Source organism: Candidatus Didemnitutus sp. (assembly GCA_019634575.1).
In the GTDB taxonomy this organism is placed as follows: domain Bacteria; phylum Verrucomicrobiota; class Verrucomicrobiia; order Opitutales; family Opitutaceae; genus Didemnitutus.
In genome coordinates this window covers 1,604,094-1,834,779 of record JAHCAY010000001.1, presented here as the reverse complement: position 1 = coordinate 1,834,779, position 230,686 = coordinate 1,604,094, and the positions used below count along the sequence as shown (strand labels likewise).

Sequence of the window (230,686 nt, the reverse complement as noted above, 5' to 3'; positions counted from 1 at the left end):
GCAGAACGCGCTGGACTTTTCGCCGCGCGGCGCGGAGGTCGTGCTGCGCGCGGTAGGTGCGGGCGGGAAGGCGGTGTTCACGGTCGAGGATCGCGGCCCGGGTGTGCCGGACTACGCGCTGCCGCGGGTGTTTGAGCGGTTTTATTCGCTGCCGCGGCCGGGGACGGAGCGGAAAAGCACGGGGCTGGGCCTCGCGCTCGTGCGCGAGATCGCGCACCTGCACGGCGGCGAAGCGACGCTGGAAAATCGCGCGGACGGCGCGGGTGCGCGGGCGGTGTTGAGTGTGTCGGTGGGATAACGCGGGACCTCTGGGACCGCCGCGCAGTTGGCATCACGTTTTCGGTGCGCCCAGCGGTCGCACCCTGCCTTCGCGCGGCGATTTCACGTCGCCTTCATCAGGTTTTCACGCAGGCCTGCGACGATGAGCGCATGGACACTGCTTTGCCTCCCGTCATCGGCGCGCCGGTCAAGCGGCGCAGTCATGTCAGCCTCAAGCTGCTCTTCATCGCTTTGCTCGTGCTCGTGCTGCACGTGCCGCTGACGCTGATCAACGATCTGCGGCAGGAGCGCGCGCAGAACCGGGCGGCGGGCGAGAAGGCAGCGGTCGAGCGACGCGAGGTCGCGAGTGAAACAGACGAGGCCGCCGCGCGCCGCGCGCCTCAGTCCTCGCTGGTCGCGACTGAGGCCGCGTCAGGGGCGGCGGAAGGATACCGCATGGTGGAGCGGGCGCTGAAGCACAGCGTGCTGGTGCTGACGCTGGTGTTCACGGCGTTTTTCCTCTTCGAGACGCTGACGGGGCTGCGGCTGCACGCGGTGCACTACGGCTTGGTGGGTGCGGCGCTGTGTCTGTTTTATCTCGCGTTGCTGGCGCTCGGCGAGGTGTTGGAGCCGGGCTGGGCATACGTCGGCGCGGCGGTGGCGTCGTCGCTGCTGATCGTGGGCTACAGCGCGTCGATTCTGCGGAGTTACGCACGGGCGGCGTCGATTGCGGCGCTGCTCGCGAGCGAACACAGCGTGCTCTACGTGGTGTTGCGGATGGAAAACTACGCGTTGCTCGCCGGCACGGGCGCTCTGTTCGCGGTGCTCGCCGCGCTGATGTGGTTCACGCGGAACGTGGATTGGTTCGCGCAGGAGGTGGGGAAGGAGGCGCGGGGGTGAAAATGAAACTCCTTGGGCTGATCGCGGCTTTCATGGGTGCATTGTTCGGGTCGTCCTGCCGTGCCGGATACGATCACTGCGCAGAAACAAAAGTTGGTGGGATCACGATCCGCGTCGGCCTTGAGCGCTCGCACCCTTGGTTAGCCGAATACAGAAAGTTTCTCGAAATCGAGCAAGCGGGTGTCCTGCGACGAAAGGAGATTTTTCAGGATAGTGGTGGTTACGCGTGGGTCACGCTTTTCGACGATCACGGTCGATTCGAGGTCCGTGATCTGGACGACGTGCAGTTCACCGCGACCTTGAATCACCATGCGGCGACGCGAAAATATTTGGGCCGCTTCGATTTCGATTTAAGGCGAACGTATCGATTCATTCCGGCGTCCGAGGATGCACGCGAGCCGAAGGTTTCCCCGTGAACCGGACAAAGGCAGGCGGGACGCCTGCGCTACGCTACAGCAGTGCCTGCTGGTCGCTGCTTGCGAGCGGCTTCAGGCCGATGGCGTGGTAACCCTTTGGCGTGAGGATGCGGCCTTGGGCGGTGCGGGCGAGGTAGCCTTCCTGGATCAGGAACGGCTCGTGGACTTCCTCGAGCGTGTCGGCCTCTTCGCCGACGGCGATGGCGATGGTGCCGAGGCCGACAGGGCCGCCTTTGTAGTTTTCGGCCATGAGGCGCAGGACGCGCTTGTCCATCTCGTCGAGGCCGGAGGCGTCGATTTCAAGGAGTTCGAGCGCGGCGGCGGCGACGGGCTGCGTGATTTTGCCTTTCGCTTTTTCCTGTGCGTAGTCGCGGACGAAGTTGACGAGATTGTTGGCGATGCGCGGCGTGCCGCGGGCGCGGGTGGCGATTTCCTGCGCGCCGCCGGCGTCGATCTCGACTTTGAGGAGGCCGCAGCTGCGTTCGACGATGCCGCAGAGCGTGGCGCGGTCGTAGTAGTCGAGGCGCGTGTTGAGCGTGAAGCGCGAGCGCAGCGGCGCGGTGAGCAGGCCAGCGCGCGTGGTGGCGCCGACGAGAGTGAACTTCGGGATCGTGAGCCGGACGCTGCGGGCGTTCGGGCCTTGGTCGATCATGATGTCGAGGCGGAAGTCCTCCATCGCGGAGTAGAGATACTCTTCGACGGTTTTCGAAATGCGGTGGATTTCGTCGATGAAGAGGATGTCGCCTTCCTCGAGATTCGTGAGCATACCGGCGAGGTCGCCGGGTTTTTCGATCACGGGGCCGGAGGTGACGCGGACGTTGCGGCCGAGTTCGTGGCCGAGGATGAAGGCGAGCGTGGTCTTGCCGAGGCCGGGCGGGCCGGAGAGCAGGATGTGGTTCAGCGCTTCGCCGCGGCGCTTCGAGGCGCCGACCATGATCTTGAGGCGATCGACGGTTTTCGGCTGGCCGGCGAAGTCGGCGAAGGAGAGCGGACGCAGCGCGGCCTCGGTCTGCGAAACCGGCGCGCTCAGCGCGTTCGTGATGAAATCGGTGCCTTTGTTGGGTTCCTTGGGCATGAAATTAAACGCGAAGACGCGAAGGCGCGAAGAAGTGGGAGGACAGCTGCGGAGGCGCGCTTTGCGTCTTGGCTTCTTTGCGTTTCAAGAGCGGCTCACTTCCACTCCACCTGCGCGCCGATGCTGCGGAGGTTTTCGACGAAGTTCGGGTGGGCGCGCTTGATGGTGTCGGCGTTCTTCACGACGGATTTTCCCTCGATGCTCGCGGCCACCATGTAGAGCGCGACGGCGGCGCGGATGATGTAGGGCGCCTCGACGACGGTCGGGCGCAGCGGCTTGGCGCCGAAGACGGTGATGCGGTGCGGGTCGCTGACGACGATGTGCGCGCCGAATTTCGAAAGCTCGGCCATCCATGTGAAGCCGCCTTCGTAGACCTTGTTCCAGAACATCACCTCGCCTTTCGCGCGGACGGCGAGCGCGATCATGACCGGCAGCAGGTCGACGGGAAAATACGGCCACGGTGCCGCCTCGATCTTCGGCAGCAGGTTCGTGGTGAACGGTTGCTCGACGACGAGCTTTTGTTTCTTCGCGACGACGGCGGTGTCGCCTTCGTAACCGACCTGCACGCCGAGTTTGGCGAAGGAGCGGTTGATGAGATCGAAGTGGTGCGGGAGCGAGTTCGTCACGCGCACTTCGCCGCCGGTGATGGCGCCGAGCGCGAGGAAGGTGACGACTTCGTGGTGGTCGGTGTTGATCGTGAACGAGCCGCCCTTGAGTTTCTTCACGCCGCGGACGGTGATCATGCTGGTGCCGAGGCCTTCGAGGTCGGCGCCCATGCCGACGAGGGCGGCGCAGAGATCCTGCACGTGCGGCTCGCTGGCGGCGTTGATGATGACGGACTCGCCCTCGGCGAGCGCGGCGGCCATGACGAAGTTTTCCGTCGCGGTGACCGACATGTAATCGGGCCAGTGGCGCGCGCCCTTGAAGCGGTTTTTCAGACGGATGGTGAGCTTCTCACCGCGGCTCATGGTGGCGCCGAGGCGCTCGAGGATTTCGAGGTGCGGATCGAGTTCGCGGATGCCGAGCGAGCAGCCTTTGGCGTTGGTCGGCACGACGAGTTTCTTCATGCGCTGCAGGAGCGGCGCGAAGAGCAGCACGGACGAGCGCATGCCGGACGGCAGCTCGCCATCGAGGCGCGCGGCGTCGAAGGTCGAGTGATCGACGTCCATGCGGCCGGCGCCGCGGTCCCAGTTGATGCGCGAGCCCTGGTCGACGAAGAAGCCGACAAGTTTGTCGACGTCGGTGATGTTCGGGACGTTGAGCAGCGTCACCTTCTCGTCGGTGAGAAGCGTGGCGCAGAGGATCGGGAGGACGGAATTCTTGTTGCCGGACGGCGTGATGGTGCCGCTGAGGGGCTTGCCGCCGTGGACGATGAGGTCAGCCATGTGAGGCGAGAGGGACGCGAAAGTGGGACGGGAAAAGAGTGCGGCGAACTTCCGCCGAAGCGGGGTGCGATGCGACAAAAAAAGGCGCCCCGGAACGGAGCGCCTTGGAAGATTTTTGGGGAGCGAGTGCTCAGGCTTGCGGGGCGTCGCCGCCACCGCCGCCGTTGCCACCGCGATCACCGCGGTAACCGCCGCGATCGCCACCGCGGCCGCGTCCGCCACGACGACGACGGCGGAAGCCGTCACCGCCGCGACCTTCGCCTCGGAAATCACCACCGCCGCCGTGGGAGTGGCCTTCGCCGCCCGGCGCGCCGCCGGCGTTGTCGCCGCTTTGGCCGTAGGGGCGGTCGCCGCCGCGATGGTGGCGATGGCCGCCGCGTCCGCCGCGGTGGTGACGATGACCGCCGCGTTCGCCGCGGTGTTCGCCGCCGCCGTGCGAGTGGGATTGCTCGGGCTGGGCTTCGGGTTGGGCGCTGCCGCCCGTGAAGAAGGCTTTGATCTTGGCGAAGAAGCCGGTGGGCTTCGCGGCGGCGGCGGCCTGCGTGGCCTCCTGCGCGCGTTGCTCGCGATCTTCGCGGCGGAATTCCGGGCGCTGGTGGCGCATCTGTTCGCGCGGAGCCTGCTGACCTTCGGGGCGCGGCTCGCGTTGTTCGCGGGGCGCCTGCTCGCCGCCTTCGCGGCGGTCGCGACGGTCGCCTTCGTAGCGGCCTTCGCGACGCTCACGGCGTTCGCCGCGCGGTTCGCGGGGACCGCGGAAGCTGTCGCTTTCCCAAGTCTGCGGAGCGACCGACTTCGGGCGCTCGGGAGGGAGAATGTTCAGTTCGGCCTTCTCGTCCGGCGTCGCAGCCGCGGCAGGGGAGGCGGGCGTATCGAGCGGGAAGAGCTCGGCGGGCGCCGCGCTGGCGACGGGGGTGGCCGGGGCGGGAGCTTCGGCCACGGGGGCCGCAGCGACGGTTTCGGCGACGGGAGCGGCCTCGGCTTGCGGGGCCGGCTCGGGCGTCGCGGGAGCGAACGGGTTCTGGTATTCGCGCGGGGCGTTGACGATCTCGATCGCGGTGGGCTGGTAGTCGGACTTGGCGGGGGCCGCAGCGGCCGCCGGTGAGGCGGCGCTGGGACGTTTGCCGCGGGCCAGGCCCGAGCCGCGGCTGGTGCCGAACGAGGCGACCGGCGCGCTCGCAGCGTCTGCCGGCGGAGTCGCGGCGGCCTCGGCGGGCGCACCGGACTGGTCATTGGTGGACATGTCTATCTTCTTGTTTGGAAAGCGCCTGCCGGGAACGGCGGCGCTGGTGGGTTGGTGCCGGCCGGAGCCCGCGGGGCGGTCTCGACACCGCGCAGGGCGCGATGAAACGGCGGCAATAGGAGTGGCCAAGGTCGGCAAACCCGCTCTGACGCGCAACAGCTAATTTTTCCGGCCCGGGGCTTGCCACCTGCCGAGGCCGCTCCCACGCTGCCGCGCCATGGACAAACTCGAGGAGATCTTCCGCATGCAAGATGCGCTGAATAAGCGCATTGGGGTGAGTCTGCCGCCGCCGTCCGACGAGGAAAAGGCCAAGTGGATCCTCAACTACACGCGCGCGATGCAGCAGGAAACCGCCGAGCTGATCGACTCCGTCCCGTGGAAGTGGTGGGCGAAATACCAGAAGTTCGACGAGCAGAACGCCAAGGTCGAGGTCGTCGATCTGTTTCACTTTCTCGTGTCGCTCGCGCAAACGCTCGGCATGACCGCGGACGATGTCTACCAGGCCTACCTGAAGAAAAATCAGGTGAACCATGCGCGGCAGGACTCGGGCTACGTCAAGAAGGACGAGGCGGACTCGAAGCACATCTGAGCCGGCGCGCGGGGGCTCAGCGCGTTCGACGGTTGAGAGCGTTGAACGTTTCCACGTCGGCGCGTGCGCCGTCGGAGTCGCCGAGCAGAGATCGGCAGTTGGCGCGCGCGCGGTAGTAGATCGCGCGGTTGGGATTCAGCTCGATCGCCTTGTTGAAGGCTTCGAGTGCAGGCTCCAGATGCACGGTCGCCTTTTGGGCGTAGAGAATGGCGCCCTTGTGGTGGTAGGCCTCGGCTTCTTTGGGTTGGATGGCCAACAACGCGTCCATCACGGCCAGCGCTCCCGTGAAATCTCCCCCGTCCGCCTTCGCGCGGCAAAGACCGTAGTATGCCGGCACGAATGAGGGGTCCGCCTTGAGCGCCCGGGAGAAGAACTCGATCGCCGCTGGATATTCGCGCGCCTCGTATTTCAGCGCTCCCGCCCTGACGAGAGCTTCGGCGGGAGCCGGCGCGAGCTCCGACGCCTTCAGATAGTCGGCCAGCGCCTCATCCGTCCGTCCGTCGGTTCGGAGCGCATCACCGCGAAAGAGGAAGCCGCGCGGGTCCTCCGGCATCAGAGCGATCGCGTCCGCGAAATCGACCATGCCTCCGGCTCGATCTCCGCATTCCCGTCTGGCCGTGGCGCGAAGGAGGTGGGCGAAGTAGCGGACGTTGCGCGGTGCCTCCATCTCCAACGCGCGGGTCAAACCGCGTGCCGCGGTGGCAAAATCGCGTTTCTCTCCTGACGCGATTGCCTGGGAAATCAGGTCTTCGATGCGCGGTTCGGCCCCAATGGAGAGAAGGGCCAGAGTGAGGTAGGCAAAAACAGCGGCCTTCATGACTTCAGATCACACCACCGCCACGAAGCTGCCGTCGAATTCGACCGCGGGCTTGCCGTTGGGGCCTTCGACGATCGCGCGCAGTTCCATGCGCGCCTTCTTGTTGCGGCCCAGATCGGCGAGGAAAGCGCGGACGAGTTCCCGCGACGGCCGCTCGCACGCGGCGCGAATCGGGCCGGTGACGGGAGCGCGGTAGAGGGCGTTGCTGCGTTTCACGACGACATGGCCGTCGAGGCCGGCGTCGCGCAGCACCATCCAGAGCGAGCCGTAGCAGGCGAGCAGCGGCACCGTGTGCAGCGAGCCGCCGAAGGCGGTGCCGAGGTGGTTTTTGTTCGGCTCGAGCGGCGCCTCGAGGACGAGCCGCTGCGCGTTCGCCTCCACCGCGTGCAGACCCATCGCGCGCGTGAGCGGGATTTGCTCGTGGAGGAACGCGGTGAGTCCGTCGGCGGTGACGCTGTCGGGGACGAGGTGGCTCATGCGGCCGCGACGATGGCGGAGCGCGCGACGGACGCGCAAGGTTTGTCTCCACCGCGCAACAGCGAACCGAATTTGTCCTGCGTGCGGCGTGCCGTCCGTTGTAGAGATGAAACCAATCGATCCCATGAAAACCTCCTCCTCCGATCCGCTTTACCTGCTGTTGCTGCACCAGCCTCACGGCGACGGTCCCGGGCCGACTCCAGTGCAGATGCGCGAGATCATGGCGCGTTTCGCCGAGTGGATGGCCGGCATCCAGGCGTCCGGCGCGCTCGTGTCGTCGCACGGGCTGAAGCCGAAGGGCAAAGTGCTGCGCGGGCGCCGCGGTCAAAACATCAGCGACGGCCCCTACGCGGAGGCGAAGGAGATTGTCGGCGGCTACGTGCTGATCCGCGCGCGTAATTTCACGCAGGCGCTGCGCGTCGCCCGCGATTGTCCCGGACTCGACTACCGACTCGCGATTGAAGTGCGGCCGGTGAAACACTGAGATCGCGCCGGTGGTCGGCGCGCGCGTTGCCTTCCATTTCGGAGCAGAGGAGCGGCGGGGAAGCCTGCCTGCTTCCCGCCCGCGTCACTCGCCGATGATCTTGATCAGGACACGCTTTTTCCGACGGCCGTCGAATTCGCCGTAGAAAATCTGTTCCCATGGACCGAAATCGAGTTTGCCGCCCGAGACGGCGACGACGACCTCGCGGCCCATGATCTGCCGCTTGAGGTGCGCGTCGGCGTTGTCCTCGCCGGTGCGGTTGTGGTCGTAGGCGCTGTGCGGTTTTTCCGGCGCGAGCTTCTCGAGCCAGCGTTCGTAGTCGGCGTGCAGACCGCGCTCGTCGTCGTTGATGAAGACGGAGGCGGAGATGTGCATGGCGTTGACGAGGCAAAGGCCCTCGCGCACGCCGCTCGCTGCGAGGGCGGCTTCGACTTGCGGCGTGATGTTGAGAAACGCACGCCGCGTCGGCGTCTCGAACCAGAGTTCCTGCCGGTGGGATTTCACGCTGGCGAGGATGCGCGCGTGGCGCAGGGTGTCAGCATGGAATGCCGTTCCGCCTGCGGTGCGTGCTGCATCGCGCCGAGCATCACGTCGCCGATCCCGGGCATGCCGCACGGGAAGCCGGCGGGGATTCCGTGCGTGCAGCTGTTGCCGGACATGCGTTGCGCGATCTTCGGGCGGCCGGAGCGGCCGGCGTTTTGCGCGAGCTTGCGACCGAGCGAGGAAATGTGCGGCGCGGACCGCGAGAGGGCGTTGGCGTTTCTCTCGCGAATGGAAGAGCAGACAAAATAAAAGCCCCGCGCGCGGCGGGGCTGGACAGGACGAAGGCTTTTGCGGGCGCTCAGTCGTTGCCGTTGACGGTCTTGTAGGCGAGGGCGGCGGCGATGCCGCCGGCGAAATTCGCGGCGAAGTAGATCCAGATGCTGCCCCACGAGATGATGCCCATCGTGCAAACGCCGAGCGCGACGGCCGGGTTGAACACGCCGCCGGAAACGCCGCCGACGGCGTAGGCGCCGCTGAGGACGGTGAAGCCGATCGCGAAACCGTAGAAGGAATTGCCGCTCGTGCCCTTGGCGGTGGCGACATTTAGCACGACCCAGACGAGCGCGAACGTGAACACGAACTCCGCGAGCAGCGCGGGCAGGATTTCCGGCGTCATCGCGCCGGTGAGGGTGGCGGCCTTGGTGACGAGACCGGTCTTGAGCGCCTTGACGGTCATCGCGGCGACGAATGCGCCGGCGGCCTGGCTGCCCATGTAGGGCACTACGTCGGCGGTGTCGCATTTGCCGCGCAGCCAGACGCCGAGCGTGACGGCGGGATTGAAGTGCCCGCCGGAGACGTGACCGCCCGCGAAGATCATCACCGCGAGCACGGAGCCGATCGCGAGCGGGGCCATGTCGCCCGCGCCGGGCGCGAGGACCGTCATGCCGATCGTGAAAACGAGGAAGAACGTGCCGATGAACTCGACGAGATACTTTTTCATATACGTGGGAGTTGGAATGGGTGTGGCCCGCGAACGTGGGCGAAGCGCTGCGGGTAGTCGAGTCGCGAGGCGATGAAAGAGCGCGGGCCGGAAGGTGGCGCACGATGACCCCGATGCGTTTCGCGAACCCTGCGACCGGCCGGGTTTCCGCGCGAATTGGGGTCAATGCGCACCACCTCGACGATCTCGGGGGCAGGACACGGAGCGCGCTTGCAACTTCGGACGGTTAGGCCGACTTCTAGCGCGTGCATCGCCTCGTAAAATTGATCGCCGTCGCGCTCGCCATCGTCGTGGGCGTGGTTGCGGCGTTTTTCGGTGCACTGGTGATCGGCGCGATTCTGGTCGTCGCGGGTTTGTTCGCGCTGTTCGGCCGCGGGCGGTTTGCCGTGAACGTGAACCGCGCGCCGGGGCCGCGGGAGGATGCGTCGCCGCGCAACCCGCCGCCGCCGGGCGGCGACGTGATCGATGTCGAGACGCGCAAGGTCGAGTCGCCGCCGCACGAGCTGACCTGAGTCGGCGCAAACGCGATTTGCCGCGCGCGGCGCCGCGATGACTGCGGCGGGGGCTGATGTCGACTCCGCCGGTGCCCGTGGGACGCGCCTCTTGCTCTGGAACGATGAGCGTCGTCGGACGGGAGCGTGGGATCGCGCCGGGACGGGCTTCAACAGGTAAACTTGGCGCGGTCAGTCGCGCCGCTGCTAGTCCGCGTGGCCGCAGTCTGGCGGCTAGCTATTTCGCGAAAAGGCGAAATGGTGGCGGGCATGAAATCTCGCTCCAGCGCTCGCGCGCTCGCCCGTCGGGCGGAAGTATTCAAGGCGCTCGGCCACCCCGACCGGCTGCGGATCGTGGATGAGCTCGAGGACGGCGAGCGCTGCGTGTGCGACCTGGTGGACACGGTGGGCTCGAGCTGGTCCACGGTGTCGCGGCATCTCTCGGTGTTGAGGGAGGCGGGCGTGGTGGCGGACGAGAAGCGCGGGCTGCAGGTGTTTTACCGGATCGCGCTGCCGTGCGTGGCGAGCCTGCGGCTGTGCCTCGATGCGGCGAACCGCGGCGAGGCGGTGGAAGTGCGGCCGAGTTGCGGTTGCGGCAGCTGAGCGTGCGGCGATGAGCGATCCCGTGACTTCTGCCGCTTCGACTGCGTGCGCCACGCCGAGTGGGCGGGCGAGTCTCGTGGCACGCATCAAGTATCCGCTGGCCGCGCTCGCGCTCGGCGCGGGGTGGTGGTTCGTCTACGGCCGGCTCGCGAGCGGGGCGCATTGGCTGACGTGCGATGTGCTCCGTCTGCCGGAGGGCGCGCCGCTGGCGGGCGCGGTGGAATTTTTCGCGTTCGAGGTGCCGAAGGTGCTGCTGCTGCTCGTGCTGGTGGTCTTCGGCGTCGGCGTGGTGCGGACGTATTTCACGCCGGAGCGGACGCGGGCGATATTGGCGGGCCAGCGTGAGTCGGTGGGAAATCTGCTGGCAGCGCTGCTCGGGGTCGTGACGCCGTTTTGCTCGTGCTCGGCGGTGCCGTTGTTCATCGGGTTCGTGACGGCGGGCGTGCCGCTGGGCGTGACGTTTTCGTTCCTGATCGCGGCGCCGATGGTGAACGAGATCGCGCTGGTGCTGCTCTTCGGGTTGTTCGGCTGGAAGGTCGCCGCGCTCTATCTGGGCACGGGGCTTGCGCTCGCGATGGTCGCCGGCTGGATCATCGGGCGGCTGAAGCTGGAGCGTTGGGTGGAGGACTGGGTGCGGGCGGTGCCGCAGGGTGCGAGCGCGGGTGGCGGTGAAGCGGTTGGATTCGCGGAGCGGGTGGCGGCGGGACGCGAGGCGGTGCGCGACATTGTCGGGCGCGTCTGGGGCTATGTGGTGCTGGGCATCGCGGTCGGTGCGGCGATCCACGGCTATGTGCCGACCAACGCGATGGCGGCGATCATGGGCAAGGGCGCGTGGTGGTCAGTGCCGCTGGCGGTGTTGCTCGGCGTGCCGATGTATGCGAACGCGGCGGGCATCATCCCCGTCGTGCAGGCGCTGCTCGGCAAAGGCGCGGCGCTCGGCACGGTGCTGGCATTCATGATGGCGGTGATCGGGCTGTCGTTCCCCGAGGCCGTCATCCTGCGCAAGGTCCTCAAGCTGCCGTTGCTCGTCGTCTTCTTCGGCGTGGTGGCGGCAGGCATCGTGCTCGTGGGCTTCCTGTTTAACGCCGTGCTGTGAGCCTGATTTTTCCTCTCATGAAAAAACTCCAAGTCCTCGGAACCGGCTGCAAGAAGTGCAACCTCCTCGCCGAAACCACAGTCAACGCTGCGACGGCGCTCGGCCTCGAATACACGTTGGAAAAGGTTACCGATCTGCAACGGATCGCCGCGTTCGGCGTGATGTTCACGCCGGCGCTCGTCGTGGACGGCGTGGTGAAGGTGTCCGGCAAGGTGCCGTCGGTGGACGAAACCAAGAAACTGCTCGGCTGAAATTTCTCCCATGAAAAACACGATCCTTCCCCGCTGGAGTCTCTGGCTGATGCTGGGCCTCGGCCTGCTCGTCGCGTTGGCGCGCGCGGACGCCGCGAAACCGGCGTTGCCGCGCCTCGTCGATCTCGGCGCGGGAAAATGCATCCCGTGCAAACAGATGAAACCGATCCTCGCGGAACTGCAGCGCGACTACGCGGACCAGTTCGAGACGGTGTTCATCGACGTGTGGGAAAACCGCGACGAGGGGAAGCGCTACGGTATCCGCCTCATCCCGACGCAGATTTTCTACGACGCGACGGGCAAGGAGCGCTACCGTCACGAGGGTTTCATCGCGAAGAAGGACATCCTCGCGAAGTGGCGCGAACTCGGTGTCGAGGTGAAGGAGCCGGCGGCCCCGGCGGAGACGCGCTGACGTGGACACGCTATTCGTTTCGCTCACCGATGCGATGAGTGGCGCGCCGGCGGTGGCGCTGGCGGCGGCGTTCGCCTGGGGTGTGCTGAGCATCGTGCTCAGCCCCTGCCACCTCGCGAGCATCCCGCTCATCGTGGGTTTCCTCCAGGGCGGGGGCGCGGTCGCACCGCGCCGCGCGGCGGGGCTTTCGACGCTGTTCGCGCTCGGCATCCTCGGCTCGATCGCACTGATCGGTGGGATCACGGCGGCGGCGGGCCGCATGCTGGGCGACCTCGGACCGTGGGGAAACTACGCGGTGGCGGCGGTGTTTCTCGTGTTCGGCCTGCACTTGTTGGATTGGCTGCCGTTGCCGGAAGGCTGGCTGCCGCAACCCGGCCAGCCGCGACGCGGGCCATGGGGCGCGCTGGCGTTCGGGCTGGTCTTCGGCGTGGCGCTGGGACCGTGCACCTTCGGATTCATGGCGCCGGTGCTGGGCGTGACGTTCTCGATGGCGCCGAGTGCGCCGGCGCTCGCTTACGGCGTGCTCGTGCTCTTCGGGCTCGGGCACTGCGTCGTGATCGGACTGGCCGGCGTGTCGAGTTCGTGGGTGCAGCGCTGGCTCGCGTGGCAGGACGGCACGTCCGGCGCGCGTTGGTTGCGGCGCGCATGCGGCGTAGCCGTGCTCGCGGCGGGCGTCTGGTTCGTCGTCAGCGCGCGCTGAGTTCGCCGCCGCCGGAAGCCGCGCAGCGCGGCGGCTGCGGGGGAGGAGCGTGCGAGTGCGGCGCGCCTTCCTTTCTGATCGCCTTAGCGGATCGCGGCGCCTTCGCGGAGGCCGGCGCCGTAGGCGGTGAAGACCTTCCTGATCTCGTCGCGCACGCGGCGGAATTGCGCGAGCACTTCCTCGTCGGTGCCGGTGGCGTGCGCGGGATCGTCGAAGCGCCAGTGGTGGCGGTTCACCTGGCCGGGGAAAATCGGGCACGCTTGGTCGGCGACGCCGCACACGGTGATGACGGTGGTGATCGGCGTGGTCATGAATTCCTTCATGTGCTTCGAGGTGTGCGCTGAAATATCGATGCCGATCTCGCGGAGCACCTGGATCGCTTTCGGGTGCACGTAGCCGGCGGGTTTCGAGCCGGCGCTGTGGACGGTGACGACATCGCCGGCGACGGCGCGCAGGATGCCTTCGGCCATGTGGCTGCGGCAGGAGTTGCCGGTGCAGAGAATGAGGACGTTCGGTTTGGACATGGGAAGCGGCGGTTGAGAGTGGAGGAAGGTGAATCGGGCGAGGAGAAAGCGGAGCCGCGTTCAAGCGGGTTGGCCGAACCAGCGCCGGCGGAGCCAGAAGGCGACGTGCACGAGGCCGATGAGCGCGGGGACTTCGATCAGCGGGCCGACGACGGCGGCGAACGCGACGCCGGAGTTCAGGCCGAAGACCGCGATGGCCACGGCGATCGCGAGCTCGAAGTTGTTGCCGGCGGACGTGAACGCGAGGGTGGTGGCGCGCGGGTAGTCGGCGCCGAGGCGCTTCGCCATGACGAAGCTGACGAGAAACATGATCGCGAAATAGATCACGAGCGGCAGCGCGATGCGGAGGACGTCGAGCGGGAGTTTCACGATCGCGCCGCCCTTGAAGGTGAACATGACGACGATCGTGAAGAGCAGCGCGCCGAGCGTGAGCGGCGAGATGCGCGGGATGAATTTCCGCTCATACCACTCCTCGCCCTTGAGCGGCACGAGCAGCACGCGGCTGAGCACGCCGGCCGCGAACGGGATGCCGAGGTAGATCATCACGCTCCAGAAAATGTCGATCATGCGCACCGGCACGACCGCGCCCGCGAGGCCGAAATACGGTGGCAGCACGGTGATGAAGACCCACGCGAAAAAGCTGTAGAACACGATTTGCGCGATGCTGTTCAGCGCCACGAGGCCGGCGGCGTATTCCGGGCTGCCTTTGGCGAGATCGTTCCAGACGAGCACCATCGCGATGCAGCGCGCGATGCCCACGAGGATGAGGCCGACCATGTAGTCCGGGTGGTCGCGCAGGAGCGTCACCGCGAGTAGGAACATCAGCACGGGACCGACGAGCCAGTTTTGCACGAGGGAGAGGGAAAGGACGCGGGCGTCGGCGAAGATCTTGGGCAGCTGCGCGTATTTCACCTTCGCGAGCGGCGGATACATCATCACGATGAGGCCGATCGCGATCGGCAGGTTGGTCGTGCCGATCGTCATCGGCGCGAAGAACGCGGCCGGGTCGGAGATCACGAAGTTGCCCAGCAGCACGCCGGCCGCCATGGCGGCGAAGATCCAGACCGTCAGGTAGCGGTCGAGGAAGGACATTTTTTGCGCAACGGAATCGCTCATGGAAAAGGGGCGGAAGGGTCAGCGACGGGTGAGGCGGAGGATGCGGCGGCGCGGCACGTCGGGTGTGGCGCAGCCGCACTCGATCTTGGTGGAGAGATGGGCGAGACGTTCGAGATCCTGGGCAAACTGCGGCTCCGTCGCCCGCGCGTCTTGCAAGCAAGCGAGATTGGCCGCCAGCGCCGCGGGCGGGGGAGTGGCGAGGGCGTAGACGCGCCATGGTCCCTGTTGGGACACGGTAACGAGGCCGTTGCGGCGGAGGTAGGCGAGGTGGCGGGAGATGCGCGCCTGCGGGAGCTTCAGCGCCGCCTCGAGATGGCAGACGCAGAGCGGCTGCTGCGCGAGGAGGTTGAGCAGGCGCAGTCGCGTCGCGTCGCAGAGGCAGTCGTAGATGCGGAGCAGATGCACGGACGCAGCCAACGGCGGAAATTCATATTCGCCAAGGCAAATATGAACCTGCGGGCGGACCTCGACGTTACTTTTGCGTGACGCGCCGATGCGGCCGTCGCTCAGGCGCCCGTGACCCAGCTCTCGAGGAGGGGCTGGCGCTTCACCGGGTTGAACTCCGTGAAGCGATACGTGGCGACGCCGGCTTTGGCATAGGGGTCGTCGCGGAAAAACGTCTCCAGCTCGGCCCGGCCCGGCGCGCGGGCGACGACCATGCCGCCATCGCGCGGATTCTTCGGGCCGGACATGAGCAGCCAGCCGCGGTCGTAGCCGGTTTGGAGAAACGCGCGATGCTCGGGCACGATCGGCTCGATGCGGCTGAGTTCAACGGTGAAGGTGATTTCGACGACGAAGTGGAGCATGGCGCGGAGAAAACCACGAATGGCCACGAATGCACACGAATAGTCCGGTCATAGTTTCCGGACGGCGAACCCGGGCTCGGCAAAATTTGTGTCGATTCGTGTCCATTAGTGGTTCCCCTCTGATCGCTCCGCTTTCCGACATGGCCAAGTCCGACGAATCCGCCCCCAAGATCATCTTCTCGATGCTCGGCGTCTCGAAGAAGATCGAACGCAAGGAAATCCTCCGCGACATCTCGCTGTCGTTCTTCTACGGCGCGAAGATCGGCGTGCTCGGCCTCAACGGCTCCGGCAAGTCCTCGCTCATGCGCATCCTCGCGGGCCTCGACAAGGAGTTCGACGGCCACGTCGCCTTCGAGCCCGGTTACCCGGTCGGCTTCCTGCCGCAGGAGCCGCAGCTCACGCCGGGCGCCACGGTGCGCTCGTGCGTCGAGGAAGGCGTGAAGCACCTCACCGATCTTACCGCCGCCTACGATGCGTCGTGGGACGAGATCGCCGCCGCCGAAGACGATGCGACGCGCGACGCCATCACCGAGAAACAAGCGAAGCTCCAGGAGCAGATCGACGCGCTTGGCGCGTGGGACACGGTGCCGATGGTCGAGCAGGCGATGGACGCGCTGCGTTGCCCGCCGCCGGACGCAGTGGTGGACACGCTCTCGGGTGGCGAACGCCGCCGCGTCGCGCTGGCGCGGCTGTTGTTGCAGAAGCCCTCGATCCTCCTCCTCGACGAGCCGACGAACCATCTCGACGCCGAGAGCGTGGGCTGGCTCGAGCAGCACCTCGCGCGCTACGAGGGCACGGTCATCGCCGTGACGCACGACCGCTATTTCTTGGACAACGTCGCTGGCTGGATCCTCGAGCTCGACCGCGGCCACGGCATTCCGTGGAAGGGCAATTACTCCGGCTGGCTCGAGCAGAAGCAGAAGCGCCTCGCGATCGAACAGCGCACCGAAGACCGCCGCCAGAAGGCGATGGCGCGCGAACTCGAATGGATCCGCTCGGGTGCGAAAGCGCGGCAGGCGAAAGGCCAGGCGCGCATCAACGCCTACGAGGCGATGCTCAAGCAGGACGTCGCGGAGCAGGAGAAGAAATTCGAAATCATCATCCCGCCCGGCCCGCGGCTCGGCACGCTGGTCGTCGAGGCGCAGGGCATCACGAAGGCCTACGGCGACAAGTTGCTCTACGAAAACCTGTCCTTCGCGCTGCCGCCCGGCGGCATCGTTGGCGTGATCGGTCCGAACGGCGTGGGCAAGACGACGCTGTTCAAGATGATGACGGCGCTCGAGAAGCCCGACGCGGGCGCGTTCCGCGTCGGCGAGACGGTGAAGACGGCCTACGTCGAGCAGTCGCGCGACTCGCTCCAGAATGAGAAGACGATTTGGGAGGTCATCAGCGACGGACAGGAAATGATGCCGCTCGGCGCGCGCACGGTGAACAGCCGCGCGTATTGCGCGCAGTTCGGTTTCACCGGCGCGGATCAGCAGAAAAAGGTCGGCGTGCTCTCCGGCGGCGAACGCAACCGCGTGCTGCTCGCGCGCGTGCTCAAGAGCGGCGCGAACCTCATCCTGCTCGACGAGCCGACGAACGACCTCGACGTGAACTCGATCCGCGCGCTCGAGGAAGGCCTCGAAAACTTCGCCGGCTGCGCGGTGATCATCTCGCACGACCGCTGGTTTCTCGACCGCATCGCGACGCACATCATGGCGTTCGAGGGCGACAGCTACGTGCACTGGTTCGCGGGCAATTACTCCAGCTACATGGAGGATTACCATCGCCGGAAGGGCAAGGAGGCCGACCAGCCGCACCGGGTGAAGTATCGCCGACTGACGCGCTGAGTGGTGCGGAGGTGGTCGCCGCCGTCCCGGCGACGACAGGCGTCGTCGAGGACGCCGACGCCCACCACCGAGTCGGGATGCGCGACGTGCCGTCGCTGCTATCGGGCGCAAAAAAACCCGCACCGAGGTGCGGGTTTAGCATGAAAGGTTTTTGCGAAGCTCAGGCGGCCACCGGCGCGAGCGCGAGAGCGCGACGTTGGCGGAGGCGGAGGGCGACGAGGCCGGCGACGAGCACCAGAGCGGCGAGCGAGGCGACCGTGCTGGCCTCCGGGATGGCGGAGGTCGAAACGACCACTTGCGAGAACGTCCAATCGTTGATTCCGAAAGGAGCCGCGGCGCCATAGGCGAATGGATTGGTGTTGATGAAACCAAGGCCGAGGTTGGTGCCACCGGTCTGATCGGTCAGCATTAGCGCGTAGGTGTTGGCCGGGTTAGTGATGTAACCATAGGTTGCGCTCACAAAGGGCGAGACGATCGTCGTGAAGTCGAATGTCGCTGAGTAGCTGGTGTAGCTACCGTTCGTGTTGTTTTGCAGGTTCGACCAACCACCAGCATTGGATGCGGGGATAACAATCGTGCCGAATGATACAGTCGTGCCGCCAACAAAGTTGCTTCCGTTCCATTGTCCGAAAGTAGCGGCGAGGCTCACGGCGCCAGGAGTGCCGCCGCCAGCGAAGAAATTGTATGTCATCGTCTGCACTGAATAGACGCCCGTGAAAGTTTCTCCAAAGGTGCCACCGTTGAAATTAATCACGCTGCCTTGATAGGAGGGACGGGTATCGAAAGTCTGGATTTGAGCCGAAGCAGAGCCAACCAAGCCCAAAAGGCCGGTCGCGAGGAGGAGTAACGAGGTGCGCAGTTTCATGCTGGGGTGATTACCTTATCGCGTTTCGGGAATAGCAACTCAATTTTCCTCACAAACGGGAATATTACCTAGAGGACACCACCATGCTTTGGAGGATGGTGCGCATCTGGGCCCGAGCGTTTCCGTTGGAGTCGAGGGCGACGGAGAATAGCTGCGCCGGCTGGTGCTGACGGCCTTCGCGCACATCGCGCCACCGGTGGTCCCAGGCGGCGCGATTCGATCCGTCCGTGGGCAGCAAGGGCTGCCCGCGCGCAGAATCCCAGATGACGAAAGTCACCAACATGTCCGTGCCGGCGCGCCGAAATCTATAAGTGTTGAATACCAAGCGATTGCCGGACACCTGAAGTTCGATCGGCTCCTCCTCGGCCAGCAGCTCGCAGCCGCTCAAGGGCAGGCAAACCGTCGGATTGTGGAGGAAGGGCACGAAGCGCGCGACTTGCCCTTGCGTCCATTGCACGTAGTAGGCCCAGACCCATTCGCCACTGGGCAAAGCCCATCGTGCCGCGGCGAAACCGTTGGGGCGCAACATGTCGCGCGCGACGTCGCCCAGGCCTTCGGCTTGATAGGTGGGCAAGGCGGTTGGCCAGCGGACGCTCCATTGCGGCACCTCGCTCTGGGCGCGGGCGCCGCGGAAATACCACGCGCGCGCACTTGCCTCGTTGAGCGCCAGTGCGCCGACGATCACGCCGAGCCAGATCCAGCCCGGGTGCAGCGCCGTCAGCGCCGGACGCGCCTCGCGGCGGATCACCGGTTGCGGCAGGCGGTAGCCGGCCCATTTGATCGCGAGCCAGCCGGTGACCGTCACGCTCGCGACCATGGCGGCCCAGCCGGCGACGTCGTGGGCGGCGAGCACGGCGGCCTCGCCCTCGCCGGCGCGCCACGCGAGGAAAAGGATGCGGAAGAAATTCCCCGCGACCGCGAAGCCCACGCTCAACCCGAGCAGCCCGGCGCGGCGAGCCCAGCCGAAGCGATACCATTCGCCGAAAAACAGTCCGATCATCACGCATGCCTGCAACGAGCGGATGCCGCCGCACGCTTCGTCGATGCCGACCCAGCCGGTCGCGAGGCGGATGCTCGTGCCGGTGGCGAGCGCTGGCCGGCCGAACAGGTTGGCGAGTTCAGCCACGATGCTCGCGAACACTTCGCGCATCGGCACGATCAAGCCCGACTCGATCACGCTCGGCGTCGGGAGTGCGCTGACGAGCAGCACCAGCGGTGGGAGTGTCCAGCGCAGGCCTTCGCGGCCGGCGATCAACCATGCGCCCAGCGCTGCGACCGCGGCTGCACCGACGACGGAGCCGGCCAGGAGCGTCGGCAGCAGCGGATAGGGAATCGTCAACAGGCGCACAGGCACCGCGAGCAGCACCACGAGAGCCGCGATCGCCCACAGCCAACGCGGCACGTCGCGCGGTGCGGCCGTGACCGGCCGTTCCGCCCAGCGTTCCCACCACAGGAATGCCATCAATACCGGCACGGCCCACGCGTGGCCGAGGTCGGCCGAGTTGGACCACGCGGCGGCGAGCAGCGAGAGCAGCAGCAAACCCCCTCCCGCCACGATCGCGGTGACCGCGAGCGTTGTGCGTCGTGTCGCGTCCATGGCCCGTCAGTTTTTCTTGGCCGGCGTTTTCGGAGCGGGCTTGCGGGTGAGTTCGGTATTCGCGCGGCTGAACAAGAACGTCTCTTCCGGCAGGAAATCCACGTTGGCACCGCGTTTCTGCGCGGCCTCGACGCCAGCCGCATTCTTGCCGACGCCGTAGACGAAGGCGAGGTAGGGCGCGCGCGGCGGGTAATCGCGGTCGGTGTCCGCGAGCTGGCCGACGAGGGCGACGGCTTCCGGGCCACGCTCCGCCTGCGCGAGTGCGAAGGCGTAGCCGGTGATGTAGGTGGCGTTCTTCGGCTCGGCGTCGTGGAGTTTCTTCATCGTCTCCTTCGCTTGGTTCCAAGTGGAGTTCGGCTCGGTCAACAGGCTGAGCAGCGCCCAGTCGTGCTGATAGCGCGGCACGGACGGGTCGGAGTCGCGCAGCGTCCGTAGCACGTCGCGCATATCGGTGGTGCGTTTCTTTTCGCGGAAGATGTTGAACAGCGCCTGATGCGCCCACGTCTGGTCGGGGTAGCCGCGGGCGATGGCCCACAGCGCGCGCTCGGCTTCGTCGGACCAGCCCCACAGCGAAGCGAGGCGCTGCAAGGTGCGCAGCGCGGAGAGGCTCGTTTGCGCCTTAGTCACGGCGACGTCCCACGCTTCGCGGCGCAGGTTGAGGTGCGACGGCTCGTCGAGTGCCTGCGCGGCGACGACGACCTTCAGCACTTCTTTCGGGAACGGCCCCCAGCCGCCGGCTTCGAGCGCGGGGAAGAGGTGGTCCCAGTCCTTGAGTTGCGCGTAGGCGTCCACGCGGCTGGCTTGCAGCGCGGGCAGGTCGCGCACCTTGGGCGGCAGGGTGTCGATCCAGGCGAGCATTTCCTTGCCGTGGCCCTGCACGAGCAGCCATTGGGCGAAGACCGGGGCGTCGGCCTCGCCGGCCGCTGCGCGGGCGAGCGGCGGCATGATCTGCTCGAGCGGCTTTTTCTGCACGAGCAGTTCCATGTTCGCGAGCTGCAGGCGGTCGTTGAAGACGGATTTCGGGTCGGCGACGATCTTGCGCCAGCGCTGTTCGGCGTCGGAGTAATCCTTGCGGCGGATCGCGTCGCTCGCGAGGCCGCGTGCGATGTCGAGGCTGAGCGCCGGGTTTTCGCGGGCGATCTGGTCGAGTTGTGCGCGCGCTTCTTCGCGGCGTTTCTCGGAGGGGTTTTGCAAGTAGAGGAGGGCTTCGGAGCGCTTCAGCTCCACGCTGTCCGGCGTGCGTTTGCGGAGCTCGTCCAGGAGTGCGGCGACGACGATCGTGTCGCTGGTCGAGGCGGCGTAGGCGAGGGCGGCCTGGAGCATCGGCGTCTGCGCGGAGAGCGCGGGCGAGGTGCCACTGAGGGCGTCCTTCGCGGCGTTGAAGTCGCCGAAACGGATGCAGCAGACGACGAGCTTGGCGGCGTCGTCGGCGGAGTTGGGGAGGACCTCGACGACGGAACGGCGCAGGCGCATGGCTTGGGGGGCGCCGACTTGTTCGAGCATGTCGGCGGCGAGGCGGAGCGCATCGGGGTCGCCCGGCACGGCCTTGAGCGCGACTTCGAGCGCGACCTGCGCGCTGGCGGCGTCGCGTTTGTCCATGAACTCGCGCGCCTGCACGAGCGCGCGTTGCTGTTTCCAACGGGCGTAGCGCGGCCCGGCGTAGTGATACAAGCGCCAGCCGCCGTAAGCGAGGGCGGCAATGCCCGCGAGCACGCCGAGGAAAATGAACCGGCCGCGACTACGCGAGCGGCGTCGAACCTGCATGAGTTGCATGGGGGCCTTCTGGGTTGCGAACGGCGCCGGCGCGCCGGGTGACCGGGGGCAGCGCGTGCGCCAACTGCTAGTGTCCGCCCCCGCTGCGTCGAGGGAGAAATCCGGCGGGTTGCGTCTCCACTGCGCGGGAGCGGACGGTTGCGAGGGCGGCGGACGATCGCCAGCGTGACGCGTTCATCGTCGTCAGGCGGCGGCGGAGTGGCGCAGGGTGTGCGCGGTGTCGAGGGTCTGGCGCGCGAGCTCGAGCTGGGCTTTGTTGAGCGTGATGCGTTGCGCGCTGTGCCAGCCGATGAGCACGAGACCGGTGGTGCGTTGGCCGTCGGTCATGGGAATGAGCACGAAGGACGGCGGTGCGCCGGTCGCGTCGAGCATCCAGGCGGGCAGATAGGGTTTCAGCTTCGGGTCGCTGAGGTCGTGGATGACGACGGCTTCGCGGCGCAGGAAACAGACGCCGAATACCGTGCGCTCGTCCGGGCGGACGGTGGCCACGAGTTGGAAGCGCGACCAGCGCTCGCCGACGCCTTCGTCGAGGGAAAGCACGGGGCTGCCGGGCTGCGTGGAGAAATGCCAGCACTCCTGCGCGCCGAAACTGTCGCGCACGAGACTGAGCGCGGTGCGCCATGGGTCGCCCGCCTCCGGCTCGCGCATGGGCGCCGTCTCGAACGGCGGCTGTGAACTCGGCGGGGAGTCCTCGGGCAAGGCGATGGGCGGCGAGACCTCGTCGGGAATCGGAGCGGCGATGATCTCCGGTGCGGCTTGGTGCGTCGGCGCCAGCGTGTCGTGATTCGGCGACTCGAGGTCGCGCCGCGGCGTGGGCTCGCCGATCGCGGGCGAGGCGAGCGGATCGATCGCGGCTTCGCCGAGCGCTGGCGCGAGCGTCGTGTTGAAGGTCTCGCGCTCCGGCGCGGTGACGAGCACGGCGGGCCGGGCCGTCGGAGCGGGCGGCGTGATGGCGATGGTGTCCGGTGCGACGTGCTGCACGCGCGCGCGGATGCGGTTTAGGCTCGCGGTCGGCAGCGTCACGACTCCGGCGGTGCCGAGGAAGCTCGACAGCCGCGAGTCGGCGTGGGCGAGCGCTTCGGGGATGTAGTCGAGCGCGTCGGGGATGACCCGGCGGAAGCGCTGCGCGAGGCCGCGCGTCTCCTCGCCGAAGGTGTTGGAGCTTTTCGTGCCATCGAGCGCCGCGCGCGCGATGCGCGTGCCGAAATCCGCCATGGCGAGCAGGCGCGTCTCGGGCAGCGTGGCGGTGCCGCCCATCGCCTCGGGCGAGACATCGCGCAACGCCTTCATGAACTCTTCCGGCAGGCGCGCGCCGACGAGCAGCTTGCGGCCCAGATCGAGCGGCGTGATGCCGAACATCCCCCGGAAGGCGATGTCTTCCGGTCGCTCCTTCAGGCGCTGCATGGCTTCCTGGTAGTGTTCGAGCGAGACCGCCGGCAGGATGATGTAGCCGAAATTGCGGAGCGTCGCCGCGGCGAACGCCGCCTCGGGGTCGACGTAGCCGAACTTCTGCGCGCAACCCTGCGCAATGAGTCCGGCGCACAAGGCCTGCGCCGCCGCTTCGCGCTGCTCGGGCGGGTTGCGGCCGCCGGCGTTTTCGACGAGCATGATCGAGAGCGTGAGGCTGCGCACGCGGCTGAAGCCGATCTGGTGGATCGCGTGCGTGAGCGACGAGAGCGGCGTGAAGCTCGGATTGTGCGGAAGCGTGTTCGCGATCTGCACGATGCGCGCGAGCACCGCAGCGTCCTTTTCGATGAGGTCGGCGAGCTCCTGGATCGTGACCTCGGCGAGGTTGGTGGAAATCGTCTCGATGATCGCCAACAGCTCCGGCAACCCGGCGCCTTTGCCATTCTGCAAGGCGGCGCGGGCGCGCTCGAGCGTCGCAGTGGCCGACAATGGGGTGATCACCCTTCGTGCATCGGCGCGGACCGGTGGCGGTTTAGGCACAGCCGTCGTAAAACGTCGGAAATTATCCGGAAAACGCGTGCCACGCATGCTGCCGGTGCCTCCGCCTGGCCCCGGCCGAGGGAGCGCCGCGCCGACAGCACCTCACTCGAAGCCGAAGAGCTGGCCCATGTCGCGTCGCTCTTTCTTCGTCGGCCGACCGCGCCCGCGCTCCCGCGCGAGCAGGTGCTCGAGACTGGCCTGCTTGGCGCGTTCGTATTCGGCGGCGGGCGTGAGATCGACGACGAACTCCGGCAACTGCTTCGCGCCGACGCGCGAACGCGGCACACCGACGACCTTCAGCGTGCGCGTGATCATGCCGACGCGCGCGGTCACGACCTCGCCGACGTGGATGTCGCGGCCGGGCTTCGCGTCGAGGCCGTTGACCTGCACGCGGCCGTTGCGGCACACGGCGGCCGCCTCGGCGCGGGTCTTGAACACGCGCACGCTCCAGAGCCATTTGTCGAGACGGGTATCGTCCATGAGGAAGCGTTGGGCCGCGCACAGCAGAGCGGCGAGAGAACGCAAAAACAAGTTCGAGCTGCAGCAAGAAAGGAAGCGCAGTGACCCGCGACCTCCGAACGCGGGTGCTCGGCGCTCTACTCCTGAAACCCGCGCTCGGAGATCGCGGGCCACCGAGCTACGCGAATTTCTGCCAGCCTACCGCCCGCCGTGGCGGCGCTCCCAGGCGAAGAGGTATTGTTGCGCGAGGCCGGCACGCAGGCCGAAGTGCACGCGGCCGAAGTGCGCGACTTGCGCCGGCTTCCAGCCCTCGAGGCCGTAGCGCCGCGCGAGTGCCTTCAGAATCCATGTGTCGACGGGGAACGCCTCGAGCTGGCCCGTGCCGAAAAGCAGCACGCAATCCGCGACCTTCTCGCCGACGCCCGGCAGCTCCACCAGTCGCGCCTTCGCCTCGGGATACGGCGCCGCCGCGGTGACCGCGAGCCAGTCGGGGCGCGCGGCGAGAAACAGCGCCGTCTCGCGAATGTAGCGGGCGCGGAAGCCGAGCAGGCACGCGCGCAGCTCGGTTTCGGGTATCGCCGCGAGCTCGGGCCAGGTGGGCAGGCGGTGGAAAACGGCGCCGTCATCGCGCGCGAGCTCCACGCCGTGCCGCTCGGCGAGCAGCGCGACCATTTGCTTGATCTGCACGATCTGTTTCGTGGCGCTGCAAAGGAAGCCGAGCAGCGTCTCGCCGAACGGCTGGCGCAACAAACGTAGTCCGCGGAACGCGCTCACGCATTGCGCGAGGTGCGGGTCGCTGCGCCAGGGCAACGCGTCGGTCAGTGCGGTCCAATCGTGTTCGTGGCCGAGGTAGTGCGGGAGTTCGGTGGCGACGCGCGCCTCGATTGCGAACGGTGCGCGCCACTCGAGCGCGCCGTGCGCGAGGCGCAGTTGCGCGACGCAGTCCGACCAGAAGCCGGTCCACGTGCCGTCGGCGTCTGCTCGCCAGCGGAAGGCTTGGCCGCCGTCGAGCGTCTCGGCGAGCACAGCGGCGGTCGGGGTCCAGCCGGCGAAAGGCTGCCAGTTAGACCAGAAGGTTTCGCTTTTAGCCATGCGAGGCGCTCCCGCCCTCACTCCGGCGGGCGGCGCTGCGGACCGTTACTTCGCGGGTTTTTCCCAGAGGTAGCTCTTCTCGGTCGCGAGCGTCTTGCCGTCGGCGTCGACGAGTTCGAGTTTCCACGCCATCGGCGAGATCGTGCTCGCGGCCCAGTCGGCGCCGGTGAGGCCGAGTTGGTAAACCTGGTTGCCAGCGGGGAGCGCGGCGGCGAACTCGAAGTTGCGCGGCTGCGTCGCGCCGGGCGTGACGACTTCGAGGCGGAAGCGGATGTCGCGCGCCGGGCCGTCGTTGTCGGTGCGCACGAGGAAATAGTAGCCGCCGCGCGCGGCGGGTTGCGTGCGCAGGACGACTTCGCCGCCGGTGTTTTCGCGGCCGGTGAAGTATTCCGAGATGCGCTTGAACGACGCGGCTTCGCGCCAGCCGGTGAACACGCGCACGACGCGCACTTCGGCGGCGGATGCGACGGCGGCGAGAGCGAGGAAAAGCGCGAGGAGACGCATGGGCGCAACGTGCCGTCAGGGCGCGGCGAGGTAAACCTTTTTGTATTGGTGGAAACCGAGCAGCGCGGGCTCCCAGCCTTTCACGGTCGGACTGATGAGATACGAGCGGACACCGAAGAACACGGGCGCGATGGGGGCGGCGTCGAGGAGGCGCGCTTCAGCGCGTTGAAACGCCGCGTAGCGCGGCGCCGGCTCGCTCGCGGCGGCGGCGGTCTCGATCGCGGCGTCGTAGTCGCGGTCGGTCCAGCCAGTCCAGTTGTTCGAGCCGCCGCCGACGAACATGTCGAGGAACGTCACCGGATCGACGAAGTCGCCCACCCAGCGTGCGCTCGAAATCGCGTAGTTGAGCGACTGCTGGTTGGAGACCCACGTCTTCTGTTCCATCGGCGAGAGCGTCACGTGCACGCCGAGGTCGCGCGCCCACATCGCCTGGATGGCTTCGAGCGTCTTGGCGTGGAGTTCGTCGTTCTTGATCTGCACGTCGAGCGTGGGGAAATTTTCCCCGTCAGGGAAACCGGCGGCGGCGAGCAGCGCCTTCGCAGCGGCGACGTCGTGCGGCACGCGTGCCTCGGCGGTGTAGCCGGCGCAATCGGGCGGCGTGTAGTGCGGCGCGGGCGCGCGGGTGCCGCGCAGCAGCGTGCGCGCGAGCTGCTCGCGGTCGATGGCGAGCGAGAGCGCGCGGCGGACGCGCGCGTCGTTCAGCGGCGGGCGCGTGGTGTTGAAGCGCAGGAAAAACGTCTCGAGGAACGGGTCGAGGCGCAGCGACTCGGGCGCGGTCTTGCGGTAGGTGTCGACCTTGGCGAGCGGGAGTTCGTTCGTGATGTCGACTTGGCCGGCGCGGAAATTCCGCTCGTCGACGTCCATGTTCTCCGTCGGGAAAAACACGATGCGCTCGAGGCGCACGGTCGCGGCGTCCCAGTAGGCGGCGTTGCGCACGACTTCGACGCGGGCGTTCGGCTCCCAGATTTTCAGGGTGAACGGGCCGTTGCCGACGAGATTGCCGGGGCGCGTCCAGGCCGTGCCGCGCGCGGCGGTGGCGCCGAACTGTTCCAGCACACGCGGCGGCACGGGAAACCAGATCGGGTTGGCCGTGAGCGCGGGCAGATACGGCGTGGGGCGCGCGAGCGTGAGGCGCAGCGTGTGGTCGTCGGTCGCCTCCGCGCCGAGCGTGGCGGGGTCGGCCTTGGCGTTGGCGATCGCCTCGGCGTTTTTGAGCGGGAAGAGCAGGTAGCTGTATTCGGCGGCGAGTTGCGGCGCGAGCGCGCGGCGCCATGACGCGACGAAATCGCCCGCGGTGAGCGGCGAGCCGTCGGACCATTGCAAATTGGCGCGGAGATGAAACGTCCAGACGAGGCCGTCGGCGGAAACTTCCCAGCGTTCGGCGGCGGCGGGGACGGGCGCGGAAGTTTTTTCGTCGAGTGCGCAGAGCCCCTCGAACAGTGCGAGCGCGATGTTCTGGTCGGTGAAGGCGGTCATCACCTGCGGATCGAGATCCTGCGGCTCGGCGCCGTTGCCGATGCGCAGGACGGCGCTGGGCGCGGCGGCGGAGTGCGGCGCGGACTTGGAACAGCCGGCGAGGGCGAGCGCGGCGGTCGTCAAGAGGAGCGTGAGGAGACGCATGGCGGCAACATGCATGCGGCGCGGCTCTGCGCAAGGCGCTGAAATCCCGGCGCGATGTGCCGATAAGAGGTTGGAGACACCCTTTGAGCGCCTCCGCCCGATCTCCTTCGTCCGCCGCGGTCGTCGCCGAGCTGCAAAGCCGGCATGCCACCGAAGTGCGGAGCTATGCGGTCGAGTTGTGGGACGGAGACGAGGGCAAGGCCGGAGCTTCCGTGGCGACCTTCTGGCGCGAGTGGGTGCCGCCGCCGGGCGTGGCGGACGAGATTCCGCGGGAGTTCGTGTTCGCCGCCGCGCGCCGCCAGATCGTGGCCGATCTGCGCCGCGCCGGAGCGAACCAGACGGAAGCGGAACTCGAAACCGACGCCGGCGCGGAAGCCGCGGACGCGAGCGCGCGCATCGCGGGTCGTTTTCGCCGGCTGACTTCCAAGCAGCAGGAAATGGTGCGGCTCCACCTAAAGCATCGCTTCGACCTCGATGAAATTGCGGAGATCGCGGAACTGACGCCGGCCAACGCCGCGCAGGTGTTGCACACGGCGATCGGCCGGCTCAACGGCTCGGCGCACGACGACCCGCGCGCGGTGCGGCTCGCACTCGCGGGGGCGAGCGGCGAAGCGCTGGCCGGCGAGGCGCCGGAGCGGCGCGCGCACGTCGCGGAGTTGCGCGTCACGCTCGAAGTCGCGCGGCAAGTGCTGGCGCGCGGCGCGGAATCCTTCCGACCGCGTCCGCGCGGCAATCGCCGGCGGGCGGTGTGGATTTGGGCGTTCGCACTCGGCGTCGCGGTAACCGCGGCGGCGACGGTCTGGTGGGCGCGGCGCGAGCCGTCGACCGAGGGCGAAGCGCCGGAAGCGCTCGCGGCGGAGGCGGGCGGGCAACAGCGCGTGGCGATCCGGCGCGTGGCGGGCGAGGCGCCGCCGGCCGAACGCCAAGCGAGTGCGGTGGAGGATCCGGCTTTCCCGAGCGCGGCCAGCGGTCGGCCGGCGAACCGTCCGCGAGTGGCATCGGTCGCATCGAAGACGGAGGTCGCTGAAACGGCCGCGAGCGATCGCGTGCGCGCGGCGTCAGGCAAGCAGCTGGCATCGGCCAAGCCGGCGGCGTCGGGTGTCGAGCGGCAGGAACCGCCGGCGCGCGGCGAAGGTGTCGCTGCCGTCGCGAAAAACATCCCGCCGAATACAGCGCAAACCGCCGGCGCCGCGGCGGAGGTTGACCGGCTTATTCAAGCGACTCCTCCGGCTTCGGTGCCGGCGAATGCGCGGGAGGAGCCGCGCGCCGTTGCCGCTGAGCGCGAGCGCGGTGCGGCCGAAACGACGCCCACGCGGGCGGCTCCGCGCGTCGACTCTGTTGCGCCGCCCACGCGTGAACCGGCCGCGGCGACCGAGGAGTTGCGTGCGGTTGAGCAAAAGCCGTTGCGTCCTCTGGCGGACAAATTGGACACGGCGCCGATCGCGGCGCTGCGCAAGGCGCTGACGGCGTCGCGCTGGCCGGCGCGGCGGGAGGTGAATGTCGGTGCGATGCTGGGCGCGTTGCCGCCCTCGCCCGAGGCACCGCGGAGCGACGCGCCGGTGTTTTCGACGCGGGTCGAGTCGAGCGTGTCGCCGTGGAATGCGGCGCGCCGGCTCGTGCGCGTGGCGGTGCGGGCGCGTGAAAACGCCCCGACGACGCGTGCGCCGGCGACGGTGATTTTGTTGCTCGATGTTTCCGGCTCGATGGACGCTCCGAATCGGTTGCCGCTCGTGCAGGCGGCGGTGGCGGGCCTGCTGCGTCGGCTGCGGCCGGAGGATCGGGTCGGCATCGTGACCTATGCGGGCGAGCCGACGATCCTGCTGCCGCCGGCGCGGTTGACGAACGAGCGCGAGGTGCGCGCGGCGATCGACGCGCTCGAAGCGAAGGGACGCACGAACGGCGGTGCGGGCTTGCGCGAGGCGTTCGCGATGGCGGCGGCGGATGCGGCCGCGGGCGGCGAACACGTCGTGATTCTTTGCACCGACGGCGATTTCAACATGGGCGCGACGAGCGAGGCGGAACTCGGGACGTTGATCGACGGGCACCGCGATGCGGGCGTGCGGCTCGCGATCTTCGGATTTGGGCGACCCGACCGGATCGATCCGCGGCTGGAGGCGCTGGCCGCGCGTGCGCGTGGCGGCAGCGGCTACGTGAACACGCGGGCCGAGGCGGAGCAGGCGCTGGTGTCGCAATTGGATCAGTTGTTCGCGCCGGTGGCGGAGCAGGTGAGTGCGACGGTCGAGTTCGACCCGGTGCGCGTGGCGCGGGTGCGGCGCGTCGGTGACGACGAGATGACGCCGGTGGTGCGCGGAGCGGAGATTCCGATCGCGCAACGCGGTCGCGTGTTGCCGGGGGAAACGCTCGCGGCGCTGTTTGAGGTGGAGCTCGCGGCTGGCGCGGCCGTCGGTGTAGCTGCGCCGTCCGAGCCGAATTCCGTAATACGGAGTTCGGCGGATCGCCATGGCGGCACCGCCGTGCGGGAGGTTCGAGGCGATGCCGAGGAGGCTTGGTGCGTGCGGGTCGCGGCGCGGTTGCCCGGCAGCGAGGGGCAAAGTCCGTATTACGGGCTTTCGTCGGGGGCGGTCGGGTCGGAGGAATTCGCGGAGGCGTCGGTGGATTTTCGTTTCGCGGTGGCGGTCGGTTTGTTCGGCGAGGTGTTGCGGGCCGGGCCGGAGCAGGCGGCGCGGTTGGACGACGTGGAGCGCTGGGCGCGCGCGGCGGTGGGCGAGGATGCGGGCGGCTACCGGGCGGAGTTGATCGCGCTCATCGAGCAGGCGCAGCGCGCGGCGCGGCGTTGAGGATGGGCGGCGGGCGGGGCGTCAACGCGCGAATTCACCTGAATTTCGCAGAAGCTCCGGAGCAATTTCGGTTGCCGCTCCGGCGGCGAGCGGGCAATTACACGCGACTATATGGAGTGGTTTTACGCGAATGGCGGGAATCGCATGGGACCGGTGACGGCGTCTGCTTTCGAGGGACTCGTGCGCGACAATATCGTGACGGCCGACACGCTCGTGTGGGCCAAGGGCATGACCGATTGGCAGCGTTGGAGCGAGGTCGAGCCGACGACCGGCGTGTGCGCCGTGTCGGGTGGGCGCTTCTTCTCGCGCGACCTCGTGACGCACGACGGCAAGCTCGTGAGCGCGGAGCAGAAGGACGAGTATTTCCAGCGCGTGCGGGAGGGCGTGCAGCATCCGGGCGAGGTCCACTTCGCGGGCTTCTGGGTGCGGTTCCTGGCGAAGTTCCTCGACGGATTGCTGCTGTGGATTCCGAACACGGCGATCAGTTTCGGGTTGTCGGCGGCGTTTTTCGGCAAGTTTCTGTTTTCGCCGCGGATGGACCAATTCGACATGGGCAAGTGGCTCGCGTATCAGGGCACGGCGATGCTGTGCACGACGTTGCTGAACGTGACCTACCAATGGTTCTTCCTCACGCGCCACGGCGCGACGCCGGGCAAGATGGCGCTCGGCCTCAAGGTGGTGCGCAGCGACGGATCGCCGATCACAGGCGGGCGCGCGGTCGGACGCGCGCTGGCGGAGGTGGTCAGTAGTTTTACGCTGTTGATCGGCTACATCATGGCGGCGTTCGACGACGAGAAGCGTTCGTTGCATGACCGCATGTGCGACACGCGCGTGATCCGCACGAAATGACGCCGCACAAGCTCGCGTGCCCCAAGTGCCGGCGCACCGTGCCGGAGGTTTACTGGCAGGGCGTCGATATCGTGCGCTGCCCGGCGTGCGAGGGCGAGTTCGAGCAGCTGCGTTTTCCGGCGCTCGCGGCGGCGCGACGCGTGGAACGGGCCGGCGCGATCGCGGCGGGCGAGGCGAACTGCTATTTCCACGCCGAGAATCGCGCCGAGGCGGCCTGCGACGGCTGCGGTCGCTACGTGTGCGCGGTGTGCCGTGTGCCGATGAGCGGGAAAAATTATTGCCCGTCCTGCCTCGAGACCCGCGCGGATCGGCGCAACTTGCCCGAAAATCACCGGGTGCTCTACGACCGCATCGCGCTGGTGCTGGCGTTCCTGCCGTTGATCGCGTGGCCGTTCACGCTGATCACCGCGCCGGCTGCGTTGGGCGTCTGCATCTACGCCTGGAAAAAGCCCGGCAGCCTCGTGCCGGGTTGGCGGCGCACCCGCATCGTGATCGCGGGGATCGTCGCGACGATCCAGGTGGGCGTGTGGTTGTTCGTCTTTGGTTCGATGCTGTTCCGCTGACATGGCCGAAAATCACTCAACGCCCACACCCGTCTACCGGAAGCTCACGCCGCTCAAGCGCGGCTTCGGCACACTGTCGCAGCTCTGCCTCGGGCCCGACCACCTGCTGCATCTCACGTCCACGGGCTACAGCGAAACCTACCGGCGCTTCTACCTGCGCGACATCCAGGCGATGCTGATCGTGCACACGGCGCGGCGCGTGATCTACGCGAGCGTGTTCGTGGTGGTGGGTCTGCTGGCGCTCATGATCGTGCACGCCGCGGACGGCGGCGCGGTCGGCATGGGCATCGTCGGAGGCGTGGTGGTGGCTTTGCTGGCCTGGAACCATGTGCGTGGCGCCGGCTGCCGCGTCGTGGTCATCACGGCCGTGCAACAGGAGAACGTGAACGCCCTCTGCCGCCTGCCGCGCACGCGAAAAGTCCTCGCCGAAATCCAGCCGTTGATCGAGGCGGCGCAGGCCGACCTCGCGGAGGCGAATGCCGTGGAAGCCGCCGCGCCGGGGGAAACCGGCGGCGCGAGCGCGGCGTCGCCGTCGTCGTTGCCACCTCCGTTGCCGCCGCCACTGCCGTCATGAGTTCGTTCGCGACGCGAAAATGCGTGCGGCACGTCGAGCGTGAAGCGGTGGCGCGATGTCCGTCGTGCGGCGGCGACTTTTGTCGGGAGTGCATCGTGGAGCACAATGGCCGCGTGTTGTGCGCGACCTGTCTGGCGAAATCGGTCGCCGGCGCCGGTGCGGCGCAAGATGCCACGCCGTGGAGGCGAAAGGGCGGAGATGCGGCGGTGACGGCGGCCTGCGTGCTGTTGCTCTGGATCGCGTTCTACGGTTTCGGGCAGTTTCTGAAGGCGCTGCCGCCGGACCTCCACGAAGGCACGGTGTGGCGCAAAGCAGTCGAGGGTGCCGGCAATGGCGAAGACCGCTGAGCGCAATCGAGCCCCGCGTGCGATCGACCTCATCGAGGAGGCCGTGCATCTGCTGCGCGCGCACCCCGGCGCGCTCGGTCTCTATTATGCGGGCGCGGCGCCGTTCGCGTGCGGAGTGGTGTTTTTCTGGGCGTATGTGAGCTGGTTCGTGCCGGCCGACGGCGCGGTCGCGTTCGGCGCGCTGGGACTGGCACTGGCCTTCGGCGCGATGCGCGTGGCGCAGCACCGCTACGCGCAGCGGTTGCGCGCGCACCTGACCGGCGATGCGCCGCCGCGCTGGCAGGCGCGCGATTGGCGGCGCGAGTGCGCGGTGCAATTCCGGTTGCAGGCGCCGGGCGTGGTGGTCCTGCCGCTCGCGGCGGTGTTCGGCGTGCCGTTCGGGTGGGCCTACGCGTATTTCCAGAACGCCGTCGTGCTGCCGGCGGGCGACGGCGCGAGCGCGGCGGAGCGGCGGCGCGCGGCTTGGGAGCAGGCCCTGCTCTGGCCGGGGCAAAACCACCGGGCGCTGGCGATTCTGTCGGTGCTTTGGGCGATGGTTTTTCTGAATGTGGCGGTTGCCTTCGTGGTCGTGCCGATGCTCGCGACGCGCTGGCTCGGGCTGCACACGGTTTTCGCGCTGTCGGGCTGGTCGTATCTCAACACGACTTTTCTCGCGGTGATCGCCGCGCTGACGCACCTCGCGGTCGGTCCGTTGATCAAGGCGTTCTACGTCGTGCGCGTGTTTCGCGGCGAGGCGCGGCGGAGCGGAGCGGATTTGTTGCTCGTGCTGCGTCGTGAGCAGGCCCGGCGCAGCGCGCTGCGCGCGGGCCTGGCGGCGCTCGTGCTCGCCGGCGCGCTGGGCGGCGGCGTGTCAACGACGCGCGCCGCGGAGGCGACTCCGGGGCCGGCGGTCGCGTTGGAGTCGCGGCAGCTCGATCGCGCGCTCGACGAAGTGCTCGCGCGGCCGGATTTCCGCTGGCGCTTGCGGCAGGCATCGGAGGCCGGTGCGGGGCAGAAAAAGAAAGAGGGCATCATCATGGGTTTCCTGCGCACGACGTTCGAGACCGCGCGGGAGGCGGCCCGGGCGGTCGGGCGCTGGTTCGATTCCGCCAAGCGCTGGCTCGCGGACCTGTTGCCCGGCGGCAAGGACGACAAGACGCCGACTCGCGGTCGGGACGGCACAGCGTCGCTGCGCTGGATGGACGTGCTGCAATTCGGCGCCTACGCGCTCCTCGCGATCGTGGCCGGACTGCTGCTGTGGGTGGTGTGGAAGGTTTTCGAACACAACCGGACCCGGCCGTTCGCGGCCGGCGCAGCGGGCGCGTGGCCGACGGCGACGCCGGATTTGCAGGACGAGAATGTCGAAGCGTCGCGCCTGCCCGCGCACGAGTGGCTCGCGCTCGCGCGCGCCAAGCTCGCCGCCGGCGAGTGGCGGCTGGCGTGGCGCGCGCTCTTCCTCGCGACGATCGCGACGCACGCGCACGACGGCTTGCTCTCGCTCGCGAAGTTCAAGACGAACCTCGACTACGAACGCGAACTGCGGCGGCGGGCGCTCGGCCGCGCGGCGGTGGCGGAGGAATTCCGCGCGCGCCGACAGGCCTTCGAGGCCGTGTGGTATGGCCACGAGCAGGCGAGCGCCGAGGGGGCGCGCGAGTGGCTGCGGGAATTGGAGGCTCCGCGATGAGCCGCCGCATGCTCCGCTGGCTGCTTCCCGTGACGGCGCTGGCGCTGGCCGCGCTCGCGCTCGGCTGGGTGTTCTCGGTCCGGCTCGGCGGCGGCGACGCCTATCCGGCCTATTCGTCGTTCCGTGCGGACGCGCTCGGCACGCGCGCACTTTACGAGGCGCTCGAGACGCTGCCGGATTTTCGCGTTGAGCGTCAGCTGAAGCCGCTCGCGCGGCTCGGCGCGGGGTCGCGGCTCGTCGTGCTGCCGGGATTGCTGTGGCACGACTGGGAGAAGATTCCCGAGGACGAACTCGCGGCGCTGAACGCGGCGGCGAACGCCGGCAGCACGGTGGTGCTCGCCTTCCAGAGCGTGAGCAAGGACGAGGAGGAGGCGTGGGTCGCCGCGGAGAAGGCCCGGGAGAAGCGCGAAGCCGAGGCGAAGAAACACGCCGGCGAAGAGGAGAACGAAAAGGACAAGAAAGCGAAGAAACCGGCGCACGGACCCGGCGCGCGCGCCCGGCGCGAGCCGGAGAAAAAGACGATCGCCGCCGCCTGGCAGGTCGCGCTCGGCGTGCGCACGCTCCTCGCGCCACCCACGGCGCAACGCGCGGCGACCGCGCCGATGGCGCTCACGCCCGAGCTCGGGTGGCACAGCGAACTTTATTTCCAGCCGTCCGACGGTGCGCCGTGGCGGACGCTCTACACGCGCGGGCCCTCGAAGGTGGCGGTGGAGCGGCCGTTCGGCGCGGGTCGGATCGTGTTGCTCGCCGACGCGTTCGCGTTGAGCAACGAGGCGATGCAGAACAAGCGCGCGACCGGGCTGGTGGCGTGGCTCGTCGGTGCGCATCGCCGCGCCGTGTTCGTCGAAAGTGCACTCGGCCTCGGCGAGGAGAACGGAGTGGGATTTCTGGCCCGGCGCTACGGGCTCGGTGGCGCGATGGCGTTGCTGGCGCTGCTCGCGGCGTTGTATCTGTGGCGGCGGGCGGTGGCGTTTTATCCGGTGCGCGATCCGCTGGAGGCGGGCGGCGAGATTGCGCTCGGTTACGAGCCGGCGGCCGGGCTCACGGCGCTGCTGCGGCGCGCGCTCGGTGCGGGCGCGGTGTTGCCGGCGTGTGTCGAGGAATGGCGCGCGGTGCGGCGGGCTGGCGGCAATGCGGCGGCGACCGCGCGTTTCGACGCCGCGTGGGCGGCGCGCGATCCGAAGGCGGCACCGGTTGGGACCTACAACACGCTCGTGCGGGAGCTGAAGCCGCGCTGAATTTATGAACGAGAAACTCGAACCCACTCTCGCCGCGCTCGCGGCGGCCCGACGCGAAGTCGCCAAGGTCATCATCGGCCAGTCGGCGGCGGTGGAGCTGGCGCTCATCACGATCCTCACGCGGCAGCACGCGCTGCTCGAGGGCGTGCCTGGCGTGGCGAAGACGCTGCTCGTGCGCACGCTCGCCCATGTGCTCGGCGCGGAGAGCGGCCGCGTGCAGTTCACGCCCGACCTGATGCCGGCGGACATCACCGGCACGAACATCTTCAACCTGCAGACGAACCAGTTCACGCTCGTGCGCGGGCCGGTGTTCACGACGTTCATGCTGGCCGACGAAATCAACCGCGCGCCGGCGAAGACGCAGGCGGCGCTGCTCCAGGCGATGCAGGAACGCTGCGTGACGATCGACCGCGAGACGCACGCGCTCGATCCGGACTTCACCGTGTTCGCGACGCAGAACCCGGCGGAGTCGGAGGGCACTTATCCGCTGCCCGAGGCGCAGAAGGATCGCTTCATGTTCCGCATCCAGATGGCGTGTCCGGCGCGCGACGACGAAATCTCGCTCGCACGGCGCATGCTCACGGCCGACGCGCCCGAGGCGGCGCTGGCGCGCGGCGACGTGCAGGCGGTGCTCGAGCGCGGTCAGCTCGCGACGCTCCGCGCCAGCCTCGATGCAATCGCGGTGCGGGACGAGCTGATGGCCTACATCGTCGATCTCGTGCGTGCCACGCGCACCGATGAAAGTGTGCTGGTGGGTGCGGGGCCGCGCGCGACGCAGTCGCTGTTGCTCGGCGGCCGGGCGAAGGCGGCGATCGAGGGGCGCGACTACGTGACGCCCGACGACATCCGGCAACTCGCGCCGGCGGTGCTCGCGCATCGCATCGTGCTGCGGCCGGAATTCGAGATCGAAGGGTTGTCGGTCAACGAAGTGCTGAATCGCCTGCTCGAGCAGGTCGCGGTGCCGCGGTGAGGCGCGCATGATCCCGGTTCCGTCCCAACGTCTGTTGTGGTGCGTCGCGGCGCTCGTGCCGGCGGCGGCGCTGGCGGGGCCGTTGCCGGAGCTCTGGCCGTTGTGCGTGATCGCACTGGCGGCGCTGGCGTTGGCGACGGGCGTCGACCTGTTGCTGACGCTGCGGGCGGGACGTTTGCCGGTCGTGACGGGCGAGGCGGTCGGTCGGCTGACGAAGGACCGCGCGGCGAAGCTGCCACTCATGCTCAGCTACGACGTGGACGCGCCGGCCGAGGTGCGGCTGGGACTGGCGTTGCCGGCGGTGTTTGCGAGCAAGGAGCGGGTCCTCCGCGTTGCGCTGCCGGCGGGCGGCAAGCGCGTGCTCGTGTCCTGGGAATGCACAGCGGGGCGGCGCGGACGCTTTGCGCCGGGCCCGGTGTGCCTCGAGGCGGACTCGCGGTTCGGCTTCTGGCAGCTGCGCGCGCAGCAGGCGCTCGCGGGCGAGTTGCGCGTGTATCCGAATTTGTTCTCCGAGCGGAGGCAGCTCGCGGCGCTGTTCCTGAATCGCGGCTTGGCGGGCGTGCAGCTGCGGCGAACGGTGGGACGCGGACGTGAATTCGAGCGGTTGCGCGAGTATCAGCCGGGCGACAGCTTCGACGAGGTGCATTGGAAAGGCACGGCGAAGCGCGGGCGTCCGGTGACGAAGATTTTTCAGGTCGAGCGCACGCAGGAAATCTACGTCGTGATCGATGCGTCGCGGTTGTCGGCGCGGCCGGTGACGATCGACGGGCGCAGCGTGACGACGCTCGAGCGGCAAATCACTGCGACGCTCGTGCTGCTGCTCGCGGCGGGACGGCAGGGCGACCGGTTCGGACTCGTGGCGCACGACGCGCGCGTGCGGACGTTCGTGCGCGCCGGGAGCGGCGCGACGCACTACGGCGCGTGTCGCGAAGCGGTGCACGCGCTGGAATCGAGCGAGACGACGCCGGATTTTGCGGAGCTGTTCGCGCTGCTGCGCACGCGGCTGCAACGGCGCTCGCTGCTGGTTTTTCTGACGGACTTGAGCGATCCGGTGCTGGCGGAGGAATTCGTGAAGCACATCCCGGTGCTCTCGCGGCAGCATCTCGTGCTGGTGAATCAGGTGCGCGCGCCCGGCGCGGAGCCGGTGTTTTCGCGACCGGTGGCGAGCGAGGTGGAGATGGTGGAGCGGCTCGCGGGACACTATCAATGGCGCGAGGCGCACGAGATCGCGCGGTTGCTGCGGCCGCACGGCGTGACCTGCGCGTTGCTCGAGCACGAACGGCTCGCGGCGGAAATGGTCGGGCAATACCTGCGCGTGAAGGGAGGCGGATTGCTGTGATCGTCGACCTCGCGAGATTCGTCGCGGCGGAGGAGCCGCATTGGCAGCGATTGGAGAAGCTGCTCGAACGCCGGCAGGGCGATGCCTGGGCGCCGCTGTCGCTCGCGGAGGCGAAGGAGCTGGATTATCTGTATCGGCGCGCGGGGGCGGACTTGGCGCGGGTGGCGTCGTTTTCGGCGGAGCCGGAGATGCGGCGGCGGCTGGAGTTGCTCGTGGCGCGGGCTTACGCGGAGATCCACGGCACGCGGCGGGCGGGCGCGGCGCGGTTGCGGCCGTGGCAGTGGCTGAGCGCGACGTTTCCGCAGACGCTGCGGCGGCATGCGCGAGCGCTGTTGCTGACGGTGGTGGTGACCTTGGCCGGCGCGATTTTCGGCGGCGTGGCGGTGGCGGTGGACCCGGAGGCGAAGGAAGCGCTGATGCCGTTCTCGCATTTGCAGGGGAGTCCGGCGGACCGCGTCGCCGAAGAAGAGGCGGCGATGAAGGACCGGCTGGCCGGACACAAGGCGACGTTCGCCGGCGAGCTGATGACGCACAACACGCGCGTGTCGCTGTTCGCGCTGGCGCTGGGCTTCGCGTGGGGCGCGGGGACGCTCGTGCTGCTGTTCTACAACGGCGTGATTCTCGGGGCGGTGATCGCGGATTATCTGCTGGCGGGGCAGGGCGTGTTTCTCGCGGGGTGGCTGCTGCCGCACGGGGTGATCGAGATTCCGGCGATTCTCGTCGGAGCGACGGGCGGCTTCGTGCTGGCGCGCGCGGTGATCGGGCGCGACGACGGGCGTCCGCTGGCGGTGCGCTTGCGCGCGGTGGCGGATGACGTCGCGACGCTGGCGGCCGGCACGGCGCTGATGCTGGTGTGGGCGGGCGTGGTGGAGTCGTATTTGTCGCAGTATCACGAGCCGGCGATCCCCTATGCGTTGAAGATCGCGTTCGGCGTGGTGGAATTCGGTTTGTTGGTCGCGTATCTCGGCTGGGTCGGGCGCGGGAAGGCGCAGGAGGCGGCGTCGTGACGGACGAGCGCGTGGATCGCTTGCGGGTGCGCACGCCGGAGGGCGTGAGCTTCACGTTTCATCTGGCGAGTCCGGTGACGCGGCTGGCGGCGTGGTTCGTCGACGCGCTGACGATCATGGCGGCGTGGACGGCGATCTCGACGGCGATTTTGCTGCTGGGGTTGCTGAGCGCGGACATCGCGCGCGGGGCGGTGCGGATCGGGTTCTTCATTTGGGTGACCGGTTACGGCATCGCGCTGGAGTGGCTGTGGAACGGGCAGACGCTCGGGAAACGGATGTTGCGGCTGCGGGTGATGGACGAGCGCGGGCTGCCGCTGCGGTTTTCGCAGGTCGTGATCCGCAACCTGCTGCGCGCGGTGGATGTGCTGCCAGTCGCGTATCTCGTCGGCGGCGTGGCGGCGTTGATGGGGCGGAAGAGCCAGCGGCTCGGCGATTTCGCGGCGGCGACGATCGTCGTGCACGAGGCGCCGCCGGTGCGCGTGGATCTCGGCGGCATCGTGTTGGGAAAATACAATTCGCTGCGCGGCCACCAGCACGTGGCGGCGCGCTTGCGGGCGCAGATCAGCCCGGCGCTGGCGTATGCGGCGTTGCAAGCGTTGTGGCGGCGGGAGGAGTTGGAGGATGCGGCGCGCGTGACGCTGTTCGCGGAACTGGCGCGGCATTTCCGTTCACTGACGACGTTGCCGTCCGAGGTGGACGAAGGCATTTCGGACGAGCAGTTCGTGCGCAACGTGGTCGAGGTCGTGTTCGGTGCGCGGCCGGAGACGGCGGCGGCGGGCGTGCCCGCGGGGCGTTGAGATCCGCGGCGCAATTTTTCTGGTTTCGGGCCTAAGAAGGCGCAGGCTCGCGCGTCGAGCATGGCAGGTGACGTGAACACCCCAGGAACAATCAATGAAAGCCATGCCTTCGTGGAGACGGCGGTCGCCCGCCATCAAGCGCCGTTGCTGCGCTATGCCACCCGACTCTTGCACGGGGACGCCGATCGCGCGCGTGACGTCGTGCAGGATACCTTCGTCAAATTGCTCGCGCAGAAACCGGCCGACGTCGAGGGACACCTCGCGGAGTGGCTGTTCACGGTCTGCCGCCATCGCACGCTCGACGTGCTGCGGAAGGAGGGGCGCATGAAGTTCTTCGAGGAAGGCCAGGCCGAGCGCTTGACGGCCGCCGAGCCGTTGCCCGGCGCGGGCGCGGAGCGGGCCGAGGCGCAAGCTGCGGTGTTGAAGCTCATCGAGAGGCTGCCGCGCAACCAGCAGGAAGTGGTGCGCCTCAAGTTTCAAAACGGTTTCAGCTACAAGGAAATCAGCCGCATCACGTCGCTGTCGGTGACGAATGTCGGCTTCATTCTGCACACCGCCGTGGCGCGGCTGCGAAAGGAGATGGCGGCGCAGGCCGAGTGAGGCGCGCCCCGGAAAAGGAACGACCATGAAAATTTCGGAATTCAACCAAGACGATCCTCGCCTGACGGCTTACGCGCTCGACGAGATGGAGCCGGCGGAACGCGCCGAGTTTGAACGGTGGCTGCAGCAGCACCCGGAGGCGCAGAAAGCGGTGGAGGAAATCCGCGCCGCGGCGGCGATGCTCGGCGAGGCGCTGGCGGAGGAGCCGGCGGGAGCGGACAACTTGATCGATGCGGCTGCAGTCCTCGCGGCGCAGCCGAAGGCTGAGCCGGTCGACGAATATCGTCGGAAGCGCAGCAAGCTGCTGCAGTTCCCCGCGCTCTATTACATGACCGCCAGCCTCGCGGCGGCGTGCTTCGCGGTGATGTTTTTCACCTCCGCCGAATATTCGGCGAAGGAGCAGAAGCGCTACATCGAGATGAACGAGACGATGGCGGATGCGATGCGCGCAAAAGAAAAGGGGAAGCGCATGCTCGAGTCCGAAGAGCGTGCGCTCGCGGCACAGATCCAATCGCAGGAGCAGACGCCGCGTCCGGCCGTGACGTTCGCTTTGCCGTCGACTCCGCCGCCGCCTCCTCCGACCGATGCCGCGCAAGTCGCGCTGGCGGGTGCGAGCTCCAATCAAGTTGCGAGCGGGGATGTGGCCTTCTCGACGCCGCTCGAGTTGCGCGCGAACCAAGGAAACGAGATGGTCAAACTCGAGCAATTCGCCGTGACCAGTGCGGCACAGACCACCGCAGGTGCCGCGCAGGAACCGATGACGTTCGGGTATAGCGGGCCGGTCGGCGCTCGCCCAGCGGCGGCGCGGATGAGTTCGCCTTTGAGCGCCAAGCGCGCGCCAGCGCTCCTCACGGGCGGTTTGGTGCTGCCACAGACCGAACCGTCGAACACCGAAAGCTACGCACACACGGAAGAAAATCCGTTTCTCACGGTCGCGCAGAATCCGCTGTCGACCTTCTCGGTCGATGTCGACACGGCGTCCTACGCGAACGTCCGGCGCTTCCTCCAACAGAAGCACCTGCCGCCGAAGGGCGCGGTGCGCATCGAGGAGCTGGTGAATTATTTCCCATATCGCTACGCGCCGCCGAGCGATCGCGCGCCGTTTGCCGCGCATTTGGAGGTGGCGAGCGCGCCGTGGGCGCCAGAGCACCGGCTCGTGCGCATCGGGTTGAAGGGGCGTGAGGTCAGCGATGCGGCGCGGCCGAAGGCGAACCTCGTGTTCCTGTTGGATGTGTCCGGCTCGATGAATGCGGCGAACAAGCTCCCGCTCGTGAAGCAGTCGCTGCGGATGATGCTCGAAAAGCTCCGGACCGACGATCGCGTGGCGATCGTCGTCTACGCGGGTGCGTCGGGCATGGCGCTGCCGTCGACGCCGGTGCGCGAGAAGGCGAAGATCATTTCCGCGATCGATCAGTTGCAGGCAGAGGGCTCGACCAACGGCGCGGCGGGCATCCAGCTCGCCTACGACATCGCGAAGGCGAACTTCGTCACCGGCGGCGTCAACCGCGTGGTGCTGGCGACGGACGGCGACTTCAACCTCGGCGTGTCGGACGAGAGTCAGTTGACCGACTTGATCCAGGAGAAGGCGAAGAGCGGGGTGTTCCTCAGCGTGCTCGGCTTTGGCATGGGCAACTACAAGGACAGCACGCTCGAGCAGCTGGCCGACAAGGGTAATGGCAACTACGCCTACATCGACTCGCTCGCCGAGGCGAAGAAGACGCTCGTCGAACAGGCCGGCGGCACGCTCGTGACGATCGCGAAGGACGTGAAGCTCCAAGTGGAGTTCAATCCGGCAGTCGCGCAGGCCTATCGGCTCATCGGCTATGAGAACCGCCTGTTGCGGAAGGAAGATTTCAACAACGACAACGTCGACGCCGGTGAAATCGGTGCGGGCCACACCGTGACGGCGCTCTACGAAGTGATCCCGGTCGGCGTGCCGATGCCGGAGGCTGGCTCGGTCGATGCGCTGAAATACCAGAAAGCGGGGAGCGGGGAGCGGGGAGCGGGGAACATGGCAAGGGCGAGTGGCGAGTTGCTCACGCTGAAGGTGCGCTACAAGGAGCCGGCGGGCGACGTGAGCACGAAGCTCGAGTTCCCGTTGCGCGATACCGGCAAGGCTTTCGCGGACGCGAGCGCGGACTTCAAGTTTGCGGCGGCCGTGGCGGCTTTCGGCATGCGCCTGAAGAATTCGCCGCACCACGGCGAAGCCAGTTTCGCGGCGATCTCCGAGTGGGCGCGCGAGGGCACCGGCGACGACACCGGCGGCTACCGCGCCGAGTTCGTCGAGCTTGTGGACGAGGCGTCGTCGCTGGCGGAGAATTGAGCCGCGGAGGTCGCGCGAAGAACGACCGTCTGGTGTCGTTCGTTCGCGCGGGAGAGGGCGCGAACGCTGGGCGCGTCAGGCGTCGGCAGCACATTCGGGGCGGTCACGTCCGACTGGCCAAAACAAAAAGCCCGCTCGGTCGGAGCGGGCTCGGGAAAGGAGCGACGGTGGTCGCGGTGGGTTATTTCTTCTCGGGCGCCTTTTCGTCCTTCTTGCAGGCGCAGGTCTTGCCGTCCTTGGAGCAGTTGCACTCCTTGCAGTCCTTGTCCTTGCAGGTTTCCTTCTTGGCGTCGTCGCCGGCGAAGGCGAGCGAGCCGAGGGTGAGCGCGAAGAGGGTGACGACGAGGCGAGTCAGGTTTTTCATGTAGTCTGGGGAGGGAGGTTGGTTGGGAGAGCCGCCGTTCGGAATGAATCGGCGCTGGAGGTGTAATACGACATATCGGCGCTTTCCCCTCGAACTTTTTTTCGCCGCGGCGGACCGAGCTCGACGGGGTGGGGTGGCGGCGGTGGAACGCTCTTGCCGGACGCGTGGTGCGGGCAAATCCTCGAGGCATGGCAATTTTCGGACCTTTCGCCGTCGTTCGCGCGCAACAATCGGCTCCGCAGTTCGCGGAGGCATTCGCCTACGTGGAAGAGGCGCTGCGACCCGGATCGGCAGTCAATCGTCGCATCCTCGCGACGGCGGTCGGCACCAGCCAGAAATTGGATCTCGGCGGCGGAGCGTTCGTCATCGAGCAGGTTTATCAGGCCAAGCCGCGGCCGGAGGGATTTTTCGAGTCGCACCGGAAATACATCGATGTGCAGGTCATCGTCGCGGGCGAGGAGGCGATGGAAGTCGACGATATCAGCCGGTTGACGACCACTATGGAATTCAATGCCGAGCGCGACCTGATCAAATACGCCGACACGGCGCACGCTTCGCGTCTCGTGATGCGTGCGGATGACGCAGCGCTCTTTTTCCCGGCGGACGGCCACATGCCTTCGCTGCAACTGGCGAGCGGCGTCGCGCAGGTCGTGCACAAGGCGGTGGTGAAGGTGCCGGTGTTCTGAGCCCGTGAATTACCGTCATCATTACCACGCCGGGAACTATGCCGACGTGTTCAAGCATGTGCTGTTGCAGCAGCTCGTGCGCGCGATGCAACGGAAGGAGAAGGGTTTTCTCTACCTCGACACTCACGCCGGGCGCGGCGGCTACGACCTGAGCACGACCAATGTGTTGCCGGACGGGCGCGAGCGCGCGCCGGAATGGCCGGCGGGCATCGGGCGCGTGTGGGGGGCGGCGGGTTTGCCGGAGGAAGTGTCGCGCTACGTGGCGGCGGTGCGGGAATTCCAGGCGCGCGCGAGTGGCGCCGTGGCGGCGGGCGAGCCGCAGCTTTATCCCGGTTCGCCGTGGATCGTGGCGGCGCAGCTGCGCGCGCAGGATCGTGCGGTGCTGTGCGAGTTGCGCGAGGACGATGCGGAGGCGTTGGCGCAGGATTTCCGCGCGCACCGGCGTGTGTCGGTGCAGCGCATGGACGGCTACACGGCGTTGAAGGCGATGCTGCCGCCGCCGGAGAAGCGCGCGCTGGTGCTGATTGATCCGCCGTTCGAGAACGCGAGCGAGTTCGCCGACATCCGGCTGGCGCTGCGCGAGGCGCTGGCGCGTTTTCCGAGCGGGACCTATGCGATCTGGTATCCGATCACGGAGCGGGCGAAGAGCGACCGGTTCCTGCGCGAGGTGGCGGAGTCACCGTTCGCGCCGCCGGCGTTGTGCGCGGAGTTGCAGATCGCGGCGGATTCCGCGCAGGTGCGCATGAAAGGCTGCGGGCTGCTCGTGCTGAATCCGCCGTGGCAGATCGACGACGAGTTTCGGCGCGTGTTGCCGGCGCTGGCGGAACGGTTGCGGCAGGACGCGGGCGGCGAGGCGCGCGTCAGTTGGCCGGTGCCGGAACGTTGATCAGCGAGGCCGCGGAATCGGCGGCGTCAGCGACACGGCGGGTGATGCGATTGGCCGTGAAGGGCAGCGGCTCGAAGGGCACGCGCGGGTTGAGTTGCGGTGCACGGAAAACCGGACGCCCCCACAGCACATCGCGCATCGCGCCCGAGCGAGGGGCGAAACCGGCCGAAGCGGCGCGGCTGAGGCGTTGGGTGAAGTGCGTCATGATGGGAGAGGCTTGCTGCTCTTAGGAAACGCGGGGACGGCATTTTGTTTCTTAGAAAATGCCGGAACGGGAAAAATTTTGCGCAGCGCTGCCTGCGCCGGCCATGCGATGCGGCGTGACGACGCGGCGGCGCGCATGCGGTGTTCGGTGATGCGGCGCGTCGGGCGGGAGAATTTCGCTGCCAGCGTGGAGGGAGCGCGGGTGTTTTGTGAATAACTCGCGATCGGGCGTATCTCGGACCCCTAAATGGGAAGCGGGCCGCCCACCCCTGGGCGGCCCGCCATTGCTGTTATCTACCCCAAACCCCCGCTAGGCGGGGGAAGCTATGCGACAAATCTTATAGCCGGTTTCATGCCACGCGGCGTGCCAAGCTGCGTGTCACAGAAACATTACGTTTCGGCACGACGATCATTAGGACGCCGTCGCGCATCTCGGCACGGAGCGTATCGAAATCGAAACCGAGGCCGAGGCGGAGCTTCAGCTCGTAGTCGCGCTGGGCGGCTTCGAGGTGGAGCGCGGAGAAATTGATCCGCACCGGATGGTTCTTGCGTGCGACGATCACGAGGTCCGGTCCGCGCGTGGTGATGTCCACGTGGCTGGGATCCACGCCGGGGATGAACACGGCGAGTTTCAGCGCCTGCGCGAGGTCCGTGATCTCGTAGCGAGGTTGACGGAACTCCGCGACGGCGACGTTGCTGTCGGTCTCGGAGTGGCTGAGGGCTGGGATGATCGTATGCATTGACTGGAAAAGGTTGGAAAAAGGTAATGAAGAGCGGGGCTCGTCGGTTTTCACCGGCGGGTCTCCTGGGTTGAGGACGATGACCTTGGTCTTGGTCTACGTCAGGCCAGGCAGCCCGCGTCGGTAAGTTTGGACCAAATGGCGACGCATTGGCGCTGCTGCAGCATTTGCTGCATGCCACGGCACGTGACCGTCTGCGAGAGCGCAGCACGGCGGACGTGACGATGGACTGGAGCGGCGTGAGCCATTAGGTAAGTGGTTTGGACGATGCTCAGACGCATCGGATAAACAAGTGGTTTCTTAAGCCGGAACCGTGCCAGCCGCGCCTATGACTCAAAGGCACAGCTCTCTTGCCCTGCCGAAAGGCGCGCGACAGGGTCGCAGGCATGAGCAAACCGATGCGCGACGACCAAACCACGGTGGCGGAGCTGCGGGAGCGCGTGCTGGCGTTCGCGCGCGAGCGGGACTGGGTGCAGTTCCACTCGCCGAAGAACCTGAGCATGGCGCTTGCGGCCGAAGCGGGTGAATTGATGGAGCATTTCCTCTGGGCAGAGTCCGCTGCGTCGCAAGGCGTGGTGCAGGATCCGAAAAAGCGCCAGAAAATCGCCGACGAAGTCGCGGACGTGGTGATCTACGCGCTGGAGTTCGCCAACATCAGCGGGCTCGACGTCGCCGCGGCGATCGAAGCGAAGCTCGCGCAGAATGCGGCGAAGTATCCGGTCGAGAAGGCGCGTGGACGCACGGAGAAATACACTGAGCTGTGACGAGACCGGATCGCGGATAGCGGAGACCGGAAGGGTGGGGTTGCGCGCAAGGGGCGCGCCTTACGGCGTGAGCGATGTGCGGTGCCTGATTGGAGCTGCGATTGACGTGCCTCTCCGCTCTCCGGATTCCCCGATCCGGTATCGCGTCACGGCCGGCCGCCGAACGTCACGAAGTCGTCGAGTTCGAGCCAGTCGAACCACGTGGCGATGTCTTCGCGCTGCGGCGCGTTCTTGCGGTGGATGTCGTTGAAGAATTCACGGCCGTCGGGGCTCGTCGGCGTGAGTTGCTCGAACCAGCGCGACCATTCGGCGACTTCGCTTGGGTGCTTTTTCGCCGTGGCTTGCACGAAGGCGAGCAGTTCGCTGTCGCTCTTGCCGGACTTGATTTCGGCGAACATCGCCTCGGGTGCGAGACCGGTGAAGGCCCAGAAGCGTTTGTCCATCGGGCAATCGAAATGGTAGTCGCCGTTCGTGCCGGCGATCTGCGCGCGGGCCTTGTCGATCAGGCGCGGCAGGTGCACGTAGCCGCCGAGGCGCGTGCGCGGGCTGCGCGGCGGATGCCGCCGGAGATCGGGCGCGGCGAAGGAAATGGCGTTAGCGGCGGCGCCGGCGGGTGCGGTATAGGCGTTTTGGATATTCGACATGATCAGGAAACAGGCGGGATGCGCGGGCCGGCGTGACAGGCGCAGCCGGGCGCGCAGGGCGCGGCGGCGGGAGCGCTGGAAGATTTTTCGCCCACGGCCATGAGGCCGAAGCCGCCGGAGATGACGCGGCGCACGCGCTGGCCGGACGCCGGGTCGCGCGTGAGCGGGGCGTCTTTCATGCTCTGGACGACTTCGAAACGCCGCGCCGTTTCGCCGGGCTGCTCGGGAATCGTTTCGTAGACGTAGGTGGCCATGGGATGCCTTTGGTTGAACTCCGAAACGCCCGCGATGCAAGCGTGCGGCTTCGGTCTCGACGCGGCCGGGTGCGCGGGGCAGTGGTTTTGCCGATGAAGGCCTCCGCTGCCCTCGAAAAATACTACGTGCTGCCGTGCTGTCTGCTGCTGCTGAACCTCGCGAACGAGATCATCGCCTACAAGGCGAAGCTCATCGAGGACGGCCTGCTGCGCACGCTGTTCATCATGGGCCTGGTGCTGTTCGGGGCGTCGGTGGTCGCGTTCGCGGTGGCGCCGGCGGTCGTGTGGTGCGTGCAATCGCTACGGCGCACCAGCCGCTCGGCGGGCGGTGGCGTGGGTGAGCTGGCTTTCCTGGTCGTGTTGGGCGCGGCCATTTTCTGGCTGTATTACCGCAATTACCTGATCGGCACGGAGGCGATCCTGCCGGCGGCGTGGCACAATCACGTGCACGGCCGCTGAACGTGGCGCGCCATTACCAGCTGGCGCGGAGCTCGTCAGGCGTGCGGCCGGCGGAGCGGAGGGCGCGGAGCGAGAGGGCGTCGTGGCGTTTGGCGAGGCGCACGCCGTGGTCGTCGGTGACGAGAGGACAGTGATAAAAGGCCGGTGCCGCGCAGCCGAGCGCGCGGAAGAGCAGGAATTGGCGAAACGTCGATTTGATCAGGTCGGCACCGCGCACGACTTCCGTGATGTCGAGGTCGTCGTCGTCGACCACGCAGGCGAGTTGGTAGCTCGGCGTGTCGTCTTTGCGCCAGACGAGGAAGTCGCCGAAGTCGCGGCCGGCGATCGCTTGCTGCGGACCGGAATGTCCGTCGACGAACGCGATCGTCTCGCCGTCGGGGACGCGGAAGCGCCAGTTCACGTTCACGGGGTCGGTGAGCGGTGGCAACGGGGCGTCGGCGGGCGGGCGGAATTCGGGCGGGTAGAGCGGCTCGTCGGATTCGTCGCCGTCGTGCGGCGCGGTGGCGGCGGCGAGCACGTCCTTGCGCGAGCGGTGACACGGGTAGATGAAGCCGCCGGCATGAAGCCGGGCGAGCGCGGCGCGGTAAAGCGGCAGGCGCGCGCTCTGGGAGACCATCGGTTCGCGCCAAGTGAAGCCGAACCAGGCAAGATCTTCACGCATCGCGGCGACGAATTCCGGGCGGCAGCGCGCGGTGTCGAGGTCGTCGTTGCGCAGGAGCAACTCGCCGCCGCGGGCCTGCGCGCGCTGCTGGGCAATCCAGAAGGTGCGCGCGTGGCCGAGGTGGAGGAAGCCCGTGGGCGAGGGCGCGAGGCGGCCGCGGTAACTGAAGGACGGGTTAACCACGAATGGACACCAATAGACACGAATGCCGGACAAATCACAGCCGCGTTTTGCGGAGGCTTGGATTGAATTCGTGTTCATTCGTGTTCATTCGTGGTTCCTCCCATGAAGTCCCTGTGCGTCTACTGTTCGTCGAGCGATCGACTCGAGGCGAAGTATGCGGCGGCGGCCGAGCAAGTCGGTCGCGAGATCGCGCGGCGCGGCTGGGCGCTCGTCTACGGTGGCGGCAAGACCGGACTGATGGGTGCGGTGGCGCGCGGCACGAAGAGCGCGGGCGGTCGCGTAATCGGTGTGATCCCGGAATTCATGAAGGCGCGGGAGCTCGAGTTTACCGAGGCGGACGAGCTGATTTCCGTGATTACGATGCGCGAGCGAAAGATGCTCATGGAGACGCGCGCCGATGCGTTTCTCGCGCTGCCGGGTGGCTGGGGCACGCTGGAGGAGCTGTTGGAAATCCTGACGCTCGCGCACCTCGAGGTGCTGCAAAAGCCGGTCGTGCTCTTCAACCAGGACGGTTACTACGACGACTTGCTGCGGATGTTCGACCGGATCGTGGGCGAGAATTTCATGCGCGAGACGATTCGCGGGAAATTTTCCGTGGCCACGACGATCGAGGGGATTTTTCCGCTGATCGAGGGTTGGAAACACCAGCCCGGCGACGCGAAGTGGTATCAGACTCGCTGACCCCATGACGCTCGACGACACCGTGGCGCTGTTGCGCCGACATGAGGCGCGCGTCGAGGCCGGACATGAGGCGGCGATGCTGGCGGAGTATTTTCCGTTTATCGCGGCGCATCCGGATTGCTTGCGGCGCTCGTGCCTCGCGGGGCATCTCACGGCGTCGGCGTGGGTCGTGGATGCGGCGCGCTCGCGCGTATTGCTGACACATCACCGGAAACTCAATCTGTGGGTGCAGCTCGGCGGGCACGCGGACGGTGAGGCGGACTTGCTCACGGCGGCGCTCCGCGAAGTGAGCGAGGAGTCGGGTCTCACGCGAGTGCGCGCAGTGTCGGCGGAGATCTTCGACGTGGACCGCCACCGCATCCCGGCGCGCAAGACGGAGCCGGAGCACTGGCACTTTGACGTGCGCTTCCTGATCGAGGCGGATGCGAGTGAGCCGGTGGTGGTCAGCGACGAGTCGCACGACGTCGCCTGGGTATCGTTGGCCGAGGCCGTGCGGCTCAATCCCGAGGAGTCGATCGCGCGAATGGTGCGGAAGACGCGGTAAGCGTGCGGCCCTGAGCCCACGGTGAAGGGCCGTTGAGGGCAGCGACCCCTACCTGTAGAGCGCGACGAGGTCTTCGGTGCGGGCCCAGCCGGTCTGGCCGCCGGCGAAGTTCAGGCGGCTCCAGCCGAGGAAGGTTTTGTCGACGATCGCGATCGAGCCGGCGGAGAGTGCGGTGGTTTTTTGCGTGTCGGCTTCGGTTGGCAGCGAGCGGAGCGTCGATGGACGCCAGACGAGGACGGCATCGCGATGGGCGAGCTGGCCGTAGGTGCGCAAGCTGAACGTGGCAGCGGCGGCTAGCAGGATGGCGAGGAGCACGACGATGAGCGCCGTGGGCCGGGCCCAGTCGCCGACGCGGTGATAACCTTTCAGCAGGAGCAGGCAGAGCGCGGCGGCGATGAGCAGCGCCGCGGTAATGCTGGCGAGCTGCCATGTGCCCGGCGAGGCGGCGCGGGCGAGCGCGTAGCGGCCTTCGCCGCGGGAGAACTCCACGAGTTCGGGTGGTGCCATGCCGGAGCGCTGCAGGCCGAGTGCGAGGTCGGAGCGGGTATTTTCGTCCGAGGGGGCGAGGAGAAACGCGGCGGTCCAGTGCGCAGTCGCTTCGGCCCAGCGGTCTTGTTGCGCGAGGGCGAGGCCGAGGTTGTGGCGGAGAGTCCAGTCGGTCGGTGAAGTGGTGACAGCTTTGCGCCACGTCGATTCGGCGGCGGCGAAGCGACCAGCCTTGTAGTCGGCGGGCGCGTCGGCGCGCGCAACCGCGGGGGCGAACGCGACGGCGAGCGCGAAGAGGAACGGCAGCAGGTGACGCGGCGCGAAGAGCGAGAGCAAGGGCCAGCTGGGGACGCGCACGGCCTGGAGCGCGCCTTCGGCGCGGAGCGGCCAATCCTGCGGCAGCGCGCCGTCGCGGCTGTGTTGCGCGCGGTCGGCTTCGTTCCAGAGCGCGCTCCAAGCGCCGGCGGCGTCTTTGGCGCGGGCGGCGATTGTTTCCTGGATGAGCGGGGCGCCGGGAGCAGCGTGCGGGATTTCCCAGAGCGCGGCGGTGTGGAGTTGCCAGAGGCGGAGCTGGGCGTTGCGCGCGGCGCTGTCGGGGCCGACGGTGCGCATGCGCTCGAGCACGCCGGCGAGGGCGGCGCGGGCGTCGCGGCGGCGACGCTGCGGATCGAGCACGCGGGAACGCTGGGCGGCGAGGGCGAGCCAGAGGAGCAGCGGGCAGATGACGGAGGACAGGAGACCGAGGGCGACGAGGCGGTCGGTGCGCATCGGCGCGAAGCCGTGGCGCGATTCGAGGAGCGGGTCGCGTGGGAGATTTTCGGGCGGGGTCGGCGCGACGGGATCGGGGAGCTTCAGCGTCGGGGCGGTGGTGTTGGCGGGCGCGTTGAGCGAGAATTGCACGGGGCCGTTCGCTGGCGGCGTGACGGGGGAGGCGGCGGCGGGGCCGACGGTGATCGTGACGGGCTCGGTGGTGATCGTCTTGTAGGAACTCGTCGCAGTGTCGAAGTAGGTGAATTTGACGGAGCCGAGTTTGTAGGAGCCGGGTTTGTTGGGGACGAGGACGACGTCTTCGCTGAGTGAGCCTTCGAAGAGCGCGTTGTCCTTCATCGTGCGCTTGGACTTCGGTTGCACGACGGAGAAGTCGCTGGAGACTTCGCGCTGCGGCAGGCCGGGGATGTCGGGCCAGTTGCCGATGCCGGTGAGTTCGAGCGTCCAGGTGACGGGCTCGCCGACGGCGGGCGCGGTGGGCACGACTTTGGAGACGAGGGCGAAGGTGCCGACGGCGCCGGAGAAATCGCCCGGGCCGGCGGGGAGCGGCTTGATCGTCAGCTCGAGCGGGTCGGTGGCGAGGACGCGTTGTTCGACGGATTGCTGGGCGAAGAGGCCGAAGCCGACGGGGCCGACGTTGAGGTTAACGAGCTGTTGGGCGGGCTTGATCGTGAAGGAGCCGGGCTGCTTCGCGTAGGCGCGGGTGGTTTGGGTGACGAGGAAACGGCGTTCGCCGCGGAGCATCGTCTCGCTCGGCTCGGGTTTGGACCAGTCTTCGACGACGAGCGGCGTGGGTTGCCAGTCGATGTTGGAGGCGGGCGAGTGGAAGTAGCGTTTGATGACGCTGAGTTCGTAGGCGATCGGGAAGACCTCGCCGGCCCAGAAGGTGTTTTTCGGGACGTTGAGCTTGGCGGTGGAGATGTCGGCGACGGAAAGGCCGCTGTTGCCGACGGTGGCGTCGCCGACGGAGTAAGTGGCGGTGGCGACGCGCAGTGCGCCCTTGTCCGTCTGGATGGTGAACGCGGGAATCGTGATCGTGGAGCGCTTCGAGGGGCGGACAGGGTAGGTAAGCGTGAAGCGGCGCGAGACCTTGAAGTTGATCATCTGCGTCTCACTGCTCTGGGAGGGGCGGCCGAAGGTCAGGCCGTCGACTTGGGGCACGGGCGGCGCACCGTCGGGTTCGCATTCCTCGAACACGAGCGAGAGTTCGCTGACCTGGTTGTAGCCGAGCTGGCCGGCGCCGGGCTCCCAGCGCACGGTCTGCGCGCGGAGGGTCGTGCCGGCGATGAGGGCGAGGAGGAGCGAGGCGAAGAAGAGCAGAGGCGCAGTCTTGCTGCGCCCGCGGGATGATCCACCGGAGAGGGCGCAGCAAGACTGCGCCCCTACAGCTGCGACGAGAGTGAAATTTCGATTCGAACGCATGGGCATCACCAGTCCTTGCCTTTCTTGGGGGCCTTCTGCGGCTGGCCTTGCATGAGTTGTTGGAGCTTGGCGGGGGAATCCTGATTGCGGACCTGTTCGAGCTTCTGGAGCGGCATGGCGAGGTCGGGGTCGAGCGGGACTTCCATTTTCTTTTCCTTCTGGCCGCCGACTTTCTGGGTTTGCGGCTGCGGGGGCTGTTGCGGTGGTTGTTTCTCGTCGTCGGTCTTCGGCGGTTCTTTCTGGTCCTTCATGTCGCCAAAGGCGTCCTGTTGCTGCTTCTGCTGCTCCTGTTGTTTTTGCTGGTCGGAATTCTGTTGGTCCTGCTGCTGTTGTTGCTGCTGGTCCTGTTTTTGTTGGTCCTCGTTCTGCTGATTTTGCTGCTGGTTTTTCTGATCCTGCTTCTGCTGCTGGTCTTGTTTTTGGTCCTGCTTCTTGTCCTCGGGTGGCTTTTCGAGGAGTTGCTCAAGTTCCTTGCGCAGGCGCGGCCAGTCGGCGGCCTTGGGGTCGGCCTTCTCGCCGAGATCGACGGCGGTGAGCGCGTCCTTGACCACGCCTTCGGGCGGGCGTTGCTGGCCGGACTTCATGCGCTCGCCGTAGGTGAGGGTGGTTTGGGCGAGGTCGGCGCAGTCCTTCGCGGCGAGCGCGCTTTTGTCGACGAGCCGGGCGACGGTGGTGGTGAGAGGCTTCGAGAGAGTGTCCGTCTCGCCGCCTTCGGCGGCGAGGGCTGAGAGTTGAGAGCTGAGAGCTGAGAGCCAGATGATAGCGGCCAAGGTCGCAACGCGGGCAGCGGTGCGTTGGACGTTCCGCGTTCCATGTTCCGTATTCCGCGCTTTGCCACCCAGCGGCAGGGCACGCTCGCGCGGGCGGACGGGGAACTCGGCCCAGAAACTAATGAAGAGCAGCAACAGGCCGGGCGCGAGGAACCATTGGAAGCGCTCGATCTTGCGGGCGGTGTTCTTCTCGGAGAATTCGCCTTTCTTGCCGGCCTCGACGGTCTTCTTGAGCAGCGAGGGCATGTCGATCCATGCACTCGCGTCGGTGTAGGCGCCACCGGTGGTCTGCGCGAGGTCTTGCAAGGTGGAGCTGTTGAGGCGCGAGAGGACGACGGCGCCGCGGTCGTCCTTCACGAAGCCGCCGCTGCCGTCGGGAATGAACGAGCCTTGCGTGGTGCCGACACCGAGGCTGATCACGCGAATGCCCTTCGTCTTGAGTTGCTCGCCGAGTTCCTTCCAGCCGTCCTCGGTGCTCTCGCCGTCGGAGAGGATGATCAGGTAACGGTCCGCCGTGGACGTGCCGAAGGCCTGCATCGAGGTTTCGAGCATGGCTTTGTAGTTCGAGCCGCCTTCGGGGAGGAAGTCGGGTTTCAGCGCCGGCAGGAACTCGCGCAAAATCTCATAGTCCGCGCTGAGCGGGCTTTGGAGAAACGCGGTGCCGGCGAACAGCACGAGGCCGACGCGCTCGCCTTTCAGGCCGTCGAGGAGCGAGGTGATGAGGAGCTTCGAGCGGTCGAGGCGCGAGGGCTTCACGTCCTGCGCGAGCATCGAGCGCGAAAGGTCGACGGCGATGAGCACTTCGCGCGACTGGTCGAAGACCTTCTCCTCGATCACGCCCCATTGCGGGCGGGCGAGCGCGATGATGCAGAGCGCGAGGCCGAACCACAGCCAGAGGCGCGGGCGCGTTTCGGCGGTGGTGTGCCGCGTGCCGAGCGCGACGTCGAACGCGCCGGCCCACGCGCGCGCGACTTTCGGGAGATCGGCGGCGGCGTTGGTGGCGCGGCGGGCGAGCTCCCAGGAGAAGAGCAGCACGAGCGGCACGAGCAGCCAGAGAAGATGAGGCGAGTGGAAGCTCATGCGGCGGCCTCCTTCTTCCGACGTGGCAGCTGCGGCGGGAGCGCGATCAGGGCACCGAGGAAGAGCAGCACGGCACCGGGTCCGGCGACCCACGCGAACAGCTCCGTCGTGATCAGGTAGGATTTGGCCTGAAATTCGATCTTCTGCGCGCGGTCGATGGCGGCGAACGCCTTCTCGATCGTGTCGGAATCGGCGGCGCGGAAGAACTTGCCGCCGGTGGCATCGGCCATGGCGCGGAGTTGGCCTTCGTCGAGGTCGGAGATGGCGCGGCGGTAGCCGATCTTGTTGCCGTTGTCGTCGAAGACGGGCATCGGCACGAGGCCGTCGCGACCGGCGCCGACGGCGTAGATGGGCACGCTGCGGGATTTGGCGATCTCGGTCGCCTGCTCGGGCGTGAGCAGGCCGCGGTTGTTGGCGCCGTCGGTGAGGAGAACGACGAACGCGCCTTTGCGTTTGTTGCCTTCTTCGCGGCCGGCTTGTTCGAGGCGGGTGAGCGCGATGCCGAGACCGTCGCCGATGGCGGTGCCGTCTTCGATCAGGCCGATTTTCAGGCGCTCGATCTGGCGGGCGAGCCAGTCGTGGTCGAAGGTGAGCGGCGCGAGCGTGTAGGCGCGGCCGGAGAAGACGACGAGGCCGATGCGGTCGCTGGTGCGCTGCGTGATGAAGGCTTGGATGACGGGCTTGATCGCCTGGAGGCGGTTGATGCGGTCGCCCGCGCGTTCGTAGTCCTCGGCGAGCATCGAGCCGGAGAGGTCGATCGCGAGCATGAGGTCGTAGCCTTGCTGTTTCACCTCGCGCTTGTCCTCGACGATTTGCGGGCGGGCGAGGGCGACGATGAGTAACACGAGTCCGGTCAGCGCGAAGGCCGCGGGCCAGCGCGAGGTCGGGATGAAGGTCGGACGGTGCCACGCGCCGGCGAAGGGCACGACGAGGACCGGTGCGCCGCGGCGGCCGCGGACCCAGATCAGCAGCGGTAGCACGAGCAGCGCGGCGAGCCACCACGGGTCGGCGAAGGTGTAGTTCGTCAGCGTGGTCATGGGACGAACATCATTGCGGCGAGGCGGCCTGCGACCTCCAGGCGCGGAGAAACCCGTCCTCGGAGAGGCCGGGCTACCGGGCACGCGGAATGGTGCGCTGGGTGGTTCATCGCCGGTTGCCCGCGGCCATGCGGGCGTGGAAGAAGCGGACGAGCGCGTCGAGGCGGTCTTCGGCCGTGCCGACGACGAGGCGACTGAGCGGATTGGGGAAGAGGTCGCGGAAGGCTTGCTCGCGTTGGTCGACCCAGAGCTGATGCGCGGCACGCTGCGCGGAGGAGCCGCCGTTGAGGTTCACCAAGCGGCCGGTCGTCGGGTCGTAGGCGGTGAGCACGCGGCCGTGCGGCAGTTCGCGGTCCCACGGATCGTCGACGCGGAAGCCCATCGTCTGGTAACGGCGCGAGAGCACGCTCCAACCCTCGGGGTGCGCGCGCGGGGCGAAATCGCCGAGCCAGATCAGGATCGAGTGGCGCGGGGCGGCGTGGGCCAGCAGGCGCCAGGGGATGAAGTCGTGCGGATGCGCGGCGGCCGGCGCGGCGTTCTCGAGCGAGGGCGCGTCGCGGCCGAGCAGTTGCGCGGCGAGGTGGAGAATCTGGCCGCGGCCACGGACGGGTTCCTTGAGCGTGTAGCCTTCGGGCGAGGCGTGGAGAAAGCCGACGCGGTCGCGGTTGACGGCGCCGAGCAACATGACGAGGCCGGCGAGTTCGAGCAGGGCCTCGCGCTTGGATTTTTCGCCGGAGCCGAATTGCAGGCTGACGCTGTCCTCGAGGACGAGCAGCAACGTGACTTCGCGTTCCTCGATGAATTTTTTCCGGTAGGGCTCCCCGAGTCGTGCGGTGACGTTCCAGTCGATGTCGCGGATGTCGTCGCCGAAGGTGTATTTGACGACTTGGTCGAACTCCATGCCGCGCCCGCGAAAGGCCGAGCGATATTCGCCGCTGAGCACGTTCTCGACCGCGTGGCGCACCTTCCACTCCAGTTGGCGCAGGAGCGCGAGCTGGGAGGTGACGACGGACGTGTGCGCTGTGATCGGGTTGGGCATTCGGGACGAATCTTTCCTCTTTCTCTTAATCTTTCTCTTTCATCCGAGGCAGTGGCTGCGCGGCGGGAGAAAGATTAAGAGAAAGAGGAAAGAGAAAGATTCTGATCAGACTTTCGCCGGGACGGGAGTGCGCTCGAGGACCTGCGTGAGGATCTTGTCGGAGGACAACTCCTCGGCTTCGGCTTCGTAGGTGAGGCCGACGCGGTGACGCAGGGCGTCGTGGAAGATTTCCTGCACGAGCGCGGGCGACAGGTAATCGGAGCCGCGCAGCCAGGCGAGCGCGCGGCCGGCCTGGAAGAGCGCGAGCGAGGCGCGCGGTGAGGCGCCGAAGTTCAGCAGGCGTTTCGACGCGCCGCCCTCGGAAGCGGCGGCGAGGTCGCGCGTGCCGCGCACGAGCGCGAGGATGTAGGCCTGCACGCCGGGTGAGACGTGGATGGCGTCGACGAAGGTGCGGAGCGCGATCAGTTCCTCGCCGCTGGAGACCGGCTGGAGCGCGGGCGCTTTCGTGACCTGGCCCCACATCTCCATCATGCGGGCTTCCTCGGCGGCGGTGGGATAGTCGACGAGCAGTTTGAAAAGGAAGCGGTCGGTCTGCGCCTCGGGCAAGGGATAGGTGCCCTCCTGCTCGACCGGGTTTTGCGTGGCCATGACGAAAAACGGCTTCGGCAGCTGGTGCGAGTGGCCGCCGATCGTGACCTGGCGCTCTTGCATGGCCTCGAGCAGGGCGGACTGGACCTTGGCGGGGGCGCGGTTGATTTCGTCGGCGAGGACGAGGTTGGCGAAGATGGGGCCCTTGTGCGTGGCGAAGGCGCCGTCTTTCGGCGAGAAGATCATCGTGCCGACGACGTCGGACGGCAGCAGGTCGGGGGTGAATTGGATGCGCTCGAATTGCACGCCGAGGGCGGCGCCGAGCGACTTGATCAGGAGCGTCTTGGCGAGGCCGGGCATGCCCTCGAGGAGCACGTGGCCGTTGGCGAGGAGGGCGACGAGGAGGCGCTCGACTACGGCGTCCTGGCCGATGACGGCTTTGCCGATTTCAGCGCGGAGTTTCTGGGACCAAGCGGGGCCGTTACTCATAAGTGGGCAGTGAAGGGAGGGGGTTGGAGAGTGACAAGCGCCGAACCGCCAGCGGCGCGTGGCGTCGGATGAACGCGCGCGCGGGTGCGACAGACGGTGGGGCGGGCTCCCGATTCCGACTCGCAAAAGCGGGCGCGGTTGCATGTGCGAAAGAGGAAGACGCGGTGGGCCACATCGGTCCGTTTACGCGGCGCCGACGCCCTGATTTGTCTACTAAACGGATGAAAAGTGCCGATGGAGAGGCTTGCGGGCGGGCTTGGGTTCACCCGCAAGTATGGTCACCCGCATCGTTTTGGTTTTCCTCCTGGCCTCGGCGCTGACGTCGAGAGCGCAGGTGCTTTTGAGCGACGATTTCGAATCCGGCGGCACGCTGGACCCGAACCGTTGGGTCGTGGGGGCGTCGGTCGACGGCTCGTCGGTCGGGCAATCGGGCGGGAGCGCGGTGTTTTTCCAGCATGGCGTGCTGCGCTCGGCCCAAGCCATGGCGCAGGACATCGTGGTGACTGGCACCGTGCGCATCGGGACGGCGGGCGACGAGCTGATGGTGGTCGTCCGTGCGGCGGCGGCGGGGAACACGCATTGGGGCGATCATGCCGGCATCGTGTTCGAGCTGTCGCGCTGGGGAGGGGACACGCTCGGGATTTTCTACCTGGACGAGTCGGGCGGATACTACTCGCTCGCGCAGAAAAGCTACGCGCTGACGACGGGCGCATCCTATCAATTCACCGTCACGGTGCAGGGCAGCCAGCTGAGTTTCGCCATCAATGGCACCACGGAGCTCACCGCGACGAGCAGCCTGAGTTACGGCAACTACATGACGATCGCCAACAGCGATGGCGCGGGGGCGACGAGTTATCTGGACGCGATAAGCGTGGCGGCGGTGCCGGAGCCGGCGACTGCGGCGTTCGCCGGCGGACTGTGCGGCCTGGGTGTCGTGGCGATCCGCCGGTGGCGGCGTGGAGGAGATTCTTCGTGCGCTGCCGGGCCATCGGGCCCACGCTGCGGCGATGAGCGAGTGGCCTGATTGCGTAGCGGAAGACTTGGCGGTGCGGCTGGAACGCATCGGTTCGCGCGCGGCCGATTTCGAGGAGCGATTCGTGCGGGGCGCCGGAGCCGGGGGGCAGAAGATCAACAAGACTTCCTCCACGGTTTGCGTGAGTCACCGTCCGAGCGGGACCGAGGTGCGCTGCCAGCGCGAGCGTTCGCAGGCGCAGAATCGGCGTTTCGCTTGGGAGGAAATCACGGCGAAGCTGGAGCAGTTGAGCGTCGCGCCCGCCCGGGCCGCTCAGGCGGCGCGCGAGCTGTCGCGCCGGCAGAAGCGCCAGAAGTCGCGCGGCCAGAAGGCGCGGATGATTGCGGGCAAGAAGCACCGGGCGCGGATTCGCGGCGCGCGGCGGGGCGGCGCGGACGGATGGTGACGTCCGGGCGGCGTGAGCGCGTGCGGTCGCCCGCTAGCCGACTGGCCCGTGGATTCGCGCTTCCCTTCGTTTCGACGCGGGTGTTGGGTTGCGCGACACACCCATGAATCTCCTCGTCACGAACGACGACGGCATCGGCTCGCCCTTTTTCCATGAATTGGTTCACGCGCTCCGCGCTGCCGGCCATCAACTTTACCTCGCGGTGCCCGCCTCCGAGCAGAGCTGGACTGGCGCGTCGAAGACCCGCTCGCGACCGGTGAAATGCGCCCAGGTCGATCGCGGCTTCGGCTGCCCGACGTGGATGCTCGACGGCACGCCGTCCGATTGCGTGAACATCGCGATCGCGCACCTGCTGGGCGACGTGAAGCTCGATGCGGTGGTGAGCGGTATCAACGTCGGCTTCAACTGCTCGCTCGGCTTCATCCTCGCCAGCGGCACGGTGGCCGGCGCGTGGGAGGGCGCGCTGCACGGGTTGCCTGCGTTTTCGTTTTCGCAGGACGTTTCGGAGGAAGTCTACGCGCATCTCAAGGAGCGCGGTGGCGAGCCCGAGGGCGAGTTGCTGACGACGCTGAAAACCTCCGCCACGCACGCCGCGCGCCTCGTCGGCGAAATCGCGCCGGGCGTGCCGCGCAACAGTTTCACGGTGCAGAACATCAATTTCCCGATCCCGTGCCGCGCCGACACGCCGGTGAAGCGCACCGTGCCCGCGCAGGTGCATGTGCCGGGCCTGTTCTCGCCCGCGGCGGACGACGGTTCGCACCGGCTCGTGTGGGGCAACATCGTCGACGTGTCGCCGCCCGAGCCGCTGTCGGATGTGCGCTGCCTCGAGCAGGGCTGCATCAGCCACACCGTTCTCGACTACCGCCGCCTCGGGCATAGTTAAGAGCGGATGCAGTCGAGCCAGCCCGATCCGAAAAAAGGTGAGCGCGAATACTTCGCGCGCATCGGCCCGGAAGGAATCCGCCATTCCATCCGCAAACCGTTCAGCGATGAGCATTGCCCGGACGTGCTCGCGAACCTCGACGCGCTGTTTCACTTTCTGGTGCCGCCGCCGGCGCGGATCATCGAGTTCGGCTGCGGTGTGGGCTGGCTGTCGCTTTGCCTCGCTCAACGCGGCTACGACGTGACTTCGATCGACATTTCGCCCGACGCGATCGCTGTCGCGCGCGAGCAAGCGCAGTCCCGCGGGCTGACGAACGTCGAGTTCCGCGTCGGCGATTACGAGGATCCGGTGCCGGCGAACGACTACGACTACGCGCTGTTCTACGACTCGTTGCACCACGCCGAGGTCGAACAACTCGCCGTGCAACGCGCCTACGAGGCGCTGCGTCCGGGTGGGGCGATGATCGCGTTCGAACCGCACGAGGGACACAGCGAGACCGAGGCCTCGAAGCGCGCGGTGCAGGAATTCGGCGTGCACGAGAAGGACATGACGCCGGACTATATCGCCCAGCTCGGAGCGAAGGCGGGCTTCCGCCGCTGGGTGAAGCTCCCGCGTCCGCACCAGATCGTCCGCAGCCTCTATCGCGCGAGCTACGGCAAAGCCACGAGCAACTTCGACCTGCGCTATCGGGCGTTCATGAGTCGCCTGCGGGTGATCCGCCGGCTGTTCCGCCCGGCGGAGGAGAAGTTCATTATCCTCTGGAAGTAGCCGATTCGCGGCTGGCGCTATTTTAGCAACTCGGCCTTTTCGGCCGGCGTGAGGTAGGCGATCTCGAGGGCGTTGCGGCGGGCTTGGAGAATCTCGTCCGGCGTGAGGCCGGCGGCGGGTGCGGCGACGTCGAGTTCGTGGCGCAGGTCGATGTCGCTCACGCCAGGGTCGTCGGTGTTGATCGTGGCGAGCAGACCGTGGGCGAGGAATTGTTTCAACGGATGCTCGGCAAGGGTGCGCACGGTGTTCGTCTGGATGTTGCTCGTGAGATTCGCCTCGATGCCGATGCGGTGGTCGCGGAGGTAATCCATGAGCGCGGGATCGTCGACGGCTCGGACGCAGTGGCCGATGCGCGTGGCGCCGAGCTCGCGCAACGCGGCCCAGACGCTCGGCGCGCCGCCGGCCTCGCCGGCGTGGACGGTGATGTGCCAGCCGGCGTCGCGACCGCGCTTGAAGTGTTCGCGGAAGAGTTCGGCGGGCCAGTTTTTCTCGTCGCCCGCGAGATCGAGCGCGGTGATCAGTTCGCGGTGTGCGAGAAGCGCCTCGAGTTCGCGCGTGCAGCTCTCCGGGCCGAAGGTGCGGCTGAGAATGCCGATGAGCTTCACTTTCACACCCGTCGCGCGGCTGCCTTCGCGCACGCCTTCCGCGATGGCGGCGATAACGTCGCGCTGGTCAAGGTTGTGGGCCTGCGCCATGAAATACGGGCTGAAGCGCAGCTCGAGATAGGCGATGCCCTCGCGGTGGGCGTCCTCGACGTTTTCCCGCGCCACGCGGCGGCAGGCGTCGGTGTCGCCGAGCACGCCGACCATCCAGTCGAGTCGCTGGAGGAACGCCATGAGGTCCTGCACGGCGCCGTGGATCTGCACGTGCGGGCGCAGCGTTTCGATCGAGTCGCCTGGGAGGCGCACGCCAAATTTCCGACCGAGTTCGAGGATCGTGGCGAGACGGACGCTGCCGTCGAGGTGGCGGTGGAGATCGAGGAGCGGGAGGGGGGCGGACATCCGCGCAGATTGGAGAAACCGTGCGGGCGGCACAACGCTTTGCTCGCTGCCGTTCCGTTGACAGCGGTGCGGTCGGCATCTCACATCGCGGCGGCGCGATCATGTCCTTACTGCCCTCCAACCCCGACCCCAAAGACGGCGAGCGCCGCTACTATGAGCGCATCGGAGCCGAGGGCGTGGCGCACACGTTGGCGAAGCCGTTCGGCGACGAACACAGCGTGCAATACCTCTCGGCGTTGACGGCGATCTTCGGTTTGCTCGAGCCGCCGCCGCGGCGGGTGGTGGAGTTCGGTTGCGGCACGGGTTGGCTGTGCTTCGCGCTCGCGCAACGCGGCTACGAAGTGGTCGGCGTCGACATCGCGGAGGATGCCACGCGCGTCGCCCACGCGGAGGCGGAGCGGCGCGGGCTCACGCGCGCGAGCTTCGTGGCGGCAGACTACGAGGAGTTCCAACCGACGGAAAAGTTCGATTACGTGATCTTCCACGATGCGCTGCATCACGCCGAGTCCGAGCGGCTGGCGTTGAAGTGCGCCTACGACGCGCTCCGACCGGACGGCTGCGTGATCGTGCAGGAGCCCGGCTCGGGACACGAGCAGGCGGAGAGCTCGATCCATGCGGTCGAGCAATTCCAGGTGCACGAGAAGAGCATGCCGCCGGCGCACGTCGTTCGGTTGGCGCGGGCGATCGGCTTTCGCCGGCACCTCGTGCTGCCGATGCCGCATCAGCTCAACCGGCTGGTTTACCGTCGCGGCTATCACCGGGCGGACAGCCGCAGCGGGTTGCTCCAGCTGTGGGCCCTCAGCCTGGGGCGCAGCCTGCGGACGCTGCTGGCTTGGCGGCGCGATCCCGGGCTGGTTTTGCTGTGGAAATGACGGAATGAAACGCGGGAGTGCCGCCACGCTGCGATTGCGTTTGGCGCCAATCCGTTTTCACTGCCCGGCCCGATGATCGAAGTCGAAAATCTCACGCGCGTCTTCCGCACCTACAAGAAAAAGCCCGGGTTCTGGGGCGGCGTGACGGGTTTGTTCAAGCGCGACTTCGAGGAGACGCGTGCGGCGGACAACGTCAGCTTCTCGATCAAGGAGGGCGAGTTCGTCGGCTTCCTCGGGCCGAACGGCGCGGGCAAGACCACGACGCTGAAGATGCTTTCCGGCCTGATCTATCCGACGAACGGGCAGGCGCGCGTGGCGGGCTTCGACCCGTCGAAGCGTGAGAACGCCTACCGCCGGCTCTTCGCGCTCGTGCTGGGGCAGAAGAACCAGCTGTGGTGGGACCTGCCGGCGCTCGAGTCGTTTTTCCTGCTGCGCGCGATCTACGGGCTCGAGCCGAAGGAATACCAGCAGACGCTCGACGAGTTGGTTGAGCTGCTCGGCGTCGGTCACAAGCTGAACGTCCAGGTGCGCGAGCTCTCGCTCGGCGAGCGCATGAAGATGGAGCTGATCGCGGCGCTCCTGCACCGTCCGCGCGTGCTCTTCCTCGACGAGCCGACGATCGGCCTCGACGTCGTCTCGCAGAAAAACGTCCGCGACTTCCTCCGCTCCTACAACCGGAAGAACAAGACGACGATCCTGCTCACGAGCCACTACATGGCCGACATCTCGCAGCTCTGCGAACGCGTGATCGTGATCGACCACGGCAAGAAGATCTACGACGGCGACCTCGATCGCATCGCCGGTGCCGGCGCGCGACAGCGCATCATCAAATTCAAACCGCGCGACGGTGCGTTCCCGACGGATTGGAAACCGAACGCGGGCGTGGCGAAGACGTGCGAAGACGGCGAAATTCTCCTCCACGTGCCGAGCGAGCAGGTGACGGCGGTCTGCCAACAGATTCTCCAGCAGGGCGCGGTGGACGACATCACGATTCAGGACGTGCCGCTCGAGGACATCATCAGCGAGATCTTCTCGCGCGGCGGTGCGGGGCGTTGAGCCGTTTTCCCTGGCGGACAGCAGGCGGGCGGGAGCGTTTTCGGAGCGCGCGCAAGCGCGCTGGCCCACCAAGCTAAGATTGGCGCGCGAGTTTTTCGCGCACGAGTGCGGTGAGTGCGGCGACGTTGAACGGTTTCTCGATGACGGTCGCATCGGTCGTCGCAGGCGGAATGGCGGCTTCGCCGATCGTCGTGAGGAAAGACTGGATGCCGGGTTGCAGGAGGCGGGCTTCGCGGGCGAGCTCGGTGCCGGACGGACCGGCGCGAGGCTCGAGTTCGGCGACGAGGCCTTCGAAGGTCTCATCGACGAGCAGCGCGCGCGTGCGGTCGGCGTTCGGGCTTTTCACGACGTGGAAGTCGCGGCCGAGCACCATGGCGAGTGTGTCGGCCACGGCGGGATTGTCGTCCTGCACGAGCACGGCGGGGCGGAGCAATTCGTCGTAAGAGCCGGAGCGCTGCAGCGCGGAGGCGAGGAGCGCGTCGGGCGTGCGGCCATCGCGCCCGAGTTCGGAGTAGCTCAGGCGCAGGTCCGGCACGCCGGCGAATGCGCCGCGCACCTGCCGGAGGCGGGCGCGGAGCGCGAGGCCGCCGCCGGCGAGCACGAGCCCGATGCGGTGGGCGTCGTAGGGGCCGGCGATCTCGGGGCTTTGCAACGCGGCTCGCACCGCGGGCAGGCGGCGCAGGGCGCCGTTCTGCGGGTCGGCGCTTTCGACGAGGGCGATGCCGCAGCGCTGATGGTTCGCCAGGGCACGGAATACTTCGCGCTGCAAGCCGTCCATGAGCCGGCTTTGGTCCGGCGTGAGGTCCTGCAAAACGATAATCCACACGCCGCCCGCGTCGGGCGCACGGCGGACTTCGCCGTAGACGAGTTTGCCGTCGGCGCGCAGGTGGAAATTCTCCGTGCCGGTCTCGAAATCCGCGAAGGGCAGCGTGGCGGAGCCGAGCCAGCGGGCGGCGGATTCGTTCGCGACGATCGGGCGGCGGTCGAGTCCGTAGGCGGCGATACCGACGGGGGCTTGATTGAGCAGCAGGCGCAACAGCTCGCGGCCGCGCGCGGCGTCCTGTGCGCGCTGCGCCTGCGAGAGCGCGGCACCGAGGAAGTCGGCGAGTCCGGCGAGGAGATGCAGGTCTTCGGCGGCGAACGGCCGGCGCTGGTCCACGCCGACCTGCAATGCGCCGTGGCTGCCGCCATCGCCCATGAGCGGCAGGGAGAGCGTCGAGGGCGGGAAGCGTGAGGCGCCTTCGGCGATGCCGCGGTCGAGGGCGATGAGCGAATGCTCGAAGGTGGGCGAGCGATCGAGCGCGGCCTGAAGACCGGCGACGAAGCGGTCGAAGTTGTCGAATTGCCCGAATGCGCGCGCGAGGGCGCGGAGCGCGGCGGGGCCGTTGACGGGAATAGTGGCGGCGGCGGACATCGGGTTACGCGGGCGGCAGGTAGACGCGGAAAGTAGTGCCCTGACCGGGCGTGCTGGCGACCTGGATCTCGCCGTGATGGTGCTGCACGATGCGTTTCACGATCGCGAGGCCGAGGCCCATGCCGTGTTTGCCGCGGCGTTCGCCGGTGGCCTTCGTGGTCGTGAACGGCTCGAAGATGCGCGGCTGGACCTTCGGGTCGATGCCGGGGCCGTTGTCGGTCACGCTGGCGCAGAGTTGCGGGCTGGGCACGTCGGCGGTGCGAAGCTCGAGCGAGAACTTCAGCTGGCCGCCACCCTTCGGCTCCATGGCTTGGAGCGCGTTTTGCGAGAGGTTGAGAAAAACCTGGAGCAGTTGGCTGTGATTGCCGCGCACCGGCGGCAGTTGCGAGACGGCTTCGAGCGAGAGCACGACGTGCACGCGATCGGCCTCGGGGCGGATGATCTCGGCGACGGTGCGGACGACTTCGGCGAGGCTGACGGCGGTCATCTCGACCTTGTTGCTCTCGGCGAAAGCAGCGACGTTTTCGACGATGCTGGCGATGCGGTTGACGTCGCGTTGCACGACGCCGCTGAATTCATGGAGCGAATCCGGATCGGGCCGGCTCTCCTTCAAGAGTGCGGAAAACGTCTGGATGGAGGTGAGGGGATTGCGCAGCTCGTGGGCGAGGCCGGCGGCGAGCGTGCCGAGGGCGATGAGTTTCTCGGTCTGGCTGGCGCGGCGCTCGAGCTGGCGGGCGCGGAGCGTGACGGCGACCTGGAGGCAGAGCGATTCGAGGAGCGAGATCTCGGCCTCGGTGTAGCGTTCGCCGCGTTCGCGCGGGCCGAGGAGCAGGATGCCGGAGATGAAGTCGTCGCTGGCGATGGGGAAGGCGGCTTCGGCGGGGAGCTTTTCGCGCCACGCGGTCAGGGCCTGCACGACATCGGGGGCGAACTCCACTTCCGAGCCGTCGAAGAAGAGCGGACCGGGGCGCTCTTGGAACACGCGCGTGAGAGCGAAGTCGATGGGAAGAATCTGCGGGGCGCGCGGCCAGCCGTGGACGGCGCGCAGCTGGTAATCGCGGTCGAACTCGGTGCGGGCGTAGGCGACGGCGGCCTCGAGGTTGAAGGCCTTGGCGATCTCGCGCGCGGTGTTCTCGAAAATATCCTGCTCGCTGCCGAGGGAGACGAGGCGGACGCCGAATTCCTTGAGCGCCTGCTGCTGGCCTTGGCGGCGGCGCAGGTAGGTTTGGGCGAGGATGCGGTCGGTGGCGCGCTGCAATCGCGGTGCGGCCCAGAGAAAGAAGAGGCAGATGACGATGCAGACGACGAAGTGCGTGAGCAGTTCGAGGGAGCCAAACTCGTAGCCGAGCGGCGGACCGATGGTCGCGATGAGCAGCAGGTAGAAGACGCCCAACGTGACGGCGATGCCGAGTTGCACGGTGGCGTGGACGAAGTCGTAGGTGACGAGCGGCAGCTGGTAGCGCGACACCGCGTGCGCCATGATCACGAGGTAGAGGAAGATGAGCAGGTTGCCGAAGGGGGCCAGCTTCACGCCATACCAGAGCGGGAAGTTCGTCGCGCCGCCGCTGAAGCCGACAATCGAGGCGAGCAGGATGTTGCGGAGCTGCGTGGCGCGCCCGCCGGTGGCGGCGCGGAGGTGCTTGATCAGGAGGTAGCCGGCTTGCAGCGTGAACGCGCCGAAGAGCGTCAGGTAAACCCAGTAGAGCGAGCCGGCGCGCGGCCAGTAAGGCATCGACATCATCGGGCCGACGCCGGCCACCATGTGCGGGGTGAAATTGACCAGGGCGAGTGCGATGGCCGTCACGTAGCCGCCGCGCACCCACCAGCGGTTGTCTTCGCCGCAGAGCTCCGAGATGAAGTGGAAAAACGCGACGGGGACGAAATAGGCGAACAGCATCAGCAGGCGCGTGAAGAAGAGCGCGCGCGTCGCGTCGTCCGCGACCTGCCAGAGGAAGTAGGCGGCCGACCAGCAGCCGATGAAGAAGCCGAAGACGCCGAACCGGATGTTGATGCTGTCCTGCCGACCGCGCGCGACGACCGCGAACGCGAGAATGCCGGCTCCGAGGAAGTTCAGAAACGACGAGATGGCGAGATAGCCGGTCACTTCTGCGCCTTGATAACGACCGCCTGGTTGCCGAGCGAGTGAAAGCTCTCGCGCACGTGGAAGCCCGTTTCGAGGACCAGACTGGAAAGCTCGGTATCGCTGAAGAACGCGTAGTGGCCGACCTCCTCCTTCAGACGGATCTTGCCGGCGGCGCGGAGGAGGTTGCGGGCGCGTTCCAGTTCCTCGGGCGAGGCCTGCTGGTCCATGAAATCGCGGTAGATCGCCGACATGTCGCAGTGCGGCTTCATGCTCGAGGCCACGAGCACGCCGCCGGGTTTGACGACACGATGCAGCTCGCGGAGGAGCAGTTGCGGGCGCTTGAGGTAGGAGAGCACGAGGCTGCAGCAGACGACGTCGAACGTGCCGTCGGCGAAGGGCAGGCGAGGGGCGCCGCTGGCGTCGCCGAGGTCGTTGAAGTCGAAGCGCAGGTAACCCATGCCTGGCGGGCCGCCGCGCGCGATCTCGGCACGGTCGCGGTCGAGCGTCGTGAGGTGGTTGCCGAGGGCGTCGTTGAGGCCGCGCTCGGTGAGCTCGAGGCCGACGTAGAGGGACGGTGCCTCGGGGGCGGCGGCCTTCACGCGTCGCTGGCGGATCGTCTCATGCAGAACCCAGCGGCCGAACATGCCGTTGCCGCAGCCGGCATCGAGCACGGCGGCACCGGGGCGGAACGCGCAGAGGCGGCCGAGCAGCTCCATGTAGTCGCGGTAGTCCTGCGATTTCTCGAGGACGGAGTATTTCTCGAGGTAGCCGGACCAGAAATTGGTTTCGGTCTCGGCGGGTGCCTCGGAGCGGCGCAGGCGCTCGCGCTCGTCCTTGTTTTGGGCGATGACGAGTTTCTTGTCGGGAATCTGGAGCGTGGCTTGGTCGTCGCCCGGATAATCGCGCTCGCTGAGGCAGGCCCAGACGACGCGGCGGAAAACCTGCTCGGCGGCGCGGGGATTCTCGCGGACCTCGTGCATCGCGCCTTCGACGGCGACGAGTTTGGCGAGCGGCTGGTTTTCGGTGGCGCGGACGACGTCGTCGTGGGCGACCCAGGCGTCGTTCATCGCGAAGAAGTAGATCAGCGGCACCTTGAGCTTCGCGATGTCGGCGACCGTGCCTTCGAGGTCGTGCATGCGGGCGTCGACTGCCGTGCCGAGGAAGATTTCGCCGTTGATGTCGAAGCCGAGGATGTCGGTCAGGCCCCAGTGGCGGCCTTGCAGGAAGGTCCCGAAGATGTCCTCGCGGTAAACCTCGCGCAGCGTGTGCTGCATGTTCACGACGCCGACGACGCTGATCAGGCGCTTGATGCGTGTCTCGGTCACGGCGGCGCGGAACGCGCAGCGGGCGGACAGGCTGTTTGAAACCAGCACGGCGTCGCGCGCGTAGCCTTTCTCCGCCAGGAAGTCGTAGCAGGCGATGATGTCGTCGACCGCTCCGGGCAGGCTGAAGTCCTGCATGCGGCCTTCGCTTTCGCCGACATGGTTAGTCTGGTCGAAACGGAGGACGTTCAGGCCGTTGGCCGCGAGGTAGTAGGCGAGCTGAAGGTTGTTTTTCTTGGTCTCGCCGTATTTCGGGGCGATGACGACCCACGGGCGGCTGGTGAGCTGCCCGGTGTGATCGAGGCACGCCGCGACTTTCAGCCCTGTTCGGCTGGGGAAATAGACGTAGTCCGTCCGAATTTGTCCGGTGTGGACACTCGAAGAATCCGCAATCATCTGAATCGGCCCGCGGCGGAAAATGAGAGAATTTTTCTCCCTGATGCAACGAGCAAGTCGCGCTGCTAGGGAGATTTCCGGGTTTGTTCACAGGAGTTCACGCTTGCTTCGATGGATGAGCATCCGTCTTCTCGGGACACTCATAGGAAGTGACCCGGCTTCTCCTCATTACCGACGATTCCCCCTCGGCGCTGCTCCTCCAAACGGCGCTGGCTTCGTCCGCCGACTTCCAAATTCGCCAGCGATCTTCCGTGGCCGACGCGCGCGGACCGCTCGCGGCGGGCGCCTTTGAAGCGGCCCTCTTCGTGCCACCGCAGGTCGACGCCGAGTTCGCCCAATCGCTCGCCGCCGCCCGCGCGGCGGCTTCCCAGCTGGCGATCGTGGTGGTGGCTCCGGCCGGCACCACGGCCGAGGCGCAGGCGCGATTGCTCGCCGCCGGTGCGGACAGCGTGCTCTTTCAACCCGTCGACGTCGCGGCGTTGGCCGCCAATCTCACGCGCCTGACCGCCCGGGCGGCCGTGGCGTCCGGGGCAGGCTCCGGCGGGGAGACGGCTCCCGCGCTCGTGCCGAACCGGCTCAACGCGAAGGCCGCGGCGCTCTCCTCCGCGCTCGAGGTGCTGCGGGATTTTTCGCAGGTGCTGGGCTACTCGCTCGATTACCGGCAGCTCACGCACCACTTCATCCTGAAGCTCCGCGAAGTCGTCGGCGTCTCGCGCATCGCCATCTTCCTCGAAGCGCCCGCGGCCGACGCCCTGCCGGGCGCCGCGCGCGGCGAAAACTCCGCGCTGCCGTGCGCGGCCGCGATCGGCTTGTCCGCGGACCTCGTCGAGTGTTTCGCGCTGACCCGCCGCAGCGGACTCGGTCGCCAGCTCTCGCAAAACCCGCAAATCCTCCGCTCACCCGCGGGCTCGTCCGCGCCGTTCGTCGACCCGAAGCTCGCGCGCGAGTTCGAGGTGCTCGGCGGCCAGGTCGCCATCCCGGTCAACGACCGCGAGCGCACGCTCGGCGTCGCGGTGCTCGGCGGACGCATCACGGGCGGCGAATTCAGCGACGAGGAACTGCTGCTCGTCTATCACCTGCTCGAGGAGCTCGGCTTGGCAGTGAAGAACAGCTGGCTGCACCACCAGCTCGTCGGCAGCCACCGGCTCTTCGCCAGCGTGCTCAACGGCCTGACCGTCGGCGCGCTCGTGCTCGGGCCGGCCCAGCAGCTCGTCTACGCGAACCGCGCGATCATCACTTTCCTGCGCGGCGACGCCGCCACGCAACTCGACGTCCACGACCTGCCCGCGCCGATCGCCGCGAAACTCCACGAAGCCAGCGAGCGCGGCGTCGAGGTCGAACCGTTCTTCCACGAGCTGGGCGAGGGCGCGGCCGCACGCGTGTTCCGCGCCACCGTCATTCCGCTGCGCTCGAGCGGCAGCAAACTCCCGCAGACCGCGTTGCTGCTCCTCGAGGACTTCACGAAGGTCCGTGCCGCCCAACGCGCCGAGATCGAGTCGTCCAACCTGAAACTGATCTCGCTCATCGCGCGCCGCTTCGCGCACGAGATTCGCAATTCGCTCGTGCCGCTCACGACGCACGCGCAGCTCTTCGACACCGAGATCGAGCAGGCGGATTTCCGCGACTCGCTGAAGACCGCCCTTGCGCGCGAGACGCAGCGCATCCAGCGCTTCACCGACCAGATGCTGCTCCTCGCGCGCTCCGAGCAGGCGCCGGCCGAGCTCGTCCCGCTCGACGACATCCTGCGCGCCAGTTTCGAGAAATCCCGCGCCTACGCCGGCGGCGAAGCGGTGCTCGACATCCAGAGCGACATCCCGCCTGTGATGCTGCGCTGCAACCGCGCCAGCCTCGCGCACGCGTTCCAGGAAATCTTTCTCAACGGCCTGCAATCGAGCGCCGACGGCGCTCGCCGCGTGAGCGTGGCGCTGAACGCCGCGCCCACCGCCGACGGCCGCGCCGAGCTCATCATGCGCTTCCGCGACAGCGGCAACGGCTTCGCCGCCGACGCCGCGCCGCGCGCCACCGAACCGTTTTTCACTACTCGCAACACTGGCGTTGGTCTGGGCCTGACCATCGCCCGCCGGGTGATCGAGGCACATCAGGGCCGCCTCGACATCCAGCCGCGGCTCACGCCGGGTGATGCGGATCTCACGATCCGTTTGCCTCTCCCACGCTAAACATGATTCCGGTCACCTCACCACGCACCGCCCGCGTATTCGTTGCGCCGCTGGTCGGAGCTCTCGCTCTCCTGGCCGCCGCGCCCGCCGCGCTGGCCTCCGGCACGCGCGTCGGCTTCAAGGACGCCTTCGCCACCGCGCGCGGCAACGCCTTCGTCGCCACCGCCGACAACCCGAGCGCGCTCTACTACAATCCCGCCGGCATCGCCCAGCTCGAGGGCACGCAGTTCGCCGGCAACATCTACGAAGTCGCGCTCTCGTCCGACTATTCGGGCGCGGCCGGTTCGGCGTCGATGAACGACGACTACGTCACCGTGCCCGCGGTCTACGTCACGTGGAAGCCCGCCGGCGCGCCGTGGGCCTACGGCATCGGCGTCTACGCGCCCTTCGGCCTCAAGACCGATTGGCCCAACTCGTCTCCGCTGCGCACCTTCGCGCTCAAGAACGAGCAGACGTTCCGCACCTTCAATTTCACCGGCGCGTGGCAAGTCTCGCCCGAAGTCTCGCTCGGTCTGAGTGCGACCTACAACCGCGTGTCGACGAACCTCAATCGCGCGCTCGGCGTCTTCGCCCCGAACGATCTCTTCCGCTTCGAGGGCGACGGCCACGCTTTCGGTTTCAACGCCGGCCTGCTCTGGAAAATCAACGAGCGTCACCAGTTCGGCCTCAGCTACCAGAGCCGCACGCGCGTGAAACTCGACGGCACGTCCTCGACGATCCCGCTCGTCGCCAGCGAGCCCGCGAACGCGACGTTCGATTTTCCGGAAGTCGTCATCGTCGGCTGGTCGTTCCGCCCCACGCCGCAGTGGAACATCGAGGCGAACATCGATTGGACGAACTGGGATCGCTTCAACGTCGTCACCGTCAACAAAGCCTCGGGCAACCAGCCGCTCCCGTTCAACTGGGAGTCCGGCACCTTCTACGAACTCGGCGCGACGCGCTACCTGAGCGGCGGCTGGAACGTCTCCGCCGGCATCTGCTACACCGAGAACAACACACCCGACGCCACCTACACGCCCGCCGTGCCTGACAGCGACAAGACCTTCTACTCGCTCGGCGTCGGCTACCGCGGTCCGGCGTTCTCGGCGGACTTCGCCTGGCAATACGCGACCGGCGACGCGCGCCGCGTCACCGGCAGCCCGGCCAACCTGCTCGGCGGCACGGCGGACGGTTCCTACAAGAACTCGATCAACGCCCTCTCGCTTTCCCTCGGCTACAAGTTCTAATCCGCCCCGCGCCACTCATGCTCGCCGCCCCCGCGCCCGTGTCCACCGCTCCCGCCAACGTTCCCGCGCCCTCCACGCTCCCGACGCTCCTCATCGTCGACGATGAGGAGGGCCCGCGCCACTCGTTGCGGATGGTGTTCCGGCAGGACTTCAATGTCCACGCGGTCGAGAACGGCGACAAGGCGCTCGATTACGCCAAGGCGCACCCGGTCCAGCTCGCCATCCTCGACATCCGCATGGCGGGCAAGTCCGGCATCGACGTCCTCCGCGGCCTCAAAGCCATCGATCCGCACATCGAGGTCATCATGCTCACCGCCTACGAGACGATTGAGACCGCGCGTCAGGCGCTGCGGCTCGGCGCCTGCGATTACCTCAGCAAGCCCTTCGATCTCTCGACGATTCGCGAAGCCGTCACCCGCGCGCTGCACCTGCGCCGCATCTCGGAAACCGTTTCCTCCACCTCCGAGCGCCTCAAGGCCCTCAGCGAGCAACTCAACGACGCCTCCGTGAAGGAAGAAATGGCGCGCACCACGACCGAGATCTACGCCGGCGCGCTGCACGACATCAACAACCCGCTCACCGTCATCACCGGCTACGTCGAACTCCTCCGCCACAAGCTCGACAGCGTCGGCTCGCTCTACGGCGCCGACCTCCAGGCCGTGCGCGAAGACGTCAACCTGCTCGCCAAACAGGTCAACACCTGCGCCGCCATCACGCGCCGCTACCTGCGCTTCGTGAACAAACGCAGCGCGCAGGCCCCCGAGGTGTCCGTCAACCAAGTCATCGACGACGTCCACACGCTGATGCGCGGCCACCCGAGCCTTCGCGGAGGCAAGCTCTCCGCCAAATACCTCGAGCGCGACGCCTCCGCCCAGATCGGCGGCACCGAGCTCATCCAGATTTTGCTCAACCTCACGGTGAACGCCTTCCAAAGCGCCGAGCGCCCGCAGACCGTGTGGATCGCCGCCGAGCGCTACGACGAGCCGCTGAAGATCGAGACCTTCCGCGACACGCCCGAGGAACGCTTCATCAACCTCGAATCGTTCGCCAACCACGCGCCGCTCGTCGCCCTCTCCGTCATCGATCAGGGCCCCGGCATACCGCAAGACGTGCTCTCGCGCATCTTCGAACCGTATTTCACCACGAAAGCCCAGTCCGGCACCGGCCTCGGTCTCGCGATCGTCGTGCGCCTCGTGAAGCACCACTGCGGCCTCATCCAGGTGAAGACCAAGCTCGGCGAAGGCACGCGCTTCACGATCTATCTGCCCGCCAAGGAACCGAATAATTCAGCCAATCCGTTCGGGACCTGATCTGCCCGGCATCGCTTTTCGAGCCGGCTCCCGGCTGAACACTTGCGGGCGCTCGCCGTCATGGCTTCACTCCGCGCGTGATCGAAATCGTCATCGCGCTCCTCTCCGCCGCCCTGGCAGGCGGACTCGGTTGGTTCTACGCGCACTCGCGCTCCGCCGCCGTCGCCGAGCGCGCCCGCCTCGCCGGTGAACAGCTCTCCGCCGCCCAAGCCGAGCTCGCGGCGCTGCGCCAGCAGCTCTCCGCGCTCGAAGCCGACCGCGCCCGCCTCGACACGCTGCTCACCGCCGAACGCGACGCCCTCGCGCGCGCCCAGACGCAGCTCACCGACACCTTCAAGGCCCTCGCGGCCGACGCGCTCAGCCGCAACAACGACGAGTTCCTCAAGCGCGCCGGCGACACGCTCGTGAAGCCGATCCGCGAATCGCTCGACAAGGTCGACACGAAGATCGTCGCCCTCGAGAAGGCGCGCACCGAGGCCTACGGCTCACTTTCCGAGCAGCTCAAGGGCCTCGCCAACACCAGCGCCACGCTGCAATCCGAGACGACCAAGCTCTCGCGCTCACTCCGCTCGACGTCGACCGCGGGCCGCTGGGGCGAGTTGCAGCTCCAGCGCGTCGTCGAACTCGCCGGCATGGTGGAGAACGTCGACTTCATCCAGCAGACCGCCGCCGGCGAATTCCGTCCCGACATGGTCGTGCGCCTGCCCGGCGGCAAATCGATCGCCGTCGACGCCAAGGCGCCGATGCAGGCCTACCTCGAAGCGCTCGAAGCCGCCGACGAGTCGGTCCGCAAGGCGAAGTTCACCGAGCACGCCCGCGCCGTGCGCGGCCACATCGACGCGCTCGGCAACAAAGCTTACTGGAAAAACATCCAGCCCGCGCCGGAGTTCGTCGTGCTCTTCATTCCCGGCGAGGCCTTCTACAGCGCCGCGCTGCGCTACGAGCCGGACCTCTTTGAGCGCGGCACGAGCCAGAACGTCATTCTCGCCTCGCCGGCCACGCTGATCGCGCTGCTCAAAGCCGCGGCCTACGGCTGGAAGCAGGAGGCGATTTCCAAGAACGCCGACGAAATTCGAAAACTTGGCGTCGAACTCCATGAACGCGTCGCGACCGTGGCCGACAATCTCGACACGCTCGGCCAGCGGCTCACGCAGGCCGTCACGAGTTACAACAGCGCCGTCTCATCCGTCGAAGGCCGCGTGCTCGTTACCGGCCGCAAGCTCGAGAAACTTGGCGCCGGCTCGGAGAAGAAGGTCGTCGAACCGCGCTTGATCGACGAGACGCCGAAGGCCCTCACCGCGCCGGAGCTGAAACGATGAGCGCCCCGTCCCTCGAAGGTCGCTGGCAGCCGCTTTACGCCGAACTCGATGGCGAGCAGGCGCCGCAGGAGGTGCTGCAGCAAACCGAGTTCGAGCTCGCCGCCGGCATCTACACCGTGCGCTTCGGCGGAGTCATGTCCGATACCGGTTCGTTCACCGTCGAGACGGAGACCGCGCATCACCTCACGCTGCACGGCGCCATCGGCCCGAACGCCGGTCGCACGATTCCGTGCCTGTTCAAGTTCATCGACGACACGCTGATGATCTGCTTCGGCCTCGGCGGCGCGCGCCCGAGAAATTTCCGCACCGCGCCCGGCGCGCAGCTCTACCTCGTCACCTATCGCCGCCCGTGAGCACTCCGCGCATTTCCGGTCTGTTCATCTACCCGGTCAAATCCTGCCGCGGACTCGCGCTGGCTGCGGCGGAAGTGGACGAGCTCGGCCTCGCCGGCGATCGCCGGTTCCTCGTGGTCGATGAGGCGGGAAAATTCCTGACACAGCGCACGCACCCGCGCATGGCGCAAATCGCGACGGCACTCGATGCGGACCGCCTCACGCTCTCGGCCGAGGGCGCCGGTGCAGTCGCCGTGCCGCGCGCGCCGGACACGCAGGCGCCCTTGCGCCGCGTGACGGTGTGGAAGCACAGCGGACTGCAAGCGGAGGACTGCGGGCCGGAAGTGGCGCAGTGGCTGAGCGATTTTCTTGGATTGCGGCTCGCGCTCGTGCGCATCGGTCCCGCCTTCGAGCGCAACGTGCTCAAAAAGGCAGGCCGCCCCGGCGATCGGTTCAGTTTCGCGGACGGCTCGCCCGTGCTCGTGACCGGGGAGGCCTCGCTCGCTGATCTCAACGATCGCATCGTCGAGAGCGGCGGCGAGCCGGTGCCGATGGAGCGCTTCCGGCCGAACGTCGTCGTGAGCGGCGCGGCACCGTTCGCCGAGGACGACTGGCCGCGGGTGCGCGGCGGCGACGTCGTGCTGCGCGCGGCGGGAAAGAGCGACCGTTGCATCGTCACCACGACCGACCAGCACACCGGCCAGCGCGGCAAAGAGCCGTTGCGCACGCTGGCGACGTTTCGCCGCGATCCGATCGAACCGACCTCGGTCTACTTCGGCGCCAATTTCATCAACGAGTCCAAGCGGGGCACGTTGCGCGTCGGCGACGCCGTGGTGGTCGAGGCCGGAGCATGAGTGCCGACGGCACAACTCCGTCGCTGCGCGAGATATTGCTCGCCGCCGGTTTCACGCTGCTCGTAGCAGGTATTTTCCTGCGGGGGTTTGCGCGTTCGGCCCGTCGTTCGCTCGCGTTGCGCCGGGAGCATGAGTTGCACGTGCGAAAGATCGGGGCGCCAGCGGCGGCCCAGGACAAGGCGATCCGCACCACGCATCTGGAGCGCAACGTGGGGCGCTACGCCGCGGTTTGCGTGATCGCGGGCGCGGTCGTGATCGTCGCTGCGATTTTCCGCCGCTAGACGGTCGTGCGGTCAGGACGGTTGCGATGTGCCGGACGCCTTGGCCTCGGCGCGCGCCAACCGGCGCGACTCGGTGAGGAGCCAGACCATGTAGCCGACAATGAGGAGATTGACGACGAGCGCGGTGACCTTGAACCAGGAAACGCGGTGGAGGATTTCGTAGACCTCCACCGGCACGTAGATCGCGCCGCTGAGCGCGGCGAGCCACTCGGCCCAGCGGCGTTGCATCCACAGACCGTAGGCTTCGGCGAAACGGAGGGCGGAGTAGGCGGCGGCGAGACCGGCGAGGAGCACGAGGTGCGTGTTGTTCACGTTGCTCATCGCCTCGATGAAAATGTGCGGGTAGTGGTGGGCGGGATTCAGGTGCAGGCGCGCGACGAGGTGCTCGGCGAACGCCGCTTGGTCGCGGCCGAGGAGCGAGAGAAGCCCGAAGCCGACGACGAGCACGATCACGCCCTTGAACGCCTCGAAGGAGGCGACGACGCGGAGACCTTTTTTGTGGGAAGGGGCGGACACGCGAAACGTGGAAGTTAATTGGGCCGAGCCATGACGCAAAGGCTTACTCGTGCACGAAGGGCTCCACGGGACGGAATCCCGGCAACCGGCAGGCCGCATCGCGCTCCGTGGGCGAGGCGAAAAGATAGGCCGCGTAGCCGCCGAAGCCCCCTCCGCAGTATTTCCACGCGAGCGGGCGGCAGGCGGCGAGTTCTGGCGCGGGGGCGGCGTTGTCGGCGGGCAAGGCATCCATGCCTTCGGCGCGTTGCGCGGCGTAGGATTGACGCACAGCGTCGGCGAGGAGCGCCAAATCGTTTTTCCAGACCGCGTCGCGCGCAGTCTGGCCGGCGCGCTGGATCGCGTCGTAGTCGCGCGCACTGTCGGCGATCGCGGGTGTGCAATGGCCCTTGCCCGTCCAGTAGAGCGCGAGCTTGCCGGCGAGGAGCGAACCGTCGGTTTTGATTTCGAGGATGGGTTTGGAACCGCTGCGCCAGGCGCAGAGGCCGCCTTCGCGAATGATGGCAGGATCCTGCCAGCCGACACCGAGATCGAGTTCGGCGGAGACGCCGTCCTTGCCGTTGAGCAGAGCCCAGGCACCGCTGCCGCCGAGGCCGGCTTTGTGTTCGTAGGGCCAGTCGCGGAGCGAGACGGTCGGTGAAATGGCGCAGTTGACGATGTAGCCGCCGGCGCGGGCGTGGCGCGGCACATCGAGCCAGCCGCCGGCGAAGTCGATGCGCAGGGGCGCCGCGGTGGGGGCTTTGATCCAGCGCACGATCTCGGAGGTGGAGACGGGTGTGAATTGCGGCGGCGTTTTCGGGAGCACGACGTAGCGCGCGCCGACCTCGGCGCAGAGGGCGCGTTTCAGGTCGGGGTATTTGTCGTCCTCGGTGACCGCGAGGATGTCGGGGCGAAGACGGAGAAAGTCGTCCTTGAAATCGAGGCCGTGCTCGGTGCCGTGGGTGACGATGACTTCGTCGACCATGTCGAGCGCGGCGAGAAGGGCGCGCTTGTGGTCGTCGGGGAGCGAGCCGCGGCGCTGCTTGTGTTGCCAGAGCACGTCCGCGCCGGCGAACGTCACGGTGAGGTGCGTGCCGAGCGCCTTGGCTTCGCGGAAGAATTGGACGTGACCGGCGTGCAGAATGTCGTAGCAGCCGGAGACGAAAACGCGGGTCATCGCAGGGGTTATTAGCGGAGTGGGGCGACGGGTTGCACGCGTGGATTTGCGGATGCGTCGAGAAAAACAAAAGCCGCGACTTGCGTCGCGGCTTCGAGTGAAAGGGGCGCGTGCATGCACGCTGCCTACGATCAGGATTGCGCGGGGGCGTCGGCGGCCGGAGCGGCGGGAGCCTGGGCGGCGTCGGCCGCAGGCTTCTGCTGCTCGAGGTCCTTCATCGCGGCGCGGCGGCTGAGGCGGACCTTGCCGGAACGCTCGTCGATACCGATGCACTTCACGGTGATGGAGTCGCCGACCTTGACGACGTCTTCGGTGCGGCGGACGCGGAAGTCCGCGAGCTCGGAGATGTGCACGAGGCCTTCCTTGCCGGGGAGGCACTCGACGAACGCGCCGAACTCCTTCGTGCCGGTGACGCGGCCGGTGTAGATCTTGTTCATCTCGATCTGGGCACCGCCGCCGCAGAGGGCGTCGATCTCCTGCACGGCGCGGTTCATCGCGTCGGCATTGTTCGAGTAGATGAACACCTTGCCGGAGTCGTCCTCGGCGATGTCGATCTGCGCGCCGGTCGTCTCGGTGATGCGGCGGATGGTCTTGCCGCCGGGTCCGATGAGCAGACCGATCTTTTCCGGATCGATCTGGATCGTCTGGATGCGCGGGGCGTAGGTGCTGAGGTCCTTGCGCGGCGCGGGGAGCGCGGCGAGCATGGTCTTCAGGATTTCGATGCGCGCGTCGCGGGCCTGGAAGATCGCGGTCTTGGCGATCTCGAAGGGCAGGCCGTTGATCTTGAGGTCGAGCTGGAAGCCCGTGATGCCCTTGGTGGTGCCGGCGAGCTTGAAGTCCATGTCGCCGAAGTGGTCTTCCTCACCGAGAATGTCGGTGATCGTGACCCACTTCTCGATGCCGCCTTCGGCGTTGTTCTGGGTCATGAGACCGCAGGAGATGCCGGCGACGGGAGCGATGATCGGCACGCCCGCGTCCATGAGGGAGAGGCAGCCGCCGCAGATCGAAGCCATCGAGGTCGAGCCGTTGGAGGCCATGATCTCGGAGACGACGCGGATGGAGTAGGGGAACACGTCCTCGGGCGGGAGCACCGGGACGAGCGAACGCTCGGCGAGGGCGCCGTGGCCGATTTCGCGGCGGCCCGGGCCGGTGAAGCGGCCGGTTTCGCCGACGGAGAACGGCGGGAAGTTGTAGTGGAGGATGAACGACTTGGAGGTCGCGCCGCCGGTGAGGCCGTCCATTTCCTGGGCTTCCTTGGTGGGCCCAAGGGTGGTGATGGCGATGTTCTGGGTGTCGCCGCGCTGGAAGGTCGCGGAGCCGTGCACGCGCGGGAGGACGCCGACTTCGGCGTGGAGCGGACGGATGTCCTTCTGGCCGCGGCCGTCGGCGCGGACGCCCTTGGTGAGGACGGTCTGGCGGTAGGCCTTGTATTGCAGGTCTTCGAACACGACGTTCAGGTCGACGTCGGTGAACTTGTCGGCACCGAGCTCGGTGGTGAGGGCGGCCTTGGCTTCCTCCTTGAGGAGCTTCACGGCGGCGCCGCGGGCGGCCTTTTCCTTGCCGAAGATCGCGGTGGCGATGCGCTCGGCGGGGACGACGCGCTCGATGATCGCGCGGGCCTCGGGCGTGGCGCCGACGAGGGCGAACTGCGCCTTCGGCTTGCCGCACTTGGCGACGAGTTCCTCGATGGCCGCGATGATCGGCTGGATGGCCTGGTGGCCGAACTCGAGGGCCTTGATGAACTCTTCCTCGGGCAACTGGTCGGCCGAGCCTTCGATCATCAGCATGTCCTTCTTCGTGCCGACGTAGATGAGGTCGAGCGAGGAGGAGAACATCTGCTCGATCGTCGGGTTGGCGACGAACGCGCCGTCGATCAACGCGACGCGGACGCAGCCGATCGGGCCGGCCCACGGAATGTCGGAGATGGCGAGCGCGGCGCTGGCGCCGTTGACCATCGAGATGTCGGAGTCGTTGACCTGGTCGGCCGAGAGGAGCTGGCCGATGATCTGGACTTCATTGAGGAAGCCTTCCGGGAAGAGCGGGCGGCAGGGACGGTCGCAGAGGCGCGAGGTGAGGATTTCCTTTTCGGACGGACGGCCTTCGCGCTTGAAGTAGCCGCCGGGGAAACGGCCGGCTGCGGCGTATTTTTCGCGGTAGTCGACCGTGAGCGGGAAGAAGTCCTGGCCGGGGCGCATGGTTTGCGCGGCGCAGGCGGTGACCATGACGTTGGTCTCACCGACCGTGACGATGACGGCGCCGCCGGCGAGATTGCCGTAGGTGCCAGTGGAGAACTTGATGCCCAAGCCGGGCACTTCGATTACGTGTTTCTGATTCATTTTCTAACTTCGGATGTGAGTGCGCCGCCTCGGCCGCAAAGGGCGGCGGGCGGAGCGGGGTTCGAACGATTGCCGTTTCCGTTCCCCTCTGAATCAGTCGCCGAGATATTTCGGATTGCGGTCCCAGCAGCGGCTGGGGCGGCAAGCGGAAATGTCCCGGTAAACTGGTCGCGAGGTGAACAAAAGGCGGCCCGACGGTGGGCCGCCTTTCGTGAAAGCGGGTTACTTACGCAGGTTGAGCTTCTGGAGAAGCTCGTTGTATTTGGCGAGGTCCTCGCGCTTGAGGTAATCAAGCAGCTTGCGACGACGGCTGGCCATCTGGAGGAGGCCGCGGCGGCTGTGGAAGTCCTTGCGATGCGTGCGGAGGTGCTCGGTCAAGTGATTGATGCGAGCGGTGAGCAGCGCGATCTGGACGTCGGAGGAGCCGGTGTCCTTCTCGTGGGTTTTGAACTGGGCGATAACTTCTGACTTAACGGGTTGTGACATGGTTTATGTTGTTGATGGCGCGGTCATTTTGGAGGCTTTCGCCTCGTGCCGCCCGCTTTTGGAGGGCCGGCGGCACCGTTATCCGTCCGGTTGCCCGGACTGACCGTGGTGGGGGCCTGCGACCAGCAGGCTCTCACTAACGCAAGCCGCCATTAACCAAACCGCCCCGGGCGCGTGCAAGCGCTAATTTTCCGAGCGCAATGCATCAAATCCCAGCGGTGAGCCACTGCGCGAATGCATCCGTCCAAAACGGAGTGCGGGGATTCGTAACCCCAGCTGAGATCTGTGCTTTACCCAATGAGGACATCGCGGCCCAGAAATTCCGACGCGCGACATCGTCGCATTCGACTCCGGCTTCGTCTGCAATCGAGCCAGCTCCGCCCCAAAGTTCGTTTGATCGGAGGAAGTCTCGGACGGTCTCGTCCGATCCTTCAAGTTGCGTGCGTATGTAGCGCGAAAACCGGTCTTTCTCGGCCTTTTCGAGAAGCTCGGCCAAGGCCGTCAGCTTTTCGCGCAGTTCTTTCATCCCGCCCGCAGCGTCAGCCCCTTGATCCCTTCGCAGCCGGGGAGCTTCCGGAGCTTTTCGAGGATTTGGAGGCGGTGGTGGAAGAGTTCGTTGCGGACGACGGCATGTGAGCAGAGCACGAGCAGCTGCGCACGTTCGACGACGACCGGGTGTGAGTAGGTGGCGTTCGCGACGCCGACGAGCTGCGGCCACTTTTCGCGGATCGAGTGTTCGAGCGAGTCGTGGCTGATGCGGTATTTGACCAGCAGCTCGTCGATCAGCTTGCCGACGTCTTGGGTCTTGCGGTTGCGCGACCGGCTTTCGTCCTCCGGCAGGCCGCGGAACGACGCGATGAGGTTCTCGACCTCGTGGCTGAACTCTTTCGGCGCGTCGGGCATCAGCGAAGTTGGACCACGAATGGACACGAATGAACACGAATGGTCCGTGATTCGTGTCTATTGGTGTTCATTCGTGGTTCCTAGGTTTGGGCTGGCGCGGTGTTCGTGCTCGTAGAGCCGGCTGTAGCGCACGAAGGCGCCGAAGGCGGTGGCCCACGCGATGTAGAAACCGGGGAAACCGTCGAGAAAACCCAGCCGCAGCACATACGCGCGGAAGAAACGCCACGCCGGCCGAAACACGGCCGCGCCGAGCGAGAAGCTCCCGCCCTTCGCCATCTGTTGCTGGAGGAACAGGTCGGCGAACGGGTTGATCTTCGCCACGTGGTGGCTGAGCGTTGGGAACGAGTAATGGTGCAAGTCGCCGCGGAGCGTGGCGAGCGGACCGTCGACCTGCATGTGCTCGTGCACGAATTGGTCGCCGCCCCACCGGCAGTGCGTGCGGTTCACGAGACGGGTGTTGTGGTCGGGATACCAGTCGCCGTGCGTGATCCAGCGGTCGATGAACCAGACTTTGCGCGGGAACCGTGCGGCGTGGAACTTCCGGTCGTCGCCACGGGCGAAGAACGCCTCGATTTCCGCGCGCAGCGCGGGCGAAACTTCCTCGTCGGCGTCGAGGCACAGCGCCCACGGTTGCGCGCAGCGGTCGAGGGCGAAGTTCTTCGTGTCGCGATAGCCGCGCCACTCGGTTTCGAACACCAGCGCGCCGTGTCGCAGCGCGACTTCGGCACTGGGGTCGGTGGTGTTGTTGAGCACGACGACGATTTCCGCAACCCAGCCGCGCACGCTCTCGAAGCAGCGCGGCAGCGAGTGCGCCTCGTTGCGGGCGATGATGGAGACGGAGATGGGCAGCGGTTGGGACACGTTCGACGTGAGGAGGACACATCCACCGCGCCAAGGCAACGCGGAGGATATGGGACCGGCTCCCGCGCCCGGAGGTCGCGGGCTACCCGGCTAAGAAAGGGTTTACTTGGCTCGCCCGCTGGCGAAGCTGCGCCGGATGTCTGTCGCGATCGTCATCCCGGTGCTCAACCAGCTCGCTTATACGCAGGGCTGCGTGCGCTGCCTGGAACCGGATATTTCCGCAGGCGTGCGGGTGATCGTCGTCGACAACGGTTCGACCGACGGCACGCGCGACTGGTTGACGACGCAGTCCGCGCTGACCGTGATCCGCAACGAGCAAAACCGCGGCTGCGCGCCGGCTTGGAACCAAGGTGTGCAGGCCGCTGCCGGCGCCGACTGGGTCGTGGTGCTCAATAATGACGTGCTGCTGCCTGCCGGCTGGCTCGCAGCGCTGCTCGACGCGGCGGGGCGGCATGGGCTCGACGTCGTTTGTCCCGCGATGCGCGAGCGCGACCAAAACTACGACTTCGCGGCATACGCGCGCGATTTCACGGCGAAGCTCGACCGCGTCGTCCGCCGCGGCGGGACGCACGGCGTTTGTTTCGCGGTGCGGCGCGCGGTGTTCGAGCGGATCGGCGGGTTCGACGAGGCGTTTCGCATCGGGCAGTTCGAGGACGCGGACTTTTTTCGGCGCGCGCGGCTGGCGGGATTCCGCAGCGGCGTGGTCGGCGCGTGTTTCATCCACCACTTCGGCTCAGTGACGCAGGATGCGCTGAGCGATACGAAAAAGCAGCGACCCTACGAGGCGGAGAATCGCGCGCATTTCCGCAAAAAATGGAAACTCGGCTGGGCGCAGCGTCGCTGGGAAAAGGCGGCGGATGGGTTGCGCGATTGGTGGTGGCGGACGACGGAGCGCGCGCGCTTCGGCCACACGTTGCACGAGAAATGGGATGGCGAGCGGGTGCGGTATTACTGAGTCGGTTCGCTCGGCCGGACGTCCTTGGGCGCTTGAGGGCAAGCGCCCCTACCTTAAGGCTGAGCGCACGGCGGCCAGCACACGATCGACCGTGATGTTGCGCACGCAGTGGTTGTGATAGGAATCGTCCGGCGTGCACTGGCTCGGGGAGACGCAATGCACGCAGGGCAGAGGTGGCTGGAGCGTGACGTGCCCGGTGCCGACGGGCTTCCAGATGTTCATCGGCTGCGAGCCGAAGAGCGCGATCACGCGCGTGCCGGCGGCCGCGGCGACGTGCATCGGACCGCTGTCGTGGCAGAGCAGCGCGGGCGCGGCGGCGAAGAGGCCGGCGAGCTGCGTTACGCCGAGGCGTTGTTCGATGCGAACAGCGGGTGCGCGCAGGTGGCGGAAAATTTCGTCCACCGTGCCCTGTTCGCCCGGGCCGGCGATGATTGCGGTGGTCACGCCGAGTTCGGCATGCAGCGTGTCGATGACCTGCGCGTAGTTTTGCGGTGGCCAGATGCGCCAGGCGCTGCGGGAGCCGGGATGGACGAGCAGGCGCGCGCCGCGGAGGAGTTCGCGCCCGGCGGCGATCTCGGCGGGGCGGGGCACGAGGCGGGTTTCGTGCGTGACGATCGGCACGCCGATCTGCTCGAGCACGTGCAGGTAGAGATCGGTGATGTGCCGCGTGTCGAGGAATTCGCGCGGCACTTGCGCGGCAGACGTGTAGAGTGCGGCGAAGTGCAGGCGCTCGCCATGGCGGACCGTGGCGCGCACGGCGGCGCCGGTGGCGCGGGCGATGACGGCGGTCTTGTCGCGGTTGTCGAGGTCGAGCACGTGCGTGAAGCCCGCGCGGCGCACGCGCCAAAGAAAGCTGGGCCAGTCCGTGGCGGATTGAGGAAACAGCCAGCGCTCGTCGACGTCGGGGTTGAGCTCGAGGATCGGCGCGTAGGCGGGCTCGCAGAGCACGGCGAGGCGTGCGGCGGGCCAGTGGAGCTTCACGTTTCGCAGGAGCGAGCCGAGCAGCACGATGTCGCCGAGATAGCGGCGGCGGATGACGAGGACGTGCGGGGCGGCGGGCACGCCGCGGATGTTGCGGCGCGGGGCGGCGGGGCGGCAATCCAACTTTGCCGGCTCAGAGCATGTAGGCGTTCGCGGCGGCCCATTCGGGGCGGACGGCGATGACGTCGCGGCGCTTGTCGAGCGAGTGGCGCAGGTTCTCCATCGGTCGTTGCACGGCGTGGCGGAGCTGGCAGGCGAGACGCCAGCCGGGGGAAAGTTCGGATGTCTGTTCCGGCGGAGGTGGCGGGCCGCCAAGTCGGCGTTCCGCTTTCTTCAAGTAGTGGGAAGCGCGATAGAGGATCAGCCGGTAGTCGAACTCGGTCAGGCCGGCGGCGGTGCGCTTGGCGGGCTGGTCGAGGAATTGCGCGATGAGGCGCAACGTTTCCTGCTGGGCTACCGCGGCGTGGTGATTCGCGCGGGTCTGTTGCGCGTCGTGGCGTCGGAAGCCGACCAGCGGCTCGGGCGTGTAGGCGAGATCGCCGGATTCGAGCAGGTGCAGCCACAGCTCGAGATCGACCAACTGGCGAAACGCCGGCGAGAAGTCGCGGTCGAGTGCGGAGCGGCGCAGCAGCACGGCGCTGGGTTCGCCGATGAGGTTTTGGTTGGCGAGCAGGCAGCGACCGATCAGGGCGCGGCCCTCGTGCCGGCCTTCGCGCCGGAGCGGATTCCAGAGGTCGAGCGGTCGGGAATATTCGTCCATCACGCGGCGCGCGGAGGTCGCGATGGCGGCCGTCGGCTGGTTTTCCAGCAAACCGACGAGTCGCGAGATGGCGTGGCGCGAGTTGAAGGCGTCGTCGCCGAAGAGGAATTTCACGTAGGCGCCGCGCGCCTCGGTCAGGCACCAATTCCAGTGCGGGACCATGCCGAGGTTGCGTGGCTGGAGCACGACACGCACGCGCGGGTCGGCCTGCGCCAGTTCGTGGACCACGGTTGCGGTGTCGTCGGTCGAACAGTCGTCGCTCACGAGGATTTCCAGGTTGGGATAATCCTGCGCGAGCACGGACTGCAGCGCCTGGGGGAGGAAGCGGGCGTAGTTGTAGGTCGGAACAAGGACGCTGACCAACGGTGCGGTGGAACGATGGTGTCGGCTCACGCCCGACTACGACGCGTAGGCGCGAAAGGTGTTTCCCCGCCTTCGCGCACCGGGAAATTGCCAACCCGGTCAAGACGGGGAACAAGGCGGTTTGCGTTACGACGAAACGCGGGCCGCCGGGGATGAAAAAATCCGAAGATTTTTTTGGGGCGCCGATCAGCCGCCGTTTGTGCCGCCGGCTTGGCGGTCGTAGAGCGATTTGTAGAGGGCGTTGCCGGCGTAGAGCGCCGCGTGGTCGCCTTGTGCGACGACGCGACCGCGATCGAAAACGAGGATCATCGAGGCGTCGCGGATGGTGCTGAAGCGGTGGGCGATGATGAGCACGGTCTTGCCAACGACGAGGTGGCGCAGTGCGTCCTGCACCGCGGCTTCGCTGTCGGAGTCGAGCGCGCTGGTGGCTTCGTCGAGGATGAGGATGGGGGCGTTGCGCAGGAAAGCGCGGGCGATGGCCAGGCGCTGCTTCTGTCCGCCGGAGAGGAGCGTGCCGCGTTCGCCGACGACAGTGTCGTAACCTTGCGGTTGTTTCTCGATGAACTCGTGGGCGTGAGCGGCCTTGGCGGCGGAGATGATTTCGTCGCGCGTGGCTCCTTCACGGCCGAGCGCGAGGTTGTTGAAGATGGTGTCGTTGAAGAGCACCGGTTCCTGCGAGACCAAGGCGATGTTGCGGCGCAGGTCGGCGAGGCGCATGGCGCGGACGTCGGTGCCGTCGATGGCGACGCGGCCGGCGGCGACTTCGTAGAAACGCGGGACGAGGTTGGCGAAGGTGGTCTTGCCGGCGCCGCTCGGGCCCACGAGCGCGCAGACGGTGCCGGCGGGGATGCGCGCGGTGACGTCGGCGAGCGCGGGGCTGTCGCCGTAGGAGAAGGAGACGTCCTCGAATGCGAGGTCGCCCCGCAGGCGCGAGACGGCGACGGGCGCGGCCGGATCGGCGATGGTGACGGGCTCGTGGAGGACGACCTCGAGGCGGTCGAGAGAGGCTTCGCCGCGTTTGATTTCGCTGTTCAGTGAACCGAGTTTCTTGATCGGTTCGTAGGCCATGTAGAGGGCGAGGATGACGGCGACGAAGGTCTCGAGTTTCACGCCGCTGCCGTAGGCGAAGACCATCGTGGCGGCGATGCCGGCGGCGGAGAGCACTTCGATCGCCGGCGTGAGTGCCTGCGCGTATTTGACGATGCGCATCTGCGCCTCGACGAGCGAGTTTGTTGCCTGCGAAAAGCGATCCGCTTCGCGCTGCTCGAGGCTGAAGGCGCGCACCTCGCGGGCCGCGGAGAGGTTTTCCGTGAAATGCGAAGTGACGCCGCCGAGCTGGGCCTGCATTTGCTCCGCGCGCTTCACGACTTTGCGGCCAACATAACGGATCGGGAGCACGACAAGTGGAACCGTGGCGAGCGAGAGGAGCACGAGGCTCACGCCATCGGTGGCGAACGCCTGCCAGGCCAGGAAGCCGATGGCGCCGATGAGCGTCATCGGTTGCTTGAGACCGTCGTTGGCCAATTGGGTGAGCGTGACCTGGAGCTGCGCGGTGTCGGCGAGGCCGCGCGAAATGAGGTCGCCGGTGCGGCGGTTCTGGACGAACGAGAGCGGCAGAAGCTGAAGTTTGCGGAAATAGTCGAGGCGGATGCCTTCGAGGATGCGGGTGCCGGTCAGCGCGATGTAGTAGCTGTTCAGGTAGCCGGCGACGGCGCGGAGCAGGAACAGGAGCGGGATGGCGGCGGCGATTTGCAGCACGGTCACCAGTGGCAGGGGCGGGCCGCTCTGATCAAAAATCTGCGGGAAGACGTATTTGACGAGCGTGGGGACGCCGAGACCGCTGGTGGCGCCGAAGATCAGGCCGTAGAAGACGGCGGCATAGAATATCCGCCGGTTGGCGTGCAGGTAGCGAAAGTAGGGACGGAAACGGCGGAGAGTCATCGGGCGCGGCGTAGCAAAGCACAGATGACAGAGGACGGAGGACTGACGCCAGAGGGAAATTCCTGGCGCTGCCTGCCACGCGGTGCGCGACGGCCGAGGAGCGGCGGCGTTCGGCGCCCCCCGCGCTACACGGGTGCGGACGCTCAGTCCTTCGCGGCGCGCACGTCGAGCGCGTCGCGCAGGCCGTCGCCGAGGAAGTTGAGCGAGAAGAGCGTCAGCGAGAACACGCCGCCGGGGAAGACGAGGAGCCACCAGTATTCCTCCATCTTCTCCGCGCCGTCCTTGATCAGCGTGCCCCACGAACTCATCGGCGGTTGCACACCGAGACCGAGGAAGCTGAGGAACGCCTCGAGCAGCATCACGGCGGGGATCGTCAGCGTCGTGTAGACGATGATCGGACCGAGAATGTTCGGGATGAGGTGGCGGAGGACGATGCGGCGGTTGCTGTAGCCGAGCGAGCGGGCGGCTTCGATGAATTCCATTTTCTTCAACGCCATAACTTGTCCGCGGACGATGCGGGCCATCGTGAGCCACTCGACGGCGCCGATCGCGACGAAGAGCAGGATGATGTTCCGGCCGAAGATCACCATGAGCAGGATGACAAAAACCGTGAACGGCAGCGCGTAGAGGATGTCGACGATGCGCATGAGCACGGCGTCGACCTTGCCGCCGTGGTAGCCCGCCGCCGCGCCGTAGAGCACGCCGATCGTCAGCGCGACGAACGTGGCGCTCAGGCCGACGCCGAGGGAAATGCGGCCACCGTAGAGCATGCGGACGAGCAAGTCGCGGCCGAGCGTGTCGGTGCCGAGCCAGTGCTGCGCGGAGGGCGCGGTGGCGCCGAGGTCGAGGTTCTGGTCCTGGTAGGAGAGGTTGAAGAATAACGGCCCGGCGAGGCAGAGCACGGTGAGCACGAGCAGCGTCACGCCGCCGAAGACCGCGAGCCGGTTCTTCTTCAGGCGGTGCCAAGCGTCCGCGCCGAGCGAGTGGCCGGTGTTGTCGGGTGCGGCGGGATGCGGTGACGCGGCGGCGTCGGACGTCATGTGCGCCTCCGCTGCGGGTTGGAGGGCGCGGCTACCGCCGCGCCGCGGCTCGGCAGTAGCCGAGCCCTCCAGGAAGCGAAATACGGATGCGCGCTCATTCGAATTTCAGCTTCGGGTTGAGCCAGACCTGCGCGATGTCGACGACCAGGTTCATCACGACCAGCAGCGCGCCGTAGAGGATGACGGTGCCGAGCACGAGGGTGTAGTCGCGGTTGAAGGCGCTGTTCACGAATTCGCGACCGAGGCCGGGGATCTGGAAGATCGTCTCAATGACGAAGGAGCCGGTGAGGATGCCGGCAATGGCTGGTCCGAGAAACGAGACGACGGGCAACAGGCCGCCGCGCAGGGCGTGTTTGAAGATGATGCGCGACTCGGTCGCGCCCTTGGCGCGGGCGGTGCGGATGAAGTCCTGATGCAGCACTTCGAGCATGCCGCCACGCGTGAGCCGCATGATGTAGGCGGCGTAGACGAAACCGAGCGTCACGCCCGGCAGGATCCGGTCGGTCGGACCATACCAGCCCGAGACGTTGAACCAGTGAAGGTAGATGCCGAGCGAGAGTGCCAGGATCGGACCCAGCACAAAAGTGGGCACGCAGATCCCAATCATCCCGACGCCGCTGCACAGATAGTCCAAAAACGTGTTGCGCTTCACCGCCGCGACGACCCCGAGCGGCAGACCGAGCGCCAGTGCGATGAGCAGCGCCCAGGCGCCGAGTTCGAGCGAGACGGGGAGTTTGTCGGCGATGATCTCGTTGACCGTGCGGTTGGTGTATTTGAACGACGGGCCGAGGTCGCCGTGCGCGAGCTTGCCGAGGTAGGTGAGGTATTGGCGCCAGAGCGGCTGATCGAGGCCGTAGTGCGCCTCGAGATTTTTCAGAATCTCCGGTGGGATCGCCTTCTCCGCAGTGAACGGCCCGCCGGGCACGAAGCGCACCATGAAGAACGTCGCCGTGATGATGAAGAAGATCACGGGAATCGTCTGCAGCAGGCGGCGGAGGACGAAGCGGAGCATGACGGGGACAGAGGACAGAGGACGGAGGGCGGAGGCCAGACGGAAACGGCGTCGACTGAAACAATGCTCCGCATGGCTGGCCGCCATTCGCGAGAGAAGCCGGAATGGGCGCGCCGGCGATGGGCGGCGATGCGCGGGAAGACGGTTTGCCTTGCCGCCGCGATTTGGAACTTTCCGTTGCGCGGCGGATACTGCTTTCTTTCGGCCGCGAACCGCGCTGATATCGCCGCCCTGATGATGAGCCAATCCTCCACGCCGTGCCATCGCCCGTAGCCAATTTTCTCGGCAAGTTCACCGTGTTGAACGGCGCGTCGCGCGAACTCTGGCTGACGTTCGCCATCAAGCTGCTGAATTTCGCGGCCTACACGGTCACCAACCTGACGCTCAAGCGTTGGCTCTCGACGGAGTTCGGCTACACCGACCAGCAGGCGCTCGGGATCGTGGCGCTGTGGTCGATCTCGATGACCTGCGTCACGCTCCTGGTCGGCGCGCTGACGGATGCGATCGGCCTGCGAAAGACTTTCTTCCTCGGCATCTGGACCTGCGTGATCGCGCGGGCCGTGATGGCGTTTGCGCCGACGCCGTGGTTTGCGATCGGTTTCGGGTTGTTTCCCCTCGCCATCGGCGAGGCGCTGGGCACGCCGGTGCTGGTCGCCGCCACGCGGAAATACTCCACCACGGCGCAGCGTTCGATTTCGTTTTCCGGCGCCTACATGATGCTCAACGTCGGCTCGTTCATCGCGTCGTTCCTATTCGACGCGGTGCGGCAAGGCCTGGGCGAACACGGCCACATGACGCTGCCGGTCCTCGGCACCACGCTGACGACTTATCGCACCTTGTTCCTCGTGAGTCTCGGCCTCGAGGTGCTGATGCTGCCGTTGGTGTGGCTGATGCGGCCGGGTGTCGAAGTCACCGACGACGGAGTGAAAGTCGTCCCCGTGGCGGCACGAAAAACATCGGGCAGCATCCTGAAGGATTTTTTCGCCACCATCGCCGGGAGTGCGCAGGAGACTGTCCGTATTTTCCGCGAACTCTTCCGTCACGCGGGTTTCTACCGGTTGATCGCCTTCCTGCTGCTGATCGCGTTCCTGAAACTGATCTTCATGCAGATGTATTATGTGTTCCCCGAGTTCGGCATCCGCGTGCTCGGGGATGGCGCGCCGGTCGGGCGGCTCTGGGCCATCAATGCCCTGCTCATCGTCTTTCTTTCGCCGATCGTGGGTGCGCTCACGCAGCGGTTTCCCGCCTATGGCATGGTGACGGTCGGCGGGATCATTTCCGCGGCGTCCGTCTTCCTGATGGCGTTGCCGCCGGCGTGGTTTCGGCCGCTGGCTGACGGCCCGTTCGGCCAGTGGCTGGGGCACAGCTACCTCGGGGTGCAGGGCGATATCCACCCGTATTACGTGATGATCGCGATCTACGTCATCGTTCTGTCCGTCGGCGAAGCGTTCTACTCGCCGCGCGTCTATGAATACGCTTCGGCCATCGCGCCCAAGGGGCACGAGGCTTCCTACGCCTCGTTGTCCTACGTCCCGTTCCTGCTCGCGAAGCTCCTGATCGGCACTTTCTCCGGCGTGTTGCTTGCGCGGTATTGTCCGGCGGTCGGCGAGCGCCAACCGGAAACCATGTGGTTGTTCGTGGCGCTCACGGCCTCGATCGCGCCGGTGGGGCTGGTGCTGTTGCGCAGGGTGATCCGAGTGCGCGAGGCCGGGCGGGAAAGCTGAGGGTGGTGCGAACGTTGTCTGTCGCCGCCGGGACGTCGGCGGCCACCGTGAATACAGCTTTCGCTTGCGTCAGGTGGGCGCCGGCGTCCCCGACGGTGCCGCGAGGGAGTTCGCGTCCACGACCCACGGCCAATCTTCCGCGCGTTGGCAAAGGCCTTTCACGATGGGGTTGTGCCGGATGTAAGTGGCTTTCAGTTCGAACTCGGCGTCGTTGCGGATACGGTGATCGAAGTAGTTGTCTTGCCAGGCGATCGCGGTGTGGCGCGCGTGCCAGGATTTCCACGCGCTGATGACCTGACTCATCGGCCGATCGGATGGGAATGCGATGAGCGCATGGGTGTGATCGGGCATCAACAGGAACAAGTGGCAATACCACGAACCCCGGCGGTGATAGTTCGCGACGGAATCGAGCAGGCGCCGGGCGACCTCGCGTGCGACCAGCGACTGATGCCGCGCCCACTCCGAGTCCACGCGGATGCGGATGTGGATAATGGCACCGCCTGCGACCCACGGCGGAATCGCGTGGTGCAGGCGGCGGGTGGAGTCGGTGGCCATGGTGCGGAAACGTCGTGACGTTCGCCGGCAATTGAGGTGTGGCGTGGCCCGCGCCTGTCGCCGCCGGGACGTCGGCGACCACCTCGGTGTGCACTTACTCGTGCTTCTTCGTCTGCATCATCGCGTCGCGCTTGGCCTTGAATTCGTTGCCGGCGCGCCATTGCGGCCAGGTGTCGCCGTTGGCGATGCGCAGGCCGACCTCGACGAGGAAGGCGGTGTCCTGCGCGGCGCCCTCGAAGGTCCAGTCGGGCTGCACCTCGTCCGTGACCTTGTGGTAGCGGTTGGCGATGTAGTCCTTCACCTGCTTCTCGGCGAAGTCGTCGGGTTGGCCGATGTATTTGCGGCCGTTCTTCGGGTAGTAGGAGGGCACGCCGACCTTCGCGAATTCGAAGTGGTCGCTGCGGTAGTAGCCGCCGTTCTCCGGGTGCGCCTCGGGGCCCATTGAGCGGCCCATGTCTTTCGCGACGGCGATGCCGACGTCGTCGATCGTCGACGCGCCGAAGCCGACGGTGGTCATGTCACTGGTCGGGCCGAACTGGTTCGCGCCGTCGATGTTGATGTTCGCGAGCGTCTTGTTCAGCGGGTAAAGCGGGTTGGCCGCGTAGTAATGCGAGCCGAGCAGGCCCTTTTCCTCCGCGGTGACGGAGAGGAAGAGGATGCTGCGCTTCGGGCGCTGGGCGGGCGGGAGCTGCGCCATGATCTCGGCGATCTCGAGCAGGACGGCGCAGCCGGCGGCGTTGTCCGCGGCGCCGTTGAAGATCTGGTCGCCCTTGAGCTTCGGCTCACGGCCGAGGTGGTCCCAGTGCGCGGAGTAGATGACGAACTCGTCCTTCAGCTTCGGGTCGGAGCCGGGGAGCATCGCGACGACGTTGCGCGAGGCGACGTTGCGGAGCTGGTTCTCGATGACGAACGAGGCCTTGGTGCCGAGCTCGATCGGGTGGAAGTCGCGTCCGGCGGCGGCCTTCTTGGCGGCCTCGTAGTCCTTGCCGCAGGAGGCGAAGAGCCGGCGGGCGGCGTCGAGCGTGAGCCAGCCCTCCATCGCGACGTGGCTCATGTTCTTGTCGAGCGCGCTGATCTCGAAGTTCTCGCGCGAGCGGCTGCCGATGATGACGGCGAAGGGATACGCGGCCGGGCCGGTCTCGTGGACGATGAGGCAGGCGGCGGCGCCCTTGGCGGCGGCGATCTCGTATTTGTAGGTCCAGCGGCCGTAGTAGGTCATGGCCTTGCCGCCGAAAATCGTCGGATCGAGCTCGCCCGTCTTCGGGTCGGTGACCGGCGGGTCGTTGACGAGCATGACGACTGTCTTGCCGCGGACGTCGACGCCCTTGTAGTCGTCCCAGCCGTATTCCGGGGCGACGACGCCGTAGCCGACGAAGACCACATCGCTGTCCTTCGTCTCGACGTGCGGCACGAGGCGCGAGGACGGGCCGACGAAGTCGTTGATGTTCTCCATCGGGAGCGTCACGCCGTCGCGTGTGAACGACAGCGTGGGTGCCGAGGTGATGCCGACGAGCGGGGCGTTCTGGAGGAAGCCGCCCTCGGGGTTGCCGGGGGCGAGGCCCATTTTCTGGAATTCGCCGACGAGGTAGGCGACGGTCTTGTCCTCGCCCGGCGTGCCGGGCGAGCGGCCCTCGAATTCGTCGGAGGCGAGGACCTTCGTGCGCTCGAGGATGCGCGCGGCGGAGGCTGGATGGAGCTGCGGCTCGGCGGCGGATGCGCTCGCGCAGGCGAGAAGCAGGCCGAGGCCGAAAGTCACGGGGCGGTGCAGGGACATGGTGGTGTGGTGTGTGGGAAAGGGAGCGCTCAGGGTTGGGCGGCGGCGGCGAGCGAAGCGTCGCGCACGGCCTTGAATTCCGTGCCGGGCTTCCACTCAGGGATGGCATCGGTGTTGGCGACCTTGAGGCCGAGGGCGAGGAGGAACTTGGCGTCGGCCGCGGCGCCGCGGCAGGTCCAGTCGGGGCGGACTTCGTCGCTGACCTTGTGGTAGTCGTTCACGAGGTAGTTCAGGCGCAGCTTCTCGCCGGTGCCGGCGGGGGCGTCGAGGAAGTCGACGCCCGAGCGGACGAAGAACGCGGGCACGCCGACCTTGGCGAACTCGAAGTGGTCGCTGCGGTAATAGTAACCCTTCTCCGGTTCGGAGTCGGGGCGCAGCACGCGGCCCTGCTCGCGGGCGATGGCGGCGGCGTAGTCGTCGAGCGTGGACGGGTTGCGGCCGACCACCTCCATGTCGCGCGTCGGGCCGTAGGCGAGGTTGCCGTCGAGCGGCTCGATGTTGAGGTTGGCGACGGTGCGCGCGAGCGGGTGGAGCGGGTTGCGCGCGTAGAATTGCGAGCCAAGGATGCCCTTTTCCTCGTAGGTCGGGGCGAAGAAGAGCAGGGAGCGGCGCGGACGCTCGGCGGCGGGCAGCGCGGCGGCGACCTGCGCGATCTCGAGCATCATCGCGACGGAGATGGCGTTGTCGGCCGCGCCGTTGAGGATCTGGTCGCCGGTGAGCGCGGGGTTGCGCCCGTAGGCGTCCCAGTGCGCGGAGTAGACGACGAACTGGTCGCGCAGCTGCGGGTCGGAGCCGGGGAGCAGGGCGACGACGTTGCGCGAGCTGACGCTGCGCACGGTGTTGGCGACGGAGATTTGCGCGCGGGCGGCGAGGGGCACGGGGCGGAAATCGCGGTGCGCGGCGGCGGCTTTCAGCGCGGCGTAATCCTGGCCGGCGGCGGCGAAGAGGCGGCGCGCGGTGTCGAGCGTGATCCAGCCTTCGACGGCGACGCGCTGCTCGCTGGCGGCGTCGGAGCCGACGTCGAAGGTTTCGCGGCCGGAGCCGGCGGCGATGACGGCGAACGGATAACCGGCCGGGCCAGTCTCGTGCACGATGAGGACGGCGGCGGCGCCACGGGCGGAGGCGCTCTCGAACTTGTAGGTCCAGCGCCCGTAGTAGGTCATGGCCTTGCCGCCGAAGACCGCGTCGTCGAGCTGGCCGGTCTTCGGGTCGGTGATCGGCGGGTCGTTGATCAGCATGACGACGGTCTTGCCGCGGACGTCGACGCCCTTGAAGTCGTCCCAACCGAATTCCGGCGCGGTGATGCCGTAGCCGACGAAGACGATCTCGCTGTCCTTCAGCTCGACCTGTGCCTGGCGGCGGCGGGAGAGCGCGATGAAGTCGAGGCCGACCTGCGGCGCGAGCGTCTGGCCGCCGGCGGTGAAGGTCAGCGCGGACTTCGAGGTGAGGCCGGTGGTCCGGACCTCCTGCACGTAGGTGCCGTCGGGGTTGCCGGGCGAGAGGCCGAGCTTCTGGAACTCGGTCGTGAGGTAGGCGACGGTCTTGTCCTCGCCCGGCGTGCCGGGGGCGCGGCCCTCGAATTCGTCGGACGCGAGCACCTTGGTGCGCGCGAGGATGCGTTCGGCGGACGGCGCGGGCGTCTCAGCGGCGAGGGCGCTCGTGCAAGCGAGCAGTGCGCTGATCGTCATTGCGAGGTGCGCCAAACGCGCCGTGGCAATCCCGCTGGATGGAGTCGACGCTGCATTCCGCGCAATGACAGGATTAAGCGGTAGGGGCGCAGTCCTGCTGCGCCTGGCGGATGCCGCGTCCGCCGGAAGGGCGCAGCAAGACTGCGCCCCTACATTGCTAGCGTGAGATTTCGGGCGAGACGGTGACGTCTTCATAGAAGCGGTTCCAGAGCGCGTCCTGGCACCAGCCGGAGACGCGAGGGGCTACGAGGTAATCCTGGGAATTGAAATAAAACGGCACGATGGGCAACTGGTCGAGTAAGCGGTGTTCAGCGGCGCGATAAAGCTCAGTGCGATGAGCACGGTCGGTTTCGCGGCGAGCGTTGCGGACGAGTTCGTCGTAGCGTGCGTCGCTCCAGCGCGGGAAGTTGCCCGGCGCGCCGGTGGTGAGTTCGTCGAAGAGTGCGCTAGCGTCGTCGTAGTCGGGAATCGCGGGCATGAGGGCGATGGCGAAGTCACCGGCGATGACGGCAGCCATGTGGACTTTGCCTTCGCGTTGAACGATGGAGGTCTCGATGCCGAGCTCGCGGCGCCACATCTGTTGCGCGGCTTCGAGGATGGCGGGGTTCACATTCCACGCGGCGAGCTCGAGCTTGGGGAAGCCTTTGCCGTCAGGGAAGCCGGCCGCGGCAAGCAGCGCGCGGGCGGCGGCAGGATCGGGGGTGAGTTGCGCGGCACCGGTGTAGCCGCCGAGGTCGGGCGGGATGAAACTCAGGGCGGGACGCTGCGCGCCGCGGAGGACGTTGCGCACGATGGCGTCGCGATCGAGGGCGAGGGCGAGGGCGCGGCGGATGCGGGCGTCGTCGAGCGGCGGGCGCGTGGTGTTGAGCGCGAAATAGCGCGTCTCGTGCAGCGGCTGGCGGCGGAGCACCGGCGACGCGTAGTGCTCGAGCTTCGTGAACGGCACGGCCATCGTGATGTCGACCTGGCCGGCGCGGAAGGCGCGCTCCTCGGTGTCGCCGCTGTCGTAGATCTGGTAGCGCACGGCGGTGAGTTTGATGCGGTCGGCGGCGTGGAAATGCGGATTGCGCGTGACGAGGAGGTGTTGGGCTTTGCGCCATTCGGCGAGGACGAAGGGGCCGTTGCCGACGTAGCGGCCGGGCTCGGTCCATGTGGCGTTGCGCGCGGTGGCGCCGCCGAAGTGCTCGATGCTCGCCGGGTGCACGGGCAGCCACGGGCCGCTGGCGGCGAGGGCGAGGAGGTGCGGCGCGGGTTGCTCGAGCGTGAGGACGAGGGTGCGGGCGTCGGGCGCGGCGAGGCCGAGTTGCGCGGGGTCGGCGAGCTGTCCGCGGTAGAAAGCGGCGGCGTTTTTCAGCACGAAGAAGAGCTGCGCCTTCGGCGCGCCGAGCGCGGGCGTGAGCGCGCGACGGAAGGAGTAAACGAAATCTGCGGCGGTGACGGGATCGCCGTTGGACCAGCGCGCATCGGCGCGAAGGTGGAAAGTCCACGTAAGACCGTCGGCAGAGGTTTCCCAGCGCTCGGCGACGCCGGGGAGCGGCGTGCCGCCGGCGGGGTTGGGCACGACGAGGCCTTCGGTGAGCGCGCGGATGAGGAAGAATTCGTCGGGCAGCGTGGCGAGGTGCGGGTCGAGCGTCGCGGGCTCGTTGCGCTGGGAAATGCGGAGAAGTTGCTCGGTCGGAGCGGGCGCGTCGCGGCGGCATCCGGACCACGTTGCGCAGAGTGCGAGAGCGCAGAGGGCGGAGGACAGGAGACGGAGAACCGAGGACGGACGGCGGAGGGCGGACCGACGCGCCGCGAGGGCATGCGGCGCGGAACGGAATCCGCGCCCTACCGCGGCTTCACGGCGTGAGCGACACATGCCGGTAATCCATGTGATCCATCGGATTTGGCAACCAGTCCTTCACCGACGGCGCGCACAGATAGACGTGCGTGTTGAAATAGACCGGAATGCACGGCGAGCTTTCCAGCATGAGGAGCTCGGCTTGCTGGAGGAGCTTGGCACGGGCGGCGACGTCCTGCTCGGTCATCGCGCGGTTCATGAGGGCGTCGTAGTCGGCGTTGGCCCAGCCGGTGTGGTTGTTGCCGGCGTCGCTGCGCCAGAGGTCGAGGAAGGTGGTGGCGTCGAGGTAGTCGCCGACCCATTCGCTGAGGAGGAGCTGGTAGGTGCCGGCGCGGCGGTTGGCGAAAACGACTTTGTGCTCCTGGTTCAGGAGCTGGACCTCGATGCCGAGGTCGCGGCGCCACATTTCCTGAATGGCTTCGACGACGAGGCGGAGGATTTCGGAATTGTCGTAGATGATCTCGATCGGTGGGAAGCCTTTGCCGCCGGGATAGCCGGCGTCGGCGAGGAGTTTTTGGGCGGTCGCGAGGTCGCGCGGCGGGAGCGCGGGCACGGGGTAGTCGGGCGTCTCGGGCGGCACGAGCGATGGCGCGGGACGCTGGCCGCCACGGAGGACTTTTTCGACGATGAGCGTGCGGTCGATGGCGAGCGAGAGGGCGCGGCGGACGAGCGCGTTATCGAGCGGAGGCTTGCGGGTGTTGGCGCGGAAAAAGAACGTGCTGAGATAAGGATCGATGCGGAGCGCCTCGGGCATCGACTGGCGGTAGCTGGCGAGCTTCGAGAGCGAGAGGTTGTAGGTGAGGTGGAGCTGACCGGCACGAAACATGCGCTCCTCGGCGTCGACGCTGTCGGTGGGGTAGAAAACGATGGCGTTGAGCTTCACGTGCTCGCGGTCCCAGTAGGTCGCGGATTTTTCGACGACGAGGCGCTGGTGCGAAGTCCACTCCTTCAGGTGAAACGGGCCGCTCGTGACGATGTGCTGCGGCGTGGCCCACGCGGTGCCGCGGTGGTAGGCGTCGCCGACGGCGGCGATGGCGCGGACGTTGACCGGGCGCCACGGCGAGTTGAGCAGCACCTGGAGAAAATACGGCGCGGGCGCGGTGAGGTGGACGACGAGCGTGCGCGCGTCGGGTGCGGCGAGACCAACGGCGGAGAAGTTGGCCTTGCCCTTGTTGAACTCCTCGGCGCCGCGGACCATGTAGAGCATGTAGGCGTAATCGGCGGCGAGCGTCGGCGTGAGGATGCGCTTCCACGACTCGACGCAGTCCTGCGCGGTGATGGGCTCGCCGTTGGACCACTTGGCGGCGGCGCGGAGGTGGAAGGTGTAGGTCAGGCCGTCGGCGGAGATTTCCCAGCGCTCGGCGAGCGCGGGGACGGGCTTGAGGGTCTTCGGATCGTAGCTGACGAGCGGCTCGAAGAGCGAGTGGATGACCTTGGCCTCGCCGACGCCGGTGACGACGTGCGGGTCGAGGTCGCTCGGCTCGGCGCCGATGCTCATGTGCAGCGTGCCGGTGCGGTTGCCGATTTGGACGGGCGTCTCGCGTTTCGCGCAGGACACCAGAGAGAGGCCCACGAAACACACGAAAAGACACGAAAGGGCGCGGAGAATTTCTGTAGCGGCGGTTTGTGACCGCCGAAGGGAAGCGAGTCGGCGGTCATCGACCGTCGCTACCGGAAAGTGCTGCGTGGGCATGGAAAATCAGACGCGCTCGATCAGCGCGACGGCGTGCGCGGCGATGGCGAGGCCGCGGCCGATGTCGTCGCTGCCTTCGTTGGTCGTCGCCTTCAGCCCGACGCAATCGACGGGCAGGCCGGCGGAGCGGGCGAGGACGGCTTTCATCTCGGCGAGGCGCGGGGCGATTTTCGGGCGCTCGGCGATGAGTGAGGCGTCGATGTTGGCGGGACGCCAGCCGCGTTCGCGCAAGGCGGCGACGACGTGTTGGAGGAGCAGTTGCGAGTCCACGCCTTTCCAGCGCGGGTCGGTGTTGGGAAAAAAGTGGCCGATGTCGGGCAGCGCGGCGGCGCCGAGGAGCGCGTCGCAGATGGCATGGGTGAGCGCGTCGGCGTCGGAATGGCCGTCGAGGCCGAAGTCGCAGTCGAACTTCACGCCGCCGAGGACGAGCGCGCGGTCCGGCACCGTGCGGTGGATGTCGTAGCCGTGACCGATGCGGAAGGAGGCCATGAGGCGTCAGCGGTCAGCTTTCAGCGCTCAGGTCCGATTGGCTGAACAGGAACTCGGCGTAGGCCAAATCGGCCGGCGTCGTGAGCTTTGGGTTCGGGTGCGGGTTTTCGAGGAGTGCGACGGGGTGTTTGAGAAGTTCGACGGCGGAGGCGTCGTCGGTGAGGCGTTTCTTCTGCGCGGCGGCTTTGGCGTAGGCGCGGCAGATGAGGTCGCGGGAGAAGACTTGCGGCGTCTCCATGGCCCAGAGCTGGTCGCGATTCAGGGTGCGCAGCATGCCTTCGCCGGAGTGTTCCTTGATCGTGTCGGTGACGCGGTGGGCGAGCACGACGGCGTCTTCGCGGCGGACGATCTTGTGGAGCGCGTGGAGTTGTTCCGGGCGGACGAGCGGGCGGGCGCAGTCGTGGATGAAGACGTATTTCACGTCCTCGGGCAGCTCTGCGAGGGCGGCGGCGACGGAGTCCTGACGTTCGGCGCCGCCGGGGACGAAGAGCGTGGGCGTGGGCGCGTAGGCGGAGAGTTCGACCATCTGGCGTTGGTCGCGGTAGGTGACGACGAAGAAGTCGATGACGCCGCTGCGGTAGAACGTGGCGGCCGAGTGCGCGAAGACCGGTTTGCCGGCGAGTGGGGCGAGGATCTTGTCGGCGACGGTGCCGGCCATGCGGCGACTGCTCCCGGCGGCGAGAAGGATGGCGGCGGTGCGGCTCATGAAGAAGTTGAAGGCAAAAGTTTAAGTTGAAGGGACCGGGAGGTGAGACCGGTCAGGCACCGTGGAGTTCGGCGAGGATGCCGCGGGCGGCGGCGGCGGGATCGGCGGCCTTGAGGATCGGGCGGCCGACGACGATGTAGCTCGAGCCGGCGCGCGCGGCGTCGGCGGGTGTCATGACGCGCTTCTGGTCGTCGCTCCCTTGCTCGCTGGCGGGGCGGATGCCGGGCGTGACGAGTTGCATGTGGGCCGGGAGCGAGGAGCGGAGCAAAGAGACTTCGAGCGGCGAGCAGACGAGGCCGCGCATGCCGCTGTCGGCGGCGAGGCGGCCGAGGCGCGCGACTTGTTGCTCGGGGGCGATGGTGACGCCGATCTCGGCGAGGCCGGTGGCGTCCATCGAGGTGAGCACGGTGACGCCGAGAAGGAGGAGGTTGGGATTCGATTTCTGCTGGGCGGCGACGGCGGCGCGCATCATCTCGCTGCCGCCGGCGGTGTGGAGCGTGAGCATCTTGATCGGCAGCGGGCCGAGCGACTCGACGGCTTTGGCGACGGTGTTGGGGATGTCGTGGAGCTTGAGATCGAGAAAGATGTCGAAGCCCATACCGGCGACTTCGCGCACGTAGTTCGGCCCGTAGGCGGTGAACATCTGGAGGCCGATCTTCACCCAGCGGAGCTGGCCGCGCAATTGGCGGAGGATCGGGGCGGCTTCTTCGCGCGTGGGAACGTCTAGGGCAAGGATCAGATCGCAGGGCATCGGGTGCGGAGCGGGGGTCTCACTAATGGACACGAATGCTCACTAATCAAAGAGAGAAATCGCCGGAGTGGGCCGGTTGGCGGAGGCGGGAAAACGGCGTGAGTTTCGACTAGGAGAGCGCGCGGCACTGTGCCTAACTGAAAAGGCGTGCGATGAGCGTGACCGTTTTCAGTCCGGCGAAGATCAATCTGTTCCTGGCCATCACGGGCCGGCGGGCGGATGGCTTTCACGATCTCGTGTCGGTGGCGGCGCCGCTGGAGTTCGGGGATGAGTTGGAAGCGGGGAGCAAGGAGCAGGGCACGGGGAGCGGGGAGCGGGGGGCGGAGGACGGAGGATGGAGTGCGCAGGGCGGGGCGCGGTTCACGCTGGCGTGCGATGCAGGCGACGTGCCGTTGGACGGGACGAATTTGATTTTGAAAGCGGCGGAGCTGTTCGCGGCGACGACGGGCTGGACGGGCGGCGCGCACTTTCGGCTGACGAAGCGCATCCCGATGGGCGCAGGGCTCGGCGGCGGGAGCAGCAACGCCGTGGCGGCGCTCCGGGCGTTGAACCAGCTATCGGGCGGGCGAGCGAGCGACGCGCAGCTCGAGGCGATGGCGGCGCGGCTCGGGTCGGATTGCGCGCTGTTTCTGCGGAACGCACCGGTCGTGATGCGCGGGCGCGGCGAACGGGTGGAGCTGTTGCCGGCGGACGCGGCGGTGAGGTTGCGCGGGCGGCGTGTGCTGGTTTTTAAACCGAGTTTCGGCATCGCGACGCCGTGGGCTTACGGGCGCATGGTGGCGCGCGGCGGCGATTATCTGGACACGGTGTGCGCCGAAGAGAAACTTGCGACGTGGCGCGTCGGCGGTGCGCCGGCCGAGGAACTGCTTTTCAACAATATGGAGCCGGCGGCGTTCGAAAAATTCGTCGCGTTGCCCGTCCTGCTGGCGCAATTGCGGACGGAGTTCGGGCTCGCGCCGCGCATGAGCGGCAGCGGCAGCGCGTGTTTCGCCCTGCTCGGTGACAATCAGGCAACGGCTCCAATCGTGGCGCGGATTCGCGCGGCGTGGGGCGAAGCCGCGACGGTGGTTGAGACGCAAATCGCCTAGTTACGCATTGACCGGATTTCGCGAGGCTTCGTTAATCAACGGCAGCACATGGACGCCCGCGGCAAAACCGAGACAGTGATCCGGGGCATCGCTGCGTCGCGCGGCATCGCCTACGGGCAGGTGTTTCTCTACCTGCAGAGCGAGCTCGAGGTGCCGCGCTACCAAGTCGAGCCCGCCAAACGCGTGCAGGAGATCGCGCGGTTCGAGCAGGCGCTGGTGACGACGCGGCAGCAGATCGCCGCGATCCAGCAGCAGGTGCGAAAGAATCTCAGCGAGGAGGAAGCGCTCATCTTCGATGCGCACCAGATGGTGCTCGAGGACCAGGCGCTCATCGGCGAGACGATCCGGGATTTCGAGACGACGGGCCTGAACATCGAGACGTGTTTCAACGCCGTCGCGCAGCGCTACATCCAGGCGTTCGCCGAGATTGACGACGAATACCTCCGCGAGCGCGCCGCCGACATCAAGGACGTCGCCCGCCGCGTGCTGCACGTGTTGCTCGGCCAGTCGGCGATGAATCTCTCCGAGCTGGTCGAGAAACGCATCATCGTCGCGCACGACATTTCGCCTTCCGAGGCCGCGGGCATCGATCGCAGCGCCGCACTCGGCATCGTGACCGACAGCGGCAGCCGCACCAGCCATGCGGTGATCGTCGCGCGCTCGATGAAAATCCCGGCCGTCGTCGCGGTGCGCGATCTGACCAAGAGTGCGAAGGACGGCGACTGGATCATCATCGATGGCTACGAGGGCGTCGCGATCCTGCACCCGACGCAGGCGACGCTGTTCCGCTACGGCAAGATCCAGAAGGAGCGCAGTTCGTTCGAGTCGCGCCTGCTCGCGGCCAACGAATTGCCCGCCGAGACGCTCGACGGCGTGCGCGTGATCTTGCGCGCGAACATCGAGAAGGCCGACGAGGTCGCGCTCGTGCGCCAATACCGCGGCGAGGGCGTGGGCCTCTACCGCACCGAATATCTTTACCTCAGCTCGCACCATCTGCCGAACGAGGAGCATCAATACGCCAACTACCGCGCCATCGTCGAAGGCCTCGCGCCCGCGCCCGTGACGATCCGCACGCTCGACATCGGCGGCGACAAGCCGTTGCCCGGCAATCCCGAGCTGATCGGCCCGGAGGCGAACCCGTTTCTCGGTTTCCGCGCGATCCGCATGTGCCTGGAGAATCCGGAGCTGTTCAAGGAGCAGCTCCGCGCCGTGCTCCGCGCGAGCGCGCACGGCAAGGTCGAGATCATGTATCCGATGATCGGCTGCGCCGAGGAGCTCGAGAAGGCCAACGCGTTGCTCGCCGAAGCGAAGGCCGAGCTGAAGGAGCGCGGTCAGGCATTCGACGAGAAGGTGCGGGTCGGCACGATGATCGAAATTCCCAGTGCGGCGCTCGCCGCCGACACGCTCGCGCCGCACTGCCAGTTTTTCAGCATCGGCACCAACGACCTGATCCAATACCTGCTCGCGATCGATCGCGGCAACAACCGCATCGCGCACCTCTACGACCCGACACACCCGGCGGTCTTGCGCGTGTTGAAGCAGGTGATCGACGCCGCGCACCAGTTTAAGTTAAAGGTCAGCGTCTGCGGCGAGATGGCGGGCGACCCGATCTATGCGCCGCTGCTGGTCGGGCTGGGCGTGGACGAGTTGAGCATGACGCCCCCGCTGCTGCCGGCGGTGAAGTATCTCGTGCGCGCGATGAAGTTCAGCGAGGCGCAGAAACTCGCGGTCGATTGCCTGGCGCAGACCGACTCGAAGAAAACGGCCGCGATCGTCGACGCGTTCTACGAAAAGCACGTCGGCGCGGAGTGATGCGGATGTCCGCGCGCCGCGGCGGGGACGGAAGGCCGCGCGCGGAGTTGTCACCTATTGGGTGACAAAGTCGGCGGGCCCGATCGGCGGGAGTAGGGCGCGCAGCGCGCGCGTTTAGGCGGGTTCATACCGGTTCGCGCGCATTGCCGAGCGGGCGGCGACATGATAGCCACGTTGGCCGTCAGCGGCGTTATTGCTGTTTTTGGAGAACCCCCACCATGGCGAATATCAAAGCGAAGGGCACGATCGGCATCCTGACGGGTGGCGGCGACGTGCCAGGACTCAACCCCGCGATTCGTGCCGTCACGATTCGCGCCCTGCGCGAAGGCTACAAGGTCATCGGCATCCGCAAAGGCTGGGGCGGCCTGATTTCGATGATCCGCGACAAGGATCACGACAACAGCGAGTATTACGTCCACCTCACCGAGGAGATCGTGAATCGCGCCGGGCGCACCGGCGGCACGTTCCTGCACAGCTCGCGCACGCGCCCGAGCCACGTGCCGAAGAACAGCGTGCCCGAGCACCTGAAATCCAGTTTCAGCGCCGACATCAACGACCTGACGCCCGAGGTGCTAAAGAATCTCGAGTGGCTCGGCATCGACCACATCATCCCGATCGGCGGCGACGACACGCTCAGCTACGGCGTGCACCTTTTCCAGAAGGGCATGAAGGTGATCGCGATTCCGAAGACGATGGACAACGACGTCCCCGGCACGGACTACTGCATCGGTTTCAGCACCTGCGTGTCGCGCACCATCAGCCTCGTGAACACGCTGCGGACGTCGGCCGGTTCGCATGAGCGCTTCCTCGTCGTCGAGGTCTTCGGCCGCTATGCGGGCTTCACCGCGATGCTGCCGACGATGGCCGGCGCGGCGAACCGCTGCGTGATTCCCGAGTGGAAGTTCAACATCGAGCGCCTCACCGAGCTGCTCGTCGCCGACCGCATCAACAATCCGAGCAAATACTCCATCGTGCTCGTTTCCGAGGGCGCATCCTTCGAGGGCGAGGAGATGGTCTACGAGAGCGCGGAGAAGGACATGTTCGGCCACGCCAAGCTCGGCGGTATCGGCGACATGGTGGCGTCGCGCCTGAAGGACCTCTCGCCGAAATTCAACAAGGGCAAAAAAATCGACTGCATCAACCAGCGCCTCGGCTACCTCGTGCGCGGCGGCGATCCCGACGCGGTCGACTCGATCGTGCCGATGGCCTACGGCAATCTCGCGCTCGATCTGATCATGCAGGGCATCCACGGGCGGCTCGTGGTGTTGAAGAACGGCCGCTACGACAATCTTCCGATCGAGGTCATCACCTCGACCAAGAAGCTCGTGAACGTCGACAAGTTCTACAACACCGACCGGCTGCGCCCGCACTACCACAGCTTCGAGATGCGCCCGCAGTTCATCATGACGAGCGAGTGAGGGGAGCGCAGGTTTCCGAGTTGGGCGTCGGCGTCCTCGACGGCGCCACGCTTGCGAGACCGGTTTTGTCGCCGCCGAGGACGGCGGCGACCACCTATGGCGTGATGTTCGTGGGGAGCAGACGCGACGGCTGGGCGCGAGGGGCGGGCCGGACCGCTGAGCCGATCGCGAACGTCTTTCGGTGGGCCCAGCCGCCGAGGCTTTCGCACTCGGCGCGGTCCCGTCCTGCCTTTCAGCGCGCGGCTTTGACGCCGCTCGCGAGCAGCGTTTCGAAACGGGGTTCGCCTTCCTCGCGCGCGACCGTAGTAACCTCGACTTTCTGGAAGCCGGCCTTCTTCAGGAAACCGTGCAGGGCGCTTTCCTTGAAGCCGAGCCAGAGGTCACCGTAGAGCTCGCGCGCTTTTTCAAAGGTGTGCTCCTTCAGGTCGAGCACGAGGAGCTGGCCGCCGGGCTTGAGGATGCGGAACGCCTCGTCCACGGCCGCCTCCGGATGCGCGGCGTGATGCAGCGCCTGCGAGAGGATGGCGAGATCGACGGACTTGTCGGCGAGCGGCACCTGCTCAATGTCGCCGAGCTTGTAGCTGAGGTTGGCGAGGCCGTTCTTCTTCGCGAGCTCCGTGCCGACCTCGACCATTTTCGGCGAACTGTCGATGCACCAGACGCGCTCGGCGCGCTGCGCGAGGAGTTGCGAGACGAGACCTTCGCCCGCGCCGAGATCGGCGACGGTGATGGCGGGCACGAGGCGCAGGGCGAGATGCCCCAGCGCTTCCCACGAGCGACCGGGGCAGTAGCCTTTGCCGAGCCGGCCGGCGATGAGGTTGAAATACTGTTCGGAGACGCGACGGCGGCGCTGGAGCACGCGGTCGAGATTCTCACGATCCTCGGCGGACTCGGACAACTCGGCGACGGAGTCGCAGGCGGCGCGCAGCAGCGCGAGTTGCTTGGGCGGAAGATTGGCGCGGAGCGAGTAGAAGGCTTTTTTGCCCTCACGACGGTCGTTCACGAAACCGGCCTGGCGGAGCAGTGCGAGTTGGGACGAAATGCGCGACTGGCCCATGCCGAGGATGTCCTGCAACTCGGCGACGGATAGCTCTTCCTTGAGCAGCAGCGCGAGCACGCGGAGACGCGTGGAGTCGGAGAGGGTTTTCAGGCTGTCCCAGGAATCGGCCATGGCGCGCAACCCTATGAAGGCAACCGTGCCGCTTTACAAGAGCCGCGGCGCGGGGACCGGCGTGGCGGAGGCGGCCGGACGGCGTGAGCGTAGATTTCTCCCATCGTTGCACGGATAATCCCATCGCTTGCGCTCGCGGCCGGCGGCCGGCGGGAAATTCGATTGGCGTCGCGAGGTAATCCCGCTGCCTATCGCGAGTGTTAGGCGCAGCGAGACGACCCGCGCAACCCCCAACCCCCGCAATCATGATCCTCTCGCTGTCCTCCTGCGAACCGGTCCGGCGCGCGCGCGTTGCCGCCGTCGGCTTCTGCCTCGTCGCTTGCTCGCTGTCGGCTCAGACCGTCGCCGAACCCGAGCAGTCCGTGGCCAAACCGGAAAAAGACCCCGCCGCGAGCGATGCCGTCGTCACCCTCTCGCCCTTCCAGGTCTCCGCGACCGCCGATCGCGGCTACCGCGCCGGCAATTCCGTGTCGGCCACCCGCATCGACGTCGCGATCAAGGATCTGCCGTTTTCCGTCAGCGCGTTCACGCCGCAGTTCATCGGCGACATCGGGGCGCGCGAGCTGTTCGATGTGGCGAAGTTCTCGCCGAGCGTCACGGCGGCGGGCGTGGAGTTCGCCAGCGGCAATTCCGTCTACGCCATCCGCGGCTTCAACCAGAGCCCGCAGCGCAACGGCTTCGCCGGCGAGGCCTACGTCGACTCGACGACGATCGAGCGCGTCGAGGTGGTGAAGGGTCCCGCCTCCGTCCTCTACGGCGAGGTCGCGCCCGGCGGCACGGTGAACTACATCACGAAGCGTCCGTCGAACAAGGCCGCGACGACCGTCGGCGTGAAGGCCGGCAGCTACGGCTACTTCCGCGCGAGCCTCGACCACAACCAGCCGCTGCTGAAAAACCAGCTCCTCTTCCGGGTGAACGCGTCGTGGGAAAACGACATCCAGTATTTCACCCCGGGCCAGGTTCACTCCCAGTCGCTCGCGCCGACGTTCACTTGGAAAATCAACGACCGCGTCTCGCTCAACGTCGAGTATCAGAACTTCCAGCGCGACGAGAACCCGCCCTACGCCACGCGCCTCCCGACCTCGCGCATCGTCGCGCCGCTGCCGGCCTCGGGCATCCTCAGCACGGCGAGCGTGCTCCAAAAGCAGAGCGGCGAGGACCGCGGCTTCGTCGGCTTCTATCCGTTGCCCGACGATTTCACGATCTCGTCGCGCCACGATCGCCGCATCTCCGAGATGGAATCGCTCAGCTCGGAGCTGACGGTGAAGATCGACGACCACTGGACCGCGCGCGCGAACTTCAGCTGGAGCAAATACAAGATCTGGTTCAAGGGCACCGGCCTCGGCCAGGTCAACATCACTGTGCCCGACCGCTACATCCCCTCGGGCACGCCCTATCCCACGACGGCGAACGCCGTCTACCTCGCCGCCGCGCAAGCCTACGCCGACGACCTCCTGAAAAATCCCGCGCTCGCGCTCGATGCGCCCTACGCGCAGCTGCAGCGCCGCCTCAATCTCCAGGAAACGTTCGGCACCGGCCGCGCCGCGCAGGCGGAGGTGACCGGCAAATACAAGTTCGGCCGCACGGAGGTGAAGCCGCTCCTCGGCGCCTCCTACCTCGAATACCAGGACAACACCCGCAACCGTCTCGCGGCCGCATCCCAGTTCCCCGCGCCATGGAACATCAAGGACCCGTCGACCTGGAACCGCGACACCGACTACAGCCCCGAGACGCTTCCGCTCCAGCAATTCGACCGCGGCGTGCGTCGCAGCAAGGCCGTCTACGGCATCCTCAACAGTTCCTTCTTCGACAACCGCGTCTACACCGTCGCGGGCGGACGCTACTCGCGCACGTCAGGCGCCAACGACAACTTCCTCACTCCGTCCGCGAGCATCGGCAAATCCGAGCACAGCAAATTTTCCCCGCAGTTCGGCGGCGGCTGGAAAATCACCCGCGACATCCTCGTCTACGGTTCCTACAGCACGTCGTTCCAGAACTCGATCGCCAACCTCCAGATCGCCAACGTGCCCTCCGGCCCCGCGTCGCCGACGACGTCCGAGGGCTGGGAGTTCGGCGTGAAGACCGACCTGCTCGGCGGACGCGTCTCGTCCACCGTGTCGGTGTTCGGCATCGAGCAGCGCGACCGCGTGATCAACTTCAACACCACCAGCCCGACCGGCGTCGTCCTCGTCAACCGCATGCAGGGCACGCGCGACCGCAGCCGCGGCGTAGAGGTGGAGACGACGCTGTCGCCGATCGAGGGTTTCCAAATCTACCTCAGCGGCTCGCTCAACGACGTGAAGGTCGTGGAGACGCCCGTGGGCACGGAATACCTGCTCGGCTCCCATCCGGAAAACACCGTGCGCGAACTCGCCAACGCGCAGGCTCGCTATTCGTTCAAGCACGGCGCACTCCGCGGCCTTTGGACCTCGCTCGGCGTGAACTACTCGGGCAAGAAGGCGCAGCGCGTGAACAATCCCGCGCTCTTCACCGATCCTTACACGCTCCTCAACGCCGCGGTCGGCTACGGCTGGAAGCTCTCCGGCCGCCCTGCCAGCGTCACGGTGAACTGGGACAACGTCACCGATGAGAAATACGTGCCGGCCGCATTCCTCCGCGGACGCCCGACGGTGGTGACGTGCGAATTCAAACTCACCTACTGATGCGCCACGCCTGCCGTCGTCTTGTGTGTAGGGCCGGTCCTTGTGGCCGGGCCGCGAGCGCAAAACGGCCCGCCGGCAAGCGGCGACCCTACGGGAAATCAAGCGCGCTCGGCTCATTCGCTTAGTTCCCATGTTCCGCCCCGTCCCGCTCCAGCTCCGGCTGTGCATGTTCCTGAACTACTGCGCGTATGCGGTTCAGTTGAACAGCGTGGGCATCGCCGTGCTCCAGGTGCAGCGCAGCTTCGACGTGTCGGTCGTCGCGGCGAGCACCCTCGCGCTCTACAAAGGCGGCGGCATCCTCGCGGGCGCGCTGCTCGCCGGCGCGTTCCTCAAACGCATCGGCTACCGGCGCGCGATGCTCCTGGCGTTGGCGGCGTCGGCGCTCGCGCTCGTGGCCGTGCCGCTGTTCGTGAGCTTCACGGCGGTGAAGCTCGTGTTCCTCGTCACGGGAGTGAGTTACGGTCTCATGAAGGTGGCGCTCTACTCGACCATCGGCTTGCTCGCACCGGACAAGCAGGCACACGCCAGCCTGCTCTCGTTCGTGGAGTCGTTCTACAAGATCGGGAGCCTGCTGACCTTCGTGGTCTTCGCGGCGTTCACGAACAACGCCGACCCGCACTCCACGTCGTGGTCGTATGCCTATTCGCTGCTCGCCCTCGTGATGGCCGTGGCTTTCGCGCTGTTGTGGCGGACGCCGCTGGACGAGTCGGCGGTGCGCGAAGCGCCGGGACGTCCACTGCATCTGCCGCTGTGGGAAATGCTGCAACTGGCCGCGATGCCCGTCGCCGTCACGCTCGGTTTCCTCGTGTTCGCGTGCATCGTGACCGAACACGGCTTCATCAACTGGCTGCCGACCTTCAACGCGAAGGTGATGGGCCTCGTGCCGTCGCTCGGCATCCAACTCGCCGGCCTCTACGCCGTCTGCGCGATCGCGGGACGTGTGAGCGTCGGCTTCGTGTTGCGTCGCGTGGCGTGGTTCCCGGTGCTGATCTGGTGCGTGGTCGGGGCGGTGGCCGTGCTCGCGGTCGGTCTCGCGGCGGCCGGCGGGACCGATGTCGCGAAGGATGTGTCTGATTGGCGCCTCGTGCCGGTCGCCGTGTGGCTGCTGCCGTTGGCCGGACTTTTCGTCGGGCCCGTGTGGCCGTTGATCCATTCGGCGGCGCTGACGTCGCTGCCGGTGGCGCGGCACAACACGCTCGCGAGCCTGAGCGTCGTCTTTTCCTCGACCTCGGGCGCGATCGGCACGCCGCTGCTCGGCGTGGTGTTCGCGCATTTCGGCGGCATCGCCGCGTTGGCGGCGTTGTTCGTGCCGCTGGCGATCATGGTCGTCGGTGGCCTGGCGCTGCGGCGCATCACCCGCATCCCTTCATGAACGTAGGACTCTTCGATTCCTTCATCACCCGGGGCTGGTATAACGCCGAGGCGCGTCGCGTCTGGAGCGACGTGGGCACGCTCGAGGCGTGGTTGCGCGTCGAGGCGACGCTGGCGCTCGCGCAGGCCGAGCTCGGCCTCATCCCGGCGGCGGCGGCGCAGGAAATCGCCCGCCAGACCGACGTGAGTCGCTTCGATCTCGCCCAACTGGCGCGCGACATCGATTTTGCGCAGCACCCCTTCGTGCCGGTGTTGCGGCAATTCGAGAAGCTGTGCGGCGAGCCGGCGGCGGGTTACCTGCACTGGGGCGCCACGACCCAGAACATCTTCGATACGGCCGTGGCGTTGCAGATGGCGCAGACGCACGCGCTGACGCTGCGCTTTCTCGACGCCGCATTCGGTCGACTCGCCGACCTCGCGGCGGAGCACCGCCTGACGCTCCAGGCCGGGCGCACGCACGGGCAGCACGCGCTGCCGATCACCTTCGGCTTCAAGGTCGCGGGCTGGATCGACGAACTTGCGCGCGATCGCGAGCGGCTGGCGCAGCGGTTTCCGAAGTCATTCGTGGTCTCGATGGGCGGCGCCGTCGGCACGTTTTCCGCCATGGGCGGCCGGGGCGGCGAAGTCGAGCGGCGGATCGCGGAAATGCTCGGACTCGAGGCCGCCGGCCTGCCGTCGCGCTCGTCCTACGATCGCGTGTGCGACTACGTGACGGCGCTCGGGTTGCTGGCGGGCACGGCGGAGAAGATCGCGCGCGACGTGGTTTTTCTCCAGCGGACCGAGGTGGGCGAGGTTTCGGAGGCGTTCCATCTGGGCAAGGTCGGCAGCTCGACCATGGCGCAGAAGCGCAACCCGGCGACGGCGCTCATGCTGGTGAGCATGGCGCGGTTGCTGCGCTCGCGCGTGCCCCTGATGCTCGAGAGCATGGTGCGGATGGACGAGGGCGACTCGTCGGCGAGCAACGTGAGCGACGTCACGCTGCCGGAAATCGCGGTGCTCGCGGTCGGCATCGCCGAGACGCTCGGCCGTTTGGCACAGGGGTTGGCCGTGCACCGGGAGGCGATGCGTGCGAACGTCGAGCTTACGCAGGGATTGATCGTGTCCGAGGCGGTGATGATGAAGCTCACGGCGATCATGGGCCGGCACCAGGCGCACGAACTCGTCTACGAGGCGGCGCAGACGGCGATCACCGAGCACGTCCCGTTTCTCGAGGCGGTGCGCGCCCACCACTTGCTCCGCGAGCGGGCGACACCGGACGACTTGGAGCGCGCGTTGAGGGTGGAAAGCTATCTGGGCGAATCGGCGCGGCTGGTCGACGAAGCGGTCGCCCGGGCCCGCGCGCGGGCGTGAAACCCGCCTTGGCAACCATGCGCCGTTCTCCCACCGTCGCCGTGTCACCCCACGCCATGTCTGCGCTCGCGCCCACGCCGGCCCCGCAAACGACGCTCGCCGCGATGGCGGGAGCATTGCGGGAACAGATTCGCCGCCTCGAAAGCGCAGAGAAGTGCTGGCACATCCCGCCGCTGAGCCGGCGCTACCAACCGGCGCCGGGGATGCACTACCATTTCGCGCCGGAGCTGTTCGTGCTGATCGGCGGCGAGTGCGAATTCCGCTGCGCCAGCGGGACCTTCACGGCGCGTGGCGGCGAATTGTGCGTGATGCCGGGCGGCATCGCCCACCGCGAGCGGGTGCGGCGCGCCGATACGGACTACCGTTCGGTGATCGTGAATTTCCACAACAAGACCGTCTACGTGCACGGCGCGCACGACGACGGCCACGGCCTGCCGGCGCCGGACAGCTTTTTCTTTTTCACCACCTCGCTGCACCACGACCTGATCGCGTTCCTCGACCGGGTCGGCGAGCTGGCGAACGACGAGGCCGCCGACAATCGCGTGCCGATCCGTGCGCTGCTGACGGCGACGCTCGCACTGATCGCCCAACTCGTGGAGACGCCGCAGGCGCAACCTTCGCCGGTGCGCGATTTCGTCACGCGCTGCCAGTGGCTGGTGAAGCGCAATGCCAACCACGACGACCTCAGCATCGGCTGGCTGGCGCGGGAACTGGGCCTCTCGCCCAACTATCTCTCGCGGATCTTCAGCGAGAAAACCGGCGAGCGGCTCGGCGAATACATCACGCGCGTGCGCATCCAAAACGCGACGGACGGCCTGCGCACCACGCAGCTCAGCGTGAAGGCGATCGGGGCGGCCTGCGGCTTCGGCGACACGAGCTATTTTTGCCGCGTGTTCCGCCAGATGATCGGGCTGACGCCGCAGGATTACCGGGCGCAATACTACCGCGCCAGCCTCGAGGTCGAGAGCCGGCCGAAGACGGTGCTGGCGGAAGGCGCGCATTTCGTCGGCGGCGGCGTGTATGCGCCGCTGGCGTTGACCGAGCTGAACGTCTTCGACGCGCTGCGCTGCACGCGACTGAGCATCCAATCCATCGCCAGCGGTTGCGGCTTTCCCGACGAGGCGAGCTTCGCGAAATTTTTCCACGCCGCCACCGGCCAGACACCCGATCAGTATCGGGCGGATTCGCAGGTGAAGTGACGGCGCGTCAGCCGAGCCATTTTTGCACGAGCAGGACGCCTTGCCACAGGCCGAGCGCCATAATGCACAGGCCGGAAATCACGTGGAGGTAGTGGAGCGTCTGCGCGTGCAGGCGGTCGCGCAGCGCGCCGGCGCCGAGGCTGAGCAGCAGCCACCAGGCGGCCGAGCCGGTGAAGACGCCCGCGACAAGCTCGAGCGCGTGGAGCGGGCTGGTGGCCGAGACGCCGAGGCCGACGCCGGCGAAGATCGCGACGAACGCGAGCACCGTGGCCGGACTGGTGAGCGTGAGCGCGAGCGTGGAGAGATAGGCGGCTTGCCAGCTGCGCGTGGGTTGAGGCGGCGCTTCGGCGGCGGCCTTCGCGGGCGTCTTGGCCAGGGCGGTTTTAAGGCCGAGCGCGACGAGGAAGAGCCCGCCGAAGAGTTGCAGCCACGACTCGATGCGCAGCAGAAAGGACGAGATCGCCGTGAGTCCGAACGCGGCGATCAGGCCGTAAAACGCGTCGGCGGTGGCCGCACCGAGGCCGGACACAAATCCCGTGACGCGACCGTAGACGAGGGTGCGACGGAGGCAGAGAAAGCCGATCGGGCCGACGGGGACGGCGATGGCGAATCCGATGAGCAGACCTTTGAAAAACATCGGCAGGTCCGACGACGATTCCGGACGGTGTGCGGGTTGACAAATCAAAAGGTCCTCCTGTGGCCCGCAGCGGCGGGTGCGTGCGGTTCGTCGCGAGTCAGCTCGCGCAGGGAAAGAAAAGGCCGCGACTTGCGTCGCGGCCGAAAAGTTCGGCGGTCGCAGACCGCCGTTGCAAGATGGTCGAACTCAGGCGCCGTAGCGGGCGATGCCGGCGACTTGGTATTCGTGGTTCGTGCCGGCGATCTTGAGCTTCACGTGCTCGCCGACCTTGCGACCGAGGAGAGCCTGGCCGAGCGGGGTCTTGTAGGCGATGACGTGGTTGTCCGGATCGGAGTCCCACGCGCCGAGCACGGTGTAGCGGACGGCCTTGCCGTTGGTGACGTCGCGGAGGTCGACGATCGTGCCGACGGAAACCTGGTCGGTGGTGGCGTCGGCGAAGTCGGAGATGCGGGCGCGGGCGAGGTCGCGTTCGAGCTGCGCTTTTTGCGCCATGAGCACGGACTGGTCCTGCTTGGCCATCTTGAATTCGGAGTTCTCGCGGAGGTCGCCGTGTTCGCGGGCGGTGGCGATGGCCTTGGAGTTGTCCGGGATGCGCTTGGAGACGATCTCCTCGTATTCGGTGCGCTTCTTCTCGTAGCTGGAGCGCGAGACGATGAGTTGCTCGTCCTTGGCCTCGGCGTCGCCGGCGACCAGCGATTGGAGCGAGGGGAAGAGTTTGATGAAGCGCGCGAGGAGCGACTTCTTGGTGAGCTCTTCGAAACCTTGGTTGAGGAGAAGGGTGTTCGCGAGGTCGCGGGCTGTCTCGGTGTCGGCGGTGGCGAGGAGATCGGAGATGAGCTCCGGATCGTCGCTCAGCGCTTCGGCGAGCGGGATGCGGCGCGTGCCGGCGGATTGCAGCGCCTCGTAATCGATGGCGAAGAAGATCGCGGAGAGCAGGCGCGGCGTGATGAGGTTGTTGAGCAGCTTCGCGAATTTCTTCGAGTGGCGATTCTTGATCACCCAGAGGAGGACGGGCGCGCGGAGGTTTTGCTCGGTCTTCCAGCGCACGAGCGTCTGGGCGAGTTCATCGGACTGGCCGTGCTCGACGAGGAAGTTGATGCACTCGGTGGTGAACTTGCCCTGCGAGGTCTTGAGGAGGGCGAAGACGATCTCGCGCCACTCGAGCGGGTGCGTCTCCTTCACGAGGTCGAGGAAGCGCGACTGGAAGTGGACCGGGATTTTCTCGGCGATGGCGCTGAGGCCGCGGACTTCCTTGATGAGCTCGGCTTGCGGCGGGTTCAGCTTGGCGGAGTCGTGGCCGAGGATGCGGGCGAGCTCGTCGCGGACGAAGGCGCCGTAGAGGCGCTCGGCGGCGTCGAGCTGGTTGGAGTCGCGGACCGCCTCGGTGAGGCCGGTGAGGACGGATTGGAGGCCGGGTTTGGCCTCTTCCTTGATGGACGCGGCGAGGAGGTCCTCGGCGAGCGTGATGCGGCGGCGGGCGGAGCGGGTGGTGCCGAAGGCCTCGAGGATCTCGTCCTCGGCGGAAACGGGTTCCTCGCGGACGACGTAGACTTCGGTCTTCTTGGCCGGGACGCCGACGCGCGGGTCCTTGATGAGTTGTTTCTTAACGTTGGAGAACCAGCGCTTGAACTTCTCCTCGCCGATGACCTGTGAAAGCGTCGATTCGAGTTCGATGGCGGAGGCGGCCTTGTTCGGGTAAACGGAAAGGGTCTCGATGACGAGCAGGACGGGGTCGTTCTCGATCAGTTCCTCGACCTTGGCGGCTTCGGTTTCCTTGCGGGCGAGGATGTGTTTCGCCGGCAGGACATCCATGGTGTTGATGCAGAAGGCGGGGTCCATCGCGTGGGACTTCTTGCCCTTGAAGTCGATGACCAGCTTGCCGGAGGACTCGTCGAAGCTCTTGATCTGGCCGAAGCCCCAGCTGCGGTGCATCACGTAGGCGCCGGCTTCCATCGCCTCCAGTTTCGATTTCGACGCCTTCAGGGCGGGATTTTTGGCGATGATCGCGGAGATAACCTCGGAATTCATATTTGCGTAGCGAGTCGTTGAAAGGGTTAGTTCAGTCCGACATGCGCAACGTTGTCAAACAGGGTTTCCTCAAGCCTCGCTCCACGACCGTAAAACCAGGCACTGACGGCTGGGAAACCGCCGTGCTGCTCGTCGAGCGCTGGCTCGCGACCAAGCAGCGCGTGGATGCGCTGTTGGAACAACTTACACCGGGTCTCGCCGCGCAGGAGCGCGCGCGCGCGCAGCATCTTTTCTACGGCGTCGTGCGTTGGGCGGACCGTCTCGACGCCGCGTTGGCCGGGCTGATGGCGCGCGCGCCGCGGACGAAGGTGCGCGCGGTGCTGTTCGTGGCGGGTTTCGAATTGCTGGAAGCGGGTGCCGAGCCGGCGAAAATCGTCCACCACGCGGTCGAGAAGGCCAAGAAGGTCGCGAGTCTCAAGGAAGCCGGCTTGATCAACGCCGTCGCCCGCAAGCTGGCGGCGCGGCTGGCCGAGAAGCCGGCGACGACCGCCGAGGCCTATGCGCACCCGGCTTGGCTGGTCGGGCGCTGGGAAAAGCAATTCGGTCCCGACGCGACGCGCCAGCTGCTCGAATGGAATCAGCAGCCGGCGCCGGTCTACGCGCGCTGGCGGGTGATCGAAGCCTCGGCGGTGCCGCCGGAGTTTCTGACGCCGACGAAATGGGAAACTTATTTCGAAGTTAAGGCCGGACACTGGGACGAAGTCCGCGAACTCGCGCGAAAAGGCGCGCTCTACCTCCAGGACCCGTCGACGCGCCTCTGCATCGAACTGCTCGCTCCGGCCGCGAACGAAACGATCCTCGATGCCTGCGCAGCGCCGGGCGGCAAGAGCCTGTTCATCGCCGATGTGATGAAGACCGGCCGCGTGGTCGCGCTGGATTTGCCGGCGGCGGAGGGCGAGCGCGACGTGCGTTTCGAACGCTTGAAGGAAAACCTGACGCGTGTGCCGTCCGGCGTGGAGGTCGCACTCATGCCGGGCGACCTGCGGCAGATCTCGCCGAGATTTTTCAAGGAATTCAATCTGCCCGAAACCTACGACGCCGTGCTCCTCGACGCGCCGTGCAGCAACACCGGCGTCATGCGCCATCGCATCGACGTGAAGTGGCGGCTCCAGGAAGGCGATTTCGCCAAGCACGCGGCGCAGCAGCTCGCGTTGCTCCGCTCCGCCGCGCGGCTCGTGCGCGAGGGCGGCCGCTTGGTTTACTCGACCTGTAGCATCGATCCGGCGGAAAACGAGGAAGTCGTGCAGCGTTTCGTGAAGGAAGCGCGCACGCCATGGACGCTCGAACGCCATGTGCTCGCGTATCCGTGGATCGACGGCCACGACGGCGCGGGGGCGTTCTTACTGAGGAAGCTCTAAGCTCGGAGTAATTCCGAGTGCGTTCCGGAGCTTATGGCTTATCGCTTAGAGCTCATCGCCCCGCCGCGCAGCGGCGCTACGGCACCAACTCGAACACGGGAACCTCCACGTCGTATTCGCGGGTGCCGGTGAGGAAGGTGTAGGTGATCTTGGCGGCGCTCTTGAGGAGCAGCGCGTAGCGCTCGAAATCCCAATTGGCCACGGGCTCGCCGTTGATGCGGACGACGAGGTCGCCTTGCTGGACGCCGAGGCCCGTTGAGGGCGAGTCGGGGATGATCGTCATCACGCGCCAATACGCCGGCGCGCGAGAGAACGACAGGCCGGTGCTGCGGCGCGGCTCCATCTTCACCATGCCGTCGGTGTCGCGCGTGAACGTCGCGTAGTTGCGCCGCTGGTCGAAGGTGATCGCGAAGTGTTTCAACAACTCGCCGCCGATCGCCGAGAGCTGGTCGGTGAGATCGACCACGGGTTGCTCGACGACGTGCGTGCCGAGCCAGAGGTTTTGCGCGACGCGACCGACTTGCTGCGCGCGGTCGCCGGCGAGGGAGGAGACGACAGTGCCGGCGCGCGGTCCGGCGGTGAAGCGCGGGTGCAGGCCGGCGGGGTTGAGGTTGAGCGCGCCGTCGCTGCCGGTGTCGACGAGCACGACGAACGATTCGTTGCCGAGCTGCACGGGGATGAGCGGCGTGCTTTGCTCGTTGTTGAAGGCGATGGTCGAGGTGCGGCCGCGGTTGATCGGCGGCACGGGCGTGAGCGGCTGCGGGGCGACGACGAGGCGCGAGTTCGGATAATCGAGTGTGAGCAGCGTCTCGCGGAAGACGGGGAAACCGATCAGGCCGTCGATGGTGAGGCCGAGGTGCGCGGAGAGTTCCGTGAAGTCGTAGACGAGCGCCGGCACGCGCTCGAACACGGCGTCGCCGAATTGCAGGCGTTTCAGCGTGACGGCCTCGAGCGTGACTTCGCCGCCGTTGGCGGAGCGGACGCGCACGCTGCGCTTGGCGGCATCGCGGTCCTTTTGCCCGATGGCCTTGGCGAGCGGCGCGGAGACGAGCGTGGCGGTGGAGCCGGTGTCGACGAGGAAGCGGCGCGTCGTGCCGTCGCTCTGCGGCGCCTCGACCAGGAAGAAGTTCGAGACGATGCGCGCCGGCAACGTCGAGGGCTTGGTGGCGACGACGGTTTTGCCCGGTCGGCCGAACGGAAGGCTCGCGCAACCGGCCGCGATCAGCAGCCAGGCGGCGGCGAGAAGCGGAAGCAGGACGGCGCGCGCGGCGGATTTCATTTGTGCGGCTGCGGCAGCGCGAGGCCGAGCGCGAACGGCACGGCGAGCAGCGCGCCGGCGAGCGCGAAAGTCACGGTGCCGCCGACTTGGAAGAACAGCACGCCGGCCACGGCCGGGCTGCACGCGCGAGCGAGGAAGCCGAGGGAGCGGAAAATGCCGGTGACCTTGCCTTGTTCTTCCGCCGGGGCGTAGAGCGAGATGAGCGACGAGAGGCCGACGTTGGCGAAGCCGGAGCCGACCGAGCAGAAGGTCAGCGCGACATACATCAGCGGCACCGAGTGCAGCAGGCCGACGGTGAGGCCGAGGCCGACCATGCCGATCGCGACGAAGGCGATGCCCATGACGGCGGCGCGTTTCTCGCCCATGCGCGGCACGAGCCGGCGGACGAGGAAGCCTTGGGTGAGGATCGAGACGACGCCGTTGTAGACGAACACGCTGACGAGGTCGCGCGGCGAGTAGTGGAAGGCGTCGGCGGCGAAGAAAGTGATGAGCGTCTCGAAAAAGCTGAAGCCGAACGTGAGCAGGAAACCGACGACGTTGGTGCGCCGGATCGCGGCGTCGGGCAGCGTGAGCAGCGCACGGAGCGGATTGCGCTCGCGCAGGGTGACACCCGCACCGCGCTTGTCCTCGGGGAGCGTCTCGCGGAAGCGCGCGGCGATCCACAGGAGGTTGATGAAGCACATGCCGAGCGCGATGAGCGCCGGGACGCTGAACGGGTGGATGCCCCACGCGGCGAGGTTCGGGTGCGAGGTGAGGAGGTTGAAGCCCGAGGTCAGTCCGCCGATCGCGGGGCCGGTGAGGAAGCCGAGGCCGAAGGCCGCGCCGACGATGCCCATGCCTTTGGCGCGATTTTCGCGGGTGGTGACGTCGGCGACGGACGCGATGGCGACGGCGAGGTTGCCGCCCATGATGCCGGCGAGCACGCGGCCGACGAGGAAGACGACGAACGAGCCGCTGAACACGAGCAGCAGATAGCTGAGGGCGTTGCCGGCGACCGTGAGCAGCAACACGGGCCGGCGGCCGACGCGGTCGGAGCGCGCGCCCCACACCGGCGAGAAGAGGAACTGCATGAACGCGTAGACTGAGCCGAGCAGGCCGCCGAAGAGCGCGGCGACGGCGACCTCGGGCACATGCGAGTTGTGCGCGAACGATTGCAACTGGGCGAACAGCGTCGCGAAGAGTCCGCCGGACGGCTCATGCGCGATGTAGTAGCGGAGCAATTCCGGCCCGAGCGGGAAGAAAATCGAGAAACCGATCAGGTCGATGTAGAGCGTCAGGAAGATGACGCCGAGCGAGAGCGGCTTGGGAGCGGTGGACGGAGTGGACACGGGAAGCGGCACGTTGGCGAAAAGACGCCGCCGCGCAAAGCCCGTTTCACGTCTGTCCGGGGATTGCGGTGTGGCGGGGCGAAAACCCCACGGTTCCCACGGGGCCGCGCGGGTTTACCGGGCGAGGTGTTTTTTCAGCTCGGCCAAGAGGGCCGAGATTTCGAACGGTTTTTGCAGGAATGCGACCGCGCCGAGCTGCGCGCAGCGCTTGGCGGTGTCGATGGCGCTGTAGCCGGAGATGAGGATCACCTTTTGCTGGCCGCCTTGCATGCGCAGGCGGCGGAGCGTCTCCTCGCCGGAGAGGCCGGGCATCGTGAGGTCGAGGAGGATCAAATCGATCGCGGGGGAGTGCTCGCGGCAGAGGCGAAGCGCGGTTTCGCCGTCGGGCGCTTCCACGGCCTCCAGTCCGGCCATTTGCAACGCGAGGGAGGTCATGTCGCGCACGTGCATCTCGTCATCGACCACCAGCACGGTGCCGCGCAATTCCGGCCGGTTGGCGGCGCCCGGTGCTCCCGGCGTCGGGCTCGGAGCTGGCGGGGTCTTGGCGGCCGCGGGGGCGGCGGGCAACAGGAGGCGGAAGGTCGAGCCGACGCCCGGCTGCGATTCGACGAACAGGGCGCCGTGGTGGCTGCGGACGATGCCGAGCACGGCGGAGAGGCCGAGGCCGCGGCCGGAGAATTTCGTGCTGAAGAACGGTTCGAAGATGCGCGCCAGCATCTCGGCGGGCATGCCGACGCCGGTGTCGGTGACCTCGAGGCCGACGTAGAGACCGTGGGGCAAATCCGGCCGTTCGACCGCGCCGCGCAGTTGGTGTCGGGTCATCTCGGTGGCGAAGGTGTGGAGCGTGACCTGGCCGGAGCCCTCGACGATGGACTCGGCGGCGTTCATCACGAGGTTCATCACGATCTGGCGGAGTTGCGTGGCGTCGGCCTGGACGGCCGGGAGGGCGCTGTGCAGCCGGAGGTCGAGGCGGGCGCTCTTGGGCAGCGAGACTTGGAGGAGGCTCGTGGTGTCGCGGACGAGTTCGGAGAGGTTGACGCGGCTGGTGGTCAGCTGGCTTTTGCCGGCGTAGGCGAGCATCTGGCCGCAGAGGTCGGCGGCGCGGCGCGAGGCTCGTTCGATCTGCTGGAGCTGGGCGTGGACCGGGCTGGTGGCGGCGAGCGACTGGCGCGCGAGCGAGGCGTTGCCGAGGATGGCGGTGAGGAGATTGTTGAAGTCGTGGGCGATGCCGCCGGCGAGCACGCCGAGGCTCTCGAGCTTTTGCGTCTCGACCATTTGGCGGTCGAATTCGCGGGCGCGGGACTCGGCCTCCTTGCGCGCGGTGGCGTCGACCTTGAGGCCTTCGAGCGCGATGGCGCGGCCGCTGGCGTCGTAGACGGCGTGGCCGCGCTCCCAGATGTGCCGCTCGCTGCCGTCGGCGTGGCGGACGCGGTATTCGAGTTCGAAGGTGCCTTGTTTCGCGATCGCTTCGTTGATGCGGCGTTCGCATTCGGCGAGGTCCTCCGTGCGGAGGCGCTCGATCCAGTGGGCGCGGCCGCTCACGAAATCCTCGGCGGTGTAGCCGCACAGGTCGACGATGCCCTCGCTGACGAACTCGACGGCGAAGGGCGAGGTGGGGGCGCAGCGATAGGCCGCGCCGGGCATGTCGGAGAGGATCGAGGCGAGGCGGCGGCGGCTTTCGAGGAGTTCGGCGGTGCGATCCTTCACCTCGCGTTCGATGCGCGCGGTGCGGGAGAGAAGGCCGTGGGCAAAGAGAGCCGCGAGCGCCACGAAGCCGAGCTCGACTGCGAGCACGAGCCACGGGACCAGGGTGCGCTGGCGAGTTTCCCACACGGGATTGGGCGCGACGACGATGCGCCACTTGCGGCCGCCGACGTCGAAGGTCTCGCTCATCGCGTCGGTGGGATTGGCCGGGAATCGCGGCGCTTCGATGACGGAGGTGGCGGCGTCGCGGCTGCCGCTGTATTCGCGGCCGTTGATGCGGGCGTAGAGGAGCTTGAGGTGGTCGAATTGCGCGCTGTCGTCGTAGTAGGCGAAGTCGAGCGCGTCGTCGGGATTTTCCGCGTGGACCTGCTTGAGCAGAGAATCGACCGAGAAGATCGCCTGGATGAATCCGGCAAATCCGTCCGGCGCGGCGCCCGGCAAGTCGGTGTGGAAGACCGGCGTTATGAAGATGACGCCGGAGCCGCGATCGGTGGCGGTGGTGCGAATGAGCCGCACCTGCGGGCTGATCTGCATGTGCCGGGTGGCGCGGGCGGCGTCGAGGATCGGGCGCGTGACGACGCTCGCGGAGAGGTCGAAGCCGAGCGAGGGCTCGTTGCCGGCGAGCGGTTCGACCCAGGTAATGGGCCAGTATTCGGCGCGGTCGCGGGCGGGGATGGCGGCGGTGCCGAGCTGCGTCGGCACATCGCGTTCCCAGATATGGAAACCAGGCGCGCCGCCGACGGCGAGGCGGGCGGCCTCGAAGGCCGGGCGTTTTTCGCGGGTCACGCGCGGTGCCCACTGGAAGGCGCGCGCGGCGGGCAGGCGTTCGAACAGCGGGCGCGTGTAGTCGGAGAATTCCTGCAGGGTGACGTCGTCGGAGTGCTCGAAATACGCGCGCAGTCCGCGGACGACTTCCTGGTGCAGGAGCAGGCGCTCGCGGGCGAGCCGCATGTGCACCGAGGAGCGCCGCTGGAACGTCGCCTCGATGCGGCGCTGCTCGGTTTGCCGGACAAAACCCCAGCCGGCGAACGAGAGCGCTGCGCCGACGATGACGAGGGCCGCGACGATTTCGCGGCGACGGGCCACGAGGGCCGAGGGGGCGGCCGGAATTTCCATCAAGCGCGGTAGGGCAGCGGGAAGTTGCCGGTGAGGGCAACGACCTTCGCCTTCACTTCGGCCAGCGCGGCGGCTTCCTGCTCCGTGCCGATGGCGACGAGGACTTGGTCGATCAAGGCGGCGACCTGCTGGAACTCGGCCGGGCCGAAGCCGCGCGTGGTCATCGCGGGCGAGCCGAGGCGGATGCCCGAGGCCTGGAACGGCGAACGCGTTTCGAAGGGCACGGTGTTCTTGTTGCAGGTGATGTTGGCGCGATCGAGCGTCTCCTGCGCGACCTTGCCGGTGAGGTTGGGCAACTTGGCGCGGAGATCGACGAGCATGAGGTGGTTGTCGGTGCCGCCGGAAACGATCTTGTAGCCGCGCGCGACCATGGCGTCAGCGAGAGCGGCGGCGTTCTTCACGACCTGCTGCGAGTAGGTTTTGAACTCGGGCTTCAGCGCCTCGCCGAAGCACACGGCTTTGGCCGCGATGACGTGCATGAGCGGGCCGCCCTGCGTGCCGGGGAACACGGCGGAGTCGATCGCCTTCGCGTGGGCGGCCTTGCAGAGGATGAGGCCGCCGCGCGGACCGCGGAGCGTCTTGTGCGTCGTGGTCGTGACGAAGTCCGCGTGCGGCACGGGTGACGGGTGGACGCCCGAGGCGACGAGGCCGGCGATGTGCGCGATGTCGGCGAAGAGATACGCGCCGACGCTGCGGGCGATCTCGCCCATGCGCGCGAAGTCGATCGTGCGTGAGTAGGCGGAGGCGCCGACGGTGATCATCTTGGGTTTCTCGCGCTGGGCGACGGCGGCGAGCTCGTCGTAGTCGATCAGGCCATTGTCCTCGCGGACGCCGTATTGGCAGAAGTTGTAGAGTTTGCCGGAGAAGTTGGCCGGGTTGCCGTGCGTGAGGTGGCCGCCGTGGCTGAGGTTCATGCCGAGGAGCTTGTCGCCGGGCTGGAGCACGGCGGCGTAGACGGCGGTGTTGGCCTGCGCGCCGGAGTGCGGCTGGACGTTGGCGTGCTCGGCGCCGAAGAGCTGCTTGGCGCGCTCGATCGCGAGCGTCTCGACCTGGTCGACGTATTCGCAGCCGCCATACCAGCGCTTCGCGGGGTAGCCTTCGGCGTATTTGTTCGTGAGCACGCTGCCCTGCGCCTCCATGGCGGCAGGATAGGTGAAGTTTTCCGAGGCGATCAGCTCGATGTGGTGCTGCTGACGCGAGAGCTCGCCGGCGATGGCGGCGTGCAGGGCGGGATCGAGTTGGGCGAGGGGAGCGGAGTGGAGCGACATGTGGAAATTCAGGAGGTGGAGACGAGCGATTTCAGTTGGGCGAGGATGCTGGGAATGGCTTCGACCATCTCGTCGCGGCTGGCTTCGTAGAGTTTGAGCGGTCCGCCGAACGGATCGGCGATCTCGCGACTGGCACCGGCGGGGAGAAAATCGCGGAACAGGTGCAGGCGCGCGGGCACGGGCGAGGCTTGGAGCTCGATGAGACTGCGATGGGATTCGGTCATGCACAGGACGAGCAGCGCCGAGTCGAGCATGTCCTGCGTCAGCGGCTGCGCGCGATGTCCCGAGATGTCGATGCCGACTTTCTTGAGCGCGACGACGGAGTTTTCCGAAACGTAATCGCCGGGGCGCGCGGCGACGCCGGCGGAGGCGACTTGAAGTTTTTTCAACGGACCGTTTTCGGCGGCGAGGGCGTGGGCGAGCAGCCCTTCGGCCATGGGGCTGCGGCAGATGTTCGCCGTGCAGACAACGATGATGGGGCCCGGAGCTGGCATGAAATGACCGCCAAGCGGTAAGCACTAACCCGCGCGCTGCAAGCCAAAGGGCGGGCGCGTCGCGTCACCGACGCCGGCTGATGCGCAACCCCGGCGCGTTGAGCGGCCGTGCAACGCGCTCAGTCGCGTTTCAGGGCCGCGAGCGCGCGATGCAGGTGCACGGCGCGTTGCAGGACGCGATCGGTCAGAACCGGGGCCTTTTCCGGGGCAGGTTTGGTCGGATCGGGCTCGGGGGGCGGCGCGGCGTTGGGGTTGCCGTGCTCGAATTCCTTCACGAGGGAGGCTTCGTCGAAGCGCTCCTTTTCGATTTTTCCCGCAATGAGCGTTTCGAGCGGCATGCCGCCGGCGAAGGCATCGTAGGCGCGGCGATCGGCGTCGACGGACTGGGCGACGACGACCGCGGGCGCGGGCAGGGACTCGTCGACGCCGAGCGTGACGGCGGAGGTCTTGAGCAACACGGGCGTAAGCGCGGCCGGCGTCTGCGGCGAGACCAGCACGAAAAGCGGTGCGCCGCCGGTGCGCTGCGCGAGCGCGCCGGCGAGGGCGGCCGCGTCGCCGTCCGTCGCGCTGGTGTAACGCAGGTCGAGGACGAGAGCCGTGCCGCGCGGCAGGGTGCGCGAGAGCAAGTCGAGCGACTCCGTGATGCGCTGCACGCGGATGTAGCCGAGTCCTTCGCCAAGATCGTAGGGTTCGGTCGCGGCGACGGGGGCGAGGGCGGCGGAAGAAGTCGTGGCGGGTGTGGCCGCGGAGGACGCATCGGCCGCGATTGCGGGCACGCACAGCGCGAGCAACGAGAGCGTTGCGGCGCAGACGAGCGAATTTGCCGTAATACGGCAAATAGCCGTTGGGTGGGTGAAGCGGGAGGAAATCATCGGCGGTTGAGTTGGCGGGCGCCGATGTCGCGGCGGAAGTATTTCGAGGCGCACTGGAGCGCGTCGCAGGCGGCATAGGCGCGGTTGGCGGCTTCGCGGAGCGTCGGCGCGAGCGCGGTCACGCCGAGGACGCGGCCGCCGTTGGTGACGATGTCGCCGGCGGCGTTTTTTGCCGTGCCGGCGTGGAAGATCGTCGTGCTGGGCGGCAGCGCGGCGGGAAAAGTGATGACATCGCCCTTGGGAAATTTTTCCGGATAACCTTTCGCGGCGACGACAACGCACAGCGCGGCCTCGGGACGGACGTCGAGTGTCGTGCCGGCGAGCGTGCCAGTGGCGGCGCGCCAGAGGAGAGCGAGGACGTCGGTGCGCAGGCGCGGGAGGACGACTTGCGTCTCGGGGTCGCCGAAGCGGGTGTTGTATTCGAGGACGCTCGGGCCGCTCGCGGTCAGCATGATGCCGATGAAGAGCGTGCCGCGGAAATCGATGCCTTCACTGGCGATGGCGTCGACGGAAGGTTTCACGATTTCGCGGTCGATGCGCGCGAGGAGTTCGGGCGTGACGACTTCGGCGGGCGAGTAGGTGCCCATGCCGCCGGTGTTCGGGCCGGTGTCGCCGTCGCCGACGCGTTTGTGGTCCTGCGAGACGGGCAGGATCACGTAGTCGCGGCCCGAGACGACGACGAGGATCGAGGTTTCGTCGCCGAACATGCAGTCCTCGACGAGAATCTGGCTGCCGGCGGAGCCGAATTTGTTGCCTGCGAGCATGTCGTGCACGGCGGCCTCGGCCTCGGCGAGCGTTTGCGCGACGACCACGCCTTTGCCCGCGGCGAGGCCGTCGGCCTTGATCACGATCGGCGCGCCGCGGCGGCGGATGTAGTCGAGAGCGGGCGCGACCTCGGTGAAGATGCCGGCGGCGGCAGTGGGGATGCCGTATTTGAGCAGGATCTGCTTCGTGAAAACCTTCGAGGCTTCGAGGCGCGCGCCGTCGGCCTTGGGGCCGTAGGCGGGGATGCCGATTTTCGTGAGCGCGTCGACCAAGCCGAGCGAGAGCGGGACTTCGGGGCCGACGACGACGAATTCCACGCGTTCGCGCTGCGCGAGCTCGACGAGGCCGGCGATGTTGTCAGCGGCGACGGCGTGGCACGCGACGTCCTGCGCGATGCCAGCATTGCCCGGCGCGCAAATCACGCGCGGCTTGGCGGGAGAGGCGAGCAGCGAGCGCACGAGCGCATGCTCGCGCCCGCCGGAACCGACGACGAGGACGGAGGTGGGAAGTTGCGACGCCACGGCGCGAGAAATTCAGAGCTGGCGACGCGAGGCAAGGCCGCGATGAGGCATGTGCGCGTCAGGGCGCCGGCCGGCTCAGATTCCGGCGGCGACGAGGGTGTCGCGCCAGTCGGTGCGCGCGAGGGCGAGGTGGCGGCGGAATGCGACGAGGTCGCCGCGCGAGAGTTTCAGGACAGCGAGGTGGACGCGTTCGCCGTTGTTGGCAATGAGCGGAAGGTCGACGGTGGCGAGTTCGGCGCAAACCGTCGCGGCGACCTCGGGCGCGAAGAGGGTTTCGGCTTCGGTGCGGGCGCGCGGGGTGACGGCGACTTGCATCGGTGGACGACCGTCGGCGGGGCGCTGCTCAGAGCACCTGCAGCGTCTTGCGGTAGAAGCGGAGGACTTCGTCGGGGTCTTCGGAGAAGAGGACGTAGTCCTTCATCCACGCCGGGGCGCGTTTCTCGCGGATCATCAGCGCGAGTTGTTTCTCGAGGTCCTTCCAGAAGCCGGAGCCGAAGAACACGTAGGGCGTGCGCGGGCGGATGCCGAGCTTGAGGTTGCAGAGTTCGATGCCGATCTCCTCGAGCGTGCCGACGCCGCCGACGTTGAAGATGCAAAAATCGGCGACCTCGAACCATTTTTGGCGGAAGTGCCGCGAGGTTTCCTGGAACGTGTTGAAGAAGTCCACGCCGAGCTCGGGCGGTTGGGCCTCAAGTTCGAGGAAGCAGGCGCCGGTAAGCGCGCCCTTCGCGCGGGCGGTCTCGGTGGCGAGGCGCATGACGCCGCCGCCGCCGCCGGTGAGCACGCCGATGTTCGGGCCGATGAAGCCGCTGAGTTTTTCGACGAGCGAGGAGATGCGCGCGGTGTCGTCGGCGTCGAGTTGCACGGCGGAGCCGTAGAACGCGAGGATGGGCGACTCCTGGAATTTCTTCGCCATCTCCTCGCGCACGAAGAAGGCGTGGCCTTTCTTGTAGGTGTGGAGGTAGAGGTCGTTGGTCATCTCGTCGTGCCAGTAGACGGGGATGCCGAGGGAGTTGAAGGTGTCGAGGCGCGCGTGGGCGTTGGACGAGAGGAAGTAGCCGTGGGTGCGCGAGGCGCGGCGGAAGATGACGCGCTTGAGCTTCACGTCGCCGAGGCGCGTGATGAGCTCCATGTGCTCGAGCAGGTCGGGGAAGTAGTCGGCCACGAGCGTGTCGGCGTCGGCGGGCGCGTTGTCGAGGGCCTCGATGACGGTGTGCGCGCCGAGTGGGCAGGAGCCGGCTTCGAGGAGTTTCTTGAGGTCCTCGTCGTTGGCGCGGACGACGACGGCGCGGTTGGCCATCGTGGCGCTCTGGCCGCGGACGGTGATTTTGGTTTTCGGTTTGGCGCCGCCGGTGTCGACGGCGGGGTAGTCGTCGAGGCACTTGTAGAGCGTGCTGACGGTGGAGAGGAGGCGTGTGCGGCGTTTCGCGAGCGCCTTGAACTCGGTGTCCTCGGAGGGCGGCGAGCGGAAGACCTCGACGGAGACCATGGGGTTCACGACGGGTTGGTCGCCCTTGTTGTAGATTTCCAACATGACGTTCGTGCCGAACGTCTTCACCGGATCGAGCAGCACGGCGCTGGTGTGGAGGCCGAAGTTGCCCTCGCCGGGGCTGAGCACGACGAAGTGCTCCTTCAGGTAGAGCGAGCAGCTCGTGAGGATGCCGGCGCGCGGCGGGATGGTGAGCGGCGAGGCGTCGTGACGGATCTGGACCTTGTCGATGAAGCTGCGGCCGGCGTAGCCGGAGACGATGTGCTCGAAATTCAGGCGCGTGAGGCGCGGGTTGAGCGTGTAGCTGACGGCGTGCGGGGTGAAGAACACGCGGCCCTGCGAGTCGATGGAGATGGTGTTGGGGAGCTTGAGCTGGTTGGCCTGCACGGCGTCCCAGATTTCCTTGGTCGAAAGCTTGGCGGCGGCGGGCGCGAAGAAGAGGCGGCCGGCGGGCACGCCGGGGCGGAGGAGTTTCTTCCAATACGGCGCGTTCGGGAAACTCTGGTCGTAGAGCGAGCACACGACGTCGAGCACGAGACGGTGGCCGTCGACGGTGGGCGCGCCCTGCGCGATCATCTCGATGCCGATGCGTGCGAGCGACGAGCGCTCGGTGAAGCGCAGCTCGGCAAGGTGCGCCTTGAGAAAGTCCATCTCGGCGGGATGGCGCGGCCAGAAGGCGAGGGTGAGGCTGACGGAGTCGGTGCCGTTCTTGGTCTTGACCGTCAAAATCTGGCCATCGGTGCTGTGCCAGAATTGGTTTTCGTTCATGGGATTGGCGAGGGTGGGGCTGAGGTCGGCGAGTGACAAGCCCGCGATGTTCGCGGTTCCCGTGTCGGGCGGCGCCCGAGGGGAAATGGCCGCCAAAGGGGTTGATTTTTGGTCAGCGGCCCCGCAAGTTCGCTCTTTTAACGGCACAAAGAACCCGGGCCGTTTTCCAACCGGGGCCTCATCCCTCAATGAAATTCACCTCCCAACTCAGCGCAGGCGTTGCCTCTCTCGGCCTGCTCCTCGCCGCGACTGCGCAAGCGCAGAACCCGGTCAAATTCGAACTCCCGCAAGTCGGCGCCGGTGCGCAGACGCCCGCCGCCCAGACGGCCCCGGCCAATGCGACTGCTCCCGCCGCTGCGCCGGCCGCCCCCGCGGTGACCTACACCGAGACGCAGATCATGGAGGCTTACGGCTGGATGCTCGCGGCGCGCGGTAACTTCGCCGGGCAGGAGTTCACGCCCGCCCAGATCGACGCGATGGCCAAGGGCATGACCGAAGCCGCGCAGGGCAAGGACCTCACTTACGACGGCAAGCAAATGGGCGAGCAGCTCCAGGCTTTCCTCGCGAAGAAGCAGCAGGTGCTCCTCGGCAAGATCCGTGAGGCGAACCGCCTCAACACCGCCGAGTTCTTCACCAAGCTGAAGGAGAACAAGGCCGTGAAGGAACTCGCGGGCAGCAATGGCCTCCGCTACGAAGTCCTCAAGGAGGGCAAGGGCCAGATCGCGAAGGACGGCCAGATTGCCAAGATCCACCTTATCGGCGCGTTCACCAACGGCCAGATTTTCGAGTCCACGCTCCAGCAACAGCAGGGTGGAGGCATTCCCGAGCCGGTCGACATGCTCGTGAAGTCCGGCACCAACGCGCCCGAGGGCCTCATCCTCGCGCTTAAGAACATGCCGGTCGGCGCGAAGTGGCGCCTCTACGTCCCGCCGCACCTCGCCTATGGCGACGATGGCGCCCCCGGTATCCAACCGGCCGCGACACTCCTGTTTGAAGTCGAAGTGTTCGGCGTGGCCGACGCTCCGGCCGAGCAGCCCGCCGCGAAGTAAGTCGCGCTCGCGATATTTTAAAAAACGAACGCCCTCCGACCTGGAGGGCGTTTTTGTTTGGGCGTAGCGCAGGCCTCGGCCTGCCAAGGGCGCTCGGAGCAGGGTGCAAGCCTGCGCTACCTTGAGGCGGCGAAATCCGCGGCGAAGCGATCCACGGTTTCCGGCGCGGTCGCCCACGAACACATGAGGCGGTAGCCGTTCTCGCCGATGAAGCGGTAGAATTGCCAGCCGCGCTCCGCGAGCGCGTCGGCCTGCGCGGAGGTCAGCTCGACGAACACGCCGTTCACCTCGGGTTCGACGACGAGCTTGCCGCCCGCGGCGCGGAGCGCGCGGGCGAGGCGTTGCGCCATGGCGTTGGCGTGCGCGGCGTGTTTCAACCACGCGCCGCCTTCGAGCATGCCGCACCATTGCGCGGCGGCGAAGCGCTGCTTCGAGGCGAGCTGCGCGCCCTGCTTCACGCGATACTCGAACTCTCGCGCGTGCTCGCGCCGAAAGAACACGACGGCCTCGGTGGTGTTCATGCCGTTCTTCGTGCCGCCGAAACTGAGCACATCGACGCCGGCGCGCCACGTGAAGTCGGCTGGCGTGATGCCGCGCGATGCGAGCGCCGCGGCGACGTTGGCGAAGCGTGCGCCGTCCATGTGCACGCCGAGGCCGTGCGCGTGCGCGAGATCGGCGACGGCGCGGACTTCTTCGGGTTGATAGACGGTGCCCCACTCGGTGGCCTGCGTGAGCGAGAGCGCTCCGGGCTTCGGATAATGCACGCCGTGGCCGCGCGAGAAGACCGGCGCGACGTCGGCGGGGCGCAGTTTGCAGTTCGGGCCTTTGACCGTGATGACCTTGCCGCCGCCGAGGAAGAATTCCGGCGCGCTGCACTCGTCGGTGTCGACGTGCGAGAACTCGTGGCAGATCACGCTGTGGTAGCTGCGGCAGAATTGCGCGAGCGCGAGCGAGTTGGCGGCGGTGCCGTTGAAAACGAAGAACACCTCGCAATCGGCCGCGAAGACGTCGCGGATGAGCTGTTTGGCGCGCGCGGTCCACCGGTCGTTGCCGTAGGAGGGCACGGTGCCGGCGTTGGCGGCGGTGAGGGCGGCGAGCGCTTCGGGCGCGATGCCGGCGGTGTTGTCGCTCGCGAAGGTGTAGTCGGGCGGGACGGACGCGGACATGATGTGCGGAGGCTGGGCGAAACGCGCTGCGTTGCCGAGGGCGAAGTGCCGGCGCGAAAGTTCTTAATGAGCACCTTTGCCTGCGACGCGCAGGGTGCGGCAACGAGAGCAACGGCGGAGAGTGGCGGGAGCTTCCAGCTCCTGCCTTGGGGGTTGCCACGCCTCGAAAAGCCGGGAGCTGGAAGCTCCCGCTACTTTGCCGGTCGGCGCGACGCACGGCGGCCTTGCGCCGCGGGCGCGGGCGGTATTCGTTCGCGCGAGTGGAAGCGCCTCGCGTCAATCTCTACCTCGTGGGTTTCGCCGGCACCGGCAAGAGCACGGTCGGGCGGCACGCGGCGCGCACGCTTGGCTACACGTTGCTCGACGTCGATCACGAGATCGAGGGCGCGCAGGGCAAACCGATCCCGCAGATCTTCGCCGAGCAGGGCGAGCCGGCGTTTCGCGCGATGGAGCGCGCGTTCATCGCGGGCGGACATCCGGCGGATGGCTGCGTCGTGTCGTGTGGCGGCGGACTCGTGGTGCAGGAGGGAATGCTCGAATTGCTGAAGGCGCGCGGCGTGGTGATCTGCCTGCATGCCTCGCTCGCGACCGTGCTCGAGCGCACCGGCCGCAACAACCACCGGCCGCTCCTCGCCGGGGAAAACCGCGAGGAGAAACTCCGCACGCTCTACGCAGCGCGCGAGCCGATCTATCGGCGCACCGGGACGATGGTGCTCACCGATTCGCGGCCGTTGCGCGAAATCGTCGCGCACGTGTTGCGCGTTTATCGGCAGGAAGCGCGCGAGTGGCGACCGAAGACATGAGCGCGGCGCAAGCGGCGCGATTCGGGGGCGAGCGACGCGAGGAATTGCGTGGGCGGCTGCTCGCGTGCGGTTTCGACGTGGTGCGGTTCGCGTCGGCGGCCCCGGCGGGCGGCGAGGCTTTGCGCGCGTGGCTTGCGGCCGGAATGCACGCGGACATGGCGTGGATGGAGCGCACGGTCGACAAGCGCGGTGACGCGTCGCTCGTGCTCGAGGGTGCGCGGAGTGTCGTGGTGCTCGGGGTGAATTATCGTGGCAGCGAAGCGTTCGAGCGCGAACTCGCCGCGACCGCGTTGCCGCGCTGGGCGCGCTACGCGTTGCACGAGGATTACCACGACACGATCAAGCCGGGGCTCGTCGCGGCCGGGCGCGTGCTGGAGGAATGGTGCGGCGCGGCGGCGACGGATTATCGCTTCTACACGGACACGGGGCCGGTGCTGGAGCGTGGTTTCGCGGCGCGGGCCGGGGCGGGTTTTCGCGGGAAAAATGGCATGCTGATTTCGCGCGAGCACGGGAACTGGCTGTTTCTTGCAGTGATTCTGACGCGCGTGCCGATCGAGCCGGATGCGCCGTTGCGGCCGGACGTGGTGCGCGTGACGGGCGACGAGCCGACAGGCTTGTTGTGCGGGAAGTGCACGCGGTGCATCGAGGCGTGTCCGACGGCGGCGATCACGGCGCCGGGTGTGGTCGATGCGCGGCGGTGCATTTCCTACCAGACGATCGAGAATAAGGGCGTGATCCCGCGCGAGCTGCGCGCGGGCATCGGGGCCCGCGTCTACGGGTGCGACGTGTGTCTCGAGGTGTGTCCGTGGAATCGTTTCGCGCGCGAGGGGCGGAAGACGTTGCTCGTGGCGCGCGAGGAGCTCGCGGCGCTGACGCTGGGGGATTTGCTGGCGCTGACGCCGGAGAAATTTGCGGCGACGTTCCGCCGCACGGCGGTGAAGCGGTTGAAGTTGTCGGGCTTGCTGCGGAACGCGTGCGTGGTGGCGGGGAACTCGGGCGACGCGGCGCATGTGCCGGGGCTGGTGGCGCTGGCGCGGCATGAGTTGCCGCTCGTGCGGGCGCACGCGGTGTGGGCGGTGCGGCGGATCGCGGGCGAGCGTGCGGTGGAATTGCTCGCGGCGGTGCGCGCGGTCGAGGCGGACGCGACGGTGCTCGCGGAATACGCGGCGGCGGACGCGGGGCGGACGTGAGTCGAGACCCGCGCCCGGAGGTTGCGGGCTACCGTGCGGCGAGCTTCGGGGATCGCGGCTACGTGTTACGGCTTTGCGGCGAAGAGTTCGCGCATGCGCTCGGCGAACGCGGGGGGCGGGCGGACGGGCTCGCCTTTCTTGTTGATGAAGCTGTGGACGGTGAAGCCGGTGACGAGCAGCTCGTCGCCGCGTTTCACTTCGTAATCGAGGCGGATGCGCAGGAGAGGTTTTTCGGCGAGGGTCGTGACGACCGTGATCTCGTCGTCGTAGAGTGCGGGGCGGAGGTATTTCGCGCCGACTTCGATGACGGGGAGCAGGTAGCCTTGGGCTTCAAGGTCGCGGTAGACGAGGCCTTGCTCGCGGAGGAGATTGGTGCGGCCGACTTCGAACCAGGCGAGGTAGTTGCCGTGGTAGACGACGCCCATCATGTCGGTTTCGGCGTAGCGGACGTGAACGGTCGAGCGGGAGACGATCATTGGGGCGGGAGGGTGGGCGTGGCGGGCGCGACGGGTTGTCCGAACAAGGTCAGCGCGGCGGCGTCCCAGGTGTGGCTGAGGGCGCGGGCCTGGCCGGCGGCGCCGAAGCGGCGGCAGAGCGCGGGGTCGTTGATGAGGCGGGCGAAGGCGGCGGTAAGAGCGGCGGAGTCGTCGGGTTGAACGAGGATACCGGTCTCGCCGTCGATGACGGCTTCGGGCACGCCGCCGATGGCGTGGGCGATGACGGGGAGGGCGTGCGCGCCAGCCTCAAGGTAGACAAGGCCGAAGCCTTCGACGCTGAGTTTGTGCGGCATGCTGGTCATCGCGAAGATGTCGGCTTGCGCGTAGATCGGGCCGAGGTCGGCGTCGGGGACGTCGCCGAGGAATTTGATGGGGAAGCCGGCGTCGGTCGCGGCGGCGCGGAGGGCGGGTTCGTAGTTCTCTTTGCCGTGGCCGCCGACGATCCAGTATTCGAGCCGGGCGCGGAGCGGGGAGGGGAGGGCTTTGAGAGCTTGGAGGACGCGGAGCTGGCCTTTGCGCGGATGGATACGCGCGACGGTGAGGATGATAATGCGGTCCTTCGGCGTGCGAGGGCCGGGGAGATTGGCCGACGCGAAGTCGGCGCGGAGGGCACCGGGGGTGAGCACGACCTTGGGCGCGGTGTCGGGGAAAAGGTCCACCAAGAGGCGTTCGGCGTAGCGGCTGACGACGCTGATGCGGTCGGCGCGATCGAAGAGGCGCCGGGCGCTGGCACGCATCAGCGGGCGCATGGCGAGCTTCAGGATCTCGGAGCCGTGAAGCGTGATAACCAGTTTGCCCGGGGGCAGGATGTCGAAGAACTGCAGCAGCGCCATCGACAGCAGCGGTCCCGGCTCGGGGACGTAGAGGGTCGCGTCTTCCCAATGCTCGCGGTGGCGCAGGAGGTGGCGCGCCGTGCGCCACTGATTGAGGAGGCTGTGGGATCCGTCGATGTTCAGGCGGTTGATCTGAAACGGCCAGGCGGGCTCGGTGGCTTTCGCGGGGAGCTTGGGCGCCCAGACCTCCACGGCATAGCCCAGACGGGAAACTGCCGCGGCCATCTCTGCCGTATAGACCGCGATGCCGCCGCGATGGGGGAAAAACTCGTGCGTCACGGTCACGAGGCGCGGCTGGATGGGTTCGGGCATGGGAGGGTTGGGTTTAGGCTGGGTGAGGGTGCCGCCGCCAGCGAATTATTAATAGCGGCTTTGACGGTCTTCGCTGTCGTAAGCGCTGCACCATCGGCCACCCGGCCCTAGGTTTTTAGGGTTTACACTCTCAGGCAGGTTCACCTAATTCTCCCCAAATGGCACAGGCAGTTAACAATCCTACGGGATTCCAGCTCAAACCGTTTACTCCCGAGGATGATGCAAATCTTCGTGAGGCCTTGAAACGTTGCTCCGCAGCGACCTACGAGGCGGCGGCGCAATTCCGCAAGACCGGTAACACCGAGCATCTGCCTGCCATCGTCCTCGGCATCATCGAGCGCTTCGTCGAGCCTGATCTTCGCGCCAAGCTGAAGGATGCCGACGACGACCTGCGCATCATCGAAGACCTCGGCATCGATTCGCTGACGATGATGGAAATCGTCATCCTCGTGGAAGATGTGCTGCAGATGTCCATCAACAACGAGGAGCTGCGCCACCTCCGCACGGTTGGCGACGTGAAGACCTTCATCGAGTGCAAGGTCCGCGGCCTGCCCCTGCCCAAGCCCACGAAGTTTCTCCCGATCGAGCAAATCGCTTCCGTGATGCCGATCCAGCCGCCGTTCCTCTTCCTGAGCGAAGCCTCGGTCAGTGCGCATGGCGCGAACGCCAAATACAAGATCAGCGGCCAGGAATTCTTTCTTCAGGGTCACTTCAAGGACAACCCCGTGCTGCCCGCCTCGATCATGCTCGAGGCGCTCGGTCAGCTCGGCGTGCTGTTCCTGCTCGAGGCCCAAATCGGCGAGGCCGGCAAGACGGTCGACCCGAAGATGATTTTCTTCACCTCCTGCGAAGGCGTCCGTTGCCATCGCGTTTGCCGTCCCGGTGACGTGCTCAGCCTCTCGATCAAGCCGAAGCGTCTGAAGCTCCCGCTCGCCACCTTCGAGGGCCAGATCCGCGTCGGCCAGGAGAAGGCCGCGATCGCCGAGGAAATCACGCTCACCTTCGCCTTTGCCGAGGAAACCGCCCAGCCCGCTGCCGTCGCGGCGCCGGCCGATGCGGTCGGCAAGCAAATCGAGAGCTCCGGTTCACAGCCCACGGCGGTCACCGCCTGAGCGCAGGAAGGCAGTGTAGGGTTTTGCACGGGCCTGTTGACCGGCCCGGCGAAACGCTCTTGAGTGTCCCGATTCTGTCGCCGACTCCCCCGTGGCGACGCTTTTGACCTCACTCATGCGCAAAGTCTACATTACCGGCGTCGGCTTCATCACGAGCATCGGCAACGACCTCGCCACCGTCACCGAAAGCCTGCGCGAGTTGCGCCACGGCATGGAAGTCTACCCGCCCTTCCAGAAGCCGGACATCCCGGTCAAGGTCGCCGCACCGATCAAGGACTTCCAAACCGACACCACCGACGCGGAAGACTGGAAATTCCCCGCCCGCTACAGCATCCGCCGCGAGTTGCTCCGCGGCATGGCACCGCACGGCGTCTACGCCTACTGCGCGATGCTGCAGGCCCTCGAGGACGCGAAACTTTCCGAGGCCGACTATTCGAACAACGACACCGGCCTCTACGCCGCGTCAGGCGGCTCGCCGTTTCTCCTGGGCTACTACCTCGAGCGGATGCGCAAAGTCGGCGTCATGCGCTGCCAGCCGCTGGGCATCGTCGCCTCGATCTCCGGCACGGTGAACTTCAACCTCGTGTCCCACTTCAAGATCAAGGGCGCATCCACGGGCTTCTCGTCTGCTTGCGCCTCGTCGGCTCACGCCCTCGGCTTCGCCTACGACGAGATCACGCTCGGCCGCCAGAAACGCATGTTCGTCGTCGGTGCGGAGGACGGCAATTACGAGAGCATCGTGCCCTTTGCGGGCATGCGCGCTCTCTCCGTCCAAACCGATCCGGCGCAGGCCTCGCGTCCCTTCGATGCGGCGCGCGACGGCTTCGTCGGCACCGGCGGCGCGACCGTCGTCGTGCTCGAGAGCGAAGAGGAAGTCGAACGGCGTGGCGCGAAGACTTATTGCGAAGTCGCCGGCTGGGGCCAGGCCTCCGACGGCCATAACGTCGCCATCTCGCACCCCGAGGGCACAGGCCTGCGCGTCGCGATCGAGAACGCTTTCAAATCCGCCGACATCACGCCCGACCAGGTCGACTACGTGAACGCCCACGCCACCTCCACGCCGATCGGCGACCTCTCCGAGGCCCGCGCGCTCAAGGCCATTTTCGGCAACGCCCCCACGCGCCCCGCCATCAGCAGCACGAAGGCCCTGACCGGACACGGCCTGTCACTCGCCGGTGCGATGGAAGCGGCCTTCTGCGCTGTCGCCATCCGCGACGGCTTCATGCCGGGTTCCGCGCACATCACGAAACTCGATCCGGCCTGCGAAGGTCTGAACATCATCCGCTCCACGCTGCCCAACCGGCCCAACGTCGTGCTCAGCAACAGCAGCGGTTTCGGCGGCGCCAACGTCGCCCTCGTCCTGAAGAGCGTCTGAGCCGCCCGATGTCTCGCTGCTCCACTTTGACTGCCATGGCGAGGTGTCGCGCCGCGACTCCGGAGCGATTCGTCTGACCTGATGAGCGCCGCTCCGCTTTCGTCGCGCTACCGCACCGCCTTCGTCACCGGTGCCAGCACCGGTCTCGGGCTGGCGTTTACGGAGATGTTGCTCGCGGAAGGCGTCGAAGTCTGGGGCACCGCGCGCGAGGTGAAACGCCTCGCGTCGCGCGAGCGCTTTCACGCCATCGCGCTCGAACTCGGCGACGGCGCCGCGGCCGAGGGCGTTTTTCTCGCGGCCGATCACGCCGCCGCCGGCTTCGACATCGTGATCAACAACGCCGGTTTCGGGGCCTTCGGCGGTTTCGCCGAGAGCGATTTCTCGCTTTGGCAACGCCAGATGGAAATCATGCTCGTGAACACCGCGCGCCTGTCGCACGCCGCGCTCCGCGGCATGCTCACCCGCCGCCGCGGCGTCCTCGTGAACATCTCCTCGCTCGCCGCCGAATTCCCGATGCCCTACCAAGCGACCTACAACGTCGTGAAGTCCGGCCTCAGCGCGTTGAACGAGAGTCTGATGTTCGAGACGGCCGGCACCGGCGTGGCCGTGATAGATTTCCGGCCGGGCGATTACCGCACCGATTTCGAGGGCGCGGTCGTGCGCCCCGCAAAACTCGCCGACGCCAGACAGGAACGCGTCTGGGCCGCGTTTCATCGTCTCATGGAAGGCGGCCCCGCGCCCGCGCACGCGGCCGATTCGCTCCGTCGCGCCTTGCGCCGTGGCCGCAGCGGCACGGTGCGGACCGGACGTTTCTTTCAGGCGGTCGTGAGCCCGTTCCTCGCCCGTTTTGGTTCGCTGTCGCTCCGCCGCACGATCATCGGCCAATATTTCGATATCTGACATGGCGCGCGTTCGCATCCTCATCCTCACTTCCTCGACCGGCGCCGGCCACGATGCGCGCGCCCAAGCCTTCGCCGAGTGGTGCTTCGAGCTCTACCGCCACGACGTCGATGTGCGCATCGAGCAGATGCTCGAGAAATCCTCCACGTTCTTCCGCTGGGGCGTCGAATTCTACAACTGGATCCAGAAAAAATCCCCGTGGATTCACAAGGCGTTCTTCCTTTTCGTTGAGCTGCTCAGTCTCGTGAACCGTCGTTCGGTTTCCTGGGGTCGGCGCTACTACGAGAAGGTCCTGCTGGACTACCGCCCGCACCTCATCTTCAGCGTCCACGACTGCCTCAATCGCGGCTACTTCCAGCTCGCGCGCAAAATGCTCGGCGCGGACAAGGTGCGCTGCGCGACCTATTGTGGCGAGTTCTCCGGCGGCTTCGGTTACAGCGTGAACTGGGTCGAGCCGACGGCCGATCTCTACATCTCGCGCACGCCGACCGCCAGCGACTACGCCGTGAAACTCGGCATGCCCCGCGAGCGCACTCGCGTGCGCGGCCACCTCATGCGCCCGCGCGCGCACGTCGAGGTGCTCCGGACCGCCAGCGCGAGGCGCGATTACCTCGTCGACACCCTCGAATTGCGGCCGGACCTCTTCACGGTCTTCCTCGCCACCGGCGGCAATGGCGCGAACAACCATCTCGAACTTCTCCCGCGCCTCCTGCCCCACGGCGATCGCGTCCAGGCCATCGTCATCTGCGGGCGCAATCGCGACGCCTACAACGACGTCCTGCACTGGCGCAACGAGCACCCGGAGCTCAATTGCTTCGTCGACGGTTTCTCCGAGGATGTGCACCTCCTGATGCAGGTGAGCGACGCGATCGTCACGCGCGGCGGCACCACGACGTGCGCCAAGGCGCTGCATTTCGAGTGCCCGATCATCTTCAACGCCTTCGGCGGCATCATGCCTCAGGAAGAGCTTACGGTGAAATTCTTCCGCAACGGTCACGGCGCGGAAATTATCCGCAATGCGGACGATTTCGCCGCGCTGATCGCTCGATGGCAGACCACGCCGGACGATTACCGCGCCCTCCGCGAGCGGTTCCTTTCCCTGCGCTACGACGAAGAGCCGACGACGGTGGTCACCGAACTCGTCGACTTGGCGCAGCAAGTGAGCGGCTCGCACCTGAAGGCCCGCGCGTTTCCTCCGCCGAAGGGGAAGTGATCAACTCCTTCTCCGGCGACGGCCGCGCGGCGCATCTTTTTTGTGTCCCTTCGGCGCGCTTCGTGGCTAGTTCATCGGCTGCTTGGCTTCCCGTCCGCTCAAAGTCGCGTTTCTCTTCACGACCTTTCCGAAAACCTCGGAGACCTTCCTGCAACGTGACGTCGCGGCGCTGATCGAGCATGGTGTCGACGTGCGCCTCTATTCGTTGTGGGGCGGCGGCGGCGAATTCCGCGGTCGAACGGTGCGCACGTTCAATCTCTGGAATCTCGTGCCGTTGCTTCTGCTCACGATTCCGTGGAACTGCCTGCGTCGTCCGCGCATCGTGCGCGATCTGTTCGAGGGCGTGATCATGCGTGCGCCGCCGGCGTGGCTGAATTTCTGGGAGAACATGCTCGGCGCAGGCTTCGCCGGGTGCTTCTACCGCGAGTTTCGGCGCGACCCGCCTGATCTCGTGCACGGCGCGTGGGCGGGCGCGCCGGCGACTGCGGGCTGGCTGCTTTGGCGCATCCTCGGCCTGCCGTTCAGCTGCGGCGCGCATGCCTACGATCTCTACGAGCACGGCGGCGACTGGTGGCTGTTCGAGAAACTGCGCTTGGCGCGCTTCGTGCAGACCTCGACCGACACCGGCCGCCAATACCTCGTCGAGCACGGCATCGCACCGGAAAAGATCTTCACCATCCGGCGCGGGCTCGCGGAGTTTCCGGAGTTCAAGCCGCTGCGCGCGGCGCGTCGACCGCTGCGTCTGCTCTGTATCGCGCGACTCGTGGAAAAGAAAGGGCTGCGCCGTCAGCTCCGCATCTACGCGACGTTGCGCGAGGCCGGTTTCGCCTTCGAGGCGCGGATTGCCGGCGATGGACCTTTGCGCGAGGAGCTGCGCGCGCTCGTGGATTCGCTGGGCCTGTCCGGGCAGGTGAAGTTCCTCGGTCAGCTGCCGCATGAGCGGATTTGGAACGAACTCGCCTGGGCCGACGTGCTGCTGCACACCGGTGTCGTTGCGCCCAGCGGCGATCGCGACGGATTGCCGAACGTCATTCCCGAGGCGATGGCGGCGGGCGTGTTGGTGGTGAGTTCGCCGGTCTCGGCCACGATCGAGGCGGTGCAGCAGGAACGCACCGGCTTGGTGTGCGACGTCGATCTGCCGCTCGCGTGGCAGGTGGCGCTCGAACGCCTCGCGAGCGACGATGCTCTCACGGAGCGCCTGCGGCGGCAGGCGCGCGCGTGGGTGGAGGAAAATTACGATGCGCGGAAGAACACCGCCCGCCTGCGCGAGCTTTTCCAGTCGGTCGCCCGGCGATGATCTACTTCGACGTCACCAAAATGCATGCCGCCCGGCAGAAGTCGGGGCTCACCCGCGTGAGTTCGCGCCTGCTCGCGGAGATGCGGAATGAGGTCGTGCCGGTGGCGTGGCGCAAGGGGCGTTTCGCCACGGTCGAGGCGCAGCCGCGCAGCGTGGCCTTTGCGGCGAACGATTGGCTGCTCACGGTCGAGCTATTCAGCGGTGCAGAGCGCCCGGGTTTTCGCGAATTCATCGCGTGGCCGCCGTGCCGGCTGGCGGCGGTGTTCCCGGACGCGATTCCGCTCACTCACCCGCACATCACCTGGCCGCACAGCGTGCAGCGTCATCCGGATTACATGAAGCTGCTCGCGGGCTTCGATCGCGTGTGGGGCATTTCGCGCGCGGTGGAGCGCGATCTGACCGGCTTCTGGACGTGGCAGGGCGTGACGGTGCGCGCGCGGACCGGGGCGGTGGAACTCGGTTCGGATTTCGACGGCTCGGCGCGCGCCACGGTGGCTCCGCCGGCGCCGCGGCGCGGCTCGTTTCTCTGTGTGGGCATCATCGAGCCGCGAAAGAACCAGACCTTTCTTCTCGATGTGGCCGAGGCGTTGTGGCGCGCGGGCGCGGATTTCGACCTGCATATCGTCGGGCGCGTGAATCCGCATTTCGGCGAGCCGATCGTGAAACGCATCAAGACCCTCGCGAAACACGAGCGACGCCTGCAGCTGCACGTCGCCGCGAACGACGCCAAGCTCCGCGAACTCTACGCGCAGGCGAGTGCCGTGGCGTTCCCCACGATCGCCGAAGGCTGCGGCCTGCCGGTCATCGAGGCACTGTGGCGCGGCGTGCCGTGCGTGTGCAGCGATTTGCCGGTGCTGCGCGAGAACGCCGATCACGGCGGCTGCGTCGTCGCGAAAACGAACGATCATGCCGATTGGGCGGCGAAGCTTGGCGCTCTGGTGAGCGATGCGTCGTTGCAACAACGCCTGCGGGCCGAGGCGATCGCGCGTCCGCTGCCGACATGGAAGCAGACGGCAGAAAGCTTGCTGAACGGATTGCGCTGAGCGGAGTCGCTCAGAGCTGCTTCACGGCGTAGGCCATCGCGGCATGGATCTTCTCGAGATCCTCGTCGCTGTGCAGCGCGGAGACGGCGGTGCGGATCAGATCCTTGCCGGGAGGCACGGCGGGCGCGATGGACATGACGGTGAAGACGCCCTTCTCGAGGAGCGCCTGCCAGAAGCGGTAAACGAGCTCCTTCGAGCCGAGCACGATCGGCACGGCGGGGGTCTCGCTGTCCCAGGTGTCGAGGCCGAGGTTCTTGAGCATTTCGCGGTAACGCTTGGTGTTCCGCCACAGGCGTTCGAGGTGCTGCGGCTCGCTCTGCATGATGTCGAGCGAGGCGGACGCGGTGAAGGCCATGCTCGGGCTGATCGCGGCGCTGAAGAGCGTTTGCTTCGAGTTCGTGCGCAGATACTCGATGAGGTCCTTGCCGCCGGCGAGATAGCCGCCGGTGCTCGCGAGCGACTTGGACATCGAGCCGCAAATGATGTCGACCTTGTCGTTCAACTTGAAGTGGTCGACCGTGCCGCGGCCCTGGCGACCGAGCACGCCGAAGCCGTGGGCGTCGTCGAGCACCGTGAAACAGCCCGCCTCTTCGCCGAGCTGAGCGATCTCGGGCAGGCGGCAGATATGGCCTTCCATCGAGTAGACGCCCTCGACGACGAGCATTTTCGGCGTGTTGAAGGGAATGCTCTTCAGCACCTGGCGCAGATCCTCGGGGTTGTTGTGGCTGAAGCGCTCGACGGCCGCCATGGAGAGGCGCACGCCGTCCCAAAGGCAGGAGTGGATGTTCTTATCGGCGACGATCGTGTCGCCCTTTTGCGCAAAGGTCGCGACGGCGGAGCAGCACGAGACGTAGCCCGCGACACTGATGTGGCAGGCTTCGCGACCGAGGAACGCGGCAAGCTTTTCCTCGAGCTCGATGTGGTAGCCGCGCGAGCCGTTGGAGATGCGCGCGCCGGTGGTGCTGGTGCCCCACTTCTTCGCGGCGAGGCCAGCGGCTTCGATGACCTTGGGGTGGAACGACAATCCGAGGTAGTCGTTGCTCGAGAGCATGACCATGTCCCGCCCCTGCAGCCGAACATGCGTGCCCTGCTGCGCTTCCATCGCGTGGTAGTAGGGCTTGTATTTCAGGCGCATCTTCGTCGCGTAGTCGTCCTTCGCGCGCTCGATGATCGCCTTTTTGGTCTTGGTGAAGAGGGAAAGGGCCATGGATATCCGCCGCTGACTACGCGGCGAAAGGCAGGGGTTGGCAACCGCAAAGGCCGAACGTCAGTCCCGGCGCGGCAGCGAATCCATCCACGCCACCAATTCGCCGGCGTAGTCGCTCCACGAGCGGAATTTGCGCGCCCGCGCCTGCATGGCGAGATCCTTGGCAAGCGAGGCATCGAGCAGCAACTGGTGCATCGCGGACGCGAGGTTGGCGGCGTTCGTCGCTTCAAGCGTCAGCGCGCCGCCACCACGCGCCGCCTCGCCGAGCGCGCCGTGTCCCGAGCAGATGCAGGGGCGGCCGTGTTGCAGGCTTTCCAGCACGGGCAGGCCGAAGCCTTCGATCAACGACGGGTAAACCGTGAACGCGCAACGCGCGTAGGCTGCATGGAGTTTCTCGTCCGAAACCGGACCGTGATGGACGATCTTGCGGCCGCTCTCCCGCAGCGCCGCGATGCGCGCGAGCGCCGGCGCGGCCGTGTCGGCGCGGGCGAGGCCGATCAGCTCGAGCTCGAAATCGCGGCCTTCGCGCCAGAGCGTCTCGGCGGCTTCGAGGAGCGCGAGGTGGTTCTTGCGGCCCTCGATCGTGCTCACGCAGAGCACGCGCGGTGGGCCGTCGCGGGCGGCGCCGAGTGCGCTTGCGGGCACGGGATCGACACCGTTCGGGATCGCGCAAACCGGCGGCGTGCGGCGAACGTCCGCCCAGCGCCAGAAGTCGCGCAGGCTCGCCGCGGAGTCCTCGGAGACCGCCGCGACGCCGTCGAATTGCGCGAGTTCGACGAGGTAGCCGGGCAATCGCGCGACGGTGGCGGGCGGGGTGAGCTCCGGAAATTTCAGGCCGATGGCATCGTGAAAAACGGCCACGCGCGGGCCGCGCACCTGCGCGCGCAGTCCGGGCAGTTCGCCGGCGACTTTCACCGAGAAGAGTTCGGGCACCACGAGACCCTGCGCCGCGGGCAACGCGCCACGCCGGCCGAGCAGGCGTCGCGCGCGGCCGGCCAGTTTCTGGGCGAGCGTCCACTTCGCGCCGCGCGAGCCGCTGCCGCCGCCGTGGTCGCGCAAGGTCGCGAGCTCCTCCGCGGTGAGGCCGCGCCACGCGTGCTCGTGCGGATCGAAGCAGATCGGCGCCGCGCGGCCGCGTTTCTCCAGTTCGCGGAACAGCGAGCGCACCACGCGCTGGATGCCCGTCTGCGCGCGGGTGTGGCTGGTGTGAGTGGCGTCGAGGAGGATCACGGGGTCAGGGCGTGAGCTGCCAGATCGTGGTCAGCCCGCGGTGGGCGACCGGCTGCCAGTTGCCGGGCGCGAGGCGTTGAAAGCGATCCTTGTCCTCGAAGGAGAGCAGCGCGGCGAAGATCGGACGGTTGGCCAGTCGGGCGCCGTCGCGCAGTCGCGGCCAGGCGTCATCCATGGTGTCCCAGCGCACAATGCAGTAGTGCGTGGAAAAATAGAGCGCGCCACTGCCTTCGAGGCAGAGCACGACGCCGTTGGGCGGCACGGTGGCTGCGACGGTGGCGCAGAGCTCCGTGAAGTTCCCGCCGGCGGCGCCGATTCCGGCGATATCCAGCTCGCTCCAGTATCGCGGTGCCGGCACCAGCACAAGCAGCGCGGTCGCAAGCCACAGGCTCGCGCGCACGGCGCGATGGGTGATGTGCGCGGCGATGGCTTCGCCGCCCGCGAGGGCAAGCAGGATCAGCGAGGGAAATGCGGGCAGCAGGAAGCGCAGATACCACCACTCGCGGTGGGTGAAATAGTAGAAGGAGTAGAAGCCGGCGATGAGGAGCACCCAGAGTGCGTGGGCGGCCAGCGTCCGGCCGAAGCGGCGAGTGTTGAAGGGGGCCGCAAGCGCGCACAAGAACAGCGGCGACAGCGCGACGGGCAACCAGCGGAGGTAGTGCCCCAGACTGGCGGACAGCCATTGCCGTGAGAGGTATTCCCCGATGTTGCCGTAGCCTGTGGTCAGCACGCTGCCGAAGGAAAAGTAGTTCAATGCGCCGAATCCGAGTGCGGCGGGGAGCGTTCCGGCGGCGAACCAAATCCATCGTCCGCTCGGGCGTCCCAAGACCAGGGCCAGCGGCGCCGCGAGCAGGGCGTTGGTCGGGCGGAGCAGGACGGCCATTCCGAACGCCAGGCCGCAGGCGGCGGCGGAGCGTCGGCCGTCGCGCGAGGCCAGCCACAAGGCGAGCGAGCACCACACAAGCGCGGGCAGATCCGACATCGCTTGCACGGCGTAGGCGAGGTAGAGCGGCGAGCTGCCGAGCACCAGCACGCCGAGCCACGCCCAAGGGGTCGACAGTCCTGTTTGGCGAACCAAGGCGTAGGCGATGGCAAGACCGGCGCCGGCGTGGAGCGCCATGACGAGCAACGGGCCGGCCGACCATCCACAGAGGCTGGCGATGGCGAACAGAAGTGACAGTCCCGGCGGGTAGGTCGGCGTGATGTGTCCGGCAACAGTGTCGGGCACGAAGCCCAGCGGACAATAGACGAACGGCGGCAGCGTCGCCATCGGGAGTCCTTCGATGGTGCGCGGGAGAGCGTGGGACTGAGCGTGCAGGAGCGTGCGGGCCAGGTTGAAGTAACCGGACGCGTCAGCCCCGGCCGGCGCGATGGTGGCGTGTCGTGCGACGAAGATCCCGAATCCGGCGAGGACCAGGCCGAGCAAGGCCAGCTCGGTCAGGCGGAGCCGCGGACGCGCGGCCGAGTTGGCGCGGATGGAGGGAGGGCGCATCAACCGGGGAGTTTTCTTCCGGCGCTGGCGGGCTCAAACACAATTCTCTCTCCGTCTACCAGACTTCGCGGAACTTCAGGGAGTAAATGCCCCAACCGAGGATACGCGGATCGTCGGAGGTGCCCATTTCGCGCGGCGACTCGGCGGCGGGAAACTCGAAGACGATGGTGACGATCGGCTCGCGATTCCATACGCGTGCGGGAACGACGGCGCGGACGGTTTCCTGTTTCTCCAGTTGGAATTCGCCGACGGGCTCGCCGTTGACGGACAGGCGCATCGGCTGCACCGCCCGTTTCGGCGATTGATAGGGCCGCGCCTCGATGGCGATTTCGACGTCGCCGTTGGCGGGTTGGGCCGAGCGGAACTGGAAGGCGGCGCGAGGGAGGTTGGTCCAGGTGAAGCCCTCGTCGGGCGACGCGAAGCCGAACAGGGAGAATTGATCGAAGTTCCCCGTCGCCCGGCAGCTGATCAGGTCGCCGGTTGGATTGATCGAGCCGGGTTCGAAGAATACGCGCAGCCCGCGTCCGAGTTTCACGCTCGGTCCGGTGAGGTCGTGATGCGAGAACCGCCAGATCGAGTAACGCCCGAGAGTCCCGATGTCGGTTGTCGGCAGCGTGCGATAGGGGCCGAACATGAAGCCCCACGATTCGTCGACGCGGTAGCTGCCGCCCATGCGTTTCAGTGCGAGCGCGGTGCGGGCGACGTCGCCCCAGTCGTCGTGGTTGAAGACGAGAAATTTGGGGGCGTTCGGCTGCGGATCGGCTTCGAGTGCGGCGGCGGTGGCGTCGCGCCAGGCCGTGCTGGCGTTGTTTGTGGACGGTGGCGGAGCGGCCAGTTGGGAGTAGGCGAGGACGCCCGAGGCGCAGAGCAGGGCTCCGCCGAGGAGCGCACCGCGCGCCGGCAACAACTCGGCCAGAAGGATCGCCGCGAGCAGGGCGAGCGCGTAGAGGATGGAAAAGTAGAAATAGCCGTTGAAGGCGAACATGTCGCCGTTCTGGGCGCGCCCCCAGAGCACGACGGCGAAAACAGCCACTGCCGCGACTTGGCCCAGAGCGACGGCAAATCTCTCGCCTTCCGTGCGGACTTTTTTGCGTGCGATTTGCCGCATCCGCCAAGTCGTGAAGCCCAGCACGAGCGCCCAGATGGCGTAGGCCAGCGCGGCCGATCGCATGAAGCTGAAGTCGATGGAGCGCCCGGTCAGGTAATGTTCCTGGCGGTGCTCGTAGCCCAGGAAACTGAGGAAATAGACGATGGATTCGACGAAGGTGCGGTGCGGCTTCTCCGCGAGCAGGAATCGCAGGATCGTGGCCAGGTTGCTGCGAGAGCCATAGCTCAGGTCGATGACGAGCGGCACGGCGAAGGCGACGATGCCGGCCGCGGCGATCCCGTGCGGCCAGGGCGCAACCTGCCACGGTTTGCGCAGATCGCCGGCCTGTTTTCGTTGCCGCCACATGAGGGCGTAGCTTGCGGCAAACACTAGGCCGACAATCAACGGCTGCGCCACATGGCCGTGGACGAGCAGGCAGCCGGTGAGCACCAGGATGGGGAGATCCTCGACTCTCCCGGCGGCGACCGATGCCGCCGCCACCAGGAGGCAGAGCATGGGCATCAAGAGGGCGTGCGGCGGCCAGATGCTGGTGAACGCGTCGCCGGCGAGGCCGTAGTGGACGCCCGCGAGCGCGAGGGCGAGCGGCACCAGCCACGGCGAACGGACCCAGCGTGCGGCGAGCGTAAGGGCGAGCGCGAAGAAGAAAGTCTGGAGAATCGTGCCCGCGATCGCGTGCGCGTTATGCGGGGAGGGCACGACCTGCAGCCAGTCGTAGAGAATGTATTCACCGGCGGCGTAGACGTAGAAAAACGCAGGTCCCGGGTGGTTGAACTGGAATCGGGAATAGTTGCCGTAGATCTCGTTGAGGTGCTTGGCGCGTTCGATCTGCAGGGCATTGACGGCGAAATCCCCGTCTTCGTGCCATGCGGTCCGGAAAAGGAAGGCATGGTTGACCACGACCAGCACCAGCAGAGTGCCGATGAAAATGGAGCGGAGCGGTGAAGCGAAAACCCGATGCACGATAGCGAAACTCGCCATCAAGAAGAACAGGTGCGGCAAGGCGAGACGATTCCCCGCCCGGGAGTGATCTCAGCGAAGCTTCAGCTCGTAGAGGGTCTGACCGGCCCAGGGCGTGTCGAACTTACCGGCCTCGGTGGCGGAAAACCGGGTGAGCAGTTCACGGACTTCGGGATGGTCGACATGCCATGGCTCGGGAAGCACGAACACGCGCCGGCCGTGCCGCAGCGCCTCGTCGACGAGCTCGGAGGCGGCGGGATCGATGCAGACGAACGGCACGAGCGACGAATAAAGGTAGAAGCTGCTCGCGTGCTCCAGGGTGCCGATGAGGCTGCCTTCCGGCACCGTGGCGCAGACCTTCTCCACCAACAGGTGGTTGGGCAGACCGGTATCGCGGCGCCAGATTTCCGGCCGGTTGCGCGCATCGCGCAGATAGGCGAACGGCAAGACGGCGATCAGCAGGAGGGGAAGCACTGCCACCCATCGGGCATGAGGGAATGTCTTCCCCATCCATTGCCGGGCCCATTCGCAGCCATCGCCGGCCAGCAGAAAAAGACCGGCCATCCCAGGCAGAATGAATCGCGCCCACCACCAACGATCGGCGCCGCCACCGGCCCAGAACGAGTAGAACCCGACAAAGGTCAGCCACCACGCGAGGAGGAAGAAGCGTTCGCGGCTGGGCCGCACGAAGGCCAGTGCGGCGAACCCGATCACGATCGGGGTGAGGAGTTCCCATGTGGTGCGCAGGAAGAACGCGAAGAATTCCGGAAAGATGCGCGCCTCCATTCCGACCATGATGTTGCCGTAGCCTGTGCGCCAGGGGCGGCCGTAGAGCAGCGTATTGTAGACCGCGTAGATCGCGCACGGCACGATGAAATGGAGCAGGAAGCGCACACTGGTCCGGTCGCGTGGCAGCACGAGCAGCAGAGGCACGAAGAAAAGGACATTCGTCGGCCGCACGGCGAAGCTGAAACTGAAGATCCACGCTGCGAGACCGAGCCGCCCTTGTTGCCAGGCCAACAAGCCGCCCATCAGCGTCGTCGCCGCCACGAGGTCGCTCATCAACATCGTGCTCCCGTAAACGGTGAGCGGCATGAGCGCCCACGCCGCGGTGAGGAGCAGTGCCACAGCCTCGCTGGTGCGCCGACGCAGGAGCCGCAAGAGCAACGCGCACGAGAGCACCCCGATCGCCGGCGTGACCCACAACGGCGCCCGCACGAGGTGGCCGAGCGCCAGCAGCAATGGGAATCCGGGCGGATAGGACGGCGTGGGCACCCCCTGCTCACGAACCAGAAACCCCCACGGTGTTAGCGGACTCTTGTGCACGCTCTCGAAGTGCAGCGGCAGCGTGATCCGGCCCTCGCTGATCACTTTGCCCAGTTCGTAATAGCCGAACGAGTCCACGCCCCAGATGTAGCGCTGCCGGCACGACCCGTAGACGAGGAACAGGGCGAAAGCGGCAAACATCAGCAGCCCGCCGCGGTGGCGCTGCAGCCACGCGCGCCAAGCCCACCGGGATTCAGGTGAATCAGGAGCGGCAGCGGAAGGATGCGCAGGAGCGGGCATGGGAGCGAATTATGTGGGTGCGGCAGGAAGTGAAGTAAACCGCTTTTGCGCGCACCTGCCGCCCGTCCTCGCGGACGTCGTCTCACTGCGACGCGTGCACGAATCGCAGTTGGGTGAGGGGAAAGAGTGATGACGACGTCCGCGCCGGAACGGCGGGTCTGAACTCGAATTCGAGGACTTGTTCGCCGTCGGCCAGCAGAGGTAACACCGCCCTCCAGCCGGAGTCGTCGCCGCGCAGCTCCACGGACGGCGAACCTATCGCCTGTGCGACCCACACACCCGCAGCAGTCTCGCCCACCGGCGGGGCGATTGCGATCGCGAGGCACGCGGTGCGCGATGCGAGCACTCGGAGCGTAAAGTGCGGGGCGACGGTTTGCGGCACGCCTTGCTGCGGCGCGACACCTTCCGTGCCGAGCATGCGGTCCGCACCGCTGAGCAAGGCGAATTCGCGGCCGACGGCCAGTCGCGGGGCGTCGGGCACGACAGTCTCCGCCCACTCCCGACTGACCAGCACGGCGTCGCGCGCGTGCGCCGTGGTTTCCACCGCCACCTGGTCGCGCAGATAGCCAGTATTCTCCGTCCCGCCGCGCGCAGCGAAACGGAACGGCTGCGTCCGCAAGAAATACGCGCTCCACATGCCGTAGAAGAACGGTTGGCGAAATGTCGCGGCATCGATCGTGACGGTTGCTCCGGGAGGGAGTGCGGTCGAGCGGCCGAGATTGGCCCAGTCGGCATGGAGCGACTTGCGCCCGCTCCATTTCAGCAGGTCGAGTTGCACAACGGTCAGCGTAAATCCGAAGAAGGCCGCGAGCGCGCCGGTCGTCAGCGTTGCCTGCCAGCGGGGCGCGCGTCTCCGGCTGACCACCGCGGCCAAGCCGACCGGAAAGACGGCGGCGAGGAAGACGCCGGAAAATTGGGCGGTCTTTTGCCAACCATAAACGAAGCCGGTCGCGAGAGTGTAGACGGAGAGAATGCCGGCGCCGGCCAGCAGGCTCGCCAGTCCGTAGCGGTCGCGCGCGCGCCGCCATGTGGCGAAGGCACCGAGCGCGATGAGCAGCGTGGCCACGACACCAAGGGGGACGCCGAGCTCATGCCCTGTCTTGGTGGAAAGCGTGACCAGTGCCGGGAGAAATCCGCCGGGACCGGCGGCGGTGACGATATTCGCCCAATTGGATTCGAACCGCGCGATCTGTAGCGAGCGGATGAAGGCGTTGCCCGCGCGGACGGTGAGGAGGGGATTGGCGAGCAGCGCCGCCAGAAAGCCGGCCGCCAGCCAGGTCAGCGTGCGCCGGACGAGCGCAACGGAAGAGATCTTTCGCACTGCGAGCAGCACGCAAGGCAACGCGATGAACGGCGCGATTTCGGGGTAGGCGACGATCACGGCGTGCCAGGCGAATGCGAAGATCGCGACGGCGGCGATGGGTTTCTGCGTCCCGGCCGCGACGGCACGTCGGGTCCACTCGGTTGCGAGCGCCGCCGTCGCACCCGCGAGCACGCCAAGCAGGTTCGGCAGATTCGCGTTGTGATGGTAGAAGGCGAACAGCGGCTGAAAAAGCGCCAGCGCGACCAGCGCGCCCCAGCCCAGCTGGTCGGCGATGAAGGTGCGCACGATGCCGTAGACGGCCGCCACCCAGGCAAAAAACAAAGCGGCGCTGGCCCACAGATAAATGCCCAGCGGCCTGGTGTGTGCGAATCCGGCGACGGTCGCCAGATAGCCTTCCGCGCCGAACCGACCCCATGACGGGAACCAGCCGGCGATCGCGCCCGCGAATGTCGCTGCGCCGCTGGCGGGCGGCGTGCCCGTCGTCGCGATGCTCGCGTGTTCGCGGACGAAGTCGGCACCAAGAATCCAAAAGAAAGCGTCGTGATTGGATGTGCCATCGGCGTAGACCAAGCTGGCATCTCGCCAAGCCGGCCAAAGCAGCAGTGCGAGAAACGCGATGAGTCCGGCCCCAAACGAAAGGCCGGCCGGGTTGGCGAATACCGCGCGCCCATCCGCGAAGAGGCCGGTGCGCGTCGGCCGATGCAGCAAGGTCGGCAGCGCGGGGACTAGGAGCAAGCCGAGGGGCCAGCCCGACAGCGGAGCGAGGAGATTCAGCGTGCCCGCCTCCCACAGCGTGATGGTCAGACCGGCGAGCGTCGCGGTGGCAAGGCGCAGTCCGGCCGACGGCAGCTCGAGCCGGCGCGCCAGCCACGCGCCCTGAAGCGCAAAGGCGAAGGGAACGCCTGTCAGGATCAAGACCGCGGTGAGCCAAGGCATGGTCAGTGGCATCCTACTGTGGGCTCCGGCCGCACACCGGGCTGAGTCTCAGATGGGAATGCGAGCGCACGGATTCAGGTCAACGATGCCGCCATGAGAACGGCTGGCAAGGGCGGTGTCGGCACTCCGGACCAGAATTTTGTGGCGCCGCGCGAGCGCTTCCCGTGAAGCTCGGCCCGTGCACGCCGAAGAATATCGCAAGATGGCCGACGTCGAGGACGTCATGTGGTATTACCGCGCGTTGCATCGCAATGTCGCGACGGCGCTGCGGGGCGTCGCGCCGGCCGGCGCGGCGATCCTGGATGCGGGGTGCGGGACCGGCGGGTTGTTGCGGGCCTTGCGCCGGGAGGAGCGCGGCTGGCGGCTGGCGGGCGTCGATCTCTCCCCGCTGGCGTGCGAGCTGACGCGCGAGCGGACGGGGGCGCTCGTGTTGGAAGGCTCGGTCGAGCAGATGCCCTTCGGTGCGGATTCCTACGAGGCGATCGTATCGTGCGACGTGTTGTGCCAAGTGGTGGAGCCGGCGCGCGCGCTGGGCGAATTCCGTCGCGTGCTCAAGCCCGGCGGCGTGCTGGTGCTGACGCTGCCGGCGTTTCCGTGGATGTATTCGTATCATGATCGGCAGGTGGGGAATTTGCGGCGCTACACGCGGGGCGGGTTGGCGGATTTGCTGCGCGCCGCGGGATGGCGGCCGCTGGCGATGACGTATTGGAACATGCTGCCGTTCCCGCTGGCGGTGTTGCGGCGCAAGGTGTTCCCGGCGCGCGAGGGGGAGAGCGACGTGCATTTGTTTTCGCCGTCGGTGGAGGGTGGGTTCGATGCGATGATGCGGCTGGAGCACCGCTGGATCGCCCGCGGTCACGCGCTCCCGTTCGGGAGTTCGTTGCTGGCGGTGGCACGGGCGGAGCCGGGCTGAGGCGGCCGGCGCGGGGCGTTGACAGGGCGCGGATGGCGTGGTGATTTCGCGTTCGCCTATGTCGACCCCGGACCAGCCGGCACTCAGCTTCGTCATCCCGCTCTATTACAGTGCCGAGACCATCCGCCCACTGGTGAAGGAGATCGAGGCGCTCGCGATCGTGGGCGGGCACGAGATCGTGCTGGTGAACGACGGCAGTCGCGACGCGACGGCGGCGGTCTGCCGCGAACTCATGCGCGAGGCGCGCGTGCCGATCGCGTTCGTGAATCACGCGCGGAATTTCGGCGAGCACAACGCCGTGCTCACGGGCTACCGCCACGCGCGCGGACTCCATGTGGTCAATCTCGACGACGACGGACAGAATCCGCCGGCGGAGGCGGTGCGGCTCTGGGAGAAAGCGCGCGCGGACGGGCTCGATGTGGTCTACGGCCACTACGCGCAGAAGGAGCATTCGCCGTTTCGCAATTTCGGCAGCTGGTTCACGAATCGCGTGACCGACTACGTGCTCGATAAGCCGAAGGGATTTTATCTCTCGAGTTTCCGCTGCGTGAGCGCGTTCGCGGCGAAGGAGGTCGCGGCGCACGACGGGCCATTTCCGTATATCGACGGGCTGCTGCTGCAGGTGACGCAGAGCATCGGCTCGGTCGAGGTGCAGCACCGCACGCGGCAGGCGGGACGGAGCGGCTACACGCTGCGACGGCTGCTGCGGCTGTGGGCGAGCACGTTCGTGAATTTTTCCGTGATGCCGCTGCGCATCGCGACGCTGCTCGGGCTGATCATGGCCGCGGGCGGACTCGCGGGACTCGCGATCGTGTTCTATCTGCGTTTTGCGAATCACGGCCCCGAGTATGGCTGGGGTTCGCTGATGGGGGCGCTGCTGGTGTTTTCCGGCACACAGCTGGTGATGCTCGGCCTGATCGGCGAATACATCGGCCGGATGTTCCTGACGGTGAATCGGCGGCCGCAGTCGGTGGTGCGCTCGGTCGAGCGCGGCGGCGTTTGACGGCCGGTCACTCCGGCCAGAGCGAGAACGCCGCGAGCCTGCGCCGGTAGCGTGCGCCGATCACGGCCGGTGCGAAGCGCTGCTTGATCCGCTCGCGCGCGGCCTCGCCGAGATGGCGGGCAAAGGCGGGGTCTTCCACGAGTCGGCGCATCCAATCCGCGGCGTGGGCGACGTCGGGCTCGGCCCAGATCTGGCCCTGAGTGTAGGGACCGTGTGTTTCCTGCAGCTCGACCAATTGATAGCGCACGGGACAGCCGCAGGTCTCGTCGACGAACTCCGCGGTCGCCGACCAATTCGTGGAGACCACGGGTTTCCCGAGCAGCATGCATTCCGCGACGTTGAGGCCGAAGCCTTCCGAGCGGTGCAACGAGACGAACGCATCGCAGGTCGATTGGAGCAGATGGACGTCAGCGCGGGAGAGGGTCTCGGCGATGAGCGTGGCGTGCTGCAGCCCGCGCAGCGCGGTCTCGAGGCGCGCGAAGGCTTCGGGATGGCGCTCGCGATTCTGGGTCTTGATCACGAGGCCGACGCCGGACTCGGCGGGGAACGCGCGGCGATAGGCTTCGATCGCGGCGAGCGGATTCTTGCGTTCCTGGTAGGAGTTCAGGTCGTAGACGAAAAGAAACAGGAAGCGGTCGCGCGGCAGGCCGAAGCGCTGGTGTCCATCGCCGGCGACCGGCGGGATCTCGATCGCGTGCGGCATCACGTGGACCGGCAGCGGCACTTTGGGAGCGATGGCGGCGCGGACGAATTCCGACGGGCACCAGATTTCGTCGAAGAAGGCGCATTGGCGCACCCAGGCGTCGGGGAACTCCGGCAGCTCCCAGGCCCAATAGGCGATGTTGTAGCGGTCGCGCCGCAGCTCGGGGCCGTGATGGTGATCGATCTGATCGGAGACCGGCGGATCGACGTGGAAAATGTTCACGTCGTGCTGCGGCTGCTCGCGCAGGCGGGCGGTGAAGGTGTCGTCGTCCGGTGGGTTGAGGCAGTTGAGGCGGAGGTCGACGAGCGTCGCCGGCAGGCCGGCGGCGTCGCAGGCGCGCGCCATGCAGCGCGCGGATTCCCCGACACCGAGCGTGGCGCGGAACCAGCCGACGATGTTGACGCCGGTGGGTTGCGGCCGGTGGCGAAGCTGCGGTGCGAGCGCGGGATCGCGTTGGAAGTCGAACACGATCTCGTCGTCGGCGACGATGCGGCTCAGGCGCAGGCGGCGGTTGAGCTGCTGGCGGCGATAGCGGCCGACGGGCCAGTATTCCCGCAGACCGACGATGCGTCCGAACCACGCGAGGAAATTCGTCCAGCCGACGCCGATCAGCTCGATCTCGACGCGGGTCGGCTCGTGCGGGTGCACGAACGGGGCGTCGACGCCCAGGTTGAAATTGCCGAGCGGCAGGTCGCGAAATTCGACCCGTTGCGTGCCGTTGATGATGACGCGCAGGCCGAGCGGGCGCGCGAGGTTCGGCCGATGCGGCGGCGCTTCGAGCAGAAAACCGCTGAGGAAGAAGTTGCTCGTGGGGAATCCGGCGGGCAGGTCGATTCTGGCGCGGTCGCGCAGCCACACGGTCGCGGTTTCGGTTTGGTCGCGGAAGAGACGATCCGTCCGGTAGGCCTTCGAGCCGCGCGGCGCGCGGGCGGCTCCGGCGGGCTGATCGAAGAGGCGTTTCCAGCGCATCTCCTCGCGATAGAGCGCGCTTTCCAGCACGGCGCGCGCGAACGCGGGCGGCTGCGCCGCGAGCCCGAGTTGAAACGGCAGGAGCGCGAGGGCATGGAGGCCGTCGCTCGTCCAGGGGCGCGCGAGGTGGGCGGCGATCTGCGCGGCGGCCCACGAGTGCGCGCCGAATTGAACCAGCTCGTCGCGCCAGCGTTGGGCGAGGAGCCGGCTGTTGCGCTCGTCGCGGAGATTCGTCGGGCCGCGCGAGGCGCTGACGTGGTGGCGGATGACGCTGCGCGTGGCGACGTAGGTGAGGCGGCCGCGGCGGCGGAGGCGGAAGCACAGGTCGACATCTTCGCCGCCGTTCACGAATGCGGTGTCGAATCCGCCCGACTCGAGAAACAGCGAGCGCGCCACGAGGCAGCAGGCGGCGGTGACGGCGGGGACCTCACGCACGGCACGGCGTTGCGCGGCCGCGAGGGTGGCGGGCCTTTCGTGAGCGATCTTGCCGCTGGGGAGAACCGCGATGCCGGCGTGGTCGAGCGAGCCGTCGTCGACGCGCAGCTGGATGTTGCCGACGACGCCGGCGCGCGCGGACTCGCGGGCGGCGAACAGCGGCACGAACCAGCCGGGCAACAGGACGAGGTCGTTGTTGAGAAAAACGAGCCATTCGCCGCGCGCGGCCTCCGCGCCGCGGTTGCAGGTGCCGGCGAAGCCGAGATTGCGTTCGTTGCGGAGTGCGCGGCAGGGGGATTCGAGCGTCGCGAGCCACGCGGGTGTGCCGTCGGTCGATTGGTCGTCGACGAAAATGATCTCGTGCTCCAGGTCCGCCGGCAGCGTCGCCTGCAGTGTGCGCAAGCACTCCTGCGTGAGCGGCAGGGCGTTGTGGAGCGGAATGACGAACGAGACCTTCATCGCGAAGGCTCCATGCAGAACGAATCTTGGACGCGGGCGCAACGGCGCACGTGGCGGGCGCGGGGACGGGGAAAAGCAGTCATTTCAGTTCGACCGACAGATTCTCCAGCGCGAAGCCGAGTCGTCGCCGGTCGTTGCGGCCGGGGACGAACGTTTTGCCGTCGAGTTTCCACGTGAGCCGATTGAGTTCCGGGGTGAGGACGAGGTCGACGGACTGAGGCTTGTTGCTGACGTCGGCGAATGCGCCTTCCCACAACGTGCGGCCGCCGGAGTGGAGCTGGAGCCTCGCCGGGGGGCGACCGATGGGCACAAAAGTCACGCGCACTTTTTGGCGGGCGACGTCGGTGTTCCAGAGTCCGAGGATCGCGCGTTGCGAAGCCCAGCGCCAGGCGCGGTCGCCCTCGCGTTCGGGCGGATACCAGCCGTCGACCGCGAGCGCGCGCACGGGCGGATCGTCGGTCTCCGTGACGCCCCAGGGTTCGTAGAAGAACGGCATCGTCGGGTCGGGCAAGGTCGGTCGTGGGACCGGTCGCAGGCGGAAAATATTGACCGGCAAACCGGCGGGGACGGCGATTTCGGGCAGCTTTGCCATCTGTAGTTCACGCACCAAGGCGACGGCTTCGTCGGCGAATCCCCGCCGATCGATCCAGAGTGCGGCGAAGCCGGTTTGTTGGAGTTCGCCGACCATTTTCCGCGGCGGCAGATGGGCGATGCTGCGTTCCCAGCGCAGCGCGGCGGCGGAGCCGAGGTGGCCGTAGGAAAAATGGAGCTCGGTCGAGAACAGGAACGGCAGGAAATGCTCGTAGTCGGGCAGTGCGGCGATGCGCCCGGCTTCGGGGAACGGCGCGACGGGCAGCTGGAAGATCATCGCCCCGCGTGGCAACTCGGCCTCGAGCCGCGCCATGAGCTCCTGCTGGGCGTCCAGGCGCGCGACGTTGGCTTGGCGTGCCGTCCGGGCGGAGAGCGAGGGGGTTTGTTCCCAGATCATGAAACCGGCGAGAATCGACGCCGCGGCGACGCTGAGCCCGCGCGGCCAGCGGTGCGTGAGGCGGCTTGCGATCGCGGCGAGAAAGAACGCCACCCACACTGCGGCGAAGATCGCGATGCGCGTGCTCGCGCGAAAGACGTCGAGGCCGGCGTGCCCGAGCCAGGAATTCACGCCGTAGGGGAGGCCGAACGCGACGATCCAGAGCAATCCACCGAGCGCCGCCTGCCGAAGTGGAAATCGCCGGGCGCGGTGCAGGGAAAGGAGGACGAGTCCGACGAGCCCCGCGCCGCCGAGCACGCCGAGGTAGGCATAGAAAAATTCGCCGGCCGACGAATTGGCCTGATAGGCGCGCCCGAGCGCGGCCAGCGCGGAGAGCCGGTGATCGGCCGGTGGCACGAACCATTCCAGCGGGCGTAGCGCGTAGCGTTGAAAGTCGCTGGGGTCGCGCGCGAGCGAACTCGTTTCGGCGGCGCCCCAGTGGGCGCGGGCGTAGTGGAAGTTGGCCGCGATGAAGACGAGCGCCAAGGTGACCAGAAAAACCGCGAGGGGTGCGACGCGCGACCGCGGGGCGCGGCGCAGGAGCGCGAGCACGCCGCCGCCCGAGGCGACGACGCCGGCGAAGAATGCGAGGTAGGGATTGCCGAGCGCCAGCCAACATCCGAGAGCGGCGCCGAGAGCGAGCCAGGGCAGGCGCCGACGGACGGGCGCGGGGCGCGCCGCGTAGGCGCAGAGGAGCACGAGTGGCGGCAGAGTGAAGGTTTGGGCCAGGCTCAGCGTGATGCCCCACCGGAGATTGTAGTTGCAGAACGCGAACCCGAGCGCCGCCGCCGCCGCCCATTCCCAACGCCGCCCGAGCCAACGCGCGCAGAGGAAGAAGGAAACGGCATTCAGGACGAATCCGAGCGCGCTGACAAGTTGCACGGCGGCGACCAAGCCGAACGAGCGGCTGAGCAGACCGGTGAGGACGAAGACGATCCGATCCGGGACCGTGTAAGCGCGCCAATCCGCCACGTAGGGCGCGCCGAGCCGTGCCGGATCGGAGAACGAGGCGAGCGCGTGGCGCGGTTGCTCCGCGGCGATTTTCACCCGGGCGTAGACTTCCAAGGGGTCGCCTTCGAGCCAGTGCGGCGCGGACCAGTCGGCCCATGTCCAGCGCCCGAACACCGCCATGACGGCGAGCCAGGTGGCGGCGGCGAGGAGCAAGGCCTGCCACCAGATGCGGGGTGAACAGAAAGGGCGGTTCAAGATGCTGTCGGGGAGGCGGCCAACTCGCCTCAGACAAAGACAACCGAGGAAGCCGGTCGAGCCTGCGGTGAAGGCTCGGCGACTCCGCCGCGCTCAGTCGAGCAGGCGGCGGAGGTAGTCGCCGTAGGAGGACTTGCCGAGCTTCCTGATGTTGGCTTCGAGGCCGGCGCGATCGATCCAGTCGCGTTTGTAGGCGATCTCCTCGAGGCAGGCGATCTTCAGGCCGGTGCGGTTTTCGAGGACTTCGACGAACTGGGCGGCCTGCATGAGCGAGTCGTGCGTGCCGGTGTCGAGCCAGGCGGTGCCGCGGCCGAAGAGTTCGACGTGGAGCGCGCCGCGTTCGAGGTAGAGGCGGTTGAGGTCGGTGATCTCGAGTTCGCCGCGGGCGGAGGGCTTGAGGCTGCGGGCGAGGGCGACGACCTCTTCGTCGTAGAAATAGAGGCCGGGGACGGCGTAGTTGGACTTCGGCTGCTTGGGCTTTTCCTCGAGCGAAACGACTTTGCCGTCGGGGGCGAACTCGACGACGCCGTAGGCGGTGGGGTTGGCGACGTGATAGCCGAAGATCGTGGAGCCGGCGGTGCGGGCAGAGGCGGTGGTGACCGAGGTGACGAAGTCGGCGCCGTAGAAAAGATTGTCGCCGAGGACGAGGGCGGAGGATTCGGCGCCGGTGAGGAAGCCGACGTCGGCGGCGATGGTGAAGGCTTGGGCGAGTCCGTCGGGGCTCGGTTGTTCGGCGTAGGAGAACTTCACGCCGAGGTTGGCGCCGTCGCCGAGGAGTTTCTTGAAGAGCGGCAGGTCAGTCGGCGTGGAGATGATCAGGATCTCGCGGATGCCGGCGAGCATGAGCACCGACAGCGGGTAGTAGATCATCGGTTTGTCGTAGACCGGCATGAGCTGCTTCGAGACCGCGATGGTGAGCGGGTAGAGGCGCGTCCCTGAACCTCCCGCCAAAACAATGCCTTTGCGGGCCGCGCCAGTTGAAGTGGAAAGTTGAAGTTTAAGAGAGGACATCAGCGGTCGAGGGATTTGATGAGGCCGTGGATCATGCGGGATATCTCGCGGAGTTCGGAAAGGAGCGCGGCGCCGCGATCCTGAGAGATGTAGCCGAGGGCAAGGGCGCGCAAGACTTGGGATCGGGACTCGCCAGCGGAGCCTTTGGCGTAGCTCAGAAATTGTTTGAACTCGGCCTGGCCGCTGCGTTCGGCCCCTTCGGCGATGTTGTCGGAAATGCTGTTGGTGGAGCGGGTAATCTGGTCCTTGAATCCCCAGTCGCGACAGTCAGCGAGGAGGCGGTAGATTTCGATGCTCAGTGCATGCGACCGTCGCCACACTTCGAGTTTTTCGAAACTATCGTGCGTGTCGTGCACTGTTCTTAAACTTCAACTTCAGACTTAAACTGGCCGCGGGAGAATGACGTTGTCAGCGGCCTACGCCCAAGCGCTCGCGGGAGTATTTTTTTGCGGTGATGTCCGCGGCCCAGTTGCGGTGGGTGAGATACCAGTCGACGGTTTTCTCGATGCCGGTGGCGAAGGTTTCGGCGGGTTTCCAGCCGAGCTCGCGGTGGATTTTCGTGGCGTCGATCGCGTAGCGGCGGTCGTGGCCGGGGCGGTCGGTGACGTAGGTGATTTGTTTCGTGTAACTCTGGCCGTCGGCGCGCGGGGACTTTTTGTCCAGCAACGCGCAGATGGTGTTCACGATCTCGATGTTCGGCTTTTCGTTCCAGCCGCCGATGTTGTAGGTCTCGCCGACGCGGCCGCCGAGGAGGACGGTCCAGATGGCGGCGGCGTGGTCCTCGACGTAGAGCCAGTCGCGGATCTGCATGCCGTCGCCGTAGACGGGCAGGTTTTTCCCCTCGAGGGCGTTGAGGATCATCAACGGGATGAGTTTCTCGGGGAAGTGGAACGGGCCGTAGTTGTTCGAACAGTTGGTGGTGAGCGTGGGCAGGCCGTAGGTGTGCTGGTAGGCGCGGACGAGATGATCGCTGGCGGCCTTGGAGGCGGCGTAGGGCGAGTTGGGTTCGAAGTTGTGGTCCTCGGTGAACGCGGGTGCGCCGAGCTTGAGCGAGCCGTAGACTTCGTCGGTGGAGACGTGGAGGAAGCGGAACGCGCTCTTCTTCGGCTCGGGGAGCTTGGCCCAGTATTGTTTGGCGCAGTTGAGGAGGCGGAGCGTGCCGACGACGTTGGTCTGAATGAAGGGCTCGGGCGAGTCGATGGAGCGATCGACGTGCGACTCGGCGGCGAAATTCACCACGGCGTCGATCTGGTGCTCGACGAGGAGCTGCGCGACGAGCGCGGCGTCACCGATGTCGCCGTGCGCGAAAACGTAGCGCGGGTCGGACGCGAGGTCGGCGAGGTTGGCAGGGTTGCCGGCGTAGGTGAGGGCGTCGAGATTCACCAGACGCGACACGGTCGCATCTGGCGAGTTGAAGTCGGAAGTTGAAGTTGAAGGCCGCGACGTCGCTGAGAGCAGGCGCTGGCGGATGAAGTTGGAGCCGATGAAGCCGGCGCCGCCGGTGACTAAAATTTTCATGCTGAAAATTTTCGAGTTGAAGTGGGAAGTTGAAGTCTAAGTGGGTCGGACTGGCGCGCGCGGGGAGAGGTTTGGAATGCGGGTCTTCAACTTAAACTCTCAACTTCAACAAGCGCTGCGCCACGAGCGCAGCGCTTGTTCGACGGCGGCGTGGACCTCGGTCATCGTGATGCCGACGGAGGCGAGCTTGGCGGAGTTCATCACGCAGTTGGAGCGCGGGGTCTTGGCGGCCTTGGACATGAAGTCGGCCTCGTCCTTGAAGAAGACGAAGGTCTTGTCGGAGACGCCGGTCTTTTTGATCAGGTCGACGACTTCGTGCGTGGTGATCTGGCCGGGGTTGGTGACGTTGTAGGTGCCGAAGGGGACGCGTTTTTCCCAGCAGGCGAAGGTGGCGGCGACGAACTCCTCGAGTTGCGAGATGGAGTTCGTGGCTTCGAGCAGCGTGGCGTAGCGCTGGAGTTTCGTGAGGTAGTTGCGCGGGTTGTCGACTTCGTTGAAGGGGATGCGCAGGCGCCAGACGTAGACGTTCGGCTTGTCGGCGAGGACTTCTTCGCCGAGGGCTTTCGTGCCGGAATAGAACGAGCAGTTGTTGGTGCGGAAGGAGAAGTTCGGCGTGTCGGTCTCGGTGAAGCCGGAGCCGTCGGCGCGCGCGCCGGTGTAGATGCAGCCGGAGGAGACGTGGCCCCACGGCACGCCGGTGTCGGCGCAGGCGAGGGCGATGGTGCCGGGGAGGACGGCGTTGCCGTCGAGGCACTCGGATTTGTGGAGTTCGCAGGCGTCGACGTTGGGCTTGCCGGTGTAGCCGGCGGCATTGATCAGGAACTCGGGTTTCTCGCGGCGGAGGAGGTCCGTGAGCGTGGCGCGATCGGCGTAATTGACGTCCGCGCGCCGCAGGTTGCGGAACGGGATGCCTTTGTGCGTGAGCAAGGCTTGATAGGCGGTGCCGACGTAACCGGAGCCTCCGAGCAAATAGATCATGGAGCGGTTACGAGACAGCGGGTTGCGATGGGCGTCAACACGCTGTTTGAAGAGCGAAAACGATTACTTGCGGCGATAGTCGCCGCGGCTGAAATATTTCTCCAGCCAGACGTAGGCGCAGATGAAAAAGTAGCGGCTGCCCATCTCCTTGATCTTGAGTTTGGCTTCGCCGTATTTGCGGTTGCGCCAGGAGATCGGCATGACGGTCCAGCGGTAGCCGCGCACGATGGCCTTGAGCGGGATTTCGACGGTGAGGTTGAAGTGCGGCGCGAGAAACGGCCGGCAGCCTTCGATGACAGTGCGGCGGTAGGCCTTGAAGGCGTTGGTGGTGTCGTTGAGCGGGATGTTGAAGCCGATGCGGACGAAGAAATTCGCGAGGCGGTTCACGAAGAGTTTCACGCGCGGGTAATCGATGACCTCGCCGCCCTTGACGAAGCGGGAGCCGAAGGCGCATTCCCATCCCTCGTTGAGCAGGCGCCAGTATTTCACGGCGTCGGCGGGCGAGTCGGAAGCGTCGGCCATCATGATGGCGACCGCGTCGCCTTTCATGTGATTGAGTCCGTAGACGACGGCGCGGCCGAAACCGTGCGGGCCGGGGTTCTGGACGGGTGCGAGCGTGGGGATTTTCTGTTTCAGTTCCTGCAACACGGCCCAGGTCCGGTCGTGGCTGCCGTCGTCGACGACGACGATCTCGTGCGTCACGCCTTCGCGGGTGAAGGTCTCGTAGATGTCCGTGAGCGTCGGTGGTAGCGAGTCCTGCTCATCGCGGGCGGGGATGACGATGGAGAAAAGCGTCAGTTGAGGCAAAGACTGGGACATAGACGGTGCATCCGATTCCGTCCGCCGGTCATGGGGCAGGCAAGAGTGCTTTTTCGGCGGCACCTAGTCGAGGCGCAGCTGGCTGATATAGGTCCAATCGAAGGCGTTGCTCCCTTCGGGGTCGACAGAAACAGTGAGCCGACTGCCAGCTGGGGTGGGTGGCAGATCGACGGCCAGCGATTGCCGGCGCCGATGGGCGGGCACGTGTTGCGGATCGAGCTGGCGGCGCCGATGAAGCAGGATTTTTCCGACCGGATCGCTGAGTTCGATGTGGAAGGTCGCGCCGTTGGATTTATCGAAGGCTGCAGGCAGGAAGCCGAAACTGAGCTCCAAGCGACTTTCAGCACCGGAGAGGACGAAGCCCAGCTTGCCCGGTGCGTGCAGGAGCAGCGTTTCGCGTCCGCCGTTGCGCACATGCGTGGAGAGCGGGCTTTCAGCAGAGTCCGGCATCCGGTTGAATCCGGGGAATTGGCGGAAAGTGAAATACGGGCTGCGCAGGAAGCGGACATTGGTGAGGTAGGCCCAGTCCCAAGCGTCGTTGCCGGCGGGGCCTGGGTTGGTGCGGATCACGAGTTTGCTGCCTGGGACATAGGGTGGCAGCGCTTGGCGGCTGCTCCGTAGAACGCCATCGGGCTCGGGGCCGGCGGCTGGGAGCAGCAGGAATTGTTGCAAGCGACGCGTCGTGCCGTCGGGGGCGACCAGCTCGATTTCAAATCCCGTGCCGTCGCTGGTGCCGTTTTGCACGGCCTTGGGATCGTAGCCGCACTGGAAAAGCACTTCGCGCTCGTCGCCTTGCAGGGGCCAGACGGCCTTGCTGCCGGGCAGCATCATCAATACATCGCGTCCGCCGAACAAGTCGTGGCGGCCATTTTGCGCGCGGAGATTCTCCCGGGGCAAATTGCGAATGATCCATTGCGACGGTCGTCCCGCGGCAAGGGCGGTCTGCACATCTGCCGCCGAGATCTGGCGTCGCGCCAATACGTCCCGTCGCGCGTAGATTCGGGAGTATCCGAGGTCGGCAACGAGTCGGTAATCCCGGGCGACGAGTTGGGCAAGGGCGGGGAAGGACTCATGCCCTTCCGCGAGTCGATTCTGGAAAAAAATCGCGTTGGGGCCGACCGAATCGATGAAGACTTCCGGTCGCTGGGATTCCATGTCCTGCAGATGGCACGCACGATAGTAGTCGCGCTGGGCAGAAGGCACGATGCTCCAGTAGGAGAAGGCGCCGCGGGTGCCTTGAATGAGTCCGGCCTTGACGAATTCCTGGGCGCGCCAGCCCCAGACAGCCAATCGGTCACCGCGGTCGGTCAGTAGATCGACGACGCTGTCGACTTCTGTGTTCGGTTTCTGCCAGAGACGACCCAATTGGCCCAGCATGGGCGGACGCCCGGCGAAGACGCGCGTGCCGAGGATGCCAACGGTCGCCACCAACACGAGGGCGAGCGCGATTCGGGCCGGGATCCGGCTCGTGAGAGCGACCGGACTGCGACATTCACCCAAGGCTGCCGTGCACCAGATGGAGAGCGGCAACAGCAGCAGCCAGAGATAGTGGAGAAAATCGCGCTTGGGGAGAGCCACGCAGAAAATCGCGACCATGAGCAGCAGACCGGCGGCGAGAAAGATGCGTCCCGGTCGGCGCCGGCCACCGACGACAGTGGCGGCCAAGAGGAAGGAGGTCAGGAGATAGATCAGAAACCCCGCGGACGCGGGCCGGAGATTGAAGATGCTTTCGAAGAGCCAACTCGGTGAGGAGCGCTGCTCCGTGTAGTGCAGGTTTTGCAGAATATAGCGGCGATAGAAATCCTCCTCCAGGCCGCAGCTGACGACCATGGTGGCGCAAAGCAGACTGGGCAGGACGCAGCCTCCGAGCAGCCATGCCGCGGCCCGCAGCTTGGCCCCGGGTGTCGCTTGATGCATTTGCAGGATCAGACCCAGCCCGAGCAGGATGATCACCGCGCCGATGGGGCCGGTTTGCAGTTTAGCCCACGGCAGTGCTCCGGCGGCGAGCCCGGCGCCCAGCCATTCCCATTTGGCGGCCGGGCCGGTGCCCGATGCGGCCATGATCAGGACGAACGCGATGGCGGTCAGCGGTAAGCTCGCCAGTTCCGAAGAGTAGTGATTGAGGTCCGGTGCGAGAGCCGAGGCGACGAACAGCACTCCGGGTAAAAGGCCGAGTCGCGCGGTGGATTCGCCATAGACCCTTTGCAACAGGCGATAGCAGATCCACAGGCTGGCCCAGACGAACAGCACGCCTGTCACTCGCGCGGTGAGGTAGCCGAGCGGGATGCCCAGCCAAGTCCACGGCAGCAGCGCGTAGTAAACCAACGGCCCCGCCGTCATGCCGTCCACGGAGCGCCAGAAAACCGGATCACGCGTGAGGGTCAGCGTGCCGGCGATGAACTGGCTCTCGTCGGTGTTGAGTTCGTCGACGAAAAAGAGAAACGGCCAGCGCCATGCCAGCAGAGTGAGCAGGATTAGCAGCGGATACAGCCAGCGCCGATGGTGCTGCGTGGAGGAAGGAGTGGGAAAAAACGTGGGGCGCAGCGCGGCGATCACCAGTGCCGCGCTGACCGTTAGCGCGACGGTCCAGTAGGCGGCGGGATGTCGATCCAGCCAGAAGAGCGTGGATTCAACGGTCATTCGCTGCTGGGGGCCGCCAAGATTGAGGCGGCGGCAAGCAGTCGCCTGTTCGCGTCAAACGAAGGAAGCGAACCAACGCGGGGCGGCGAAGGCGGGGCAGGCGAGGCACAGTCTCGGAGAGGTAACCGAGGCGCAGGCTGTGCGACCGAATTGGACCGGCAAGGGTAAATCAGCCGGCTGGGATCGGCCAGTCCGACGCGCTCAGCGTGGGGTGGAGAGTTCGAGCCAGCCCGGGTGTTGTTCGGCGTGGGCGGCGATTTCCGCAAGCACCGTCGCCGTGGGCTGCGTCGGATGCCAGCCCCACACCCGCGTGGCTTTGGTGTGGTCGAGCACGATCCAAGGAATATCGAAGGGGCGCGGCGTGCCGTCCTGCACGACGGCGTGCGGGCCGAAGCGGGCCGCGCACCAATCGCTGAGTTGCCGCAGCGACATCGCGGAGGCGGCGCCGCCGGAGAAGTTCGCGCAGCGGTCCTCGATCGGCAGCTTCGGCGCGGCGAACTGTTTCTCGAGGACGGGGAGCAGATCGGCGGGGTGCAGGCAATCACGCACCTGATGGCCCTGGCCGCCGAAGCCCAGGTATTTCAACGGCCGTTTCCGCAGCCAGGAGTTGATCCAGTAGGCGAAGATGCCCTGATCGGCGCGGCCGAACTGGCCGGCACCGGCGAGCACGCCGCAGCGGTTGACGAAGACGGGGAAGCCGAACGTCTCGCCGTATTCGAACGCGAGCGCCTCGGACGTGAGCTTGGTCGCACCGTAGAGGGAGAGCGGCGCGGTGGTGGAAAAGGTCTCGTCGAGTCCGCGCGCGGTGAGGCCGGCGGGCAGTGCGTGGCTGTCGTCGGGCACGAACGCGCCGTCGACCGCGCGGACCGCGAGTCCGGCGAGCGGCGGGATGGCGTAGACGCGGCTGGTGCTGAGCAAAATGAAGCCGGCGCGGTGGGTCTTGCAGTATTCGAGGAGATTGACGGTGCCGTAGAGGTTGTGGTCGACGAGCTCGCGCGAACTGGTTTTGCCGTCGATGCCGGCGAGCACGCTCGGGTTGGCGGCGGCATCGAGCACGAAGTCGGCGGCGGGCAGCGCGTCGATATCCTTCGCGAAACGCAGGTCGGCGGTGATCACCTTGACGCCGAGCTTCTCCAGCGGCTCACGGTTTGTTTCGCTGCCGGGGCGGATGAAATTGTCGAAGCCGACGACTTCGTAGCCGCGGCCGGAAGCGACGAGCGCCCGGGCAAGAGTGCTGCCGACGAAACCGCAGATGCCGGAGATCAGGATGCGCATGGGACGGACGATGGTAAATCGAAAGGGGGGGCCGGACGCGCCGGGCCCTACAGGCGTTGAAAACGATATTTGGCCCACGCCCAGAGCCACTGGGGCGGATCGCGGAACATGGAAACTTTTTTCCCTTCCTTGAAGGAGCGCGAGGCGTAGCGGACGGGGATTTCCACCGGGATGTGGCCCTTGCGCACGAGCTTGATCAGCAGCTCCCAGTCGAAATCGAAGCGGTTCGCGTCGAACGTGAGGCCGGCGAGGCACTCGCGCCGGAAGACTTTATACATCGTGAACGGATCGCGCAGCGTGAGTCCGAGGGAAAGGTCCACGAGCGCGGTGAAGAACCAGTGGCCGGCGTTCAGCGCGAAGGCGTGGAGGATTTGCTCGTCCATCTTGCGGATGAAGAGGCTGTCGCCGTGGCGCGAGCCGAGCACGAAAGTGTGGCTGCCGGCTTGGAGCGGAGCGAGCAGCTTCTCGTAGTCGGCGAGATCGTATTCGAGGTCGGCGTCCTGGATGAGCAGCACGTCGCCGGCGGCTTGGCGGAAGCCGTTGCGCACGGCGTGGCCCTTGCCGCGGGGGCGCTCCTCCAGGATCAGCTTCACGTGCGGCAGCGAGCCGTAGGGCAGCACGAGCGCGCGCGTGCCGTCGGTGGAGTTGCTCTCGACGATGATGATTTCGATCTCCCAGCCTGGGATGCGCTTGGCGGTGATCGCGTCGAGCGCAGCTGTGACGGTGGCGCGCTCGTTGAACACCGGCACGACGACGGAGAGTTTGGGAACCGCGGGCAGCGGAGGGAAATTGGGCGACGAGCGACTCATGACGGCGCGGCGGCGTCCGGGAAGCGAACATGCGACAGCCGCACCACACCCAACGTGAGAAAGACCGCTCCGGCAAGACCGCACCACAGCGCGGCGGTGAAGTGCTTGGGCCAATAGGCGAATTCGATGCGGTAGGTGCCGGCGGCCGGAAGTTGCACGCCCTTGAAGGCGTGGTTCACGCGGAAGTAGGCGGCGGGTTGCCCGTTCACGGTGACTTTGAAATCATCGAAGTAGTAAGTCTCGGTGAGCACGACAAGCCCGGCGCGCGGTGCGTCGATCGTAAAGGCGGTCGTATTCGGGGTGAAACGGTAGTCGCGCGCGGCGCGGATCTCGCGCGGCGTGGTTGGCTCGGAGAGCGGCAGCGCGGGCGGCTTGTCGGTGAAGTCGGAAGCTTGCACGGCGGCTAACGGCCGACCGTCGCCGCTCATCAGGAGGCGCGCGAAGTCGGCCGGTTGCGCGTAGGTCGTCAGGCGGTCGACGAAGAAGGCGCGCGGCCACGCGGTCGGGCTGGCGTAGACGTCGAGGTCGGCGCGGCCGATCTGCGTGAGGCCGTCGATGGGATGCGGGCCGGGCGTGGGCGTGGCGAGCCAGTGCGTGACGTTGTAGAGATCGTATTTGCGGACGAGTTCACGGGATTGCGACTCACGGTTGGGCCAGTCCCAGTTCCAGACGCGCTCGAGGCCGAGGGCGTCGGCGAGATCGTGGTAGTGGCGGCTGCGCACGGCATCGACGCCGTAGACGCCTTCGAGGCGCGGCACGGTGTTGTAGGAAGCGTAGAGCACGGATTCCCAGCCGTTGGTGCGGCCCGGCTCGTTCTGGCTGGCCTTCAGCATCGTGATTGCGGGCGAGACGGCGTGGAGATTCGAGCGGGGCCCGGGCACGAAGGTGTAGTGGGAGAACGACGACTCGCGATATTGGCTGTGCCGCCACAACAGCAGCGGGACGCCCAGGACGAGCACGACCCACAGCGGCGCAAGCGAGAGTCGCTCCTGGCGCGCGGCCTGCCAGCCGAGCGGCAACGCGGCGGCGGCGAGCACGAGCGCCGGCGCATAGCCGGTGAAGAAGGGGCTCTTATCGAATGACGTCGCGGTGACGAAGTAGAGCGCCAGCAGTGCGGCGAGCGCGAGCCAGAGGCGGAGGTGGAACGCAGGTCCGTCGGCGCGTGTCGTGCTTTCCCAAATGTCGCGGAAGCCCAGGCCGCCGAGCACCGCGACGAGGGGCATGAGCACGCACGAGAAGGTGTTGCCCACATGGACGATGTTGCCGACGAACGGAATTTTTTCGATCAGCGCCGGCGGCACGATGCCGAAGGCCAGCGCGAAGGGCGGCAGCGCAGCGAGCACGAGCGCCCAGCCGGTGCGATCGCGACCGCTGCGACGCGGTTGGACGAACCACGCCAGCACGCCGACGAGGAAGAGAAAGTTCAGCGCCGGCGCGACGACGTTCTCCTCCTTGGCCGTCTGGCGGTAGAAAATGTCGTCGAAAAAGCCGATCACGTGGGCCAACCGCAGGGTGTCGGCATGCGGTGTGTCGTAGCCCGTCATCGAGTGGCCCCACGCGCTGAGGAACGAAATCCACAGCGGCGCGGATAGCAGCACGAAGCCGAAGCCGGCACCGCAGGCGGCGACGAGCACCAGCATACGCCGACCGGCGCACTCCGGCCGCAGCAGGAGGAGCAACACGCCGGCGAAATTCAGGCCGACCATCAGCATGTAGGCTTCCTTGACGGTGCCGCTGGTCATCGTGAGCCAATTCGCGGCCACGAGCGCCGCGAGCCAGACGATGAGCCGGCGCGGGGCGTCGGCGCGCAGCAGGCCGGTCCACGCGAACAAAATCAGCGGGGCGTAGCAGACGCTGAAATTCGCAGGGTGAACGAGCCGGTAGGTGAAGAAGCCCAGGAAGCCGGCGCCGAGCGTCGTGAGCAGCGCGGCCCCGAAGTGGCGCGTGAGTTGCCAGACGATGCCGCCGAGTGCGGCGGCGAGCAGCCAGCGCGCGATCACGAAGCGCACATCCCAAGCCCATCCGGCGCCATCGGCCGCGATCGTCAGGAAGTTGAACGGGTCGCCAAACATCGACTGACCCTGGCCGAGCAGCGGTTCACCGCAGAGCGAGTAGCGGTTCCAGAGCGGCCACTCGCCGGCGTGCAACGCGTCGCGTTGCACCATCGGGTAATAGAGGTGCTGGAAGAGCAGCGCGCCGGTGTCCGAGCTGCCGGTGTTGGTCGAGGTGTCGTCGGTGTCGGCCGGCAGCGCGGGCAGTCCCTGATAAAGCATATGGCCGCCGTTGTTGGGCGAGGCGAAGCTGCGTCCCTGGAAGATGACCGGTGCGCATTGGATCGCGACGACGACCGTGGCGGCGAGCAGGAGGGAGGTCGCAGGCCGAGGCTGGGCGAAGGCGAGCAGGCGGGCCGTCGCATGCGTGAGTTTGTGCGCGACGGGGCGGAGCGACAGCAGGGTGCCGAGCAAAAGCACAGGCCATGCAGCGAGCCAGCCGAGTCGCAGCCGGATTGATGCGCCCGGTTTCAACTCGAGCGGCGCGTCGAGGTGGAGGGTGAGCACCGGGTCGTTGGAGGACGGATCGGTGGAGACGTGGCGCGTGAGTGTCTCGTTCCACGCCTGAAGGACGCCGCCTGCGGGGCGCAAATCTTCCGGCCGGAAGACCTTCACGATCCGTCCCTGGGCGTCGACGATTTGCGCATGCTTGAAAGTGAACACGCCGGCGCCGTCCACGGGATCGAAGCGGAGCGCGTTGATGCGCCCCATCGGCATCATGAAACGATAGTTCACGGGCGTCCGTTCGACCTTCAGCGGCTGGCGCGAGGAGTCGTATTCGTTGAAGCCGTGGCCGATGTCCCAGAACAGCTGCGTCGAGCCGGCGGTGGTCGAGGTGAGCGTGATGTCGAAGAAATAAAACTCCCGGCGCTCCACGCTTGTCGTGACGAACGGCAGTGCGGCCGCGATGGCCAGAAGAACGGCCAGCGCCAGCGCGCGTGGATTAAACCACCGACTGAAGAGGTTCCACATGGTCAACACGGCAAGCTCAGCCGACGGCCGCCGCTCCGCGGGTGCGAATCGCCTCGTAGGCGTGTCAAATCAGACATCCGCGGAAGGAAACAGAGCGACCAATCGAGGTGAAGAGGGAAATCTGTCCGGAACGTTCGCCCGACCGTATTTCGGGGTTGATGCGGGAGCGGTGGTGCGAGTGGATAACGGGGTCATGCGTTTCCTTTCCCGTCTTCTCGTCTCCGCTCTCTTTTTCACGGTGCTCGCGGCCGCTCCGGCCGCCGAACGCGGGCTGCAACTTGTGGCGCCCACCGACGTGGCCACCGGTGGCTCGGCGTCCGTGCTCATTTCGGCGAGCACGAACCACGACGGCGAGCGCGTCGCCTTCGTGCATGTGGAATACTCGATCGACGCCGGCAAGACCTGGCAGGTGCTGTTCTACGAGACCGATTTGGGCGAGACCTTCTCGCGCCGGGCGGACTTCGCGGTCGCCCCGACCAAGGGCAAGGCGATCCTCCGTGCGCGGGCGGCGTTCCGCAGCGCGACGGGCGATGTCGATTACGCGGGCACCCCGATCCAGTGGGATGGCACGTGGGCGCAGTGGCGCACGCCGCCGACGCGTTACGCGATCATCTACGTCGGCGGGCGCTGAAGAACCGCTCAGGTCTTGGGGCGTGATTTCCACGCCTCGACGATCTGGCGGATGGTTTCCTCGAGCGAGACGCTGATGTCCCAGCTCGGGTAGTGCGCGCGCATCTTGCGCAGGTCCGAGTAATAGCAGATGTGGTCGCCGGCGCGGTTTTGGTCGACGTAGGTATAGACCTGCTTCTTGCCGGAGAATTTTTCCGCGATCTGGAAGGCCTCGAGGATGGAACAGGAATTGTTTTTGCCGCCGCCGAGGTTGTAGACCTCGCCGGCGCGAGGCGCGGCGACGAACGCGGCCATGAAGCGCGCGACGTCGAGCGAGTGGATGTTGTCGCGGACCTGTTTGCCCTTGTAGCCGAAGACGCGGTATTCGCGGCCCTCGAGGTTGCACTTCACGAGGTAGCTGAGGAACCCGTGGAGCTCCACGCCGCTGTGGTTCGGGCCGGTGAGGCAGCCGCCGCGCAGCGCGCAGGTGGGCATGTTGAAATAGCGGCCGTATTCCTGGACCATGACGTCGGCGGCGACCTTGGAGGCTCCGAAGAGCGAGTGCTTCGACTGGTCGATGGTGAACGTCTCGGCGATGCCGTGCGCGTAGGCAGGATCGGCGTAGTCCCAGCGGGTCTCGAGTTCGGCGAGTTTGATGGAGTTGGGCGCGTCGCCGTAGACTTTGTTCGTGCTCATGTGCACGAAGGGCGACTCGGGGCAGGCTTGGCGCGCGGCCTCGAGGAGGTTGAGCGTGCCGACGGCGTTGGTGTCGAAATCGTCGAAAGGAATCGCGGCGGCGCGGTCGTGCGAGGGTTGCGCGGCGGTGTGGACGATGACGGCAGGCTTGAGGTGTTTGACGAGCGCGAGCACGCCGGCGCGATCACGGATGTCGAGTTCGTGGTGCTCGAAACCCTTCAGGTCCTGCGCGAGGCGCTGCTGGTTCCAGCGCGTGTCGCCCTGCGGGCCGAAGAAGACGGCGCGCTGGTTGTTGTCGACGCCGTGGACCGTGTAGCCTTGAGCGGCGAAATAAACGCAGACTTCGGAGCCGATGAGGCCCGAGGAACCGGTGACGAGGATGGTCTTGGCCATGGGAAAAATGGGAGCGGTAACGGAAGCAAGCCACCGGAACCGAGGCCAGACGAATCTTGGTCGCCGCCGCGGAGCGCGCTGGTCAGCCGAGGTTCAAAACTCCGCTTCCACATCGGGCAAACCGAACCTGGGCCGGCCCCGATCGCCCGACGCGGAAGCGGAGCGAATGAATACCTGCCGGCACTTCCGCAACGGTCGCGCCGGACCAAGACACGACAGAGCGCGTGGGAATATCCGCTATCGCGTTTCCGAAATTAGCGTAGCCGCCGAAAATTCTGGCAGCCGCGTGCGCGAGCGCGGCTCCGTCAGGTCTCACTTTTCGCTCGGAAAATGCCAAATAGCCCGGCCTCTCCGAGGACGGGTCCCATGCACCCGCGCCCGGAGGTCGCGGGCTACCCGGCAAGCGCTCGGGCGAGCGCAAACACGGACCGCTCGCGGGCGCTCGTGGCTACGGAGTTACTGAAACGGCAACATCGCGCGGTGAAAAATCAGAACGTCGCCGTGACGGACAACGAGTAGGTGCGCCCGCGCCAGTCGCCGTAGGGCTGCACGCCGGAAGCGGCGCCGTCGTAATAGTATTTGGGATAGTCGAAGCCCGAGAGGTTGTTCACGCGGAGCTGGCCGCGCAGGCCGTAGCGCTTGGTCTTCCAGCCGAGCAGGCGGACGAGATCGGCCTGCGCATAGGCGTCGAATTGCCAGTAGGGGCGGATTTGCTTGTCGCCTTGGGCGATACGCTCGTAGTCGGGCAGCAGGCGGGAGTGGAAGTATTGTCCCTCGAAGCCGAAGCCGTAGGTGCGGTTCGACCAGCCGGCGCCGAAATCCGCGCGATAGCGCAACAGGCCGGAGCCGGTGCCGTCGGGATGGTTCAGCTCGTCCACGGTCGGTTGCGTCGCGAGCAACTGGCGTTCGTAGCGCTGATAATAGAGCACGCGGGCATGGGTCTCGAGCGTGCCGCCGAGCAGGCCGGTCCACGCGTAGTCGACGCCGAGCGTCCAACTCTGCGAGCGGCGCGACGAGGCGTTGATGTTGCCGACGATCACGCGCGTCACGCGGCCGACGGTTTCGCCGGGGCCGGGGGCCGCGCGGATGACGCGTTCGGGGACGAGCGCTTCGAGGGCGAGCGTGCCGTTGGCGTCGAGCGAGAGCATTTCGTTGGTCTTGCGGGTGTCGACGAAGTCGAGGGTCGCGCGGAAGTGATGCTCTTCGCCGTGTTCGAACAGGAGGCCGGCCGTTTGCGTGACGGCGTCTTCGGGTGCGAGGAAGAAGTTCACATTGTCGTCGACCTGCGCGACGTAGGATTCGCCGCGCCGAGGATCGGTGATGATGTCCTGGTTCGCGGCGCCGCCGTCGGGGCCGCCGGGTAGGGCGACGGAGCGGCTGAGGAAGGGTGCCGGGAAGCGTTTCGACGAGGTGACGCTGCCGCGCAGCGTGACGCCGCCGGCGAACGCGGCACGCAGGCCGACCGTCGGGACGGTGTTGACTTCGTTGGCTTGGTCGGAGGCGACGTAGCGGACGGCGAAGTCGCCGTCGATCTTGCGAATCCACTGAGGCAGCCAGCGGCGGGGCGCGAGCGGGGTCTGAAGTTCGGAGAAGAAGCTGTAGCGCTCGAGTTGGCGGCCGCGGCGCAGCATGGGGTCGGCCGCGCGCGAGCCGTCGGCGTAGAGAAATTCCTCGGCGTAGTCGCGCAGTTGGAGGCGGCGGTAGTCGGCGCCGGCGACGAGGCTCGAGCGTCCGGTCGGGAGGTTGAGTTCCTGATTCGTGACGCGGGCGGCGACGTCGAGCGTGCGATAGTCGCCGAGCGTCACGAATCGACCGCGGCCGCCGCGATAAATGAGCACGGAGTCGTAGAACGCGGTCGGCGGGCCGTAGTGCTGCGTGTCGCGGAGCGGATTGTAGACGCCTTGGTCGATGAGGCTCTGCCAGCGGGTCGTGTCCGCGCCGAAGAGGCCGCGATATTTGACGACGCTGCGCGAGGCGAGGAAGTCGGACGACAGGCGCCACGCGCGGGGCAGGCGCAAGAGGAGGCCGCCGACGGCGGAGGAGAAGTCGATGTGGGCTTCGTTGTAATTTTCGCCGACGAGCGGCGCGGTGTCGACGAGCGTGATATCGACGTCCTGGTGGAAGGGGTTGAGCGGCGATGCGGCGGCGAGCGTGAAGTTGCCGGTGAGCACGTCGAGGCCGCGGTTCATCACCGTGCGCGAGTGGATGACGTCGAGGCCGATCTGAATCCAAGGCCACGGGTCGTAGGTCACCGAGCCGAAATACGCGTCGCGGCGCTGACGTCGGCCGTAGGGGGAGTCGAGGGTGATCGGCGAGGCGGAGAGTCCGGCGGGCGAATCGTAGAAGTCGAGTTGTCGCACGCCGGCGCGGCCGTTGAAGGCGGCGAGGCCGCCGTTGCCGTCGGCGCCAGGGGCGACGGAGGTGAAGGTGGCGCTGCCGGCACCGAACAGCGGCGTGCCGTCGTGGCTGCGGATGTTGGGCGTGGCGCGGAAGAGGGCGTCGTCCGCGAGGGGAACGAAGGCGGCGTGGCGGCGGCGGAAGCCGAGCTCGGTCTCGGTCGGCGGTTCGACGTCGGTGCGCACGGCGCTGAGGCGGATGCGAAGGCGTTGGTCGAGGAGCGATTGGCCGTGTTGGAAGGAGAACGAGGTCTGGGGCGCGTCGTAGCCGCCGGTGGCGTTGGTGTAGGTGGCGTTGACTTCGGTGGCGGTTACGTCGGGGCGCAGCACGATGTTGATCACGCCGCCGACGGGATTGCCGCTGTAGATGGCGGAAGCGGAGGCGGGGAGCACTTCGACCTGCTGGATGAGGCTGAGCGGGATGAAGTTCACGTCGGCCGGCTGGGGCTGCTGGTTGCTGCTGATCTGCACCTCGGGCAGGCGGCGGCCGTTGATGAGGATGACGGTTTCGTTTTCCTCGTAGCCGCGGAGCTTGAGGTTGCTGCTGCCGGCGAAGGCCTGCTTGGAGTCGAAGCTGCCGCTTTGCTCCGGCGGCCGGGCGGAGGCGTCGCCCTCGAGGATGGCGCGTTGGAGAAATTCGTTCAGCGCCACGACGCCGCTGCGGGTGATCTGTTCACGGGTGTAGATGGTGAAGGGCAGGGCGTCGTCGGCGCCGCGGGGCAGATCGAGATTGCCGGTGGCGCGGCGCGGGCCGAGAAGCGCGGCGCTGTCGTCGATGGGGCGGAGACGGGCGGAGCGGCCTTGGACGACGTAGGGTTCGAGTTGTTCGAGCTCGCGCACGGGCTGGAGGCGCTGGTCGTCGAGCTTGGAAATGCGTCCGGCCTCGACCTCGACGTTGTCGATGCGGAGAGGATGCCAGCCGGCGGCGTTGGCGAAGAGTTGCCGTTTGCCGGGGGGCACGGCGGCGAAGCTGAAGCGGCCGCCGGCGTCGGTCGTGGCGGAGAGGCGCGTGCCGGCGAGGGCGATGACGATGCCGGCGGCGGGTTTGCCGTCGGGGTAGAGGAGGCGGCCGGTGATCGAGCCGGAGGTCTGCGCGGTGGAGCGGACGACGTATTTGCCGCCGCTGAAGCGGTGGGCGGCGAAGCCGGTGCCGGCGAGCAGGCGGGCGAGCGCGTCGTCGGGCTCGAGGTTGCCCTGGACGGCGTTGGCCTGCGCGGCGCCCAGCTCGTCAGCCGGAAACAACACCTCGACTCTCGCCTGTTGGGAGAAGGCGAGCAGCGCGTCGGCGGCGGATTGCGCGGGCAGCTGGAAATCGACCGGCGCGGCGGTCAGCGCCGTGAGGAGCGCGGTGCCGAGGGCCAGTCGTCGGAGCAGGGCGGCGGGCCGGAGCATGCGTCAGCGTTCGTTGGCGAGGGAGACGCGCACGTCGCCGTGCGGGTCGCGTGAGACGACGACGTTGAGCGTTTGCGGGAGCAGTTCGAGGAATTCCGGGAGGTTGTCCAAGTTGAAGCGGCCGCCGAGGCGTTGCTGCGCGGCGCCGGGGGAAACGGTGATGGTGCGGCCGTGGTGGCGGGAGAAGGCGGCGAGGACATCGCTCAAGGCTGCGCGGTCGAAAACGATCTCGCCGTTGCGCCACGCGAGCGAGGCGTCGAGCTCCTTAGTGCTTAGCGCGCGGAGACTGCCGGCTGCGTATTGGTCGCCGCGTTTGAGCGCGAGCGGGGAGGCGGTCGCGGGGTCGCCCGGGCGGACTTGCACGGAGCCTTCGAGCACGGTGACTTGGAAAGGCGCGACGTCGTCCGCGCGGACGTCGAACTGCGTGCCGGTGACGCGGACGGTGCCGGCTGGCGTATCCACGAAGAACGGGCGGGCCGGGTCCTTCGCGACCGTGAAGAAGGCTTGGCCGCGGGTGAGACGGACGTGGCGCTCGTGTGCGGTGAGCGAGGCGGAGAGTTGGGTGTGGGCGTTGAGTTCGATGCGCGAGCCGTCGGCGAGGGCGACGGACTGGCGTTGGGCGGCGGCGGTGGCGAACTCGAGGGCGGCCGGAGTGGCGGTGCGGCCGGTCCAGAGGACGAGGGCCACGGCTGCCGCGGCCGCGGTGAGCATTGCTCCGACCCACAGCGGTCGGAACAACCCGGGGCGCGGACGGGCAGACGTAAGCTCGTGTTGATTTTCCGCCGGCGATTCCGGGATGCCTGCAAGCAACGGCAACTGCTGTTCGAGGTCGGCGGAAAACTGGCAATAGGATGAGAGGGCGGCGCGATGCGCGGGCGCGGCGTCGAGCCAGGCGTCGAGGGCGGTGCGGTCGCTGGCGGTGAGGACGGAGCCGTCGAGCTTGGCGGCCCAGAGCGCGGCTTGCTCGTCGATGACGGGATCGATCGGTGTGTGGTGCGGGTTCATGACACGCCCTCCGGGGTGACGGCGGTGGCGTTGGCGGTGGGAGAGTCGGCGAGCGCGGCACGCAGGAGGCGCAGGGCGCGGGCGTGTTGTTTTTCGACCGTGCTGATGGCAATGCCGAGGCGGTCGGAAATTTCTTGGTGCGAGAGCATCTCGACTTTGCGCAGGAGCAGGACGGTGCGGCAGCCTTCGGGGAGTTGGGCGATGGCGGCTTCGAGGCGGGCGAGTTCCTGGCGGGCGATGACCTGTTGGGCGACGCCGGGTTGGGCGGCGGCGGTGCGATCGATGGGGGCCTCGCCGGGGGCGATGGGCGAGATGGCGCGGCGCTTGAGGCGGTTGATGGCGAGGCGGCGCGCAGTGGTGTAGAGGAGCGCCTCGGGTTTCTCCGCGGCGTCTTTCTGGACCGTCGGATAGACGCGCATGTAGGCGTCGTGGGCGATGTCCTCGGCTTCGGACTCGTTGCGCAGCAAACGGGTCAGGTAGCGACGCAGGGGCGTGACGGTGGCACGATACAGGCCGGCGAAATCGCGGCGATTTTCCGGCTGTTCAGGCATGGGAATGCACTCGGCCAGCGCGGGAGCGGCGGTGGCGGAGGTGTAGACGGAGCGTTCGGCGGTGACGGGTGGCACGGCTGCCCATGATGACAACCGTAGTCGTGCGACCCGCTATCGGCCAAAGAAATTCTTCGTTTCTCCGCCGAAGAGGCGCGGAGCGGCGACAGCGGCGCTGCCAGCGATGAGCGCGCCCACGGCGATCCAAAGAAAAGCCGTGTGCGCCGGGGCGAGACGTTCGTGGGCGAATCCGCGGGCAAGCGCTTGGGCGAGTTCCGGTTGCGCCGCGGCGATGGGGGGAGCGGCGGCGACCCAACCTTCGGTGTCCGTCCGTCCGTCGTAGAGGACGACCCGGGCGCGGCGACCGATGAAGGTGGACGTATCGAGTGCGGTGAATTCGACTTCGGGAGCGGTGGTGCTGCCGCAGCCGATTTCCTGAATGAGTTGGCCGTCGGAGGTCTCGACGCGAAGGCGCAAGCCGTTGCCGTGGGAGATCGGCCAGCCAGCGTGGGGGACGATGAACCACGGCGTGCGAATCGGAAACGGATCGCTCCAGGCCGTGCAGGTGAATCCCGGGCCGTCGACGTCGGTGCCGGCAAATTGATGCCGCAGTTCTTCCGGTGAGAGCGGCGCCGTGCCGGCGAGGCGGCCGGGCGGCTGGACGGAGTTGCCGGAGATGATCTGGTAGTTGAGGAAGCCGACCGAATCCGGCGAATGGAAGAACCGGTGCCAGCGTTGCTCCACGCCGAACGTGAACGGATGCGGCCAGGCGAACACGCCCGCGCCGGCGAGGCCCGCGACGAGGAACGCGCTGCGCGGCAGCCAGCGATCGCGCCGCCAGTCGAACGGCGCCAGCGGCTCGCGCGCGGCGGACCCGAACGCGACGCCGACGAAACCGACGATCAGCGCGAGACTCGCGCCGAGCCCGAGCGCGAGCGAGTGGCGCTGCGCGGCACGCACGACGCGGCCGGCGAGATCGGGCGGATTGGCCGGCTCGACCTCGTGCGGCAGGAGCGCGCGGAACGAGGGGCGGTCGAGCAGGGTGGTGACCTGATTCACGTCCTGGTAGAGGGCGTGGCGCGTGGCGGGTTGCTCGAGGAGAGCGCGATCGTGGTGCGCGAGGTAGGCTTGGACGGCGTCGAGGCGCGCGCGGTTGTTCTCCGCGGCGTGGGCGTGGAAATATGCGGTGTGTCCGCCGATCGAGAGATCGCGCAGGCCGAGGGAGATCGTGAGGGCCCACGCCGCGCCGAAAACGAGGACCGCCGCGCGTGCGAGTCGCGGCCCGGTGCCGAGTCGCGTGAGGGCGAGGGCGTTGACGAGCACGAACACGGCGAGGAGTTCGCCGTAGCGGGAAACATAGCCGCCATAGTCCGCGCCGCGGGCGAACGCGAGTGCGGCGGCTTGTCCGATAGCCCAGAGGCCGAGGGCGAGCACGATGCGATCGAAGGGCGAGGCGTCGCGCCGTCCGCGCGACTGAAAAACAAACACGGTGAACGGCAGCATCGTGATTGCGACCGCGCCGGGCCAGCCCGCCGGCCAGCCGAGCAGATCGAGGAAGGCGTGAAGAAAGTGCAGCGGCGAACTCGCGGTCTGTGCGAAGGCGCCGTAGGACGGCGCGGTGGCCTTGATGAGGGCGATGATCGCGAGTCCGGTGGCGGCGAGTGCGGCGGGAACGGCGGCCCAGCGCGAGAGCGGCGCGCGCGTCCACGCGGCGGCAAGCAGCACTGCGAGCGGCGCCATCCACATGCCGGCGAGCGTGAAGAGGCCGGCGAGTCCGGCGCCTTGCGCGAACCACCAGGCGCGCGTGCCGGGAGGATTCTCGATCGAACCGTGGACGTGGAGAAACAGAAAGAGCAGCGCGAGCGGGAACTGGGATTGAAATCCCCACGTGATGTTCTCCCACGCGTAGGGCAGCGCGGCGACGCCGATCACGGCGGCGGTGGCGAATGCGGCCGGCAGCGCGCGGAGATGGCGCACGATGAAGTGAACGGCGATGGCACAAAAGCTCGCGTGCAGCAGCGCGTTCACGGTCGTTTGGGCGAAGGGGTCCCACCGCCCGGTGAGCGCAGCCTGCAGCCAGGCCAGCAGGCGCGTCCACATCGGCACGTGTTCGAAGTGCGGGGCGAAGAACGCGGTGGGGCGGAGCGAGCCATCGATCCAGGGCGCGAGGATGTCGGCGGCTTCGATTTTCCACTGATCGTTGATCGCGACGGCGCCGGTGTGGCCGTGGATTTCGTGCAGGCGTGCGGCCAGCACGAAGGCCGCAGCGCCGCCGGCCCACAACCACGGCCAGAGCCGGGCGGTGGCCGGGGTCACGTTCAGCGGACGCTCACTTGAAGCGGAGTGCGGTCCACGCCGTCCAGTCCCAGGCATAGTTACTTTGGGGTCCGGGGCTCGTGCGGAGGCGGAGGCGGGCGCCGTCGCCGCGCGGCAGGTTGATTTCGAAATCGTGGAGGGTGCGGTCCTTGGGGCGTTGGACTGGATCGAGGGGTTGTTCGAGCAGGAGGGTCTCATCCGCGCCGCGAATCCAAGTGATGGTGAAAATGGCGCCATCGGTCGAGTTGCCGTTGGTGTAGGCGCCTTCGAGTATGCCGAACGCACCGGCAAATTTGGTGGCACCGTCGGGCACGTTGACGGTGAGCTCGCTTGGGGCGTGGAAAACCATCACGGGTTTGCCTTCGATCGTGCCTTCGGAGACGGGCGTCAGCGACGAATACGAAGTGGGCACGACCGAGAACATGCGGAAAAGGTTTTTCTCTTCCTGAGCGAAGAAGGCCTGGCCGGCGTCAGACGGCGGCAGGTCGGACACGGTAATGCGGTATCCGTCCTCGAAGTATTTCTCATCGCCGGGTTCAAGCACGACGGTGAGCGAGCGGAGGAAGCGGCCGGGTTTGCCGCCGGCGAAGTTCATATAGCCCATGAGGTCCTCGACGATCGGATTGATGATGAATCCGGTGCGCCCTTGAGGGAGCGGCATGCGGTAGTCGAGCGTCGTGCCCTGGGTGGTTTCGATGCGGAGCGTGACGATGGGGAGCTTGTAGGCGAAGCCGCGCAGGCGGCCCAGCAGGCTCGGACGCAGGTCGATCGACGCCCAGAGGTGGTGCTCGGCGAGGTCTTCGGTCAGGAACGGCTGGCCGGGGGCGAGCACGGCGCTGCGGATCGGCTGCGGAGCGATGGATCCGCGCGAGAACGGGCCGGGCTTGCGGCGCCACAGCTGCAGGCCGCGTTCGGTCAGGACGTATTCGTAGCGATGGAGGAGCAGCGAGAGCACTTCGGAGTCGTCAAATGTGACGAGACGGCGGTCGATCGACTGCAACTTGAATAGGACGAACTCGGGGGCGCGGTCGGAGGCGTAGAACTTCAGGTTGAGCCGCGAGAGGTGCGGGCGGTAGGCGGAGTAGCTTTGAATGACCGGGCGTGGATGGTAGTTGAAGTTGTTGTAGAGCGCGACGGCCAGTTCGAAGCCGAAGACGTCGAGCGTGTGCTGCCCGACCACGGCGCGGACTTTCGGAAGATCGAAATAGGTGCGCTCGACGTGGAGCTTGTAGTCGTAGTCGGCGCGCGTCTCTGCCGGGTGAAGGAGTTTGTCGACATTGCCGAAGGCGCGTTCCTGTCCCATGGCAAGCACGCCGCGCATGAGGCCCGGGATCGCGATGGTGACTCCGGCGATGCATGAGATTGCCATGACCACGGTGAGCCCGCGCTGCCAGCGGCGGAGTTGATCGCCGTCGGCGAGCAGGACTGGAAAGGCGACGGCGGGGACCATCACGATGAAGAAGAAGCCGATCATGTGCCCATCGGCGCGCACGAAGCCGTGTTTCCAGTTCAGGAAAACGTAGGCGCAAAGCGCCAACCCCGTCGTGATCGCCCGCGCGCGGTCCGCGAGTCGGGAGACATAGCCCACGAGGTAGGTGACCACGAGTCCGACGGTCACGAGACCCGCGAGCAGGCCTTCCGGCGGAGTCGGGAGCCCCATGGTCTCCTGGTAGCCCTGGCTGATCTCCCAGGAGTTGAAGAGATAGTCCGGCAGATTGAGCGGATTCTGCCCGCAGAGCATCCAGCCGAGCAGGTAGGAGCCTAAGCCCCAGCCCACGATCCATGCTGCATCCGCGCGCCGACGGTGCCAGAGGTGCAGCGCCGCGACGCTGACTACGAACACGGTCCCGAGCATGAGGTTGGTGAATTTCACCAGCCCGAGCGTGGCGAGCAGCACGGCGAACACCGCGGGCAGCAGGCGGAGCTTTTCGTCGTGCCGGCGGAGCAGTTCGAAGCCCATCAGCCCGATCACCATTTGCTGGAGCGCGTCCTCATACGTCGCGCCGAGCAAGGTGAAGAAAGCGAAATAGACGTAGCGGCGGTGCAGCGGGAGTTGCAGGCCCAGGCGGAAAATCAGCGTGGCGAAGACGATCGCCTGCACGCCCTGGGCTACGAGGAAGATGTGGTAATACAGCCCGGCGTAGGTCTTCCCCATGAGGAAGCCGAGCGGGCCGTAGGTGAAAACGATATCGACCCCGAATTGCAGGCGATCGTGAAACGCCTGCGCGAGCACCATGCGCCACGAGGAGTCCAGCTCGTTGGCGGGGGCGAAGGGGAACGTGAAAATGACGAGCGCCAGGATGCAGAAAAAGAAGGCACGGGCGGCCCAGTCGGCGGCGCTGGGGCGGGAGGGGACTTGTGGCTCCGGGAGAGTCATGGACGGAAACGGATAATTTTTCAGGGAGGGTCGGTCTAGCGGGAATTTTCGAAAACGAGATCGCGCCAAAACGTCCAATCGCTCGCGGGATTGCCGGCGGCGCCGGGCATGATTGCGAATTCGACCGTCCGGCCGGTCCCGGTGGGAATTGGCGCGGTGAAAGGGAACGGCGCGCGGTCGGCGGGCACGGCGACCGGATTCAGTGTGTGGCGGAAAAGCACGAAGATCGCCCCGTCCGTCGTGGTGCAACGCACTTGGAATTCCGCACCGTCGGTCGGCGTCCGGTTGTCGGGAGCGAAGGCGCCGGGACGGAATCCCACCTCGCCGCGCACGGCGGTGACGGCATCCGGGACCGCGAAGCGCATCGTCGACGGCGCGTGGGCGAAGAAGACGCGGTGGCCGTCCTCCTCGCTCGCCTGCGCGCCGAAGCGCGCGATCACAGAGCTCGGCTCGATGCGCTCGGCCAGGCGCGGCACGGCGAAGGCGGCGAGTTCCTCGCGCGGGAGCGAAGCGGGCGCCGCTTCGACCGCATACGGCGCGCTCTCGAAATACGCGCCGTCACTGGCGATCGCGCGCGCCACGAGCGAGCCCGCGCCGAGGTCGGACGGAAGCGGGAAATCGACCGTCAGCGAATCCGCGGGCGCGAGTGTGATCGAGTGCAGCACGCGGCCGCCCTCGCGCAACTCGACGCGGCGCAGTTGCGCGCCGGAGTCGCCGGCCGCCACGCGCACGATGCGCGGCGAGTCGCCGGTCGGGAAGATGCCGATCTCGCCACGGCGCGTGGCCGCACGGCTCGCGGGCAGCTCCGCGCGCCGGGTGCGAAATTCGTCGGTGATGGCGAACAGCCGGAAGCCTTGCGCGACGAATTGCGCGGATTCCACGGGCACGTAGTTTCGCTCGATGAAAGCGGCCAAACTGGGGAAATGAGCCAGCGGGTATTTCTGCCAGTGCCGGTTCGGGCCGGCGCTGCAGTCGACGATGAACGCCGGCCGCGATGCCTGCAGGTCGCGCAGCAGTGTTTCCATGGCGCCCGGCACCACGGTCGCACGGGTGTCGATCTCGGGCGCGACGTTGGTCCACGGCAGCAGACCGGTCTGGAACGACGCATACACGAACCGCGAGCCGGCGACGCGATCGGCGAACAGGTAGATGTCGGGATGATAGCCCCAGGCGAAGATCCGCTCGTCCGGCGCGGTGCGCGCGGCGATGAAACGCGCGACCCGCACGGAGGGATCGATCGGCAACGTCCGCGTGCGTGCGCGCCCGGCGGCCGACGCGAGTGGCAGCACGACGACGACGATCGCTGCCGCGGCAGCCCAGCGGCGCAGCGTCGGCACGCCCCGTCCCAGCGCGAGAGCAGAGAGCCCGCCGAGCACCCAGCCCGCGCCGGCGCATAGCGCGGGGAGGGTTTGGATCGCGTAGTGGTCGAACCCGCGGCCGCCCGCCGCCGCGCCGAGCGTCGCGCTCGCGGCCCACGCCAGCAGGTAGAGTCGAAGCGGATTGGCGAGATCCTCGGCAGCCGTTCGCTGTCTTTGCACGACGTGGAAAATCGCCGCTGCGACGCCCGCGAGAACGATTCCGAGCAACAGCGGAGCCGCAACGAAGAGCAGGCGCAGCGGCAGCAGGGCGGTCGCGGCGCGCTCGGTCGCGGCAACCGCCGGACCGTAGTAGCGGACATTGTAGGTCCAGGTGTAGAAAACGAAATCACCGAGCGCGCCGCGCGCGGCGTAGTAGGCCAGCACGAGCAGCACGGGCAGGGCGAAACCGGCGGTCAGGGCGAGCAGCGTGCGACGGCCGGCGGGCCGGTTTTCCCCGGACACGCGGGACCACAGCACGAGCGCGAGCGCGGGTGCGGCCAGATCGAGTGCGCCAGGCTGTTTGGAGAGGAAGGCGAGTGCGATGCAGACGCCGGTGAGAAAGACGCGCGGAGAAGTGCCGCCCCAAAAACACCACGCGGCCGCACTGGTGAAGAAAGCCACGAACCATTCCGTGACGAAGGCGTTGGCGTCGCCGACGTAGAACAGAGTCGTGGCCAGCGTCGGATAGAGCAGCGCCGCCCAGGTCGCCGCGGCGGTGCCGGCGCGGCGACGCAGCGCGAGGAAGAGCAGCGCGCCGGTGGCGGCGATCAGAACCGCGAGGCAGGCGTGAACGGCGGCCAGGTTGTCCGTGCCTGCGACGCGGAGGATGCCGGCCATCGCGACGTAGGTCAGCGGCGTGCGTTGGTCGACGGCGTCGCGATAGAGCACGCCGCCGTCGAGCAGGCGGCGCGCGACGCTCGCGTGGATCGCTTCGTCGACGTTCCAGGTTTGGAAGCCGAAGCCCGGCGCGCGCAGCCAAACCGTCGCCGCGCACAACGCCACGGCGCAGAGGCCGAGGACGAGTGAGGGAGCGATGCGCGGGAGTGTCGCCATGAATTCGGATCAGCGCGTGAATTGCGGCAGGCGCCAGCAGGTCCAGTCTTTCGTCGAGGTGCGGCCAGGCTCGGTCTCGAAAGTCAGGCGCGCGACGCGCCCGGGGCGCGGGGCGGGTAGATCGAGGTGGAAATCCTGCAGGCCGCGGTCGGAGGGTTGGGTGGCGGGTTGCAGGTCGCGGCTGAAGAGCTCCACGCGCCGCGTGCCGTCGGTCCAGGTGATGCGGAACGTCGCGCCGTCGGTGGGGCGATCGCCTTCCCCGGCGTCGGACGGGAAGCCGAACTGGCCGGTCGCGATGCGTGCATCGGCCGGGACGTTGAGGACGAGCGTGCCCGGCGCGTGGACGAGGCGCACGGTGACGCCCGAGATTTGCCGCACGCTGGACGGGAACGGGCTGGCAATCTCCATGCCTTCGAGATCGTGCCGTGTCGGGCTTTTCAGGCGATAGACGCGGAAGCGCGCGTCGAACTCGAGCAGCTTGCGGCCGGGCACGTCGGTGTGGAGGACGTCGTCGAGCCGGCTGAATTCGCGGACGAACTGATAGTTCGAGGCGGCGAGATCGCGCGAGAGCGACGGGAGATCGCCTTCGCCGTCCGGGCGGAGGACGAGCCAGGTGGGTTGCAGGTAACGGATGAGCGTGCCCCAGTTGGTGCCGACGATGAGCTTCGCGTCGACCATCTCGCGCGAGGACATGCCGGGCCAGTCGTAGGTTTTCAGGTTGGAGAAGAAACCGATGTAGCCCAGCGGCTCCATGAACACCGAGTCGCCGGGGGCGGAGTTGGCCTTCAGCCACTCGCCGATGACGCGGCGATTGCCGGTCTCGATCAGCGCCTGCTGCGCCCGGGCCTGGCGCGCGGCGCCGAACGTCAACTCGAGCCCGCAAAGCAGAACCGTGCCGGCGAGCGCGCCGCTCGCGATCCGCGCAGCGAGGTGCCGGGCCGACCAAAGTTGTCCGGCCGCGCCGGCCAGCGCCACCGCGCCGAAGAGGAACGTGCTCGGGAAATACCACGGGAAGGGGAAATACGGCACGAACGACAGATAGGCCGCGCCGCCGAAGAACGTCAGCGAAGCCACGCGCACCTCGAAACGCACACGCGGGAGCAGCCAGAGGAGCGCGGCGACGGTGGCGGACGCGCGCGCGACGGCGAACGTCCATGCCGGCCACGCCGGGAACATATAGTAGGAGGGGAGAAAGGCGCCTTCGGCGGACGTTTTGCCCTGCCAGATCTGCCACGGCATTTTCCAGAAATTCTCGAGGAAGCGGAGACCGGCGGAAAATCCGCCGCTTTGCGCGCCCTTGGCGACGATCGTGTTCGGGATCGGCGTGCCGTAATACCAGGTCGCCCACGCGAGCCACGGACCGTAGAGCGCCGTCGTCACCAGCCCGGCGCGCACGAACAACAGCAGCAGCCGGCGCCGGTCAGAGCCGGTGCGGGCGGGGTCGTTGAACAGCCACACGCCGGCGGCGACGAGGCCGATGTAGATGAAGCTGTCGGGTCGCGTCCACATCAGGCCGGCCCACGCGGCACCGAGATGGAGCCACTGCCGCGGGCCGGGCGTCCAGTGCGCCCACAGCGCGTAGGCGAGGAACAGCAGCATGAACGGCGTCTCCATGCCGTTGATGGTGAAATCGAGCGTCTTGGCATCGAAGGCCACGAAGGCGGCGAGGAACGCCGCGGCCACGAGCGGGTAGTCGAGCCGGCGGATCCAGCCGAACAGGAGCGCGAGCGCGCCGCCGAGTGCGCCGCCGCACATCACGCGGAAAATCCAGAGCGCGCCCGTATCGCTGGTGTTGCCGGTGAGCAGGTAGCTCACGGCCGGCAGGAGCACGCCGAGCGGCGAAGTGAAGGTGTGGAGACGATCCCCCTGATTGAAGACCAGCCCATGTCCCGTCGCGAGGTTCTTACTCGAGCGATAGGTGATGTAATAATCCTCCCACACATGGTTGGTGTAGAGCGCGAACGCCATCGCCGCGAGGAAGCCGAGCGCGAAGACGAGGCGTGTGGCTTGGGAGGAGGTGGGACGAGTCATGAGGTTGGTTCGGGAACAGGTGCGTTTGCCATGGAGAAAAATCCTCGGCAAGGTTGCTCTCCACACCCCGCATCGCTTCCGAGGGACAATCGGCGCGGTGCAACCCGCTACTTCGCGGGCGCTTATTTTCAGCGCCGCACGCGGAGGTCTCCCCAGTAGCTCCAGGCGTTGACGATGCGTCCGGAGGCCGGCGGCTCGGCGCGCAAATGGATGCGTCCGCCGGGTAGCGCGGGCAGCGCCACCGTGGCGGTTTGCGGACCGACATCGGTGGGCGCGTTGACGGGGTCGAGGTGCCGGCGGAACAGCTCGCGGCGCGAGCCGTCGGCCTGCTCGGCTTCGACGACGAATACGACGCCGTCGGTCCGGCGCGCGGCGGTGTGGGCGCCGCGCAGCACGCCGAAGCGGATTTCGAGTTGGTTCATGCCGTCGAGCCACGGATAAACCAGCTCGGAAGAGGCGTGGGCGAACAGGATCGGTTGGCCGTCCTCCTCGGAGTTGGCGAAGCCGAATTGCGCGTGGGTCGCGAGCGGCGCGACGGGTTGGCCGGCGAAATCGAGCGCGAGGCGCAGCGGGGTGAGGGCGAGTTCGCTCCAGAATGCGTTGGCCCTTTCCGCGCCGTCGGTGAGGAAGCGGAGCTCGCCCTGCGAAGGCCAGGGGATGTCCACGCGAAACTCGCGCACGCCGCGGTCCTCGGGATTCGTGTCGGGATTGAGCGAGCGGTCGAGCAGCGGGACTTCGGAACCGTCGGGACGCGCGAGGATGATCCGGAAGCGGACCGGCACGGCCTTGCGCGATTCGAGCCAATCGCGGTCGAGTTGGCCGAGTCCGCCGGTGATGGAAGCGGCGTCGTCGCCGATCGGGAAGGCGAGCATACTGGGCGTGCCGACGACCGAGACGATATGCTGGTTGAAGGTCGTGCGCTGCGCGTTGCGTGCGATCTCGCGCCGTGCGGGTGCGTGCAGCTCGCCATGGATGCGGAGGCCGTTTTCCGCGGGATCGACGAGGGGCGTGGCGCGGCGGTGATAGACGATGAAATGCGAGTCGTATTCGAGGTAGCGGCGGCCATGCACGTCGAGTTGCGCGACGTCGGCGGAACGGTCGAAATCCTTCGCGACCGTGTAGTAGTTATGCAGGAAGTCCGGTGCCTCGCGTTCGACGCGCGGGATTTCGAAGGGGCGCAGGACGATCCACGTCGGCTGGAGGTAGCGCAGGATCGCACCCCACGACGTGCCGAGCTCGCGGCGGGCGGCCACCATCTCGCGCGAGGACATGCCTGGCCAGTCGTAGGTTTTCAGGCCGGAGAAAAAGCCGATGTAGCCCAGCGGCTCCATGAAGATGGTGTCGCCCGGCGAGGATTGGGCGTGCAGCCACTCGCCGATCTGGCGGCGGTTGCCGTCCTCGACGATTTGCTGCTGGCTGCGGACCTGACGGGCTACGGCCCAGACGCTCCAGACGTTGGGGAGCAGCAAGGCGGCGGCGAGCGTGAGCGCGAGACCGCGGCAGACACCTGGCGCGGCCCCGGGCGACACGAGCCATTGCGTAAGCCCGGCGAGTGCGATCAACGCCAGCACTGTCGTGCTCGGGATATACCAGGGGAACGGGAAATACGGAAAATACGTGAGATAGACATGCGCTCCGAAGTAAGCGAAGGAAGCGACGCGCGCCCACGAGGCCAGGCGAGGGAAGAGCCACAGCAGCGCAGCGAGAGTGGCGAGCGTGCGCGAGACGATGATGATCGCACCAGGCCAGCCGCCGATCATGTAGTAAGCCGGCAGGAACGTGAGTTCGAGGGACGACGATTTGGTCCACGTCAGCCACGGGAGCCGCACGGCGGTGCTGATCAAGCCACCCAAGGTGTGCGGATCGCCGATGCCGCTCTTGGCGGTGATCGTGTGCGGCACGGGCGTGCCGTAGTAGAGCCACGCCCAGACCAGCCACGGCAGGTAGAGCGCGGTCGTAAGCAGTCCGGCGCGGACGAAGAGCCGCAGCTGCGCCCCGCGGGTCGAGCCGGTGGTCGGCGGATCGTTGAAGAGCCAGAAGCCCGCCGCGATCAGCCCGACGTAGATGAAGCTGTCCGGGCGCGTCCACATCAGGCCGGCCCAGGCCGCGCCGAGGTGCGCCCACTGCCGCGGGCCGGGCGTTTGGTGGGCCCAGAACGCGTAGGCGATGAAGAGCAGCATGAACGCCGTCTCCATGCCGTTGATCGTGAAGTCGAGGGTTTTGGCGTCGCTCAACAAGCCCCCCACGACCACCGCCAGCGCGACTGGCGCGTAGCGGGAGCGCCGCGCGAGACCGGTCAGCAGTGCGGCGGCGCCACCGAGGGCGGCCGCGCAGATGAACCGGAAAATCCACAGCGCACCAGGGTCGGACGTATTGCCCGTCAACAGGCTCGCGAGGGCGGGCAGCAGCACGCCGATCGGAGAGGTGAAGGTGTGCAGCCGGTCGCCGAGGTTGAAAACCAGTCCGTGGCCCGTCGCGAGGTTCTTACTCGAACGGTAGGTGATGTAGTAGTCTTCCCAGACGTGATTCGTATAGAGCGCGAAGCCGAGCGTGATGACGGCGGCGACGACAAACACTACCACACTGGGCGCGAGCTTGGCGGAACGATTCATGAGAGACGAACGGACTACTAAGGTTGGCCGGGAGGACGGCATCAAGCCTCCAAGCGATGGCCCTCGACCGGCCTCAAGGTTTGACGCGCAGGTCGCTCCAGAAGCTCCACGCGTTGGTGATGCGGCCGGAGGGCGCGGGAACGGTGCGCAGAATGAGGTGGCCGCCCGGCAGCGGCGGGATGGGCAGGCGCAAGGTTTGCGTGCCGCGGTCCGCGGGCTTTGGCGACGGGTCGAGGAAACGGCGGAAAATTTCCCGGCGCGCGCCCTGGGCGTCTTCGGACTCGACGACGAATTGCGCTCCGTCGGAGACCTGTCCCTCGGCATAGGCACCGGGGAGCAAGCCGTAGCCGGCCTCGAGCGTGCCCATCTCGGGGCACCAGGGATAAACGAGTGTCGTGGAGACGTGGGCGAAGATCGAGGGCTTGTCGTCGAGCGTGACGGCTTGGAAACCGAAATCGGACCGGCTGCGCGCAGAGGGAGGGATTTCGAGCGTCTCGCCGTGCAGCGCCAAATCCATCGTGGCGGCGTGCAAATCACCCCAGAACGCCGCGGCGAGGGCGGGATTGGTTTCGGAGCGTGTGGTGAATCGAAGCACGCCGTCGACCGGTTGCGGCAGTGCGACGCGGAACGCCTGCAGGCCACGGTCGTCGGCGCGGTTCACTGGATCGAGCCGGTGTTCGAAGAGTTTCCGGCGTTCGCCGTTGGCGCGTGCGAGCTCGATCTGGAAGTCGACCGGCCCCGTCTTGGCGGAGCCGCGCCAGGCGGCGTCGTGGAGGCCGAACGAGCCGCTCAACTCGCCGAGCCCGGGAGTCGCGCCGAACTCGATCGTCGCCGGCGTCCCGACGGTGACGACGAAGTTTCCATTGAGTTCTGTCGGACGAAGCGGTGCCGGTGCTTCGATGCGCTCCGGGTAGCACGGTGTGGCGCCAGCCATGAGCGCGAGCGGAGATCTGTCCGCACGGACCCAGAGCCAGTAGCTCCAGTCGTAGACGAGGTCGTAGAGCGGGCCGGGCGTAAGGAGGAGGACGATGCGCGCGTGTTCGCCCGACGGCAATGGGGTGTAGGCGACGGTATGTCCGTGGGCGCGCCGCGCCAGCTCGCGATCCAAGTAGTGGCGGTAAACCGGGATGATGCGGCCGTCGCTCTCCTCGACCTGCACGACGACCTCCACGCCGTCAGTGCCGCGCGGCGGTTCCTGGGCGAGGGCGAACTCTTCGATGCCATAGGCGAACGCGAGGGAGTTCATGCCGGGTTGCCACGGATAAACGAGTCGCGCCGGCGCGTGGGCATCCCAGCGGTGGGGTGTTTCCTTTTTCGGCAGGATGGGGCCGCCGGTGATCGTGCTCGAGGCGAGTGCGGGGATCTGGCGATCGCCGAAGTGCAGCGGCGGGCCGCCGATCACCGTGAGCGGGGCGGCGGTGATCAGAGGAATGCGCGCGCTCGCGAGCGTGGCGGTGGCGGTGACGGCGAGCGCCTGCACGCGGTGTTTCCCGGATTCGGCCTCGGGGATGGAAAGGTGGAAGGTGGCGACGGCGGGCTCCTCGTTCGCGCAGCGCATCCGGCGCACCCGCACCTCGTCGCAGTAGAGTTCGATCCACTGCGTGCCGATCGGGGCGCGGACGGTCACGCCGGCGGCTCGGGTCGGGTCGGACGGAGCGCTGGTGATCTGCACCGCGGGCGAGGCAGTTGCTCTCTCGGGAAATGGGGCCGCGGGCGCGGCGTCGAGGCGCTTCAGCAGGCGGTAACCGCGCGGCGTGAGCTCGTCGCTCGCGATCTCGACGTAGTGTTCGGCGATTTCCGGCCAGAGCCAGGATTGCTGGTGCAGCGGATATTTGAGGAAGCCGCGCACTGCGCCGCTGTCGATCACGAGCGCAGGCGGGTGTCGCCGCCAGTCGGCGAGCAGTTGATCCCGGGACCCGGGCACGACGGCGTAGTCGGTGTTTTTCTGCGGATCGAGATTCGTCCAGGGAATCATGCCCGTGACGAAGGTGTTGTAGAGGAACCGGGTCGCGGGCAGCCGTCGGGAAACGGCGTAGATTTCGGGATTGTAGCCCCACACATGAATCCGGTCCTCCGGGCGGCTGTGCTGGCGGATGAGCGCCGTCAGCACCTCGATGGTGGGCTCGGGCAGGTCCATGTGCCGGAAACGCGACTCGACGGGACGCCAAAACATCGCCCCGCCTGCGAGCAACAACAGGACGGCAATGGAGGGCCGCCAGTATCGACCGGCCGCCCACGTCGGTGGGTGACGGATTACTTGTGCGAGCAGCCAGCCACAGGCCAGGCTGAGTCCCGGAATCAGCTGGATGGAGTAATGCGAGAATCCGCGACCGCTCAGGGTGGTGGAGAAAAGCCCCGCGGCGCTCCAGCCGAGGATCATCCACGCCAGAAAATCGAAGTCACCCGAGGCGCGGCCGAGCTGGCGCAATGTCCGCCAGAGCAATCCCACCGCCGCCATGATGGCCAGTGCGACGAGTCCCGGCGAGACGTTCATGGCGAGGTCGAACGGCACGCGGATCGTCGCCCAACGCTCGGCACGCGGCACATCGGGCACGTAGAGTGTGTTGTTGTAGGTCCAGGTGTAGTAGACGTAGTCCGCCCAGGCGCCGTGCGTGGCGAAGTAGCCCATCGCGAGCGCCACGGGAATGGCCGCGCCGACGAGCAGTCCGACGCCCAGTCCAACGGCGAGGCGGCGACGTTGGGGAATCGCGAACGCGGCAATGGCGAGCAGCGTCAGCGCCGCGGCGAAATCGAGCACGGCGGGTTGCTTCGCCAACCACGCCAGGCCGAAGGCCGCACCGGATGCCGCGCCCCAACGTCGCCGGCCCGAACTCCAGCCGCGGGCCAGGCAGCAGTAGGCGAGGCTGGAGAAAAAGATCAGATACCAAGCCGTGTGCGCCGGCATCATGTCGCGCAGCGTGGGCAGCAAATAGCAGAGCAACACGACGAACAGTGCGGCAATGACGCCCGTTTCGCTTTCGTCGAGGCTGCGCGCGATCAGCAGCACGAGGGTGGCGGTCGCCGCGATCAGGAAGATGAGCGCCACGTGTTGCGCGCGCAGGTTCCAGTCGCCACAGGCGGCGAACACGGCGGCTTGGGCGTAGGGGACGAGTGGCGTGCGTTGGTCGACGGCGTCGCGGTAGGGCACGGCACCCTGCCGGATCTGCTCGGCCATGGTGAAGGTGACGGCTTCGTCGACGTTCCAGACCGGCTTGTCCAGGCCGGGTGAGCGCAGCAGCCAGGTTGCCGCCAGCAGCAACAACACGAAGCCGATCCGGGCGAGCAATCTCATCGCGACGGGAGCGCGCGGGCGGGGCCGCGCGGAGGGATCAGTGGAACGCGCATTTGGACCAATACGTCCAATCCTTCGTCTTGGTCGGGCCGGCCACGGTGCGCAGGAGCAGGCGGACGGGCGCGGATGCGGCCGGGAAGGTTACCGTGATTTTCTGAAAGCCGCGATCTTCGGTGCGGTGGACCGGATCGAGCTGCCGGCGGAACAGCTCGCGTTCCTCGCGGCCATCGGTCCAGACGATGACGAATTCGGCGCCATCGGTCTTGGGGGCCTCGCGGTAGGCGTCGGGCATGAAACCGAACTCGACGTCGGCGCGCTGCGCGCCGGCCGGGACGGCGAGGGCCATTTCGCCGTTCGCGTGGACCATGCGGACCGGCGCGCCGTCCACCAGTTCAGTGTTGGCCGAGTTGCCGAAATCGTGACGGACGTAAATGATGTCCTCGTCGTCGATCACCGGATAGCGGCGCCGGTAGAGGGTGAAGTTGGCGTCGAATTCCAGCATGAACGGATCGGGCAGGCCGGCCGCCGCCGCTACCGCCGGCCGGACGTCGAACGTGGCTGCGGCTTCATACATCCGGCTGAGCACGGTGGGGTTCTCCTGGTTGACCCTTTCGGCTTCGGAAGCGCGAATGACCGCCCATTCCGGAGCGAGGCGGGTCAGCAGGACGGACCAGGCGTTCGACTCGCGGCGCGCCGCCACCATGCGTGGGCAGGACAGGCCGGGGTAGTCGTAGGTTCGCAGTTGGGAAAAATAGCCGATGTAGCCCAGCGGCTCCATGAACACGCGGTCGCGGAGCGAGCCGTGTTCGTGCAACCACTCGCCGATGCGGCGCAGGTTGCCGTCGTAGACGAGCCGCTGCTTCGCCTCCATCTGCACGGCCATGCGGGCGCAGAGAAAAAGCTGGAAGCCGAGCGTCCACACCGCGCCGGCGATCGCGATGAACCGCACCCAGCGCCACGCGGGGCGCGCCGGCAACACGGCGCCGGCGAGCCCGGCCCAGGCGATCGCAGCGAACAGGTTGGTCGCCGGGAAATACCACGGGAACGGGAAATACGGAAAATAGCTCAGGTAGGCGTGGGTGCCGTGGAAGGCCAGCGAAGCGGCGCGCACCGGCGCCGGCAGGCGCGGGAAAAGCCACGCGATGAGCGCGAAGAAGCCGAGGGTGCGCGCCGTCATCACAAACACCGCCGCGCGCCAGGCGCCACCGACATAATACGTGGGTAGCAGCGTGCCGTCGACGCTGGTCGAGCCGCTCCAGACATTGAAAGGCAGCAGCACGAAGGTCTGGAGGAATCCCACCGCCGTGCGTCCCGGATTCATGGAGCCCTTGGCGATGATGGTGTGCGGGATGGGCGAGCCGTAATACCACCACGCCCAGAGGAACCACGGCAGGTAGAGCGCGGTGCACAGCGCCGCCGCCAGCACGAACGTGCGGAATTCAGCCCCCCGCGGACGGCCGTCGCGCGCGAACCAGTTGAAGAGGAACCAGCCGCCGCCGAGCAGCGCGATGTAGATGAAACCGTCGGGCCGAGTCCACATGATGCCCGCCCACGCCGCGCCAAGGTGCAGCCAGCGACGGCGACCGACGTCGGTCAGCGCCCAGACTGCGTAGGCGAGGAAGAGCAGCAGCCAGCCCGTCTCCATGCCGTTGGTGGTGAAATCGAGGACCTTGGCCTCGCAGATCATGAAGCCCACGCCGAGCCACGCCGCCCAGCGCGGCGCGCCCATGCGCTCGATGGCGCGGAACAGCAGCACGCTCGCGCCGCCGAGGGCGACGATGCTCGCGATGCGGAACAGCCACAACGCGAGCTCGTCCGCGTCGCCACTCACCCGGCTGGCGAGCGCGGGGAGCAGTGCGCCGAGCGGTGAGGTGAAGCTATGCACGCGCTCGCCGGGTGTGAAGACGAGTCCGTGGCCTTGCGCGAGATTTTTGCTCGCGCGGAACGTGATGTAGTAATCCTCCCAGCGGTGATTGGTATAGAGGACGAACGCCAGTGCGGCGAGAGCCGTGAGGGCAAACACAACCAAGGCACGGCGGACAGGAGCGGCAGCGGTCATGGGGAAAGCAGCGATAGAGGCGCGGCGCGGTCATCGCCGCAAGCCGCAACCCAACTCTCAGTCGTGATCCAGCCACGCCTCACGCGCCAGATCGGCGTGGCGCGGCAGCACTTGCGCGGCGTCGTGGAAGCGGCGCACTTTCGAATGCGCCGCCGGCGCGAGCGACTTGCCGCTGCGCTCCTTGGCGAGGCAGGTGAGCATCATCCGCGCGAGCGCCCCGGCGTTGCCGGGCGGCACGAGATAACCGTCCTGCCGCTGGCCGATCAGCTGCGGGATGCCGTGCACGTCCGTCGAGACGATCGGCGTGCGGAACGCCATCGCTTCCATCACCACGCGCGGGAACGACTCCTCGAAACTCGTGCAGACGAAGAGATCCGACGCCGCGAAGAAATCGAACGCCTCGCGCGTCTCCGGCACGAGCGTGACGTTGGTCAGCCCGAGCGCCGCGATGTCGCGTTCGATCAGTTCGAGGTAGATGCCGGGCCGCGCGCCCACGAGCAGGAAACGCACGGGCGCCGCGCCGCGGTAGTGCCGGTTGAAGTGCGCGACGGCGCGCAGGAAGATGTGCTGCCCCTTCCGCTCGCAGACCGTGCCAATGTTGGCGACGATGACTTCGTCGTCGCGCAGGCCGTGCTTGCGGCGCAGCGCCGCACGGTCGTGCGCGGCGCGGAAGGCCTGCACCTGTGCGAGATCGATCCAGCTGGGCACGATCGCGAAGTGGCCGCGGTCGTCGTCCGCGTAGTAACGGCGCGTCGCCTCGCACAGGAACAGTGTGCGCGTGCTTTGCTGGAGCGCATCGTGCACGAGGCGGTGCATGGCGAGGGGCAACTTCGTCTCGAAGGCGCGGAACACCGACGTGCTCTCGTGGATGTAGAGCAGGCTTGGGCGGTCGGCGCGGCGGGCGAGTGGCACGCCCCAGAAGCAGAGCAGTGTGTTTGCGACGACGAGATCGACGTGATCCCAGTCGACGTGTCCGGAGATTTCGCCGAGGCGTTGGTGGAATGTGTCCTCGTTCGGACTCTGCAACAGTGCGGCTTCGTCGACGACGATCACGGCGGCGCCGAGCTGCGCGTAATTCGCGCGCAGCGGGCCGTCCTGTCCGGCGAGCACGGTGACGCGCCAGCCCTGTGCGCGCACGAGGTGCGTCGCGTATTCGAGCAGGAAGAGCGGCGCGCCCTCGAGGTTGAGATTGTGCGTGAGCAGCAGCACTTCGAGCGGCCGTGCGCGTTCCGGCCGGCCGCCGGCGGTGCGCGCGCCGGCGACGGCGGCGCCGTTCAATTCCCAGTGGCGGCTGAAATACGGATCGCGGTAGCCGGCGTAGCGGTCGAGCCACGCCATGTGCTCTGCCTCGTCGAACGTCACGCCGCGGGTTGCGCTGCCCCAATGCATGAGCTTCGCCTGCGGCGTGTAGATCACGCGGAAGCCGGCGGCGCGGGCGCGCAGGCAGTAGTCGACGTCGTTGTAGGCGACGCCGAAGTCGCGCTCCTCGAAGCCGCCGAGCTGACGATAAAGTTCCGTGCGGGTGAGCAGGCACGCGCCGGTCACGGCGGAGACTTCGCGGGCGACCGCGTGCCAGAGCGTCGGCACGTCGTTTTCGGCGCACCGCGCCCACGGCGTGTCAGCGAGTCCGCCGTGCGGGCCGATGACGATGCCGGTGTGGTTGAGCGTGCGGTCCGGGAAAATGAGTTTGGCGCCGACGACGCCGACGTCCGACTGGCGGAACCACGCCGCCATTTCCTCGAGCCAGCCGGGCTCGAGTGCGTTCACGTCGTTGTTGAGATGGAGGACGAGCGGCGTGTCGACGTGCGGCAGCGCGGCGTTGACGAGGCGCGAGTAGTTGAACGGCGCCTTCGCGTCGGGCGTGCGGGTGACGACGCAGCGCAAATCGGGACGCGTCTGGATGCGCTCGAGGTAGCGCAGCGCGTCGGTGTCGCGCGAGTGGTCGTCGACGATGACGAGTTTCACCCAGCGCCAGTCGACGGTCTCCTCGAGGAGCTCGATGCATTCCTGCAGGAGGTGCAGGCGATCGCGCGTCGGGATGACGATGGTGACCGGCAGCTGCGCGAGCGCGTCGCGGGTCCAGCGCAGTTGATGAACGTTTTCGCGGCGGAAATGCGCGGCCGGTGGCACGAAGGGCGCGGCGGACCAGTGGCGGCGATCCATGGTTTCGACGAGGGCGAGGCGCGCTTCCTCGATGACGAGACCGGAGGCGGGCAGCGGCGCGCGACCGGCGCGTCGATGGAAACCGATCAGCGGCACATGCGCGACTTCGCGGCCGGTCCAGCGATCGCCGAGACGGAGCAGCGCGTCGAACCACGGAATGTTGCCGAAGGCCGCGCGGAAACCGCCGGCGGCGATCAGGCGCTCGCGGCGCGCGACGGACAAGTGGCCGGGGAAAAGACCGGAAACCGCCAACGCGGGACTCCACTCCGGCTTGAAGCACGGATCGCGGCGCGCGCCGGCGTCGTCCATCGAGTCCTCGTCGGTGTAGACCAGCTCCAGCTGCGGGTTCGCGGCGAAACGCTCGGCGATTTCGAGCAGCGCGTCGGGCGAGAGCCGCGCGTCGCCCGGCAGCAGCGTGACGAGCTCCGCGTCGCCGGTGCGCAGCAAGGCGTCGAGGCGAGCGATGGTCTCGGCCGGGTCCGCCGTCAGGTGCGTGCGACAGCGCGTATCGAGGCCGGGCAGCGCCGGCGCGCCGACGAACTGAGCCTCCCAACGCGGATAAATCTGCGCGGCGAGCGACGCGGCGAGCTGCGAGAGTTGCGCGGCGGTGCAATCGCGCGCGTCGACGAGTAGCTGGAAGCGCGGCCCGGTGCCGAGCGCCGCGGCGGATTGGCGCAGGATCGACGCGAGCCGGCCGCTGAGGCGGTTGTTGCGTTGCCAGGCGGCGAACGCGTCGGGCGTGTCTTGGCCCGGCAGAGCGGCCGGCGCCTCGCGACGATAGAGCGCGTGCGTGGCGCGCACGGCGGCCCAGCGCTCCGACCACGAACCGAGGTCGAGCCGGCGGCGCTTCGCCGCGGCGCGCAGGGCGAGCACGCAATTCCACAGCGTTCCCTGGTCGAACGCCGGCAGCGGCCGCTCCCAGAGGTGGCAGGAGCGTGGATAAAAACGCCGCGCGAAGACGAGGTGCCGCGTGCCGTCCTCGAGTTCGGCGAACAGTTTGATCGCCGCCGGTCCGGGCACGTTTTCGTCGATGTCGAGCAGGCCGAAATACTGCGAGCGCGCGGCGTGCGGATGACCGGGGAACAGCTCGGCCGCTTCGGGGCGCAGGAGATTGCCGTAGGAAAATTCATTTTCGACGCCCGGATGCGTGCTGCCGATGAGGCGGCGAATGCGCTGCTCGCGGTGGATGATCCAGCCTTCGACGCGGACCTTGCCGTATTGCACGCCGCCGACGAGTTCCGGTTTCTCGAGCGCGCCGAAGAACGGTGGATTGGGCAGCGTGTCGAGCGGGACGGCTGCGCCGGCTGCGACGAGCGAGTCGGCGAGGGGGGCGAGATCGGCCGCAGGGTTCGCGCGCAGCGCTTGCAGCAGCACGTGCACGTGATCGGGGAGCACGCCGAGTTGGTAGCGGCCGACGGAGCGCGGACCGTCCTTCACGCGGATCGGGCTGCGCCAGAATTCGAACCAATTGTTGTCGGCGTCGAGCAGTTCGAGCCGGACTTCGCGCGCGCCGCGATGCGGCTGGAGGCGCAGCAGAAATCCGACGTGCGGCAGGCGAGATTCGGGACGATAACGCGTTTCGATCTCCGGTCGCGGCAGGCCGAGGATGCCCATGTGCGGCACGCCGTCGATCATCGCGCGGATGTCCGAGAAGCCGGCGCCGATCTTCGAGAGAAACCAGCCGGTCACCCACACGGGTTCGCCGGCAAACACCCAGTCGCGGGGCTGCTCGACATCGAAAATATAGGCGTCGTTCTCGTTCACGCGGAGAGTCGCCCATGTAGGCGGCGCGCGGGCGCGGGAGCAAGTCCCGCCTGCGGGCGGAAGCGGGCGGCCATCGGCTCAGTTCCCGGCGACGGCGCTTTGCGCGACTGCGAGGTGGCCGGGGAACGACGCGTCCTGATGATAGCGGCGCAACACCGCCTCGCGGGCGCGGGTGGCCTTGGTGCGGTCGCCGGCGAAGTGCGCGGCGAGCGCCTGCTTGATCGCCTCGGCGAGTTGGTAGCGGTCGCCCGGCGGCGTGAGCCACGCCTCGTCGGGCCCGAACATCTCCGCGATGCCGTTGACATTGGTGCTGACGATCGGGCGTGCGAACGCCGCCGACTCGAGCAGCACGCGCGGGAACGATTCCTCGAAACTCGTGCACACGAAAATGTCCGCCAGCTGGTAGAAGTCGAAGATCTCGCCCGTCTCCGGCACGAACACGACATTGTCGAGGCCGTGCAGGTCGACCTCGCTGCGGAGGATGTCGAGGTAGGGGCCCGGTCGCGCACCGACCATCACGAACTGGATCGGCCGGTCGGGATAGGTGTGGCACAACTCGTCGCGCAGCAGCTCGGCGGTGCGCACGAAGATGTGCTGGCCCTTGCGCTCGCAGACCGAGCCGATGTTGACGAGCAACACCGCACGCGGATCGAGCCCGTGCTTGCGCCGCAGGTCGGCGGCCGCGTGCGTGCGGGCGAACGCGTCGACGCGCGCCGCGTCGACCCAGCTCGGCAGCAGGCGGAAGTGGTCGCGGACGTTGAGGTAGTCGAACACCAGCCGCGACGAGTCGGCGGTAAACACGACATTCGTGGCGGCGCGAAACGCGTCTTCGACGAGCGGAAAGAGCGGCGGGGGCAACAGCGGCCGGAAGAAGCGGCGCACCGGGGAGCTTTCGTGGACGTAAAGCAGCGCGGGTTTGCCGGCGGCGCGCGCGGCGAGCACCGCCCAGAACGTCACCATCGTGTTGCCGATGAGCAGATCGAATTCATTCCAATCGGGATGAAAGGCGCGCGACAGCGCCGACTGGAACGCGGCGGGGGGTTCGGCCGTGAGCGCCGCGGAAACGTCGACGACGTCGACCGGCATGCCCGCGCGCACAAACACCTCGCGCATCGGCCCGTCCTGCGGCGACACCACGCGCACGCGCGCGCCGGGTTGCGCCGCGAGGTAGCGCGCGAGTTCGAAGATGAACCACGGGGCGCCCTCGAAGTTCAGATTGTGCGTCGCGACGAGCACGCGCAGCGGTCGCGCGGATGTGTCGCGCAGTGCGGGCGCGCCGGGCACGCGGCGATGTCCGACCGGCAATGGAGCCTCGGCGCGGTAAGCCGCCCACGCACTGCGCAACGCTGCGAGTAGTTCGCCGGCCGAGCCGCGCGGCAGGCCGTGCCGGCGTGCCGCGCCGAGCAACGCCCACACGGCGCGCCCGAAGGTGCGGCGGGAGAAGAACGGCAGCGGGCTGTCCGCGCCTGCGATCACGCGCGGCGTGAAGCGCTGCGCGAACGCGAGGTGCTTCTCGCCGTTGTCGAGCTCGGCGAAAACTTTCACCAACGCCGGCGCGCTGAGCGTGGCGGGCAGGTCGACGTGGCCGCGGAACTCGGATTGCCCGATGCGCGGCAGGTCCGGAAAAATCGCCGCGATGTCGGGACGCGGCAGGCCGGCGCGCAGCGTCGATTCCTGGACGGCGTCGGCCAGCGCGGAGATGCGCACGATGCGCGCGGTGCGGTGGGCGAGCCAGCCGTTGACGGAGAGGCGGCCGTAGCGCAGCCAGCCGGTTTCGCGCGGTTCCTCGAGCGCACCTTGGAACGGCGGCACAGGCAGGGAATTCAGCGGGGTGGCGAGCGTGGCGGCGACGATTTCGTCGGCGAGTCCGGCGAGCGGCTGCAGGGGTTGACGCGCGTGGAGCTTGAGCAGCGCGGGCACGGCGTCGGCCAGCGTCGCGGCGAGCGGCCGTGGCGGGGGACAGCCGGGCGCGTCGTCGGCCACGCGGATGGAGGTGCGGAAAAATTCGGTCCAGCCGCCGGAGGTATCGCGGAATTCGAGGCGGAGCAGCGAGGCGCCGCGGTGCGGTTCGAGCAACAGCACAAAGCCCGAGTAGGGTGGCCCGGCGCGGCCGAGCAGTTGCGGATCGAGCGCGGGTTTTGGCAGGCCGTGGATGGCGAGGAAGGCGCGGCCGTCGATCCAGGCGCGGAGGTCGGTGACCGAGCGATCGCGCCCCGCGAACAGCCAGCCGCCGATCCACGTCTGGCCGGCCGGAAATGTCCACTCCGGTGGCTGGATCTCGATCGCGAATTGAAGGCCGGGCGCGGAGGACATGGGGCGGTGTCAGGGGCCGGCGGTTTCGAGGGCGAGGGCGAGGTGTTGCGGCAGCGCCACGCGCTCGTCGAAGCGCGATTCGACCACGCGGCGCGCGCGTTCGACGTGCGAACGGTCGCCGGCGAGGAGGTCCGTCAGTGCGGCGCGCAGGGCGGCGGCGAGTTGCCGCGCATCGCCCGGCGGCGTGAGCCAGGCTTCTTCGGCGGTGACGAGTTCGGGTATGCCGTTCACATCGGTAGTGACAATCGGCGTGCGAAAAGCCGCCGCTTCGAGCAGCACGCGCGGTGAAGATTCCTCGAAACTGGTGCACACGAGCACGTCGGCGAGGCGGAGCCAGTCGAAGTTCTCGCGGGTTTCCGGCACAAAGCGGACGCAGTCGAGTCCGGCGTCCGCCACCTGCTGTTGCAGCGCCTGCTGGTAGGCGTCGCCGCGTGCGCCGACCATGACGAACTCGAGCGGTCGATCCGATTGCTGCCGCCGCCATTCCTCGCCGAGCAGTTCGGCGCCGCGCACGAAAACGTGCTGGCCCTTGCGGGCGCAAACGGTGCCGAGGTTGAGCACGACCAGGGCGCGAGGATCGACGCCGTGCTTGGCACGGAGAAGCGCCGGGGTGTGCTGCGCGGCAAATGCGTCGATCGCCTCCAAGTTCAACCACGTCGGCAGCACGCGGAAGCGGTTTTGCGGGTCGAGCTGCGCGAAGATGTGGCGCGAGGCGTCGGCGGTGAACGTCACGTGCGTGGCGAGTTGGAACGCGCGCTCCGCGGCGAGGCGCAGCGGGCGGGAGCTGAAAAAGCGCCGGAGTGGCGCGCTCTCATGCACGTAAAGCAGGCTCGGTTTGCCCGCGGCCGCCGCCAGATGCACGCCCCAGAATGCCACCACGGTGTTCGCTACCACGAGATCGATCGCGCTCCAATCGAGCGACACGACCGCGCGGAGAGCGGCATCGAATTCCTCGGGCTGGGTCGCGCGGAGTGCCGGTTCGAGATCGACCACCTGCACCGTCATGCCGGCGGCTGCGAACAGCGCGCGCATCGGTCCTTCGCTCGGCGAGAGCACGTGGACGACCACGTCGGTCTCGCGGCGATGATAGGTCAGCAGTTCGAAGAGCAGGCGCGGCGCGCCCTCGAAGTTCAGATTGTGCGTCACCGCGAGGAGGCGCAGCGGCGTGGCGCGCCGCGCCGGGATCTGCGGGGTGATGCTAGGATAAGAGCGGCGCGGCACCGGCGCTTGTTCGCGGAAGCGTTCCCAAGCGCGGCGCACGGCGGAGAATTCCCGGACGGGAGAGCCGGGGTCGGCCTGGAGCCGGGCCGCGGCCGAGCGCAGCGACCACCCGGCGCGGATGAAAACGCCGAGCGAAAGCGGCGGCAGGGGAAACTCGGGACCGGTCGCCACATGCGGGAGGAACCGCTGCGCGAACACGAGGTGCTTCTCGCCGCTCTCGAGTTCGGCGAAGATTTTCAGTAGCGCGGCAACCCCGGGCTCGGGGACGACGTCGACCTGGCCGACGAACTGCACACGTTCGCCCTCGGTCAGGTTGGCGAAGACCGAGCCGACATCGTCGCGGGCGAGACCGTGGATCAGGGGCGAGGCGTTGCGGCCATCCACGATCGCCGTGAGGCGCCGGATTTTCTCGGAGCGGTGGGCGAGCCAGCCAGTGACGACGAGTCGGTGATCGGTGATGCGCCCGATGGCGCGCGGCTCTTCCAGTGCGCCGTGAAAGGGCGGATTGGGCAATGTGTCGAGCGGTGTGGCGAGCGCGTTGGCGGCAATCTCGTCGGCGAGCGCGGACCACGCTTGGCGCGGGAAACGAGTGTGCTGGCGAATGAGGGCGAGCAGCAGTTCGGAAAGGCGATCGGCAAGCGGCGGCAGAGCCGGAGCGGCGGGCGTTTCCGCCGCAACCGTGATGGCGGTGCGGAAAATTTCGCGCCACGCGCCGGCTGGATTGCGGAGTTCGATCCGCAGCTGCGTCGCGCCGCGATGCGGAGTGACCTGCGCGACGAAGCCGGTGAAGGGCGGGCCGGCGCGGCCGAGGAAACGCTCGTCCATGCCCGGCTTTGGCAAACCCGGCAGGCCGAGAAAGGGACGATGGTCGATCCAGACCCGAAGGTCCGTCGGGTAGTGATCGTTGGTTACCGCGATCCAGCCGGCCAGCCACGACGGACCGGCCGGGAAGTGCCAAGCAGGCGGGTGCACCTCGATGTCGAACTGCCAGCCGGCGGCTTCGTTCATGACGCGGCAGGTTGTCCGGATGCAACCGCTCTGGCGAGCGCGAGGTGGCGCGGCAGGACGCGGGTGGCGGCGAACTCGGCTTCGACGCGGGTGCGCGCGGCGCGGGCCTGACGCTGCATCGTCTCGGGGGAACTCAGCAGGGCGGCGAGCGCGTCGGCCCACGCGGGTGTGTGGCCGGGTGGCACGAGCGTCGCTTCGACGCTGTGGCGGGCGATTTCACTGATGCCCGGAATATCGGAGGCGAGCAGAGGGGTGCCGCACGCCATCGCCTCGAACACGACGCGCGGTGAGGATTCCTCGTGGCTGGAGCAGACGGTGAGATCGGCGGCGAAATAGTATCCGAGGAAGTCCGGGGTCTCCGGGTGGACGACGAGATTGGGCAGCGCGAGCCCGGCGAGGATGTCGCGGAGAAAATGGTCGTAGGGTGCGTCGCGTCCGCCGAGCAGGACGAAACGCGTGCGCGCCGCGAGCGCGGGGTGGCGCTGGTTGAAGAGCGCGACGGAGCGGGCGAAGGCGAGCTGGCCTTTGCGGTCGCAGACGGTGCCGACGTTCGTCACCAGTAATTCGCCGGGACTGGCGCCGAGTTGCGTGCGAAGCGCGGCGCGATCCTGCGCGGCGCGCCATGCATCGATCGCGGCGATGTCGACCCAGCCGGAGGTCAGCGACGCGCGGACGGGATGGCCGGGCCACGCGTGGTAGCGGCGCGTGGCGTCGCTAGTGAAGCTGACGACGTCGGCGGCGGTGAGGGCGGACTCGACGAGCGTGAGCACCGCGGGTGACAGACCGCCGCCGTAGAACGCGGCGGGACTGGTGCTCTCGTGCACGTAGTAGAGCACGGGGCGACCGGCGGCCTTGGCGGCGTGCACGGCCCAGAAAGTCGTGAAGGTGTTGCCGATGACGATATCCGGCGCGGCGAAGTCGCACTGCGTCGCGAGTGCGGCGAGGGCGCTTTGCGCGGCGACTTCATCAGCGGCGGAGAAAAGCGGCGCGGCGTCGATCACCTGCACGGCGGCGCCGAGGGCGGCGAAGCGCGCGCGGAGCGGGCCTTCGGCGGCGCTGACGACGGAGAGTTGCAGGCCTTCACTCGCGAGGTAGCGGGCGAGATCAAGCAGGAAGAGCGGCGCGCCTTCGAGATTCAGGTTGTGCGTGGCGAGCAACACGCAACGCAGCGCGTGCGGGACGCTCGGCGGCGGATGCGCGACGGCTTCGGCGGCGGCGGTCTCGGCGAGATAGCTTGCGCGGAGGCGGGCAAGGTCGGCGTCGAGTTGCGGCGTGAATTCGACGGCGTGTCCGCGGACGCGCAGCGCGCTGCGCCACGCGAGCAGCGCTTCGTTGAAGGCGGCGGCGCTCGCGGCGGCGTAGGGATATTTTTCGAGCTCGGCGTCGTGGCGGCGCGTGGTGCGCACCTGCACGAGGTGCAGCGAGCCGTCGGGCATCTCGGCGTAGAGGCGCAGCACGACGGGATTCGACAGCTGCGCGGGCACGTCGACGTAGCCTTCGTAGCCGCACGCGGCGGCGATCGGGTAATCCGGAAAATGCGGAACGAGATTCGCGGTGGCGCGACCGAGTTTGAGCGGTTGCAGCGCCTGGAGGTCCGCCGTGCACCAGAGGCGCGCGATCTTTTCCGAGCGGTGGAAGAGGTAGCCGACAACCGGCAGCAGGCCGAAGCGGCAGCGGTTCACCGCGGCCGGTTCATCCGCGTGGCCGACGAAGGGTTCGGGCGGGAAGAGTTGATCCTGCACGACGGGCAAATCGGCGGCGAGGCGCGCGGCGAGTTGGACCCACGTGGCGTCGGGTTGCGTGCGGCGGGTGCGGAGGATGAAATCGAGGCCGCGGGTGAAATCGTGCCACTTGAGCGGACGCGGGCTGGCGGGCGTGGTTTGATCGATACGCTCGCCGGCGACTTGGTAGCTGACGGTTTGGAATGCGGTCCAGTGTCCCTCGATCTCGAGCGCTTCGAGGACGATCTCGATGGGGCCGGGACGCAGTTCGACGGTCACCCAAAACTCCGCGAGCGCGTAGCGTTGGCCGGTTTTGAAATGAGCCGCGAGGTCGGCGCGCGGGCGGCCGTGCACGGCGGGAAAGGCGCGGCCAGCGATGCGCGCGCGGACGTCGACGAAGTGGCGTCCGGCTTTCGGCCAGACCCAGCCGCGGAGGATCTGCCAGCCGGGCGCGAGCGTCGCGCCGGGAGCGGGCGCCTCGATCTGCGAGTGACTGAAAGCGGTTTCGGCCATCCGGGAATCAGCCGAGCCAGGCTTCGCGAATCACCTCGAGGTGGCGCGGCAGGGCGCGGGCGTGATGGTAGTGGCGGGCGGCGCGGGCGCGGGCCATGGAGATCATCTTGTTGTTGCCGGCGAAGTGGTCGGCGAGCGCGGCTTTGAGCGCGGCGGCGAGCTTGAAGGGGTCGCCCGCGGGCACGAGGTAGGCTTCGTCGGTGTTGGTCAGCATCTCGGCGATGCCATTGACGTCGGTGCTGACGATGCGGGTGCCGAAGACCATCGCTTCGAGGATAACGCGCGGGAACGACTCCTCGAAGCTCGTGCAGACGAGCAGATCGGAGAGGTGATAGAAATCGTAGATGTCGGGCGTCTCGCGGAAGATTTTCACTTCCTGCAGGCCCATGAGTTGAATGTCCTCCTGCAACGCCTCCATGTAGAGGCCATCGCGTGCGCCGACCATCACCCACTGGATTTTTCGGCCGGGGAAGAGCGTCGCGAGTTCCTTGCGGAGGAGATCGATGCCGCGGATGTAGATGTGCTGGCCCTTGCGTTCGCAGACGGAGCCGATGTTGGTGACGATGACGGCGTCGGGGTCGAGCCCGTGTTTGCGACGCAGCGCGGCGCGGTCGTGCGTGGCGGCGAAGCGGTCGATACGGTCGAAGTCGACCCAACTGGCGAGCGTGCGGAAGTTGTCCTCGTTGTTCAGCGCCTCGTGGATGTCGTGCGTCGAGCGCGCGGTGAAGACGACGCGGTGAGCCCGACGGAACGAGTCCTCGACCACGTCCGGCAACGCGGTGGCGTGCGGCGAGGAGAAGAAGCGTTTCACGGTGTTGCTCTCGTGGATGTAGAACGCGCTGGGTTTGCCGAGACGATGCGCGAGTTGGATCGCCCAGTAGGTGAGCATCGTGTTGGCGATGATGACATCGTCGCCGGTGCAGGAATGCGCCTGCGCGAAGGCCGCGAGCGCGCGCTGGAAATCGTCGGGCGTCTTCGCGGCGCCGAACGCGGTGGTGTCCCAGACCTCGACCGGCAGGCCGGCGGATTCGAAGCGCGTGCGCAGCGGGCCGTCCTCAGGCGAAACGACGCGGACCGTCACGCCCGGTTGCTCGGCGAGGAAGCGGGCGAGTTCGAAGATGAAGATCGGCGCGCCTTCGAACTTGAGGTTGTGCGTGACGACAAGCGCGCGGAACGGGCGCGCGGTTTGCGCGTAGCGCTGGTGGTAGGGATTGAGCGGCAGGTTGCGCGGTGGGAAGTCGAGCGACTGGCTGTGATAGGGATCGCGGGCGGCGCCGTGGCGGGCGATGTAGGCGAGGTGCTCGCGTTCGGCGTAGGTGTTGCCGCGCGACGCGCTGCCGATGTGGCGGAGGACGGCTTGCGGCGTGACGACCGTGCGGTGACCGGCGACGCCGGCGCGGAGACAGAAATCGACGTCGTTGTAGGCGACTTGGAGTTGTTCCTCGTCGAAGCCGTGCAACTCGCGGTAGAGCGACGTGCGCGTGAGCAGGCAGGCACCGGTGACGGCGGCGACGTTGCGCGCGGCGTGCGGCAGGAAGAGATAGCCGAGGTCGTCGACCGGCTCGCGCTCGAAGAGCACGTGCGGCAGGCCGTCCTCGCGGCTGAGCGAAATGCCCGCGTGGTTGAGCGTGCCGTCGGGATACACGAGCGTGGCACCCACGACGCCGACGCCGGGGACGGACATCCAGCCGACCATGTCCTCGAGCCAGCCGGGCGTGAGCGCTTCGACGTCGTTGTTGAGGTGCAGCACGAGCGGCGTGTCCGCGCGCGCGGTGCCGAGGTTGACGAGGCGCGAGTAGTTGAAGACGCCGCCGTTGGCGGGCGCGCGCAGCACTTCGACGCGGAGGTCGGGACGCGCGGGCAGCGCGGCGAGGTAGTCGAGCGCGGCCGGTTCGTCGGAACAGTCGTCGACGACGATGACCTTCACGTGGTCGCGCGGCGTGGTGCGCGCGAGGGAGTCGAGGCACTTGGCGAGCAGGTCGGGCCGGTTCTTCGACGGGATGACGATGGTCACCGGATTCTCGGCGAGGAGCGCGGTGTCCCATTTCAACTGGTGGAGGCAGAGCGCGTAGTTTTGCGCGAACTCGGGGAGCACCGGCTCGGCGCGGAGCTGGCGCCGCGCGACGGCCTCGGCGATGCCGTTGCGCGCGGCGGCGAAGAGGTAGCCCTTTTGGTCGCCGCGGCTCGCGGTGCTCTCGGCGTGCGCGCGCCAATGGTAGCCGATGAACGGCACGTGCACGACGTCGCGGTCGGCGATGAGCTCCCAGCAACGGAGGAAGAGATCGATGTCCTGCGCGCCGTTGAACTCGGGGCGGAGTCGGCCGGCGCGTTCGACGATGTCGCGGTGGATGACCGTGAGGTGGTGCGTGTAGTTGTGCGTGATCGCCATCTCGGGCGACCAGCCGCCCTTGAACTGCGGATCGAAGCGGCGGCCGGTGTCGTCGATTTTGTCCTCGTCGGTGTAGAGGTAGCCGACGGTGGGGTGACGGGAGATGGCTTGCGCGACGTGGAGCAGCGCGTCGTGCGGCAGGACGTCGTCGTGATCGAGGAGCGCGATGAATTCGCCGGTGGCGACGTCGAGGGCGGAATTGGTGGCGCGCGCGATGTGGCCGTTTTCCGCGCGGAAGACCGGTTTGATGCGCGCGTCGGTTTTGGCGGCTTCCTCGAGGATGCGGCGGACGTGCGGCTTCGGCGAGGCGTCGTCGGCGATGCAGAGTTCCCAGCGCGGGTAGATCTGCTGCCGGAGGCAATCGAGGAGTTCGCGGAGATATTTTTCCGGTGTGTTGTAGGCGGGGACGACGACGCTGATCAGCGGGCCGCCGGCTTTCACGAGCGCGTCGGCATCCTGTTGGAGCACGGCGCGGAGGCGCGGGGTGAGGCGGTTGTGCCAGCACCAGCGCGCGTAGGGATCCTGGTCGCGACGGCGGGCGACGACGGCGGGGACTTTGCGCGGTTCGCCGCGGCCGAGGCTGGAAGAGAGGTGCGCTTTGAGGCGCGCGATCTCGGCGCGCGCCTCGGGCCAGCTGTCGAACTGGAAACGGCCGAGCGCACGGGCGCGCAGGAGCGCGGCGACGACTTGGGCGAAGAGAAACGGGCGGTAAATCTGCACCGGGCCCGAATGTTCGTCGCGGCGGTCGAGATACATGCGGCGGGCGAAGGCGAGCGGGCGCGTGCCGTCGCCGGTCTCGGCGAAGATTTTCAGGTTGGCTGGACTGGGCGTGTCGGCGCGGATGTCGACGAGGCCGTAGTAGCCGGACTTGAGCGCGTTGGCGTGGTCGGTGCGGTGCGCGGCGACGTCGGGGCGGTCCTTCGGAAACACGAGACGATTTTCCGTGAGGACGCCGGTGGTGGCGCTGAGTTGGGAGATGTGGCGACCGACGCCGAAGATCCAACCGGTGACGCGGAATTTGCCGTAGCCGGCGTTGATCCAATAGCCGGGATTTTCGATGTGGCCGACGAAGCGGTCGCCGATGACGACGTCGGTCGTGGGGATGAGGACTTCGCGGAGGACGGCTTCCGTCTCGTCGCGAATGGTGCGCCAGCCCGCTTGGTGGAAGTGGCGGTAGAGGTAGTGGAGCGTCTGGTAGACGATGGCCGCGCGGAGGAGCTTGGGCGGTTTCGTGGCTGACGCGGGCAGCGCGGAGGTGTCGAGCGCGGTGCGGAAGAATTCCCGCCACGCGGTGCCGTCGTGGTAATCGAGCGCGAGTTCGCGTGCGCCGCGCCAGACGACCACGCGTTGGATGAAGCCGGTGCGGAGCGCGGCGACGCTGTCGCCGAAGACCTGTTGCGTGTCGGGCCGCTCGAGGCCGTAGAGGCCGAGGTAAGGACGCCGGTCGACGCGCGCGCGGATGTCGAGGCAGGCGCCGTTTTCGCCGGGATAGAGCCAGCCGACGATTTCCAATCCCACGACTTCGGGCCGCCACGAGCCGGGGCTGTCGATATGGAATCTGGGAGCGGCGGAATCAGGCATGAATGGTCGGAAAATTAAGCGGGCGACGGGGGAGCCGAGTAAAGCCTGTTCCGGCGAGGACGAGACGGGCCAGGCGGTGGGGGAGCGCTTTCCGGGCGGGCGGAAATTCGTTTGGCAAGGCAGAGCGCATGGGGTTGGTTACGGGCAGTTGTCACCCCGCCCGTTGCCCTACGCGTCTGTGCCGAGCCGCGTCGAAACTTGGTTTTCGATCGGCCTTTTCGTGCTGGCGCTGGCGTTTCACGCGTGGGGCATGACGGTGGGGTGGGAGAGCAAGAGTCTCCCGGGGGTCGAATATCGGCAGGCGCAGACGGCGATCTCGGCTTACTGGATCAAGCAGGAGAACAATTTCTCGCTCGCGTATCCGACGCCCGTGCTGGGCAAGCCGTGGTCGGTGCCGATGGAGTTTCCGCTCTACCAGTGGTGCGCGGTGTGGACGGGCCGGGCGACCGGTTGGGGGCTGACGAAGGCCGGACGGGCGGTGAGTATCGCGTGTTTCTACCTCACGCTGCCCGCGCTCTTCCTGCTGCTCGGTCGATGGGGCGTGGCGCCGGGGCGGCGCTGGCCGGTGCTGGCGCTGTTCGTGAGTTGTCCGTTCTATGTTTTTTATGCGCGGGCATTCCTGATCGAGACGATGGCGCTGATGTTTGCGATGTGGTTCTGGGTGGCGTTCGAGCGCGCGGTGCGGACTCGGCGGGTGTCGTGGCTAGTCGCGGCGGCGTTGGCGGGCACCGGCGCGGGGCTGGTGAAGGTGACAACTTTTCTCGTGTTCCTGCTGCCCGCGGGCGCGTGGGCGCTGGTGCGGCTGTGGCGGGCGCGCCGGGGCGGCGCGTGGCGGGCCGATGGGCGCTGGATGGTCGCGGCGCTGGGGCCGGCGTTCGTCGCGACGACTTGGTGGGTGTGGCAGGCGGATGCGATCAAGGCGCTGAATGGCATGGCGGATTTTCTGAACGCGGTGCACATGCGAACCTTCAATTTCGGCAACGACGAATTGCGGCTGTCGCCGGCGCTGTGGGCGATGAAATGGCGCATCGTGCGCGACGAGCTGACGTGGCTGCCTGTCGTCGCGGCGTGCCTGCCGGTGCTGCTGCTGGCCGGACGGCATCGGCTGCGTGCGGCGGCGCATTGCGCGACGGTGTTCGGGGCGGCGTTGGTGGTGTTCCCGGTGCTCTACGCCTACCACGATTATTATTACGTCGCGAATGCGGTGTTTCTGCTGCTGGCGATCGGGTTCGTCGTCGTCGGAGTCGTCGAGACGCCGCGCTGGCGCTGGCTCGGGCTCGGATTGGCGGCCGTGCTCGTGGCGGCGCAGGCGTGCTATTACCTCGAACACTATTTCCCGACCCAGGCGGGCGTCACGCGCGGCGGCAACAGTCTCACGGCGGCGCTGCGCCGGCTGACGGGACCGAACGAGGTGCTCGTGATCGAGGGACAGGACTGGAACGCGATGACGCCCTACTATGCGCAGCGGCGGGCGCTGATGCTGCGCGGCGACAGCGAGGACGATCCGGCTCGCGTGGCGCGGGCGCTGGAGGCGCTGCGCGACGAAACGCTCGGCGCGCTGTTGATCACGGGCAAATCCTGGACGCAGTCTCCCACGCTGGTGCGCGCGGTGCGTGCGGCCGGATTGAGCGCCCGGCCGCTGCTGGCGTGGCGCGACACAGCGATTTTTCTGCGGCCGGAGAACGAGGCCGCGGCCATCCGTGAGATGGAGGAAGGGCAGTTGCCGGAAATCGAGTGGGCGCCGGGGGTCGAAGCGGCGGCGGCGCCGCTGGCCGGGCGCTGGGTGGAAGTCGGTTCGTTGTCGGCAGTGCGCCAGGCGCAATTGTTCGCGGCGATGCATCCGATGCCGGTGCGTTTTCGGATGTCGTTCGAGCCCGCGTGCGAAGCGATCGCGAATGTCCTTTCCTTCAGCGCGCATCCGCGGACGCGGCTGGTTTTCCGACTCGATCGGGGCGAACACACGTTGCGAATGCAGGTCGTGTTCAAGCCTGCGGCTTACGGCCCGGCGGCGGGCGCGGAGGCGACGGATGGCGTGTCGATTGCGCTGCGCGCGTTGCGATCGGATGGCGGGGGCGCGGCGACGATCGGCGAGCGGCTCATGAACCCTCGCGACAACCCCGCCGAGCGCGGTCCGGTGGCGCTGGCGTGGCGATTCACGATGGAGGAGGACAGCGAGGTCGAGTTGGATTTCACCGCCGGTCCGCAAGGGCGCGACACGCGCGACTGGATCTGGATTCGCGGATCGCTGGTGTTCGATTGAGCCCGGAGCGGAGTCGCGGGCGGCGCGTCAGCGAATGTCGATCTGCGCCCAATATGCCTGGTCGTAGGAGAGGTTGCCTGCCGGGCCGGGAGCGATGCTGAAGACCAGTTCGCCGCTCAAGGAAACGGGACTGACGAAGTTGACCTCTTGGGCGCCGCGGTCGGACGGACGGGAAACGGGTATGAGTTCGCGCCGCCAGAGCGAGCGGCGCAGGCCGTCGGGTTGCAGTTCGAAGATTTCCGCGACGACGCCGTCGGTCGCTTCCGGCGGTGGCTTCGCGTAGGCGGACGGGGCGAGTCCGACCAGCGCGGCGATGCGCGTGGCGCCGGGCGGGGGGTGGAAGAAAATTTCCGACGGGGCGTGGGCGAGGATGACGCGGCGGCCCTCGATCTCGCCGGGGGAGACGCCGAAGCGGCTGCTGGCGCGATGCGGCGCGGGCGACGACATCGGAAACTCTTCGGCGCGGAGTTCCTGCTCCTTGGCGTCGGGGATGAGCGCCGCGGGCGCGGTCGCGACGAGCACGCGGGCCGATTCGAAGTGACGGCCACGCAGGCGGGCGAGGGCGGGGGCGACGGCTTCCGTGGGCAGGTAGAGGTCCGCGGTATCGCTCGAGGCGAATGGCTGTGGCGCGAGCCCGAAGCGCGCGGTGCGGGCGCGGATGAGCTCGCGGTTTTTTCGGACCGGATCGCCGACGAGGATCATCGCGGCGATTTGGCGTGGGGGAAGTTTGGCGACGACATCCTCGAGCACCTGTGGCTCGTCGTCACGGCCGCCGGCGACCATCAGGGCGCGACGTTGGGCGTAGTAGGGCAGGAGGGGATTCCAGTCGTCGCCGGAGATGAGGAGCACGCCGTCGGCGGGGGTGGTTTCGCGGGCGATGGTGGCGAGATCGGGCGGCGGCGGTGCGGCTTTCCAGTAGTAATAGTGGTAGCCGCGGTCGAAGGCGTAGTATTGCAGCGCGAGAATGGTCGCGAGCGCGGTCCAGCGCGCGGCGGCGGGGAGGCGCGGGTGATCCCACGCGGAGGCGAGCGCGATGCCCGCGGCGCCGACGAGCAGCAGGGCGTTGGCGGCGTAGTAGTAGTCGTGGACGTGGTAGAGATTGGCGAAGACGAGCGGACCGGAGAGGAAGCCGAGCACGGCGACCAGCGCGGTCCAGCGCGCGCGGGCGGTGGCGAGCGCGGCGCAGACCAGTGCGATGGCTAGCGCGCCTTCACTGAGGACATTGCGCGTGATGTTCTCCGCGAGGTGCTGCCAGAACGACGGCTCGGCGCGAAGGGCGAGCGGGCCGTAGTTCCAGCGGGTCAATTCGGTCGAGGCGAGAAAACCGGTGTAGGGATTCGAGTGCTTGATCGCGTCGCCGTGCGCGACCCACGCGACGGTGACGGCGAGCGCGATCGCGACCGGCAGGCCGGCACGCAACGCCGGGACGCCGAGCCGTCGCCACGCGGGGCCGTCGTCGGTGCAATAGGCGCGCCAAAGCGTGACGAGCAGGAGCGCGGCTCCGGGCACGGCGTAGACGACGAAGGTCGTGACCTTCGTGAGCGCGGCGAGCAGAGCGAGAGACGTTGCGGCGATGAGCCAGCCGAGGCCGCGGGTTTCGAGCGCGCGGCGAAGTGCGCAGAGAAACCAGACGGCGAAGCAGAGCGCCGTCGTCTCGATCATGAACGTGCGCGGGTAGAAAAGATAGATCGGCGAGCTGACGACGATGGTGAGCGCGAGCAAGCGGCGCGACGGGGCGAGTCCGGCGATTCCCAGCAGGTCGTAGAGCGCGGGAATCGTCGCGAGGAAGAAGAGCACGGCGGCCAGCCGTCCCGCTTGCTCGAGTGGCAGGCCGCTGTGCTGCGCGAGCGTCGCGACAATCGCCTGATACGTCGGAAACTCCATCGGCACCGACCACGGCGGTCCGAAGAGCGGCGTGAGGTAATCGAGGTGAAATCCGTCGCGTTGCATCCAGAAGGTGCTGAGGGCCGTCTGAAGTTGGCGAAATTCGTAGCGGTCGAGGATCGAGGCGTCCCAACGCTCCGTGAGCATCCACAGCGCGCCGAGCAGCACGGCGAGGAAAACCCAGAGCAGGTTCCAGTCGCCGGGGCGCGACGCGCCGCGCGGGGCGGCGGGAGAGCGGGCGTTGTCGTCCATGGTGGAGGATCAGTGCGTGGCGTAGCCCGCGGCGGCGCGGCGGATGCCTTCCGCGAGCGGGACCTGCGGTCGCCAGCCGGTGGCGGCGACGAGCTTCGTGTTGTCGAGCCGGCTGTCATGGACATCCCAACGCGGCGCCGGCTGCGGCACGAGGGCGATCGGGCGGCCGACCTCGTTTTCCACGAGACCGATGACTTCGCGGACGGAATGCGATTCGCCGGCGCAGAGGTTGAACGTGCCGGTGAGACCGCGGGCGAGCACGTGTTCGAGCGCGGCGAGAAAATCGGTGTAGTAGAGAAAGTCCTTCTGCGCTGAGCCGTCGCCCCACAGCGCGAGCGGCTGGCCGGTGACGCTGCAGCGCAGCGCGTGGGGGATCAGGCCCTGGGCGCGGTTGGACGGCACGGGATAGCCGTAGGGATTCGAGATGCGCAGGATGGCGCAGCGCAAGCCGTCGCGTTGCGCGCGCTCGGCGATGAGTTGTTCGGCGGCGAGCTTGGCGCGGCCGTAGGCGCCGACCGGGCGGCAGGCGTCGTCCTCGCGATTCGGGCGGCCGGGCGCGTCGCCGTAGACGGCGCCGCCGGTGGAGAAGAAAACGAAGTGCACGCGCCGGCCGGGCGGCGTCGCGGCGAGAGCGGCGAGCAGTTGTTCCAGGAACGGCAGGTCATGCCGCGCCTCGCTGCCCGGGGATTGTTCCGAAGTCGCCGGCAGCGTGCTCCAGGCGAGATGAAAGATCGCGTCGGCGCCGGCGAGCGTGGCCGGATCGAGGAGCCGCTCGAGCGACTGAAAGCCCGGTGACTCGTTGCGCGAAAAAAGCGCGACGGCGTGCGCCGGCGCGCGGAAATGGTCGGCGACGAGCGAGGCGAGGCGGCCTCGACCCCCGGTGACGAACACGCGCTGCGGCTGGACGGTCATGCGCCGGACGTTGCCAGCGAGGCGTAGAACTTGGCAAGCGCCTCCGCGCTGCGGGTCCAGCTGAAGTGTTCCGCGGCGAAGTGCGCGGCGCCCGTGGCGAGGCGCGCAGCGAGCGTGGGATCGGCGCGGAGTTCGCGCACGGCGCCGGCGATGCCGGCGGCATCGGCACGTTCGAGCACGAAGGCGTCGACGCCGTGGCGGACGAGGGAACCGAGGTTGGTGCGGGGCAGAATCACCGGGCGGCCGAGTGCGAAAAACTCTGGGAGCTTCGAGGGGAAGCGGTAGTCGTTGAAGGCGTCGGGCGAGCCGGGTTGCACGAAGAAATCGGCCAGCGCCATCAGCGGCGCGAGGTGACGGTGGTGGAGGATCTGGCCGAGCTCTAGCACATGTCGGCGCGCGCGCTCGGCGTCGGCGCCGAGAAAGTCCACGGTGTCGAGGCCGGTGCGAATGAGCGTCGCCGGCGCGCCGCTTTCGTTCAGCTCGGTAACGGCCGCGTAGAGCTCGCGCATCTCGGCGGCATTGGCGGCGTGCACGTTGCCGTGATAAAAGAGGACGGTGGCGTCGGGCGGGAGCTGGAGCGCGCGCCGGAATTCTTCGGGTCGCGGGCGCGGAAAGAAATAGCGCGCGTCGGCGGCCGGCCAGAGCGTGTGGCAAGGCGCGCCGAGCGGAACGAATGCGCGGAGTTTCTCGGCGATAACGGTGACGCCGTCGGCGTGGGCGAGGAATTCGCGGCTGCGGTGCGGGTGGGAGAGATCGGCCGGAACGAGGCGGTCGAGTTCGGCGTCGTCGAGCGCCCGCACTTCGGCGAAATCGCGGCCGAGCGTGTGCGCGAGGATTTGCTGCTCGTTGTCCTCGAGGTGCACGACGAGGCGCGCGGGTTGAGCGGCGAGGGTGGCGAGGGTGGCGCGACGCACGAGTTCGCGCGTCGTCCACGCGTGCACGACGTCGGCCGGGCGGCCGTCGGCGAAGCGATGCGCGGGCGCTTCCGCATGCGTGAGCGCGGTGAATGCGGGCGTGGCGTGGTGCGCGAGCGTCGCGACGTCGTGGGCGACGGCGATGGCGCAGCGGTGGCCGGCCGCGGCGAGTTCGTTGGCGAGGCTCGCGGCGTGGATTGCGTTGTTGGACGCGAAGCTGCCGGGCAGGAGGAAAAGAAGGTTCAGCGCGTGCGGCGACGGCGCGACGGGCGGGCGTGGGCGCGGCGGCGCGTAGCCGGGGAGCGGCACGCGCGCGGCGGTGAGATCCAGATCGGCGGCGTGGTTTTCGTCGGTGGCGACGCTGAAGCTGACGGTGGTGGAGGCGACGACGGTGCGGCCGTCGGCGAGCCGTGCGCGCACGCGAACGGGGCCGTGACCGGCGACGAGAAAATCGTCGGTGACGAAGCCCGCGTGGGCGGCATGAGGCGCGTCGGGAAACAGCTGCGGGACGTCGGTGCGTGGTTGGTTGATCGCGCAATCGATCTCGCGGTGGCCGTAGCGCAGTTTCACTTCGACAACTGGGCTTTGGCGGTCGAGCGCCCAGCCGGCGACTTTCACGCGGTCGCGCAGCGTGCCGGACGAGATCGGCGTGTCGATGACGGCGGCGAAGGGCGGAGAGTCGGCGGCGAGAGTGAGTTGTTTGAAGAGATGCCATGTGCCGTCGCCGGCGCGCGCTTCGAAGACAGCGATGTGCGTGCCGGCCGGCACCGCACCAGCGAAGGTGAATCCGCTGTGGGCAGCGGCAGGTTCGCCGGGGAGAAGTTGCGCGACGTCGGGACGCGGCAGGCCGCCGCTGGTAGCGAGGGTAAACTCGCCGAAGCGCATCCGGATCTCGGGAGCGGGGTCGACACCGGAGAAGATGCACCAGCCGGAGCCGGCGAGATGGCCGCCGGGGGCGCGCAGCGGGCGCGGCGATTCGACTTCGCCGAGCGGTCGCGGGGCACTCATGACGAGCCGAAGAGGGCGCGGAGCCATGCGGTCCAGCGCCAGGAGCGCGAGGACGTCACGGCGGCGAGGCGGGCGGCGGTCGCGGCGTGGTTTGATCGCTCGCCGGCGAGTTCGGCGCGCAGGCGAGCGATCTCCGCCTCAAGCCGGGCGATGGCAGCGGCGCGCTCGTCGAGGGTGGCGATTTGCTCGGCGAGGGTGCGAGCGGCGTCGGCCAATCGTGCGTCGAGGGCGGCGGCGCGGGCTTGTGCGTCGGCGAGGACGCGGGCGGCGTGGGCGGCTTCGTCGATCTTGGTGTCGGCGAGTTGTTGGGCGGCGCGGAGGAGTGACTCGGACTCGGCCAATTGAGGTGCAAGCGAGTCGCGGGCGTCCTCGAGTTCCATGATGCGGACCTGCGCGAGGATGAGCTGCTGGCGCAGCGTAGTGAGCAGCTCCGATTGCTCCGAAGAGGCGGGCGTCATGGTCGCGGCGACTCAACGCGTGCCCGGTGGCGAAGTGAAGCCAATTGTCGGGCGCGGGCGGGGGACAAAGTTGCGTGAAACGGCGAGGTGGGGCGCACTACCAAGCGGCATCCACCCGCACGCGGAAAAACGCGCAGGGCTGAGTGGTGGGGCAAGTGACGGTCCAGGTTTCGGTCGTTCCGTCTGAGGAGACTTGGGCGTCGCGCGGGGTCCAATGGACCATGTCGGTCGAGACCTCCACGACGACCGTCACGTCGGTCACGCTGACGGGTTTGGTGAAGCGGTAGACCCACTCCGTTTCCGTTTTGCTCACTGTGGGCAGGGCAGGCAAGGCGGCGGTGCCGGCGGGCAAGCCGAGCGCGTAGCGGAGCAGATTGGTCAATCCATCGCGCGCCGGGGCGATATTCGGCCCGGCGACGGCGGCGTCATTGGTGCCGAAGGTCGCGAGTTGCCACGATGCGAACGAGGAAAGTGAGGCGAATGATCGCGTGATCGGTGCGGCCGCGGCCCAGATTTCGTTGCCGTTCTGGGTCGCTTGGATCGTGACCGTGCCGATGCCGGTCAGGTGCAGTTGAGAGCCGTCCCAACTGGCGGGACCGGAGGTGAGGGCGAGAGTGACCGGCAAACCGGAATCGGAGGAAGCGCTGAGGCTGACGGGGTCGAGGGTGAAATGAAGATCGACGGGCGGTGCGAAGGTCAGTGTCTGCGCGAGTTTCAGGGTGGCTGCGGCGCTGGTGACGGAGTTGGCGCCGTTTCCGACCACGACGTCGTAGGCACCGGCATCACCGGTGCCGACTTGGCTGAGCGTGAGCGTGGCGCTTTGGGCGCCGGAGAGCGGAACCTGGTTTCTTCGCCATTGATAGGTGAGCGTGGCGGCGCTGGTGGCGCTGACCGAGAAGGTGGCGGACTGGCCGGGTGCGACGATCACGGATTGCGGCGAGGAGGAGATGCTGGGAACGTCGACGAGGGCGAGCGGCCCGCCGGCGATCCGCACCGGGCTGTTGCGGCGGTCGGTGGTGCCGTCCCCGAGTTCGGCATTCAGATTCAGTCCGTTGCTCCAAAGTTCTCCGTTCGCCCGGACCATCAAGGTTTGAGCCGTGCCGATGGAGGAAACGGAGAGATTTCCGCCAGTGACTGAGACGGGCGTCGCGGGGGTGGTGGATGTGCCGTCGCCGAGCTGACTGTCGGCGTTCCGGCCCGTGGCCCAAGTCGTTCCGTCCGCCAAGCGGTAGAGGGTGATGTAGGGGCCGGCCGCGATTTGGGTGACGTTGCTGGCGAGCTGCACGGGCGTCGCCTGCGGGGGGCCGGCGACGTAGTTTTGAATCACAGTGCGGGGAACGTTCGGTCCGAGCTCGCCGGAAAAATTGTGCCCCATGCCCCAGAGCGAGCCGTCGGCCTTGAGGAACACGGTATGCAAATCGCCGGCGGCGACGGCGGTGACGTTGGTGGCGATTTGTCGGAGTGAAACCGCTCCCACGGTGTCGCCTGTGCCTAGTTGCCCGGACTGATTGTCGCCGCAGGCCCAGAGCGTGCCGTCCAGTTTGACGATGAACGTCGATTTGCCGGCAGCGAGGACACTGCGGACTCCGGAGGCGAGCGAGACCGGATTGGATGGGGTGCTCGTGTTGCCCGTGCCGAGCTGGCCGCGATCGTTGCGGCCGAAGGCCCACGCGGTGCCGTCGGTCTTGAGGTAGACGAGGTGAGTGCTGGCGGCGGAGACGAATTCGACGCCGGTGTCGATGGCGTGGCGCTGGAGATAAACGGAGGTCGAGCCTGAACCGGTGTCGGTCGGGAAGCCGCGACCGATCCAGCCGAGCGAATGATCAGTGCCCACGATGGCGGTGTAGCCATCGCCGGCAGCGGCCTGGAGGACTTCGGTCGCCAGCCGAACGGGCCAGGGGTAGAGGGACGAGACGAAGGACGGAGACAGCACGTTGTAATTGTTGCTGCCCATGCCCCACAGGGTGTGATCGTAGCGAACGAAGACACTGTGGGCGCTTCCGGCGGAGGCGGAGGTAACGCCATAAGCGGGAGCGGCGGTGAAATTCAGCGGCGCGGAAGTGACGCTGCCCGCTGGGTTGGTGGCGGTGAGAGTGTAGGCCCCTGAGTCGGCACTCGTGAGTCCGACCAAGTTCAGGGTCGGCTGCGTGGCACCGGGGATTTCGACGCCGTCGCGCTTCCATTGGAAAGTCGTCGGTGCGAGGCTTCCGACAGAGGCGGAGAGTTGCGCGTTGCCGCCGAGGGCCGCGGAAAGGGACGATGCGAGAGTGACCGTCGGAGCCGTGATAATCCGCACGTCTCCGGAGCCGCTCTGCTGGGTGCCGACGCGATTGGAGACATAGCAGGAGAACCGGTATTTCTCGGTCGCGGACGATACTCCGGTGATGGTGAGGGCATTCGTTGAAGTGCCGGAGTAAGTGGCGTTGTCGCTGAGTGTCTCGACGGAGTCGGCGATGGTGGAATCGCGCCTTTCCCAGCGATACGTCAACTCGCCGCTGCCTGAAGCGATCACGGTGAAGGTGACGGTTCCGCCGTTCGCGGCGTATTGCCGGGTGGGGGAGCTGGAAATTGCCGGGGGCGAATCGTTGGTCGCGACGCGCAGGGCGATGCTGAACTGGTCGCCGGCTGCCGCCGCCCAGGTCTCGGACAACCAAGTCGGCACGTTCGATTCGTGTGCGGCGTTGGAGCCCCAGGCGACTAGGCGTCCGGTCGAGTCGAGAGCGAGATTGTGGCCGTTGCCGGCAGCCACGGCGATGATCGGCGCGGAGATGCTCGGCACGTTGCCCTGGCCCGAGGCGGTATCGCCGGTCGTTGCGATCGTTCCGTCCGCCCGCAGGAAAATAGAATGGTGCCCGCTCGCGGCCAGCGCTTTCACCGCGGGAGAGGCCGGCGGTGGTGTCAGCGTGCGGAGGGCGGAGTCGGTGGTCGTGTCGCCCCAGGCGATGATCGAGCCGTTGGCGCGGAGGGCGAGCGCGTGGTCGGACCCCGCGGCGATTGCTATCACATCGGTCACTCCAGCCAGAGCCGCGATCTGATTGGGATAGGTGAGGCCCCAGGTCGCTATGGTGCCGTCCGACTGCAAGGCGAGGGACTGGTCGCCGCCGGCGGCGACCGCGACCACTGGTTTCAATCCGGCAGGCACAGCACACTGGCTGTGCGAGTTGTCGCCCCAAGCAACCACGACTCCGTCCTGACGAAGGGCGAGAGTGTGGCTTTGGCCGGCTGCGACGGCAACGATGCCGGAGAGATCGCCGGGGACGGTCGATTCGCCGTGCACGTTCGATCCCCACGCGATCACGGTGCCATCCTGCCGCAAAGCGACCGCATGGGATCCGGCGGCTGCGACGCTCGTGGCATCGTTGACGCCGGGCGGCACAGTGGTGGCGCCTGAGGTCGCGGAGCCCCACGCGTGAAGCTGCGCGGCCAGCGGGGCGACGTTAACGAAGATCGGAGAACTCACCGTCGTGCCGTCGCGATCGGTAATCGACGCGAGGTAATATCCGCTGTCGAGTGCCGTGGCGTTGGCGAGCGTGAGTTGGTCGGTGGTCGCGCCGGGAATGGGCAGTCCGTTGCGAGTCCATTGGTAGGTGCGTGTGCCGCCCGTGCCGGCGGATGACACCGAGAGGGTGAGGCTGTCGCCCGGTGCGATCACATTGCGGGAGGCAGACTGATGCACGATCAATGGCGGGGTGTGCACCACGTTTTTCACCAGAGTGGCGCCGTTGTCGCCGACGAGGACGTAGGATTGGCCCGTTGCCGCGATGTCGAGCCAGCCACGCCCGTCGACATTCTCTCCCGTCCAGGTCGTGCCGTCGGATGAGGACAACAACACGTCGCCGGCACCGGCCGCGTAGAATTTTCCGTTGAGGAAGCGAATCTTATTCAACGTGCCGACTTCGAGGTCTGCCCAATGCCAAGTGCTGCCGTCCGGGGAGGTTAAAATCAGTCCTTCATCGGAATCGGCCAGGGCGATGAACAGGCCGTTGCCGAAAGCGACGGAGCGCACGGAGATCGCGGGCTGCGTCACGGTCCAAGTTGCTCCGTCGGACGAGCGCGCGATGCCGCCATTCAAACCAAAGCCGGCGACGTAGCAGTTGTTGCCGTAGACGGCGCCGATGCAACCGCTCGTCGGTGCGTTGCTGTTGCTGAAAGTGCCTGCACGCCAAGTCAGGCCGCCATCGTCGGAGTAGGCAGGCTGGCCTTCGAGAGAGATGTAGCGTCCGGGACCGGCGGCCATCGGAAGCTGAAGACCGGTGCCCGGCAGCGCAGTCCAGACGGAGGCATCGGTCGTGCTGAAGATTCGGTTGTCGACGGTTCTCACGAACAGCTTCCCGTCCACAGAGGAGAACGCGCGGTCACTGTTCGGTTTTGCGGGCAGTGAAGTCGGGATCCAGTTGGCGCCGTTGGGCGAGACAAAGAGGTCTCCGTATTCGCTCAGCGCGACCAAGGTGCCGTTCGCGGCGGTCTTTACCGCGCCCAGTTTCCTGTTGCCCAAGCTCGACAGTGCCATCGTCCAATGTTTGCCGTCGGCGCTGATCGCGATTTGGCCGGAGCGGCCGACGGCGACCGCGAGATCGGCTGAAGTCGCCACGGCCAGCCACCGGCCGGGAGGAGACGAATCCGTGTTCACCAAGTGAGAAGCTTCAGTGTATTGAAGCCCTTCTTGCCCGACGAAAATCTTCACGCCCTGAAACGAAACGATGTCGGATACGTGGCCGTTCGGCACACTTACGTCCTCGGTCCACCATGCGATCCCGTCGAGCGAGCGGGCGTGGTCAATTCCAACGAACAATTCGAAGTGATCGCTGACCCATCGCACGCTTGCGATGTCGTGGTTTCGGATCGGATTCTCGCGGGGATTCCAATGCTGGCCATCCGTAGTGGTGGCGTAGAATGCGCTGTTGCCCACCAGCCATTTGCTTTCGCCGGCCGTCGCGTAGGTGTAGTCGATCGTGCTCTGGCCCGTATCGCTTGGGGTCCAATTGAGACCATCGGCGGCCGTCGCGACGAATCCGCGCGCGCCCGCAATCACGAACCGTCCGTCGGCGTAGGCGGCCGCATTGATGTTTTCGGCGGTCATGGCGGGCTGCACTGTCCACTCGGAACCGTTGGCGGAAGTCAGGACCGTGCCGCCGTCGCCGACTGCCACGAACCGGCCGGCGCCATGGACGACGCTGCGCAAATCTGCGCTCGTCGGCGATGTCGGTCGACTCCAGTCGGAGCCGTTGGCTGAGGTCAAGATGGCACCGTGATTGCCGACCGCGACGAAGATGCCCGCGCCTACGGCAACCGCGTTCAGATCGTGTTGGGTGAGGGCGGTGAAATTCTCCCAAGAGTTGTCTGCGGACAGAATCAGGCGGCGGGCGGGAAAGCGGGTGGTGCCGACGGAATTGACGACTTCGATTCGGTAGGAACTCGCGTCGTCGCTGCCCACTGAAGGAAGGACATAAGAACGATTCGTGGCACCGGGGATGGAGGTGTCACCTTTATACCATTGGTATTGCAGCGGCACTGATCCGTAGACGTCCGCTTCCATGACGACGCGCTCGCCTGGTCGCACCACTCGAGAGGACGGTAGCCGCCGGTCGATCGGTGCGGAGGGAGCGACAGCTATCGGATTGCCGAATTTGAGGTCGGATGAGGCAGAGCTTTCACCCTGCGTGTTGCTGGCAGTAACGGTGATCGGCGCAGCGGCGGAAGCGACCGTGACACCGGTTTCCAACCACGGACCGTGCGCTTGCGCCAGGGGAGAGCCATTTTGGGCCCACGAAAATTGCAGCGGCCCCGTTCCGTCCGCGGTGGCCAGCAGGAGCACGCCCGACATCTCGGTGGGTATCGCGGGCCAGACCGCGACCGGGTAACGGCTGGCCCCCGTCAAGCGCACCGTGGGCGTCGTCGGAGCCACAGTGATCGTGGAAGGAGGAGTGTCGATCGACGTCTGCCCGTTGGTGATGCGGCAAAAATAGGTGCCGGCCTGGCTTTGCTGGACGTTCAGCAGTCGAAGGAGGTAAGAGTCGGCGCTGGGGATTGGACTGTCGTTCTTATACCATTGGTAGGTCGCAGAGCCGCCGGGCAGCGCCGCTTGCAGCGAGAAAGGGCGTCCTTCCAAGACGGTCGCCTGGCTCGGGAGGTTGCTCCCGGCGGAGGCCGAGCCGCCGATCAGGACAGGGATTGGATCCGATTCCACCGTGGATTGGCCGCCAATCACCCTGAAAGTATAGTTGCCGGCGGTCGACGGACTGAGGGTGGCGGTATATGTATTCTCCGTGCTGAGCGCGCCGGGAGCCGGCGCCCCGTTGAGATACCAGCGCACCGAGAGATTGTTCGCGCCGGCGGCCTGTAGGGTGAACACATACCCCTCCGGCGCGGTAATCGCAGCGGGGCTGGGTTGCAGGGTGATCTGTTGCGCGGACAAGGTGCTTCCAAGCGCAAATACGGCCAGCAGCGGAAGACGCGGGCGCTGACAAGCCAGGCGGATGAGGGGCAATAGAGCGGAAGACATGGGCAAATTAGCCGACGCACCCGATGGGTGAATCGACGAAACGTAAGTGCTCCCCGGATTTGCGGGAAGACTACGCCTTCCGACACAAGGCCCAACCGCAGAGCGCGGTTCATCATTGGGTGCAGCAAGGTGCCAGCAAGTGCCAACTTCGGCGCGGCGTGCGAAAAAATTGTCCCAACAGATCCGGCGCTGGGTTGCTGGCTCCCGGGTTCGTGCTGGCGGCACTCCGCGCTCGGCTATCTCTAGTCCAATCGACTTCGAATCCCAACTGAACGCGTCATCTCCGACTCGGTGCCCGAAAGATCGGGGCAAGCCCATACGGGCCCTTGATTCTTAGAGACGGTAACCGGCGCTGGCGGCGTCGTGGGCGAACATTTTCACGGTGTCGAGCGAGAGGGCAGCGAGGTCCATGCCGAGCATCTTGGCGGCTTTGGCGAGGACGTCGTGCGTGACCGTGACGATGTCGCAACCGCATTGTCCGGCTTGGACGATGTTGAGCACTTCGCGGACACTGGCCCAGAGGAGCTCCGCCTTCGGCTGGTCGGCGAGCAGCGTGCGGGCTTCGCGCATCAGGGGCATCGGGTCGACGCCGGTATCGGCGATGCGGCCGGCAAAAATGGAGACGACCGAGGGCACGGCGGGATTGAGCGCGGCGGCGACGGTGCGGACCTGGTCGAGCGTGAGGATCGCGGTGACGTTGAGTTGCACGCCGGCAGCGGAGAGTTCGCGGATGAGCGGGGCGGCGGACTCGGAGCGCGTGTTGGTGATCGGGATCTTGACGTAGACGTTGGGCGCGAGTGCGGCGAGCTTGAGGGCTTGGCGGCGCATCTCGGGGAAATCGTCAGCGAACACCTCGAGAGAGATCGGCTTGGCGGTGACGACGGTGAGGATGTCGCGGGAGAAGGCTTCGTAGTCGGTGATGCCGGCCTTCTTCATCAAGGTGGGGTTCGTAGTGAGACCCTTGATGTAGGGTTTGCCGTAGAGGTCGACGATGCCGGCCTTATCGGCGCCGTCGGCGAAGATCTTGATTGGGAGGTCGGAGAGCCCGGGCATGAGAAGCGGGAAGCAACACTCAGGGGCGCGGGTTGGCGAGGATGATTCGCGCGGCGGCGGAGAGATTAGGAGCGGTAAAGTCGGGTGCGGCGCGAAGTTCTTCCCGGTAGCCGAGGTCCAGGAAAACGGTGTGCACGCCGGCGCGGGCGCCGCAGTCGATGTCGCGCCAGCGGTCGCCGATCATCCACGAGCGCGAGAGGTCGAGTCCGAGCGCGGCGGCGGCGTCGAGCAGCATGCCGGGTTCAGGTTTGCGGCGGCGATTTTCCGGGTGCGCGATGCCTTGACCGGGTGCGATGCAGACCTCGATGCGTGCGATCTCGGGGATCAGGGCGTGCAATCGGGCGTGCATGGCCTCGACGAGCGCCGCGGGCGTGGTGCCGCGGCCGACGTCGGGCTGGTTGGTGGCGACGACGAGCACAAAGCCGGCGGCGTGGAGTGCGCGACACGCTTCGGGGACGCCGGGCAGGAGAACGAAATCGTCGAGCGTGGCCGGCGGGTAGGGCGCGCCGTCGCGCACGACGGGGGCGTTCAGCGTGCCGTCGCGATCGAGGAAAACGGCGGGGCAAAGCGCGGGAGCGGCGGCCATGCGGACGGCGGAGGAATCAGGGTTTGGTCGCAGCGACGGATTCCCATTTCGTCTGCGCGATCTTGAGGTTGGGGTGCGAGACGAAGAGGTGCCAGACGACGGCTTGGAAGGCTTCGGAGTGCGGCGTGATGTTCGCGGGATTCACGACCGGGACGACGACGCAGGCGTGAGCGACTTTGGCGGTGTAGCCACCGTCCTTGCCGACGATGCCGATGATGCGCGCGCCGACTTGTTGCGCGAGTTGCAGCGCGATGACGAGATTGGGCGAGACGTTTTGCTCGAGGTTGCCGCCGCCGACGGAGAACACCATGACACAGTCCTTTGCGTTGAGGCGCGAGGTGCGGAGCCATTCGACGAAGACGGTGGCCCAGCCCTCGTCGTTGGTGCGCGCGGTGAGTTCGGAGACGTTGTCGGTCGGGGCGTAGGTTTCGAGGCCGGCGATCTTGCGAAAATCGTTCACGGCGTGCGAGGCGTTCGCCGCGCTGCCGCCGACGCCGAGGATGAAGAGGCGGCCGCCGCGGTCGCGGGCGGCGCGGAGTTCGGCGACGCACTTTTCACAGTCGTCGGGATTGAGGCGCGAGACGATCTCGGCGGTTTCGCGGAGGTGTTGGGCGGCGTAGGACATGGGGAAAGGAAGTGGGAGAATGAGGGAGAGAGGGAGTGCGGGACTGAGAGGTGCGAGGACTACGTGAGCGGGGTGTTGAGTTGGAGGGCGATGGCGTCTTGGCGTTCGTCCCAGCCGGCTTCGTGGTAGCTGAGGAGTTGCCAGCCGGGATCGAGCAGCGTGCGCGTGACGAAATGGGGATGCATCAGGCTGAAACCGTAACCAGACGCGTCGCGATAGTCGACGTAGGCGCAGCCGCTGGCGTCGTAGTCGCGGAGCAGGGTGGCGATCTGCGCGTCGTCGAGGCCGTGGCGGTTTTTGCCGGCGGCGAGTTCGCGCTGGCAGGGTCGGCCGTGGAGGGTGAAGACGAGGATGCCGCGCGGCGCGAGGTGCTGTTGGAAGAAGCGCAGAAACTCCGCACTGCGCGTCGCATCGAGATGGGTGAGCAGCGAACCGCACCAGATGAGATCGAACTGGCCGAGCGCGGTCAGGGCGGCGAGGTTGACGTCGGAATAGACCGGCACGGCGCCGAAGGTGCGCGCGCAGTAGTCGACGCCGGCGCGGTCGAGGTCGCAGGCGACGATCTCGGCTGCGGGAAAATCCCGGCGCAGGAAACGCAGCACGCGGCCGTGGCCGCTGGGCAGATCAAGAATGCGACGCACGGCAGCGGGAGCGCGGCGGCCGGTGGCGAGGGCGGAGAAGACGCACTGGCGCGCGGATGCACCGGCGGCGAAATAGTGCGCGGCGTTGCCGCGGAACATCGTGTCGCCGGAGGAGATTTCGCGGTTCACGCCGGCGAACGGATCGGGTTGGCGGAGCCAAGCGCGGCCTTCGGCGAAGCCGGCGCGAGCGAAGTGCGACCAGCCGGACTCGATGCGTCCGGCGGCGACGCCTCGGGCGATGTCGGGATGGAGTTGCAGATAGGCCTGCTCGTCGAACTCGGCGTGAGGCGGGAGCGTCGAGGAAGAGATGGCGGAGGGCTCGGGAGCGGGCACGGCGGAGAAGATCAGCTGCCGGGAGGCGGCGCGGAGTGGTCGGAGTTGGCGGGTGACGCGCGGAGGAGTTGGTCGAGTTCGGCGAGGCCGGAGGGCGAGCCGATCTCGTAGAAACGCTGAGTGAGTTCGAAGCCCGCGAGCTGGCCGCGGCGGCTGAGGGCGGATTGCACGGCGGCGAGGTCGACCACGGCATCGCGCGGCGCATCGGCGAAGGCGGCGGCGCGGAACAGGCTCAGGCCGTAGTCGATGTGGTGCATCTGCGGGAGCTTTTCCGTTTTCGAATAGAGCTGGATGCGGCCATCGGCGAACCAGACGTTACTGGTGTCGTAGGCGCCGTGGTTTTCGAAAACGGTCATGAGCGCCGGTTGACCGGAGGCGAGGAACGCGCGGCCGACGGCAGCGTAGTCGATGGGGAGGTAGGAATCGCCGTAGAGCACATAAAACGCGTCGCCGAGTTTCGGGAGCGCGCGGATGAGCGCACCGCCGGTGCCGAGGAGTTTTTCGCCGTCGAAGGAGTAATCGATCTTCATGCCCCACGCGGCGCCGTCGCCGTAGCGCTCGACGATCTGGTCGCCGAGGTGGCCGATGCAGAGGACGATTCGCGTCAGGCCCGCGGCGCGGAGCAGACGCAGCTGGTGATTGAAAAACGGTTCGCCCACGACCTCGACGAGGAGTTTGGGAATGGTCTTGGTAATCGCGCCGAGCCGGGTGGCGCGGCCACCGGCGAGGAGGGCGACGGGGAGATCGGTTGGGAGCATGCGAGGAGCGCACGGAACGCGCGGGAGAAATCGAACGGACGAAGACTGGGTTAAGGGCGAGCAGTGTTGGTGGTCCGAGCGGGGAGGGAGTCGGGTCGATATTGCGAGGAGTCGGGGTGGCGATGAGGGTGGAGGGCTAGGACCAGTAGAGTATCGATCCTAGTCCGAGCGAGATCTGGGTCAGCGAAATTCCGGCGATGAGCAGCTGGGGCCAGAGGCGGTCGCCGACCCAGCGATCCGCTTCCGTAAACGTGATGGCGACAGCGCTCCAGATGGCGGGTAGCACCAGCCGCGGAAGCCAATAGCCCCACTCGTAGGCGTGGTGGATATAAGGAAGTTGGATCACGAGCGGGAAATACCATGCCGCGCCACCGATGGCCCAAACCAACGTTCCGCGTGGCACGGAAGCGCAGCGTCGCGCCGCACTGTAAACCAAACGTCCAGCGAGAATCACGCATGCGAGCACTGTGGCGACGGAAAACACCAAACCCAGCCGCACCGAACCCCGCGCAAAGGTGCGCTGAGGTTCCGGACGAAACTTGTCGTCGGAAGGATGGGAGAAGTTCAGCACGTCAGAGAATATTCCCAAGTGCAGCAGCGCCGGGTAACTGTAGCGGTTGTGCTGGAGCAGTCGCTGGGCCGCGCCGTTCTGGCGGCGAACGGCTTCGTTTTCCGGTGAATCGCCGTTAGCCTCCTGGCGATCCGATGGCTCCCAATAGGTCGGAGCACTCAGCAGAAAACCGTCTTCGGCGCGGGGCCAGAGGATGGTGCGCCAGGTCATCTCGCCGGTCCCATCCCAATCGTAGCTGTGCTTGGAGGGTAGATGGGATAATTGTGCGCGTGCGGCGCGGTCCAAACCTACGCCCACCAGCAAGGGAGCGAGAATCATGCAACCGAAGATCCAGCCGTTTCGGCGCCAATCGGACTCTTTTGCGGTCCACCAATCGACGAGGATAACCACCGCGACGGCGACCGGCAGGAGCAGGAACGTAAATTTCTGAAACTGCGCGAGCATCAATGCCAGTCCACCCAGCAAGGCGAACCCCGCCTGACGACCGCGGCGAACCGCGTGCAGGCAGCGAATCAGACTCCATCCGGTCAGTGCGAAGAATGCCACGGTCAGGTTGTCGGCAGCAAATACCGTGGTAGCGATCGACGTGACGGGCAGGAACGCAAACAGCCCTAAGGCGGAGATTCGTAGAATCGGTCGTTCGACGCTCCAGCGCAGAGCATCATGCAGAAATCCGAGCGACAGCGCGTTGAACAATACGATGACGAGAGTCGCGAGTTGAAAACCGTAGGCACCGTCGGTCACGGCCTGCCCGCAAGCGGCCAGCCAATAAATCAGCGGTCGGCTCGTTACGTCGTAATGGAAAAGCAGCTTCGGATCTTCCAGCGTCTGCTGAACGCAGCTCTGATGGATTCCCCAGTCTTGCCCCATGAAGGTGTTGTCGTGAATGCCCTTGAGGCCCATGATGACGAAGCCGATCTGAATGATCGTTCGCATCACTGTCTCCCAGCGGCGCATCGGATCGGAAAATCGCAGGATTCGTGTGGGCGGTTCAGTGGGCATTGGGATAGAAGTTGCGCGGGCCGGAGCGGAATCGATCGAGCGAGGTCGGCAACGCAAAGGTGACGCGTGTTTCAGGACGATGCGCCCGTTCAGCGGTGACGGTCGGGTCGAAGATCGTCAGCGGAGGCCACCCCTCAGTTGCCGGGGGCAGCTTAGTTTTGCGCCACGACTTTGGTGCCCTCGAAGTCGAAGCGGAAGCGGACTTCGGGGAGGCCCTTTTCGCGCATGGCGTGGCGGAGGCGGGATTTGTTTTCCGCGTAGAACATGAGGAAGCCGCCGCCGCCGGCGCCGATGAGTTTGCCGCCGAGCGCGCCGTGGGCCATCGCGTGGTCATACCACTCGTTGATGCGATCGTTGCTCATGCCGGTGCTGCGGGATTTCTTGCGCTGCCAGTGCACGTCCATGAGGCGGGCGAATTCCTCGAGGTTGCCGGATTCGAGCGCCTCGAGGGAGCGGTAGCCGAGCTCCTTGGTGAAGTGGAGATTGTCGAGCATCGCGGTGTCGTGCTGTTTCGATTTTTCGTTCTGGTCCTTGAGGATGGTGCCGGCGGAGCGCGAGTAGCCGGTGAAAAAGAGCAGGAGGTTGTCCTCGAGATTGAAGAGGCACTCCTCGGAGATTTTTGCCGGGCGGAACTCGACGCGGCCGTCCTTGTGGAAAGTGAAGGCGGTGATGCCGCCGATGGCGGCGATGTATTGATCCTGTTTGCCGATGGGTTCGCCGAGACGTTCGAGTTCGATGTGGCAGGCTTGCTCGGCCAGCTCGGCAGGTGAGATGAGGTTTTTCTTTTCGGCGTGGAGCACCTTCAGGAGCGCGGTGGTGAAGCTGCCGGACGAGCCGAGGCCGGTGCCGCCGGGGATGTCGGCCATCGAGGTGAGTTCGAGGCTGCGACCACTCAGGCCGAGGAGCGCGAAGGCTTCGCGCACGATCGGGTGCTCGAGTTGCGAGGCGTCGGCGACGCGCTCGAGTTTGGAGTATTTCACGATCAGGTCCGGCACGAACGTGCGATGGAGCGTGAGGTAGACGTATTTATCGAGGGCGCCGGCGACGAGAAAGCCGCCGTGTTCGCGATAATACGACGGCAGGTCCGTGCCGCCGCCGCCGAGGGAAATGCGAAGAGGGGAGCGCGTGATGATCATGCGGAAAGGGGAGCAGTCAGAGACCGGCGCAGTTTACGGGATAGCCGCTTGCGCGGTAGACTTCCTCGATGATCTCGAGGGTGCGAATGCCTTCGCGGAGGCCGGGGTTGGGCTCGCGGCCGAGGCGGACGTCATCGACGAAGGCGGCGAGTTCGAGCGCCCAGGAGTGGTCTCCGGTCGGAAACTCGAAGACGTGCGTCTCGGGCGGACCCATCTGCGGGAGCATCTTGTAGTAAGTGCAGCGCTCCGGGCCGTAGCTGCCGCCGAGGCCGTCGATGGCGAGCTTCGCGTCGCGGCCGTAGATCTCGAGGGAGAACAGGTTTTTCCACTCCGTGCACGAGACATGCAGCCACGCGGTTTGGCCGGCGGCGGTGCGGAGGGAGAGGAAGGCGTTGTCGTCGACCGGCATGTCCCAGAAACACGTCTGTGCGTGGCCGCCGATCTGGGCGAAGTCGCCGAGGAACCAGCCGGCGAGGTCGATCAGGTGCACGCCTTGGTCGATGAGTTCGCCACCGCCGGAGAGTTTCGGGTCGGCGCGCCACTCACGATCGTAACCCTTGCGTCCGCCGTGGCCATAGCGTCCGCGCAGGAACATCATCGGGCCGAGTGCGCCGGTCTCGAAAATCTCGCGGGCCTTCTGCAGCGCGGGATGGAAGCGATGGTTGTAGCCGAGGCGCACGCGGACGCCGCGTTCGGCTGCCGCGGCGGCGACGGTGCGAAGCTGGGCGGCGTTGAGCGCGCCGGGTTTTTCGACCAACACATGCTTGCCGGCGCGCACGGCGGCAAGGGCGAGCGGGGCGAGCGAGCCGTTGAGTGTGGCGACGATGCACGCGTCGACCTGCGGGTCGGCGAGTGCGACGGCGAAATCGGTGATCGCGATGCAGCCGGGCGCGGTGGCGGCGAGCGCCGCGGCGCGGGCGGCGTCGAGGTCGCACGTGTAGCGGAGCTGGCCGGGCTGAAGCGCAGCGGCGCGTTTGCGTCCGATGAGTCCGCAACCGACGATGGCGTAGCGCAACGGGGCGTCGGACATGGGGTCAGGCTCCGAGCTTCTTGTTGCGATCCTCCGGCACGATGCGGCGCAGCGTGTAGATGTCGCCTTTCAACTCGGCGGAGAACTTCGCGAAGTCGCGCCACGGGTCCCATTGGGCGCTGATGAGTTTGCCGGTGACGGCGGGGCCTTCGGGGCCGGCGAGCCAGACGCAAAGGGCGGCGGCGAGTCGCGGATCGACGGCGCCCTCGTCGGACCATTTCTTGTTCTTGGCGAAGAAGTCGGCGCCGGCGCGCTCGGGACCGGCGTCGAGGACCTGCTGGGTCATGCGGGTGCGCAGCGCGCCGGGAGCGATGGCGTTCACGGTGATGCCGTCGGCGCGATATTCCTCAGCGAGCGTCTCGGTGAGGCGGACGACGGCGGCCTTGGTGGCGGCGTAGCTGACAAGGCGAGGCATGGGGTTCGTCGCGCCGCCGCCGGAAATGTTGACGATGCGGCCGGCGCGGCGCGGCTTCATCGCGCGCACGGCGTGCTGGCAGCAGAGGAGGACGCCGGTGACGTTGATGTTCCAAGCACGCGACCAGTCGGCGAGGTCCACTTCTTCGGTCGGCCCGATGGGGCCGTAGATGCCGGCGTTGTTGACGAGAACGTCGAGCGGCGCGTGCTCGGTGGCGCAGGCGAAGAGGGTGGCGACGCTCGCGGGGTCGCTCACGTCGCACGCGAGCGCAGCAAGACGCTGACCGGGGGAGAGGTGCGGGGCGAGTTCGGCGCGGGTGCGCTCGACGTCGTCAGCGGTGCGCGCACAGAAGGTGACGTGAGCACCTTCGGCGAGGAACGCTTCGACGATGTGACGGCCGAGACCTTGACTGCCGCCGGTGACGAGGGTGTTGAGGCCGGAAAGTTTCATGGGCGACCGACGGTGAGGTAAACGAGGCCGGGGTGGCCAGCCGCGAGTTTTTCGATGTGCCGGTTCGCGTCGACGACGACGGGGCGAGCCATGGAGGCGAGCAGGGCGGGCCAGTCGAGTT

184 protein-coding genes (2 of these 184 only partly in view) are annotated in these 230,686 nt (G+C 67.2%); 67 read left to right on the top strand and 117 right to left on the bottom strand.

The genetic code is table 11. From position 1 onward, the window contains the following. The 3 genes from creC to KF715_07700 all read left to right on the top strand — a co-directional run. A protein-coding gene (gene creC / locus KF715_07710) for a two-component system sensor histidine kinase CreC (protein MBX3736557.1) crosses the window boundary here: on the top strand, positions 1–298 show its final stretch. The gene continues 1,067 nt to the left of window position 1, outside the view; only the last 298 of its 1,365 coding nucleotides appear in the window; its start codon lies beyond the left edge, outside the window; it ends in the stop codon at positions 296–298. A gap of 131 nt (positions 299–429) precedes the next feature. After that, positions 430–1,158, top strand: a complete 729-nt coding sequence (locus KF715_07705; protein MBX3736556.1) for an inner membrane CreD family protein — start codon at positions 430–432, stop codon at positions 1,156–1,158. Continuing rightward, positions 1,155–1,574: a hypothetical protein gene (locus KF715_07700; GenBank protein MBX3736555.1), complete on the top strand. Its 420-nt coding sequence runs from the start codon at positions 1,155–1,157 to the stop codon at positions 1,572–1,574. The genes KF715_07705 and KF715_07700 overlap by 4 nt, the downstream gene beginning before the upstream one ends. Before the next feature lie 34 nt (positions 1,575–1,608). Here the strand turns inward: KF715_07700 and ruvB are convergent, their stop codons facing one another. From ruvB to KF715_07685, 3 genes are all read right to left on the bottom strand, one after another. After that, complete coding sequence (gene ruvB, locus KF715_07695) at positions 1,609–2,649, bottom strand: Holliday junction branch migration DNA helicase RuvB (GenBank protein ID MBX3736554.1); 1,041 nt, start codon at positions 2,647–2,649, stop codon at positions 1,609–1,611. A gap of 95 nt (positions 2,650–2,744) precedes the next feature. Then, a complete protein-coding gene (locus KF715_07690) occupies positions 2,745–4,034 on the bottom strand; it encodes a UDP-N-acetylglucosamine 1-carboxyvinyltransferase (protein MBX3736553.1) in 1,290 nt (429 codons plus the stop codon). A gap of 130 nt (positions 4,035–4,164) precedes the next feature. After that, positions 4,165–5,274: a translation initiation factor IF-2 gene (locus KF715_07685; GenBank protein ID MBX3736552.1), complete on the bottom strand. Its 1,110-nt coding sequence runs from the start codon at positions 5,272–5,274 to the stop codon at positions 4,165–4,167. A gap of 217 nt (positions 5,275–5,491) precedes the next feature. Here KF715_07685 and KF715_07680 point away from each other — a divergent pair, with 217 nt between their 5' ends. Next, positions 5,492–5,863, top strand: coding sequence for a dUTPase (locus tag KF715_07680; GenBank protein ID MBX3736551.1), 372 nt, complete (start codon positions 5,492–5,494; stop codon positions 5,861–5,863). 16 nt (positions 5,864–5,879) lie between these two features. On the opposite strand, the gene KF715_07675 is transcribed toward KF715_07680, so the two are convergent. Together KF715_07675 and KF715_07670 are read right to left on the bottom strand one after the other, a co-directional pair. Further along, a complete protein-coding gene (locus KF715_07675; protein MBX3736550.1) occupies positions 5,880–6,680 on the bottom strand; it encodes a tetratricopeptide repeat protein in 801 nt (266 codons plus the stop codon). A 9-nt stretch (positions 6,681–6,689) separates the two neighbouring features. Further along, complete coding sequence (locus KF715_07670) at positions 6,690–7,157, bottom strand: YiiD C-terminal domain-containing protein (GenBank protein ID MBX3736549.1); 468 nt, start codon at positions 7,155–7,157, stop codon at positions 6,690–6,692. A gap of 124 nt (positions 7,158–7,281) precedes the next feature. Between KF715_07670 and KF715_07665 the strand changes: the two genes are divergently transcribed. Continuing rightward, complete coding sequence (locus tag KF715_07665) at positions 7,282–7,641, top strand: hypothetical protein (protein MBX3736548.1); 360 nt, start codon at positions 7,282–7,284, stop codon at positions 7,639–7,641. A gap of 84 nt (positions 7,642–7,725) precedes the next feature. Here the strand turns inward: KF715_07665 and KF715_07660 are convergent, their stop codons facing one another. Further along, positions 7,726–8,145, bottom strand: a complete 420-nt coding sequence (locus KF715_07660) for a secondary thiamine-phosphate synthase enzyme YjbQ (protein ID MBX3736547.1) — start codon at positions 8,143–8,145, stop codon at positions 7,726–7,728. Between the two features lie 337 nt (positions 8,146–8,482). Next, on the bottom strand, positions 8,483–9,124 hold the full coding sequence (locus tag KF715_07655; GenBank protein ID MBX3736546.1) for an aquaporin: 642 nt from the start codon (positions 9,122–9,124) through the stop codon (positions 8,483–8,485). A gap of 263 nt (positions 9,125–9,387) precedes the next feature. On the opposite strand from KF715_07655, the gene KF715_07650 reads away from it, so the two are divergent. The 6 genes from KF715_07650 to KF715_07625 all read left to right on the top strand — a co-directional run bounded on the left by KF715_07650 (position 9,388) and on the right by KF715_07625 (position 12,677). Then, positions 9,388–9,636 carry a hypothetical protein gene (locus tag KF715_07650; GenBank protein MBX3736545.1) on the top strand — a complete coding sequence of 83 codons (249 nt, stop codon included), beginning with the start codon at positions 9,388–9,390 and terminating at the stop codon, positions 9,634–9,636. 249 nt (positions 9,637–9,885) lie between these two features. Next, positions 9,886–10,218, top strand: a complete 333-nt coding sequence (locus tag KF715_07645; GenBank protein MBX3736544.1) for a winged helix-turn-helix transcriptional regulator — start codon at positions 9,886–9,888, stop codon at positions 10,216–10,218. A gap of 10 nt (positions 10,219–10,228) precedes the next feature. Further along, a complete protein-coding gene (locus KF715_07640; protein ID MBX3736543.1) occupies positions 10,229–11,314 on the top strand; it encodes a permease in 1,086 nt (361 codons plus the stop codon). Between the two features lie 17 nt (positions 11,315–11,331). Beyond that, on the top strand, positions 11,332–11,565 hold the full coding sequence (locus KF715_07635) for a TM0996/MTH895 family glutaredoxin-like protein (GenBank protein ID MBX3736542.1): 234 nt from the start codon (positions 11,332–11,334) through the stop codon (positions 11,563–11,565). Between the two features lie 49 nt (positions 11,566–11,614). After that, positions 11,615–11,977 (top strand): thioredoxin family protein, encoded by a 363-nt coding sequence (locus KF715_07630; protein ID MBX3736541.1) that lies wholly within the window; start codon positions 11,615–11,617, stop codon positions 11,975–11,977. Position 11,978: 1 nt separating this feature from the next. After that, the gene (locus KF715_07625; protein MBX3736540.1) at positions 11,979–12,677 is read left to right on the top strand and encodes a cytochrome C biogenesis protein; all 699 of its coding nucleotides are present in this window, start codon (positions 11,979–11,981) and stop codon (positions 12,675–12,677) included. An 83-nt stretch (positions 12,678–12,760) separates the two neighbouring features. On the opposite strand, the gene KF715_07620 is transcribed toward KF715_07625, so the two are convergent. From KF715_07620 to KF715_07605, 4 genes are all read right to left on the bottom strand, one after another. Then, the gene (locus KF715_07620) at positions 12,761–13,201 is read right to left on the bottom strand and encodes an arsenate reductase ArsC (protein MBX3736539.1); all 441 of its coding nucleotides are present in this window, start codon (positions 13,199–13,201) and stop codon (positions 12,761–12,763) included. A gap of 60 nt (positions 13,202–13,261) precedes the next feature. After that, positions 13,262–14,317, bottom strand: a complete 1,056-nt coding sequence (arsB, locus tag KF715_07615; GenBank protein ID MBX3736538.1) for an ACR3 family arsenite efflux transporter — start codon at positions 14,315–14,317, stop codon at positions 13,262–13,264. Between the two features lie 18 nt (positions 14,318–14,335). Next, positions 14,336–14,722 carry a winged helix-turn-helix transcriptional regulator gene (locus KF715_07610; GenBank protein ID MBX3736537.1) on the bottom strand — a complete coding sequence of 129 codons (387 nt, stop codon included), beginning with the start codon at positions 14,720–14,722 and terminating at the stop codon, positions 14,336–14,338. Between the two features lie 101 nt (positions 14,723–14,823). After that, positions 14,824–15,123 (bottom strand): hypothetical protein, encoded by a 300-nt coding sequence (locus KF715_07605; protein MBX3736536.1) that lies wholly within the window; start codon positions 15,121–15,123, stop codon positions 14,824–14,826. A gap of 140 nt (positions 15,124–15,263) precedes the next feature. Between KF715_07605 and ettA the strand changes: the two genes are divergently transcribed. Continuing rightward, complete coding sequence (ettA, locus tag KF715_07600) at positions 15,264–16,955, top strand: energy-dependent translational throttle protein EttA (protein ID MBX3736535.1); 1,692 nt, start codon at positions 15,264–15,266, stop codon at positions 16,953–16,955. A 160-nt stretch (positions 16,956–17,115) separates the two neighbouring features. Here ettA and KF715_07595 read toward each other — a convergent pair whose 3' ends face one another. The 8 genes from KF715_07595 to KF715_07560 form a co-directional block, all read right to left on the bottom strand. Beyond that, positions 17,116–17,820 carry a hypothetical protein gene (locus KF715_07595; GenBank protein MBX3736534.1) on the bottom strand — a complete coding sequence of 235 codons (705 nt, stop codon included), beginning with the start codon at positions 17,818–17,820 and terminating at the stop codon, positions 17,116–17,118. A gap of 64 nt (positions 17,821–17,884) precedes the next feature. After that, on the bottom strand, positions 17,885–19,417 hold the full coding sequence (locus tag KF715_07590) for an exosortase/archaeosortase family protein (GenBank protein ID MBX3736533.1): 1,533 nt from the start codon (positions 19,415–19,417) through the stop codon (positions 17,885–17,887). Between the two features lie 6 nt (positions 19,418–19,423). Continuing rightward, on the bottom strand, positions 19,424–21,190 hold the full coding sequence (locus KF715_07585; GenBank protein ID MBX3736532.1) for a hypothetical protein: 1,767 nt from the start codon (positions 21,188–21,190) through the stop codon (positions 19,424–19,426). 183 nt (positions 21,191–21,373) lie between these two features. Next, on the bottom strand, positions 21,374–23,098 hold the full coding sequence (locus KF715_07580; protein ID MBX3736531.1) for an HDOD domain-containing protein: 1,725 nt from the start codon (positions 23,096–23,098) through the stop codon (positions 21,374–21,376). Positions 23,099–23,239: 141 nt separating this feature from the next. After that, on the bottom strand, positions 23,240–23,617 hold the full coding sequence (locus KF715_07575) for an RNA-binding S4 domain-containing protein (protein MBX3736530.1): 378 nt from the start codon (positions 23,615–23,617) through the stop codon (positions 23,240–23,242). 177 nt (positions 23,618–23,794) lie between these two features. Next, on the bottom strand, positions 23,795–24,688 hold the full coding sequence (locus KF715_07570) for a DNA-binding protein (GenBank protein MBX3736529.1): 894 nt from the start codon (positions 24,686–24,688) through the stop codon (positions 23,795–23,797). A gap of 45 nt (positions 24,689–24,733) precedes the next feature. After that, positions 24,734–25,192 (bottom strand): hypothetical protein, encoded by a 459-nt coding sequence (locus KF715_07565; protein MBX3736528.1) that lies wholly within the window; start codon positions 25,190–25,192, stop codon positions 24,734–24,736. A 15-nt stretch (positions 25,193–25,207) separates the two neighbouring features. Further along, positions 25,208–26,827, bottom strand: coding sequence for a peptide ABC transporter substrate-binding protein (locus KF715_07560; GenBank protein ID MBX3736527.1), 1,620 nt, complete (start codon positions 26,825–26,827; stop codon positions 25,208–25,210). Positions 26,828–26,895: 68 nt separating this feature from the next. Here KF715_07560 and KF715_07555 point away from each other — a divergent pair, with 68 nt between their 5' ends. The 13 genes from KF715_07555 to KF715_07495 all read left to right on the top strand — a co-directional run bounded on the left by KF715_07555 (position 26,896) and on the right by KF715_07495 (position 41,880). Beyond that, positions 26,896–29,610 (top strand): DUF3520 domain-containing protein, encoded by a 2,715-nt coding sequence (locus KF715_07555; GenBank protein ID MBX3736526.1) that lies wholly within the window; start codon positions 26,896–26,898, stop codon positions 29,608–29,610. A 153-nt stretch (positions 29,611–29,763) separates the two neighbouring features. Continuing rightward, a complete protein-coding gene (locus tag KF715_07550) occupies positions 29,764–30,459 on the top strand; it encodes an RDD family protein (protein ID MBX3736525.1) in 696 nt (231 codons plus the stop codon). Then, positions 30,456–31,022, top strand: a complete 567-nt coding sequence (locus KF715_07545; protein MBX3736524.1) for a hypothetical protein — start codon at positions 30,456–30,458, stop codon at positions 31,020–31,022. The genes KF715_07550 and KF715_07545 overlap by 4 nt, the downstream gene beginning before the upstream one ends. Position 31,023: 1 nt before the next feature. Continuing rightward, complete coding sequence (locus KF715_07540; protein ID MBX3736523.1) at positions 31,024–31,596, top strand: hypothetical protein; 573 nt, start codon at positions 31,024–31,026, stop codon at positions 31,594–31,596. Further along, a complete protein-coding gene (locus tag KF715_07535) occupies positions 31,593–31,943 on the top strand; it encodes a hypothetical protein (protein MBX3736522.1) in 351 nt (116 codons plus the stop codon). The genes KF715_07540 and KF715_07535 overlap by 4 nt, the downstream gene beginning before the upstream one ends. Continuing rightward, positions 31,927–33,606 (top strand): hypothetical protein, encoded by a 1,680-nt coding sequence (locus KF715_07530; GenBank protein ID MBX3736521.1) that lies wholly within the window; start codon positions 31,927–31,929, stop codon positions 33,604–33,606. The genes KF715_07535 and KF715_07530 overlap by 17 nt, the downstream gene beginning before the upstream one ends. Next, complete coding sequence (locus KF715_07525; GenBank protein MBX3736520.1) at positions 33,603–34,844, top strand: hypothetical protein; 1,242 nt, start codon at positions 33,603–33,605, stop codon at positions 34,842–34,844. The genes KF715_07530 and KF715_07525 overlap by 4 nt, the downstream gene beginning before the upstream one ends. A 4-nt stretch (positions 34,845–34,848) precedes the next feature. Continuing rightward, the gene (locus tag KF715_07520) at positions 34,849–35,814 is read left to right on the top strand and encodes a MoxR family ATPase (GenBank protein MBX3736519.1); all 966 of its coding nucleotides are present in this window, start codon (positions 34,849–34,851) and stop codon (positions 35,812–35,814) included. A 7-nt stretch (positions 35,815–35,821) separates the two neighbouring features. Next, positions 35,822–37,153 carry a DUF58 domain-containing protein gene (locus tag KF715_07515; protein ID MBX3736518.1) on the top strand — a complete coding sequence of 444 codons (1,332 nt, stop codon included), beginning with the start codon at positions 35,822–35,824 and terminating at the stop codon, positions 37,151–37,153. Beyond that, positions 37,150–38,160, top strand: a complete 1,011-nt coding sequence (locus KF715_07510; protein ID MBX3736517.1) for a stage II sporulation protein M — start codon at positions 37,150–37,152, stop codon at positions 38,158–38,160. Before KF715_07515 ends, KF715_07510 begins: the two co-directional genes overlap by 4 nt. A gap of 11 nt (positions 38,161–38,171) precedes the next feature. Then, the gene (locus tag KF715_07505; GenBank protein ID MBX3736516.1) at positions 38,172–38,957 is read left to right on the top strand and encodes an RDD family protein; all 786 of its coding nucleotides are present in this window, start codon (positions 38,172–38,174) and stop codon (positions 38,955–38,957) included. A gap of 60 nt (positions 38,958–39,017) precedes the next feature. Then, a complete protein-coding gene (locus KF715_07500; protein MBX3736515.1) occupies positions 39,018–39,557 on the top strand; it encodes a sigma-70 family RNA polymerase sigma factor in 540 nt (179 codons plus the stop codon). 25 nt (positions 39,558–39,582) lie between these two features. Next, positions 39,583–41,880 (top strand): von Willebrand factor type A domain-containing protein, encoded by a 2,298-nt coding sequence (locus KF715_07495; protein MBX3736514.1) that lies wholly within the window; start codon positions 39,583–39,585, stop codon positions 41,878–41,880. Between the two features lie 181 nt (positions 41,881–42,061). Here KF715_07495 and KF715_07490 read toward each other — a convergent pair whose 3' ends face one another. Continuing rightward, positions 42,062–42,244 carry a hypothetical protein gene (locus KF715_07490; GenBank protein ID MBX3736513.1) on the bottom strand — a complete coding sequence of 61 codons (183 nt, stop codon included), beginning with the start codon at positions 42,242–42,244 and terminating at the stop codon, positions 42,062–42,064. A 188-nt stretch (positions 42,245–42,432) separates the two neighbouring features. On the opposite strand from KF715_07490, the gene KF715_07485 reads away from it, so the two are divergent. Together KF715_07485 and KF715_07480 are read left to right on the top strand one after the other, a co-directional pair. Further along, a complete protein-coding gene (locus KF715_07485; protein MBX3736512.1) occupies positions 42,433–42,930 on the top strand; it encodes a YhcH/YjgK/YiaL family protein in 498 nt (165 codons plus the stop codon). A gap of 4 nt (positions 42,931–42,934) precedes the next feature. Beyond that, the gene (locus KF715_07480) at positions 42,935–43,816 is read left to right on the top strand and encodes a 23S rRNA (adenine(2030)-N(6))-methyltransferase RlmJ (protein ID MBX3736511.1); all 882 of its coding nucleotides are present in this window, start codon (positions 42,935–42,937) and stop codon (positions 43,814–43,816) included. Here the strand turns inward: KF715_07480 and KF715_07475 are convergent. Further along, entirely contained in the window at positions 43,791–44,021 is a 231-nt protein-coding gene (locus KF715_07475; protein ID MBX3736510.1) for a hypothetical protein, read from the bottom strand. The two genes, KF715_07480 and KF715_07475, sit on opposite strands and share 26 nt — an antisense overlap. A gap of 349 nt (positions 44,022–44,370) precedes the next feature. Continuing rightward, positions 44,371–44,760, bottom strand: a complete 390-nt coding sequence (locus KF715_07470) for an Hsp20/alpha crystallin family protein (GenBank protein ID MBX3736509.1) — start codon at positions 44,758–44,760, stop codon at positions 44,371–44,373. Positions 44,761–45,146: 386 nt separating this feature from the next. Here KF715_07470 and KF715_07465 point away from each other — a divergent pair, with 386 nt between their 5' ends. Then, complete coding sequence (locus KF715_07465) at positions 45,147–45,524, top strand: nucleotide pyrophosphohydrolase (GenBank protein MBX3736508.1); 378 nt, start codon at positions 45,147–45,149, stop codon at positions 45,522–45,524. Between the two features lie 146 nt (positions 45,525–45,670). Here KF715_07465 and KF715_07460 read toward each other — a convergent pair whose 3' ends face one another. Both KF715_07460 and KF715_07455 read right to left on the bottom strand, forming a co-directional pair. Beyond that, on the bottom strand, positions 45,671–46,168 hold the full coding sequence (locus tag KF715_07460; protein ID MBX3736507.1) for a DUF5069 domain-containing protein: 498 nt from the start codon (positions 46,166–46,168) through the stop codon (positions 45,671–45,673). 2 nt (positions 46,169–46,170) lie between these two features. Then, positions 46,171–46,422: a zinc ribbon domain-containing protein gene (locus KF715_07455; GenBank protein MBX3736506.1), complete on the bottom strand. Its 252-nt coding sequence runs from the start codon at positions 46,420–46,422 to the stop codon at positions 46,171–46,173. 93 nt (positions 46,423–46,515) lie between these two features. Between KF715_07455 and KF715_07450 the strand changes: the two genes are divergently transcribed. Continuing rightward, positions 46,516–46,881 carry a hypothetical protein gene (locus KF715_07450; GenBank protein ID MBX3736505.1) on the top strand — a complete coding sequence of 122 codons (366 nt, stop codon included), beginning with the start codon at positions 46,516–46,518 and terminating at the stop codon, positions 46,879–46,881. A gap of 13 nt (positions 46,882–46,894) precedes the next feature. Here the strand turns inward: KF715_07450 and gluQRS are convergent, their stop codons facing one another. Next, the gene (gene gluQRS, locus KF715_07445; protein ID MBX3736504.1) at positions 46,895–47,803 is read right to left on the bottom strand and encodes a tRNA glutamyl-Q(34) synthetase GluQRS; all 909 of its coding nucleotides are present in this window, start codon (positions 47,801–47,803) and stop codon (positions 46,895–46,897) included. 24 nt (positions 47,804–47,827) lie between these two features. Between gluQRS and KF715_07440 the strand changes: the two genes are divergently transcribed. Both KF715_07440 and KF715_07435 read left to right on the top strand, forming a co-directional pair. Continuing rightward, positions 47,828–48,406 carry a TIGR00730 family Rossman fold protein gene (locus KF715_07440; protein MBX3736503.1) on the top strand — a complete coding sequence of 193 codons (579 nt, stop codon included), beginning with the start codon at positions 47,828–47,830 and terminating at the stop codon, positions 48,404–48,406. Between the two features lie 4 nt (positions 48,407–48,410). Continuing rightward, positions 48,411–48,950 (top strand): NUDIX hydrolase, encoded by a 540-nt coding sequence (locus KF715_07435; protein ID MBX3736502.1) that lies wholly within the window; start codon positions 48,411–48,413, stop codon positions 48,948–48,950. Between the two features lie 48 nt (positions 48,951–48,998). Here KF715_07435 and KF715_07430 read toward each other — a convergent pair whose 3' ends face one another. From KF715_07430 to KF715_07410, 5 genes are all read right to left on the bottom strand, one after another. Next, positions 48,999–51,626, bottom strand: coding sequence for a BatD family protein (locus KF715_07430; GenBank protein ID MBX3736501.1), 2,628 nt, complete (start codon positions 51,624–51,626; stop codon positions 48,999–49,001). A 5-nt stretch (positions 51,627–51,631) separates the two neighbouring features. Continuing rightward, the gene (locus KF715_07425) at positions 51,632–53,476 is read right to left on the bottom strand and encodes a VWA domain-containing protein (GenBank protein MBX3736500.1); all 1,845 of its coding nucleotides are present in this window, start codon (positions 53,474–53,476) and stop codon (positions 51,632–51,634) included. Then, positions 53,473–54,513 (bottom strand): VWA domain-containing protein, encoded by a 1,041-nt coding sequence (locus tag KF715_07420; protein ID MBX3736499.1) that lies wholly within the window; start codon positions 54,511–54,513, stop codon positions 53,473–53,475. The genes KF715_07425 and KF715_07420 overlap by 4 nt, the downstream gene beginning before the upstream one ends. 106 nt (positions 54,514–54,619) lie before the next feature. Beyond that, positions 54,620–55,552, bottom strand: a complete 933-nt coding sequence (locus KF715_07415) for a DUF58 domain-containing protein (protein ID MBX3736498.1) — start codon at positions 55,550–55,552, stop codon at positions 54,620–54,622. Positions 55,553–55,657: 105 nt separating this feature from the next. Beyond that, positions 55,658–56,629, bottom strand: coding sequence for a MoxR family ATPase (locus KF715_07410; protein MBX3736497.1), 972 nt, complete (start codon positions 56,627–56,629; stop codon positions 55,658–55,660). Between the two features lie 274 nt (positions 56,630–56,903). Here KF715_07410 and KF715_07405 point away from each other — a divergent pair, with 274 nt between their 5' ends. From KF715_07405 to KF715_07390, 4 genes are all read left to right on the top strand, one after another. Further along, positions 56,904–57,653 carry a hypothetical protein gene (locus KF715_07405; GenBank protein MBX3736496.1) on the top strand — a complete coding sequence of 250 codons (750 nt, stop codon included), beginning with the start codon at positions 56,904–56,906 and terminating at the stop codon, positions 57,651–57,653. Then, the gene (locus KF715_07400) at positions 57,637–58,047 is read left to right on the top strand and encodes a peptide chain release factor-like protein (protein MBX3736495.1); all 411 of its coding nucleotides are present in this window, start codon (positions 57,637–57,639) and stop codon (positions 58,045–58,047) included. The genes KF715_07405 and KF715_07400 overlap by 17 nt, the downstream gene beginning before the upstream one ends. Positions 58,048–58,150: 103 nt before the next feature. Next, on the top strand, positions 58,151–58,930 hold the full coding sequence (surE, locus tag KF715_07395; GenBank protein MBX3736494.1) for a 5'/3'-nucleotidase SurE: 780 nt from the start codon (positions 58,151–58,153) through the stop codon (positions 58,928–58,930). Between the two features lie 6 nt (positions 58,931–58,936). After that, the gene (locus KF715_07390) at positions 58,937–59,698 is read left to right on the top strand and encodes a methyltransferase domain-containing protein (protein MBX3736493.1); all 762 of its coding nucleotides are present in this window, start codon (positions 58,937–58,939) and stop codon (positions 59,696–59,698) included. Positions 59,699–59,715: 17 nt separating this feature from the next. On the opposite strand, the gene add is transcribed toward KF715_07390, so the two are convergent. After that, the gene (gene add / locus KF715_07385; GenBank protein ID MBX3736492.1) at positions 59,716–60,699 is read right to left on the bottom strand and encodes an adenosine deaminase; all 984 of its coding nucleotides are present in this window, start codon (positions 60,697–60,699) and stop codon (positions 59,716–59,718) included. Positions 60,700–60,800: 101 nt separating this feature from the next. On the opposite strand from add, the gene KF715_07380 reads away from it, so the two are divergent. Both KF715_07380 and KF715_07375 read left to right on the top strand, forming a co-directional pair. Then, the gene (locus tag KF715_07380) at positions 60,801–61,571 is read left to right on the top strand and encodes a class I SAM-dependent methyltransferase (protein MBX3736491.1); all 771 of its coding nucleotides are present in this window, start codon (positions 60,801–60,803) and stop codon (positions 61,569–61,571) included. Positions 61,572–61,643: 72 nt separating this feature from the next. After that, positions 61,644–62,627, top strand: coding sequence for an ABC transporter ATP-binding protein (locus tag KF715_07375; protein ID MBX3736490.1), 984 nt, complete (start codon positions 61,644–61,646; stop codon positions 62,625–62,627). 73 nt (positions 62,628–62,700) lie between these two features. On the opposite strand, the gene KF715_07370 is transcribed toward KF715_07375, so the two are convergent. The 3 genes from KF715_07370 to KF715_07360 are packed head-to-tail and all read right to left on the bottom strand — an operon-like array spanning position 62,701 to position 67,842. Continuing rightward, a complete protein-coding gene (locus KF715_07370) occupies positions 62,701–64,041 on the bottom strand; it encodes a hypothetical protein (GenBank protein ID MBX3736489.1) in 1,341 nt (446 codons plus the stop codon). 4 nt (positions 64,042–64,045) lie between these two features. Further along, positions 64,046–66,145: a GAF domain-containing protein gene (locus KF715_07365; GenBank protein MBX3736488.1), complete on the bottom strand. Its 2,100-nt coding sequence runs from the start codon at positions 66,143–66,145 to the stop codon at positions 64,046–64,048. After that, complete coding sequence (locus KF715_07360) at positions 66,142–67,842, bottom strand: methyltransferase domain-containing protein (protein MBX3736487.1); 1,701 nt, start codon at positions 67,840–67,842, stop codon at positions 66,142–66,144. The genes KF715_07365 and KF715_07360 overlap by 4 nt, the downstream gene beginning before the upstream one ends. 149 nt (positions 67,843–67,991) lie before the next feature. On the opposite strand from KF715_07360, the gene KF715_07355 reads away from it, so the two are divergent. The 7 genes from KF715_07355 (at position 67,992) to KF715_07325 (ending at position 75,341) form a co-directional block, all read left to right on the top strand. Next, the gene (locus KF715_07355; protein ID MBX3736486.1) at positions 67,992–70,019 is read left to right on the top strand and encodes a hypothetical protein; all 2,028 of its coding nucleotides are present in this window, start codon (positions 67,992–67,994) and stop codon (positions 70,017–70,019) included. Between the two features lie 2 nt (positions 70,020–70,021). Then, positions 70,022–71,245 (top strand): outer membrane protein transport protein, encoded by a 1,224-nt coding sequence (locus tag KF715_07350; GenBank protein ID MBX3736485.1) that lies wholly within the window; start codon positions 70,022–70,024, stop codon positions 71,243–71,245. A 38-nt stretch (positions 71,246–71,283) separates the two neighbouring features. Further along, the gene (locus KF715_07345; protein MBX3736484.1) at positions 71,284–72,555 is read left to right on the top strand and encodes a response regulator; all 1,272 of its coding nucleotides are present in this window, start codon (positions 71,284–71,286) and stop codon (positions 72,553–72,555) included. Positions 72,556–72,632: 77 nt separating this feature from the next. Next, the gene (rmuC, locus tag KF715_07340; protein ID MBX3736483.1) at positions 72,633–73,874 is read left to right on the top strand and encodes a DNA recombination protein RmuC; all 1,242 of its coding nucleotides are present in this window, start codon (positions 72,633–72,635) and stop codon (positions 73,872–73,874) included. Next, the gene (locus KF715_07335; GenBank protein MBX3736482.1) at positions 73,871–74,227 is read left to right on the top strand and encodes a TIGR03067 domain-containing protein; all 357 of its coding nucleotides are present in this window, start codon (positions 73,871–73,873) and stop codon (positions 74,225–74,227) included. Before rmuC ends, KF715_07335 begins: the two co-directional genes overlap by 4 nt. Before the next feature lie 11 nt (positions 74,228–74,238). Next, entirely contained in the window at positions 74,239–75,060 is an 822-nt protein-coding gene (locus KF715_07330) for an MOSC N-terminal beta barrel domain-containing protein (protein MBX3736481.1), read from the top strand. Beyond that, entirely contained in the window at positions 75,057–75,341 is a 285-nt protein-coding gene (locus tag KF715_07325; protein ID MBX3736480.1) for a hypothetical protein, read from the top strand. Before KF715_07330 ends, KF715_07325 begins: the two co-directional genes overlap by 4 nt. Positions 75,342–75,353: 12 nt before the next feature. Here the strand turns inward: KF715_07325 and KF715_07320 are convergent, their stop codons facing one another. The 7 genes from KF715_07320 to KF715_07290 all read right to left on the bottom strand — a co-directional run bounded on the left by KF715_07320 (position 75,354) and on the right by KF715_07290 (position 81,596). Continuing rightward, positions 75,354–75,857 carry a DUF2127 domain-containing protein gene (locus KF715_07320; protein MBX3736479.1) on the bottom strand — a complete coding sequence of 168 codons (504 nt, stop codon included), beginning with the start codon at positions 75,855–75,857 and terminating at the stop codon, positions 75,354–75,356. A gap of 43 nt (positions 75,858–75,900) precedes the next feature. Continuing rightward, the gene (locus KF715_07315) at positions 75,901–77,010 is read right to left on the bottom strand and encodes an adenylyltransferase/cytidyltransferase family protein (protein MBX3736478.1); all 1,110 of its coding nucleotides are present in this window, start codon (positions 77,008–77,010) and stop codon (positions 75,901–75,903) included. A 131-nt stretch (positions 77,011–77,141) separates the two neighbouring features. After that, complete coding sequence (gene pnp / locus KF715_07310) at positions 77,142–79,346, bottom strand: polyribonucleotide nucleotidyltransferase (protein MBX3736477.1); 2,205 nt, start codon at positions 79,344–79,346, stop codon at positions 77,142–77,144. A gap of 222 nt (positions 79,347–79,568) precedes the next feature. Next, complete coding sequence (rpsO, locus tag KF715_07305; protein MBX3736476.1) at positions 79,569–79,832, bottom strand: 30S ribosomal protein S15; 264 nt, start codon at positions 79,830–79,832, stop codon at positions 79,569–79,571. A gap of 205 nt (positions 79,833–80,037) precedes the next feature. Next, positions 80,038–80,358 (bottom strand): hypothetical protein, encoded by a 321-nt coding sequence (locus KF715_07300; GenBank protein ID MBX3736475.1) that lies wholly within the window; start codon positions 80,356–80,358, stop codon positions 80,038–80,040. After that, positions 80,355–80,735, bottom strand: coding sequence for a DUF721 domain-containing protein (locus KF715_07295; GenBank protein ID MBX3736474.1), 381 nt, complete (start codon positions 80,733–80,735; stop codon positions 80,355–80,357). Before KF715_07295 ends, KF715_07300 begins: the two co-directional genes overlap by 4 nt. Positions 80,736–80,792: 57 nt before the next feature. After that, on the bottom strand, positions 80,793–81,596 hold the full coding sequence (locus KF715_07290) for a glycosyltransferase family 2 protein (protein MBX3736473.1): 804 nt from the start codon (positions 81,594–81,596) through the stop codon (positions 80,793–80,795). Positions 81,597–81,732: 136 nt separating this feature from the next. On the opposite strand from KF715_07290, the gene KF715_07285 reads away from it, so the two are divergent. Further along, positions 81,733–82,551 (top strand): glycosyltransferase family 2 protein, encoded by an 819-nt coding sequence (locus KF715_07285; protein ID MBX3736472.1) that lies wholly within the window; start codon positions 81,733–81,735, stop codon positions 82,549–82,551. 48 nt (positions 82,552–82,599) lie between these two features. Here the strand turns inward: KF715_07285 and KF715_07280 are convergent, their stop codons facing one another. The 5 genes from KF715_07280 to KF715_07260 all read right to left on the bottom strand — a co-directional run bounded on the left by KF715_07280 (position 82,600) and on the right by KF715_07260 (position 88,648). Continuing rightward, positions 82,600–83,613, bottom strand: coding sequence for a glycosyltransferase family 9 protein (locus KF715_07280; protein MBX3736471.1), 1,014 nt, complete (start codon positions 83,611–83,613; stop codon positions 82,600–82,602). Positions 83,614–83,665: 52 nt separating this feature from the next. After that, positions 83,666–84,655: a glycosyltransferase family 2 protein gene (locus KF715_07275; GenBank protein ID MBX3736470.1), complete on the bottom strand. Its 990-nt coding sequence runs from the start codon at positions 84,653–84,655 to the stop codon at positions 83,666–83,668. A 186-nt stretch (positions 84,656–84,841) separates the two neighbouring features. Next, the gene (locus tag KF715_07270) at positions 84,842–86,596 is read right to left on the bottom strand and encodes an ABC transporter ATP-binding protein (GenBank protein MBX3736469.1); all 1,755 of its coding nucleotides are present in this window, start codon (positions 86,594–86,596) and stop codon (positions 84,842–84,844) included. 143 nt (positions 86,597–86,739) lie between these two features. Further along, positions 86,740–87,636 (bottom strand): ABC transporter permease, encoded by an 897-nt coding sequence (locus KF715_07265; protein ID MBX3736468.1) that lies wholly within the window; start codon positions 87,634–87,636, stop codon positions 86,740–86,742. Positions 87,637–87,730: 94 nt separating this feature from the next. After that, positions 87,731–88,648, bottom strand: coding sequence for an ABC transporter permease subunit (locus KF715_07260; protein MBX3736467.1), 918 nt, complete (start codon positions 88,646–88,648; stop codon positions 87,731–87,733). 257 nt (positions 88,649–88,905) lie between these two features. Between KF715_07260 and KF715_07255 the strand changes: the two genes are divergently transcribed. Beyond that, positions 88,906–90,372: an MFS transporter gene (locus KF715_07255; GenBank protein ID MBX3736466.1), complete on the top strand. Its 1,467-nt coding sequence runs from the start codon at positions 88,906–88,908 to the stop codon at positions 90,370–90,372. Positions 90,373–90,441: 69 nt separating this feature from the next. Here the strand turns inward: KF715_07255 and KF715_07250 are convergent, their stop codons facing one another. The 8 genes from KF715_07250 to pyrF all read right to left on the bottom strand — a co-directional run bounded on the left by KF715_07250 (position 90,442) and on the right by pyrF (position 99,868). After that, positions 90,442–90,927: a transposase gene (locus tag KF715_07250; GenBank protein MBX3736465.1), complete on the bottom strand. Its 486-nt coding sequence runs from the start codon at positions 90,925–90,927 to the stop codon at positions 90,442–90,444. Positions 90,928–91,021: 94 nt separating this feature from the next. Then, on the bottom strand, positions 91,022–92,701 hold the full coding sequence (locus tag KF715_07245; protein ID MBX3736464.1) for a M28 family peptidase: 1,680 nt from the start codon (positions 92,699–92,701) through the stop codon (positions 91,022–91,024). Positions 92,702–92,730: 29 nt separating this feature from the next. Continuing rightward, the gene (locus KF715_07240; GenBank protein ID MBX3736463.1) at positions 92,731–94,389 is read right to left on the bottom strand and encodes a M28 family peptidase; all 1,659 of its coding nucleotides are present in this window, start codon (positions 94,387–94,389) and stop codon (positions 92,731–92,733) included. A 157-nt stretch (positions 94,390–94,546) separates the two neighbouring features. After that, positions 94,547–96,247: a peptide ABC transporter substrate-binding protein gene (locus KF715_07235; GenBank protein MBX3736462.1), complete on the bottom strand. Its 1,701-nt coding sequence runs from the start codon at positions 96,245–96,247 to the stop codon at positions 94,547–94,549. After that, on the bottom strand, positions 96,228–97,922 hold the full coding sequence (locus KF715_07230; GenBank protein ID MBX3736461.1) for a peptide ABC transporter substrate-binding protein: 1,695 nt from the start codon (positions 97,920–97,922) through the stop codon (positions 96,228–96,230). Before KF715_07230 ends, KF715_07235 begins: the two co-directional genes overlap by 20 nt. A gap of 6 nt (positions 97,923–97,928) precedes the next feature. Beyond that, on the bottom strand, positions 97,929–98,411 hold the full coding sequence (ispF, locus tag KF715_07225; protein MBX3736460.1) for a 2-C-methyl-D-erythritol 2,4-cyclodiphosphate synthase: 483 nt from the start codon (positions 98,409–98,411) through the stop codon (positions 97,929–97,931). A gap of 13 nt (positions 98,412–98,424) precedes the next feature. Continuing rightward, positions 98,425–99,117, bottom strand: a complete 693-nt coding sequence (gene ispD / locus KF715_07220) for a 2-C-methyl-D-erythritol 4-phosphate cytidylyltransferase (protein ID MBX3736459.1) — start codon at positions 99,115–99,117, stop codon at positions 98,425–98,427. Between the two features lie 52 nt (positions 99,118–99,169). After that, on the bottom strand, positions 99,170–99,868 hold the full coding sequence (pyrF, locus tag KF715_07215) for an orotidine-5'-phosphate decarboxylase (protein MBX3736458.1): 699 nt from the start codon (positions 99,866–99,868) through the stop codon (positions 99,170–99,172). 152 nt (positions 99,869–100,020) lie between these two features. Here pyrF and KF715_07210 point away from each other — a divergent pair, with 152 nt between their 5' ends. The 3 genes from KF715_07210 (at position 100,021) to KF715_07200 (ending at position 104,186) form a co-directional block, all read left to right on the top strand. Continuing rightward, positions 100,021–100,956, top strand: a complete 936-nt coding sequence (locus KF715_07210) for a 4-(cytidine 5'-diphospho)-2-C-methyl-D-erythritol kinase (GenBank protein ID MBX3736457.1) — start codon at positions 100,021–100,023, stop codon at positions 100,954–100,956. 48 nt (positions 100,957–101,004) lie between these two features. Next, complete coding sequence (gene ptsP / locus KF715_07205; protein MBX3736456.1) at positions 101,005–102,768, top strand: phosphoenolpyruvate--protein phosphotransferase; 1,764 nt, start codon at positions 101,005–101,007, stop codon at positions 102,766–102,768. A gap of 218 nt (positions 102,769–102,986) precedes the next feature. Next, the gene (locus KF715_07200) at positions 102,987–104,186 is read left to right on the top strand and encodes an ATP-dependent 6-phosphofructokinase (GenBank protein MBX3736455.1); all 1,200 of its coding nucleotides are present in this window, start codon (positions 102,987–102,989) and stop codon (positions 104,184–104,186) included. Positions 104,187–104,418: 232 nt separating this feature from the next. On the opposite strand, the gene KF715_07195 is transcribed toward KF715_07200, so the two are convergent. Next, positions 104,419–105,357, bottom strand: coding sequence for a metalloregulator ArsR/SmtB family transcription factor (locus KF715_07195; protein ID MBX3736454.1), 939 nt, complete (start codon positions 105,355–105,357; stop codon positions 104,419–104,421). Between the two features lie 245 nt (positions 105,358–105,602). On the opposite strand from KF715_07195, the gene KF715_07190 reads away from it, so the two are divergent. From KF715_07190 to KF715_07175, 4 genes are all read left to right on the top strand, one after another. Then, on the top strand, positions 105,603–108,020 hold the full coding sequence (locus KF715_07190; protein MBX3736453.1) for a TonB-dependent receptor: 2,418 nt from the start codon (positions 105,603–105,605) through the stop codon (positions 108,018–108,020). A gap of 130 nt (positions 108,021–108,150) precedes the next feature. Beyond that, on the top strand, positions 108,151–109,392 hold the full coding sequence (locus KF715_07185; protein ID MBX3736452.1) for an MFS transporter: 1,242 nt from the start codon (positions 108,151–108,153) through the stop codon (positions 109,390–109,392). Next, complete coding sequence (locus KF715_07180) at positions 109,389–110,741, top strand: adenylosuccinate lyase family protein (GenBank protein ID MBX3736451.1); 1,353 nt, start codon at positions 109,389–109,391, stop codon at positions 110,739–110,741. Before KF715_07185 ends, KF715_07180 begins: the two co-directional genes overlap by 4 nt. Before the next feature lie 56 nt (positions 110,742–110,797). Next, a complete protein-coding gene (locus tag KF715_07175; protein ID MBX3736450.1) occupies positions 110,798–111,940 on the top strand; it encodes a helix-turn-helix domain-containing protein in 1,143 nt (380 codons plus the stop codon). Positions 111,941–111,947: 7 nt separating this feature from the next. On the opposite strand, the gene KF715_07170 is transcribed toward KF715_07175, so the two are convergent. Both KF715_07170 and KF715_07165 read right to left on the bottom strand, forming a co-directional pair. After that, on the bottom strand, positions 111,948–112,583 hold the full coding sequence (locus KF715_07170; GenBank protein ID MBX3736449.1) for a LysE family transporter: 636 nt from the start codon (positions 112,581–112,583) through the stop codon (positions 111,948–111,950). 180 nt (positions 112,584–112,763) lie between these two features. Then, positions 112,764–114,605, bottom strand: coding sequence for a GreA/GreB family elongation factor (locus tag KF715_07165; GenBank protein MBX3736448.1), 1,842 nt, complete (start codon positions 114,603–114,605; stop codon positions 112,764–112,766). Between the two features lie 41 nt (positions 114,606–114,646). Between KF715_07165 and KF715_07160 the strand changes: the two genes are divergently transcribed. Beyond that, the gene (locus KF715_07160; protein ID MBX3736447.1) at positions 114,647–115,963 is read left to right on the top strand and encodes an RNA methyltransferase; all 1,317 of its coding nucleotides are present in this window, start codon (positions 114,647–114,649) and stop codon (positions 115,961–115,963) included. A gap of 76 nt (positions 115,964–116,039) precedes the next feature. Here KF715_07160 and KF715_07155 read toward each other — a convergent pair whose 3' ends face one another. The 9 genes from KF715_07155 to KF715_07115 all read right to left on the bottom strand — a co-directional run bounded on the left by KF715_07155 (position 116,040) and on the right by KF715_07115 (position 127,567). Further along, the gene (locus tag KF715_07155) at positions 116,040–117,242 is read right to left on the bottom strand and encodes an aspartyl protease family protein (GenBank protein MBX3736446.1); all 1,203 of its coding nucleotides are present in this window, start codon (positions 117,240–117,242) and stop codon (positions 116,040–116,042) included. Beyond that, positions 117,239–118,570 carry an MFS transporter gene (locus KF715_07150; GenBank protein ID MBX3736445.1) on the bottom strand — a complete coding sequence of 444 codons (1,332 nt, stop codon included), beginning with the start codon at positions 118,568–118,570 and terminating at the stop codon, positions 117,239–117,241. Before KF715_07150 ends, KF715_07155 begins: the two co-directional genes overlap by 4 nt. A 114-nt stretch (positions 118,571–118,684) precedes the next feature. Then, entirely contained in the window at positions 118,685–121,390 is a 2,706-nt protein-coding gene (locus tag KF715_07145; GenBank protein ID MBX3736444.1) for a CHASE domain-containing protein, read from the bottom strand. After that, positions 121,390–122,658 (bottom strand): serine hydroxymethyltransferase, encoded by a 1,269-nt coding sequence (locus tag KF715_07140; protein ID MBX3736443.1) that lies wholly within the window; start codon positions 122,656–122,658, stop codon positions 121,390–121,392. The genes KF715_07145 and KF715_07140 overlap by 1 nt, the downstream gene beginning before the upstream one ends. A gap of 8 nt (positions 122,659–122,666) precedes the next feature. Beyond that, positions 122,667–123,152, bottom strand: coding sequence for a low molecular weight protein arginine phosphatase (locus KF715_07135; GenBank protein ID MBX3736442.1), 486 nt, complete (start codon positions 123,150–123,152; stop codon positions 122,667–122,669). A gap of 119 nt (positions 123,153–123,271) precedes the next feature. Further along, positions 123,272–124,024 (bottom strand): hypothetical protein, encoded by a 753-nt coding sequence (locus KF715_07130; GenBank protein MBX3736441.1) that lies wholly within the window; start codon positions 124,022–124,024, stop codon positions 123,272–123,274. Further along, complete coding sequence (gene purD / locus KF715_07125) at positions 124,021–125,310, bottom strand: phosphoribosylamine--glycine ligase (GenBank protein MBX3736440.1); 1,290 nt, start codon at positions 125,308–125,310, stop codon at positions 124,021–124,023. Before purD ends, KF715_07130 begins: the two co-directional genes overlap by 4 nt. 75 nt (positions 125,311–125,385) lie before the next feature. Further along, positions 125,386–125,625, bottom strand: a complete 240-nt coding sequence (locus KF715_07120) for a hypothetical protein (GenBank protein ID MBX3736439.1) — start codon at positions 125,623–125,625, stop codon at positions 125,386–125,388. Positions 125,626–125,653: 28 nt separating this feature from the next. After that, positions 125,654–127,567, bottom strand: a complete 1,914-nt coding sequence (locus tag KF715_07115; protein ID MBX3736438.1) for an LOG family protein — start codon at positions 127,565–127,567, stop codon at positions 125,654–125,656. 188 nt (positions 127,568–127,755) lie between these two features. Between KF715_07115 and KF715_07110 the strand changes: the two genes are divergently transcribed. Beyond that, positions 127,756–128,616: an FKBP-type peptidyl-prolyl cis-trans isomerase gene (locus KF715_07110; protein MBX3736437.1), complete on the top strand. Its 861-nt coding sequence runs from the start codon at positions 127,756–127,758 to the stop codon at positions 128,614–128,616. 116 nt (positions 128,617–128,732) lie between these two features. Here KF715_07110 and KF715_07105 read toward each other — a convergent pair whose 3' ends face one another. Next, a complete protein-coding gene (locus KF715_07105; GenBank protein MBX3736436.1) occupies positions 128,733–129,782 on the bottom strand; it encodes a low specificity L-threonine aldolase in 1,050 nt (349 codons plus the stop codon). Between the two features lie 260 nt (positions 129,783–130,042). Between KF715_07105 and KF715_07100 the strand changes: the two genes are divergently transcribed. Both KF715_07100 and queG read left to right on the top strand, forming a co-directional pair. Next, positions 130,043–130,585, top strand: coding sequence for a shikimate kinase (locus KF715_07100; protein ID MBX3736435.1), 543 nt, complete (start codon positions 130,043–130,045; stop codon positions 130,583–130,585). Beyond that, positions 130,582–131,775, top strand: coding sequence for a tRNA epoxyqueuosine(34) reductase QueG (gene queG, locus KF715_07095; protein MBX3736434.1), 1,194 nt, complete (start codon positions 130,582–130,584; stop codon positions 131,773–131,775). Before KF715_07100 ends, queG begins: the two co-directional genes overlap by 4 nt. 65 nt (positions 131,776–131,840) lie before the next feature. On the opposite strand, the gene KF715_07090 is transcribed toward queG, so the two are convergent. Together KF715_07090 and KF715_07085 are read right to left on the bottom strand one after the other, a co-directional pair. Beyond that, on the bottom strand, positions 131,841–132,251 hold the full coding sequence (locus KF715_07090; GenBank protein ID MBX3736433.1) for an acyl-CoA thioesterase: 411 nt from the start codon (positions 132,249–132,251) through the stop codon (positions 131,841–131,843). After that, complete coding sequence (locus tag KF715_07085) at positions 132,248–133,405, bottom strand: glycosyltransferase family 4 protein (protein ID MBX3736432.1); 1,158 nt, start codon at positions 133,403–133,405, stop codon at positions 132,248–132,250. The genes KF715_07090 and KF715_07085 overlap by 4 nt, the downstream gene beginning before the upstream one ends. A gap of 479 nt (positions 133,406–133,884) precedes the next feature. On the opposite strand from KF715_07085, the gene KF715_07080 reads away from it, so the two are divergent. The 6 genes from KF715_07080 to KF715_07055 all read left to right on the top strand — a co-directional run bounded on the left by KF715_07080 (position 133,885) and on the right by KF715_07055 (position 140,357). Next, positions 133,885–134,529 carry a hypothetical protein gene (locus KF715_07080; GenBank protein MBX3736431.1) on the top strand — a complete coding sequence of 215 codons (645 nt, stop codon included), beginning with the start codon at positions 133,885–133,887 and terminating at the stop codon, positions 134,527–134,529. Between the two features lie 115 nt (positions 134,530–134,644). Then, positions 134,645–135,904, top strand: coding sequence for a beta-ketoacyl-[acyl-carrier-protein] synthase family protein (locus tag KF715_07075; protein MBX3736430.1), 1,260 nt, complete (start codon positions 134,645–134,647; stop codon positions 135,902–135,904). Between the two features lie 81 nt (positions 135,905–135,985). Continuing rightward, complete coding sequence (locus KF715_07070) at positions 135,986–136,804, top strand: SDR family NAD(P)-dependent oxidoreductase (GenBank protein MBX3736429.1); 819 nt, start codon at positions 135,986–135,988, stop codon at positions 136,802–136,804. A gap of 1 nt (position 136,805) precedes the next feature. Further along, the gene (locus KF715_07065) at positions 136,806–138,017 is read left to right on the top strand and encodes a glycosyltransferase (GenBank protein MBX3736428.1); all 1,212 of its coding nucleotides are present in this window, start codon (positions 136,806–136,808) and stop codon (positions 138,015–138,017) included. A 73-nt stretch (positions 138,018–138,090) separates the two neighbouring features. Next, positions 138,091–139,314 (top strand): glycosyltransferase, encoded by a 1,224-nt coding sequence (locus KF715_07060; protein ID MBX3736427.1) that lies wholly within the window; start codon positions 138,091–138,093, stop codon positions 139,312–139,314. Next, positions 139,311–140,357 carry a glycosyltransferase gene (locus tag KF715_07055; protein MBX3736426.1) on the top strand — a complete coding sequence of 349 codons (1,047 nt, stop codon included), beginning with the start codon at positions 139,311–139,313 and terminating at the stop codon, positions 140,355–140,357. Before KF715_07060 ends, KF715_07055 begins: the two co-directional genes overlap by 4 nt. Positions 140,358–140,367: 10 nt before the next feature. On the opposite strand, the gene KF715_07050 is transcribed toward KF715_07055, so the two are convergent. From KF715_07050 to KF715_07025, 6 genes are all read right to left on the bottom strand, one after another. After that, positions 140,368–141,564 carry an aminotransferase class I/II-fold pyridoxal phosphate-dependent enzyme gene (locus KF715_07050; GenBank protein MBX3736425.1) on the bottom strand — a complete coding sequence of 399 codons (1,197 nt, stop codon included), beginning with the start codon at positions 141,562–141,564 and terminating at the stop codon, positions 140,368–140,370. Positions 141,565–141,624: 60 nt separating this feature from the next. After that, entirely contained in the window at positions 141,625–142,794 is a 1,170-nt protein-coding gene (locus KF715_07045; protein ID MBX3736424.1) for a glycosyltransferase family 4 protein, read from the bottom strand. A gap of 4 nt (positions 142,795–142,798) precedes the next feature. Further along, positions 142,799–144,286 carry a hypothetical protein gene (locus KF715_07040; protein MBX3736423.1) on the bottom strand — a complete coding sequence of 496 codons (1,488 nt, stop codon included), beginning with the start codon at positions 144,284–144,286 and terminating at the stop codon, positions 142,799–142,801. A 55-nt stretch (positions 144,287–144,341) separates the two neighbouring features. Next, on the bottom strand, positions 144,342–146,372 hold the full coding sequence (locus KF715_07035) for a hypothetical protein (protein ID MBX3736422.1): 2,031 nt from the start codon (positions 146,370–146,372) through the stop codon (positions 144,342–144,344). A gap of 51 nt (positions 146,373–146,423) precedes the next feature. Then, the gene (locus KF715_07030) at positions 146,424–147,917 is read right to left on the bottom strand and encodes a hypothetical protein (protein MBX3736421.1); all 1,494 of its coding nucleotides are present in this window, start codon (positions 147,915–147,917) and stop codon (positions 146,424–146,426) included. An 82-nt stretch (positions 147,918–147,999) separates the two neighbouring features. After that, the gene (locus tag KF715_07025) at positions 148,000–150,177 is read right to left on the bottom strand and encodes a hypothetical protein (GenBank protein MBX3736420.1); all 2,178 of its coding nucleotides are present in this window, start codon (positions 150,175–150,177) and stop codon (positions 148,000–148,002) included. A 178-nt stretch (positions 150,178–150,355) separates the two neighbouring features. Here KF715_07025 and KF715_07020 point away from each other — a divergent pair, with 178 nt between their 5' ends. Next, complete coding sequence (locus KF715_07020) at positions 150,356–151,090, top strand: class I SAM-dependent methyltransferase (protein MBX3736419.1); 735 nt, start codon at positions 150,356–150,358, stop codon at positions 151,088–151,090. Positions 151,091–151,148: 58 nt separating this feature from the next. Further along, positions 151,149–152,093: a glycosyltransferase family 2 protein gene (locus tag KF715_07015; protein MBX3736418.1), complete on the top strand. Its 945-nt coding sequence runs from the start codon at positions 151,149–151,151 to the stop codon at positions 152,091–152,093. Positions 152,094–152,100: 7 nt separating this feature from the next. Here the strand turns inward: KF715_07015 and KF715_07010 are convergent, their stop codons facing one another. From KF715_07010 to KF715_06960, 11 genes are all read right to left on the bottom strand, one after another. After that, positions 152,101–154,659, bottom strand: a complete 2,559-nt coding sequence (locus KF715_07010) for a glycosyltransferase (protein MBX3736417.1) — start codon at positions 154,657–154,659, stop codon at positions 152,101–152,103. A 79-nt stretch (positions 154,660–154,738) separates the two neighbouring features. Beyond that, the gene (locus tag KF715_07005) at positions 154,739–156,892 is read right to left on the bottom strand and encodes a hypothetical protein (GenBank protein ID MBX3736416.1); all 2,154 of its coding nucleotides are present in this window, start codon (positions 156,890–156,892) and stop codon (positions 154,739–154,741) included. A gap of 93 nt (positions 156,893–156,985) precedes the next feature. Further along, complete coding sequence (gene rfbA, locus KF715_07000; protein ID MBX3736415.1) at positions 156,986–157,903, bottom strand: glucose-1-phosphate thymidylyltransferase RfbA; 918 nt, start codon at positions 157,901–157,903, stop codon at positions 156,986–156,988. Next, a complete protein-coding gene (locus KF715_06995; protein MBX3736414.1) occupies positions 157,903–158,259 on the bottom strand; it encodes a four helix bundle protein in 357 nt (118 codons plus the stop codon). The genes rfbA and KF715_06995 overlap by 1 nt, the downstream gene beginning before the upstream one ends. A 52-nt stretch (positions 158,260–158,311) precedes the next feature. After that, entirely contained in the window at positions 158,312–159,421 is a 1,110-nt protein-coding gene (rfbB, locus tag KF715_06990) for a dTDP-glucose 4,6-dehydratase (GenBank protein MBX3736413.1), read from the bottom strand. Positions 159,422–159,526: 105 nt separating this feature from the next. After that, complete coding sequence (locus tag KF715_06985; GenBank protein ID MBX3736412.1) at positions 159,527–160,399, bottom strand: sugar nucleotide-binding protein; 873 nt, start codon at positions 160,397–160,399, stop codon at positions 159,527–159,529. A gap of 63 nt (positions 160,400–160,462) precedes the next feature. Then, positions 160,463–161,218, bottom strand: a complete 756-nt coding sequence (locus tag KF715_06980; protein MBX3736411.1) for a glycosyltransferase family 2 protein — start codon at positions 161,216–161,218, stop codon at positions 160,463–160,465. A gap of 63 nt (positions 161,219–161,281) precedes the next feature. Continuing rightward, a complete protein-coding gene (locus tag KF715_06975) occupies positions 161,282–163,858 on the bottom strand; it encodes a hypothetical protein (protein ID MBX3736410.1) in 2,577 nt (858 codons plus the stop codon). Between the two features lie 201 nt (positions 163,859–164,059). Beyond that, positions 164,060–165,133 (bottom strand): NAD-dependent epimerase/dehydratase family protein, encoded by a 1,074-nt coding sequence (locus KF715_06970; protein ID MBX3736409.1) that lies wholly within the window; start codon positions 165,131–165,133, stop codon positions 164,060–164,062. Between the two features lie 47 nt (positions 165,134–165,180). Then, on the bottom strand, positions 165,181–165,942 hold the full coding sequence (locus KF715_06965; protein MBX3736408.1) for a glycosyltransferase family 2 protein: 762 nt from the start codon (positions 165,940–165,942) through the stop codon (positions 165,181–165,183). Next, positions 165,939–168,965: a hypothetical protein gene (locus KF715_06960; GenBank protein ID MBX3736407.1), complete on the bottom strand. Its 3,027-nt coding sequence runs from the start codon at positions 168,963–168,965 to the stop codon at positions 165,939–165,941. The genes KF715_06965 and KF715_06960 overlap by 4 nt, the downstream gene beginning before the upstream one ends. 193 nt (positions 168,966–169,158) lie before the next feature. Here KF715_06960 and KF715_06955 point away from each other — a divergent pair, with 193 nt between their 5' ends. Continuing rightward, positions 169,159–169,596 carry a hypothetical protein gene (locus KF715_06955; GenBank protein ID MBX3736406.1) on the top strand — a complete coding sequence of 146 codons (438 nt, stop codon included), beginning with the start codon at positions 169,159–169,161 and terminating at the stop codon, positions 169,594–169,596. A gap of 8 nt (positions 169,597–169,604) precedes the next feature. Here the strand turns inward: KF715_06955 and KF715_06950 are convergent, their stop codons facing one another. The 16 genes from KF715_06950 to KF715_06875 all read right to left on the bottom strand — a co-directional run bounded on the left by KF715_06950 (position 169,605) and on the right by KF715_06875 (position 207,775). Then, entirely contained in the window at positions 169,605–170,663 is a 1,059-nt protein-coding gene (locus KF715_06950) for an NAD-dependent epimerase/dehydratase family protein (protein MBX3736405.1), read from the bottom strand. A gap of 488 nt (positions 170,664–171,151) precedes the next feature. After that, positions 171,152–174,451 carry a carboxypeptidase regulatory-like domain-containing protein gene (locus tag KF715_06945; protein MBX3736404.1) on the bottom strand — a complete coding sequence of 1,100 codons (3,300 nt, stop codon included), beginning with the start codon at positions 174,449–174,451 and terminating at the stop codon, positions 171,152–171,154. Positions 174,452–174,454: 3 nt separating this feature from the next. Further along, complete coding sequence (locus KF715_06940) at positions 174,455–175,456, bottom strand: FecR domain-containing protein (protein MBX3736403.1); 1,002 nt, start codon at positions 175,454–175,456, stop codon at positions 174,455–174,457. Further along, positions 175,453–176,082, bottom strand: coding sequence for a sigma-70 family RNA polymerase sigma factor (locus KF715_06935; GenBank protein MBX3736402.1), 630 nt, complete (start codon positions 176,080–176,082; stop codon positions 175,453–175,455). Before KF715_06935 ends, KF715_06940 begins: the two co-directional genes overlap by 4 nt. Before the next feature lie 36 nt (positions 176,083–176,118). Then, the gene (locus KF715_06930) at positions 176,119–178,320 is read right to left on the bottom strand and encodes a hypothetical protein (protein ID MBX3736401.1); all 2,202 of its coding nucleotides are present in this window, start codon (positions 178,318–178,320) and stop codon (positions 176,119–176,121) included. A 13-nt stretch (positions 178,321–178,333) separates the two neighbouring features. Then, entirely contained in the window at positions 178,334–180,697 is a 2,364-nt protein-coding gene (locus KF715_06925; protein ID MBX3736400.1) for a hypothetical protein, read from the bottom strand. 35 nt (positions 180,698–180,732) lie between these two features. Next, the gene (locus tag KF715_06920) at positions 180,733–183,108 is read right to left on the bottom strand and encodes a hypothetical protein (GenBank protein ID MBX3736399.1); all 2,376 of its coding nucleotides are present in this window, start codon (positions 183,106–183,108) and stop codon (positions 180,733–180,735) included. 9 nt (positions 183,109–183,117) lie between these two features. After that, the gene (locus KF715_06915) at positions 183,118–185,139 is read right to left on the bottom strand and encodes a hypothetical protein (protein ID MBX3736398.1); all 2,022 of its coding nucleotides are present in this window, start codon (positions 185,137–185,139) and stop codon (positions 183,118–183,120) included. A 128-nt stretch (positions 185,140–185,267) separates the two neighbouring features. Beyond that, positions 185,268–187,751 (bottom strand): hypothetical protein, encoded by a 2,484-nt coding sequence (locus KF715_06910; GenBank protein ID MBX3736397.1) that lies wholly within the window; start codon positions 187,749–187,751, stop codon positions 185,268–185,270. A 73-nt stretch (positions 187,752–187,824) separates the two neighbouring features. After that, complete coding sequence (locus tag KF715_06905) at positions 187,825–191,043, bottom strand: glycosyltransferase family 39 protein (GenBank protein MBX3736396.1); 3,219 nt, start codon at positions 191,041–191,043, stop codon at positions 187,825–187,827. A 37-nt stretch (positions 191,044–191,080) separates the two neighbouring features. After that, a complete protein-coding gene (locus tag KF715_06900) occupies positions 191,081–193,102 on the bottom strand; it encodes a hypothetical protein (protein MBX3736395.1) in 2,022 nt (673 codons plus the stop codon). Positions 193,103–193,159: 57 nt separating this feature from the next. Beyond that, positions 193,160–197,029, bottom strand: coding sequence for a glycosyltransferase (locus KF715_06895; protein ID MBX3736394.1), 3,870 nt, complete (start codon positions 197,027–197,029; stop codon positions 193,160–193,162). A 78-nt stretch (positions 197,030–197,107) separates the two neighbouring features. After that, entirely contained in the window at positions 197,108–199,342 is a 2,235-nt protein-coding gene (locus KF715_06890; GenBank protein MBX3736393.1) for a glycosyltransferase family 4 protein, read from the bottom strand. A 9-nt stretch (positions 199,343–199,351) separates the two neighbouring features. Further along, positions 199,352–201,571, bottom strand: coding sequence for a glycosyltransferase (locus KF715_06885; GenBank protein MBX3736392.1), 2,220 nt, complete (start codon positions 201,569–201,571; stop codon positions 199,352–199,354). Next, entirely contained in the window at positions 201,568–203,805 is a 2,238-nt protein-coding gene (locus tag KF715_06880; GenBank protein MBX3736391.1) for a glycosyltransferase family 4 protein, read from the bottom strand. Before KF715_06880 ends, KF715_06885 begins: the two co-directional genes overlap by 4 nt. Positions 203,806–203,812: 7 nt before the next feature. Beyond that, complete coding sequence (locus KF715_06875; GenBank protein ID MBX3736390.1) at positions 203,813–207,775, bottom strand: glycosyltransferase; 3,963 nt, start codon at positions 207,773–207,775, stop codon at positions 203,813–203,815. Between the two features lie 163 nt (positions 207,776–207,938). Here KF715_06875 and KF715_06870 point away from each other — a divergent pair, with 163 nt between their 5' ends. Next, entirely contained in the window at positions 207,939–210,035 is a 2,097-nt protein-coding gene (locus KF715_06870; GenBank protein MBX3736389.1) for a hypothetical protein, read from the top strand. A 27-nt stretch (positions 210,036–210,062) separates the two neighbouring features. On the opposite strand, the gene KF715_06865 is transcribed toward KF715_06870, so the two are convergent. From KF715_06865 to KF715_06795, 15 genes are all read right to left on the bottom strand, one after another. Continuing rightward, positions 210,063–212,171 carry a hypothetical protein gene (locus KF715_06865; GenBank protein ID MBX3736388.1) on the bottom strand — a complete coding sequence of 703 codons (2,109 nt, stop codon included), beginning with the start codon at positions 212,169–212,171 and terminating at the stop codon, positions 210,063–210,065. 9 nt (positions 212,172–212,180) lie between these two features. After that, positions 212,181–213,083, bottom strand: coding sequence for an NAD-dependent epimerase/dehydratase family protein (locus KF715_06860; GenBank protein MBX3736387.1), 903 nt, complete (start codon positions 213,081–213,083; stop codon positions 212,181–212,183). Further along, positions 213,080–215,005 (bottom strand): glycosyltransferase family 4 protein, encoded by a 1,926-nt coding sequence (locus KF715_06855; protein ID MBX3736386.1) that lies wholly within the window; start codon positions 215,003–215,005, stop codon positions 213,080–213,082. The genes KF715_06860 and KF715_06855 overlap by 4 nt, the downstream gene beginning before the upstream one ends. Then, the gene (locus KF715_06850; GenBank protein MBX3736385.1) at positions 215,002–215,463 is read right to left on the bottom strand and encodes a hypothetical protein; all 462 of its coding nucleotides are present in this window, start codon (positions 215,461–215,463) and stop codon (positions 215,002–215,004) included. The genes KF715_06855 and KF715_06850 overlap by 4 nt, the downstream gene beginning before the upstream one ends. A gap of 97 nt (positions 215,464–215,560) precedes the next feature. Next, complete coding sequence (locus KF715_06845; protein MBX3736384.1) at positions 215,561–221,878, bottom strand: immunoglobulin domain-containing protein; 6,318 nt, start codon at positions 221,876–221,878, stop codon at positions 215,561–215,563. A gap of 420 nt (positions 221,879–222,298) precedes the next feature. Further along, complete coding sequence (locus KF715_06840; protein MBX3736383.1) at positions 222,299–223,018, bottom strand: transaldolase; 720 nt, start codon at positions 223,016–223,018, stop codon at positions 222,299–222,301. Positions 223,019–223,037: 19 nt separating this feature from the next. After that, positions 223,038–223,604, bottom strand: a complete 567-nt coding sequence (locus KF715_06835; protein ID MBX3736382.1) for an HAD-IIIA family hydrolase — start codon at positions 223,602–223,604, stop codon at positions 223,038–223,040. 16 nt (positions 223,605–223,620) lie between these two features. After that, a complete protein-coding gene (locus KF715_06830; GenBank protein MBX3736381.1) occupies positions 223,621–224,229 on the bottom strand; it encodes an SIS domain-containing protein in 609 nt (202 codons plus the stop codon). A gap of 59 nt (positions 224,230–224,288) precedes the next feature. Then, on the bottom strand, positions 224,289–225,203 hold the full coding sequence (locus tag KF715_06825; protein ID MBX3736380.1) for a class I SAM-dependent methyltransferase: 915 nt from the start codon (positions 225,201–225,203) through the stop codon (positions 224,289–224,291). An 11-nt stretch (positions 225,204–225,214) separates the two neighbouring features. After that, a complete protein-coding gene (locus tag KF715_06820) occupies positions 225,215–225,961 on the bottom strand; it encodes a nucleotidyltransferase family protein (GenBank protein MBX3736379.1) in 747 nt (248 codons plus the stop codon). Between the two features lie 136 nt (positions 225,962–226,097). After that, complete coding sequence (locus tag KF715_06815) at positions 226,098–227,534, bottom strand: hypothetical protein (GenBank protein ID MBX3736378.1); 1,437 nt, start codon at positions 227,532–227,534, stop codon at positions 226,098–226,100. Between the two features lie 152 nt (positions 227,535–227,686). Further along, positions 227,687–228,670 (bottom strand): galactokinase, encoded by a 984-nt coding sequence (locus KF715_06810; protein MBX3736377.1) that lies wholly within the window; start codon positions 228,668–228,670, stop codon positions 227,687–227,689. Positions 228,671–228,686: 16 nt separating this feature from the next. Beyond that, positions 228,687–229,700: a Gfo/Idh/MocA family oxidoreductase gene (locus KF715_06805; protein ID MBX3736376.1), complete on the bottom strand. Its 1,014-nt coding sequence runs from the start codon at positions 229,698–229,700 to the stop codon at positions 228,687–228,689. Between the two features lie 4 nt (positions 229,701–229,704). Further along, positions 229,705–230,565 (bottom strand): SDR family oxidoreductase, encoded by an 861-nt coding sequence (locus tag KF715_06800; GenBank protein ID MBX3736375.1) that lies wholly within the window; start codon positions 230,563–230,565, stop codon positions 229,705–229,707. Beyond that, positions 230,562–230,686 carry the end of a UDP-glucose/GDP-mannose dehydrogenase family protein gene (locus tag KF715_06795; GenBank protein ID MBX3736374.1) on the bottom strand. It continues 1,138 nt past the right edge of the window, so the window shows 125 of its 1,263 coding nt (coding positions 1,139–1,263); its start codon lies off the right edge, out of view; the stop codon is at positions 230,562–230,564. The genes KF715_06800 and KF715_06795 overlap by 4 nt, the downstream gene beginning before the upstream one ends.

Excerpts from the sequence above, each read along its gene's own strand:
- KF715_07705 (MBX3736556.1), top strand. The coding sequence starts at position 430 with ATGGACACTGCTTTGCCTCCCGTCATCGGCGCGCCGGTCAAGCGGCGC.
- ruvB (MBX3736554.1), bottom strand. The coding sequence starts at position 2,649 with ATGCCCAAGGAACCCAACAAAGGCACCGATTTCATCACGAACGCGCTG.
- KF715_07690 (MBX3736553.1), bottom strand. The coding sequence starts at position 4,034 with ATGGCTGACCTCATCGTCCACGGCGGCAAGCCCCTCAGCGGCACCATC.
- KF715_07685 (MBX3736552.1), bottom strand. The coding sequence starts at position 5,274 with ATGTCCACCAATGACCAGTCCGGTGCGCCCGCCGAGGCCGCCGCGACT.
- KF715_07680 (MBX3736551.1), top strand. The coding sequence starts at position 5,492 with ATGGACAAACTCGAGGAGATCTTCCGCATGCAAGATGCGCTGAATAAG.
- KF715_07675 (MBX3736550.1), bottom strand. The coding sequence starts at position 6,680 with ATGAAGGCCGCTGTTTTTGCCTACCTCACTCTGGCCCTTCTCTCCATT.
- KF715_07670 (MBX3736549.1), bottom strand. The coding sequence starts at position 7,157 with ATGAGCCACCTCGTCCCCGACAGCGTCACCGCCGACGGACTCACCGCG.
- KF715_07665 (MBX3736548.1), top strand. The coding sequence starts at position 7,282 with ATGAAAACCTCCTCCTCCGATCCGCTTTACCTGCTGTTGCTGCACCAG.
- KF715_07655 (MBX3736546.1), bottom strand. The coding sequence starts at position 9,124 with ATGAAAAAGTATCTCGTCGAGTTCATCGGCACGTTCTTCCTCGTTTTC.
- KF715_07645 (MBX3736544.1), top strand. The coding sequence starts at position 9,886 with ATGAAATCTCGCTCCAGCGCTCGCGCGCTCGCCCGTCGGGCGGAAGTA.
- KF715_07640 (MBX3736543.1), top strand. The coding sequence starts at position 10,229 with ATGAGCGATCCCGTGACTTCTGCCGCTTCGACTGCGTGCGCCACGCCG.
- KF715_07635 (MBX3736542.1), top strand. The coding sequence starts at position 11,332 with ATGAAAAAACTCCAAGTCCTCGGAACCGGCTGCAAGAAGTGCAACCTC.
- KF715_07630 (MBX3736541.1), top strand. The coding sequence starts at position 11,615 with ATGCTGGGCCTCGGCCTGCTCGTCGCGTTGGCGCGCGCGGACGCCGCG.
- KF715_07620 (MBX3736539.1), bottom strand. The coding sequence starts at position 13,201 with ATGTCCAAACCGAACGTCCTCATTCTCTGCACCGGCAACTCCTGCCGC.
- arsB (MBX3736538.1), bottom strand. The coding sequence starts at position 14,317 with ATGAGCGATTCCGTTGCGCAAAAAATGTCCTTCCTCGACCGCTACCTG.
- KF715_07605 (MBX3736536.1), bottom strand. The coding sequence starts at position 15,123 with ATGCTCCACTTCGTCGTCGAAATCACCTTCACCGTTGAACTCAGCCGC.
- ettA (MBX3736535.1), top strand. The coding sequence starts at position 15,264 with ATGGCCAAGTCCGACGAATCCGCCCCCAAGATCATCTTCTCGATGCTC.
- KF715_07595 (MBX3736534.1), bottom strand. The coding sequence starts at position 17,820 with ATGAAACTGCGCACCTCGTTACTCCTCCTCGCGACCGGCCTTTTGGGC.
- KF715_07590 (MBX3736533.1), bottom strand. The coding sequence starts at position 19,417 with ATGGACGCGACACGACGCACAACGCTCGCGGTCACCGCGATCGTGGCG.
- KF715_07585 (MBX3736532.1), bottom strand. The coding sequence starts at position 21,190 with ATGCAACTCATGCAGGTTCGACGCCGCTCGCGTAGTCGCGGCCGGTTC.
- KF715_07575 (MBX3736530.1), bottom strand. The coding sequence starts at position 23,617 with ATGGACGATACCCGTCTCGACAAATGGCTCTGGAGCGTGCGCGTGTTC.
- KF715_07570 (MBX3736529.1), bottom strand. The coding sequence starts at position 24,688 with ATGGCTAAAAGCGAAACCTTCTGGTCTAACTGGCAGCCTTTCGCCGGC.
- KF715_07565 (MBX3736528.1), bottom strand. The coding sequence starts at position 25,192 with ATGCGTCTCCTCGCGCTTTTCCTCGCTCTCGCCGCCGTCGCATCCGCC.
- KF715_07560 (MBX3736527.1), bottom strand. The coding sequence starts at position 26,827 with ATGCATGTTGCCGCCATGCGTCTCCTCACGCTCCTCTTGACGACCGCC.
- KF715_07545 (MBX3736524.1), top strand. The coding sequence starts at position 30,456 with ATGACGCCGCACAAGCTCGCGTGCCCCAAGTGCCGGCGCACCGTGCCG.
- KF715_07540 (MBX3736523.1), top strand. The coding sequence starts at position 31,024 with ATGGCCGAAAATCACTCAACGCCCACACCCGTCTACCGGAAGCTCACG.
- KF715_07535 (MBX3736522.1), top strand. The coding sequence starts at position 31,593 with ATGAGTTCGTTCGCGACGCGAAAATGCGTGCGGCACGTCGAGCGTGAA.
- KF715_07530 (MBX3736521.1), top strand. The coding sequence starts at position 31,927 with ATGGCGAAGACCGCTGAGCGCAATCGAGCCCCGCGTGCGATCGACCTC.
- KF715_07525 (MBX3736520.1), top strand. The coding sequence starts at position 33,603 with ATGAGCCGCCGCATGCTCCGCTGGCTGCTTCCCGTGACGGCGCTGGCG.
- KF715_07520 (MBX3736519.1), top strand. The coding sequence starts at position 34,849 with ATGAACGAGAAACTCGAACCCACTCTCGCCGCGCTCGCGGCGGCCCGA.
- KF715_07515 (MBX3736518.1), top strand. The coding sequence starts at position 35,822 with ATGATCCCGGTTCCGTCCCAACGTCTGTTGTGGTGCGTCGCGGCGCTC.
- KF715_07500 (MBX3736515.1), top strand. The coding sequence starts at position 39,018 with ATGGCAGGTGACGTGAACACCCCAGGAACAATCAATGAAAGCCATGCC.
- KF715_07495 (MBX3736514.1), top strand. The coding sequence starts at position 39,583 with ATGAAAATTTCGGAATTCAACCAAGACGATCCTCGCCTGACGGCTTAC.
- KF715_07490 (MBX3736513.1), bottom strand. The coding sequence starts at position 42,244 with ATGAAAAACCTGACTCGCCTCGTCGTCACCCTCTTCGCGCTCACCCTC.
- KF715_07485 (MBX3736512.1), top strand. The coding sequence starts at position 42,433 with ATGGCAATTTTCGGACCTTTCGCCGTCGTTCGCGCGCAACAATCGGCT.
- KF715_07475 (MBX3736510.1), bottom strand. The coding sequence starts at position 44,021 with ATGACGCACTTCACCCAACGCCTCAGCCGCGCCGCTTCGGCCGGTTTC.
- KF715_07470 (MBX3736509.1), bottom strand. The coding sequence starts at position 44,760 with ATGCATACGATCATCCCAGCCCTCAGCCACTCCGAGACCGACAGCAAC.
- KF715_07465 (MBX3736508.1), top strand. The coding sequence starts at position 45,147 with ATGAGCAAACCGATGCGCGACGACCAAACCACGGTGGCGGAGCTGCGG.
- KF715_07460 (MBX3736507.1), bottom strand. The coding sequence starts at position 46,168 with ATGTCGAATATCCAAAACGCCTATACCGCACCCGCCGGCGCCGCCGCT.
- KF715_07455 (MBX3736506.1), bottom strand. The coding sequence starts at position 46,422 with ATGGCCACCTACGTCTACGAAACGATTCCCGAGCAGCCCGGCGAAACG.
- KF715_07450 (MBX3736505.1), top strand. The coding sequence starts at position 46,516 with ATGAAGGCCTCCGCTGCCCTCGAAAAATACTACGTGCTGCCGTGCTGT.
- gluQRS (MBX3736504.1), bottom strand. The coding sequence starts at position 47,803 with ATGAACACGAATTCAATCCAAGCCTCCGCAAAACGCGGCTGTGATTTG.
- KF715_07440 (MBX3736503.1), top strand. The coding sequence starts at position 47,828 with ATGAAGTCCCTGTGCGTCTACTGTTCGTCGAGCGATCGACTCGAGGCG.
- KF715_07435 (MBX3736502.1), top strand. The coding sequence starts at position 48,411 with ATGACGCTCGACGACACCGTGGCGCTGTTGCGCCGACATGAGGCGCGC.
- KF715_07430 (MBX3736501.1), bottom strand. The coding sequence starts at position 51,626 with ATGCGTTCGAATCGAAATTTCACTCTCGTCGCAGCTGTAGGGGCGCAG.
- KF715_07425 (MBX3736500.1), bottom strand. The coding sequence starts at position 53,476 with ATGAGCTTCCACTCGCCTCATCTTCTCTGGCTGCTCGTGCCGCTCGTG.
- KF715_07420 (MBX3736499.1), bottom strand. The coding sequence starts at position 54,513 with ATGACCACGCTGACGAACTACACCTTCGCCGACCCGTGGTGGCTCGCC.
- KF715_07415 (MBX3736498.1), bottom strand. The coding sequence starts at position 55,552 with ATGCCCAACCCGATCACAGCGCACACGTCCGTCGTCACCTCCCAGCTC.
- KF715_07410 (MBX3736497.1), bottom strand. The coding sequence starts at position 56,629 with ATGAGTAACGGCCCCGCTTGGTCCCAGAAACTCCGCGCTGAAATCGGC.
- KF715_07405 (MBX3736496.1), top strand. The coding sequence starts at position 56,904 with ATGGTCACCCGCATCGTTTTGGTTTTCCTCCTGGCCTCGGCGCTGACG.
- KF715_07400 (MBX3736495.1), top strand. The coding sequence starts at position 57,637 with ATGAGCGAGTGGCCTGATTGCGTAGCGGAAGACTTGGCGGTGCGGCTG.
- surE (MBX3736494.1), top strand. The coding sequence starts at position 58,151 with ATGAATCTCCTCGTCACGAACGACGACGGCATCGGCTCGCCCTTTTTC.
- KF715_07390 (MBX3736493.1), top strand. The coding sequence starts at position 58,937 with ATGCAGTCGAGCCAGCCCGATCCGAAAAAAGGTGAGCGCGAATACTTC.
- add (MBX3736492.1), bottom strand. The coding sequence starts at position 60,699 with ATGTCCGCCCCCCTCCCGCTCCTCGATCTCCACCGCCACCTCGACGGC.
- KF715_07380 (MBX3736491.1), top strand. The coding sequence starts at position 60,801 with ATGTCCTTACTGCCCTCCAACCCCGACCCCAAAGACGGCGAGCGCCGC.
- KF715_07375 (MBX3736490.1), top strand. The coding sequence starts at position 61,644 with ATGATCGAAGTCGAAAATCTCACGCGCGTCTTCCGCACCTACAAGAAA.
- KF715_07370 (MBX3736489.1), bottom strand. The coding sequence starts at position 64,041 with ATGTCCGCCGCCGCCACTATTCCCGTCAACGGCCCCGCCGCGCTCCGC.
- KF715_07360 (MBX3736487.1), bottom strand. The coding sequence starts at position 67,842 with ATGATTGCGGATTCTTCGAGTGTCCACACCGGACAAATTCGGACGGAC.
- KF715_07350 (MBX3736485.1), top strand. The coding sequence starts at position 70,022 with ATGATTCCGGTCACCTCACCACGCACCGCCCGCGTATTCGTTGCGCCG.
- KF715_07335 (MBX3736482.1), top strand. The coding sequence starts at position 73,871 with ATGAGCGCCCCGTCCCTCGAAGGTCGCTGGCAGCCGCTTTACGCCGAA.
- KF715_07325 (MBX3736480.1), top strand. The coding sequence starts at position 75,057 with ATGAGTGCCGACGGCACAACTCCGTCGCTGCGCGAGATATTGCTCGCC.
- KF715_07315 (MBX3736478.1), bottom strand. The coding sequence starts at position 77,010 with ATGACCCGCGTTTTCGTCTCCGGCTGCTACGACATTCTGCACGCCGGT.
- pnp (MBX3736477.1), bottom strand. The coding sequence starts at position 79,346 with ATGAATCAGAAACACGTAATCGAAGTGCCCGGCTTGGGCATCAAGTTC.
- rpsO (MBX3736476.1), bottom strand. The coding sequence starts at position 79,832 with ATGTCACAACCCGTTAAGTCAGAAGTTATCGCCCAGTTCAAAACCCAC.
- KF715_07300 (MBX3736475.1), bottom strand. The coding sequence starts at position 80,358 with ATGAAAGAACTGCGCGAAAAGCTGACGGCCTTGGCCGAGCTTCTCGAA.
- KF715_07295 (MBX3736474.1), bottom strand. The coding sequence starts at position 80,735 with ATGCCCGACGCGCCGAAAGAGTTCAGCCACGAGGTCGAGAACCTCATC.
- KF715_07285 (MBX3736472.1), top strand. The coding sequence starts at position 81,733 with ATGTCTGTCGCGATCGTCATCCCGGTGCTCAACCAGCTCGCTTATACG.
- KF715_07270 (MBX3736469.1), bottom strand. The coding sequence starts at position 86,596 with ATGACTCTCCGCCGTTTCCGTCCCTACTTTCGCTACCTGCACGCCAAC.
- KF715_07265 (MBX3736468.1), bottom strand. The coding sequence starts at position 87,636 with ATGACGTCCGACGCCGCCGCGTCACCGCATCCCGCCGCACCCGACAAC.
- KF715_07260 (MBX3736467.1), bottom strand. The coding sequence starts at position 88,648 with ATGCTCCGCTTCGTCCTCCGCCGCCTGCTGCAGACGATTCCCGTGATC.
- KF715_07250 (MBX3736465.1), bottom strand. The coding sequence starts at position 90,927 with ATGGCCACCGACTCCACCCGCCGCCTGCACCACGCGATTCCGCCGTGG.
- KF715_07245 (MBX3736464.1), bottom strand. The coding sequence starts at position 92,701 with ATGTCCCTGCACCGCCCCGTGACTTTCGGCCTCGGCCTGCTTCTCGCC.
- KF715_07240 (MBX3736463.1), bottom strand. The coding sequence starts at position 94,389 with ATGACGATCAGCGCACTGCTCGCTTGCACGAGCGCCCTCGCCGCTGAG.
- KF715_07235 (MBX3736462.1), bottom strand. The coding sequence starts at position 96,247 with ATGTGTCGCTCACGCCGTGAAGCCGCGGTAGGGCGCGGATTCCGTTCC.
- KF715_07230 (MBX3736461.1), bottom strand. The coding sequence starts at position 97,922 with ATGCCCACGCAGCACTTTCCGGTAGCGACGGTCGATGACCGCCGACTC.
- ispF (MBX3736460.1), bottom strand. The coding sequence starts at position 98,411 with ATGGCCTCCTTCCGCATCGGTCACGGCTACGACATCCACCGCACGGTG.
- ispD (MBX3736459.1), bottom strand. The coding sequence starts at position 99,117 with ATGAGCCGCACCGCCGCCATCCTTCTCGCCGCCGGGAGCAGTCGCCGC.
- pyrF (MBX3736458.1), bottom strand. The coding sequence starts at position 99,868 with ATGCCCTGCGATCTGATCCTTGCCCTAGACGTTCCCACGCGCGAAGAA.
- KF715_07210 (MBX3736457.1), top strand. The coding sequence starts at position 100,021 with ATGAGCGTGACCGTTTTCAGTCCGGCGAAGATCAATCTGTTCCTGGCC.
- ptsP (MBX3736456.1), top strand. The coding sequence starts at position 101,005 with ATGGACGCCCGCGGCAAAACCGAGACAGTGATCCGGGGCATCGCTGCG.
- KF715_07200 (MBX3736455.1), top strand. The coding sequence starts at position 102,987 with ATGGCGAATATCAAAGCGAAGGGCACGATCGGCATCCTGACGGGTGGC.
- KF715_07195 (MBX3736454.1), bottom strand. The coding sequence starts at position 105,357 with ATGGCCGATTCCTGGGACAGCCTGAAAACCCTCTCCGACTCCACGCGT.
- KF715_07190 (MBX3736453.1), top strand. The coding sequence starts at position 105,603 with ATGATCCTCTCGCTGTCCTCCTGCGAACCGGTCCGGCGCGCGCGCGTT.
- KF715_07185 (MBX3736452.1), top strand. The coding sequence starts at position 108,151 with ATGTTCCGCCCCGTCCCGCTCCAGCTCCGGCTGTGCATGTTCCTGAAC.
- KF715_07180 (MBX3736451.1), top strand. The coding sequence starts at position 109,389 with ATGAACGTAGGACTCTTCGATTCCTTCATCACCCGGGGCTGGTATAAC.
- KF715_07175 (MBX3736450.1), top strand. The coding sequence starts at position 110,798 with ATGTCTGCGCTCGCGCCCACGCCGGCCCCGCAAACGACGCTCGCCGCG.
- KF715_07165 (MBX3736448.1), bottom strand. The coding sequence starts at position 114,605 with ATGAATTCCGAGGTTATCTCCGCGATCATCGCCAAAAATCCCGCCCTG.
- KF715_07160 (MBX3736447.1), top strand. The coding sequence starts at position 114,647 with ATGCGCAACGTTGTCAAACAGGGTTTCCTCAAGCCTCGCTCCACGACC.
- KF715_07155 (MBX3736446.1), bottom strand. The coding sequence starts at position 117,242 with ATGAAATCCGCCGCGCGCGCCGTCCTGCTTCCGCTTCTCGCCGCCGCC.
- KF715_07145 (MBX3736444.1), bottom strand. The coding sequence starts at position 121,390 with ATGGAAATTCCGGCCGCCCCCTCGGCCCTCGTGGCCCGTCGCCGCGAA.
- KF715_07140 (MBX3736443.1), bottom strand. The coding sequence starts at position 122,658 with ATGTCGCTCCACTCCGCTCCCCTCGCCCAACTCGATCCCGCCCTGCAC.
- KF715_07135 (MBX3736442.1), bottom strand. The coding sequence starts at position 123,152 with ATGCCAGCTCCGGGCCCCATCATCGTTGTCTGCACGGCGAACATCTGC.
- KF715_07130 (MBX3736441.1), bottom strand. The coding sequence starts at position 124,024 with ATGATTTCCTCCCGCTTCACCCACCCAACGGCTATTTGCCGTATTACG.
- KF715_07120 (MBX3736439.1), bottom strand. The coding sequence starts at position 125,625 with ATGCAAGTCGCCGTCACCCCGCGCGCCCGCACCGAAGCCGAAACCCTC.
- KF715_07115 (MBX3736438.1), bottom strand. The coding sequence starts at position 127,567 with ATGAACGAAAACCAATTCTGGCACAGCACCGATGGCCAGATTTTGACG.
- KF715_07110 (MBX3736437.1), top strand. The coding sequence starts at position 127,756 with ATGAAATTCACCTCCCAACTCAGCGCAGGCGTTGCCTCTCTCGGCCTG.
- KF715_07105 (MBX3736436.1), bottom strand. The coding sequence starts at position 129,782 with ATGTCCGCGTCCGTCCCGCCCGACTACACCTTCGCGAGCGACAACACC.
- queG (MBX3736434.1), top strand. The coding sequence starts at position 130,582 with ATGAGCGCGGCGCAAGCGGCGCGATTCGGGGGCGAGCGACGCGAGGAA.
- KF715_07090 (MBX3736433.1), bottom strand. The coding sequence starts at position 132,251 with ATGATCGTCTCCCGCTCGACCGTTCACGTCCGCTACGCCGAAACCGAC.
- KF715_07080 (MBX3736431.1), top strand. The coding sequence starts at position 133,885 with ATGTCCATCAACAACGAGGAGCTGCGCCACCTCCGCACGGTTGGCGAC.
- KF715_07075 (MBX3736430.1), top strand. The coding sequence starts at position 134,645 with ATGCGCAAAGTCTACATTACCGGCGTCGGCTTCATCACGAGCATCGGC.
- KF715_07070 (MBX3736429.1), top strand. The coding sequence starts at position 135,986 with ATGAGCGCCGCTCCGCTTTCGTCGCGCTACCGCACCGCCTTCGTCACC.
- KF715_07065 (MBX3736428.1), top strand. The coding sequence starts at position 136,806 with ATGGCGCGCGTTCGCATCCTCATCCTCACTTCCTCGACCGGCGCCGGC.
- KF715_07055 (MBX3736426.1), top strand. The coding sequence starts at position 139,311 with ATGATCTACTTCGACGTCACCAAAATGCATGCCGCCCGGCAGAAGTCG.
- KF715_07050 (MBX3736425.1), bottom strand. The coding sequence starts at position 141,564 with ATGGCCCTTTCCCTCTTCACCAAGACCAAAAAGGCGATCATCGAGCGC.
- KF715_07040 (MBX3736423.1), bottom strand. The coding sequence starts at position 144,286 with ATGCGCCCTCCCTCCATCCGCGCCAACTCGGCCGCGCGTCCGCGGCTC.
- KF715_07035 (MBX3736422.1), bottom strand. The coding sequence starts at position 146,372 with ATGGCGAGTTTCGCTATCGTGCATCGGGTTTTCGCTTCACCGCTCCGC.
- KF715_07030 (MBX3736421.1), bottom strand. The coding sequence starts at position 147,917 with ATGCCCGCTCCTGCGCATCCTTCCGCTGCCGCTCCTGATTCACCTGAA.
- KF715_07025 (MBX3736420.1), bottom strand. The coding sequence starts at position 150,177 with ATGCCTTGGCTCACCGCGGTCTTGATCCTGACAGGCGTTCCCTTCGCC.
- KF715_07015 (MBX3736418.1), top strand. The coding sequence starts at position 151,149 with ATGTCGACCCCGGACCAGCCGGCACTCAGCTTCGTCATCCCGCTCTAT.
- KF715_07010 (MBX3736417.1), bottom strand. The coding sequence starts at position 154,659 with ATGAAGGTCTCGTTCGTCATTCCGCTCCACAACGCCCTGCCGCTCACG.
- rfbA (MBX3736415.1), bottom strand. The coding sequence starts at position 157,903 with ATGTCCTCTCTTAAACTTCAACTTTCCACTTCAACTGGCGCGGCCCGC.
- rfbB (MBX3736413.1), bottom strand. The coding sequence starts at position 159,421 with ATGAAAATTTTAGTCACCGGCGGCGCCGGCTTCATCGGCTCCAACTTC.
- KF715_06985 (MBX3736412.1), bottom strand. The coding sequence starts at position 160,399 with ATGATCTATTTGCTCGGAGGCTCCGGTTACGTCGGCACCGCCTATCAA.
- KF715_06980 (MBX3736411.1), bottom strand. The coding sequence starts at position 161,218 with ATGTCCCAGTCTTTGCCTCAACTGACGCTTTTCTCCATCGTCATCCCC.
- KF715_06975 (MBX3736410.1), bottom strand. The coding sequence starts at position 163,858 with ATGACCGTTGAATCCACGCTCTTCTGGCTGGATCGACATCCCGCCGCC.
- KF715_06970 (MBX3736409.1), bottom strand. The coding sequence starts at position 165,133 with ATGCGCATCCTGATCTCCGGCATCTGCGGTTTCGTCGGCAGCACTCTT.
- KF715_06965 (MBX3736408.1), bottom strand. The coding sequence starts at position 165,942 with ATGAGTCGCTCGTCGCCCAATTTCCCTCCGCTGCCCGCGGTTCCCAAA.
- KF715_06960 (MBX3736407.1), bottom strand. The coding sequence starts at position 168,965 with ATGTGGAACCTCTTCAGTCGGTGGTTTAATCCACGCGCGCTGGCGCTG.
- KF715_06955 (MBX3736406.1), top strand. The coding sequence starts at position 169,159 with ATGCGTTTCCTTTCCCGTCTTCTCGTCTCCGCTCTCTTTTTCACGGTG.
- KF715_06950 (MBX3736405.1), bottom strand. The coding sequence starts at position 170,663 with ATGGCCAAGACCATCCTCGTCACCGGTTCCTCGGGCCTCATCGGCTCC.
- KF715_06945 (MBX3736404.1), bottom strand. The coding sequence starts at position 174,451 with ATGCTCCGGCCCGCCGCCCTGCTCCGACGACTGGCCCTCGGCACCGCG.
- KF715_06940 (MBX3736403.1), bottom strand. The coding sequence starts at position 175,456 with ATGAACCCGCACCACACACCGATCGATCCCGTCATCGACGAGCAAGCC.
- KF715_06925 (MBX3736400.1), bottom strand. The coding sequence starts at position 180,697 with ATGACTCTCCCGGAGCCACAAGTCCCCTCCCGCCCCAGCGCCGCCGAC.
- KF715_06920 (MBX3736399.1), bottom strand. The coding sequence starts at position 183,108 with ATGGCGACACTCCCGCGCATCGCTCCCTCACTCGTCCTCGGCCTCTGC.
- KF715_06915 (MBX3736398.1), bottom strand. The coding sequence starts at position 185,139 with ATGACTCGTCCCACCTCCTCCCAAGCCACACGCCTCGTCTTCGCGCTC.
- KF715_06910 (MBX3736397.1), bottom strand. The coding sequence starts at position 187,751 with ATGAATCGTTCCGCCAAGCTCGCGCCCAGTGTGGTAGTGTTTGTCGTC.
- KF715_06905 (MBX3736396.1), bottom strand. The coding sequence starts at position 191,043 with ATGAGATTGCTCGCCCGGATCGGCTTCGTGTTGTTGCTGCTGGCGGCA.
- KF715_06900 (MBX3736395.1), bottom strand. The coding sequence starts at position 193,102 with ATGACCGCTGCCGCTCCTGTCCGCCGTGCCTTGGTTGTGTTTGCCCTC.
- KF715_06890 (MBX3736393.1), bottom strand. The coding sequence starts at position 199,342 with ATGTCCTCCGCGCCCGGCCTTCAATTCGCGATCGAGATCCAGCCACCG.
- KF715_06885 (MBX3736392.1), bottom strand. The coding sequence starts at position 201,571 with ATGAACGAAGCCGCCGGCTGGCAGTTCGACATCGAGGTGCACCCGCCT.
- KF715_06880 (MBX3736391.1), bottom strand. The coding sequence starts at position 203,805 with ATGGCCGAAACCGCTTTCAGTCACTCGCAGATCGAGGCGCCCGCTCCC.
- KF715_06875 (MBX3736390.1), bottom strand. The coding sequence starts at position 207,775 with ATGCCTGATTCCGCCGCTCCCAGATTCCATATCGACAGCCCCGGCTCG.
- KF715_06865 (MBX3736388.1), bottom strand. The coding sequence starts at position 212,171 with ATGGACGACAACGCCCGCTCTCCCGCCGCCCCGCGCGGCGCGTCGCGC.
- KF715_06860 (MBX3736387.1), bottom strand. The coding sequence starts at position 213,083 with ATGACCGTCCAGCCGCAGCGCGTGTTCGTCACCGGGGGTCGAGGCCGC.
- KF715_06855 (MBX3736386.1), bottom strand. The coding sequence starts at position 215,005 with ATGAGTGCCCCGCGACCGCTCGGCGAAGTCGAATCGCCGCGCCCGCTG.
- KF715_06850 (MBX3736385.1), bottom strand. The coding sequence starts at position 215,463 with ATGACGCCCGCCTCTTCGGAGCAATCGGAGCTGCTCACTACGCTGCGC.
- KF715_06840 (MBX3736383.1), bottom strand. The coding sequence starts at position 223,018 with ATGCCCGGGCTCTCCGACCTCCCAATCAAGATCTTCGCCGACGGCGCC.
- KF715_06835 (MBX3736382.1), bottom strand. The coding sequence starts at position 223,604 with ATGGCCGCCGCTCCCGCGCTTTGCCCCGCCGTTTTCCTCGATCGCGAC.
- KF715_06830 (MBX3736381.1), bottom strand. The coding sequence starts at position 224,229 with ATGTCCTACGCCGCCCAACACCTCCGCGAAACCGCCGAGATCGTCTCG.
- KF715_06820 (MBX3736379.1), bottom strand. The coding sequence starts at position 225,961 with ATGCTCCCAACCGATCTCCCCGTCGCCCTCCTCGCCGGTGGCCGCGCC.
- KF715_06815 (MBX3736378.1), bottom strand. The coding sequence starts at position 227,534 with ATGCCCACTGAACCGCCCACACGAATCCTGCGATTTTCCGATCCGATG.
- KF715_06810 (MBX3736377.1), bottom strand. The coding sequence starts at position 228,670 with ATGATCATCACGCGCTCCCCTCTTCGCATTTCCCTCGGCGGCGGCGGC.
- KF715_06805 (MBX3736376.1), bottom strand. The coding sequence starts at position 229,700 with ATGTCCGACGCCCCGTTGCGCTACGCCATCGTCGGTTGCGGACTCATC.
- KF715_06800 (MBX3736375.1), bottom strand. The coding sequence starts at position 230,565 with ATGAAACTTTCCGGCCTCAACACCCTCGTCACCGGCGGCAGTCAAGGT.